Annotated in this window: 200 protein-coding genes, 1 tRNA gene and 3 pseudogenes (2 of these 204 cut by a window edge); 89 read left to right on the top strand and 115 right to left on the bottom strand. The window is 45.4% G+C overall.

From position 1 onward, the window contains the following. Positions 1–85 carry the start of a bifunctional 2-polyprenyl-6-hydroxyphenol methylase/3-demethylubiquinol 3-O-methyltransferase UbiG gene (gene ubiG / locus GQS64_RS04405; protein ID WP_198230732.1) on the bottom strand. It extends 662 nt beyond the left edge of the window, so 85 of the gene's 747 nt are visible here — the first part of the coding sequence; it begins with the start codon at positions 83–85; the stop codon falls past the left edge of the window. A 181-nt stretch (positions 86–266) separates the two neighbouring features. On the opposite strand from ubiG, the gene GQS64_RS04400 reads away from it, so the two are divergent. Continuing rightward, positions 267–1,520, top strand: coding sequence for an aspartate kinase (locus GQS64_RS04400; RefSeq protein ID WP_077991265.1), 1,254 nt, complete (start codon positions 267–269; stop codon positions 1,518–1,520). 102 nt (positions 1,521–1,622) lie between these two features. Further along, positions 1,623–3,890, top strand: a complete 2,268-nt coding sequence (gene ptsP, locus GQS64_RS04395) for a phosphoenolpyruvate--protein phosphotransferase (RefSeq protein ID WP_198230731.1) — start codon at positions 1,623–1,625, stop codon at positions 3,888–3,890. Positions 3,891–4,091: 201 nt separating this feature from the next. On the opposite strand, the gene GQS64_RS04390 is transcribed toward ptsP, so the two are convergent. The 3 genes from GQS64_RS04390 to GQS64_RS04380 form a co-directional block, all read right to left on the bottom strand. Further along, complete coding sequence (locus GQS64_RS04390) at positions 4,092–5,228, bottom strand: iron-containing alcohol dehydrogenase (protein WP_077991259.1); 1,137 nt, start codon at positions 5,226–5,228, stop codon at positions 4,092–4,094. Positions 5,229–5,596: 368 nt separating this feature from the next. Then, positions 5,597–5,749 (bottom strand): hypothetical protein, encoded by a 153-nt coding sequence (locus GQS64_RS04385; RefSeq protein ID WP_198230730.1) that lies wholly within the window; start codon positions 5,747–5,749, stop codon positions 5,597–5,599. A gap of 236 nt (positions 5,750–5,985) precedes the next feature. Then, positions 5,986–7,362 carry an amino acid permease gene (locus GQS64_RS04380; RefSeq protein ID WP_077991247.1) on the bottom strand — a complete coding sequence of 459 codons (1,377 nt, stop codon included), beginning with the start codon at positions 7,360–7,362 and terminating at the stop codon, positions 5,986–5,988. Positions 7,363–7,829: 467 nt separating this feature from the next. On the opposite strand from GQS64_RS04380, the gene GQS64_RS04375 reads away from it, so the two are divergent. The 7 genes from GQS64_RS04375 (at position 7,830) to yegQ (ending at position 21,438) form a co-directional block, all read left to right on the top strand. Next, complete coding sequence (locus tag GQS64_RS04375) at positions 7,830–8,636, top strand: acid phosphatase (protein ID WP_198230729.1); 807 nt, start codon at positions 7,830–7,832, stop codon at positions 8,634–8,636. 3 nt (positions 8,637–8,639) lie between these two features. After that, positions 8,640–10,286, top strand: coding sequence for a phosphoethanolamine transferase (locus GQS64_RS04370; RefSeq protein WP_198230728.1), 1,647 nt, complete (start codon positions 8,640–8,642; stop codon positions 10,284–10,286). Between the two features lie 3 nt (positions 10,287–10,289). Then, positions 10,290–10,943: a response regulator transcription factor gene (locus GQS64_RS04365; RefSeq protein WP_077991240.1), complete on the top strand. Its 654-nt coding sequence runs from the start codon at positions 10,290–10,292 to the stop codon at positions 10,941–10,943. Then, on the top strand, positions 10,937–12,268 hold the full coding sequence (locus GQS64_RS04360; protein WP_198230727.1) for an ATP-binding protein: 1,332 nt from the start codon (positions 10,937–10,939) through the stop codon (positions 12,266–12,268). The genes GQS64_RS04365 and GQS64_RS04360 overlap by 7 nt, the downstream gene beginning before the upstream one ends. An 839-nt stretch (positions 12,269–13,107) precedes the next feature. Continuing rightward, positions 13,108–18,861, top strand: coding sequence for an autotransporter outer membrane beta-barrel domain-containing protein (locus tag GQS64_RS04355; protein ID WP_198230726.1), 5,754 nt, complete (start codon positions 13,108–13,110; stop codon positions 18,859–18,861). 221 nt (positions 18,862–19,082) lie between these two features. Next, positions 19,083–19,553, top strand: a complete 471-nt coding sequence (locus tag GQS64_RS04350; protein WP_369805224.1) for a hypothetical protein — start codon at positions 19,083–19,085, stop codon at positions 19,551–19,553. Between the two features lie 547 nt (positions 19,554–20,100). Then, entirely contained in the window at positions 20,101–21,438 is a 1,338-nt protein-coding gene (gene yegQ, locus GQS64_RS04345; RefSeq protein WP_198230724.1) for a tRNA 5-hydroxyuridine modification protein YegQ, read from the top strand. Positions 21,439–21,591: 153 nt separating this feature from the next. On the opposite strand, the gene guaA is transcribed toward yegQ, so the two are convergent. From guaA to GQS64_RS04310, 7 genes and pseudogenes are all read right to left on the bottom strand, one after another. Then, complete coding sequence (gene guaA, locus GQS64_RS04340) at positions 21,592–23,151, bottom strand: glutamine-hydrolyzing GMP synthase (protein WP_198230723.1); 1,560 nt, start codon at positions 23,149–23,151, stop codon at positions 21,592–21,594. Between the two features lie 133 nt (positions 23,152–23,284). Further along, positions 23,285–23,914 carry a 5'-methylthioadenosine/S-adenosylhomocysteine nucleosidase gene (locus GQS64_RS04335; protein ID WP_246798487.1) on the bottom strand — a complete coding sequence of 210 codons (630 nt, stop codon included), beginning with the start codon at positions 23,912–23,914 and terminating at the stop codon, positions 23,285–23,287. After that, entirely contained in the window at positions 23,914–25,203 is a 1,290-nt protein-coding gene (locus GQS64_RS04330; protein WP_198230722.1) for an RsmB/NOP family class I SAM-dependent RNA methyltransferase, read from the bottom strand. The genes GQS64_RS04335 and GQS64_RS04330 overlap by 1 nt, the downstream gene beginning before the upstream one ends. A 262-nt stretch (positions 25,204–25,465) precedes the next feature. Continuing rightward, entirely contained in the window at positions 25,466–25,921 is a 456-nt protein-coding gene (locus GQS64_RS04325; RefSeq protein WP_198230721.1) for an NfeD family protein, read from the bottom strand. 218 nt (positions 25,922–26,139) lie between these two features. Next, positions 26,140–27,060 (bottom strand): annotated as a pseudogene (locus tag GQS64_RS04320) (SPFH domain-containing protein); the annotation flags it as partial. A gap of 150 nt (positions 27,061–27,210) precedes the next feature. Continuing rightward, entirely contained in the window at positions 27,211–28,206 is a 996-nt protein-coding gene (gene hemH / locus GQS64_RS04315) for a ferrochelatase (RefSeq protein ID WP_198230720.1), read from the bottom strand. A gap of 33 nt (positions 28,207–28,239) precedes the next feature. Then, positions 28,240–28,614, bottom strand: a complete 375-nt coding sequence (locus GQS64_RS04310; protein ID WP_077991210.1) for a hypothetical protein — start codon at positions 28,612–28,614, stop codon at positions 28,240–28,242. Between the two features lie 271 nt (positions 28,615–28,885). Between GQS64_RS04310 and GQS64_RS04305 the strand changes: the two genes are divergently transcribed. The 6 genes from GQS64_RS04305 to GQS64_RS04280 all read left to right on the top strand — a co-directional run bounded on the left by GQS64_RS04305 (position 28,886) and on the right by GQS64_RS04280 (position 39,384). After that, positions 28,886–30,289 (top strand): sigma-54-dependent transcriptional regulator, encoded by a 1,404-nt coding sequence (locus tag GQS64_RS04305; RefSeq protein ID WP_077994458.1) that lies wholly within the window; start codon positions 28,886–28,888, stop codon positions 30,287–30,289. Between the two features lie 512 nt (positions 30,290–30,801). Continuing rightward, positions 30,802–30,993: a hypothetical protein gene (locus GQS64_RS04300; protein WP_198230719.1), complete on the top strand. Its 192-nt coding sequence runs from the start codon at positions 30,802–30,804 to the stop codon at positions 30,991–30,993. A gap of 319 nt (positions 30,994–31,312) precedes the next feature. Next, complete coding sequence (locus GQS64_RS04295) at positions 31,313–32,869, top strand: DUF882 domain-containing protein (RefSeq protein ID WP_077991208.1); 1,557 nt, start codon at positions 31,313–31,315, stop codon at positions 32,867–32,869. A gap of 141 nt (positions 32,870–33,010) precedes the next feature. Next, positions 33,011–35,497, top strand: a complete 2,487-nt coding sequence (locus GQS64_RS04290; protein WP_198230718.1) for a heavy metal translocating P-type ATPase — start codon at positions 33,011–33,013, stop codon at positions 35,495–35,497. A gap of 420 nt (positions 35,498–35,917) precedes the next feature. Beyond that, the gene (locus tag GQS64_RS04285; RefSeq protein ID WP_198230717.1) at positions 35,918–37,315 is read left to right on the top strand and encodes an FAD-binding oxidoreductase; all 1,398 of its coding nucleotides are present in this window, start codon (positions 35,918–35,920) and stop codon (positions 37,313–37,315) included. A 674-nt stretch (positions 37,316–37,989) separates the two neighbouring features. Next, the gene (locus GQS64_RS04280) at positions 37,990–39,384 is read left to right on the top strand and encodes an FAD-binding oxidoreductase (RefSeq protein WP_077991201.1); all 1,395 of its coding nucleotides are present in this window, start codon (positions 37,990–37,992) and stop codon (positions 39,382–39,384) included. Here GQS64_RS04280 and GQS64_RS04275 read toward each other — a convergent pair. After that, the gene (locus GQS64_RS04275) at positions 39,350–39,727 is read right to left on the bottom strand and encodes a DUF488 domain-containing protein (protein ID WP_246798486.1); all 378 of its coding nucleotides are present in this window, start codon (positions 39,725–39,727) and stop codon (positions 39,350–39,352) included. The genes GQS64_RS04280 and GQS64_RS04275 overlap by 35 nt on opposite strands. Before the next feature lie 626 nt (positions 39,728–40,353). On the opposite strand from GQS64_RS04275, the gene GQS64_RS04270 reads away from it, so the two are divergent. Further along, complete coding sequence (locus GQS64_RS04270; protein ID WP_077991196.1) at positions 40,354–40,662, top strand: DUF485 domain-containing protein; 309 nt, start codon at positions 40,354–40,356, stop codon at positions 40,660–40,662. Beyond that, positions 40,659–42,395, top strand: a complete 1,737-nt coding sequence (locus GQS64_RS04265; RefSeq protein WP_198230716.1) for a cation acetate symporter — start codon at positions 40,659–40,661, stop codon at positions 42,393–42,395. The genes GQS64_RS04270 and GQS64_RS04265 overlap by 4 nt, the downstream gene beginning before the upstream one ends. A 171-nt stretch (positions 42,396–42,566) precedes the next feature. Here the strand turns inward: GQS64_RS04265 and GQS64_RS04260 are convergent, their stop codons facing one another. Beyond that, positions 42,567–43,784, bottom strand: a complete 1,218-nt coding sequence (locus GQS64_RS04260; protein WP_198230715.1) for an MFS transporter — start codon at positions 43,782–43,784, stop codon at positions 42,567–42,569. Between the two features lie 528 nt (positions 43,785–44,312). Here GQS64_RS04260 and GQS64_RS04255 point away from each other — a divergent pair. Both GQS64_RS04255 and guaB read left to right on the top strand, forming a co-directional pair. Then, positions 44,313–45,884 (top strand): phospholipase D family protein, encoded by a 1,572-nt coding sequence (locus GQS64_RS04255; RefSeq protein WP_198230714.1) that lies wholly within the window; start codon positions 44,313–44,315, stop codon positions 45,882–45,884. Positions 45,885–46,516: 632 nt separating this feature from the next. Continuing rightward, positions 46,517–48,013: an IMP dehydrogenase gene (gene guaB, locus GQS64_RS04250; RefSeq protein WP_077991184.1), complete on the top strand. Its 1,497-nt coding sequence runs from the start codon at positions 46,517–46,519 to the stop codon at positions 48,011–48,013. Positions 48,014–48,467: 454 nt separating this feature from the next. On the opposite strand, the gene GQS64_RS04245 is transcribed toward guaB, so the two are convergent. Together GQS64_RS04245 and GQS64_RS04240 are read right to left on the bottom strand one after the other, a co-directional pair. After that, positions 48,468–49,382, bottom strand: coding sequence for a hydrogen peroxide-inducible genes activator (locus tag GQS64_RS04245; RefSeq protein ID WP_077991180.1), 915 nt, complete (start codon positions 49,380–49,382; stop codon positions 48,468–48,470). Between the two features lie 419 nt (positions 49,383–49,801). After that, positions 49,802–50,683: a universal stress protein gene (locus GQS64_RS04240; RefSeq protein ID WP_198230713.1), complete on the bottom strand. Its 882-nt coding sequence runs from the start codon at positions 50,681–50,683 to the stop codon at positions 49,802–49,804. A 639-nt stretch (positions 50,684–51,322) separates the two neighbouring features. Here GQS64_RS04240 and GQS64_RS04235 point away from each other — a divergent pair. After that, complete coding sequence (locus tag GQS64_RS04235; RefSeq protein ID WP_198230892.1) at positions 51,323–52,780, top strand: catalase; 1,458 nt, start codon at positions 51,323–51,325, stop codon at positions 52,778–52,780. A gap of 62 nt (positions 52,781–52,842) precedes the next feature. On the opposite strand, the gene GQS64_RS04230 is transcribed toward GQS64_RS04235, so the two are convergent. The 4 genes from GQS64_RS04230 to galU form a co-directional block, all read right to left on the bottom strand. Further along, positions 52,843–53,922 (bottom strand): NAD(P)-dependent alcohol dehydrogenase, encoded by a 1,080-nt coding sequence (locus GQS64_RS04230; protein WP_198230712.1) that lies wholly within the window; start codon positions 53,920–53,922, stop codon positions 52,843–52,845. Between the two features lie 251 nt (positions 53,923–54,173). Beyond that, positions 54,174–55,607, bottom strand: a complete 1,434-nt coding sequence (aldA, locus tag GQS64_RS04225) for an aldehyde dehydrogenase (RefSeq protein ID WP_198230711.1) — start codon at positions 55,605–55,607, stop codon at positions 54,174–54,176. Between the two features lie 256 nt (positions 55,608–55,863). Next, the gene (locus tag GQS64_RS04220) at positions 55,864–56,856 is read right to left on the bottom strand and encodes a KpsF/GutQ family sugar-phosphate isomerase (RefSeq protein WP_198230891.1); all 993 of its coding nucleotides are present in this window, start codon (positions 56,854–56,856) and stop codon (positions 55,864–55,866) included. A gap of 48 nt (positions 56,857–56,904) precedes the next feature. Beyond that, the gene (galU, locus tag GQS64_RS04215) at positions 56,905–57,786 is read right to left on the bottom strand and encodes a UTP--glucose-1-phosphate uridylyltransferase GalU (protein WP_198230710.1); all 882 of its coding nucleotides are present in this window, start codon (positions 57,784–57,786) and stop codon (positions 56,905–56,907) included. A 302-nt stretch (positions 57,787–58,088) separates the two neighbouring features. Here galU and GQS64_RS04210 point away from each other — a divergent pair, with 302 nt between their 5' ends. Further along, entirely contained in the window at positions 58,089–59,339 is a 1,251-nt protein-coding gene (locus tag GQS64_RS04210; protein WP_149866719.1) for a lytic murein transglycosylase, read from the top strand. Positions 59,340–59,354: 15 nt separating this feature from the next. Beyond that, entirely contained in the window at positions 59,355–60,419 is a 1,065-nt protein-coding gene (locus tag GQS64_RS04205) for a DUF459 domain-containing protein (RefSeq protein WP_198230709.1), read from the top strand. Positions 60,420–60,582: 163 nt separating this feature from the next. Here the strand turns inward: GQS64_RS04205 and GQS64_RS04200 are convergent, their stop codons facing one another. The 4 genes from GQS64_RS04200 to GQS64_RS04185 all read right to left on the bottom strand — a co-directional run bounded on the left by GQS64_RS04200 (position 60,583) and on the right by GQS64_RS04185 (position 66,043). Next, the gene (locus GQS64_RS04200) at positions 60,583–61,005 is read right to left on the bottom strand and encodes a metallopeptidase family protein (protein WP_198230708.1); all 423 of its coding nucleotides are present in this window, start codon (positions 61,003–61,005) and stop codon (positions 60,583–60,585) included. A 109-nt stretch (positions 61,006–61,114) separates the two neighbouring features. Beyond that, positions 61,115–61,720 carry a 3-isopropylmalate dehydratase small subunit gene (gene leuD, locus GQS64_RS04195; RefSeq protein WP_077991166.1) on the bottom strand — a complete coding sequence of 202 codons (606 nt, stop codon included), beginning with the start codon at positions 61,718–61,720 and terminating at the stop codon, positions 61,115–61,117. Positions 61,721–62,005: 285 nt separating this feature from the next. Then, positions 62,006–64,030, bottom strand: a complete 2,025-nt coding sequence (locus GQS64_RS04190) for a M3 family metallopeptidase (RefSeq protein ID WP_077991164.1) — start codon at positions 64,028–64,030, stop codon at positions 62,006–62,008. 435 nt (positions 64,031–64,465) lie between these two features. Beyond that, positions 64,466–66,043 carry an ABC transporter substrate-binding protein gene (locus GQS64_RS04185; RefSeq protein ID WP_369805208.1) on the bottom strand — a complete coding sequence of 526 codons (1,578 nt, stop codon included), beginning with the start codon at positions 66,041–66,043 and terminating at the stop codon, positions 64,466–64,468. Between the two features lie 538 nt (positions 66,044–66,581). Here GQS64_RS04185 and mgtE point away from each other — a divergent pair. The 4 genes from mgtE (at position 66,582) to GQS64_RS04165 (ending at position 72,467) form a co-directional block, all read left to right on the top strand. After that, complete coding sequence (gene mgtE, locus GQS64_RS04180; RefSeq protein ID WP_077991162.1) at positions 66,582–67,961, top strand: magnesium transporter; 1,380 nt, start codon at positions 66,582–66,584, stop codon at positions 67,959–67,961. A gap of 384 nt (positions 67,962–68,345) precedes the next feature. Further along, the gene (typA, locus tag GQS64_RS04175; RefSeq protein WP_077991160.1) at positions 68,346–70,175 is read left to right on the top strand and encodes a translational GTPase TypA; all 1,830 of its coding nucleotides are present in this window, start codon (positions 68,346–68,348) and stop codon (positions 70,173–70,175) included. Between the two features lie 67 nt (positions 70,176–70,242). Next, positions 70,243–70,770: an inorganic diphosphatase gene (gene ppa / locus GQS64_RS04170; protein WP_077970583.1), complete on the top strand. Its 528-nt coding sequence runs from the start codon at positions 70,243–70,245 to the stop codon at positions 70,768–70,770. 413 nt (positions 70,771–71,183) lie between these two features. Continuing rightward, positions 71,184–72,467 (top strand): MFS transporter, encoded by a 1,284-nt coding sequence (locus GQS64_RS04165; protein WP_198230707.1) that lies wholly within the window; start codon positions 71,184–71,186, stop codon positions 72,465–72,467. A gap of 96 nt (positions 72,468–72,563) precedes the next feature. Here GQS64_RS04165 and GQS64_RS04160 read toward each other — a convergent pair whose 3' ends face one another. Both GQS64_RS04160 and GQS64_RS04155 read right to left on the bottom strand, forming a co-directional pair. Beyond that, positions 72,564–72,857, bottom strand: a complete 294-nt coding sequence (locus GQS64_RS04160) for a YggT family protein (protein WP_077991146.1) — start codon at positions 72,855–72,857, stop codon at positions 72,564–72,566. A 165-nt stretch (positions 72,858–73,022) separates the two neighbouring features. Next, positions 73,023–74,360 carry an MFS transporter gene (locus tag GQS64_RS04155; protein WP_198230706.1) on the bottom strand — a complete coding sequence of 446 codons (1,338 nt, stop codon included), beginning with the start codon at positions 74,358–74,360 and terminating at the stop codon, positions 73,023–73,025. Positions 74,361–74,472: 112 nt separating this feature from the next. Here GQS64_RS04155 and GQS64_RS04150 point away from each other — a divergent pair, with 112 nt between their 5' ends. Continuing rightward, on the top strand, positions 74,473–74,685 hold the full coding sequence (locus tag GQS64_RS04150) for a heavy-metal-associated domain-containing protein (RefSeq protein WP_077991139.1): 213 nt from the start codon (positions 74,473–74,475) through the stop codon (positions 74,683–74,685). 27 nt (positions 74,686–74,712) lie between these two features. Here the strand turns inward: GQS64_RS04150 and GQS64_RS04145 are convergent, their stop codons facing one another. Beyond that, positions 74,713–75,132 carry a MerR family transcriptional regulator gene (locus GQS64_RS04145; RefSeq protein ID WP_077991137.1) on the bottom strand — a complete coding sequence of 140 codons (420 nt, stop codon included), beginning with the start codon at positions 75,130–75,132 and terminating at the stop codon, positions 74,713–74,715. 201 nt (positions 75,133–75,333) lie between these two features. On the opposite strand from GQS64_RS04145, the gene GQS64_RS04140 reads away from it, so the two are divergent. Further along, complete coding sequence (locus GQS64_RS04140; protein ID WP_198230705.1) at positions 75,334–77,778, top strand: heavy metal translocating P-type ATPase; 2,445 nt, start codon at positions 75,334–75,336, stop codon at positions 77,776–77,778. A gap of 89 nt (positions 77,779–77,867) precedes the next feature. Here GQS64_RS04140 and GQS64_RS04135 read toward each other — a convergent pair whose 3' ends face one another. From GQS64_RS04135 to GQS64_RS04075, 13 genes are all read right to left on the bottom strand, one after another. Next, entirely contained in the window at positions 77,868–78,422 is a 555-nt protein-coding gene (locus GQS64_RS04135; RefSeq protein WP_077991133.1) for an invasion associated locus B family protein, read from the bottom strand. Between the two features lie 108 nt (positions 78,423–78,530). Next, a complete protein-coding gene (locus GQS64_RS04130) occupies positions 78,531–79,061 on the bottom strand; it encodes an RNA pyrophosphohydrolase (RefSeq protein ID WP_077991131.1) in 531 nt (176 codons plus the stop codon). 209 nt (positions 79,062–79,270) lie between these two features. After that, positions 79,271–80,581 carry a S41 family peptidase gene (locus tag GQS64_RS04125; protein ID WP_077991129.1) on the bottom strand — a complete coding sequence of 437 codons (1,311 nt, stop codon included), beginning with the start codon at positions 80,579–80,581 and terminating at the stop codon, positions 79,271–79,273. Beyond that, positions 80,571–81,836: a murein hydrolase activator EnvC family protein gene (locus GQS64_RS04120; protein WP_246798485.1), complete on the bottom strand. Its 1,266-nt coding sequence runs from the start codon at positions 81,834–81,836 to the stop codon at positions 80,571–80,573. Before GQS64_RS04120 ends, GQS64_RS04125 begins: the two co-directional genes overlap by 11 nt. A gap of 101 nt (positions 81,837–81,937) precedes the next feature. Further along, positions 81,938–82,420: a 23S rRNA (pseudouridine(1915)-N(3))-methyltransferase RlmH gene (gene rlmH, locus GQS64_RS04115; RefSeq protein ID WP_198230704.1), complete on the bottom strand. Its 483-nt coding sequence runs from the start codon at positions 82,418–82,420 to the stop codon at positions 81,938–81,940. A gap of 1 nt (position 82,421) precedes the next feature. Then, positions 82,422–82,784 carry a ribosome silencing factor gene (gene rsfS, locus GQS64_RS04110; protein ID WP_225868172.1) on the bottom strand — a complete coding sequence of 121 codons (363 nt, stop codon included), beginning with the start codon at positions 82,782–82,784 and terminating at the stop codon, positions 82,422–82,424. A 203-nt stretch (positions 82,785–82,987) separates the two neighbouring features. Next, positions 82,988–83,581, bottom strand: coding sequence for a nicotinate-nucleotide adenylyltransferase (locus GQS64_RS04105; RefSeq protein ID WP_077994452.1), 594 nt, complete (start codon positions 83,579–83,581; stop codon positions 82,988–82,990). A gap of 26 nt (positions 83,582–83,607) precedes the next feature. Next, on the bottom strand, positions 83,608–84,867 hold the full coding sequence (locus tag GQS64_RS04100) for a glutamate-5-semialdehyde dehydrogenase (protein WP_198230703.1): 1,260 nt from the start codon (positions 84,865–84,867) through the stop codon (positions 83,608–83,610). 151 nt (positions 84,868–85,018) lie between these two features. Further along, positions 85,019–86,143, bottom strand: a complete 1,125-nt coding sequence (gene proB / locus GQS64_RS04095; RefSeq protein ID WP_198230702.1) for a glutamate 5-kinase — start codon at positions 86,141–86,143, stop codon at positions 85,019–85,021. A 6-nt stretch (positions 86,144–86,149) separates the two neighbouring features. Further along, positions 86,150–87,172, bottom strand: coding sequence for a GTPase ObgE (gene obgE, locus GQS64_RS04090; protein ID WP_198230701.1), 1,023 nt, complete (start codon positions 87,170–87,172; stop codon positions 86,150–86,152). A gap of 3 nt (positions 87,173–87,175) precedes the next feature. Next, positions 87,176–87,466, bottom strand: coding sequence for a hypothetical protein (locus GQS64_RS04085; protein ID WP_198230700.1), 291 nt, complete (start codon positions 87,464–87,466; stop codon positions 87,176–87,178). A gap of 190 nt (positions 87,467–87,656) precedes the next feature. Then, positions 87,657–88,379 carry an RlmE family RNA methyltransferase gene (locus tag GQS64_RS04080; RefSeq protein WP_077991118.1) on the bottom strand — a complete coding sequence of 241 codons (723 nt, stop codon included), beginning with the start codon at positions 88,377–88,379 and terminating at the stop codon, positions 87,657–87,659. Continuing rightward, positions 88,376–89,788 carry a Ppx/GppA phosphatase family protein gene (locus GQS64_RS04075; protein ID WP_246798484.1) on the bottom strand — a complete coding sequence of 471 codons (1,413 nt, stop codon included), beginning with the start codon at positions 89,786–89,788 and terminating at the stop codon, positions 88,376–88,378. The genes GQS64_RS04080 and GQS64_RS04075 overlap by 4 nt, the downstream gene beginning before the upstream one ends. A gap of 330 nt (positions 89,789–90,118) precedes the next feature. Between GQS64_RS04075 and GQS64_RS04070 the strand changes: the two genes are divergently transcribed. Together GQS64_RS04070 and GQS64_RS04065 are read left to right on the top strand one after the other, a co-directional pair. After that, positions 90,119–90,192: transfer RNA gene (locus tag GQS64_RS04070), tRNA-Gln, on the top strand. A 396-nt stretch (positions 90,193–90,588) separates the two neighbouring features. Further along, positions 90,589–90,840, top strand: a complete 252-nt coding sequence (locus tag GQS64_RS04065; protein WP_077991099.1) for a hypothetical protein — start codon at positions 90,589–90,591, stop codon at positions 90,838–90,840. A gap of 323 nt (positions 90,841–91,163) precedes the next feature. Here GQS64_RS04065 and phnN read toward each other — a convergent pair whose 3' ends face one another. Further along, positions 91,164–91,865 (bottom strand): phosphonate metabolism protein/1,5-bisphosphokinase (PRPP-forming) PhnN, encoded by a 702-nt coding sequence (gene phnN / locus GQS64_RS04060; RefSeq protein WP_198230698.1) that lies wholly within the window; start codon positions 91,863–91,865, stop codon positions 91,164–91,166. A gap of 221 nt (positions 91,866–92,086) precedes the next feature. On the opposite strand from phnN, the gene purU reads away from it, so the two are divergent. Further along, the gene (purU, locus tag GQS64_RS04055; protein WP_198230889.1) at positions 92,087–92,971 is read left to right on the top strand and encodes a formyltetrahydrofolate deformylase; all 885 of its coding nucleotides are present in this window, start codon (positions 92,087–92,089) and stop codon (positions 92,969–92,971) included. A 525-nt stretch (positions 92,972–93,496) separates the two neighbouring features. Further along, entirely contained in the window at positions 93,497–94,120 is a 624-nt protein-coding gene (locus GQS64_RS04050) for a hypothetical protein (protein ID WP_198230697.1), read from the top strand. Positions 94,121–95,085: 965 nt separating this feature from the next. Here GQS64_RS04050 and fliQ read toward each other — a convergent pair. The 14 genes from fliQ to fliF form a co-directional block, all read right to left on the bottom strand. Then, entirely contained in the window at positions 95,086–95,352 is a 267-nt protein-coding gene (gene fliQ, locus GQS64_RS04045; RefSeq protein ID WP_077991086.1) for a flagellar biosynthesis protein FliQ, read from the bottom strand. A gap of 22 nt (positions 95,353–95,374) precedes the next feature. Then, a complete protein-coding gene (flgD, locus tag GQS64_RS04040) occupies positions 95,375–96,031 on the bottom strand; it encodes a flagellar hook assembly protein FlgD (protein WP_369805207.1) in 657 nt (218 codons plus the stop codon). A gap of 16 nt (positions 96,032–96,047) precedes the next feature. Continuing rightward, positions 96,048–96,482, bottom strand: coding sequence for a flagellar biosynthesis repressor FlbT (flbT, locus tag GQS64_RS04035; RefSeq protein ID WP_369805206.1), 435 nt, complete (start codon positions 96,480–96,482; stop codon positions 96,048–96,050). Next, a complete protein-coding gene (gene flaF, locus GQS64_RS04030) occupies positions 96,469–96,843 on the bottom strand; it encodes a flagellar biosynthesis regulator FlaF (RefSeq protein WP_077991079.1) in 375 nt (124 codons plus the stop codon). The genes flbT and flaF overlap by 14 nt, the downstream gene beginning before the upstream one ends. A 55-nt stretch (positions 96,844–96,898) precedes the next feature. After that, positions 96,899–97,990, bottom strand: a complete 1,092-nt coding sequence (locus GQS64_RS04025) for a flagellar hook-associated family protein (protein ID WP_198230696.1) — start codon at positions 97,988–97,990, stop codon at positions 96,899–96,901. A 7-nt stretch (positions 97,991–97,997) separates the two neighbouring features. Further along, positions 97,998–99,353: a flagellar hook-associated protein FlgK gene (flgK, locus tag GQS64_RS04020; protein WP_198230695.1), complete on the bottom strand. Its 1,356-nt coding sequence runs from the start codon at positions 99,351–99,353 to the stop codon at positions 97,998–98,000. A gap of 59 nt (positions 99,354–99,412) precedes the next feature. Then, positions 99,413–100,759, bottom strand: a complete 1,347-nt coding sequence (locus GQS64_RS04015) for a flagellar hook protein FlgE (protein WP_198230694.1) — start codon at positions 100,757–100,759, stop codon at positions 99,413–99,415. 362 nt (positions 100,760–101,121) lie between these two features. Continuing rightward, positions 101,122–101,805, bottom strand: a complete 684-nt coding sequence (locus GQS64_RS04010; protein ID WP_077991072.1) for a response regulator transcription factor — start codon at positions 101,803–101,805, stop codon at positions 101,122–101,124. A 278-nt stretch (positions 101,806–102,083) separates the two neighbouring features. Further along, positions 102,084–102,653: a transglycosylase SLT domain-containing protein gene (locus tag GQS64_RS04005; RefSeq protein WP_198230693.1), complete on the bottom strand. Its 570-nt coding sequence runs from the start codon at positions 102,651–102,653 to the stop codon at positions 102,084–102,086. After that, a complete protein-coding gene (locus tag GQS64_RS04000; protein ID WP_198230692.1) occupies positions 102,610–104,436 on the bottom strand; it encodes a flagellar hook-length control protein FliK in 1,827 nt (608 codons plus the stop codon). Before GQS64_RS04000 ends, GQS64_RS04005 begins: the two co-directional genes overlap by 44 nt. Further along, positions 104,433–105,728 carry a chemotaxis protein gene (locus GQS64_RS03995; RefSeq protein ID WP_198230691.1) on the bottom strand — a complete coding sequence of 432 codons (1,296 nt, stop codon included), beginning with the start codon at positions 105,726–105,728 and terminating at the stop codon, positions 104,433–104,435. Before GQS64_RS03995 ends, GQS64_RS04000 begins: the two co-directional genes overlap by 4 nt. Beyond that, complete coding sequence (locus tag GQS64_RS03990) at positions 105,725–107,155, bottom strand: MotB family protein (protein WP_198230690.1); 1,431 nt, start codon at positions 107,153–107,155, stop codon at positions 105,725–105,727. The genes GQS64_RS03995 and GQS64_RS03990 overlap by 4 nt, the downstream gene beginning before the upstream one ends. Continuing rightward, the gene (locus tag GQS64_RS03985; protein ID WP_198230689.1) at positions 107,152–107,898 is read right to left on the bottom strand and encodes a hypothetical protein; all 747 of its coding nucleotides are present in this window, start codon (positions 107,896–107,898) and stop codon (positions 107,152–107,154) included. The genes GQS64_RS03990 and GQS64_RS03985 overlap by 4 nt, the downstream gene beginning before the upstream one ends. Positions 107,899–107,935: 37 nt before the next feature. Continuing rightward, the gene (fliF, locus tag GQS64_RS03980; protein ID WP_198230688.1) at positions 107,936–109,612 is read right to left on the bottom strand and encodes a flagellar basal-body MS-ring/collar protein FliF; all 1,677 of its coding nucleotides are present in this window, start codon (positions 109,610–109,612) and stop codon (positions 107,936–107,938) included. Positions 109,613–109,980: 368 nt separating this feature from the next. Here fliF and GQS64_RS03975 point away from each other — a divergent pair, with 368 nt between their 5' ends. Then, positions 109,981–110,346 (top strand): hypothetical protein, encoded by a 366-nt coding sequence (locus tag GQS64_RS03975; protein WP_077991058.1) that lies wholly within the window; start codon positions 109,981–109,983, stop codon positions 110,344–110,346. A gap of 279 nt (positions 110,347–110,625) precedes the next feature. On the opposite strand, the gene GQS64_RS03970 is transcribed toward GQS64_RS03975, so the two are convergent. From GQS64_RS03970 to GQS64_RS03870, 21 genes are all read right to left on the bottom strand, one after another. Next, entirely contained in the window at positions 110,626–111,714 is a 1,089-nt protein-coding gene (locus GQS64_RS03970) for a flagellin (protein ID WP_198230687.1), read from the bottom strand. Between the two features lie 402 nt (positions 111,715–112,116). After that, complete coding sequence (locus GQS64_RS03965) at positions 112,117–113,148, bottom strand: flagellin (RefSeq protein ID WP_198230686.1); 1,032 nt, start codon at positions 113,146–113,148, stop codon at positions 112,117–112,119. Positions 113,149–113,538: 390 nt separating this feature from the next. Further along, a complete protein-coding gene (locus GQS64_RS03960) occupies positions 113,539–114,615 on the bottom strand; it encodes a flagellin (RefSeq protein WP_198230685.1) in 1,077 nt (358 codons plus the stop codon). Positions 114,616–115,005: 390 nt separating this feature from the next. Next, positions 115,006–116,037 (bottom strand): flagellin, encoded by a 1,032-nt coding sequence (locus GQS64_RS03955; RefSeq protein ID WP_198230684.1) that lies wholly within the window; start codon positions 116,035–116,037, stop codon positions 115,006–115,008. Positions 116,038–116,429: 392 nt separating this feature from the next. Beyond that, the gene (locus tag GQS64_RS03950; protein ID WP_198230683.1) at positions 116,430–117,470 is read right to left on the bottom strand and encodes a flagellin; all 1,041 of its coding nucleotides are present in this window, start codon (positions 117,468–117,470) and stop codon (positions 116,430–116,432) included. 402 nt (positions 117,471–117,872) lie between these two features. Further along, complete coding sequence (locus tag GQS64_RS03945) at positions 117,873–118,940, bottom strand: flagellin (protein ID WP_077991048.1); 1,068 nt, start codon at positions 118,938–118,940, stop codon at positions 117,873–117,875. A 205-nt stretch (positions 118,941–119,145) separates the two neighbouring features. Further along, a complete protein-coding gene (fliP, locus tag GQS64_RS03940; protein ID WP_198230682.1) occupies positions 119,146–119,916 on the bottom strand; it encodes a flagellar type III secretion system pore protein FliP in 771 nt (256 codons plus the stop codon). Continuing rightward, positions 119,913–120,407 carry a flagellar basal body-associated FliL family protein gene (locus GQS64_RS03935; protein WP_198230681.1) on the bottom strand — a complete coding sequence of 165 codons (495 nt, stop codon included), beginning with the start codon at positions 120,405–120,407 and terminating at the stop codon, positions 119,913–119,915. The genes fliP and GQS64_RS03935 overlap by 4 nt, the downstream gene beginning before the upstream one ends. Before the next feature lie 178 nt (positions 120,408–120,585). After that, on the bottom strand, positions 120,586–121,308 hold the full coding sequence (flgH, locus tag GQS64_RS03930; RefSeq protein WP_077994443.1) for a flagellar basal body L-ring protein FlgH: 723 nt from the start codon (positions 121,306–121,308) through the stop codon (positions 120,586–120,588). Positions 121,309–121,322: 14 nt separating this feature from the next. Continuing rightward, positions 121,323–121,922, bottom strand: a complete 600-nt coding sequence (locus GQS64_RS03925; protein WP_077991044.1) for a MotE family protein — start codon at positions 121,920–121,922, stop codon at positions 121,323–121,325. Then, positions 121,919–123,181, bottom strand: coding sequence for a flagellar basal body P-ring protein FlgI (locus tag GQS64_RS03920; RefSeq protein ID WP_198230680.1), 1,263 nt, complete (start codon positions 123,179–123,181; stop codon positions 121,919–121,921). The genes GQS64_RS03925 and GQS64_RS03920 overlap by 4 nt, the downstream gene beginning before the upstream one ends. Further along, on the bottom strand, positions 123,178–123,639 hold the full coding sequence (flgA, locus tag GQS64_RS03915) for a flagellar basal body P-ring formation chaperone FlgA (RefSeq protein WP_077991040.1): 462 nt from the start codon (positions 123,637–123,639) through the stop codon (positions 123,178–123,180). Before flgA ends, GQS64_RS03920 begins: the two co-directional genes overlap by 4 nt. 6 nt (positions 123,640–123,645) lie before the next feature. Further along, positions 123,646–124,443, bottom strand: coding sequence for a flagellar basal-body rod protein FlgG (gene flgG, locus GQS64_RS03910; RefSeq protein WP_188318098.1), 798 nt, complete (start codon positions 124,441–124,443; stop codon positions 123,646–123,648). 62 nt (positions 124,444–124,505) lie between these two features. Then, positions 124,506–124,856: a flagellar hook-basal body complex protein FliE gene (locus GQS64_RS03905; protein ID WP_077991033.1), complete on the bottom strand. Its 351-nt coding sequence runs from the start codon at positions 124,854–124,856 to the stop codon at positions 124,506–124,508. A 2-nt stretch (positions 124,857–124,858) separates the two neighbouring features. Then, on the bottom strand, positions 124,859–125,047 hold the full coding sequence (locus tag GQS64_RS03900; RefSeq protein ID WP_198230679.1) for a hypothetical protein: 189 nt from the start codon (positions 125,045–125,047) through the stop codon (positions 124,859–124,861). A gap of 4 nt (positions 125,048–125,051) precedes the next feature. Next, positions 125,052–125,471: a flagellar basal body rod protein FlgC gene (flgC, locus tag GQS64_RS03895; RefSeq protein WP_188318097.1), complete on the bottom strand. Its 420-nt coding sequence runs from the start codon at positions 125,469–125,471 to the stop codon at positions 125,052–125,054. Further along, positions 125,471–125,857, bottom strand: a complete 387-nt coding sequence (flgB, locus tag GQS64_RS03890; RefSeq protein ID WP_077991028.1) for a flagellar basal body rod protein FlgB — start codon at positions 125,855–125,857, stop codon at positions 125,471–125,473. The genes flgC and flgB overlap by 1 nt, the downstream gene beginning before the upstream one ends. A 449-nt stretch (positions 125,858–126,306) precedes the next feature. Next, positions 126,307–127,221 (bottom strand): hypothetical protein, encoded by a 915-nt coding sequence (locus tag GQS64_RS03885; RefSeq protein WP_198230678.1) that lies wholly within the window; start codon positions 127,219–127,221, stop codon positions 126,307–126,309. A gap of 24 nt (positions 127,222–127,245) precedes the next feature. After that, entirely contained in the window at positions 127,246–128,589 is a 1,344-nt protein-coding gene (gene fliI / locus GQS64_RS03880) for a flagellar protein export ATPase FliI (RefSeq protein ID WP_188318096.1), read from the bottom strand. Between the two features lie 80 nt (positions 128,590–128,669). Then, a complete protein-coding gene (flgF, locus tag GQS64_RS03875) occupies positions 128,670–129,410 on the bottom strand; it encodes a flagellar basal-body rod protein FlgF (protein WP_198230677.1) in 741 nt (246 codons plus the stop codon). 83 nt (positions 129,411–129,493) lie between these two features. Then, positions 129,494–130,294, bottom strand: coding sequence for a DUF1217 domain-containing protein (locus GQS64_RS03870; RefSeq protein WP_077991019.1), 801 nt, complete (start codon positions 130,292–130,294; stop codon positions 129,494–129,496). Positions 130,295–130,582: 288 nt separating this feature from the next. Here GQS64_RS03870 and motA point away from each other — a divergent pair, with 288 nt between their 5' ends. From motA to GQS64_RS03830, 8 genes and pseudogenes are all read left to right on the top strand, one after another. Then, the gene (gene motA / locus GQS64_RS03865; protein WP_077991012.1) at positions 130,583–131,458 is read left to right on the top strand and encodes a flagellar motor stator protein MotA; all 876 of its coding nucleotides are present in this window, start codon (positions 130,583–130,585) and stop codon (positions 131,456–131,458) included. A 3-nt stretch (positions 131,459–131,461) separates the two neighbouring features. Next, positions 131,462–132,484, top strand: a complete 1,023-nt coding sequence (locus GQS64_RS03860; RefSeq protein ID WP_198230676.1) for a FliM/FliN family flagellar motor switch protein — start codon at positions 131,462–131,464, stop codon at positions 132,482–132,484. After that, positions 132,462–132,932 carry a BAB2_0123 family type IV secretion system effector gene (locus GQS64_RS03855; protein WP_246786389.1) on the top strand — a complete coding sequence of 157 codons (471 nt, stop codon included), beginning with the start codon at positions 132,462–132,464 and terminating at the stop codon, positions 132,930–132,932. The genes GQS64_RS03860 and GQS64_RS03855 overlap by 23 nt, the downstream gene beginning before the upstream one ends. A gap of 319 nt (positions 132,933–133,251) precedes the next feature. After that, positions 133,252–133,491: pseudogene (gene fliN / locus GQS64_RS03850) on the top strand (flagellar motor switch protein FliN); the annotation flags it as partial. Between the two features lie 27 nt (positions 133,492–133,518). After that, positions 133,519–134,676: a flagellar motor switch protein FliG gene (locus GQS64_RS03845; RefSeq protein ID WP_198230675.1), complete on the top strand. Its 1,158-nt coding sequence runs from the start codon at positions 133,519–133,521 to the stop codon at positions 134,674–134,676. Between the two features lie 6 nt (positions 134,677–134,682). Then, complete coding sequence (gene flhB / locus GQS64_RS03840; protein ID WP_198230674.1) at positions 134,683–135,753, top strand: flagellar biosynthesis protein FlhB; 1,071 nt, start codon at positions 134,683–134,685, stop codon at positions 135,751–135,753. A gap of 67 nt (positions 135,754–135,820) precedes the next feature. Next, positions 135,821–136,246, top strand: a complete 426-nt coding sequence (locus tag GQS64_RS03835; protein WP_198230673.1) for a hypothetical protein — start codon at positions 135,821–135,823, stop codon at positions 136,244–136,246. Between the two features lie 213 nt (positions 136,247–136,459). Next, a complete protein-coding gene (locus GQS64_RS03830; protein WP_198230672.1) occupies positions 136,460–136,636 on the top strand; it encodes a hypothetical protein in 177 nt (58 codons plus the stop codon). Between the two features lie 473 nt (positions 136,637–137,109). Here the strand turns inward: GQS64_RS03830 and GQS64_RS03825 are convergent, their stop codons facing one another. From GQS64_RS03825 to fdhD, 7 genes and pseudogenes are all read right to left on the bottom strand, one after another. Next, positions 137,110–137,574 (bottom strand): hypothetical protein, encoded by a 465-nt coding sequence (locus GQS64_RS03825; RefSeq protein ID WP_198230671.1) that lies wholly within the window; start codon positions 137,572–137,574, stop codon positions 137,110–137,112. Then, positions 137,571–138,023, bottom strand: a complete 453-nt coding sequence (locus tag GQS64_RS03820) for a flagellar protein FlgN (protein WP_198230670.1) — start codon at positions 138,021–138,023, stop codon at positions 137,571–137,573. The genes GQS64_RS03825 and GQS64_RS03820 overlap by 4 nt, the downstream gene beginning before the upstream one ends. A 227-nt stretch (positions 138,024–138,250) precedes the next feature. Next, a pseudogene (locus tag GQS64_RS03815) lies at positions 138,251–138,422 on the bottom strand (rod-binding protein); the annotation flags it as partial. A 376-nt stretch (positions 138,423–138,798) separates the two neighbouring features. Further along, complete coding sequence (locus tag GQS64_RS03810; RefSeq protein WP_077990992.1) at positions 138,799–139,194, bottom strand: hypothetical protein; 396 nt, start codon at positions 139,192–139,194, stop codon at positions 138,799–138,801. Beyond that, positions 139,194–139,961, bottom strand: coding sequence for a flagellar biosynthetic protein FliR (fliR, locus tag GQS64_RS03805; RefSeq protein ID WP_077990991.1), 768 nt, complete (start codon positions 139,959–139,961; stop codon positions 139,194–139,196). The genes GQS64_RS03810 and fliR overlap by 1 nt, the downstream gene beginning before the upstream one ends. Before the next feature lie 12 nt (positions 139,962–139,973). After that, positions 139,974–142,067, bottom strand: a complete 2,094-nt coding sequence (flhA, locus tag GQS64_RS03800) for a flagellar biosynthesis protein FlhA (RefSeq protein ID WP_077990990.1) — start codon at positions 142,065–142,067, stop codon at positions 139,974–139,976. Between the two features lie 583 nt (positions 142,068–142,650). Continuing rightward, a complete protein-coding gene (gene fdhD / locus GQS64_RS03795) occupies positions 142,651–143,502 on the bottom strand; it encodes a formate dehydrogenase accessory sulfurtransferase FdhD (protein ID WP_198230668.1) in 852 nt (283 codons plus the stop codon). 230 nt (positions 143,503–143,732) lie between these two features. On the opposite strand from fdhD, the gene GQS64_RS03790 reads away from it, so the two are divergent. Further along, on the top strand, positions 143,733–144,062 hold the full coding sequence (locus tag GQS64_RS03790) for a TIGR01244 family sulfur transferase (protein ID WP_198230667.1): 330 nt from the start codon (positions 143,733–143,735) through the stop codon (positions 144,060–144,062). 169 nt (positions 144,063–144,231) lie between these two features. Here GQS64_RS03790 and GQS64_RS03785 read toward each other — a convergent pair whose 3' ends face one another. Both GQS64_RS03785 and GQS64_RS03780 read right to left on the bottom strand, forming a co-directional pair. Beyond that, the gene (locus GQS64_RS03785; protein ID WP_077990987.1) at positions 144,232–144,570 is read right to left on the bottom strand and encodes a hypothetical protein; all 339 of its coding nucleotides are present in this window, start codon (positions 144,568–144,570) and stop codon (positions 144,232–144,234) included. Between the two features lie 215 nt (positions 144,571–144,785). Further along, the gene (locus tag GQS64_RS03780) at positions 144,786–145,346 is read right to left on the bottom strand and encodes an NADPH-dependent FMN reductase (protein WP_198230666.1); all 561 of its coding nucleotides are present in this window, start codon (positions 145,344–145,346) and stop codon (positions 144,786–144,788) included. A gap of 192 nt (positions 145,347–145,538) precedes the next feature. Here GQS64_RS03780 and GQS64_RS03775 point away from each other — a divergent pair, with 192 nt between their 5' ends. Beyond that, positions 145,539–145,790 carry a hypothetical protein gene (locus GQS64_RS03775; RefSeq protein WP_077990983.1) on the top strand — a complete coding sequence of 84 codons (252 nt, stop codon included), beginning with the start codon at positions 145,539–145,541 and terminating at the stop codon, positions 145,788–145,790. Between the two features lie 112 nt (positions 145,791–145,902). Here the strand turns inward: GQS64_RS03775 and GQS64_RS03770 are convergent, their stop codons facing one another. The 3 genes from GQS64_RS03770 to GQS64_RS03760 form a co-directional block, all read right to left on the bottom strand. Continuing rightward, positions 145,903–146,811 (bottom strand): MipA/OmpV family protein, encoded by a 909-nt coding sequence (locus GQS64_RS03770; RefSeq protein WP_369805204.1) that lies wholly within the window; start codon positions 146,809–146,811, stop codon positions 145,903–145,905. A 146-nt stretch (positions 146,812–146,957) separates the two neighbouring features. After that, a complete protein-coding gene (locus GQS64_RS03765) occupies positions 146,958–147,950 on the bottom strand; it encodes a bifunctional riboflavin kinase/FAD synthetase (protein ID WP_198230665.1) in 993 nt (330 codons plus the stop codon). Then, positions 147,947–148,792 carry a TIGR01459 family HAD-type hydrolase gene (locus tag GQS64_RS03760; protein ID WP_077990978.1) on the bottom strand — a complete coding sequence of 282 codons (846 nt, stop codon included), beginning with the start codon at positions 148,790–148,792 and terminating at the stop codon, positions 147,947–147,949. The genes GQS64_RS03765 and GQS64_RS03760 overlap by 4 nt, the downstream gene beginning before the upstream one ends. A 202-nt stretch (positions 148,793–148,994) precedes the next feature. Between GQS64_RS03760 and GQS64_RS03755 the strand changes: the two genes are divergently transcribed. The 9 genes from GQS64_RS03755 to fumC all read left to right on the top strand — a co-directional run bounded on the left by GQS64_RS03755 (position 148,995) and on the right by fumC (position 161,388). Then, positions 148,995–151,778 (top strand): [protein-PII] uridylyltransferase, encoded by a 2,784-nt coding sequence (locus GQS64_RS03755; protein WP_077990977.1) that lies wholly within the window; start codon positions 148,995–148,997, stop codon positions 151,776–151,778. Further along, positions 151,775–153,337, top strand: coding sequence for a murein biosynthesis integral membrane protein MurJ (gene murJ, locus GQS64_RS03750; protein WP_077990975.1), 1,563 nt, complete (start codon positions 151,775–151,777; stop codon positions 153,335–153,337). The genes GQS64_RS03755 and murJ overlap by 4 nt, the downstream gene beginning before the upstream one ends. Before the next feature lie 71 nt (positions 153,338–153,408). Next, a complete protein-coding gene (trpS, locus tag GQS64_RS03745) occupies positions 153,409–154,476 on the top strand; it encodes a tryptophan--tRNA ligase (protein ID WP_077990974.1) in 1,068 nt (355 codons plus the stop codon). A 135-nt stretch (positions 154,477–154,611) separates the two neighbouring features. Beyond that, a complete protein-coding gene (locus tag GQS64_RS03740; RefSeq protein ID WP_369805203.1) occupies positions 154,612–155,691 on the top strand; it encodes an HWE histidine kinase domain-containing protein in 1,080 nt (359 codons plus the stop codon). Positions 155,692–155,694: 3 nt separating this feature from the next. Beyond that, complete coding sequence (locus GQS64_RS03735) at positions 155,695–156,186, top strand: universal stress protein (RefSeq protein WP_077990972.1); 492 nt, start codon at positions 155,695–155,697, stop codon at positions 156,184–156,186. Between the two features lie 170 nt (positions 156,187–156,356). Beyond that, positions 156,357–156,932 (top strand): NifU family protein, encoded by a 576-nt coding sequence (locus GQS64_RS03730; protein ID WP_077990970.1) that lies wholly within the window; start codon positions 156,357–156,359, stop codon positions 156,930–156,932. 548 nt (positions 156,933–157,480) lie between these two features. Further along, the gene (gene groES / locus GQS64_RS03725; RefSeq protein WP_075870318.1) at positions 157,481–157,777 is read left to right on the top strand and encodes a co-chaperone GroES; all 297 of its coding nucleotides are present in this window, start codon (positions 157,481–157,483) and stop codon (positions 157,775–157,777) included. Between the two features lie 60 nt (positions 157,778–157,837). After that, entirely contained in the window at positions 157,838–159,472 is a 1,635-nt protein-coding gene (gene groL, locus GQS64_RS03720; RefSeq protein WP_077990969.1) for a chaperonin GroEL, read from the top strand. A 527-nt stretch (positions 159,473–159,999) separates the two neighbouring features. Then, positions 160,000–161,388 (top strand): class II fumarate hydratase, encoded by a 1,389-nt coding sequence (gene fumC, locus GQS64_RS03715; protein ID WP_198230664.1) that lies wholly within the window; start codon positions 160,000–160,002, stop codon positions 161,386–161,388. A 190-nt stretch (positions 161,389–161,578) separates the two neighbouring features. Here the strand turns inward: fumC and GQS64_RS03710 are convergent, their stop codons facing one another. Continuing rightward, positions 161,579–163,210, bottom strand: coding sequence for an alpha-D-glucose phosphate-specific phosphoglucomutase (locus GQS64_RS03710; protein WP_198230663.1), 1,632 nt, complete (start codon positions 163,208–163,210; stop codon positions 161,579–161,581). A gap of 194 nt (positions 163,211–163,404) precedes the next feature. Between GQS64_RS03710 and GQS64_RS03705 the strand changes: the two genes are divergently transcribed. Next, on the top strand, positions 163,405–163,935 hold the full coding sequence (locus tag GQS64_RS03705; protein WP_075870321.1) for a peroxiredoxin: 531 nt from the start codon (positions 163,405–163,407) through the stop codon (positions 163,933–163,935). 70 nt (positions 163,936–164,005) lie between these two features. Continuing rightward, positions 164,006–164,203, top strand: a complete 198-nt coding sequence (locus GQS64_RS03700) for a hypothetical protein (protein ID WP_077990957.1) — start codon at positions 164,006–164,008, stop codon at positions 164,201–164,203. A 261-nt stretch (positions 164,204–164,464) separates the two neighbouring features. On the opposite strand, the gene hisG is transcribed toward GQS64_RS03700, so the two are convergent. From hisG to hisS, 3 genes are read right to left on the bottom strand one after another with little or no spacing between them, the layout of a single operon-like run. Next, positions 164,465–165,166, bottom strand: a complete 702-nt coding sequence (hisG, locus tag GQS64_RS03695) for an ATP phosphoribosyltransferase (RefSeq protein WP_077990956.1) — start codon at positions 165,164–165,166, stop codon at positions 164,465–164,467. Then, complete coding sequence (locus GQS64_RS03690; protein ID WP_198230662.1) at positions 165,163–166,305, bottom strand: ATP phosphoribosyltransferase regulatory subunit; 1,143 nt, start codon at positions 166,303–166,305, stop codon at positions 165,163–165,165. The genes hisG and GQS64_RS03690 overlap by 4 nt, the downstream gene beginning before the upstream one ends. Before the next feature lie 21 nt (positions 166,306–166,326). Continuing rightward, on the bottom strand, positions 166,327–167,817 hold the full coding sequence (gene hisS, locus GQS64_RS03685; protein WP_198230661.1) for a histidine--tRNA ligase: 1,491 nt from the start codon (positions 167,815–167,817) through the stop codon (positions 166,327–166,329). Positions 167,818–168,126: 309 nt separating this feature from the next. On the opposite strand from hisS, the gene GQS64_RS03680 reads away from it, so the two are divergent. Further along, complete coding sequence (locus GQS64_RS03680) at positions 168,127–168,918, top strand: hypothetical protein (protein ID WP_198230660.1); 792 nt, start codon at positions 168,127–168,129, stop codon at positions 168,916–168,918. Between the two features lie 53 nt (positions 168,919–168,971). On the opposite strand, the gene GQS64_RS03675 is transcribed toward GQS64_RS03680, so the two are convergent. Together GQS64_RS03675 and xseA are read right to left on the bottom strand one after the other, a co-directional pair. Next, complete coding sequence (locus tag GQS64_RS03675) at positions 168,972–169,544, bottom strand: DNA-3-methyladenine glycosylase I (protein WP_198230884.1); 573 nt, start codon at positions 169,542–169,544, stop codon at positions 168,972–168,974. Between the two features lie 20 nt (positions 169,545–169,564). Beyond that, complete coding sequence (xseA, locus tag GQS64_RS03670) at positions 169,565–171,136, bottom strand: exodeoxyribonuclease VII large subunit (RefSeq protein WP_198230659.1); 1,572 nt, start codon at positions 171,134–171,136, stop codon at positions 169,565–169,567. Between the two features lie 147 nt (positions 171,137–171,283). Here xseA and GQS64_RS03665 point away from each other — a divergent pair, with 147 nt between their 5' ends. The 3 genes from GQS64_RS03665 (at position 171,284) to GQS64_RS03655 (ending at position 172,840) form a co-directional block, all read left to right on the top strand. Continuing rightward, the gene (locus tag GQS64_RS03665) at positions 171,284–171,412 is read left to right on the top strand and encodes a hypothetical protein (RefSeq protein WP_255520144.1); all 129 of its coding nucleotides are present in this window, start codon (positions 171,284–171,286) and stop codon (positions 171,410–171,412) included. A 401-nt stretch (positions 171,413–171,813) separates the two neighbouring features. Next, positions 171,814–172,080, top strand: coding sequence for a DUF6460 domain-containing protein (locus tag GQS64_RS03660; protein ID WP_077990951.1), 267 nt, complete (start codon positions 171,814–171,816; stop codon positions 172,078–172,080). A 304-nt stretch (positions 172,081–172,384) separates the two neighbouring features. Further along, positions 172,385–172,840, top strand: a complete 456-nt coding sequence (locus GQS64_RS03655; protein WP_198230658.1) for a CAP domain-containing protein — start codon at positions 172,385–172,387, stop codon at positions 172,838–172,840. 192 nt (positions 172,841–173,032) lie between these two features. Here the strand turns inward: GQS64_RS03655 and GQS64_RS03650 are convergent, their stop codons facing one another. Further along, entirely contained in the window at positions 173,033–173,818 is a 786-nt protein-coding gene (locus tag GQS64_RS03650) for a glycosyltransferase family 25 protein (protein ID WP_077990947.1), read from the bottom strand. A 55-nt stretch (positions 173,819–173,873) separates the two neighbouring features. On the opposite strand from GQS64_RS03650, the gene GQS64_RS03645 reads away from it, so the two are divergent. After that, positions 173,874–176,390, top strand: a complete 2,517-nt coding sequence (locus GQS64_RS03645) for a ligase-associated DNA damage response DEXH box helicase (protein WP_198230657.1) — start codon at positions 173,874–173,876, stop codon at positions 176,388–176,390. A gap of 19 nt (positions 176,391–176,409) precedes the next feature. Continuing rightward, complete coding sequence (pdeM, locus tag GQS64_RS03640) at positions 176,410–177,102, top strand: ligase-associated DNA damage response endonuclease PdeM (RefSeq protein WP_198230883.1); 693 nt, start codon at positions 176,410–176,412, stop codon at positions 177,100–177,102. Positions 177,103–177,237: 135 nt separating this feature from the next. On the opposite strand, the gene GQS64_RS03635 is transcribed toward pdeM, so the two are convergent. From GQS64_RS03635 to GQS64_RS03625, 3 genes are all read right to left on the bottom strand, one after another. Continuing rightward, positions 177,238–178,035, bottom strand: a complete 798-nt coding sequence (locus GQS64_RS03635; RefSeq protein WP_198230656.1) for a TIGR02186 family protein — start codon at positions 178,033–178,035, stop codon at positions 177,238–177,240. A gap of 1 nt (position 178,036) precedes the next feature. Further along, entirely contained in the window at positions 178,037–178,957 is a 921-nt protein-coding gene (locus tag GQS64_RS03630; RefSeq protein WP_077990943.1) for a sulfite exporter TauE/SafE family protein, read from the bottom strand. A 201-nt stretch (positions 178,958–179,158) separates the two neighbouring features. After that, positions 179,159–180,235, bottom strand: a complete 1,077-nt coding sequence (locus GQS64_RS03625; RefSeq protein WP_198230655.1) for a hypothetical protein — start codon at positions 180,233–180,235, stop codon at positions 179,159–179,161. A 536-nt stretch (positions 180,236–180,771) separates the two neighbouring features. Between GQS64_RS03625 and GQS64_RS03620 the strand changes: the two genes are divergently transcribed. Next, on the top strand, positions 180,772–181,629 hold the full coding sequence (locus GQS64_RS03620) for a hypothetical protein (RefSeq protein ID WP_198230654.1): 858 nt from the start codon (positions 180,772–180,774) through the stop codon (positions 181,627–181,629). A gap of 582 nt (positions 181,630–182,211) precedes the next feature. Next, positions 182,212–183,192 (top strand): aldo/keto reductase, encoded by a 981-nt coding sequence (locus GQS64_RS03615; RefSeq protein WP_077990934.1) that lies wholly within the window; start codon positions 182,212–182,214, stop codon positions 183,190–183,192. A 428-nt stretch (positions 183,193–183,620) separates the two neighbouring features. Here the strand turns inward: GQS64_RS03615 and GQS64_RS03610 are convergent, their stop codons facing one another. The 9 genes from GQS64_RS03610 to GQS64_RS03570 form a co-directional block, all read right to left on the bottom strand. After that, positions 183,621–184,892, bottom strand: a complete 1,272-nt coding sequence (locus tag GQS64_RS03610; RefSeq protein ID WP_077990932.1) for a CaiB/BaiF CoA transferase family protein — start codon at positions 184,890–184,892, stop codon at positions 183,621–183,623. After that, positions 184,870–185,733 carry an IclR family transcriptional regulator gene (locus tag GQS64_RS03605; protein WP_077990930.1) on the bottom strand — a complete coding sequence of 288 codons (864 nt, stop codon included), beginning with the start codon at positions 185,731–185,733 and terminating at the stop codon, positions 184,870–184,872. The genes GQS64_RS03610 and GQS64_RS03605 overlap by 23 nt, the downstream gene beginning before the upstream one ends. Before the next feature lie 11 nt (positions 185,734–185,744). Then, the gene (locus GQS64_RS03600) at positions 185,745–186,497 is read right to left on the bottom strand and encodes an enoyl-CoA hydratase/isomerase family protein (RefSeq protein WP_198230653.1); all 753 of its coding nucleotides are present in this window, start codon (positions 186,495–186,497) and stop codon (positions 185,745–185,747) included. Then, positions 186,487–187,452: an NAD(P)H-dependent flavin oxidoreductase gene (locus tag GQS64_RS03595; protein WP_198230652.1), complete on the bottom strand. Its 966-nt coding sequence runs from the start codon at positions 187,450–187,452 to the stop codon at positions 186,487–186,489. Before GQS64_RS03595 ends, GQS64_RS03600 begins: the two co-directional genes overlap by 11 nt. Positions 187,453–187,455: 3 nt before the next feature. Further along, entirely contained in the window at positions 187,456–188,157 is a 702-nt protein-coding gene (locus GQS64_RS03590; protein WP_077994429.1) for an ABC transporter ATP-binding protein, read from the bottom strand. Then, entirely contained in the window at positions 188,144–188,863 is a 720-nt protein-coding gene (locus GQS64_RS03585; protein WP_198230651.1) for an ABC transporter ATP-binding protein, read from the bottom strand. Before GQS64_RS03585 ends, GQS64_RS03590 begins: the two co-directional genes overlap by 14 nt. Continuing rightward, the gene (locus GQS64_RS03580; protein ID WP_077990923.1) at positions 188,856–189,818 is read right to left on the bottom strand and encodes a branched-chain amino acid ABC transporter permease; all 963 of its coding nucleotides are present in this window, start codon (positions 189,816–189,818) and stop codon (positions 188,856–188,858) included. The genes GQS64_RS03585 and GQS64_RS03580 overlap by 8 nt, the downstream gene beginning before the upstream one ends. Before the next feature lie 4 nt (positions 189,819–189,822). After that, positions 189,823–190,698 carry a branched-chain amino acid ABC transporter permease gene (locus GQS64_RS03575; RefSeq protein WP_077990921.1) on the bottom strand — a complete coding sequence of 292 codons (876 nt, stop codon included), beginning with the start codon at positions 190,696–190,698 and terminating at the stop codon, positions 189,823–189,825. Between the two features lie 68 nt (positions 190,699–190,766). Next, positions 190,767–191,936 (bottom strand): ABC transporter substrate-binding protein, encoded by a 1,170-nt coding sequence (locus tag GQS64_RS03570; RefSeq protein WP_198230650.1) that lies wholly within the window; start codon positions 191,934–191,936, stop codon positions 190,767–190,769. Positions 191,937–192,570: 634 nt separating this feature from the next. On the opposite strand from GQS64_RS03570, the gene GQS64_RS03565 reads away from it, so the two are divergent. The 7 genes from GQS64_RS03565 to GQS64_RS03535 all read left to right on the top strand — a co-directional run bounded on the left by GQS64_RS03565 (position 192,571) and on the right by GQS64_RS03535 (position 201,782). After that, the gene (locus GQS64_RS03565; protein ID WP_198230649.1) at positions 192,571–194,628 is read left to right on the top strand and encodes a 3-hydroxyacyl-CoA dehydrogenase NAD-binding domain-containing protein; all 2,058 of its coding nucleotides are present in this window, start codon (positions 192,571–192,573) and stop codon (positions 194,626–194,628) included. 130 nt (positions 194,629–194,758) lie between these two features. Then, the gene (locus GQS64_RS03560; RefSeq protein WP_077990915.1) at positions 194,759–195,937 is read left to right on the top strand and encodes an acetyl-CoA C-acyltransferase; all 1,179 of its coding nucleotides are present in this window, start codon (positions 194,759–194,761) and stop codon (positions 195,935–195,937) included. A 9-nt stretch (positions 195,938–195,946) separates the two neighbouring features. Further along, positions 195,947–197,128, top strand: coding sequence for an acyl-CoA dehydrogenase family protein (locus GQS64_RS03555; protein WP_077990913.1), 1,182 nt, complete (start codon positions 195,947–195,949; stop codon positions 197,126–197,128). 7 nt (positions 197,129–197,135) lie between these two features. After that, entirely contained in the window at positions 197,136–198,284 is a 1,149-nt protein-coding gene (locus GQS64_RS03550) for an acyl-CoA dehydrogenase family protein (protein ID WP_198230648.1), read from the top strand. A 139-nt stretch (positions 198,285–198,423) separates the two neighbouring features. After that, positions 198,424–199,173, top strand: a complete 750-nt coding sequence (locus tag GQS64_RS03545; protein ID WP_077990910.1) for an electron transfer flavoprotein subunit beta/FixA family protein — start codon at positions 198,424–198,426, stop codon at positions 199,171–199,173. A gap of 22 nt (positions 199,174–199,195) precedes the next feature. Then, positions 199,196–200,125, top strand: a complete 930-nt coding sequence (locus tag GQS64_RS03540; RefSeq protein ID WP_077990908.1) for an electron transfer flavoprotein subunit alpha/FixB family protein — start codon at positions 199,196–199,198, stop codon at positions 200,123–200,125. Between the two features lies 1 nt (position 200,126). Then, a complete protein-coding gene (locus GQS64_RS03535) occupies positions 200,127–201,782 on the top strand; it encodes an electron transfer flavoprotein-ubiquinone oxidoreductase (RefSeq protein WP_198230647.1) in 1,656 nt (551 codons plus the stop codon). A gap of 427 nt (positions 201,783–202,209) precedes the next feature. Here GQS64_RS03535 and GQS64_RS03530 read toward each other — a convergent pair whose 3' ends face one another. Then, the gene (locus GQS64_RS03530; protein WP_198230646.1) at positions 202,210–202,911 is read right to left on the bottom strand and encodes a glutamine amidotransferase; all 702 of its coding nucleotides are present in this window, start codon (positions 202,909–202,911) and stop codon (positions 202,210–202,212) included. Positions 202,912–203,504: 593 nt separating this feature from the next. Here GQS64_RS03530 and GQS64_RS03525 point away from each other — a divergent pair. The 4 genes from GQS64_RS03525 to GQS64_RS03510 all read left to right on the top strand — a co-directional run bounded on the left by GQS64_RS03525 (position 203,505) and on the right by GQS64_RS03510 (position 208,734). Next, complete coding sequence (locus GQS64_RS03525) at positions 203,505–204,803, top strand: MFS transporter (protein ID WP_077990903.1); 1,299 nt, start codon at positions 203,505–203,507, stop codon at positions 204,801–204,803. Positions 204,804–205,129: 326 nt separating this feature from the next. After that, positions 205,130–206,542, top strand: coding sequence for an aspartate aminotransferase family protein (locus GQS64_RS03520; RefSeq protein WP_198230645.1), 1,413 nt, complete (start codon positions 205,130–205,132; stop codon positions 206,540–206,542). A gap of 219 nt (positions 206,543–206,761) precedes the next feature. After that, positions 206,762–207,859 carry a GNAT family N-acetyltransferase gene (locus GQS64_RS03515; protein WP_198230644.1) on the top strand — a complete coding sequence of 366 codons (1,098 nt, stop codon included), beginning with the start codon at positions 206,762–206,764 and terminating at the stop codon, positions 207,857–207,859. Further along, positions 207,859–208,734: an arginase family protein gene (locus GQS64_RS03510; RefSeq protein WP_198230643.1), complete on the top strand. Its 876-nt coding sequence runs from the start codon at positions 207,859–207,861 to the stop codon at positions 208,732–208,734. The genes GQS64_RS03515 and GQS64_RS03510 overlap by 1 nt, the downstream gene beginning before the upstream one ends. Before the next feature lie 25 nt (positions 208,735–208,759). On the opposite strand, the gene GQS64_RS03505 is transcribed toward GQS64_RS03510, so the two are convergent. Together GQS64_RS03505 and GQS64_RS03500 are read right to left on the bottom strand one after the other, a co-directional pair. Then, positions 208,760–210,109 carry an ATP-binding protein gene (locus GQS64_RS03505; RefSeq protein WP_198230642.1) on the bottom strand — a complete coding sequence of 450 codons (1,350 nt, stop codon included), beginning with the start codon at positions 210,107–210,109 and terminating at the stop codon, positions 208,760–208,762. 212 nt (positions 210,110–210,321) lie between these two features. Next, positions 210,322–211,050, bottom strand: a complete 729-nt coding sequence (locus GQS64_RS03500; protein ID WP_077990894.1) for a response regulator — start codon at positions 211,048–211,050, stop codon at positions 210,322–210,324. 134 nt (positions 211,051–211,184) lie between these two features. On the opposite strand from GQS64_RS03500, the gene GQS64_RS03495 reads away from it, so the two are divergent. The 7 genes from GQS64_RS03495 to GQS64_RS03465 all read left to right on the top strand — a co-directional run bounded on the left by GQS64_RS03495 (position 211,185) and on the right by GQS64_RS03465 (position 216,669). Next, on the top strand, positions 211,185–211,913 hold the full coding sequence (locus tag GQS64_RS03495; RefSeq protein WP_198230641.1) for an MtnX-like HAD-IB family phosphatase: 729 nt from the start codon (positions 211,185–211,187) through the stop codon (positions 211,911–211,913). After that, positions 211,910–212,776 (top strand): alpha/beta hydrolase, encoded by an 867-nt coding sequence (locus GQS64_RS03490; RefSeq protein WP_198230640.1) that lies wholly within the window; start codon positions 211,910–211,912, stop codon positions 212,774–212,776. Before GQS64_RS03495 ends, GQS64_RS03490 begins: the two co-directional genes overlap by 4 nt. A gap of 2 nt (positions 212,777–212,778) precedes the next feature. Next, positions 212,779–213,147: an EamA family transporter gene (locus tag GQS64_RS03485; protein ID WP_077990876.1), complete on the top strand. Its 369-nt coding sequence runs from the start codon at positions 212,779–212,781 to the stop codon at positions 213,145–213,147. Further along, positions 213,147–213,542, top strand: a complete 396-nt coding sequence (locus tag GQS64_RS03480) for a DMT family transporter (RefSeq protein WP_077990875.1) — start codon at positions 213,147–213,149, stop codon at positions 213,540–213,542. The genes GQS64_RS03485 and GQS64_RS03480 overlap by 1 nt, the downstream gene beginning before the upstream one ends. A 2-nt stretch (positions 213,543–213,544) precedes the next feature. Continuing rightward, entirely contained in the window at positions 213,545–214,741 is a 1,197-nt protein-coding gene (locus tag GQS64_RS03475; RefSeq protein WP_198230639.1) for an aminotransferase class V-fold PLP-dependent enzyme, read from the top strand. A gap of 34 nt (positions 214,742–214,775) precedes the next feature. Then, a complete protein-coding gene (locus GQS64_RS03470; RefSeq protein ID WP_198230638.1) occupies positions 214,776–215,753 on the top strand; it encodes a GlxA family transcriptional regulator in 978 nt (325 codons plus the stop codon). 133 nt (positions 215,754–215,886) lie between these two features. Next, the gene (locus GQS64_RS03465) at positions 215,887–216,669 is read left to right on the top strand and encodes an MBL fold metallo-hydrolase (protein WP_198230637.1); all 783 of its coding nucleotides are present in this window, start codon (positions 215,887–215,889) and stop codon (positions 216,667–216,669) included. A 193-nt stretch (positions 216,670–216,862) separates the two neighbouring features. Here the strand turns inward: GQS64_RS03465 and GQS64_RS03460 are convergent, their stop codons facing one another. The 3 genes from GQS64_RS03460 to GQS64_RS03450 are packed head-to-tail and all read right to left on the bottom strand — an operon-like array spanning position 216,863 to position 219,186. Then, positions 216,863–217,237, bottom strand: a complete 375-nt coding sequence (locus GQS64_RS03460; protein ID WP_198230882.1) for a DUF2255 family protein — start codon at positions 217,235–217,237, stop codon at positions 216,863–216,865. 36 nt (positions 217,238–217,273) lie between these two features. Continuing rightward, positions 217,274–218,011 carry a carboxymuconolactone decarboxylase family protein gene (locus tag GQS64_RS03455; protein WP_256435136.1) on the bottom strand — a complete coding sequence of 246 codons (738 nt, stop codon included), beginning with the start codon at positions 218,009–218,011 and terminating at the stop codon, positions 217,274–217,276. Then, entirely contained in the window at positions 218,008–219,186 is a 1,179-nt protein-coding gene (locus tag GQS64_RS03450) for an NAD(P)-dependent alcohol dehydrogenase (RefSeq protein ID WP_246791210.1), read from the bottom strand. Before GQS64_RS03450 ends, GQS64_RS03455 begins: the two co-directional genes overlap by 4 nt. A 364-nt stretch (positions 219,187–219,550) precedes the next feature. On the opposite strand from GQS64_RS03450, the gene GQS64_RS03445 reads away from it, so the two are divergent. The 4 genes from GQS64_RS03445 (at position 219,551) to GQS64_RS03430 (ending at position 223,248) form a co-directional block, all read left to right on the top strand. Beyond that, positions 219,551–220,450 carry a LysR family transcriptional regulator gene (locus tag GQS64_RS03445; protein WP_198230634.1) on the top strand — a complete coding sequence of 300 codons (900 nt, stop codon included), beginning with the start codon at positions 219,551–219,553 and terminating at the stop codon, positions 220,448–220,450. 315 nt (positions 220,451–220,765) lie between these two features. After that, the gene (locus GQS64_RS03440) at positions 220,766–221,500 is read left to right on the top strand and encodes an ABC transporter ATP-binding protein (RefSeq protein WP_198230633.1); all 735 of its coding nucleotides are present in this window, start codon (positions 220,766–220,768) and stop codon (positions 221,498–221,500) included. Position 221,501: 1 nt separating this feature from the next. Next, positions 221,502–222,278: an ABC transporter permease gene (locus GQS64_RS03435; protein WP_210329425.1), complete on the top strand. Its 777-nt coding sequence runs from the start codon at positions 221,502–221,504 to the stop codon at positions 222,276–222,278. Between the two features lie 31 nt (positions 222,279–222,309). Continuing rightward, the gene (locus GQS64_RS03430; protein WP_369805200.1) at positions 222,310–223,248 is read left to right on the top strand and encodes an ABC transporter substrate-binding protein; all 939 of its coding nucleotides are present in this window, start codon (positions 222,310–222,312) and stop codon (positions 223,246–223,248) included. A gap of 136 nt (positions 223,249–223,384) precedes the next feature. Here GQS64_RS03430 and GQS64_RS03425 read toward each other — a convergent pair whose 3' ends face one another. Next, positions 223,385–224,158, bottom strand: a complete 774-nt coding sequence (locus GQS64_RS03425; protein WP_198230631.1) for a nitrilase-related carbon-nitrogen hydrolase — start codon at positions 224,156–224,158, stop codon at positions 223,385–223,387. A 72-nt stretch (positions 224,159–224,230) separates the two neighbouring features. Here GQS64_RS03425 and GQS64_RS03420 point away from each other — a divergent pair, with 72 nt between their 5' ends. Beyond that, the gene (locus GQS64_RS03420) at positions 224,231–224,860 is read left to right on the top strand and encodes a GntR family transcriptional regulator (RefSeq protein ID WP_198230630.1); all 630 of its coding nucleotides are present in this window, start codon (positions 224,231–224,233) and stop codon (positions 224,858–224,860) included. 110 nt (positions 224,861–224,970) lie between these two features. On the opposite strand, the gene GQS64_RS03415 is transcribed toward GQS64_RS03420, so the two are convergent. Then, complete coding sequence (locus tag GQS64_RS03415) at positions 224,971–226,266, bottom strand: MFS transporter (protein WP_198230629.1); 1,296 nt, start codon at positions 226,264–226,266, stop codon at positions 224,971–224,973. Positions 226,267–226,359: 93 nt separating this feature from the next. Between GQS64_RS03415 and GQS64_RS03410 the strand changes: the two genes are divergently transcribed. After that, positions 226,360–227,046 (top strand): DUF2848 family protein, encoded by a 687-nt coding sequence (locus GQS64_RS03410; RefSeq protein ID WP_077990852.1) that lies wholly within the window; start codon positions 226,360–226,362, stop codon positions 227,044–227,046. Positions 227,047–227,344: 298 nt separating this feature from the next. Here GQS64_RS03410 and GQS64_RS03405 read toward each other — a convergent pair whose 3' ends face one another. After that, positions 227,345–228,115 (bottom strand): IclR family transcriptional regulator domain-containing protein, encoded by a 771-nt coding sequence (locus tag GQS64_RS03405; protein ID WP_198230628.1) that lies wholly within the window; start codon positions 228,113–228,115, stop codon positions 227,345–227,347. 288 nt (positions 228,116–228,403) lie between these two features. Between GQS64_RS03405 and GQS64_RS03400 the strand changes: the two genes are divergently transcribed. The 3 genes in view from GQS64_RS03400 to pcaF are tightly spaced (each overlapping or abutting the next) and all read left to right on the top strand, a layout consistent with a single transcriptional unit that may run on beyond the window. After that, positions 228,404–229,111: a 3-oxoacid CoA-transferase subunit A gene (locus tag GQS64_RS03400; protein WP_077990848.1), complete on the top strand. Its 708-nt coding sequence runs from the start codon at positions 228,404–228,406 to the stop codon at positions 229,109–229,111. Next, positions 229,108–229,809 carry a 3-oxoacid CoA-transferase subunit B gene (locus GQS64_RS03395; RefSeq protein WP_077990846.1) on the top strand — a complete coding sequence of 234 codons (702 nt, stop codon included), beginning with the start codon at positions 229,108–229,110 and terminating at the stop codon, positions 229,807–229,809. The genes GQS64_RS03400 and GQS64_RS03395 overlap by 4 nt, the downstream gene beginning before the upstream one ends. Beyond that, positions 229,806–230,686: the 5' portion of a 3-oxoadipyl-CoA thiolase gene (gene pcaF / locus GQS64_RS03390; protein WP_198230627.1), read on the top strand. It continues 325 nt past the right edge of the window; the window shows 881 of its 1,206 coding nt (coding positions 1–881); it begins with the start codon at positions 229,806–229,808; the stop codon falls past the right edge of the window. Before GQS64_RS03395 ends, pcaF begins: the two co-directional genes overlap by 4 nt.

Genomic DNA, 230,686 nt, shown 5'->3' with positions numbered 1-230,686 from the left:
CTTGCGGGTTCCACCATTCTGCGGCAATGCGCGAAAAATGGTCTACTTCGGCCTGATCTATCGTGGTACGCGGGGCTTCTGCCATGGGGCTCTCCTAAAATATTACGTTTATGAGTTCTGTCTTAAATGGGGCAAAGTCAAGAGACAAACAAGTAAATATGTCAGTCTTGCTTAAATTCTCAATATTGGCTATGTCAGCATAGCCACGATGCCTTCAAGGCCCGGCTTTGGAACAATTTTAAATATTAGAGGCAAGAGTTGTTTAAATGGCGCGCATAGTAATGAAATTCGGTGGGACTTCTGTCGCCAATATCGAGCGCATCAAAAATGTTGCGCGCCATGTCAAACGCGAGGTCGATGCCGGAAACGAGGTTGCCGTTGTGGTTTCTGCAATGGCCGGTAAAACCAACGAGCTTGTCGGCTGGACACGTGAAGCTTCTCCCATGCACGACGCGCGCGAATATGATGTGGTTGTCGCATCCGGAGAACAGGTAACAGCGGGTCTTCTGGCAATCGTTTTGCAATCCATGGGAATCAATGCGCGTTCATGGCTCGGCTGGCAAATTCCTATCGAGACCGATAATGCCCACGGTGCTGCGCGCATTACAAAAATTGACGGTTCACAATTGATCCAGCGTTTCAAAGAAGGGCAAGTTGCTGTTATCGCCGGTTTTCAGGGAATTGGACCGGATAAACGCATTACAACGCTCGGCCGTGGCGGATCCGATACAAGTGCTGTTGCCGTTGCGGCAGCCGTCAAAGCCGACCGCTGCGATATCTACACCGATGTTGATGGTGTCTATACCACCGATCCGCGCATTGACCCGAAGGCGCGCCGTCTGCCAAAAGTAGCATTTGAAGAAATGCTGGAGATGGCCTCTCTTGGTGCTAAAGTTTTGCAAGTGCGCTCGGTCGAACTTGCAATGGTTCACAAAGTGCGCACATTCGTGCGTTCAAGTTTCGAGGATCCTGATGCTCCGGGCATGGGTGACCCTATCAATCCACCCGGAACACTTATTTGCGACGAGGATGAAATCGTGGAACAACAGGTTGTCACAGGCATTGCATTTGCCAAAGAAGAGGCACAAATTTCGCTACGCCGTTTGGCTGATCGCCCCGGAATTTCCGCAGCTATATTCGGGCCTTTGGCAGAGGAACATGTCAATGTCGACATGATTGTACAAAATATATCGGAAGATGGCTCCAAAACCGATATGACCTTTACTGTACCGGCAACCGATATTGATAAAGCCGTAGCAACTCTTGAGGCCAACAAAAAAGAAATCGGCTTTGATGTTATCCAGTCTGAAACAGATTTGGCAAAGGTTTCGATTATCGGTATCGGAATGCGCAGCCATGCCGGTGTAGCGGCTACCGCTTTCAAAGCATTGGCCGAAAAAGGCATCAATATTCGTGCAATTACGACTTCCGAAATCAAAATTTCGATATTGATTGATAATGCCTATACCGAACTGGCAGTAAGAACATTACATACTGTTTATGGATTGGATAAAGGTTGAAGGTTAAGTCCTGGACTTTATCCTTCTAAAGAAATAATGCGGGTTGACCTTTGAAAGCATGAGCATAAGACTTAACTATCATAATGGGAGATATGATAAATCATGCGGGAGACCCATGTAGGCCCCAAAGTTATCCTGAAGCGACTACGCGAGTTCATGGCACGCGCCATGGACTCACAAGAACGACTTGACCTCATCGTCCGCGAAATCGCTCGCAATATGGACGCCGAGGTTTGTTCGTTCTATGTTTTGCGTTCCGACAATATGTTGGAACTCTATGCCACAGAAGGTCTTAATCCTGGCGCTGTTCACCTTTCGGAATTGCGTTTGGGGCAAGGTTTGGTGGGAACCATTGCAGCCACTGCCCGTCCGCTCAATCTGACAGATGCAAGAAAACATCCGGCTTTCGCCTATCTTCCTGAAACGGGCGAAGAAATCTATTCATCATTTCTCGGTGTTCCTATTCTGCGCGCAGGTCGCACATTAGGTGTTCTTGTTGTGCAAAATCGCAACAAACGCGGCTATAGCGATGAAGAAGTGGAAGCACTGGAAACTGTTGCTATGGTGCTCGCAGAAATGATTGCTGCGGGCGACTTGCCGCGGCTCACCCGCCCCAATGTCGATGTGGATATGCGCCGTGCGTTCACACTTGTCGGCCAGCCGCTCAATGAAGGTATCGGCCTTGGGCATATTGTTCTTCACGAACCGCGTCTGGTCGTTACCAATCTATTCAACGAAAATAGCAGTGCCGAAACAGAAAAGCTCACCAAAGCAATCAATTCGTTGCGGCTTTCAATTGATGATATGCTTTCGAGAAGTGATGTCGCCAGCGAAGGCGAACATCGTGAAATCCTTGAAACTTATCGTATGTTTGCCAATGATCGTGGCTGGATAAGGCGCCTTGAAGAAGCGATCAAAAACGGCTTGACTGCCGAAGCGGCCGTTGAAAAAGTCCAGAGTGACACGCGTGCACGCATGGCACACCTGACTGATCCCTATTTGCGTGAACGGCTATCGGATTTCGATGATCTGGCAAACCGCCTGCTCTACCAATTGATGGGGCGAACCCGCGAAACAATCAATGCCGATTTACCGACGGATTCAATTATTGTTGCCCGTTCGATGGGGGCGGCCGAATTGCTTGATTATCCACGCGAGCGCATTCGTGGTCTGGTTTTGGAAGATGGCGCGACAACAAGCCATGTTGCTATTGTTGCACGTGCCATGTCGATACCGGTTGTTGGACAGGTTAAAGGGGTCGTGTCTCTATCGGAAAATGGCGACCCTGTCATAATCGACGGCGATGATGGCAAAGTTTACCTGCGCCCTGTGGCCGATGTTGAAAGCGCTTTTGTCGAAAAAGCCCGTTTTCGTGCACGTAAACAAAAAATCTATCGTAATTTGCGCGATGTACCGGCCGATACCAAAGATGGCCGGCATATTACTCTTTTAATCAATGCCGGTTTGCTTGTCGATTTGCCACAGCTTGATGAATCGGGCGCTGAAGGCATCGGTTTATTCCGCACCGAATTGCAATTCATGATTGCTTCCACATTTCCCCGTGCGCATGAACAGGAAAAACTGTACCGCAAGGTCTATCAAGAAATTGGTGAAAAGCCTGTCACCTTCCGGACTCTGGATATTGGGGGCGATAAGGTTTTGCCCTATTTCCGCAGTAAAGGGAAAGAAGAAAATCCGGCGCTCGGTTGGCGTGCAATCCGCTTGACACTCGACAAACCGGCACTGATGAGAACACAATTGCGCGCTTTGCTCAAAGCTTCCGGCGGGCGGGAATTACGTGTGATGTTGCCCATGGTAACCGAGGTCGGTGAAATCTATCACACACGAAAATTGATCGACCGCGAAGTGAAATATCTTACCCGTTTTGGTCATAAAATGCCGACAAAGTTGAAACTGGGCGCAATGGTGGAAGTTCCGGCTCTCCTCTTCCAGCTTGACGAACTCATGCATGTTGTCGACTTTGTATCGGTCGGCTCCAATGATCTCTTCCAATTCATGATGGCAATCGACCGCGGAAATTCAGAAATTGCCCACCGTTTCGACCAGCTTTCTGCCCCGTTCCTGCGTGCTTTACGCAAGATAATCGAAGCGGGAGAACGCAACAACACACCGGTAACATTATGCGGCGAAATGGCTGGTAAGCCATTGCTTGCTTTGGCACTTTTGGGACTTGGTTTCAGCCGCATTTCAATGACACCATCGGCAATAGGACCTATCAAAGCCATGTTGCTGAGACTTGATATTGGCGACTTACAAAATGCGCTCCTTGCCGAGCTTGACAAGACCACAACATCGACGTTGCGTCCATGGCTCATAAAATACGCAGAAGCAAACAATATCGCATTATAATATTTGCAACCTTAAGAACGTTGATTGAAACCACTCTTTTCGTTTTCTTTCCGTTTCATCGAAAAATAATAAAAAACGTATTTGTCCTGCCATGTGGCGGGATCAACCAACCGGAATTGAAAGGGGCGATTGTCGAACTCGTGCCCCCAACCCGTTCGTAAATCACTCGCTGAACGGGTTGGAACATTTGTTCAAAATTGGTCAGTATGAACTTTCCAGCATGTTGTTATAGTCTTCCGCCGTTGCCGTTTTCGGATTGGTTGGATGACAGGAATCTTTCAACGCGCCTTTGATAACAGCGGGAAAAAGACTGCGTTCGACACCCAGACTGGAAAGATTGTCCGGCAAACCGAGGTCTTCGCGCAACTCGACGATTGCATCTTCAACCATTTCACCTGAAGAAATTCCCATAGCCTCGGCCAGACGATCGAACTTGTTTTCCTCTTTGACACTTTCCGCAGACCGGTTGAAGGTGAGAACCGCTGGAAGGAAAATCGCATTGAGTGTTCCATGATGTAGTTTGGGATTAAGCCCACCCAGGGAATGACTCAAACTATGGACACAACCCAGGCCTTTTTGAAACGTCATTGCCCCCATAGTCGAAGCAATCAACATATTGAGTCTTGCCTCTCTGTTTTCCGGTTCTCTGGTTGCAATCCTGATATTCTTCCATGCTCTTCTTAATCCTTCCAAAGCAATTCCGTCTGCGGGAGGGTTAAACGCCGAGGCCAGAAATGTTTCTATGCAATGTGAAATCGCATCCATCCCTGTCGCTGCGGTAAGGCGGGCTGGCAGACTTAACGTCAGTTCGGGATCACAAATAGCCGCTTTTGGAATGATAAAGGGAGATACCAAGGCAGTTTTGCTGCCATCATCAAGAATGATAACCGCGCCGCGCCCCACCTCGCTTCCGGTCCCAGCTGTTGTAGGAATGGCAATGAGCGGGTAATTCTTGGATGTAATCGTTGCACTGCCACCACGAAGCGGTGAAAAATCCTTCAGAGGACGTGAATGGGATGCAAGAATTGCAACACCTTTGGCCAAATCTATCGCAGATCCACCACCAACAGCAATTATCCCGTCGGCATTGATTTTTTTAAACAGTTGCTCGGCGTCGCGGACTGCCGCTTCAGTCGGATTGCCCGGTGTTTCGTCATAAATAGCAGCAAATTTTTTGCCGATAATCTTTTCTATCTTGTCGATGATACCAAGTTGCCTCACTCCCTTATCCGTCACAAGCAAAGGATTTTTTATTCCGGCAAGTGCCATTTCCTCGTTCAAAGTTTCAAGTGAACCATAACCGAACTGTATTCTTGTCAAATAGTTAATCAATGCCATTTTATCCTCCCTGACATTGGTTATCGGAAATAAAATTAAAAATATATCGCCTTGATGTTGGTGTCTTCCTCCTTACAAAGTTATATAAATATTCATTATATTATTATCACTTTGAATATCTAATCACTTGTTTTTGTATTTTTCGCCTCTAACGCAAACATATAAAAATATATCTCTCACAATTGTTCTACTGTGAAACTTTTTCCAAAGATTTTGCCTGCTCCGTAAGGCCTCAAGGCTTCAATGCATTATGACTGATAGAACCGACCCCCGAAGCGCATGTTCAAAGAACAAACCTGTTGAAAACGGGAATATTCCCCACCTCGGTCGGCGCACAAAGGCCGGTTTCACCCCAAATCCGGATCAAATCAGAGATTACATTGGAAAACCGGTTTGCCTAATTCTGTAAAGATGAGATGAATGGCAACGATGAAGCAGCGTTCCACTCCTGCTGTTCTGCCGGTAAGACAGGAACCCGTTGCCGAACAGGAGCTGTGTTCCTGACCGGTTCCCGCAGACATTTTTTGAAAGAAACCTCAAGGCCCGCATTGTCCCTCCAAGAGGCGAACCAACCGGAGTTCTTTTATAGACAAACTTGCCCACACCGCCAAGACAATCGCAAAGCCGGAATATCCGGCAAAAATCGAGGATTAGACAAAGTCAAGGATTGAAAACACATGGCTATAGGCTATAGCCGATGCAGATATAGATCTTTTACTGCTATCTGCATCATCTCTATCGGCAATTTTTATCCTGATTAATGAGCCTTTATTCCGGTATTTTTACCTGTCTTCTTCATGAAAAAATAGATGACAGACATCAGCACAACCCAGATAATACCAACAATCAAAGCGGCTGCCGTATCCTCGAAGAAACCCAACAATACGATGATGAAAACCATAAAAAGGATTGCAACAATCGAACCGACCGGCCAGAACGGAATTTGATAACGTAAGCTTTTTTGTTCGGCTTTCGGAAGTCGCAACCGCATACAAACCTGCGAGAGCAAAATCATCAGCCAGACAAAAACGGTTGCAAATGTTGCCATGGCAGCGATCAGGAAAAACAGTTTGTCATGGATAAAATAATTGAGCACCACTCCCACGACCAGCACACAGAACATCGCCAGAACCGACAAAACCGGAATTCCCTTTTTGGAAACAAAATTCAATTTTTTGGGGGCGTGTCCATCTTCTGCAAGGCCGTGCAACATACGGCCTGCACCATATAAATCACTGTTGATTGCCGAGATTGCAGCGGTAATGACAACAATGTTGAGAATGTTGGCCGCATATTTAATGCCGAGGCTTTCAAAGATTGTTACGAACGGGCTACCTTCAAGACCGATTTTATTCCATGGATAAAGTGACATCAAAATAGCAAGAGTTGCGACATAGAAAAACAAAATACGGAACGGAATAGCATTGATCGCTTTCGGGATATTGCGGTCTGCATCTTTGACTTCAACAGCCATAAGGCCGATAATTTCAATGCCGCCAAACGCAAAAACCACAACACTGAAAGAAGCGATAAAACCTTCCCACCCATTCGGCATAAAGCCGCCATTGCTCCAGAGATTGTGAATGCCGGTAGCGTGATGGGTGGCAGTTCCAAAGCCGAACAACATAATACCGAAGCCGGCAATAATCATTGCTATAATGGCGGCAATTTTTACGACCGAAAGCCAGAATTCCATTTCGCCATAGATTTTTACAGCCGTCAAATTCAGACCCGTTATGACAAGCGTAATTCCAAGCGTCCACAACCAGGGGGAAACTTCGGGAAACCAGAACCCCATATAAGTTGCAAAAGCGGTAATATCGGCAAGACAAACCAGCACCATTTCAAAAACATAAGTCCAACCGGTCAAAAAACCGGAAAACGGGCTCATATAATTCGAGGCATAGCGGCCAAACGAACCGGGAAGCGGATTATGGAGAACCATTTCTCCGAGCGCGCGCATAACCATGAATGCCATGACGCCCGAAATGCAATAAGCCAGTAAAACACTGGGACCGGCAACTTTGATAGCTCCGGCCGACCCATAAAATAATCCCGTTCCAATAGCTGAACCGAGGGCTATAAAAAAAACATGCCGCTTGTTCAGGCCCTGTTTTAACGAGCTGTTCTGCATTTTTTAACCTCTGCGCCGCAACAACTCCAATGTGTTAGGCAAAAGACAATGATTATTCAAGAAATAAAGAAACCGATTATCCGATTATAACAGAATAATGATAGTGTTCTATTTTGATAACATGCGAACCCTATTATTCGGCTGTGCCGCTCTCGTGTTTTGACAGAAAAACTTCGGCTTCTCTTTTTAATGTTTTTTCTCATCCGAAATCACTATTTTTCCGGAAGTTACGATAGAAATACTTGAGTTACATGGCCGGATTTACGAGTTCGAGAGACTGAATTGCCCCTCACGCGTTCCGGATAAATTAGATATTTGGCAAGCCGTCCTCGCCCGAAAAACCGGTAATAGAGATTTTTTTTGAATATCGGACATCCGATTTTTTAGATCAACCCGAAGTTTATTTTTCTTGTTCAGGATACTGTCAGTTTTCGCACTTAGAGAGGAAATCGAAAAGGACTCTGTGAATGCGCAAAACTGGAAAACTCACTTTAACGGTTATTGGCTGTTCAATATTGTTTTGCAGCGGCTACTATATGAGCGGAGGCGGTTATCTCAACCGTTATGGCGAACAACGTATGTTGCTCGACATTACCCCTCCCCCTGCCGGAAGTGTCGAACAGAAACGCGATGAAAAAGTTTTTTTGCACACCCGTTCCTATAAAGATAGTGCCCGCTGGAAACAGGCGATAAGTGACGCACGAGCAACACCGGCCGAGCTTGTCCAGGGGTTCAGTTGTGCAACCGCTCGCCGGCTAACTTCTGAAAACATGCCGGATTTTTTCAAGCTTTTTGCAAAAATGAGTGAAGACTCCGAAAAGCTCGTAAGAAAATCCAAAAAGCTATTCGAGGTTACCCGTCCTTATGTCGCCTATGGTGGTGTTTCTTGTACAAAGCCTTCAGGATATGATTATCCGTCCGGTCACGCCATGGAAGGATGGACAGCAGCACGATTACTGGTCGAGTTTTTCCCCGAACATCGCGCTGCAATTTTTGCTCATGCCCGCAGCATAGCTGAAAGCCGCGTTATTTGTGGTGTTCATAGCGTAAGTGCCGTTGAAGTCGACGAGGATTATTCGGAAAAACTTGTTGACCGGCTGAAAAAGCTTCCGGCTTTTCAAAATGATCTGTCGGCTGCAAGACGCGAAATGGAAAAGCTGGAAAAACTGCCTGAAACAAACAGGCAATGCGAAAAATTTCCGGCCGAATATGTCAAACCGTTTTCCATCGAAATGTCTTTATCGCAAGAATTTCGCTCCAATGTTGTGAGGTGATTTATGGTTCGCGCTGTTTTGAAATATCGCCCCGCTATCGGTAGTGTGACACTGTCAATCATCGTTGCGCTTTATATGCTGGTCGCATTTAACCGCACTTTTTGGCAACATGTGGTGCAAGCATTCAATTATGATTATGCGCCCATTATCGCGATTGCTGTTGGTGTTGCCTGTCTCTTCATCGCATTGACCGTTACATTTTCAGCCAAATATTTCATAAAACCGGTTTTTATCATTTTCATTCTTTCAGGCAGTATCGCAAGCTGGTTTACCGATCAATTCGGAACAATTATCGACCGCGATATGATCGCCAATGCTGTAGAGACAACCACGGCAGAAGCTTCCGACCTTCTTTCACCTTTGTTTTTCTTCCACCTGTTTTTGACCGGCATATTTCCATGCTTGTTGATATTATGGGTTAAGGTAAAACATTTTCCCATTATAAAGAAAGTGCTGCTTAATCTTTCTGTTATTGTTCCCTGCTTGCTGATTGCGGTATTCTGTACCTTGATTACGTCGCGCCAACTCATCTCGACATTACGCGAACACAATGAAATTGTGCGCATTGTCAACCCGGTTCTTCCGATAGGTAATGCTGTCAAATATGTGGTTCGCAGAGAACATGCAAAAACTCGTATTTTCAAACAAGTGGGGCTTGATGCCAAGGTTGTGCCGTACGAGCCACAAAACCATCGTCCGCGCGTGATGGTTGTTGTTGCCGGTGAAACAGCACGCGCGGATAATTTTTCGCTGCAAGGTTATGATAAAGAAACAAACCCCGAATTGAAAAAACGGGATATTATCTATTTTCCAAACACAACCTCATGCGGAACAGCCACAGCCCAGTCGCTTCCTTGTATGTTTTCGCCCTTTCCACGAAAAGAATTCACGGTTGCACGCGCAATATCAACAAATAGTCTTCCCGATATTTTGCAAAATGCCGGAGTGAATGTCGAGTGGTGGGATAATAACACGGGTAGCAAAGGTGTAGCAGATCGCGTGAAAACCGTTTCCTTCTATGGAAGGAAAGACCCTGCATATTGTATAGATGGTGAATGTCAGGACGGCATCATGCTTGAACAATTAACAGAATGGCTCGATCATATCGACCATGACAGCGTGTTGTTCATTCATCAGCTCGGCAGCCATGGCCCCGCCTATTTCGAGCGTTATCCGGAAACATTCAGGCGTTTTCGTCCCGATTGCCGGAATACTGTTTTCAGCGAATGCAAGCCCGAAGAAATTCGCAATGCTTATGACAATACCATACTCTACACGGACTATTTCCTGAGTTCGATTATCGACGCACTTGACGGGCGGAAAGGAAAATTCGATTCCGCCATGGTGTATATGTCCGATCACGGAGAGTCTTTAGGCGAGAATGGCCTTTACCTCCATGGAATGCCCTATTCCGTAGCGCCTGAAGAACAGACGCATATTCCCTTTGTTTTATGGGTATCGGCAAGCTTTGCCCGCTCGATGAAACTTGATCTCGATTGTGTAAAGAAAGACGCAGAAGCAAAACAGATGTCGCACGACAATCTTTTCCCTTCCGTCCTGACCATGATGAATGTAAAAACAACTCTTAAGGATGATCGACTTGATATTTTTAAATCTTGTCAAGCCAGTCAGATAGCCATGGAAAAATAAACAATGCGTGTATTGCTGATTGAAGACGATAAATCGCTTGGTCGTGCTGTGCGCGACCATCTGATTAACCAGAATAACGCTGTTGATTGGGCTGAAACCCTCGAAGATGCTTATGCCGCCGTTTCAACCACCCACTATGACTTTATTTTGCTGGATTTGCGGCTTCCTGACGGAAGTGGTCTGGATTTTCTTAAAAATATCCGTTCAAAAAATTTGCCTTCACCGGTCGTGATACTCACGGCCCATGACCAGATTAGTGAAAGAATTGAAGGTTTGAATAGCGGTGCTGACGATTATATCGTCAAACCTTTCGACCTTTATGAATTAACGGCCAGAATAGCTGCCGTCGCACGAAGGACAAACGGTCTTGCAAAATCGGAAATAAAAATCGGTTCCATGACTTTGGACATGGAAAATAAACGGCTGTTCATTGATGATAAAGAAGTTGAATTGAGTTCGCGTGAATGGGCCATTATCGAACATATGGCATCCCATCCCAATATGCTGATTACCAAATCGCAGATTGAAGATACAATCTATGCATTCGGTTCGGAAGTTGAAAGCAATACCGTTGAAGTTTATATTAGCCGTTTACGTAAAAAAATAGGTAAAGATCGCATCAAAACCCATCATGGTCGCGGGTATAGCTTATGTTGAGCTTCAGGCATCAGGGAAATAGCCTCACACGTCGTGTTATTGTTTCGGCTACTTGTGCCAATCTGGTTTTTTGGGTTATCGCCTGTCTCATGGCTGCATTCGTCATGTATGAGGAATATGGTGAATCCTTCGATGGTACGTTACAGGTCACTGCTGAACGGCTGCTGCCGCTTGCTCTCGAAGATGTTCGCGACAATGACAATGATTCCGATCTTCTTGTTAGAACGGATAACCACTCTACACCGGCAGAATATACAACCTATCAGGTTCTGGACCGTAACGGGAAAATGGTCATGCGCTCGGAAGATGCGCCTTCCAACCCGTATGGCGTTCCATTGAAAACAGGTTTTTTCAAAACCAGAAAATGGCGAGTTTACTCGCTTGTCAGTCAGGATGGCGATTATCTCATACAAGTTGCCGACAGGCTTTCAGAGCGACGTGAAGCCGCACGCGAGGCTATGACGGCAATGCTCATTCCCGCAGTGCTTATTATTCCGCTCAGTATGCTTGCGATCGGTTTTATTGTTCGTAACCAATTGCGCCCTATTAAAAAATTGAGCGAAACAATTGCCAAGAAAGACACCGGCAATATGCAAGCCATTCAATCGCAATCTATGCCCGACGAATTCCAGCCGATCATCGGTTCCGTCAACAGCCTGCTGGCAAAGCTCAAGGCCGCACTGGAAGCGGAGCGATCTTTCACGTCCAATAGTGCGCATGAAATAAGAACGCCTATTGCCGCGGCATTGGCACACACGCAGGTTTTTATTGAAGAAACCCCCCAACGTTATCACCCGCGGGCCAAAGAAGTTGAAAATGCTTTGCAGCGTCTACGCCGATTGAGTGAAAAACTTCTGCAACTTGCCCGCGCGGATGCCCAACTCGGTACAAGTGAAAAACCTGTTGATCTTATTCCGTTTATCGAGGCTGTTATCGAGGATTTCAATCGCACCAATATGACAAAAGGCCGTATTGTTACCACCTATTATGTAACAGCTCTCGAAAAACATCTTAATGGTGACGCATTCGGCGTCATCATACGCAACCTCGTAGAAAATGCACTGAACTATAGTTTGGAAGGTTCAATGGTGGATATTTCGATCAATCAGGACAAAATCATTATAGCCAATGATTGCCCGGTAGTTCCCCCGTCAAAAATAAAATTTCTGAGCCAACGTTTTTATCGCGGAGACAACCATAGGGAAGGATCAGGACTGGGACTATCCATAGTCGAGGCTTTGACAAAAACGATGCCCATAGAAATCAACTATTCATCTCCCCGTTCGGGAAGCTCCCAAGGCTTTGAAGTGACAATCAAGCTGTGACTGATAGCTATAATTCCCGCTGCCGCCTAACAATATCTGGCGGGAAGCTTTCCCCGAAGATAAAATCGAAAAATGACAGCCAAGAGATTATTTCAAATTGAGAGCCGTTGGAATACGCCGCTGTAAAGTGTTCTATTCTTATTCGTTCCTGTGAAAAAATCATACGATGTATGAATAATTCTTTCAGCAATTTCTTTCGTAATATATCCTGATTTTTCTCGTAATTCTTATCAATAGGTTTTCGTTTCCCCCTCTTATTCTCCTGACCCCCGTCTTATCCTCCTTAACCCTTTTCTTACATTCCCCTTCTTGTCGCCCTTTGCAGGTTCGGAAAACTGAAGCCGGTATCTTATAACGTGTCGATTTTTCTTTTGTCTGAAAAGTCTTATAAACGCGGTGCCCGGTTCAATCTCAATAAAATTGTCACCAGACAATTTCATCTTTCAAGTTCAAAGGAGCGGCGCGTTTTCAATTCCATATTTTCAACTCTGTAAAATCGAAATTTAAACTTATAATTGTAGAATTTTGTACAACAACAAACCAATTTGACCAACCGGTTCTACTGGGTAGTAAAGTGACGTTACGCGCCAATTTGTATGCCTATTGATGTTTTTTAAGTAATATGTCATAGGTTTTAAATCAATTCGCGCTTTGTTTCTATTTTAAACCACAGGTTGTCCAACAGGAAAATTTATATATAGCAGGTATTACTGTTTTATGTCATAATCATCGAGTAAAAATAGAATAAAAAGGAGATGGTTTTTGTTTTACCGCAAAGACCAATCCATAATTCCATGATTTTGAACGCAAAATCACAAGATTTGAGGGAGCCGACGATAATGTCGAAGTTTACCAGGCCGTACAAAAAATTTTGCGATCAAGGTCTAGGATGTCGAATTTTTCTTTCCACAAAATCGGGATTAAGACGCAAACTATCCACGCTCGCTGCTTCTTCTGCCATCTTCGCAGGAAGTTTGATAAGCAATGTCTATGCTGAAAATTATTGTAATACGCAAGGCAGCTCGTCTTCAGGTACGATTGCAACAAACAATAGCTGTACGGTATCGAAAGAAAACTTCAATCCGGAATATAGCGACGATTATCGGGGAGCAGCTCTTGCTTCCGGAGCAGGTGAAACACTAACAATCAATGGTGATCTTTCGGATATCAATATCGGAAAATCCGGTATTAGTAATCTCGAAGAGCTGGGAAAATACGATCCGGACGCTAACGGGCTGACCAAATTCGATTTAGGTGAAACGAAAGCTGTTCGTGTGACCGATAGCGCCGGTCAATCTTCTACAGTCAATGTATATGACAATGATTCTTTCAAAGTTTCTGATTGGGGAAAAGAAAAAGTTCTGGTATCGGAAGCGGTCAACGACCAGCAATATGTAAATTCAGGATTTGGAAAAGCTGAAAACGGCGGTCACATTGATGTAAAATTTGATGATTTCAAGGGAAACAACCCGTACGGTGACTCCCGAACTGTATATCTTTCTTTGAAAAACTCGAATTTGACATGGGCAGACGGTAAAGGCAGTGTCGTAGAATGGCATTCAAAAAACTCGTTTGAATCACGAGCTTATTACCTCGAGGACAATGACGTTATCAACAGGATCAATGTCCCTGAATTTCCGCACAATTTTACCGATTACAAGGGTGACGCGCGAACCATTAATTCTATTGATGATCTGAAAGCTTACAACAACGAACTGATAGATGCACTTCAAAACAAGGATTATCCCGATTTTAAAACCCAACAGGCTTATACTGATGCTTTTAGCAAGGCGATACCGAAATATATCGCAAAAAACATAAAAGGTCCGGGAAGCGATTATCCTAAAGATGATGAAATATTTACGCCTACGGGTGATACGCGCGCAATGTATGCCAGCAATGGTGGTAAGATAGTTGTCAAATCGGGCGGCCAGATTGATACCGAGTTCGACCAAGGAAAAATGGCAGGTACACTCGTCGCAGAACGCGGGGGCATTGTCGAGGTCGAGTCCGGTGCCATTGTCTCGTCACGACGAAATTCCACAATTATCCTCGGTCAAGACGGAGATGACGGCCACACTGTTGGTACCAATAACGGTGTGGTCAATTCGGGGTTCAGAGAATCCCGTATACATGACACCACAAAAGACAGTCAGGAATATACTTTCGGAACGGCTGTCGAAGCGTTTTATGGTGGAACTATCGAGAATAAAGGTATCATTAATGTAGCAGGCAATCGCGTAGCAGAAACCACCTTTGCTTATAGCAACGGGTTTTATCTGCATGGCGTCGGCACTGGAACAAACGATGGCATTATAAACATCGGCGTCAACAATAATCCCTTGAACGGTCGCTATGTCGGTGTCGCCATCGAGGGCTATCTTTCAAAATTTACAAATGGCGAAGCCGGCGTTATTTATATCGGACGGGCTGCACAATATAATACAGAAAAGCCGGAAGAGACGGCTGATACAAGCAATAGTAATAATGCCCAATTTTACGGCATCATGGCATCCGGCAATGCTGAAGCTATAAATAATGGTTCGATCATCATCGGTTCAAAAATGCAAAATGCTGTAGCTATGGCGGCCGATGTTCCAATTGCTTCTACCGATAAATCTACCAATTTCAAGCTGATAAATAACGGAAGCATCATCATCAATGGTGCTGTAAAGAACGATTCAAATTTAAATAGCGCCCGTAACTTCGGTATTAGAGCGATTAATAATGGCATATATAACGAAGTTAGCAATAACGGCACTATCGAACTTAATGGATATAACGGTGTTGGCGTCTATGTTCTGGCAAAATCCGATACTGATACCAATGATGCTCTGGTCAAGCTTACCGAAAACAGCGTCATCAAAATTTCCAGCCCGAAACAGGACGGTCCATTGATACGAAATTACGGCGTCTGGGTGGAGGGCCGCCCCGACGACACACATTATGCTCGTGCCATAATTGATGGAACGATAGAACTGGAAGGCGACGGCGCGGTCGGCGTTTATGTCAAGGATGGTGGCTATGCAAAAGTCACGAGCAAAGCCAATCCGAAATTTGTAAACGGCAAACAGCAGATCGGGTTTTATGTTTACGGTGCGCAAAGTCAAATTGTAAACAGCACAAAAAAGATGAATGTGACGACGGTCGCTTCAAATCTTTTCCGTATTGACGGGGGCGCAAGCTTTTTGGGTCAAGGGGAAGAGTTAACAGCTTCCGGTGACAATAGCGTCATTCTGGAGGGGGCAGGAAGCGCTTCCGGAACTGCAAGTCGAATAATTACCAAGGACGCAAAGCTCACAGTTAGCGGAAAAGGTGCGGCTGCTGTATTAATCAATGGCGGAGCTTACGGAGAAATTAGCGATGAGGATAATAAAGAACGCCAGATTTATCTCACGGGAGATGGTGCAATCGGTGGTATTGTTGATGGTCGTTATCACCGGATTGATACGACCTATACCGAAGAAGTAGACCTGAACACCAAGTTGGTTAATTACGCCAAAATCATCACCGATTCACAAAATGTAACAGGATTCATTGCGCGCAATAGTGGTCTTCTTGTCAATCACGGCGTTATCACCATGACAAACACTAACAATGCCACCGGCATCCATGTCATTGAGGGTGGGCGTTTGGAAAATCATGGTGATATTACTGTCTCGAACGGTGTCGGACTGCATATAGAGGGCCTCATAGGCACCGATACGCGCGCAAATGTCGCAAATGCCAGCACTATAACAGTAAATGACGGAAAAGCCGGCATTTATCTGGAAAAGAATGCTTTTTTAAATGCGACCGGAAGTCAGGGCAAGATTAGAGTTTCGGGTAGCGCCCATGGCGTTTTGCTGAATTCGGATGCAAAAGGAATTGTTCTCGGCGTTGATGAAATAACTGTTGCGGCTGGCGGAAAGGGTAATGGTGTAGAAAATAACATCGTTTCAAATGACCCAGAGTTCGCTGCCGAAATCGCTTTTAAACAAGCAATAATCAATGTCGAGGGCAGCGGTTCCGGTATTCGTACAGCCGTCGGTCTTGTTACACATTATTTGGATGAGAATAATGTGTTGCAAAAGTCTAACGTCACAATCAATGTTGGTGCCGATGGTGTCGGCTATGATTTAAGAAATGCAAGTTTATCCGATCCGGTTCTTCAGTCGAACGCCATAATCGGACCGGCTTATACAATAAATGTATCGGATCAGGCGATTGGTTTGCGTACCAATACCAGCGGCGAAGTCATCAACCAGTCAACTGTTTGGTTAAAAGAAGGAGCTACCGGCACTGCCTGGCTTGCCGGTACAGCTTCCAAAGTCCAAAATGACGGCATCCTTGACTCGAAGAGTGACAAAGGTCTTTTGGTAGACCTCGCAAATAGGCCGACCGACGTTTCTTCCGGAACAACATTCATCAATACGGGGCAATTGACTGCCCAATCAGCCACTTCTGTTGCCGTACGGGGAAGTGACCTTGGCGACACCTTCATTTTTACAAACAGCACTTCAAACATACGCGGACTTCTTAAAGCCGGCAAAGGTTCGGATAGCCTCACCTGGTCGGGTGGACGTTGGGAAGGCGGCTTCGATATGGGAGAAGGAGACAATGATAATGCAACGATTTCCGGCCTTGTCGACACAAGCAAGTTCGGCCATGCATTGGCCGGTCAAGGCAATAACAAGCAACTGACACTCCAAAACACAACCATAGCCGGTGGTTCATTCAATCAGGATGACTTAACCAAAGGCGTAAATTTTGGCACGGATTGGAATAAAATTTCTCTTACCGACGGCGCCCGCTTAACTTTGACAGATAATGTTTTTACAAATGGCGATCTTGATTTTGAAATCGGCAAGCAAAGTACATTGATTGTTGACCACACCAAGTATCGCGGTACGGGCGGAGCGCCAACACTCTATAGCGAGGCAGATGACACTCGAAAAGCCGGAACTTTGACACTGACAAATAACGGTCTCATTGATATGGGGAACAAAACCGGCGACAACATCACCGACAAACTGGTCATCAAAGGCAATTACCATAGTGATAATGGCTCTATCCGGCTCAATAGCAGTCTTGGAGATGATGGAGCTCCATCCGATATGGTTATTATTGATGGAGGGACTGTTTCCGGAACGACGACCCTTTTGATCGACGATCTCTTCTTCGATAACACGAAAAGTGAAATCACAAAATATGAAGGAATAAAAGTCGTTGATGCAATAAATGGCGCAACAACTGCGGAAGACAGCTTTGTTATTGGTAGTGGCTGGGGACGTGGCTACCGGCGCAACGACGGTGTGATGGCTGTTGCCGGATCCGATACTGCCTATGCCTATATACTAGCCCGTGGTCCGCTAAAGAAAGCGCGCGATCGCGACGCCTATAACGACGCCGAATACGCATACGATTGGTATCTTAGAAGCGGACAAGATAATTCAAATAATTCCGACGACGATCACAACGATACCGGCGACAACAATGGTAACGGCGACGGCGGAAACAATAATTCCGGTGACAGCTCGCATGGCGGGGAAAACAATCAAGGCGGTACAGACCGACCGGAACATCCACCCACACCGGCGAAACCTTATTACGGCCCGTCAGTCCCGCTTTATGAAGCATATCCACAAGTGCTATCGAGTCTCAATCGTTTGTCTACGTTGCAGCAACGAATTGGTAACCGCTTTTGGACGGATGGAACCGATAATTCGGAAAATGCTGTTCATCTCGCCGATCAAGCCTCGACGCTTATTGAACACAGCGGCTTTTGGGGCCGCATGGAAGGAAGCAGAAGCAAAGTAACCCCCTCACGCTCGCTGACCGATGAAAATTACGGTCTTGATCTCTGGCGCATGCAAAGCGGGATTGATGGTGCACTCGTCGAAAATGCCAACGGAATCCTGATTGGATCTTTGAGCGGTCATTTCGGTCGTGCGGAAGCGTCTGTCCGTTCCGATGACGGGCACGGCAAAGTCGAGGCGACCGGATATGGCATAGGGGGTGCTGCTACATGGTATGGCTTCAATGGCAGCTATGTCGATTTACAATCACAAGCCACCTGGTATGAAACCGATTTCAATTCCAAGAATTATACCCGTTCGGATACCAAAAACGAAAAAGGCTTCGGCTACGCTCTTTCGGCAGAGGCCGGTCATCGGTTAAAATTGACAGAAACATGGGATATAACGCCGCAAATCCAACTTTCTTATTCGTCGATAGATTTTGACAGTTTTCGCGATGGCTTGAATACAAAAGTATCTCTGAGAGACGGTGACAGTCTGGAAGGTCGTGTCGGCCTCGCTTTTAGCAGAGATAATGCGTGGATATCCGATAGCGGAGACCGGCGTCGCACACTCCTATATGGCATAGGCAATCTTTACTACGAGTTTCTTGATGGAACGAAAGTGAATGTTTCCGGCACTTCTTTCCGGAATGAAAATGAAGATTTTCAAGCCGGACTTGGATTGGGTGGCAGTTATAATTGGAATAACGATAATTGGTCACTCTATGGTGAAGCAAATATACGCGGTGCTTTCAAAAATATCAGCGATAATTACAGCTTTGGCGGCACAGCAGGTTTGAGAATTAAATTCTGAGTTTGAGGAGGGATTGTTCTTCATCCATGTGATGGGGAATAATCCCTCAAGCCCGTTCCGGTTGAAAAACCTAAAACCTCAATTAGCCTGAATGCAATGACCGCGTTCATTCTTTTCTTATCCCAACACTGGACTTTTTATCTTCCGACATAACTATTCGTTTATTCGTTCAAACAATGGGGCAATATTCCGTGTCTTTATGGGTAAACGTTAACGACAAAATGCAACATGGCTATCGCTATGAACGCGTGTGTGAAGAGGGGAAAAACTTCTCAGCCGATTTTGAACCGCAATTAACCCCCAAGCAAATGTTGGAAATGGGGGTTTTCGGCGGAAAATATATGACCGATTGCAAAAACGAGTTTCCTTCAAACTGGTTTCAAAACGCAAAATTGTCACCGGAAGGCAAACGGGCTGACTTGAATTATTATGGTGTATTGGCCGGAAAACCGCTTGTCTATTGGAAGGCTAAAGGCTGGATTTATAAAGATGACCCGCGCGGCTGGTTCCAGTGGTATTGCCGTTATTATTCGGGCCGCCGTATCGAGGGTGAAGACGAGCGGCAGATCAAACGTTGGAAACAGATGCGCCGCCATCTCGCGCAGCTTAGGAAAAATTGTGACCCCGGTGATTTTTTCTGTCGCCCGCGCCAGCGTCAGGCACTTTTGCAATGGGCCTATTTTTGTGATTGAGGTTTACTTTCATCCCGCTTCGATCAAATAGGCCGTCTAACCCATGGCCACCAACTTGGCCACCTAAGCCGTGGTCACCAACTTGGCCAACTAAGCCGTGGCCGCCAACTTGGCCAACTAAGCCGTGGCCGCCAACTTGGCCAACTAAGCCGTGGCCGCCAACTTGGCCACCTACGCTTTGATCGTCTATGGCATAGATTGATAATTTTTGCATGAATAAAAAGTTCGATCGTTATAGTGCATATTTTCTTTGCTTGCGCATTTTTTCCTTCGCAGTTTCACCGCTGCATTTTTACCCATGCATTTTTACCCATGCATTTTTACCCATGCTTTTTAACCGCGCCGTTTCACCCATGAATTTTAACCGCCTATTTTAAATTACATTTTTAAAATTCTGCCCGCTGTTTATTCCCGCTTCAACCTTCAATTCCGGTAAAACCGGATGTGGCAATGAAGATTGATCTTCTGAAATTGTGTTTCCTGAAAGGTTGAACGGATAGGCCAGTTCTGCTAAACAACAGCTCAATTTTCAAGGCTCTTTCAATCAATGTCAAAACTTCATAAAACCGAATTGTTAAGTCCTGCGGGCACATTGAAATCTATGCGTTACGCTTTTGCCTATGGTGCGGATGCGGTTTATGCAGGCCAGCCCCGCTACAGCTTGCGGGTGCGCAATAATGAATTCAATCATGAAGAAAATTTGAAGATAGGCATTGACGAAGCCCATTCCGAGGGCAAAAAATTCTATGTTGTCGTCAACATTGCCCCCCACAACAGCAAGCTTAAAAGTTTTGTGAGCGAATTAAAACCTGTTATCGACATGAAACCCGATGCTCTCATCATGTCTGATCCGGGATTGATTATGATGGTGCGGGAAAATTTTCCCGATGTGGATATTCACCTTTCGGTACAATCGAATGCAGTCAATTGGGCAACGGTCAAGTTCTGGAAAAGCATGGGATTGACGCGCGTCATTCTCTCAAGGGAATTGTCGCTGAAGGAAATTGAAGAAATCCGTGAAAATGTTCCCGACATCGAGCTGGAAGTCTTTGTTCATGGTGCATTATGCATGGCCTATTCAGGGCGTTGCCTTCTTTCTGGCTATATCAACCACCGCGATGCCAATCAGGGAACATGTACGAATGCCTGCCGCTGGAAATATGGTGTCGAGGAAGGCGTCGAGAATGAACTGGGCGAAATTGTCAAAGTTGAAGAGACAGTAAGCGGGGAAATTCAGCCCGACCTTGGTGAAGGGCCAACCACCGACAAGGTATTTGTGCTTCATGAAGCAAATCGGCCTGAAGCCGAAATGACCGCGTTTGAAGACGAACATGGTACATATATCATGAATTCAAAAGACCTTCGCGCTGTCCAATATGTCGAAAAACTTATCAACATCGGTGTCAATTCTTTAAAAATCGAGGGGCGCACGAAATCGCATTATTATGTCGCCCGCACTGCACAGGTTTACCGCAAGGCAATAGATGATGCTCTGGCCGGCCGCCCCTTTGACGACAATTTGATGGTGGTTCTGGAATCCCTTGCCCACCGCGGTTATACCGAAGGCTTTTTGCAACGCCATAAACATAAAGAATACCAGAATTATGCAACCGGCTCCTCGCTTCCCGGTCGCCAGCAATTTGTTGGCGAATTTACCGGAAAACGCGTGAACGGGCTTGCGGAAGTCGCTGTTAAAAACCGCTTTGAATTGAATGACAAAGTGGAAATGATGACGCCGGATGGCAATATCAATTTTACAATAAAATCGCTGAAAAACAAAAAGAACGAAGACATTACTGTAGCCCCCGGTGACGGACATATTGTCTACATTCCCATCCCTGACGATGTTCAATTGAATTATGCTTTATTGATGCGGTATGTTTGAAGCCTACCGATCAAAAGCTTTCCTGAATCCATCATTCAGCACCGAAACCGCTCAATAAAGTCATTTCAAAGATAAAAATCAAAGAAAATGCCATCGAGAAAACTGTTCCTCAATGGCATTTACAATATTATATTCTCGAATATTCGGTTTATTTTATTCCCACTCGATGGTTCCGGGTGGTTTCGACGTAATATCATAGACGACGCGATTGATGCCGCGCACCTCGTTAATAATGCGGTTTGCAGCTTGTGCCAGAAAATCCATATCGTAACGATAAAAGTCGGCTGTCATTCCGTCGACCGAGGTCACAGCTCTTAACGCGCAAACATATTCATATGTTCGCCCGTCACCCATGACACCCACCGTTTGTACCGGAAGGAGAACGGCAAAAGCTTGCCAGATTTTATCATAAAGGCCGGCTTTGCGAATTTCATCAAGATAAACCGCATCCGCCTCACGCAAAATATCGAGTTTCTCTCTCGTCACTCCGCCGGGGCAACGAATAGCAAGGCCGGGACCGGGGAAAGGATGACGGCCGATAAACTTTTCCGGCAAGCCAAGCTCACGCCCCAAAGCGCGAACTTCATCTTTGAAAAGTTCGCGTAACGGTTCGACCAGTTTCATATTCATGCGTTCCGGCAAACCGCCAACATTGTGATGGCTTTTGATCGTAACCGAAGGACCGCCTGAGAATGACACACTCTCGATCACATCCGGATAAAGTGTACCTTGTGCTAAAAATTCCGCACCACCAAGCTTTTTGGCTTCTTTTTCAAAAACTTCGATAAACAGGCGGCCGATAATCTTGCGCTTCTTTTCGGGGTCGCTCACCCCTTCAAGCGCATTGATAAAAAGATCGGATGCGTCAACATGAACAAGCGGAATATTATAGGTCTCGCGAAACATCGAGACGACCTCTTCTGCTTCATTTTTGCGCATCAATCCATGATCGACAAAAATGCATGTCAACTGATTGCCAATGGCTTCATGAATAAGCACCGCCGCAACGGACGAATCAACCCCGCCTGAAAGGCCACAAATAACGCGTCCCTTCCCCACCTGCCGGCGGATGGCAGAAATGGCCTGTTCGCGATAGGTTTTCATAGACCAGTCGCCTTTGATACCGGCGATATTGTGGACGAAATTCTGCAAAAGACGGGCGCCATCCAAAGTATGAACAACTTCCGGATGGAATTGCACGGCATAAAAGTGGCGTTTTTCATCCGAAATTGCAGCAAAAGGCGCACCTTTAGACGTGCCGATAACTTTGAAGCCTTCCGGCAAAGCGGTGACCCTGTCACCATGGCTCATCCAGACCTGATGATGGGTTCCTTTTTTCCATACGCCTTGAAAGAGAGCGCTATCTTCTTCAACTGTGAGATCTGCGCGCCCGAACTCGCGTTCATGCCCTGCTTCAACTTTGCCGCCAAGTTGCGCACACATTGTCTGTTCGCCATAACAGATACCAAGGACAGGAATCCCTGCATCGAATATTTCTTGGGGAGCTCTGGGCGAGCCTATATCAACGGTTGAATGGGGAGAACCGGAGAGAATAACTGCTTTCGGCTTGATACGCTTGAAAGCTTCTGCGGCAGACTGGAAGGGTACGATTTCGGAATAGACACCGGCTTCACGCACGCGGCGTGCGATAAGCTGGGTTACTTGCGAACCGAAATCTATAATCAGAATTGTGTCAGGATGTATCGTGCTCATAGAAAGCCTTTAAAGAGTCTTTTGGATAAATGCAATCGGGTGATACATGAGAAAACAGTTTTTAAACGATAAACCACCTAAAAATAATTGGCTGATTATTTACTACCGGCTTTAATTCCATCTTTCCGGAATTTCATTTTTCCGGTTGTTCCAGCACCTTATCAAGAAGCTTCAGCGCATTTGCCAGTTTTTCATCAACAATATGCAAATATTGGCGCCAATCCATTGCCCGTTCCAGCTCCTTTTGACCATCGGATATACCCCGCAGTCCGAACAAAGGAACATTGAATGTCTGGCAGCTTCGCAACACTGCATAAGTTTCCATATCAACCATATCGGTTTTTATATTTTTATAGCCATCACCGGAAACAACATTGCCGCCGGTTGATAGGCTTGCAGACGGGAAATCGGGTATCAATGTCGGCATCTCCACAGTCGCGGGCAGATCAACAAAAGGCGTTACCCCCTTTTCAACCCCAAGTACCGTCGCATCCATATCGCGCCAGCTCACAGATGACACCTGATAAACTTCTGTTTGTTTGAGCTTTTGCGAGCCACTCGAACCGAGCGAGACAACAAGGTCGGGCAAGCGGTTCTCGTTTTTCATAGCACTTAAAATTTTTGTCGTATTGATGGCGGCCTCGATCGGCCCCACGCCGATAATGTGCGGTTTAATGAGCTTTTTGAGGTGCTCGCCATATTCCAGTTCGGTTGCCATCAGAAAAAGAACCGATTTTTCACCCCACATGCTTGACCTCGTCATTATGTTGAACGTTTTTCAAGAACCGATATAAAAAAGCCGTCTGTATCTGTACTTGCCGGAGATAAAACCAGCCCATGTTCAGGAAACACCGGCCTTGGCGCATCTTTCCCGAAATGTTGCTGCCACAAATTTTTCATGTCGATTTCTTTGAATTGCGAATTTTCCTTGAGAAAAGTCGCTATCTGTTTGTCATTTTCGGAAGAAAGTAGCGAGCATGTAATATAAACGAGATGACCGCCAGTTTTGAGATAAGGTAAAGTTGCATTCAAAACGGTTTTCTGTTCAGCAATACGGCGTTCAAGCTGGCCGTCTGTCAAGCGCCATTTGGCATCCGGACGGCGGCGCCATGTTCCCGTACCTGTACAAGGTGCATCAAGCAGGACAATATCCATTTGCTCTTTTAATGCGTCAAGTTCACTTATATTGACGTGCGGTTGAACATTGCGCACACCGGAGCGGCGCAGACGTTCAAAAATTGGAGCAAGACGGGCTTTTTCCGCGTCATAACAGTGAATTTGACCACGGTTTTCCATATCTGCCGCCATAGCCAATGTTTTTCCACCAGCGCCGGCACAATAATCAAGCACTTGCATACCGGCTTTTGCTCCGGCAAGTCTTGCCACAATTTGCGATCCGAGATCCTGCACTTCAAAATAGCCTTTTTGGAAGGCCGGCTCTGCCTGCACATTGGGGTGCCGTTTCAATTTCTCGATCGGTGGAATGCGTAAAGCGCTGTCGAACCATGAGACGGGTTTTGCACCTGTTCCGGCAAGTTCACGCACAATCTTTTCGGGTTTTGCCTTCAAGCGGTTCACACGTAAATCAAGTGGTGGGCGTTTTGCCAATGCGACAGCTTCATCAAGCCAATGGGAGCCGAAAATATCCTGAAATAGAGGTACACACCATTGCGGCAGATTTCCCCGAATATAATCGGGCGCTTCGTCAATATTTTTTGTGAGCCACATATTGCGGCTGTGTTCACTCAATGGTTCCGGTGCAAAACGGTCACCATCGAGACTACGCGCAAGTTCATCGAGCGAAAGCCCGCCATCTTCCAACAATGCACCAAAAGCAGCATCATGCGGGTCATCACTATCCATACGCCATTCAAGCAAATAACGTTCCCGCAAGGCGTCATAAACAATATTGCCGATTGCAGCCCTGTCACCCGCGCCAGCAAATCTATGCGAAAGCCCCCAATCTTTAAGCGCTTCCGCAGCCGGACGCCGACGCGATTTGATATCCTGCAATACTTCAATTGCCGCCTGAAGGCGCCCACCCAGTCGCATAGTTTTTTCAATTCCTGCTTAATATTCCAGCACAGGGAATAAACGAATTTATAAAAAAGGAAAACCGTTCATGAAAAAAAAGATCACGTTAACACCTTTATTTATCAAAGTTTGGAAAAACGAAATCCGGAAGCTTTGTGGAATCGGAAAATAAACGAGCTTGACCAGTCGAAAATGAAGCACATCAAAAATATCCGGCATTGACAAGGTTTTACCAACAAAACTCATTGAAGAATTGCGCGATCATGGTGTGGCCTTGAATTCAGGCCTTTTCAATTGTGAAAACGCCATTATCGAAAGCAATCACTTTGACTTCCGTACCTTCAGGAAGATCAGGCCCTTTGATACGCCATATCGTATCGTCAACGCGAATGCGCCCTTTGCCATCGCGAACGGGTTCTTCAAGAACAACTCTTTTGCCAATGATCTGGTCGGTTCGCCTGTTCAATAAAGGTTCGTCGGTTTCGCGGTCGCGGCGAAAAAAATTGCGACCGATCAATACCATAATGATAGAAAATATCAGGAAAAAAATGACTTCCACTTCCCAGGATGCAACCCATGGCAAGTGATAAAAAAGCAAAGAAACAAGTGCCGTTAACAGAGCACCGAGACCGAACCAGACAAAAAATACGCCCGGAAATATGAGTTCGAGAAGGAGCAGGACAAATCCTAAAACCACCCAGTTCCATGCTCCCAAGGTCATCAATAAATCAAACATCCTTGTTCCTTCTGAACAGCAAGTTTCAACGCTTACTCTATGAAGTCATGCGCACGATATGAAGCTTGGCAGCTTGTTTAAAAATTCAATCTTTTACAAGCGGTGAAGCTCCATAAGGATTTACCATATGCCGACGGGTCAAAACCACCTGTTTTAAGCTGTATTCATCAACCATGATAGAAATGCAATTTCCGCTCTCGCATGAAACTTTATTTCTTTTGCGAAGGCGAGCCGAAAACTTCTTTTGCAATAGCACCGATGCCACCGAGCGAACCGATAAGCGATGAAGCTTCCATTGGCATCAGCACAACTTTCTGGTTGTTGGCTGTACCGATAGAGGCAAGAGCATCGGTATATTTTTGCGCAACAAAATAATTGATTGCCTGTACATTTCCCTTGGCAATGGCTTCGGACAAAACCAATGTTGCTTTTGCCTCGGCTTCCGCCAGCCGTTCACGCGCTTCTGCCTGCCGATAAGCGGCCTCGCGCTTTCCCTCTGCTTCAAGAATTTGTGCCTGTTTGAAACCTTCAGCCCGCAAAATATTGGCGTTCCGGTCACCTTCGGCTTCCAGAACTTGCGCGCGCTTGTCTCGTTCGGCTTTCATCTGCCGTGCCATAGCATCAACCAGATCACGTGGCGGCTGGATGTCTTTTATTTCAATTCGGGTCATCTTCAAGCCCCAAGGATGGGCTGCTTCATCGACCACATGCAAAAGCTTTTCATTGATCGTATTGCGGTTGGATAAAAGCTCGTCAAGATCCATCGAACCGACAACCGTCCGGATATTCGTCATATTGAGGTTTAACACCGCATAATTCAAATCCGATACCTGATAGGCAGATTGGGCTGCATTCAGCACTTGGAAAAAAGCCACTGCGTCGACCGAAACAGTTGCGTTATCGCGGGTAATGACTTCTTGCGTGGGAATATCAAGCACCTGCTCCTTCATATTGACGCGCGCGCCTATGCGGTCAAAATATGGAACAATCAGATTAAGTCCCGGCATCAAGGTTTTGGTATAGCGGCCAAAACGTTCAACTGTATATTGATAGCCCTGCGGAACCTGCTTGATCCCCGCAAACAATGTTGCAACAACCAGCACAACCAACAGCAATAAGGCGATATTAAAACCGAACACATTCTTCTCCCTTGAAAATATCGAGATCAGTGCATGTATGGTTACAGTTTTATTTGCCCGCGAAAAGCAGCAAAACGCCTGATAGCATAGTTTCCCACGCTTTATTATGCCGGAACTACACCGGAATCGCTATTGATCGCGGGAAACACTTCAAATCCAGCCTTGAAGCTCTTTTTTTACAAGATGGGCAATGACCTTCATTCCGTCTTCACTGTCATTCAGGCAAGGAATATGATAAAAATTCACTCCGCCATTTTCTTTGAATGTCTTTTGCGCTTCATGGCCCATTTCATCGACAGTTTCCAGACAATCAACGACAAAACCCGGATTGAAGACTGCAATAGACTTGACACCTTCTTTCGCAAGTTTTTCAACGGTCGCGGCTGTATAAGGCTGCAACCATTCTTCAGGGCCAAAGCGTGATTGGAAGGCCATAATGAGTTTGTCCTCATCCATTCCAAGCCGTTTGCGCAAAGCTTCCGTTGTGCGCACACACTCTTCCGGATAAGGATCACCCCTTTTTGCGTAAGATTGAGGGATACCGTGATAGGACGCAATGATTTTTTCCGGAACAAAATCAAGTGCCTTCAAGTGTGTTTCGACAGAATGGGCAAGCGCATCAATATAAACCGGATCATCGCTATAAGGTGGAACAGAGCGTATAGCCGGTTGATAACGGCGTTTTTCAAGGCTTGCGAATACTGCGTCGAGTACTGTCGCCGTTGTTGTTGCAGAATATTGAGGGTAAAGGGGGAAAAACAGAACTTTTTCGCAGCCCTTCTCGATCATAGAGCCAAGCACCTCGTCAATCGAAGGCTTGCCATAGCGCATGGCCCAATAGACATCGACATCCGGCTCATCAAGGAGCGGGCCAAGCTTTTCAGCCTGCGCGCGCGTATAGGTGCGCAATGGCGACTCATTCAATTCATAATTCCAGATACGCTTATAAAGTGCACCGGATTTTTTCGGGCGTACGTTGAGAACAATTCCGTAAAGAATCGGGTACCATAAAATGCGCGGCCATTCTATTACCCGTCGATCAGACAAAAATTCGCGTAAATATTTGCGAACATTTTTTGAATCGGTACCTTCCGGCGTTCCCAGATTAATCAGGAGAACGCCGATTTTACTTTTTTTATTTTCCATTAAATCTCAATCTGTGGATTTTCTATTTCAGGTCTAAATTTTTCTGCTCAAAGAAAATTGTGAACCATTGCTCGATGTGCACAAGAGCTGCATCGAATTGTTCGATATTGCGCAATTGACGCGTGAAACTGTTCCGCGAACAATAGAACGCATTTCGATTTCAACGAGTTGCGGATTGCTGAAGCGATAATTTCCTTCTGAAAGCTTTTCCCTTGTATCGGAGGAACGCGTCTCGAAGATACCGTTTCTGAACGATGAGACAATACCGTTTTTATCAACCCATTGGCCATCTATTCCTGTCGGAATGTTTTGCACCGAAGGGCGCTGGCCATAATTCTGGGAAAGATTACAAGCTGCAAGGGTAAAGGCCATTGCAGTCAGACAAAGAGTGGGCGCAATACGTTTCATCTGGTTTGCTCCAAAAAACCGATATCAAGCGACAATACAATAGCTGATAATAGCTATAACTGTGTTCACATGTTAGGGTTCTATCAATATGTCGCTTTTGACGGAAATCAACCTAAAAGCTTTTTTTTTGGAAAAAATTCTCTTTTCTGTTGCATGTAATCACCAGATTGATAGTAGTCTGACGCTTGCGGGGCAAACGAGGTAAACCTATGTTTTGCAACCAAACTCCTGTCAACGCGTTTTCTTCATCACAAAGGAGATGATGAAAGCAATGATGGGTCCTATACTAGTAGCAGCCGAAGACTATGGTAAACGAGCCAACACTTCTTCCATACTTCGTGCCCTCGGTTATCGTGTAATTGAAGCTGAAAACGGACTGCGCACACTCGATCTTTTGCGCAGGCGCCGCAATATCTCATTTGCATTGGTCGATCTGACAATGAGTGACCTTGGTGGAACCGATCTCGTTTCAACAATCAGGGTTACCGGATTTGCCGCACCGCTTGTTGTCATGTCGGATGTAGAAAATGAGGAACTGCTTCAGAAAAGCCTGAAAGCAGGTGCTGTCGATTATCTCGTCTATCCGATTACTTCGCTTAGACTGAGTGTGACACTGGGCAATCTTTCTATCAATAATACCTATGAGCGCGAGGTTCATTATATTCGTCGCCAGCAGGAAAACCACTTGCGGTTTTCGGATCTTTACGCAAATAGCGAAGCAATGAAAGAGCCTTTTGAACGGGCAAAACAAGCTGCGTTATCGACTAAAAATCTTCTCATCGAAGGTGAAAAGGGAACCGGCAGAGAGACACTTGCCCGTGTTATCCACTACGAGAGTCCTTACGCAACAGGTAAATTTGTCCGTATCCAGTGTATTCCCATATCCGACCCTATACAGGATGGTAAAAAGTGGGAAACAAAGATTCTGCCGCATATCAACTCGATTGACCATGGAACAATTTGTCTTTGCGAGATTGATCGTCTTGAAATCAATCAGCAGAAACGCTGGGTTGATTTTCTGAAGAAACGCAAGGAAGCTGAAAAAGGCGGAGAACCGAAGTTCCGTTTGACGACTATTTCAACTTCGCGGCTTCAGGGGCTTGTCGAAGACGGTCTGTTTCTGAAGGAATTCTATGATCTGTTGAGAGAATGTCACGTAATTATTCCCCCGCTTCGCGAACGGCGTGATGATTTTGCCGATATTGCCCAGCGCGCTATCGAACATATTGTCGTTGAAAGCGGTCAACCGCATGTACATGGTGTGGCAGGCTCGGCATTGTCGCTTTTGTTACAACATGATTGGCCGGGGAATGTCGGCGAATTGGAAAATGTGCTCTTCCGCGCTGTCTTGCTCAGTCAGGGGCCACTGCTGACAATCCGCGATTTTCCACAACTGACGGGAAATCAGGTTGCCGATTTCAGAAGCAATGTGCCTGTTGATACGCCAGAGAGAAACGACCGTTATATCGTTCATCTGATCGACGAAAATGGTCAGGTGAGAACCTATAACGAACTCGAACGTGAAATCATCGAACGCACGGTAAACCATTATCGCGGGCGGATGAGCGAAGCAGCACGCCGCCTTGGTATTGGCCGTTCAACACTTTATAGAAAGCTTGACGAGTATCATGCCGAAAACCGGAAAGAATCGGAAATGCTGAGACAAGCAAGTTAAGAATCGGAAATGCTGAGACAGGCCAGTTACAAAGGGTTCTTGAAGCCTTTTCCCTCCGATTTTTCAAAAATGGTGGCAGACTATTTCAAGTTTGCCACCTTATTTTTATGTATCCTATATACTCTATTAGAGCCTATATCCGGCTTACATGCATATCAGGCTTTTATCTGCAATTGATCCCGACGAATAAAACTTCAACATGGCCGGAAACCGTTTATCGGAGAGCCTGTCGCTTTTTGCGGAAAGCCCTGCCAAAATGCCAAATCCGTTTTAGTCTCTGAAAACGCTTGCAATGCAAATCATTTCACGCCGGACGTTGCGCGCCGATGAAGAAATCCGGTCTGTGCAATTGATGTCCGCAAGTTTGCCGGATGAACAATTTTACGATTTTATTCCCTGTTTATCGTTTAATTTTAAAAAAAATGGTCGGAAATTTCTTTTCACGGAAAAATCCGAATTTTTGAAAATTCATTTGTTTTCTGCAACAGACCTGCTTTGTCACGAAAACAGGATTGGATAATTTTAACAAAACGGCGTTCTTGCTCGAATTTCCGGTGTTCGCACGCGATTTGCCAGTCTTCCGGCTCTTCCCGCTCAAATCGGCTATGTTCTCACTCAAACTGACAGTCTTCCCGCTCAAGGTAAAAGTTTTCAACACAAGCTGTGTTGAAAATCCGTCTCCCGATATTACCACCTTGTTTTGAAGCCTTTTCATCCCAATATTGAAAGAAGAGGCGCAAGGATGCTGCGCGGGAATGTGTCAACAAAAAGATAAAATTAACCATTGTAACAAATTGTTACTGAGATTTTAATATTTGTTCTCTTATGTGGCATTTTTGCCATGGTATAGTCGTAATTGACAAGCAACGTAAAGTTGCGGTTCTTATAAAGCTGCTGTTAACCATTCTGGGTTACGCTTTACTAACTATAAAGCCGATTTCAGATGGTCGGAAGGCGATTAAACCGGACCGTGGGTGTTTGGTTATAACGTCTCATCCGCGGGTAACAGGACAGGTTTTACGAATGGTGGTTGACGGTTTGAGAAAATCATTTTGGAGATTTCGTAGTTTGTCATTGGCCCTTTTGGCAATGGCTACAACTTTGTCCTTTCTGTTGACGCCTTTGGCAGCAAAGGCTGAAACAAGGTCTTTGAAACTCTATTATGTCCACACAGGCGAGAAGGCCGAAATTGTTTTCAAACGCGATGGCAAATACGATCAAGCCGGTTTGAAGAGGCTTAACGTATTCTTGCGTGACTGGAGACGCAACGAGCCAACCAATATGGATCCAAGACTGTTCGATCTTATCTGGTCGGTTTATCGCAACAGCGGTTCGCGCGAATATATCAATGTTGTATCGGCCTACCGCTCGCCTGCAACCAACAACATGTTACGTTCACGTTCGCCGGATAGTGGCGTTGCCAAAAACAGCCAGCACACACTTGGCCACGCGATGGATTTCTATCTGCCGGATGTCAATCTTGCCAAATTGCGGGCTATCGGGCTGAAACAACAGGTTGGCGGTGTCGGCTATTATCCGCGTTCGGGATCACCTTTTGTGCATATGGATGTTGGCAATGTCCGCCATTGGCCACGTATGAGCCGCAGCGAATTGATGGCTTTGTTCCCCGATGGCAAAACCATGTATATTCCGAGTGACGGCAAGCCGCTTGCCGGTTACGATCAGGCAAAAGCCGAATGGCTTGCTCGCCGTGGTGCACCGGTTGTCTATGCCAGTGCAACAACCTCGACACAAAAGCGCGGCTTCTTCAGCTCGTTGTTCGGTCGCAAGAATTCTGATGAGCAGGTTCCTTCTCAACCGTCACGGGTACAACCAAAGGCTCCGGCTGTAGTTGAGGAACCACAGACGACAGTTGTATCTTTACCGAAGAAAGATGCTCCACTTCCTGAATCTTCGCCATTGCGCGCCAATGGTTCAAAACCGGCTCCCGACGAAGAAGAAAATACGAGCAGTGCACCTGTTATGGCCTATGCCAATGTGCCGGTTCCGACATTCAAGCCTGACGATGGTGACGACGAGGAAGAAGGCGCAGTCAAGGTTGCAAATATTCCTTTACCGGAAGCAAGGCCTTTGCGTCAGGATGAAGCCGACAAGGTTGCGCTTGCCATTGCCAACAATGGCGCAGGATCAGGCAAATCAACCGATAACGTTCCAGGTGATGATCTGACAGCCCTTATCGAAGCAAACGAGATCATAGCTGTTCCTGATGACGACTACGAAGAAGATGCCGACTATGCCGATGCGGATGAAGCCCAATCTCCCGACAAGACAACCGTTGCAGAGTTGAAAACCGAAAAAGCTGCCGAGACACCTAAAACAGCTCCGAAAGTTGATCGGCCTGACAAGGACGACTTGAAGGATATTATCGCTGAAAACAGAGCACCGATTGCCGTCAAAGATGATAATAATACTGTTGCTCCCGACGAAGAATTGCGCAAAGTTCCCAATGTGGTCTTTGTTTCCGGTCTTGAGAAAAAACAGGAAGTATCGAGAGTTGCTGAATTGAGAGGCCGCGCGATTGATTTCCATGCAGTTGCGCGTATCAACGATACCTATTGATTGTTTCGCAGCAATAATAGTTCAAATTTTGCTAGTGAGAGCCTTATCGGAACTAATTTCCGATAAGGCTTTTTCTTTTGCTTTTTCTATTGACCTTCCCATAAGGGGAACCATTATCTCTTGGTGTGAAAGGCACGTGTCATGACAACAATTTCACATATAGACGAAAATAACCGAATACCGGCAAAAGACGATTTTCGTATCGAGCTTGATATTGAAGGGATGACCTGTGCATCCTGCGTAAGACACGTTGAAAAGGCTCTGAAAAAAGTTGAAGGCGTAGACAATGCGGTCGTCAATTTGGCAACTGAAAAAGCCAATATTACCGCCAGCAAGAAACTTTCCACCAGCGAACTTGTAAACGCGGTCGAAAAAGCCGGCTACGAAGTAGGTTATCAGCCTGTTGATCTTGATATTGAGGGAATGAGTTGTGCCTCTTGTGTGCGGCGCGTCGAAAAAGCCTTGCAATCCGTCGACGGGGTCAAGACGGCTGTTGTCAATCTGGCAACGAATCGCGCCCATGTGGAAATGCTCAAAAATGTGACAACAGTCGATGCATTGGAAAAAGCGGTCGAAAAAGCCGGTTATGGTGCAAAGCCGGTCAATAATCATAACCAAGTCGACAGACAAGCTGTCGAGGCGCATAAACTTGGCCGCTCTCTGGTTATAGCTCTTATTCTGACTATTCCGGTTTTTGTTCTCGAAATGGGCGGGCATATTATCCCATGGTTCCATCATTTTGTGATGGCAACGATTGGCATGTTCCCTTCCCGTCTCGTCGAATTCATTTTGACAACGCTGGTTCTGTTCGGACCCGGTTGGCGGTTTTTCAAGGCCGGTATTCCAAACCTTTTTCGTGCCGCGCCGGATATGAATTCGCTTGTGGCTGTCGGTTCCTTTGCGGCATGGTCCTATTCCACTGTTGCCACTTTTGCCGGTGCTTATATGCCGGAAGGTACCAACAATGTCTATTTCGAGGCGGCAGCCGTTATTGTTACCTTGATTCTGCTTGGCCGTTATCTTGAAGCGGGAGCGCGTGGTCGCACCGGTGAAGCCATACGTATGCTTGCCGGTTTAAAACCGAAAACAGCACGCGTTTTAAGAAACAATGAAGAAATAGATGTTGCGCTTGATGATGTTGCCGTCGGGGACATTATAGTTATGCGACCGGGAGAAAAATTTCCCGTTGATGGCTCGGTTATCAACGGCAACTCGAATGTTGACGAGTCGATGATGACAGGTGAACCTTTACCTGTTGCCAAGAAGGAAGGTGACAAGGTTTACGGTGGAACCGTCAATGGCAATGGATCCTTGACATTTCGTGCAGAGAAGATCGGGGGCGATACACTCATTGCACAAATCCAGAAAATGGTTGAAGATGCACAAACTGCAAAACTACCCATTCAGGCTTTGGTTGATAAAGTAACAGGCTGGTTCGTTCCCGCAGTTTTTGCAGCCGCAATTGTTACGTTTTTTATCTGGTTTTTTGTCGGCCCTGCTCCGCAATTTCCACATGCCCTTATTGCCGGTGTATCGGTACTGATTATCGCCTGCCCATGCGCAATGGGTCTTGCAACCCCGACATCCATTATGGTGGGCACAGGCCGCGCAGCCACTCTCGGCATTCTCTTCCGTCGTGGTGACGCGTTGCAAACTTTGCGTGATACAGACATCGTCGCTTTCGATAAAACCGGTACACTGACGGTAGGTAAACCGGTGTTGAACAAAATCATCACTGCAAACGGATTTGATGAAAGACAAACATTGGCGGATGTTGCGGCTGTAGAATTACGTTCCGAACACCCGATTGGCGAAGCTTTGAATGAAGCTGCAAAAAAGGCCGACATAACTCTTTCGACGGTCGAAGATTTCAACTCGAAACCCGGATTCGGTATTTCAGGCAAGGTTAACGGGCATGAAGTCGTTATCGGTGCCGACCGTTATATGAAGGAAATAAAAGTTGATATTACCCCTTTTGCCGACGATGCGCGGCATTTCGGCGATCAAGGCATGACACCTTTTTATGCCGCAATAGACAATAAGGCGGCTGCAATTTTCGCGGTCGAAGACCCCATTAAACAGAATTCGGGAAAAACCATTGCAGAACTTGAAAAAATGGGAATTGCAACAGCGCTTGTCACCGGAGATAACCGTAATACGGCAAAGACGATCGGTTCAAAACTCGGTATTTCAGAAATCGTTGCCGAAGTGCTTCCGGCAGGAAAAGTCGATGCTGTAAAAAAAATAAGTGGGGGCGAACGCCGTGTTGCCTTTGTCGGTGACGGCATTAATGATGCCCCTGCCCTTGCCGCTGCCGATACCGGCGTTGCCATCGGTACAGGTGCCGATGTTGCTATTGAAAGTGCCGATGTTGTATTAATGTCGGGAGATCCGACGGGCGTTGTCAATGCAATTGCTATTTCAAAAGCGACAATCCGCAACATCAAGCAGAATTTGTTCTGGGCGTTTGGCTATAATGTTCTGCTCATCCCTGTTGCTGCCGGAATTTTTTATCCTGTCTGGGGCGTCCAATTATCGCCAATGCTGTCAGCCGCGGCGATGGCAATATCAAGTGTCTTTGTGCTTTCCAATGCGCTGCGTTTGAGAGGTTTCAAACCGGTATTGTAATTTTCGGGCCAGCAATCGCCTTTTGTTTCCGGTCAATTTTATTGCGCAATGTTAAAATGCCGGAGACACTCATAACGGTGAAGGCTCAGCCAGTTCGTCTACCGGTGCTTTGCGACCGCATTGACTGTGAATGCAAAATATCGGGAAAGTTACGTTCACGATGCTCAAATTGCCCATAACGAAAAGTCAAGACAAAGAACGTCAACTTTGATTTTACGAAGACATATGTTTTCAGCCGTTAACGCCGCTTGTTCCCGAAAAGAATTTGAACCTTCCGGTAGAACAAATATCTAGCCCATCGGAAAAATTGCCGCCTCTCGGCGATCGACAATATGATTTTTGGAAATATCATTGCAATTTCTTACGCCTGGCGCGAAAGTGGCTAAGAAAAATTGCCCGTCTATAGAGAGAGTAAAAATAATGGCAAAAAACTGTGATGAAGCGACAAGAGATCGTGTTTGTGAAGAATTGAAAACAGCTTTCGGAGAACGGTTCAGCAGCAATCTTTCTGTTCGTCAGGCGCATTCCCATAACATAACAGCTCTTTATCAACAATGTCCTGATGGCGTTGTTTATGCCACATCCAAGGATGATGTTGCAAAAATTGTAAAGATTTGCGCGCATTATAAAATGCCGATTATCGCCTTTGGTGCGGGCAGTTCTATTGAAGGGCAGCTCAATGCCCCCAAAGGTGGCATCAGTATTGATTTTTCAAAAATGGATCAGGTCGTATCTTTCTCGCCGGAAGATATGACAATAACCGTTCAGCCCGGCATTACCCGCGAAACGCTGAATAGCTGGTTGCGCGATAGCGGGCTGTTCTTCCCTATCGACCCCGGTGCAGATGCTTCGATCGGCGGCATGGCCTCCACGCGCGCATCCGGTACAAATGCGGTGCGCTACGGTACAATGAGAGAGGCCGTTTTGAGCGCCGAGGCTGTTATGGCAGACGGATCTATTATCCATACGGCAAGCCGTGCCAAGAAATCTGCTGCCGGTTATGACCTGACACGTCTTCTCGTTGGCTCTGAAGGAACACTCGGCATTTTTACCGAAATTACAGTGCGTCTTCATCCGATACCGGAAGTCGTGTCGTGTGGAGCATGCACCTTTCCGACGGTAACAGATGCATGTAATGCGGTGATTGAATCAATCCAATGCGCTATTCCGTTTGCACGTGTCGAACTTCTTGACGAATTTATGACCAAAGCCTGCAATGCCTATTCGGGATTGACACTTGATCCGCTTCCCACCCTTTGTGTCGAGTTTCACGGTGATAAAACAAGTGTGGCTGCGCAAGTTGCTCTTTTCGGTGAAATTGCAGCCTCTCACGGCTCGAAAGATTTCAAACATTCCACTGACCCCGATAAACGTACCGAATTGTGGAAGGCGCGCCATGAAGCATTCTGGGCAGCGCAAGCAAGCCTTCCTGATTGCGATGTTTTTTCGACCGATGCATGTGTGCCGATTTCACGACTTGCCGATTGTGTTGGTGAAACACAGAAAGATTTGCAAGAGCATCATCTGATCGGCCCCATGGTCGGGCATGTGGGCGACGGTAACTTCCACGTCCTGCTGGGATACCATAAAGGCAACAAAGAGGAAGAAAAGAAGGTTTATGAATTTTCCGAAAGATTGTCCGAAAGGGCAATTTCTATGGACGGGACCTGCACCGGCGAACATGGTATCGGGCAGAGAAAAGCCAAATATCTCAGGCTCGAACTTGGCAACGCTGTCGATTACATGTGGGCAATAAAGAAAGCTCTTGATCCGGATAATATACTCAATCCCGGTAAATACGGCTTTGAAGATTATTGAGATCGACAAAATTGATAAAATAGAGTGAACGGCCGGTTTAAAATTAAAATATTGGTGACGAGGCCAATTTATCTATGAAAGCCGGTTTCGTTCTTCTTTTTTGAACAATCTGCTTTAACCGGAAATCCCGACAGTCAAAAACTGTTCGGATTTCCGTTTTTTTCATGGCTTTTCAACGCCTATGATTACGATTACGAAAAGTCGATATATCTGCGGCTAAAAATAAAATGAATGAACAAATATCCCCGTTTTCTTCATTCATGCGCTTGGCCTGTGAATGCAACCGGCCTGTTCATGCGCCCGCTTTGAAAGTGCTATTTCCACCAATGGAACCGAACTTTGCTGTCTGACGCGTTTGTTCGTCACTTCCCTGTTTCATTCCATAATAGTTCATTTCATAACAGCCTGTTGAGATTCGAGCGACTTGTTCAGGGTTTCATAACTTTCAAGAAGACCATTAAAAGCCATTCCGAATTTATTGATATTGATTGTTTTTCAAAGTCATATCTACATCGCCATATCCGCAAAGACTTTTTAAAAACAAATATAATCACACTGTTTTACCTATTATTTTTAGGAATAATTTTATTTCAAAAAGATTTTCATTGAAAAATAGTGCAAAATCGTATCAACTTACTGGATGGCTATCCAATACGGGGTGAGGAGTGTAGAGAATGGCTAGATTAGATCAAAAGACCGTAGATCAAGTATGTAAAGAATTGGAAACGGCCTTTGGCAATCGTTTCAGCAACAATCTTTCAGTTCGTGATACCCACTCGCACAATGAAACAAAATTGCGGCACGAAGTGCCTGATGGCGTTGTTTATGCATTGTCAAAAGATGATGTTGTCAAGACGGTGAAAATTTGCGCCCGTCATAAAATGCCGATTATCGGTTTTGGTGTGGGAAGCTCGCTTGAAGGGCAATTGAATGCTCCGGTAGGTGGTATCAGCATCGATTTTTCAAAAATGGATCAAGTTGTGTCTTTTTCGCCTGAAGATATGACGATTACTGTACAGCCGGGAATTACGCGCGAAACATTGAATAGCTGGTTGCGCGACAGCGGGTTGTTCTTCCCGATCGACCCCGGTGCGAATGCATCTATCGGAGGAATGGCGGCCACACGCGCATCAGGTACAAGTGCAGTGCGTTACGGGACAATGAGGGAAGCCGTTCTGAGCGCCGAGGCCGTTATGGCTGATGGCAGCCTTATACACACAGCAAGTCGCGCAAAAAAATCTGCTGCGGGTTATGATTTGACCCGTCTTCTCGTCGGCTCGGAAGGCACTCTCGGTCTTTTTACAGAATTGACAATACGTCTGCACCCCATACCGGAAGTCGTATCAAGCGGTATTTGTACTTTTGCCAGTATTGGAGACGCATGTAATACGGTTATTGAATCTATCCAATGCGCTATACCGTTTGCACGTGTGGAACTGATGGATGAATTTATGGTCAAAGCGTGTAACGCCTATTCCGGTTTGACTTTGGAGCCACGGCCGACGCTTTGTGTTGAATTTCACGGTGACGAAGCAAGCGTTGCAAGCCAGGCTGCCACTTTCAGTGAAATTGCTGCTGCCCATGGTTCGACCAATTTCCAGCAATCGACCGACCCGGAAAAACGTGCCCAACTTTGGAAAGCCCGTCATAGCGCATTATGGGCTGCCGAGGCGAGCTTACCCGAATGCGACGTCTTTTCTACAGATGCCTGTGTGCCTATTTCACGTCTTGCCGATTGCGTTACCGAAACGCAAAAAGACTTGAAGGAACACAATTTGATTGGCCCCATCATTGGTCACGTCGGAGATGGCAACTTCCATGTTTTTGTCGGTTACCCGAAAGATAACGAAGCGGAAGAAAAACGCATCTATGAATTTACTCAAAGACTGTCGGAGCGTGCAATTTCAATGGGCGGCACTTGCACCGGCGAGCACGGCATTGGACAGCGCAAAACCAAATATTTGCGCATAGAATTGGGAAAAGCCGTAGATTTTATGTGGACCATCAAACAGGCACTTGACCCCGACAATATTCTCAATCCCGGAAAATACGGTTTTCCAGATAATTGAGAAATACCACCGCATTGTTGTGCTTTTCATCATGAGCCGCATATAGCAAAGTTACACGGGGGTGTTTTTCGAGGGAAGAAAGATATTGCCCGATTGCTTGGGATTGACCATCAAGCTCGGTAATATAACGGCTTTTGAATTCTTCCCATTTGCTCACATCGTGGTTGAACCAGTGACGTAAATCATTGCTCGGAGCGAATTCCTTTTGCCAATCGTCGAGATGGGCTTTCTCGCGTGAAAGCCCTCTTGGCCAGAGACGGTCAATCAATACCCGCCAACCGTCTTCTTCCGAATATGGTTCATAAACCCTTTTTATCGTTACCTTCATAATGCTTTCATCCAAATTTGCGATAAATCCGTTAGCTCGAAATAGCTTATCATGAAATTCATCAACAACCGAATATGATAAAATCCATATTATTTTTTGCTACGATTTTTCAAAGACAATGCCGCACACAATTCGCACCAGATTTTTATTCATTCCTATCAGCAAAAACCTTGATATATTTATTATGATATAGTTTTTCATGTCGTGAAAAACCCCATTGCCGGACTATAAGCTGTTTTATTTATAATAAATTAATAAAAACAATCATTTAATAGTATATATACGAAAAGTTGAATGACCATAACTAATAAAACGCTTAAACTTCTTCCTGTCGATATTGACATAACAGTCAATTTGAATAATCCTTTTAATCGAACGAAAAGGAGCAAGAGGAGGCCTTGAGTTCATTTCACTTTATAGGTGAAAACAGGAGTTTTTGTTACTTCTAAAACTAATAATTTTATTGGAATTATGCTGTCTCCCGGAAATGCGAGACGAATATAATTTGCCTGAAACGCAAATTGTAACAGAGAAAACTCGTATTTTAACAAGTAAAGCGCAAGTTCTTCTGTAGAGCATATTACAAGTAACAATATTCTCCTGAAATTGAAAAATATTCCTGTTACGGAAGAGGAGCCGTTATGGATAAAGAAACCATTTCCCGAATTGAGGCGAACCCGGCCTATATCACGTTAAGGAAAAAACGTAACAGACTGGGCGGCGTTCTCACACTTATAGCACTCGTTGTCTATTACGGTTGGATTGCACTGATTGCCTTTGACAAACAATTTCTGAGTTTACGCATTGGAACCGGCGTTACAACGATAGCCATCCCGATCGGGATTGGTGTGATTGTGTTGATGGTTCTGCTGACTGCAATCTACATTTTGATCGCCAATAGCAGTTACGACAATTATATTGATGAAATCAAGAAGGAGGTCAAACAATGAGCCTCCTTTATTTTTTTAAAAAACCCGTTATTTTCGGAACCGCCCTTGCACTACTCGCCAGTATCAACGCGAAAGCTGATGCTATTGGCGGCGAACTTCCGAAACAGGCCACCAATTGGTCAGCAATAATCATGTTTTTCGTATTTGTTGCTTTGACTTTGTGGATTACCAAATGGGCTGCCAACCGGACCAAATCACGCGCTGATTTCTATACAGCCGGTGGCGGTATAACAGGTTTCCAGAACGGCTTGGCGATTGCCGGTGACTTTATGTCGGCCGCTTCGTTTCTGGGAATATCGGCCATGGTGATGAGCGTCGGTTATGATGGCCTCATCTATGCTGTCGGCTTTCTCGTCGGATGGCCTATTGTCATGTTTCTCGTTGCCGAACGCCTGAGAAATTTGGGGCGGTTCAATTTTGCCGATGTCGCAGGTTTCCGTTTTGCCACCGCACCGGTACGTATATTCGCCGCCTGTGGTACGCTGGCCGTTGTGGCGTTTTATCTTATCGCGCAGATGGTCGGTGCCGGCCAGCTTATCAAACTCCTGTTCGGACTGGATTATCTTTATGCCGTTATTCTGGTTGGCGTATTGATGATGATTTATGTGCTGTTCGGCGGCATGACAGCAACAACATGGGTACAAATTATCAAAGCGGTTTTGCTACTTATCGGCGTAACTTTCATGGCGTTCATGATATTGCTCAAGTTCAATTTCAGCTTTGAAAATTTCTTTCAGGCTGCAGTCAATGTCAAAGCAAGCCTGTTTGCCCAAAAAAATTCGGTTGACCCGACTTCACCTGAAGCAATCGCGGCAGGACAATCCATTATGGCGCCCGGTGGCTTCATTAAGGATCCTGTTTCGGCTATTTCTTTCGGTATGGCCCTCATGTTCGGAACCGCCGGATTACCACATATTCTGATGCGATTTTTCACTGTGCCAAATGCAAAAGAGGCGAGAAAATCCGTTTTATGGGCAACTGTCTGGAATGGATATTTCTACATCGTTATCTTCATCATCGGATTTGGCGCGATTGCATTGGTTCTTTCCGACCCACAACTTTCAGCCCCGCTTTCGAGTGGTGCAGGTGCTGCCAATATGGCGGCTGTTATGGTGGGAAAAGCTGTCGGCGGTAATATCTTTTATGGTTTCATATCGGCCGTTGCATTTGCGACCATTCTGGCCGTCGTTGCAGGGCTTACGCTTTCAGGTGCAACCGCAATTTCCCATGACATTTTCAATATGGTCATTAAAAAAGGAACAGCGACCAGCGATGTCGAATTGCGTATATCGCGTATTGCCACGACACTTATCGGCATTATTGCAATCCTGCTCGGCATTGTTTTTGAACAACAGAATGTTGCCTTCATGGTGGCGCTTGCTTTTGCTATTGCTGCATCGGCAAATTTCCCTGTTCTTCTGCTTTCCATTTTTTGGAAAAAATGTACGACAAGGGGTGCAGTCATTGGCGGCTTTCTCGGATTGATTTCTTCGGTTGGTCTCACAATCGTGTCGCCTGCCGTATGGGTTTCAACATTCGGTTTTTCACCGGATACGGTTTTGTTTCCATATACCTCGCCTGCTCTTTTTTCGATGATATTGGGTTTTGGCGGCGTATGGCTGTTTTCGATAACGGATAACAGCAGCCGTGCACAACAAGACCGTGCCGGTTTTGCTGCCCAACAAATCCGCTCCGAAACCGGTATTGGAGCCTCTGTAGCATCCGACCATTAAACCGGTCGGTAGCTATAGAGTTCAAAGCCGATATGTCAGGACATAGGATATAATTTTTTAAAAAAGGCGGTCAAAGACTGCCTTTTTATCATTTTGGTTGGTTGTTCTTTTTTGTCACCGGATTAACGGCGTTTCCGATTAATGATGATGAGGTGAGTTTTACAAACCCCGTCAACCTTCTCGCTTGGTTTTCCGGTAAAGTTCAAGGTTAAGGCCAACGGCTATCAGAAGGATCAATGCAGTCACAAAAAAGACCGGACGAACGCCGAACCATCCGCCGATAAAACCACCGCAAACCGGCCCCAATACCTGCCCCACATATTGTGAAGAAACAAAAAGTCCCAATATTGTTCCCACTGCATAATCGGGAACGAGATGGCGCAAAATAGCGGTGACACAGGGAATTAACCCGCCAAGCGCCAGTCCCAACAAAAACCTTAAAACAACAAGTGCCCAGGCAGAGGTTACCAATGCTTGCGGCAGCAACAGAATGACCGCCACAACCATCGCACCTAACAGCACTTTCCAATGTCCGATATGGTCGGCAAGTCTACCGAGTTCGGTTGCAGAAAGGGCACTTCCCAAGGCGGTCATGGACATGACCAGCCCCGCCCAGAAAGTGACGCTTGCCCCACCTTTTTGGAGCGTCTCGACATAAATTGTTATAATGGGTTCTATTGAAAGATTGGCAAAAGTCAAAAGTGCTCCGGTTGCCAACATGACAATAACACTTTGGTTGAAAAGACCGCGCACCCGCCTTTGTTCGGCTTTATCACGACGACGTTCGACAAAAACATTATGATTTTCATGGATTGCGAATGTCGTAACGATAAAAGTGATAAATATTAAAATACCAACTGCAACAAAGCAGGTTCTAAGACCAATATAATCGGGCAAGATACCGCCAATCAACGGGCCGATAAAATTGCCGCTCATAACGCCGGAAGAAATAATGCCCAACGCCCATCCGGTCTTGTCTTTCGGCGTTTGGGTGGCTGCCAGAATAGCCGCACCGGAAGCATAGCCACCCGCAAGCCCCGTTAATAATCGCAATAAAACCAATTGGGTAATGCTTGTAACAAAGCCCATCAATCCGATTGCTATAGCCATCCCCAAACTTGCTCGTACAAGCATGAGCTTACGTCCGTACCGGTCACCAAGACGCCCCCATAGCGGTGCTACAAGAGCCGCCGAAAAAAATGTTGCGGCATAGGCAATGCCCGACCATTGTGAAATTGCTTTTGGATTATCAATTCCGACTTCTTTAACAAAAAGTGGCAAAAAGGGAAGAAGCACAGTCATTCCGACGATCGTCGTAAAAGCACCGAAAGCCGATATAACGAGATTTCGTCGCCAATAAGGTGACACTTCTTCAGTTTGCCCGACCATTTCCTTTTGCCCTACCTCTTCCATCGCTGCAATATATCTGTTTTGCTACAGGCCTGTCTGTTGAATTTCATCAGGGGCTGTTCAAAATAAAGTGTCTGATCCCGACTTTTTTCTGCTCTTCAATCGGGTTTACGATCGTTCCTATCCCACGATGAAAATGCCATGCGTATCAACCGGACATTTTATTGTTTCTTGAAATAGAAAACAGCCAGCCGGCTTTTACAGGCATTCACGGGTATTCACACGCATTTACTAGCATTCATTGGCCTCCACAGGCAGAAAAATATGTTTCATCCCGCTTTCGAGCCACTGACAAAGTTTAGCTTCTCGAAAAAACAAAAGGGAAAAACGCGCTTTCGGATTTCATTTATGAAATGAACGTCTCGTATTTTATGCCTGATAAACCGATAAGTGATAAATTTGAAAATTATGAAACGGTTTTTAAAAAGGCAAATGAAGTTAATGAATAGACGGCACGATACGATTATATTAAATTACGTCGTTTTCTAAACTTCGAGAGCATTTTCTTTGACTATTTTGCAAATTGTCATCCTGTTGATTTTGGTGTTTGTGCTGGCTTCAATGCTGGCCGTATATGCATATGGACGCTTTGCAAAAAGTGCACGTGGTGAAAATTCTTACGCTCTTAAAGTTGACGAAAGCCGGACTGAGCTCGACCGCAAGATAGAAGATTTGGCAAAACGCGAAAACGGTCTCGGCATTGAAAAAGATGGGCTGTCACTCTTTATCAATAATCTCGACGCCTTTGCCGGACGTGCGGTTGCAACGGAACTTTCCGGCCGCAGTCTCGATTTGATGTATTATATATGGGATGATGATCTCACAGGGCGTCTTTTGTTAAAAGAAGTAATGGACGCTGCCGAACGCGGTGTACGTGTGCGCATGTTGCTTGATGACATTAATGCGCAAGGGCGCGACCCTGCCTATGTGGCTCTGGATAAACACCCGAATATAGAAATACGCATGTTCAACCCCGGAAGAGCAAGGAATGGTGGCTTGAGGCGTGGCCTTGAGATGATGTTACGTGCACTAACAGTCACCCGCAGAATGCACAACAAAGCGTTCATCGTTGACGGGCGCATAGCGTTTGTAGGTGGGCGCAATATTGCCGATGCTTATTTTGGTGCAGGCAAAGCGTCCAATTTTCGTGACCTTGATTTGATGCTTGTCGGGCCATCTGTCAAAAAGGTTGAAACAATTTTCGATTCATTCTGGAATAGTGCGGTTGCTTTGCCAATCCATGCTCTTGCGGTTCCCAAAAAAGCCCGCGACATCAATTATTGGAAAAACAAGCTGACACAATTCCACGATTCCGGAAATGCCAAGCCTTATCTCGATTATGTGCAGGCTCATATGAACTTCGAGCACTTTATCAAACCGCAGCATAAGCTTTTTCCCGTTGTCGCGGTGGATGTCGTTTCGGACCCTCCCGAAAAAGCGCTGGGACACAGACCGGAAAACTGGCTGATGACCGTATTTTCGCCGTTAATTGACAGTGCAAAAACAGAACTTCAAATTACATCGCCCTATTTTGTTCCAGGGAAAGCGGGAACCGAACGGCTTTGTACACTTGCAAAAAATGGTACCGATGTGCGTATACTCACCAATTCGCTGGCAGCCACCGATGTTGCGGCTGTTCACGGTGGTTATGCCCCTTATCGAAAACCGCTTCTTAAAGGTGGAGCCAAACTTTACGAGCTAAAACCCGATGGCGGGCCACACCGGTTGCGCCTGTTCGGTTCCGGCCGTGCAAGCCTTCATACCAAAGCATTTCTGATTGACGGCAAAACAGCTTTTATCGGTTCTTTCAATTTTGACCCGCGATCGGCTTCACTGAACACAGAAATGGGTATTTTGTTTGAATGCCCGCAGATCTCCGACAGGCTGAACAAGCTTTTTGCCGAAGAAACAACAAAAGAGATGAGCTATCATCTTCATCTCGACCATAAAAGCCGCATTTATTGGAAATATGTTGAAGATGAAAAGCCATGTATTGCGAAACGTGAACCGGAAAGTCGTATATGGCGGCGGGCTTTTGCAAAATTGATAAGTTGGTTGCCTATCCAGTCCCAATTGTAAGAAAATAACCGGTGCGCCAAATTTCTTGATTATCAAACTCGGCTTGAAAACGGCACGTTCATCTTGCTTGAAATCCGACTATTCAAGAATATGCTGCATCAGGACTTGTTCCATCTATGAAGAGCGGGCAAGCGTTTTCTTCATAAAAAGCAAAACAAAAAGAAATTTAAAAGTGCTTTGTTTGTCTATTAAAATCTATGTCGAAAAAAAGACGGATCTTCTTATAAATATCTTGAAAATATCCATTTCAATTTATTGATAGACCAACTTCTGTAAAATGCATGTATAGCTTTTATCGGGAAAAATCGTGAATGATATAGTTTGCAACTTCATGTGTTATTTTTCCTCATTTGTTATTTTTGCTGAAATCGCAATTTCCGTGCTAATTCCAGTGATGCACTGAAAATGAAAGGAAATCCCGATAGATCACAACTTTATTTTGTGACTCACAATTACCGGTGATGCCGATATAATTCTCGAAATTTATAAATATACGTTAAAAAAATAATACAATTACTCTTTCCAATTTTATTCCGGCGTGTTACAAACCAGCGCCAATCCATAAGAAGCAATACGAATATGCCGCGGTACTTTGTTCCAGCGGTTCATTCGTTTTTAAAGGAATATTGGACATGGCAAAAATCATCGAAACAGCAACAGGTAGAGAAGCACTGACATTTGACGATGTGCTTTTACAGCCTGCCCATTCTGAAGTTATGCCGGGACAGGTCGATCTTAAAACGACTGTTGCAACCGACATCGTTTTGAACATACCGCTCTTGTCGGCGGCAATGGATACAGTAACCGAATCCAGATTGGCGATTGCCATGGCACAATCGGGCGGAATGGGTGTCATCCATCGCAATATGACACCATCCGAACAGGCGGAGGAAGTCCGCCAAGTCAAGAAGTTCGAGTCCGGCATGGTTGTCAATCCGGTTACAATCGGACCGGAAGCAACATTGGAAGAAGCCAAGGCACTCATGGCTGCACATGGAATTTCCGGTATTCCTGTTGTCGAAAACGGCGAAAAAGGTCCGGGGCGTCTTGTCGGTATTCTGACGAACCGCGATGTCCGTTTTGCTTCTGATCCCAAACAGAAAATCTACGAATTGATGACACGCGAGAACCTTGTCACCGTTCGTGAAAATGTCCAACATGACGAAGCAAAGAAACTGCTTCACCAAAATCGCATCGAAAAGCTGCTGGTTGTCGATAATGAAGGGCGTTGCGTCGGGTTGATAACCGTAAAAGATATAGAAAAGTCCCGTCTCAATCCGAATGCTGCAAAAGACGCACACGGGCGTTTGCGTGTGGGGGCGGCAAGCACCGTTGGTAAGGATGGCATGGAACGCGCCGAACGGCTTATTGATGCCGGTGTTGATATTCTGGTCATTGATACCGCTCATGGCCATTCGCAACGTGTGCTGGATGCAGTCAAGGAAATCAAAAAGATTGCAGGTTCGACTGCCGTTATGGCAGGAAATGTAGCAACACCTGAAGCAACACAAGCACTCATTGATTGTGGTGCAGATGCTGTAAAAGTCGGGATTGGCCCCGGCTCCATTTGTACGACACGCATCGTTGCAGGTGTCGGTGTGCCGCAGCTTTCTGCAATTATGGGAGCTGTCGAAGTTGCCGATAAAGCCGGTATTCCGATTATTGCCGACGGCGGTATCAAATATTCAGGCGACCTTGCCAAAGCTCTGGCTGCTGGCGCACGAGCTGTCATGATCGGTTCACTGCTTGCCGGAACGGAAGAAAGCCCCGGTGAAGTTTATCTTTATAAAGGTCGTTCGTTCAAAGCCTATCGTGGCATGGGATCGGTTGGCGCAATGGCGAGAGGTTCTGCCGACCGCTATTTTCAGGCAGATGTCCATGACGAATTGAAGCTTGTTCCCGAAGGCATCGAAGGTCAGGTTGCATATAAGGGGCCGGCAGCCTCTGTTCTGCACCAACTTGCAGGTGGCTTGCGGGCTTCAATGGGCTATCTTGGTGCGCCAAACCTTGAGGAATTCCGTAACAAGGCAACATTTGTTCGCATCACCAATGCGGGTCTCAACGAAAGTCACACACACAATGTGTCGATCACGAGAGAAAGCCCGAATTATCCAAGTGCAGTTTTGTAAAGTGCAATCTTGTAAACCGGATAGCCCTTGTCGACCGGAAATGGCGGCAAGGGCTTTTTTGTGCCGAACAAGAAAATCCATTCCTTATGCAGTGAAAAGCTTCAAACGTTTTTTCACTGGCATTTCAAATGGCTGGAAAGCACATTCCCGCGCAAAAATTTGAAATTTTGTTGACAGCCTTAAGAAGGCCGCGCTGGAGTCGTTCCAGCTTATACCCAATTCTATTCGGCCTGTGCTGACAGAATTCACCTTTTGCACCAGTACTTTCCATCACATCCTCGCAACACGGCGCAAAATAGACAAGGAAAAACCGGAAATCTTATCTGCCGCAAAACGATTTGCAAAATGCGCTGAAAGCCTTTCGACAGAATAACAACTGAATAACTGTCACGTCCGGATTGGTTGAAATATGTATCAATCCGGCTGCTACTGTTCTGTCCGATGAAGTTGCCAATCAAACAATGAAGTTTCTTGCCTGTTCGAGAATGGGAAGAGCGAGTGACTTCACCAAATCGGCCAGAAGTTTGAAATCTTTCGAGCGGCGGGAACGTCTTCTCCAGAACAGACAAATATGGCGCTTAGGTGTTTCTCCTTCAAAAGCGACGATGCTGATATTATCAAGCCGTGCTTCTGTCGAAACAGCAATTTGCGGAATGATTGTTATTCCAATGCCGTTCGCTACAAGCTGCATCAAGGTTGTCAGCGAAGACGCGGTAATGTCGTGGCGATATTTTTTTGTTTGGCAGGCTTCAAGCGTTTGGTCGCGCAGGCAATGTCCTTCCTCCAACAACAACAATTTACCGGTGTCGACATCCCCTTGACGAACGTTTTTATAAATCGACTGCGGGTCGTCACGCGGCAACGCATAATAAAACTCATCGTCAAATAGAAATTCCGAAACAAATTCGCCATCCTCCAGCGGAGTGGCAGCCAAAACTGCATCAATCTCGCCGTTGCGTAACAATTCGACAAGACGATCGGTTTTCGCCTCTTGTATCTGGAGCGAAAGAGATGGATATAAATGGCGCACCTTCGGCAACACCGACGGCAATATATAAGGTGCAACTGTTGGTATAATACCCAGTTTAACCGGATAGCTCAAAGGTGATTCATGGGCAGCAACAATATCGCTCAGGACAGATAGGCGAGCCAGAATATCATTGATTATCGGCAGAAAATTACACCCTAACGGCGTCAATATAATCCGTTTGGAAGTTCTCTCGAATAGCGCTGCACCGGCTATCTTTTCCATTTCGGCAATTTGCACGGAAAGCGCCGGTTGCGATATACCCAACTTTTCGGACGCCTCCCCGAAATGACCGGTATTGGCGAGAATTTGAAAATAGCGAAGCTGTCTTACAGTGAACATAATAAGTTTTTCTTATATAATTTAAAACAAAAATCAATTGGATTTTATTTCCTAATTGAATATTATCAAGCCGTTCTGAAGAAGAACGGGGTAGTACCTTGCCGGAGGGTTTTCTACCTATTACAGAGATTGAGAGCTTGCTATTTATTTTTCGACTTGGAAAATTTCGGGTTGGAATGTGGCGAGCGCTCAATCTGTGGCCGTAACAGATATTCTTCAGTCAACGCTTCAATGTTAGGTCATCGTTAAAAAACAGGTGACCGTAAGGAGGTCGGGACATTCCCCCTATGTTTCGGCCTCCTTTCCTTGATATTTTTTTGATACAAAGAAACCATCATACAAATCAGAACATGTGTTTTTTTGCCTTGGTTTTTCCGAAACAAGGCAAACAAAGTTCTCTCTTGCGTTAGGCTTTCCCTTTAATCCGTTGGATTTCCTATAATAAGTGCCGGAACTTTTATTTTCTGTATCAATGTCTTATGAAACGAACCGAATATAAGTTTTTTAATTTTTGCTTTGTTGAAGGCACTCAGAATAATCATATCGACTTCATTTTCATCAACAATCCTGTTAATGCCTTCTCCGTCGCGATCATCCTCCAGAAGCAAGGCGGAAGCCTGAACTCCCTCTTCATCCAACTGTTTTATAATTCGGTCGACATCTTCGGATACCGTTTTAAATGCATATTTTGAAAACGCTATATATATGGTTTTATTGGTAAAAAGCGGATATTGCCGTATATAGCGAATTGCCAGATCAAGTTCAAAGTCGTCATCATAAATAAGAAGTGCCTTATCAATCGGACCTGCATTGATAGTTGCAGCCAATACCGGTTTCGGGGAAGCGCGTATAATAGTCTCGAAATTACCGCCAACTTCCGATTGTTGGGTTTTATTGACAGTCTTTTGCCCCTGCTTGCCTATAACAATCAATGACGACTTTTTACCATAAAATCTTATAGCCTCGTCCAGACTGTCATAACGCAACTTGGTATCAACTGCATTTTTTGTATGCTTCTCGATATAGGCTTTCGCGTTATCCAATACTGTCTGCCCCAATTCCTGCATCAGTCGTGCATAAGAAGCATTATCATCATGGATCCCGCCCAGAAAATCCGTATAGAAGCGTTTATCAATATCTTTTGCAATATCTGCCGGAATCGCAGCATCCTCGGACATTTTATCAAGAACATTCAATAGTCTGATTGGTGCGTTCAACTCTTTTGAAGCCCAAATGGCGAGATCACAAACCGATTTCCAATATAAAGAGGAATCAACGAGCGCAAGTATTGGTTCTTCCATGTAATTCCCTGTCTTGCCGTCATCATTAGCGATTTAAAATTAAACTATTAATTTGGTTTGTTATTTTCTATAAAAACAATACATTATACAATAATTACATTCAATAACTTTGAAAATTTTTATATAAAATGTTGTTAAACTTTTTTTAAAACAAATCTAAACATAATTCTTTACTCGAATATATATCTATAATAGTTCTAATTTCACATTTGAACGCTTCAATATATTTTTTTAAACGGGATCACCCGAAAAACAGGAAAATATTTTCCAACAGAAACAATTTTTAAAATAGAGCGATTGGTTATCAAATCCTGACATATTCCAGTGTTCGTTCAATCGGCTTTGACGATGCGGGAATAAAAAGGACAACCACCCATATGACGGCAAACTGCTTCGTTCTTAAAGTGAAAATCTCAAACCCGCTTACAACCGTTGCAATCGGAATATATGCGACACATGCCGATATGGTATTGAACCCGCGGCGTGTGCCGAGCCGGATGAAAGCCTTTAACCGGATTTTATCCTCACACCATAACCTTATCTAATGAGAAATTAAATAATTTAAAATTAGAATTAATTTAAACTTGCTCTATCTTCTTTAGGTGTGACGTTTTGAAAACAATAGATTTGGAGGCTCTCATGAGCGAGCGGATTACATTGACAACAACGGCGGGAGCTGCCGTACCTGATAATCAGAACTCCATTACTGCAGGTCCACGTGGTCCTGTGTTGATACAAGATTATCAATTATTGGAAAAATTGGCGCATCAAAATCGTGAACGCATACCGGAGCGGACAGTTCACGCAAAAGGTGTCGGCGCTCATGGTGTGCTGAAGATTACCGGTGATATTACCCGTTATACGAAAGCTGCAGTGTTCAAACCGGGAACCGAAACGCCGATGCTTGGTCGTTTTTCCACTGTTGCCGGTGAAAGAGGAGCGGCCGATGCCGAACGCGATGTTCGCGGTTTTGCATTGAAGTTCTACACGTCCGAGGGCAACTGGGATCTGGTTGGCAACAATACGCCGGTCTTTTTTGTTCGTGATGCATATAAGTTTCCCGATTTCATCCATACGCAAAAGCGCCATCCGCGAACCAATTTGCGCTCGAACACCGCTCAATGGGATTTCTGGTCGCTTTCGCCTGAAAGTCTGCATCAGGTAACAATTCTGATGTCGGATCGCGGATTACCGATCGATACAATGCATATGAATGGTTATGGCTCCCACACTTATTCACTGTGGAATGAAAAAGGTGAACGTTTCTGGGTTAAATTCCATTTCAAAACAATGCAGGGACATAAATTCTACACCAATGCAGAAGCTAAAGAACTTGTAGGCACGACGCGCGAAAGTTCACAGGAAGCACTTTACAATGCGATCGAAAGTGGCAATTTTCCGCGTTGGAAAGTTCAGGTTCAGATTATGCCCGAAGCAGACGCTGACAAGACACCTTATAACCCGTTCGATCTGACAAAAGTTTGGCCTCATAAAGATTATCCGCCAATGGATATCGGTATTATGGAATTAAACCGCAATCCGGACGATTATTTTGCAGAAATCGAAGAGGCTGCTTTCTCGCCTTCCAATATCGTTCCGGGCATCGGTTATTCGCCCGACAAGATGTTGCAGGCACGTATCTTCTCTTATGCCGATGCGCACCGTTATCGTTTGGGCACGCATTATGAACAAATTCCGGTCAACAAACCCCTTTGCCCTGTTCATAATTACCATCGTGACGGGCAAATGAATACATATGGCGGACATTCGACCAATAATGTTGACGCCTATTATGAACCGAATTCGTTCAACGGCCCTGTAGAAGACAAATCGGCACAGGAACCGCCGTTAAAAATTTCCGGCGACGCTTATCGTTACGATCATCGGGCTGGCAATGACGATTACAGTCAGGTAACAGCACTTTTCAATCTGTTCGATCAAGACCAGAAAAACCGGTTGTTCTCCAACATTGCCGATGCAATGGAAGGTGTTCCCGATTTTATTATCGAACGTCAGCTTGGACACTTTGAAAAAGTCCATCCGGATTATGCCGCAGGCGTACGGGCTGCCATAAAACTTAAAAAAGAAAGCAAATAATTTCCATGCATTGAAAAAGCGGGCTTTTCAGCCCGCTTTTTTATAACTTATTCTGAACTTGTTCAGGCGCCGGTTTTGATAGCGATCTTCATGACCCCGTCGCGTTGGTGCGCAAACAGATCATAAGCCTTTTCTATATCATCCAGTTTATAAGTATGTGTAACAAGCGAACGTAAATCAACGCTGCCATTTTCAACAACATTCATCAAACGGCGCATACGTTCTTTACCACCGGGGCAAAGACCACTCACAATATCAATATCTCCAAGACCTGCGCGATAACCTGCCAGCGGTATTTTCAGGTCATTGGAATAAACTCCGAGACTGGACAATGTACCACCGGGGCGAAGAACATTAAGACAAGACTCGAAAGTCGGCTGCGTACCCAAAGCCTCGATAGCAACGTCAACGCCACGCCCGTCTGTCAAGCGCATGATTTCTTCAACAGCATTGCAGGCTTTGAAATCAACCACATGGGTTGCACCCAGTTTTTTGGCCATTTCCATACGAGCCGGCACTGTATCAACACCGATAATCGTTGTTGCGCCGCATAATTTTGCACCGGCAACAGCACACAAGCCGATCGGCCCCAATGCCCAGACAACAACAATATCACCGATTTTTACTCCGCCACGTTCGGCACCGGAAAAACCGGTCGACATAATATCTGGACACATCAACACCTGTTCATCGGTAAGATTGTCAGGAATGGCACATAGATTTGCTGCGGCGTCATTGACACGCAAAAATTCGGCTTGGGCACCGTCAATCGTATTGCCGAATTTCCAGCCGCCCATAGCCTCGAAACCATGTTTCGTATGCGGGCCATCTTGCGAACCACAACCACACATACATGCATTGGAGATGCCGCTTGGTGTAATCGCACCGGCAATCACACGTTGCCCCTCACGGAAACCTTTGACTTCGGAACCGAGTTTTTCGATAATTCCGACCGGTTCATGACCAATTGTCAAACCTTTTTTTACCGGATATTCGCCTTTGAGAATATGAATATCAGTTCCACAGATTGTGGTTGTAGTAATGCGGATCAATGCATCCATCGGCCCGATATCGGGAACGGGCTTATCTTCCAGCACAATCCGGTTTTTTTCTACAAATACTGCTGCTTTCATTTTGGCCATAAAGCACTCCCTTTCAGCTTTTATCCTAGAGCGTTTCAACGAAGTTGATTATACTGGAATTAAAGTGAAAGTGAAATAGTATTTTTGCAATGTTTATTTATTTATACTATTAAAATATAATCAAAATTTAAAGAATAATAAACAATATAAAATATATTATATAATATATTTTATCTATTCTAAAAAAATTCAGAAAGCACCCTCGTCAGGTGCTCTCTGAAAAGCTATGCTATTATGTTCTAAATTGCAAATCAATTCTGGATATAGACAACATGGGTATGCGTATATTCGAGAATTCCATGCTTGCCGTCGGCACCACCGATACCCGATTTTTTAACACCTGCGTGGAAACCTTGCATAGCCTCGAAATTCTCGCGGTTGATGTAGGTTTCTCCGAAACGGAGTTCATTTGATGCACGCATGGCGGTCGAAAGATCTTTGGTATAAATGGACGATGTCAAACCATAGATCGTGTCATTGGCCATTTCTATCGCTTCATCAATTGTATCAAATGAAACAACCGGGAGAACCGGTCCGAACACTTCATTCTGCACAATTTCCATTTTCTGTTTGCAATGGGCAAGCAATGTCGGCTCATAGAAATTACCATGTTTCATATCGGCAGGCTGACCGCCAACAAGGCATTCAGCACCTTCTTTAAGTGCCCTTTCGACAAAGCCGGAAACCGAAGACAAAGCCGACTTGTTAATCAACGGCCCCATATCGGCATCGGCCATTTTTTCCGGATTGCCATAGCGGACAGCCTTCATGGCTTTGCTCATTCTTTCAAGAAAATCTGCCTCGATGGATTTGTCGACATAGACACGTTCTGCACAATTGCAGACTTGACCGGTATTGATAACGCGCGAAGCAAGAATTGCCCGCACAGCGAGATCAAGATCGGCATCCTTGGCAACAATTGCCGGTGCTTTACCGCCGAGTTCCAAATTGACCTTGGTAATGTTCTTTGCAGCAGCAGACATAATACGAACGCCGGTATCGACAGAACCGGTAAAGCTTACAAGCCCGACATCCGGATTTTCGCAAATATTCTGGCCGGTGGTTGAACCACGCCCGAAAACCATATTGAATACGCCCTTTGGCAAATCCGTATTGGCAACGATCTTGGCGAAAATTGAAGCATTGAGCGGCGTTTCGACACTTGGCTTGATGACAATCGTATTGCCGACAAGAAGTGCCGGTGCCATTTTACGGGCAATCAGAAAGAAAGGAAAATTCCACGGCAAAATACCGCCCACAACACCAATCGCCTGCCGCATCAACAAAATTGTTTCTCCGGGGCGATCGGAAGGTATAATTTCCCCTTCAATGCGACGTGCCCATCCGGCCATATAATCCATATAGTCGGCCGTAAAATTTGCTTCCACCTTTGCAAGTGCCTGGGTTTTGCCTTGTTCCCTGACCAGAATGTTTGCGACCTCGTCCGCATGTTCGCGCACCTTCCGGGCAATCTGCTTTAAAAATTTTGCGCGTTCTATCGCCGGTAATTTCTCCCATGCCGGCTGTGCTTTTTTGGCTGCGGCAACAGCCCTGTCAACTTCTGCCTTTGGAGTGTCGTAGATTTCTCCGATCACTTCGTCAGTTGAAGGATTGGTAACAGCGATCGTCTTGCATCCTTTGCAATCGACGAGCTTGCCGTCAATAAAGTTAAATTCAGGTGTCATAAAATCCTCCACGTATTTCTAACTTCTTATGCCTATGTCAAACTCTGACACAGGCATTACAGAATAGTCTAAATCCGTAGATTATGCAATTTTGAGAAATATTTTTCCTGAAAATAGCTATTAAAAAGAAACAAAAATCAAAACACGGTTTATTTTATTTAGAATAATTATAGCGAAATATTAAACCCGCATTCCATTCAATAATAAAATCCACTTAATTAACCGGCTAAATATAATGGAAAGTAACCGGAGGCGGTCAAATTGCGCCAATTCTTAGAAGATCATGGAAATGAACAAGGCCAACCGGTTTTTTATTTTCCACCACCAGAAGAGCACCAATTTTATGATCGTTAATCAAGGCTGTTGCCGCGCCGACCATCATATCCGGTGTTACCGTTTTGGGGTCTTTTGTCATCACATCATTGACCGAGAGTTTTGAAAGGTCGCGATTGATATTACGGGCAAGATCACCATCGGTAACAATGCCTTCGAGGTTGCCTTCATTATCGACAACAGCAACACAACCAAAATGTTTTTCTGTAAGCACCTGCATGGCATCTTTCATCGGTGTACCACTTTTGACAATCGGGATACGATCGCCACGGTGCATGATGTCACGAATGAATTTGAGATTTGCTCCAAGTGAACCACCGGGATGAAAAATCTTGAAGTCACTGGCAGTAAATCCGCGCATTTCGAGAAGTGCAACCGCCAGTGCGTCACCCATTGCAAGCTGCATCGTGGTAGACGTTGTCGGAGCAAGGCCATGCGGGCAAGCTTCTTCCACTTTTGGCAGGAGTAATAAAATATCTGCCGCTTGCCCCAAAGCAGAATGTGCACCGGATGTCAAAGCAATGAGGGGAATACGAAAACGCGCGGCATGATTCAAAATTCCGCCGAGTTCGACCGTTTCACCCGACCACGATATTGCAAGGATGACATCCCCCACTTCGATCATTCCCAGATCACCGTGGTTAGCTTCCGCAGCATGGACAAAAAATGCTGGAGTACCGGTGGAGGCGAGAGTTGCGGCAATTTTTGTACCAATATGCCCGCTTTTTCCAAGACCCGTTACAATAACGCGTCCTCTGGACTGGAGAATTTTTTTAACAGCTTCGGCGAAAGGTTTGGAAAGACCATCGTCGAGTGCCTTTTTAATAGCCGCAAGTCCGGCCATTTCAACAGAAATTGTGTGATTGGCAGATTGAACTGCGTCAGAAGCGGAAAATTGAAGGTCTTTATCGGTCATCATGACCCGATTTGATAAAGCAAATCGGGTCAGACGTCTACTATAGTTTTATTTTTTTGTAGTGTTCAGCAATGCTGTCAAAGGTGCCAAAACCTTTTCACGCATGTCAGAGCGCGAAAGCGCAAAAGCAACGTTCGCCTCGATAAATCCTGTCTTGGAGCCGCAATCAAATGTTGCCCCTTCAAAGCGATATCCGTAAAAATTCTGGTCTTGTGCAAGTGAGCGCATACCATCAGTCAACTGGATTTCGTTGCCGGCACCTTTTTCCTGTCGTGACAGAATATCGAAAATTTCCGGCTGCAAAATATATCGCCCGTTAATATAGAGGTTGGAAGGAGCTGTGCCCTTTGCCGGTTTTTCCACCATCTGGGTTATTTCAAACCCGTGGGCGACCGCTTTACCTTTACCAACAATACCATATTTATGTGCCTCTTCCGGATCACATTCCTGAACAGCAACAATATTGCCGCCGGTTGCTTCATAAAGGCGAACCATTTCCGAAAGGCACCCTTTTTCGGCTTGCATGACCATATCAGGCAAGAGAAGAGCAAAAGGTTCGTTTCCAACAAGTTCGCGAGCACACCAAACTGCGTGCCCCAATCCCAAAGGCTGTTGTTGACGGGTAAAAGACGTTGTGCCGGGTTGCGGTTGTAAATCTTTAAGGTGGGCCAACTCTTCCTTTTTTCCACGTTCGGCAAGCGTCGTATAAAGTTCGACCTGTGCATCGAAATAATCTTCGATAACCGCTTTGTTGCGACCGGTCACAAAAATCAGGTGTTCGATGCCGGCTTCACGTGCTTCGTCAACCACATATTGAATAACAGGCTTATCGACGACGGTGAGCATTTCCTTAGGAACTGTTTTGGTTGCCGGTAAGAAACGTGTTCCAAGTCCCGCCACGGGGAAGACTGCTTTACGGATTTTTTTCAAACTGCTCTCCCGATATAATCGACTTTACAAATTGACTCGGTTGCATTCTATAACGTGGATGATGGAAAAAGCATGTTCACAGCCATCATCTTTTTTCGCAAGATGCAATCTTAAGTGATGACATTATAATAGCCAAAGGCTAAATAAATTATCAATGCCACTATGAAAATGTCATTTTCCCGATTTATTTTCCTCATGAAGCCTACGATAAACCGTTCATAAAAATAAAAAACGGATTACTATTGTGAAGGGTGCATTTTTGCAAAAGGCTGACATTTCTAACGCGCGGAGCACATATGAAAATGAACAGCAATAATATCGAAGAGAAATCCGGAAACCGGATAACCAGACGATTGGCAATTTTCGGCGGAATGTGTTTCGTTGGCCTCACCTGTTCTGTACCTGCAATGGCGCTCGGTTCGGACATTGCGTTCCGCCGCTGGATTGCCGATTTCAAAAAGACTGCATTGAATGCCGGCATTACATCGGCAACTTTCAATCTGGCTTTCAAGGGGGTTGATTCTCCTGATCCGGAGGTGTTGAAGAAAGCTGCCTATCAACCCGAATTTACGGATCCGACGTGGAATTATTTTGACAATCGTGTGCAGGACAATGCCATTGCACTCGGTCGTGCGCATGGGAAAAAATGGGCAAAATGGCTCAACGCAATTGAAAAGCGTTTCGGTGTCGATCCCAACATTCTTTTGGCTATCTGGTCGATTGAATCCGATTTTGGCGAGGCCATGGATCGTGACACGGCAATGCGCGACGCGATACGCTCGCTTGCCACTCTCGGCTATGGTGACAAGCGCCGGGCAAAATATGCACAAACACAACTGATCGCGGCACTGAAGATTTTACAATCCGGCGATATTGACAGGGCTCATTTGCAAGGTTCCTGGGCCGGTGCTTTGGGGCATACGCAATTCATTCCCACGAGTTACCTTATTTATGCTGTCGATATGGATGGCGATGGCAAGCGAGATATATGGACATCGGTTCCCGACGCTCTCGCCACTGCCGCCAACCTTTTGAAGAAAAATGGCTGGCAGGAAGGCCGCGGCTGGGGATATGAAGTCATTCTGCCTGAAAATGGCAAGTTCCCGCCCGGTTCGCTTACTCTTGCCGAATGGGCAAAAATGGGTGTCAAGCGAGCCGACGGAAAGCCGTTTGCTTATCCTTCCGATAAAGCCACTTTGAAACTTCCGGACGGTCGCAAGGGTCCGGTATTTCTGGTGACAAAAAATTTCTTTGTTATCAAACGGTATAACAGTGCCGATCGTTACGCATTGGCGGTTGGATTGCTGTCCGACAGGATCGCAGGGCGTCCCGGATTGGTAAAAGATTGGAACCGTCCATTTACTCCGCTTACCATTCAGGAACGTCAGGAATTGCAAACCCGATTAACGAAATTGGGTTATTATCACGGCAATATTGATGGCAAAAACGGTGAAATAACCAAAAAAGCCATTCAGGCGTTCCAAAGCCGTAACGGCTTGCCAACGGATGGAAATCCAAGTCGGGAACTGTTGACCATTTTGCGTAGCCGCTAATCCGGAAATTTTTCGATGAAAAATATCTTGAGGATCGCCATACTGATTTTGCCTGTAAGCATTCTGGCATTCGCACCTTCAAACGCAGATGCACGCAATCTTTTTGATATCATTTTCGGCCGCAAGCAACAGACGCAGCCCGATTATCCTCCGCCACCGCCGCCGGTGAAGAAAAAACGCATTATCAAAGCACCTGCCCCGCAGAAAACAAATCAGAAAGCACCGGATGCAAAACGCATTCTTGTGCTGGGAGACTTTGTCGGCAATGCCGTGGCAGACGGATTGAACCAGCTTTATGCGGAAAATCCAAAAGTTGTTATTCTTGCTTCGACAAACCTGTCTTCGGGACTTGTCAATGAAAGCCATTATAATTGGCTGGACAATATCGGGAAACTGGTAACGAAGGAAAAACCCGACATTATTGTCATGGCACTTGGAGCCAATGATAATCAGCCTATCAAAACGGGCGAAAAAACCATTAATGTCGAGGATAAGGAATGGAGCGATAATTACCGTCAGAGAATAGTTTCACTTTCGGGCGCGCTGAAAGGGACAGGGAAGCCATTTTTATGGTTGGGGAACCCGTCGTTCAAAGACCAGCAGCTCAGTCAGACCATTTCTTCACTCAACAGACTTTACAAACAACAGATGGAAGCGGCCGGTGGCCATTTCGTTGACGTTTGGGAAGGTTTTATAGACGAACAGGGAAAGTTTGCACTTTCCGGCTATGACGTTAACGGGAAAACGGTACGCCTTCGCGCCAATGATGGAATTAATTTTACCAGTGCAGGCAAGAAGAAGCTTGCCTTCTATCTCGAAAAACCATTGGAAAATCTCATTAGTCTCAACGGAGACAATGAAGGTGACAAAGTCAAGGTTGATCCGAACGGGCCTGTTATTTCCATATTACCCCGTGATGTCGACCGCGTTGCACCCATCGGCTTTTATGATATGGCGGGCCAGAACAATGGTTTGTTAGGAGACACAGAAACACCGAAACCCGACAAAGCCGAAGACCATTGGAAGCCCAAAAATGGCAAAGAGGCCGGACGCGCCGACAACTTTTCTTCAGTCCAGTAAAATTGCGTTTTTTTTGGGGGGCGTAAACCCGATTTTTGTGTTCGGAAAATCAAAGGTTAACAGGCTTTTCTAAAACCCGACATCGAACAGGGTGAAGTCGGAGTGAAGAGTTTTAAACAAGCCGAAAACCGGATGATAGCAACCGCAACAAGATTGCTTCCGCTTATTCGACCGCCTCTTCTATCTCGTCAAGCGTATCATCGGATAGGCCGAAGTTGCGGCCGATTTCCTGAATGAGGACGTGGGTAACAATGTCACCCAACGCTTCATCATTTTCCGACCAATAATCAAGAATAGGCCGCCGAAACAATGTCATCCGGTTCGTCTCGTTACCTGTATTGAGCGAAAAACGTTCACTAATTCCCTGCCCTTCAAACAATCCCAAAAGCTCGAAGGGGGATTCAAGTCCCATGTCATCCATCATTTGATCATCGGGAAAATCTGTCACCGATATAATAAGATCATCGCAAAGAACCCGAAACTTCGACGGCAAATTCGCAAAAGAATTGCGAGCAATCGAGTCGAGTTCGTTGAGACTTGGAGACAGGCGGGAAGCCCAATTATGACTACGGTCTGGTCTAGCCATATAAATTACATGCTCCGTTGCTGCTATTTTAAAACGCGGTACATAAAACACGCAAGTTAGCGGCCAATTCAAATTTCAAATTGATGTTATTCAGCAAAATCCGCTTTATTCAAGCCCAAGGATGTTCCTTTGCATTCTTTTTTTCAAACGAATCTATTTCCGAGACTTTGCGCATGGTAAGACCAATGTCATCGAGCCCGTTTAACAGACAATGGCGACGAAATTCATCAAGATCGAATTTCAATGTACCACCATCGGGCCCATGGATTTCCTTTTTTTCAAGGTCGATGGTCATGGTTGCATTGGCACCACGTTCTGCATCTTCCATCAGTTTTTGTAAATCTTCGGGACTGACAATAATTGGCAGAATACCGTTTTTGAAGCAATTGTTATAAAAAATATCGGCAAATGAAGTTGAAATAACACAACGTATGCCGAAATCGGCCAATGCCCAGGGCGCATGTTCACGCGAAGAACCACAACCGAAATTATCTCCGGCGACAATGATTTTGGCATGACGGTAAGCCGGTTTATTCAAAACGAAATCAGGATTTTCCGACCCGTCATCAAGATAGCGCATATCCGCAAACAGCCCTTTACCAAGACCGGTACGCTTGATCGTTTTCAAATAATTTTTCGGAATAATCATATCGGTATCGATATTAACAACCGGCATTGGCGCTGCAACACCCGTCAGTGTTGTGAACTTTTCCATTTTTCAAAATCCGAATTTTAGAGTTTTTCCAATAGTTCTTACTACTGCATGAAGGAGCTGTCAAAACCAAGATAGAAGGCTTTATTATATTTCCTTGATCGCCTGAAGACTATCCGGCTCAATGACAGCACCATATTTTTCGCTTCACCACAGACAAATTCCCGAAAACCCGATCTATCGTCATGCATTAAAGCGAAAACCGGTATCTGGAGAAATCCAAAACCGCAAGTGGAAAGAGTTTTCCTTCCACTTGGGTGAAGAAAATAGCGTTGGACGCCTATCGCTTCATATGCCGCGTTTTCTCATCAATGCATCAGGCGAAGGAAGCCGTCCTCTGAAAGCCTTGTATAGCTCTTCGGGATCGCGGCTGCCGCCAGCCGAATAAATATATTTTTTCAGTTTTTCAGCCGTGGCCGGATCAAAAGCATTGCCGGTTTCTTCAAATGCCTCGAACGCATCTGAATCGAGGACTTCCGCCCACATATAGGAATAATATCCCGCCGAATAACCGTCACCGGTAAAAACATGGGTAAAATGCGGCGGACGGTGACGCATAATGATTGCCTTCGGCATACCCAATTTTTTCAATTCTTTCTTTTCAAATTCGGTCGGGTCATCAACTTTGCCACCTTCATGAAAAGCCATGTCGACAAGTGCCGAGGCCGTAAATTCAACGGCATCGAAACCACCATTGAACGTGCGTGCAGCCAGAACCTTGTCGAGCAATTCCTGCGGCATGGGTTCACCGGTTTTGACGTTCCTTGCATAAGTTTTCAAAGTTTCCGGAACAGTGACCCAATGCTCGAACAATTGCGAAGGAAGTTCGACAAAATCTCTTGCCACAGATGTTCCCGAAACAGATGGCCATTTTACTTCCGATAGCAAGCCGTGGAGTGCATGTCCGAATTCATGGAACAGGGTTCGCGCATCATCCAGTGACAAAAGTGCCGGTTTTCCCTTGGGCGGTTTGGCAAAATTACAAATATTATAAATGATCGGTTTGCGCCCTTTTCCCAAATGGTGTTCGGTTTGTAATTCGCTCATCCAGGCGCCCGAACGTTTGCTGGGGCGGGCAAAATAATCACCAATAAAAAGTCCGCGTAAGCTGCCATCCGGATTTTTTACCTCGAAAAGCCGCGCATCTTCATGCCACAAGGGTACTCCATGCTTTTCTTCAAAAGAGACATCGAATAGCTTCTTTGCGGTGGCAAAGGCTGCCTCGATCATTTTATCGAGTTCAAAATAGACTTTGACCGAAGCTTCGTCGAAGGAGAATAATTTGCTGCGAAGCTTTTCGGCATAATAGCGCCAATCCCATGCTGCCAATTCGTCATTGCTTCCCGTTTGTGCTGCCAGTTTTTGCAACGCGTCGGCTTCTTTTTCAGCCTTGGCGACTGCCCGCTTCCAGACTGGCATTAAAAGATTCATGACGTTATCGGGCGTTTTGGCCATTGTGTTATCAAGTTTGAATGCAGCAAAAGATTTGAAACCAAGAAGCTTTGCCTTTTCATCACGCAACGCGATAATTTCTTTGATGACTTCACGATTGTCATTTTTATTGCCGTTTTCACCACGTTTTGCCCATGCTTCAAAGGCAATCTGGCGCAAGTCCCGCCGGTCGGAAAAAGTCAAAAACGGTTCGACAATCGAACGGGCAAGTGTCAGTGCATAGGAATCCGGTTTTCCCCTTTCCTTTGCCGTCTCTTTCATGGTTGCAACAAGATCGTCGGGAAGTCCGGCGAGGTCGTTTTTTTCAAGATAAAGCACCCACTCGGCTTCATCATTCAACACATGCTGGCCGAATTGCGCGCCAAGCAGAGCCAATCTCTCGTTTATCTCTGCCAGTCTTTTTTTATCTTTTTCATCAAGAAGCGCACCGTTACGCACAAAACCCTTCCATGTGAGTTCGATCACACGGGTTGTTTCAGCATCGAATTTTGCTTTTTTTGCTTCCTCATGGAGGGCGTCAATTTTTGCAAAAAGCCGCGGATCCATCATCAATTTTGAGGAATAGCGAGACAGTTTGGGCACAAAATCCTGTTCCAATTGCTGGATCAGCTCATTGCTATAAGCACCCGAACGGAGAAAGAAAACAGAACATACGTGGTCAAGTGGCTGACCGGCAAGTTCAAACGCCTGCAAAAATCCATCTATTGTGGCAGGTTCCGGCGAGGCGGCAATCTGTTCAATTTCGGCTTCGGCATCTTTTAATGCTTCTTCAAAAGCAGGCTTGAAATCTTCATCATGGATTTTTGAAAAATCAGGCAGACCTTCAAAACCGGACCACTCCAGCAAAGCCGTTTTTGACATATTTTTTCTCCAATAATTTATTGCAATTCATTTGCATCGGGCAATACGCTATTCATGTAATCATTAAAAGCGGGAATACCAGCTTATCAGGAAAGCTTTTAAACAAAGAAATTGTTGTGCCGTCATGAAAACCGCCCTTTCCTTCCGCAAAAGCCGAAGCGGACGACTATAAAATAATTCTGGCATAAAATGATTCATGCATAAAAAGCCTGTGATATGAAATAAGCGGGATATGAAATAAGCGGGATATGAAACTCCCTTGGCTATTTTGGATAAATTCTCTTCCGTTTGACGCGCGAGGCAAACGTGGTGATTTAGGGGTACGCCCCTTTCAAAACATTCCCGTTTTCGGGATTTTTTCACGTCTTCGGCAAAACCGGAAAATAACGGTAAAACAAGGCTTGTCCGGAACGGTTTGCGCAATTTGCCAACACTTCAATCCTTATAAACGTTGGATAACCGTATCAGCCCGTCGGGATAAGGCTGAAAGCCATGAAGTTTTCTGGTGTAGGCATAGATATTGTCAGGGTGTCCCAGATAAATGACGGGCATATCTTCCTGAAGAACAGAAGCTGCATAATGATAAAGATCGACCCGTTCTGCCGGATCGAGTGTTTGACGGGCGAGCGACAATTTCTTATCCAGTTCGGGGTTGCAATATTTACCGATATTGTCTCCGCCGCCGCATGTAACGAACCAGTAAACGTTTCCATCCGGATCAATACGCCCGCTCCATTTTTGTGCAGATACCTCGAAATTACCATCGCTATTGTCAATCGCAAGTTTTGTGTCTTCTTGCGGGTGAAGGCTCACCTGAAAGCCTGCTTCATTGACCATTGTCCGGATTGCCTCGATTGCTTGCACAACTGTCGGGTCATTGCTGTGGGAAATCCGGACTTCGATTTTCTGATTTGCAAAACCTGCTTGTTCGATCAATTGACGCGCTTTTTCAAGATTACGCGGGGAAACAGGAAAACCCGGATTGAACCAGACAGTATCCGGCGCCCAGGGCTGATTGCCGACAACCATAGCCCCGCCATAGACGTGTTCGTTAAGAGATGCACGATCAATAGCCAGCGAAAAGGCCTGCCTTAACAATTTTTGTTGACCGAGAGGTGTTCCGGCCTTGTTACTATTTGCTATATTAATGACGAGAGCAATATAGCCCTCGCTTGCAACACTATCGGTTTGCAATCTCGATGTTTTTTTTGCTTTGTCAAAATCATTTGGCGACAACCTGTCAACCATATCGACAATTCCCGCACGCAAATTGGCAAAACGAACCGCAGGATCTTCAATTGTTAGAAAGGTCAACCGGTCAAGTTTGATTTCCCTGCTATTCCAGTAACGATCGAATTTTTCCAGAACAATTCTGTCACGGGGAACATGTTCGACAAAGCGGAAAGGCCCTGCACAAACAGGTTTAAGACCAAAGTCGCTTCCCATTTCACGGGCAGCTTTGGGTGAAACCATGACACCGGCGCGGTCGGCCAGATGCGATAAAAGCGTAGCATCCGGATATTTCAATTTGATTGTCAGTTCAAACGGTCCTGTTGCCTCGATTTTTGCAACGGAAGCAAGTTCGTTATCCCGCACAGATCGGGAAAAACTCATAGCCCGTTTCAAGGAATAGACGGCGGCATCGGCGTTGAATGGCGTTCCATCATGAAAGACGACATCCTTTCGCAAGTCCAATTTCAAAATCTTGCCATCGTCGGAAAAATTCCAATCCTCTGCAAGTTCGGGAATAAAATCGGCCTCGCGGGAAATGTCGATAAGCTTGTCGCACATGGACATGTAGACAACACGTCCGGAAAAAGTGCCCGATAAAACCGGATCAAGACTATCAGGGTCATCCGGCAATGCAATTTTGAGTTCGGAAGCCATTGTCGGGAAACAGACCAAAACAATTGAACAGATGCAAAAAAAACAGAACGATACCGCGCCGATAATCGCCTTTAGCAATAAATTGCGCTTTCCGTCTGTTTCAGAAAAATCGGTCAACTGTTTCACTATTGTCTCGATCTCGTTCAATACGCCGTGTTTTCAATACCTCATAGCAGTTCTGCCACATGCCCGCGACAGCTCGCTCTTATGATTTGACATAGCGCATTTGCCATCCAATACCATGACGAAAGATTATTATCAGAACGAGATAAAGCAATCATTTTTTTCAATTTTTCTGCTTCGTCAATTATCCGGTTTTTTTATTGCTCTATAAAAGTAACAAATAAATTCGAATTATAAATTTTCGGTTTTTCACGCCCGTCCGATTTTTTGTTCTTTAACGAAAACAAATGATTATAATTGTGACAAAACGAAGCAAAAGGCGGCGAAATATCGCCCGAAGTTTCCACTGTTTTTTGCTGTTTAAAGAATAAAAGTGACTGATAGACAAACAGTGCTTGACTTTCGTTTAAAACATAACAATTGAAACATCTGCGTAGGGAAATGCTCCCCCCACATATGATCTGTCGGGATGTCAAACCTGCCCTATAGATTACCCGACAGGTTGAATGTCCGTAATGAACTGTTCTGAAGGAGCTCCATCATGACTGAAAACCAGACTTCAGCATTCGATGTCAAAACGCTGTCTGCTGAGGCGCTTGCCGAGCGCTTGAGCCGTCTGCATTTTGCCGACGCTGTCGATGTCATCAATGATCTCGACATTGTCGAACGTGTCAATGTGTTCAAATTTTTGCCGATCGAATATGCGATAGAACTGTTTGACAAACCGGAGCTTGACGAACCCGGACAGATTCTCGAAATGCTCCCCACAGAACGTTCTGTCACAATTCTTGACGGAATGTCTGCCGACCAGGCTGCGGACGTATTTCAGGAAATGGAAGAGGCAACCCGCGCCAAACTTTACCCGCTCCTGAAGCCGCTCACCCGTGCCGAGATGAAAAAGCTGTCGAGTTATCCTGATGGCAGCGCCGGCGCGTTAATGACAACAGAATTTATTGCGGTTCCCTCCACCTGGACGGTTCGTCAAACACTTGACCATATCCGTGATGTCGAACGTACGCGCGAGACGGTTTACGCAAGTTATGTCATTGATCCGGAAACCAGTGTTCTTATCAAAGCGGTTTCGCTCAGAAATCTTATTCTGGCAAATCCTGATGATACTATTCTTAATGCTGCCACCAATGGCGAACCGATCAAAATCGGTCCTTTGACCGATCAGGAAGAAGTTGCACGCCTGTTCCGGCGTCACGATTTGCTCTCGGTTCCGGTTGTTGACGAAACAGACCACGTCATCGGCATTGTGACAGTTGATGACGTGCTCGATGCCATGACTGAAGAAATGAGTGAAGATGCTTACAAATTCGGTGGTATGGAAGCGCTCGACAAACCCTATATGGATATCGGTTTTTTCGATATGATGAAAAAACGCGGCGGCTGGCTTGCCGTTCTGTTTCTGGGTGAAATGTTGACCGCGAGCGCCATGCAGCATTTTGAAGTCGAACTTGAAAAAGCCATTGTTCTTACTCTTTTTATTCCGCTTATCATGAGTTCCGGCGGTAATTCCGGTTCACAGGCAACATCGCTTATCATTCGTGCACTCGCATTAAGAGAGCTTGACCTCAAAGATTGGTGGAAAGTCGCTTTAAGAGAAATACCCGCAGGCGTGTCTTTGGGCGCAATGCTCGGATTGATTGGTGTCATACGCATTATAGTGTGGCAGAAAACCGGCATATATGATTATGGCGAGCATTGGGTACTGGTTGCAATAACTGTAGGTGCTGCCCTTATCGGCATTGTTATGTTCGGTTGTTTGACCGGTTCTATGCTTCCGTTTCTCTTGAACCGTCTCGGATTTGACCCGGCAAGTGCTTCCGCGCCTTTTGTGGCAACACTGGTCGATGTAACGGGTATTGTGATCTATTTTTCCGTTGCAGCACTCATCCTGAGTGGCACACTTCTATAAAAATCGCATAATCCAATAAATTTTTCAGGCTGCTGTTCCACTTAATCCGATAACAGCCTGAAATCATAGTATCGCAGAATAACAGCATATCCGGGCTTGAGAGGATAATACGCAAACTATTGATTCATATTGTCATTAATCGCCATTATTTGCCAAAAAGAAGAATATATCCGGCCATGGTTATTGATTGGTCCGATGGCTATTCTCATATAAATAGGGCGATGCTCTCGAAGTTTCGCAGTGATGAGAACGAGTTTATCTTAGTCAAAAACAGTTTCCCCTCTTCCAAAAACTGTAAAAAACTTGTAAGAGGCATGCAACCCCATGCGGTAGCTCTGTTTGTTACCGTATTTTGAAATTTCAGTGAACGAAAAGAAGATCTACATGCAATTGCGCAATATTGCTATCATTGCCCACGTTGACCACGGTAAAACAACGCTTGTCGACGGGCTATTAAAGCAATCAGGAAATTTCCGCCAAAATCAACGCACCGGCGAGCGTATGATGGATTCCAACGATATTGAAAAAGAACGTGGAATTACCATCCTTGCCAAAGTTACCTCTGTTGTATGGAAAGATACGCGTATCAATATTGTTGATACTCCCGGACACGCCGATTTCGGCGGCGAGGTTGAACGTATCCTCAATATGGTGGATGGTGCGATTGTTCTCGTCGATGCAGCAGAAGGCCCGATGCCACAAACAAAATTTGTTGTCGGCAAAGCCTTGAAAGTCGGACTGCGTCCGATTGTTGCGATTAACAAAATCGACCGTCCTGATGCACGTCCTGAAGAAGTTATCAACGAAGTTTTCGATCTGTTTGCTGCACTTGATGCAACAGACGAACAGCTCGATTTTCCGATTCTTTATGGTTCGGGGCGCGATGGCTGGATGGCTGAAAGCCCCGAAGGCCCGAAAGATCAGGGCTTGGCACCTTTGTTTGATATGGTGGTACGCCATGTTCCGGCTCCGACAGTTGCTCCCGGCCCATTCACAATGATCGGAACCATTCTTGAAGCCGATCCATTTCTGGGACGTATTATTACCGGCCGTATCCACTCCGGAAAAGTTAAACCCAATCAGGCTGTGAAAGTTCTCGATCAACAGGGCAATCTTGTTGAAACGGGCAGAATTTCAAAAATTCTTGCTTTTCGTGGCCTTGAACGCCAACCGATCGAAGAAGGTGACGCCGGTGACATTGTGGCAATTGCCGGTTTGCAAAAAGGAACAGTTGCCGACACATTCTGTGACCCGTCTGTGACCGAGCCGTTAAAAGCCCAGCCTATTGACCCGCCAACGGTGACAATGAGTTTCCTTGTTAACGACAGTCCGCTTGCCGGCACAGAAGGTGATAAGGTTACAAGCCGTGTTATTCGTGACCGTCTGCTCAAAGAGGCTGAAGGCAATGTTGCCTTGAAAATCGAGGAGTCAAAAGACAAGGATTCCTTCTATGTTTCCGGCCGTGGCGAATTACAGCTTGCTGTACTCATCGAAAATATGCGCCGTGAAGGCTTCGAGCTTTCGGTTTCGCGCCCGCGTGTTGTCATGCATACAGACGAGAACGGCAACAAGCTTGAACCGGTAGAAGAAGTCGTCATCGACGTCGATGAAGAATATTCGGGCATTGTTGTCCAGAAGATGTCTGAACGTAAAGGCGAAATGATCGAGCTTCGGCCTTCGGGTGGAAACCGTGTCCGCATGGTCTTTTATGCGCCGACGCGCGGCCTTATCGGCTACCAGTCGGAATTGTTGACGGATACACGTGGCACGGCTGTCATGAACCGTCTGTTCCATGATTATGAACCTTATAAGGGCGATATTGCAGGGCGCACAAACGGTGTCATGATTTCCAATGATAATGGTGAATCGGTAGCCTATGCCCTGTTCAATCTTGAAGATCGTGGGCCGATGATTATTGATGCGGGTGTCAAGGTCTATCAAGGAATGATTATCGGCATACATTCACGCGATAATGATTTGGATGTGAATGTCTTGAAGGGTAAAAAACTCACCAATGTCCGTGCGGCAGGCAAGGATGAGGCGGTGAAACTGACACCTCCGATCAAAATGACGTTGGAACGTGCTTTATCGTGGATTCAGGATGATGAGCTTGTCGAGGTTACGCCAAAGAATATTCGTTTGCGCAAGCTATACCTCGACCCGATTGATCGTAAAAGAAACGGTAAGCCGCGTCCATCCGATAGCGCTGCCTGATTTTTGACCATTTACGCCGGATATCGAAAAGGTATCCGGCTCTTTTTATTCTGGAAAGGATGTCTCTATGAATATTGATTTGATCCCCATCGGCAAAAATCCGCCGGAAGACGTAAATGTTATCATTGAAGTTCCTGTCGGCGGACAGCCAATCAAATATGAAATGGATAAAAAATCCGGTGCATTGTTTGTTGACCGCTTCCTCTATACACCTATGACCTATCCGGGGAATTACGGTTTTGTTCCGCACACATTATCCGAAGATGGCGACCCGATTGATGTTCTCGTTCTTAACACCCGTCCGCTTGTTCCGGGCTGTGTAATCAATTGCCGTCCAATCGGTGCTTTGATTATGGAAGATGACGGCGGCAAGGATGAAAAGATCATTGCTGTTCCGACTCCGAAAATGACCCAACGCTATGTTGATGTTCACGATTATGCCGATATGCCCGAGATCACTTTGAAACAGGTTGAACATTTCTTCCAGCATTATAAAGATCTCGAACCCGGAAAATGGGTCAAGATCGGTGGTTGGGAAGACGAGGATTTTGCCCGCGAACTTATCAATAAAGCGATCAAGCGCGCTAAAAAATAATTGATAGGCCATCTGTCAATTTTCTGAGTTCAAGCCTTATTTCATAAAACGCCCGTCAAATTTGACGGGCGTATTTTTTTGCGACTTATCAAAGTCTTTTTTAAATTGCGGTATTTATTTTTTCCGTTGTTTTGAAAAAAGAAATTCAAGACGAAAACGTGTTTTTACGACAATTTGATTTGTCTTTAGAAAAGTCCAATGCCTAAATTCTTGCCAATTTCGGAATAATCGGGCGAGAACATTATCCTGATTGAACAGGTTGATATTTCTGGTTCGTGATTGGAAATATTTCAAAAAATTCTTCCGACAGCATGTCGCTGCCGGTCGTTTTTTTAAGTAGAAGCTTCAACAAGACATGCAGGTAAATGCCGAACCTGTATTCTGACGAGAATGACGCAACAGGGTTTTAATGCATGGATGGCCGTATAAACACAGTTAAAAAACAACATCACATCACCAAAGGTGATGTTGCCGCGGTTGCCGTCGGCAATGCTGTCGAATTCTATGATTTTATCGTCTATACAACATTTGCAGTCATGATCGGGAAAACTTTTTTCCCGTCTGATAATGCGTTTTCAAGCCTGATTTTGTCGGTTTCTACGTTCGGCATAGGTTTTATAGCCCGCCCCTTGGGTGCAATCCTCATCGGCACCTATGCCGACAAGGTCGGACGCAAACCTGCAATGATCCTGACAATGTTGTTGATGGCAATCGGCACTGCCGGACTTATTCTTCTGCCCGGCTACGAGACAATCGGAATTGCTGCGCCGATATTGCTGGTTGTAGCGCGATTGGCGCAAGGACTGGCATGGGGCGGCGAAGCAGGACCTGCCACAACGTTTATCATGGAAGCAGCCCCACAGGGAAAACGCGCTTTTTATGCAAGTTGGCAGATTGTAGCACAAGGAAGCGCGGCCATAGTTGCCGGTTTGGTCGGTTATATTTTAAGCCTTTATTTAAGCCACCAGCAACAAACCGATTGGGGCTGGCGGATTGCATTCGGTCTTGGGCTTTGCATTCTACCCATTGCAATTTTAATGCGTCGCCATTTGGGTGAAACGTTGCAACTTGAAGACAAATCCGAAAATAACTCGACAAAGGGACTGCTGAAAGAAATATTCGAGCATCACAGTGCTTTGATTTTTATCGGAATATTCGTTCTTTCCGGAAGTACCGTCACGCAATATTTCTTGAATTATACAACAACCTATGCCTTGACGGAGCTGCATTATGGCGAGAATTTTGCCATGCTTGCCACTTTTGTTGTGGGGGTGGGTGTTGTTATTTTTGCATTGATCGGCGGCTATTGTGCCGACAGGTTCGGGCGGCGGGAAACAATCGTTATTCCGCGTATTATTTTGCTTGTTATCCTTTGGCCTGGCCTCTATCTCGTCAACCAGCATAATAATATTTGGGTCTTTTTCGGTGTCATTACCGTTTTCACGGCATTGCAAAATATTAGTGGTGCCGGAATTGTCATATTTTTATGTGAATGTTTCCCGAAAAGATTGCGGGCAACCGGTTTTTCCATCTCCTACGCGTTGGGAATTTCTCTATTTGGTGGAACGGCGCAAATTGTTGTGACGTGGATTTTGAAACTGACTGGAAATCCCGCCTCACCGGCTTACTATCTGATCTTCACCAATATTCTGTGTTTGGGGGCAGTCTTTTTAAGCCGGAACAAAAAAGTTCACTAAAAGCAGCTAAACAATTTCGCAAGCGAGGGATGTCGATCGCATCCACTGCCAATTTTCTTTAGCTGGTTTCGTCAATCGACAGATAATATCGAAATATCAGAAAAAGACTCCGAAATAGGCGCGCCACATAAAAATGCGGATGAAATAGATAATCAGGAAAACAACGATTGGCGATATGTCAATTGAGCCGAGATTCGGCAAAACGCGCCGTATTGGTGCAAGCACAGGTTCTGTTGCACGATAAAGGAAATTGCCGATTGCGGCAATCAGCGGATTGTGCGGATTGACAATATTGAATGCATAAAGCCAGGAAAATACCGCACCAGCAATGAGAATGAAGATATAAACGCTAAAGACAAGGTCTATCACAGATAGTAAAGCAAAAATCATTCTCTAATCCTTTGAACGTCGGTCGATAGTGAAATTGCCATTCCGACATAGAATGGGCAAGCCTTTTTTATCAGGCTTTTAACGCTTTTCCTAAGAACTGCCGGAAGTGCTAAAAGTTGCCGGCTCAATTCCATTCCGGTCAAATTCCGTTTCAGTCAACAATAATCACAAATTCTCTGTTTCCAGTTCTTCAATCCCTATCGGCATTTGCTTTTTCTCTCCGTAAAAAATGAGGTAAAGCCCGACAAGGCTTGCAAGCAGGGAAATAACAATCAGATACCACATGTGGAACATCGGAAAGATCGGTTGCATCAAATTGATGACCCACGGTGTCAAGCCGCCAAATATTGCATAAGCAATATTATAAGAAAAAGATAACCCCGAAAACCTGACAGTTGCCGGAAAACCGCGCACAATCACATAAGCGACCGAACCGACATAACCGGCGAAAAAGCCCAGAAAGGCGGAAAGCACAAAAAACAATCCCGTCGAATAGCCTGCACAGTGATAAAAAATATAGGCAACGATAGCAAAAGCAATTCCCGAAAAAGTAAAGAACTTGCCGCTCCCGAAACGGTCGCAAAGAAATCCGGCAACCGGCGTTCCAAGAATAAGGAAAAAACTTGTTATCGAATTGGCGGCAAGTGTAATATCGCCAGAATAATGATAAGGCGCTGCTTTCATATAGTTCGGCGTGAGCAAGGTACTAATCATGACCGTTGCCGATAATGTCCAAGTCAGCAATATAGCGACGCTGACGCTTCCCAAATAGTGTGTCAAAACCACTTTCAAGGGAATGTCTTTTGATAGGGCTTTCTTCCTTTTCAACTCTTTGAAAATCGGCGTTTCTTCCAAAAAACGCCGGAGCCAGACAGCGATAAGCCCGAAGATTCCGCCAATAACAAAGGCAACCCGCCAGCCCCAGAAATCTGTTACATTTTCAGGCCATGGCAACACATTGTTATGAACAATATAGTTGATCGCAAATGCAATGAACGAGCCGATCAAAATGCCGAGTGACAAACCCGAAGTCAGAACACCTGTTGCCAAACCGACATGACGTTCGGGAACATGCTCTGCAACAAACGTCCATGCACCGGGCACTTCGCCCCCGACAGCAAGCCCCTGCATCATCCGGCAGCATAACAGAATGAGTGGCGACGCAAGCCCGAAATGGCTGTAGGTCGGCACAAAAGCCATTCCCAGAGTTGCAAGTGACATCAAAAGCACTGAAAACGTAAAAATCCGTTTTCGTCCAAGCTTGTCGCCAAGGTGCGCCATGACAATTCCGCCAATGGGGCGCATGAGATAACCCGCAGCAAATATGCCGTAAGTCCATGTTGTGGCAAGCCAAGGCGACATTTCCGCAGGCAAAACCGTACGCGAAATCTCGGCGGTGAAAAATACAAATATGATGAAGTCATAAAATTCAAGCGCTCCCCCCAAAGAGGCCAGCCCCAAAGTGCGTATGTCATCACCATTCAAATTACGTGCAGACTTCATCTTTTTCCTGTTTTATGGGCTTTATCAAAATAAACAATTCTCCACCCTTGACCTTACCCTATAGGAAGCCCTCATATTATAGTAAATAGTCAATAGGTAAAGGAATATAAAAATGTCTGAGAAAAACACAAGCTTGTTCAAGGTAGAGGATATGACATGCGGGCATTGTGTAAAAACAATCACCAATGCGATAAAAGAAAAATATCCGTCTGCCGATGTCAATATCGAACTCGACAAACACCTCGTCAAGGTTGGCGGTGTTACGGATAAAGCGAGCCTCTCCGAGATTATAAAAGAAGAAGGCTATACCCCTCAGGCTTTGTAAAAGGGCTTTTTTTCTCTCTTCAAGCGGTCAAGCTTGAAGAGAGCTTGTATCTGCAAGGCTTTCGATAACCTTGCATTCGTGTATTTTATGACCGCTGCACGGCTTTGTTATTCTTTCCAGTTCGTTTTCGAGAATTTTCAATCGTGCAATTTTCATACGTGTTTCTGCAAGTTGCTTGTGCGCAATTGTATCGGCTTCGCCACATGGATCATCCGGATGTTTGGATAATGCAATAAGCTGGCGTATGGCTTCGATAGAAAATCCGAGATTTCTTGCTCGCAAAATGAACAACAGGCGCTTGTAATCCGCCTCGACATAACGGCGTTGATTGCCTTCTGTGCGCTCCGGCTCGTCAAGGAGGCCAATTTTCCCATAATAACGGATGGTTTCGACATTGCAGCCGGTATGTTTTGATAATTCGCCAATTGAAAAATAAATTTTCTGCATTTTTCCTCTTGAACCTGTAGTTACTACAGGAATTATATAATTATTCGACAATGATTTCCACAGTCAGAAATGCCCTTTCAAGGAATTTCAGTTCGTGGATGTCGAGAGCCGGATTTCAAAATTTTATCTCCATCGCTCTCCGATTTCCAGTGTTGGGATTTTTGATACATGACGGGAAAGCCTTAAGAGGAGAAACGACCTATGGCTGAAGTCGAAAAGAAAACCGCTCCACATAATCACGCTCAACGGCACGACAGAGATAACCCCGTGAGCGACGATAAAGAGCATCATGAAATTCTCTCCCTCGCAGCCGGCAACGACCATCATCGCACCGGAAAGAAGTCGTTGACCGTGGGGGAAGACGAACACCATCATGAACATCACTCCCGCGCCGGTCACAGTCATGACGATTCCCATAAGCATAGTGACGATCAATGTTGTGGCGATCATTGTCACGAGCATTCCCATGAACACCACAATCATTCCCATTCTCATGACCATGATGACGAGGATGAAAAAATCGTCGAAGATGATCCGCGGCTAGAGGCGGGAAATGACTCTTTATGGCGCGTCGAGGGCATGGATTGCGCGGCCTGTGCCAGAACAATTACCACCGCCTTGGAACGCATGTCCGGGGTCGAGAATGTCCATGTTTCACTCACCAGAGAAAGACTGTCTTTGAAAGCGGATAAAAGCCGCGTCAGCCCCGAAGACATCGAAAAAACAGTAAGCTCGCTTGGCTATCGTCTTTATAAAATTGATAGTGACCAGCCACACCAACACAATGAAGAAAAATCGTGGTATAAGACACAGAAAGGTAAAGTGGCTATTTTTTCCGGTGTCTTATTGGCATTGGCCTATATTGCCTCGACTTTTTTACCCGATTTAACATTCTGGTTCTTCACAATTGCTGCGCTCGTCTCGCTTCTGCCTGTCGCAAAAAGGGCATTTGCCGCATTGAAAAACGGTAGCCCTTTTACCATCGAAATGTTGATGACAATTGCAGCAATCGGTGCAATTTTTATCAATGCGACACAGGAAGCGGCTGTCGTTGTTTTCCTGTTTTGCGTTGGCGAAGTGCTTGAAGGTGTTGCAACAGGCCATGCCCGCGCTGGTATAAAGTCATTAAGCAAACTTACCCCCAAGACAGCATGGAAGGAAGTTCACGGGAAGCTTGAAGAAGTCCCTGCTGACAGTCTTCAAATTGCCGACACTGTCCTTGCTCGCCCCGGTGACCGTATACCGGCGGATGGTGTTGTTGTCGATGGGACATCGGGTGTCGATGAATCGCCGATTACCGGTGAATCCAATCCTGTGACAAAGACGGTCAATAGCAAAGTTTTCGCCGGTTCCATCAATAATGAATCCGCTTTGCGCATTCGCGTCGAAACCAGACCCGCCGATAATACGATCGCGCGTATCATTTCTCTGGTTGAAGAAGCGCAGGATGCAAAAGCCCCCACACAACGCTTTATCGACGCTTTTGCAAAAATCTATATGCCGATTATCGTCGGTATTGCGATCCTTGTCGCCGTTATTCCCCCGCTCTTTGACGGGCAATGGAAGGAATGGACATATCGCGCATTGGCTTTGTTGCTGATCGGTTGTCCTTGTGCGCTGGTTATTTCTGTGCCGGCAGCCATTGCATCGGGGCTTTCGGCCGGAACCCGCCAAGGGCTTCTGGTAAAGGGAGGCAATGTTGTCGAGGCCTTATCGAAAGTCGATTGCATCACATTCGATAAAACCGGTACTTTGACAAAAGGCATGCCGATTGTGACTGATGTTGTCGCAACCGAATATTCGGAAAACGAAGTATTGCAACTTGCTGTCGCCCTCGAACGGGAATCGAGCCACCCGTTAGCTGTTGCTATCATAACAGAAAGCGGAAAGCGTAAAATAGAAGCCGTTCCGGTAAAAGATGTAAAAGCTGTTGCCGGTAAAGGCATTACTGCCGAATGGAACGGCAAACCGGTTTTCATTGGCGCGCCGAGATTTTCTCACGACTACGGCATTATCGGTGAAGCATTGCAAACAAGTGCCGACAAATTCGAGAATGAGGGAAAAACAGTCATTGTTGTCCATCATGATGGCAAGGCAATCGGCGTTATTGCAATGCGTGACGAACCAAGAGACGACGCCATGAATGCTTTGGATCAACTGCATCGTTTAAAAATCGAAACAGTCATGCTTACCGGAGATAACAGATTGACCGGTGAAGCCATTGCAAAAAAACTCGGAATTTCTGTCAAAGCCGAGTTGATGCCCGGAATGAAAGTGGCAGCGATCAACGAACTTGGAAAAAATCATATCGTTGCTATGGTGGGCGATGGTATCAATGATGCACCAGCACTTGCAGCCGCAAATGTCGGCATTGCTATGGGATCGGGAACCGATGTGGCATTGGAAACTGCCGATGCAGCAATATTGCGCAACCGTGTGAGCGATATTCCCACACTGATTTCGCTAGCCCGCACGACAATGTTGAATATTAAAGAAAATGTTGCCATAGCGCTCGGCTTGAAGTTGATCTTCCTGCTGACAACGATCTTCGGCATTACAGGACTTTGGCTTGCGGTTATGGCAGATACAGGCGCAACGGTTCTCGTCACACTCAACGCATTACGGCTTTTGTTATTCAAAAAATAAGTTGTAATTCAAAAAAATAAAATGGCTCGCAAGAGCCATTTTTCATACGTTTTCAAGCGTTAATGATTAAACAGCCGAATGTCTGCTGCTTATTTCTTAAGTGCTCCCAAACGATCAAGTGCCGATCCGAAACCGTCAAGCTGAACAAAGAGATTGTCCAGAACCTGTTCTCCATTACCGGCAGATGTTGCTTTGACGTTCAGTTGTTTGCCACTGCGCAAGCCGGCAATTGATGTTTTGTCAAAGGCAACAGGTACGATACAGCCAACCGGCATACATGTGCGAACATTTGTTTCAATCACAACCTTGGTGTCGTCAACCTGAAGCTTCACCGGTTTGGAAACCAGAATACCGAAAGGCACAACCAGAACGCCGGATACATCGCCGTTATTATTGGTCGACACATTCATGCTGATAACCGGCTGGTTCTGATTATTGACTTCCTGACGAAGAAGAGCACACGCTTTTTCACCATTTTGCACAGCGCAATTGACAGTCCACAAACCATAGGTTTCAGTAAGCGACGACGCACCATTCGGCAATGTAGCAGAACCCGGTTTGACCTCCTTATCATTGGCGGCCTGAGCCGAAAAACTGGAAAATAGCAGACCGACAGCAAAAAAGGAGTAGAGTAAACCCTTCATTTGAATATTCTCTTCCGAATTATTTATACCCAATATTTAAAATTCTGTTTACCCGTATAAAGGATGTCAGTCTTTCAAACCAGACAATTTTTCTTCCAGCTTACTATATTAACAAACAATATGCCTGAACTGGGCAACAACTTTTTCATATACAGCTTGTTTAAAAGGCACGACCATCATCGGAAGAGCTTCGAGATCCACCCACTTCCATTGGTCGAATTCTGCTGCATTGTTTTCCGGCGGCGGATTGATTGCTATTTCCTTGTCATCACCCAAAAAGCGGAAAGCAAACCATTTTTGCGTCTGTCCACGATATTTCCCTTTTAAAGCAATACCGACAAGCTCTTCAGGCAAATCATAAGTGACCCAGCCCTCTGTTTCCTCGATCAACTCTATAGAGTGAACACCGGTTTCCTCGTAAAGTTCGCGTTTGGCCGCATCAATCGGCTCTTCGCCCTTGTCGATACCTCCTTGTGGCATTTGCCAGATTTTGGAAGCACCTTTAAGCTCGCTTAACCTGTTTGTAATACGCCGTCCCGCCCAGACTTGGCCGTTTTTGTTGAACAAGGCTATACCGACGCATTTACGATAAGGCAAATCCATCGGTTTTTTTTGTTTCTCACTATCACTTTTTGTCATTATCTTACCAATATCCTACCAATATCCTACCAACCGCATTGTTCGTCCGAAATTCTATATAAACTCTATAACGGTTTCAAAAAAACCAACAACATCAATTTATATTTTTGAAATTACCTCTGCCCGTCTAATATTGATAATATTCAAAGCGTAATATTAACGGCACATTTGCGCAAATAAAAAGCGCGTTGGACGCGCTTTTATTCCGTTCAATTGGGAACGCCTTTTTGCGGGTTCGGAGGAAAGGCGGCATTTGCCATCTCGCCACGAAGCAATTTATAGGCTTCATTGAGCTGGATATCGTCTTTCGGATCCTTTGGAACAAAGGCGGCAGAGCCTGATCCCTTATCATCCTCCTGATTACCCTTGATATGTCCTTTCAACTCGGACTCACCCAAGTTTACATCATAGCCTTTATATTCATCGGGCAATGGTTGATCCACCTTGATATCCGGTGTGATCCCCTTCCCCTGAATCGAGGAACCTGAAGGCGTATAGTAAAGAGCTGTGGTCAAACGTAGAGCGCCGTTATCGCCAAGCGGAATAATTGTTTGCACCGAACCTTTGCCAAAAGATTGTGTGCCAAGAATTGTCGCACGGCGATGATCCTGCAAAGCACCGGCAACAATTTCGGAAGCACTGGCCGAACCACCATTAATGAGCACAATCAAAGGTTTGCCGTTGGAAATATCGCCGGGTTTGGCATCAAAGCGCATAACTTCCGCCTGATCGCGACCGCGCGTTGAAACGATTTCCCCTTTGTCAAGGAACGCATCCGACACACTCACAGCCTGATCGAGCAAGCCCCCCGGATTCAAACGCAGATCCAGAACATATCCTTTGAGCTTGTCGGCAGGAATTTTTGACTGGATGTCTTTAATGGCTGCTTGAAGGTCATCGTAAGTTTGTTCGGTAAACTGGATAAGACGCAAATAACCGATGTCACCCTCGACACGATATTTGACGGCCTTGACCTTGATAATATCGCGAATAACAGTGATTTCCAAAGGTTTATCCACGCCATTGCGAATGATAGTCAACTTGATCGGCTTGCCGACTTCGCCGCGCATTTTGCTGACGGCATCGTTCAAAGTCTGCCCGCGCACCTGTTCATCATCAATCTTTGAAATCAGGTCTCCGGCCAAAACCCCTGCTTTCGAGGCAGGCGTATCATCCATTGGAGAAACAACCTTGATAAGATCATTTTCCATTGTGACTTCAATGCCCAAGCCACCAAATTCACCTTTGGTGGAAACCCGCATATCCTTTGCCTCTTCGGCATTCATATAGGATGAATGGGGATCAAGCGAGGTCAACATCCCGTTGATTGCATTTTCAATGAGCTTTTTATCGTCCGGCACTGTTACATATTGTGCCCGCACACGCTCGAACACATCGCCAAAAATAGCAAGCTGCTTGTAGGTGTCGCCATCACTATTAGCTGCAAAAGATTGCATCATAATCATTGAACTTGCGCCAAGCAGTGCACCGGCGGCTAAAACGGTCAATTTACGAATCATTCTGGTTCCTTCCCGACTTACCAGCTACCCACCACGGTGCCGGACTTACAGGTTTACCTTGTTTTCTGAATTCAATGTAAAGCATCGGAGTGCTTTTGCCTATATCCAAAGAAGCCGCACTAGCAATTTGTTGACTCCCCATTGTGCCTACCGGCTCACCTGACAACAAAAATTGCCCCTGGGCAACATAAATCTTGTCCATTCCAGCTAGCAATATATGATAATTTTGTCCGGTATCAAGAATAACCAACTCGCCATATGAACGGAAAGGCCCTGCATAGGCAACCACTCCGTCGGCCGGTGCAGTTACGATTGCTCCGGGTTGGGTTTCAACTGTATCACCGAGAGCTGCCCCGTTATTAGCACCGAACTTCTGGACGAGCTTACCGGCAGCCGGCAACATAAGGCTCCCCTTTTTTGCCTCGAAATCCAGATTTTGCAACAAACCGGCATTTTCAACTGTTGTATCGCTACCCGTTGTCGCCTGGCGCGATTGCCGGTCAAGTTCGGCTATCAAATCTTCAAGAGATTTTGCTTTTTCGGAAAGTTCCTGAACAGTTTTTCTTTGTGTCGTCAATTCGCTTTCGGAAGTCTTTTGCAATTTTGCTTTTTCTTCAAGCAACAAGGCCAATCGCCTTTGTTGTTCGACCTGCAATTGCACCTCACTCTTCATCTTCTCATGTTCAGCCTGTATGGCGTTTTGCACTTTGGTCAAATCTTTCAGGCTTGCCGAAAGTGCCAGCGTTTTCTCTCGCATTTCCGGCACGAGTGTTCCCAAAAGTGCGGCACTGCGCACCGACTTGAGTGCGTCATCAGGCTCGACCAGAATAGCCGGAGGCGGATTAAGCCCCATCCGTTCGAGGGCTGCCAGAACTTCGGAAAATTCAGCCCGTCGACTTTCAAGGTTCTGGTTGACCTTCGACTTTTCATCAAGCAATTCTTTCAGCTTGACTTCGCTATCGGCTATTTTTTGTGAACTCTCCCGTTCATTCTTTGCCGCTTTGACGATTTCGCCCGTCAATGTTCGTTGATCTTTTTTCAGATTGTCAACCTGACTTGCGAGTTCCGCCATTTTTTGTCGCGAAATCGTCATTGTCTGACGTATGTCATCCAAAGCTTTACCGGCGGCTTCCTTATTTGCATCCTGATCTGCAAAAGCTTTGAAAGCCGGATAAAACAAGGCACAAAAAACCATGGCCCCCGCCAATAGATGCGGGATAATTTTCGTACCATCTCCGATGACAAAACGTGACATTTTTCCTATTGAAGTTCACTCAAATCCAAAACAACAAAACTAGACTGTTTACCCTAAGATCATGTTAACACAAACCGGATTTTTGATTGCGCTTTATATATTCAGATACGATGATAAGGATGACCGCTCAAAATTGTTGCGGCGCGGTAAAGTTGTTCGCTAAGCAAAATGCGGGCAATCTGATGCGGCCATGTCATGGCACCGAAGGATAATAGCAAATCCGCGCGCTGCCGCACTTTTTCGCAATGTCCGTCGGGACCGCCTAAAGCAATGGTCAAATGTTTGCTTCCGCTGTCACGAAAATCTTCCAGTATTTTCGCAAAATGAACCGATGTCATCGATTTTCCGCGTTCGTCAAGAACGATAAGCCGTCCCCCTTCCTGCAAGGAGCCGAGGAGTTTCTCACCCTCTTCTTCCATTCTCTGGCTCGCATTTTGTAATCGGCTTTCGACAATCTCATGGACAGTGTGAAAATTTAACCCCAAAGATGGAGCCAATTTGGAAAACCTGTCGAAATAACGGCTGACGAGTTCGCTTTCCGGTCCTTTTTTCATACGACCAACGGCAAATACCGAAATTTGCACGTCAATTTTCTCCAATTCTCAAAGCGACAGCGTCATCATTTTCCGGTTGTCCCCACATCTTTTCGAGATTGTAGAATTCCCGTGTTTCGGGGCGAAACAGGTGAACAATAATGTCACCAAGATCAATCAGCACCCAATCACACTCGCTAAGGCCTTCTACTTTGGTTGGACCATTATTGAAATCTTTGACCGCATAAAGGAGATGGTCGGCCAATGCCGAAACGTGACGTTGTGAGCCGCCCGAAGCAATCACCATGTAATCGGCTAATGGAGAACGGCCACGCAGATCAATCGTAACAATATTTTCGGCCTTTGTATCATCAAGACTGGTCAAGACCCGCTTTAAATTGTTCTCGACAATCAAATCCGAACCGGCATTGCCTGCATTGTCTTGCGCCCCAATGCCTTTTCCTGATTGCTGTATCTTTGAAGTTTTTAGAGATTTTTTCAGATTATTCACCTTTTGAACCCGAATATGAATTCTTGTTTTTCGTTTATAATGGTTACAGACTTAATGTTTTTTTTCAAGGAAAATCGGCATTTTCCGAAGCGTTTCGACGTTGTCTCTCAGCCCTTGGATGACTGTTTTTGCCGCAGGTCGGTTGAAGACGCAAAAGAGCGTCGGCCATGGATATATCCCCATGCGGGAGGTTTTTTATACGGCAATGCGGCTACATCATATTCTTTAACACGGAATTTCCGGAATGTTTCCGCCATAGGTGAAAAAAGCGCCGACATCGAAGCTGAAGGGCGGTCGATAATAGCGATCGGAATGGTATTGACGATTTTCTTCCATTCCTGCCATTGGTGAAATGTCGCAAGACTGTCGGCACCCATGACCCAGACAAAGCGGATATTGCGATGGCGGGCAAGTATGTAGGAAAGCGTTGTAACAGAGGTGTAGGATTTGATCGACTGTTCAAAGCCGGTAATTTTTATCCGCGGGTTGTCGACAAGTTCGGCACTTAACCGCATTCTTTCATGAAGTGGCAAAAGCCCGCTTCTGTCTTTCAGAAGGTTTCCGGGCGTCACCATCCACCATAATTCATCAAGTTTCAACCGGCGAAGCGCAATTTTGGCAACCAGCAAATGCCCTTCATGTGGCGGATTGAATGACCCGCCAAACAGGCCTATCCGGTTGCCGCTTTCACAATGCGGCATTTTGTTTTCATATCGGAAAACGTCATTCAAGGGCGTATCTGTCCGTTACCGTTGACATGATATTGAAATGTCGTCAATTGTTCGACACCGATCGGACCACGTGCATGCATTTTGCCCGTTGCAATACCGATTTCTCCACCGAAACCGAACTCGCCACCATCGGCAAACTGTGTCGATGCATTGTGCATAAGTATAGCTGAATCAAGACTTTTGAAAAACAGTTCAACCGCCCTTTTATCTTCGGCAATAATCGATTCCGTATGGTGGGATGAATAACGGTTGATGTGCTCTATAGCACCCTCAACACCCTCTACTGTCTTGATTGATACAATGGCGTCAAGATATTCGGTTGACCAGTCTGCTTCTGTCGCCAATCTGGCACCGGGAATTTTATCAACGAGATCTTCGCTTGCACGTATTTCGCAGCCTGCCTGTTGCAGTGCAATAATAACCGGCACAATCTTGTCGGCAATTTTCCTGTCAACAAGAATGGTTTCAACGGCACCACATATCCCTGTGCGGCGTAATTTTGCATTAATGACGATCTTCTTTGCCATATCCAGATCGGCAGATTTATCAATATAGATATGGCACAAACCTTCAAGGTGCGAAAACACAGGAACGCGTGCTTCCCGTTGCACACGTGCAACAAGACTTTTGCCGCCTCTGGGAACAATAACGTCGATATTGCCATCAAGTCCGGTAAGCAATTCACCCACCGCATCACGATCGACTGTGTCGACAAACTGGATTGATTTTTCAGGAAGATTTGCAAACTTCAAACCTGCAACCATTGCTTCATGAATGGCTTTGGATGACAGGAAACTGTCGGAACCACCGCGCAGAATAACAGCATTTCCCGCTTTCAGACATAAAGCACCTGCATCGGCAGTCACATTGGGCCGGCTCTCATAAATAACGCCTATCACGCCAAGCGGTGTGCGAACGCGCTGGATTTGTAACCCGTTCGGGCGCTTCCATTCGCTCATAATTTCGCCAACAGGATCAGGAAGATTGGCAATTGTATGAACAGCATCAGCGATCGACAAAACACGTTTTTCATCCAACAACAGCCTGTCGACAAGAGCCGCACTCATGCCATTTTTTCGTGCGTTTTCTATATCTTTGGCATTGGCCGACAATATATTATCTTTAAAATCGCGGATATTTTTTGCGATAGCTTCAAGCGCTTGCGTCTTCTGGTGCGAGGGGGTAAGCGCCAGCGTTCGGGCAGCCGAACGGGCATCTTTCCCCATCTTCAACAGACTGTCATGCAAACTTGTCATGAAACGCTTCCCTTAATTAAACACATGTCATCCGGTAGTTAGACACATCAAAGCCGATAACTCAATATAAATATAAGCACAATTATTCTTGAGCCGGTTTAAAAATATAACCCGCTTAACGTATAAAACATGACCGTTAAAGTCATTCAGGCTAATTCCGCAAAACCATGTCATTGCGATGAACCATCGCCGATCTTGGTTCGTAACCCAGAACCGTTTCTATTTCGGAATTTTTCAGTCCGATAATACGATTGGCCTCTTCCCGATCATAACTTACAAGGCCTCGTGCTATTTCCTGATTGTCCTTGTCGACGATCGCCACCGTATCGCCATGATGGAAATTACCTTCAAGGGCAATAACGCCTGCGGCAAGAAGCGATTTTCCTCTTTTCAAGGCACGGACAGCTCCCTCGTCAATCGTCAATGTACCCGATGGATCAAGCTGACCGGAAATCCATGTTTTCCATGCACTGACGGGCTTTTCGCTCGCTGCAAAAAAACTCGCTCTCTCGCCACGATCAATAGCAGCCAGGGGATTGAGGCGTTTGCCCGATGTAATAATCATGGCCGTTCCGGATTGATTGGCAATTTTTCCTGCTTCAAGTTTTGTTTTCATCCCCCCCCGCGATAATTCGGACGCAGCCTGCCCTGCCATTTTTTCAATGGCGGGATTAATCGCCCTGATATAGGGAATGAACTGCGAATGGTCGTCAAGATGCGGCGGTGCAGAATAAAGGCCGTCAATATCGGACAAAAGAATAAGGAGATCGGCTCCCATCATTGTGGCAACGCGTGCTGCCAGACGATCATTATCGCCATAACGGATTTCACCGGTTGCAACCGTATCGTTCTCGTTAACAACAGGAACAGCACCCAAATTCAGCAATGTATTGATTGTCGCCCTTGCATTGAGATAATGGCGGCGCTCTTCCGTATCAACGAGGGTGAGAAGAATCTGCCCGGTCATCAAGCCATGGTGTAAAAGTGCCGCGCCATAGGCTTTGGCAAGCTCGATCTGACCGATTGCCGCGCAAGCCTGACTTTGTTCGAGTTTAAGCGAACCTGAAGGCAATTTCAACAATGTGCGCCCCAAGGCAATAGCGCCAGAGGATACCAAAAGAATCTCGACCCCTTTTTTTTCCAATCCGGCTACATCATTAATCAGACTTTCAAGCCATTCGACTTTCAGACCGTGCTTGCGATCGACAAGAAGAGCTGATCCGATTTTGACAACAATCCGCTTATATTGATCGAGCTTTTTTAGTTCCTGCACCATAAATCTCTATTCCCCGGCTGCTCTTTCTGAATCCTCTTTGCGACTTTCTTCGATAATCCGCGCAATGGAACGCAACACAGTTTCGGTTCCCTCATGTGTGACTGCAGATAACAGGTGGACTTTTTTCCCTGATTTTTGTTCAAGTTGTTTTTGTTTTGTCTGTTTTGTTTCTTCATCAAGAATATCAATTTGGCTCAAAGCAACAACTTCCGGTTTTTCCGAAAGCCCGTGACCATAGGCTGCAAGTTCCTCGCGGATAATCTCATACGCCTTGACGACATCCTCTTCCTGAGCAGAAACAAGATGGAGCAAAACCCGACAACGTTCGACATGCCCCAAAAACCGGTCACCAATGCCGATACCTTCATGGGCGCCTTCTATAAGACCGGGAATATCCGCAAGAACAAATTCACGCCCGTCAATACGCACCACTCCAAGATGGGGATGCAATGTCGTAAACGGATAATCGGCAATTTTGGGTTTTGCAGCGGTAACAGAGGCAAGAAAAGTCGACTTTCCGGCATTCGGAAGGCCGACAAGTCCGCAATCGGCAATCAATTTCAAACGTAACCATAGAGTACGTTCGACACCTTCAAGTCCGGGATTGGCACGACGGGGCGCCCGATTGGTTGAAGTGGTAAAATGAAGATTGCCAAAACCGCCATTCCCCCCCTTCGCCAGACAGAATTTTTGCCCGACCTTTGTCAAATCGCAAATCAGCGTTTGATTATCTTCTTCAAAAATTTGCGTGCCGACCGGTACTTTCAATATAACATCGGCGCCTTTGGCGCCTGTCATGTTGCGCCCCATGCCATGCATACCGGTTTTAGCCTTGAAATGCTGCTGATAGCGATAATCTATCAATGTATTGAGCCCCTCGACTGCAACCGCAAAGACATCGCCGCCACGACCACCGTCGCCACCATCCGGCCCGCCAAATTCGAGAAACTTCTCGTGCCGGAAAGAAACTGCACCTGCTCCGCCATCTCCGGAACGGATATAAACTTTCGCCTGATCGAGAAATTTCATTATTCATACTCTTCGTTGGTCTTGGCTCTTCTCATAGCGCAAAGTTTCAAACAACGCCATAGAGACAACATAATTGATAGATGGGGAAATATTTGACTTGCCCGTTTTGTCAATTACAGGCAAAAAGTCAGCACAATCAGTGATTTCGGCGAAGAGAAGCGGATTATGAGACACCTTTTTGCTGCTACCGGTTTTATAAGTTTTAGTAATCTTGCCAATCGTCATAAATGCCGGATTTGCCCTGCTTTTTAAAGCGGGATGAAAAATTCGCCTAATTTCAATATCCGCTACCAATTGGACAGGCATTCAAAAAAAGAAGATAAACCCGATGATTTCAGCATTATTGTTTATACTTTTTGGTTTGCCGACCTTTTTCCGATTGGATTGAAGAAAAAAGTTTCATACCAACCGTTTTTCAAAAAACCGATTTTATAGCGCTTTTCCGGAACAACAAATGCTTCACGCAACAGTCGGATAAACCGGCTCAGGCCGGTTTACCTTTAAACTCATAGGCCAACAAATAAAGTTCCACTGATTCAGCCCTGCTTGCCGGCGGTTTGACATGATAGACTTTTTTAAAATTCTGTTTAAGCGTTGTCAGCAATTCATTTTCTGCCCCGCCTTGGAAGGTTTTGGCAAGAAAATGCCCGCCCGGCTTCAAAACCGATATAGCAAAATCTGCGGCAACCTCGCAAAGGTGAATTGTCCTGATATGATCGGTTTGCTTGTGGCCGATCGTTGGTGCTGCCATATCGGATATGACAAGATCAGGTTTCGCACCTAACGCATCCATAAGCTTTTGGGGCGCAGTATCATCGAGAAAATCCATTTCCAGCATTGTAACACCCGGTAACGGGTCTACATGGAGATAATCAATACCGACGACAGAAGGATGATCGTTGGTGGAGCCGACAATATTGGCTGCCACCTGACACCACCCACCCGGAGCTGCACCAAGATCAATAATCTTCTGGCCTTTTTTCAAAAGATGATACCGTTCATTGATTTCGATAAGTTTATACGCTGCCCGTGAACGATAACCGTCAATTTTCGATTGATGCACATAAGGGTCGTTCAGGTGACGTTCAAGCCACCGCCGTGAGGAAGCTTTTATCGTTCCGGCTTTCTTTTTCACTCTTGTGTGGAGTTCATGCGTACCGGCTCCACCCCGCCCGCCTGCATGTGCACCTGTCCTTTTTGTTGTCATAAACGTTCACTTCCATGATTTTTCCGCAGATAAAACCGCTCGTTCAGATGACGGCGTTTGCGCCAGGCTCCATCGCGTGACATCAATTCGGTCAATATCCCTTCACGCAAACCACGATCAGCCACCCGCAAACGTTCGGCTGGCCATTCTTCCCTGATAACGTCAAGGATAGCGCAACCGGCAAGCACCAGATCGGCCCTGTCATGGCCAATACACGGGTTTGCGACGCGTTCGGCCAAATTCCACGAAAGCAACCGTTTGGTCATACGTTCGACATCATCATTTTTAAGCCAAATACCGTCGATCAGACGACGGTCATATTTTGCAAGTTCCAGATGGATTCCGGCAAGCGTTGTCACTGTGCCGGAAGTTCCGAGTAAATGAAAATGGGGGCTTTTCGCCAAAGCACCCAATTTATCGCGTCCTTTAAAACCTTTTAGCAAAGAGCGAACATAATCTTTCATTTTTTCAAAATCATCGACAGAGACATTTTCCCCGCCAAAACGTTCGGCCAAAGTAATGACGCCAACAGGTAACGATGTCCATGCAATAATATGTTCAGCCAGTCGCGGCGACCGTTTCTTCGACCGGTCGATCAAAACAATTTCGGATGAACCTCCGCCTATGTCAAAAACGACAATTGCATCGGTATCTTCTTCGACTAGCGTGCCGCAACCCGCAACGGCCAATCGCGCTTCTGTTTCGCGATCAATAATCTCAAGATTGATTCCTGTTTCCCGTGCAACCCGTTCGATAAAAACTTTTCCGTTTTCTGCCGATCGGCATGCTTCTGTAGCAATGAGACGACACCGCCTTATTTTTCGTTGATCGAGTTTCAAACGACAAACTTTGAGTGCTTCGATAGCCCGTTCCATCGCGTTTTCATTAAGGCGACCTGTCCGTGCCAAACCTTCCCCCAAACGCACAATACGCGAAAATGCGTCAATGACATGAAAATGGCCGGGTTTCGTTGGAGCAGCTATTAGTAAACGACAATTATTGGTACCAAGATCAAGTGCCGCATAAAGCGGAACTTTCTGCGCGCGAGCGCGCGACGGATGACTATGTATATTGACATCATTTGCGAGAACGCTTTTTGTCTCACGTTTCGACCGGGCATCATCACCTTGTGGTTTGGTCAATATTGGCGTTTTGCGCGAACGTTTTTTACTATGATGGACTTTTTCAGCTCCACCTTCATATGAGCTTTCGCCATGCTCGCGTAATCTACCTTTTTGGCGCCGTTTCGCGCGCTTCTTCTTGGATGAGGGAACAGCAAAAGACCCTGCTAAAGGCGGCACCGTGCCACCATCTTCGTGCCTTTCCAAGCGGTCGTGCAAACCTTTCGCACCATCTCCGCCAGGCTTTCCCCGTTCCGACCCTTTCGGGTTGTCGATCAACGGAGTCATCTTTATCTTTCCTTCAAAGTGCCAAGGAGACATTTTCTCGCAATGGACACTTCATGAGCTATCGTTACCTATAATGTAACAGCGTTAGTCGTTTTTACCAATAGCCGGAGACGCCCTTCTTCATTTTTTTAAAAATTGCAAGATTGTCGATTGATGATGTGTTTGAAAAAAGATACCGGATTTTCCGGCAATGCATCCCGCTTGTTGTTGATGGCAAGTTTTCGCCGATCGAGAGATTGTTGACCCGCAAAATTATTTTCTCAAGTTTAGGCTTGTATCTTGAACTGGATATGTTAAAAGCCATGCTGTTCTCGCTTGAAGCAGAAATGCTGGGGAATAGTTTAACGGTAGAACTGCGGACTCTGACTCCGTCAGTCCTGGTTCGAATCCAGGTTCCCCAGCCAATATTTCCTTTTAAAACTTGACTTTTCGAGCGTTCCACAGCTTTACGGTTCAACATTTTGCGGAAGTGGTTAGACAGTTTTCAGAACAATAATCTGCGGTTTATGCATTATCTGCGGCTTATGCATCACTTGTCGGAATTGTCGAATTTTCACCCTTGAATTTTGAAGTCTTCAACCATTTTTTCGAGCGAGACGCCAATTTCGTAAATGGTATTTGAAGAGGCTCTGGAACAACCACTATTCTCATTTATTGATGCGCTTTTCCAAAATGAACGGTAAATTGCCGCAGTTGAAATTTGCTCCATTTACTTATCTAATAAAAAAATGGGCTAATCTTGCAGTCTACCCACTTTGACCACACATCTAAACGGACGAAAGAATACAGGAAATTTTACAATGACCAATGACGATAAGCACAAACATGTAAAAGTAGTAGACGTTGAAAAAATCGACGAACAGGATGACGAAAAAAATGGTCCGGTCGATACGGTTGATATTTTTGATGACGTGACCGGCGAAGATAATGGTGAATTCCGCCCACGCAACAAAAGGCAGGAAGATATAGAAAATCCCTTGAGTGACGAGGACAGAGATGTCGTCGGTGAAAATCTGTTTACCAGTGAACCGGATAAAGGCGAGCCGGAATAACCGGTTCGATTTGTCGGGCATTAAACTTCCGGCATCGGGGCGGAGGCCTGTCTAACGCCTCCAATTCCCCGCGGGGATTTTTCCGGAAATAATTTTTCTGCAATTTTCAGGATATTAATCGACATCAGGGCGAGAACCCGCTTATCCCGATGATTCAACCTGACGCGTGATAGTGACATCGGTTTGCGGCGGGAAAAAGTTGCGAAAAATACCGGTCATTGCCATTTCAATAACTTATGGCAAAACGGCATTTTCTTTCAAAAGAGTTTTTGACAATAAAAGGCTTGCATCAGAAACTATACGAGAAAAACAAAAAGGTTATTTTATCTATTTTTGCTTGACCTCGCCTTATCGGAAATATCGGGTATTTTTCCGGCTGCCAAAGTTTCAAGAACCGATAGCAATTTATCAACCGCGTGCTGCAAATTGTCGGAGTTATCAATATAGCAATACCCCGCCCCTACAGGCAAATGGATTGCCACATTCGCACGCCCCAATCTTTCTTTTATATCCTCCGCTTGCTCTCTGTTTCGCATGATGAGTCGTTTTCTTAAAATTGAAATGTCCGCATTGACTTCCACAACAAAAATACGTCCGAACATCTGTTTTGCCGCTTCCAGATATTCACGGGAAATATTTGCTATGACAATTTTGCCCCGTTTAATATTATCGGCAATATTCTTCGGCAAACCGTAATGAATTCCATGAGCAAACCATTCCATGGAAAATGCATGGTTTTTTGATAGCTTCAAAAATTCGTCTTCCGAAACGGCTATATTGTCTTCATTGCCTATGTTTATCTTGGTTCCGGCTTGTAGAGCTTCGCCGGATATTCCCGCTTTTCGTGTAATTGTTCGACGTACAAACAAAAAATCGGGTTGATCTTTCACAATCTTACGGACAGCATTGATGATTGTGTCTTTTCCCGCACCACTCGGTCCGACAACCGCCACAAACCACCCTGTATTTTTACTTGAAGACAAATTGGATACGCCTGAAAGACTTAAAATTTCCCGTTCCATCATGCGAGGGAATTTCCGATATTTTATATCGTTAAGGCGACAATTTCCATGTTATTTCAACAAACGCTCGAAAAAAGATAATGAAAAAAGAGAGGGTTCTGTCATTCATGGAAAAAACAAAAATAACCTTATATTCATAATCTCTACTTAAAGACGAGAGTAACCAACTTCCAAATCGTTGAAATATTCAAAACCGGCTGATAGGAAACCTTGATTAAATGACAATGTCGAGCTTTGTGTTAACTGTAGTTTGTCCTGCAAAGCGGGGTATAGTCGCCGCTATTTCTACATTTTTGGCAAAAAACACGTGTAATATTGTCAATAGTTCCCAGTTTGACGACCCGATTTCGGGAAAATTTTTCTGTCGCATCGGTTTTGATAGCGAAGGCGGAAAAAATATTCATGACCTTGAACAAAGCTTCCAGCCTATTGCGCGGGAATTTTCGATGGACGCCCATTTCTTCGATTCGAGCGAACGCATGAAAGTGCTCATCATGGTTTCCAAGTTCGGACATTGTCTGAACGACTTGCTTTACCGCTGGAGAATAGGTGCGCTGCCGATTGACATCGTCGGGGTCATTTCCAACCATCTTGATTATCAGAAATTGGTTGTCAATAATGACCTGCCTTTTTACCATATTCCTGTCCACAAAGACCGCAAACAGGAATCCGAAGATCGCCTGTTTGAAATCATCACCGAAACACATACCGAATTGGTGGTGCTTGCCCGTTACATGCAAATCCTGTCAGATCGCTTATGCAAAGAAATGTCCGGACAGATTATTAACATTCACCATTCTTTTTTACCGAGTTTCAAGGGCGCTAATCCCTATAAGCAAGCCTTTCAACGCGGTGTAAAGATAATCGGTGCAACCGCACATTACGTAACAGCCGATCTTGATGAAGGACCGATAATCGAGCAGGATATTGTTCGTGTCACACATGCACAGAATGCCGACGATTATGTTGCACTTGGTAGAGATGTCGAAGCTCAAGTTTTAGCACGGGCAATTCACGCACATATCCATCATCGTGTTTTCATCAACGACAATCGCACCGTCGTATTTCCGGCCACTCCTGGAAGTTATGCTTCCGAACGTATGGGGTGATAATGGTCGCAAACCGGTTTACTGCCGTCTCGACATCAATTTTCAAAACACATTCGGGGCGACTAAAATAATCATTATACGGGCAAATCTAAATATACGAACAATAGCGTTAAGATATTCGCCTATAATAGATCGGGAAAAATTGTTTTGAATAGCAAGATAAAGCACGATATAATATCCTGATTAAATGAATACAATTTTTAACGGTTTGTATTGTCATTTAGCAACAGGGGATTGGCTTATTGCTGACCGACCGCATTTGATTCTTTTATTTCTTCATAAAAACGGGAATTACTAAGAATTCTTGCTTTTTTCCGTAAAATAGAATATGATGCCAAATAGGCTTATGAGAAGCTCGAAACGGAACAAGAAAAATCATGAAGATTGGAGCTTGTTGATAGTTTTTGGAGAGTAATTATGCAACCGGTTGATGCTACATCAGGCACCCGTTCGTTGACGACAGTGCAAGTAGCGGTGCCATCAACTAAGACGGCTCGGACCGACTCGGTTGTGGAGCAAATTCCTATGGTCGAACCGCGGCCGCATTATCCGATCTCTGCGAGTGTCGCTGAAATCATGGCTCATATTACCGAGCTGATAAAAGAACAGCAAACGGCGTCTCAAGAAGCCCTGCATCAGAAAAATCTTGAAGAAGCACGGGCCGAAATGGAGAAGCTTTTCGAGGCTGTCCAAAGGCAATCCGATGATGCTGTAAATAGTAACGAAGCAACTGACAGCTTGTCGAAAGCCGATGGCAAGAAAGTTAAAGGGATTGATGGTCAAACAATCAAGGTTCCTGATAATGAAGACAATAAAGTAATGTCATTCGATAATACGGGTGATGTTACAAATACGGATGGAACAACAGACGATCGTCTTGCCAAGGGCGTTCATGCAGATAATAGTGGCAAAATAAATGATACAAAGACGACGTCGAAAAACAACGGACGTTTGCCGCATTTGCCTTCGGATGTAAAAGCTGCCGATAAAAAGAATAGCAGTGTAGGAACTGATAGCGCATCTCATGATGCTTTACAAAATTTGCCGGATAACGCCGGAAATGTGGAAGCCGGTTCGGGAAATTCTGACTATCAGCCTGAAATTGATAACAATGTCGTCAAGAACGACACATTGAAGGAAAATATTTAATTTCCTTAAAAATAACGACTGAATGAGCCTGATAAATATGGAAATAATTGCTATAGGCGTTATTTCCATTTTTAATTTTTTGCCTAATCCTATTTAGCTGCACGTTTACTAAATTTTCCTGAAATCGTTCCCTCGAATACTGCTTGAAATCTCATCCCTCTAACAAATATAATAATCAAGATGGGTTACGCCCGCTTATAAAACTTTAGAGAAAAATTGCATTCTGTTATTGTCTTCAGTTAAAAAAATGATTTTTTGAACAATTTTTTATTTATGATTGTCTTTTTATTTGAAATATTTGAATAGTGTTTTTAAATTTTTTTTAAAAATTATTCTTATTTCTGACTATATCGGATATAAATAAATTCAAATTGTGTGTCGATTTTTATCAAAACCGCATTGCTCAAACGTCAGCATAGATAGCGGATTACAATATTTATATTGGTGAAAACTATAAATTAGCTAAAGAGGGATTCTCCTTCGGTTTATTTCATTCCGAATTATCAAATTTATATAGATAAAATCGCTCGATAATATTGATAACACCTCATTATGGAATAGAGACCGGATAGTCAGTTACCATTATACCGGTAGAAAATACGTGTAACCATTACAACATCTTGACAGTAATAGTAATCATTTCCACTCCGGTTTTCTCACCCATTCCGGTTTTCTCGCTCATTGAAGACCGGTTGCCGTTCAAGACCATCCACGGAAATTGGTTAGAAAATCTACATCGAGACGGGCGTTGCCAAGAGAGAAGTTATCCAACTTACAGAACGACATCAAAACGGCCGACAGCATAAAGAAAGCTGAAAGCGGATCCAACTCAATCAATGTTTTCCGTTTGTTTGTCGCGCCAATATTACCGACCGGATTGCCCGAATAGCAACCATTTCCGGTTCTACCCAAAAAATTGAAACCATTGAAGCCATTGCAATAGTTCAAGTTTCAACCAATCGGAATTAGAAACTGGTTTCAATACGTCCATAAACAAGTTGGGTAAATGAATAGATTTGGCCGCCTACAAATGAAGCGGTCAAAGCAAGAACCACAAAAATCACAACGATTTTAGGAATAAAAGTTAACGTCATTTCCTGAATTTGCGTCAAAGCCTGAAATAGAGCGATAACAATGCCGATTGCCATAGCCGCACCAACGGCTGGACCGCTTGCTACCAAAACGGTCCATACTGCGGCTGTTACCATATCGACGGCATCGGCTTCATTCATTCTCAAGCTCCCGCAACAAAATTCAAGCTTGTTTCGGTTGACTATTCATGACCGTAACGCCGGGCCCGATAAGCAAGTCTTTTCCATTATCAAGTTTGGCGATCAAACCGTCGCTATAAATTGTAACCGACTGGACAGTACCGGAAGTTACAACGCCTTTTTCATCAGTATATGAAAGATATTTTCCAACATAACCTTCCGCACGGGAAATTGGCCCATCAACCATAATGTTCTTGAGCGATTGTGCCATTGTATCAAGCTTGGTATTTGTCTGCTGTTGCTGCTCGACAGCCGAAAAACTTGCCAATTGTGAAACAAATTCCGTCGAATCCATTGGTTTGGTCGGATCCTGATTTTTCATCTGGGCAATAAGCAACTTGATGAAAGTATTATAATCTGCATTCGGCGTCTTGGTAGTTGTACTGCTGCTTCCAGTGGTATTCTCGGAAGAAGTTGTACTACTCGTACCAGAAGTTGAAGACGTTGTTGATGTTGTCGAAGTATTTGTATTTGTCGAAGCATATGTATTTGTCTTCGACGTATTATCCATGTCGGATGCAGCTTGCGTTTCTGAAGCAAAGTTGGATGTGGCTGCGGCGGACTTTCCGGCAGCCGAATTGGTTGCCGGAGTATATTTCATAAGGCTTGATGTATTATTGTCTACAGCACTTATGGTCATGAACTTTCTCCTAACATCAGGCGGTTTTTTGTTCCTTTTCAACCGCAGGCTTTTTGCCCATTATGGTTGCTTCTCTGTCGAACAATCCGCGGATAACTTTCAAAACGTCAAAAATCTTGTCTTGTTCGGTCAAATCAATGCATTTGCGCAGGCCTTCCAGAATGATCGGATCATTGTAAGTGCGTAGCATTTTGCCAAGCATTTCAATGAAAATCATCACTGTCTTGTCGGCTGTATCGGGATCGATCAGCATCACCTGTGCAGTAAAATAAAGCTGCTTTAACGGTGTATTTGTATCTTCCGCCTGCATGACGTGAGCTTCAAGAAGGAAGGTTGCATCATTCAAAAGTTCCAGTGTAACCTTACGATCAGGGCGTAAAACAGCACCGTTCAAGTAAATCTTTTCATTCGGCCGCAACGTAATATGCATCGTTTTATCAGTCATTTTCACTCTTCTCCGGATTTGTAGCAAGACCGTCCCTGATGGATTCAGAGATTTCCACCAAAGCATCGAAGTCTGCTGTTTCCCCATTTTCCAATCTCTGAATTTCCTTCAAAATAAAGAAACCAATAGAAATCAGAGACGCCTTAAGCTCTGTCGGTAGTGCATTTTCCGCCAGCCCCAAGTCTTCAATCAAAATAATCCATAACTTACGTGTAAAAGCTACTGCTTCATAAGTTTCACGAGTTCCCGGCCCGGCTTTTTGGGCAGCACGTAGCATTTTTATACAACGATCGAACAGAATGCTTTCGCGCTCACGCGCTCCCATCTGATCGTCTTCCATTACATCTTCGTACCGCATCTGATACATCAAAATTCCCCAGATTTTACATCCGTATTATTCAACTTACCCCTAAAGGATTAAATTAAATATAATCAGCCAAAGTCATTTTAGCGATCCGGGCTGTCATAGTGTATGAAATTTGTAATACGTTCTGAAGCTGGATCATCTTCGCACTTGCTTCGCTCGGATCAGCACCAATCATGTCATTGCGTGTCTGGTTCAAAATACTGAGCTGTGCATTAATATGATTAGTGGCATTGGTGACGCGACTTTGCGAATTACCGAGATTGGACGCCGACGTAATAATCTCGTTAACAGCACTACCCGTCGATTGGTTATTCGAAGAAGCCCGTGCGCGATCGGAAATTGTCCCCTGAGCTGCCGAAGATAATCCGATATTACCGAACTCGGCCACAAGAATCATATTTTTCATAGCCTGACGGAAGCCCGCATCATTGGCGCTTGCCGAAATATCGGCATTTTCACCGCTGGGTGAAATGCGTCTCATCACTTCGCCATCTTTGGCACGTGAAAAATTTGTATTCCAACTCGGATCATCAAAAAGCTTACTGAATGGTCCATCGATGAAAGATTTCATGTCATCGGCAGAAATATTGGCCACCTGAGGATCATCCACGTTAAAGCCGAAATAATCTCTGAACGTATCTTGCACAATTTTGCTCGTGCCGGTATTGCTCCCCGCCTTATAATAATCGAACGGTGGCTGACTGGTATTGGTGCCGCCAAAGACATATTCACCATTATAGCTCGTATTCATCGCCGAGACGAAAGAGTCGAGCGCCGTTTGTGCAGCAGATTGCATGGTTGCCGGAGTTGCAGAAACACTGTCGCCCATCAGCGCTTTATTAAACTGGATAAGGCTACCACCGGGTTTATCCTTGCTGCTTGCTTCTACCAGACTTTGCAGAGCCGTTTGTGCCGAAGCCATACGCTGCGCTGCCAAATTGTTGCTATCTTTCAATCCTTGCAATGTTGAAATCTGATTTTCATTTTCAACAAAACGGCCCGTCTGACGACCAAGTTTCAAGCCGGGATCCCTGATCCGTTGTGTTGCGGCCTCATAACTTGCTTCATCAAGCTCTGACTGCGCTTGCGAGACAATCGAACGTTGCGAATTATTCAATACATAAGTAGAAATCGAGTTAATTTTCATTTCACACCTATCTTACCGCACTCATCAAGTCATCCAACATTTTGCCGACCGTCGTTATGATACGCGCAGTTGCTGAATAAGTCTGCTCTAATTGAAGCATCAGAGCCATTTCATCATCGGTATTTACGCCCGTTTCATTAGACAAAGCTTCGCCCGCACGGCTGAACATTGTGCTTTTATATTCGTTATCCGAAGTTGCGGACTGGCGTACGCCTTCCATCCATGACAAAGATTGCTTACTGTAAGACGTGATGCTTTGAGTATTATCAAGCCCTGTATCTTTACCGAAATTACGGGGTTTATCCAAATTGTCGATCAGTTTCTGAATATCGTTACCGAGCTTTTCCGGACCACCGTCAACCGTATTGCTATCAAATTCCGGATTAACGCTAATTCTACCCGCCGTTCCGGTAACGTTAGTTTCGTCACCTCCCTCGAATAGAGCGGGAGGCCCTTTAAAAATATCGGTCAGCGCATTTGCTATTTCATCAAGTTGTTTTTGATATTGCGGCGCAATTTCATCACGAACTTTCAGCAAACCGCCAAGCTTGCCAGAACCGTTAGGAGAATTAAAAGCATCATGCGAAAGAGGAACGCCATCAACAAGGACAGGGCTACCCGCTTTTCCTGCCACTAATGGTCCGCTTGGAGAATATGAAACCTGACGTGGTACCTTGTCATAAAGTGTGCTGTCATCCATGCCGTAGATCGACATTGAGCCATCAGGATGGGTAACAGTTGTTATACCTATTTCCTGAGACAATTCTTTCAGAATTGCATCACGTTGATCCATATAGGCATAGCCGTCGCGCCCCGACCCTTTTTCATTGGCAATTTCTTTTTCAACTTGCTGGAATTGCTTTAAAAGATCATTGATATGATCAACAGAATCCTTGATCTCGCTATCTGTGTCGGTGCGTATTTTATCAATTGCTTTGGAACCGGCATTCAAACTGTTGGCAAGATCTTTTGCCTTGTCAATAGCAGCGTCACCGGCTGTTCTTTGGCTTGGATTATTGGCGTAGAACTGCAAAGCTTTTTTGAAATCATCAAGCAAACGCGACGGAGAATTTTCAAAGTCGTTTGTACCGTAGATGTTCGAGAGCTGTGTTGCCCCGTCATTTATAGCCGCAGCCGCGGCCGATTGACTCGACTTGAGAAGGTAGTTTCCAAGAAGTTCGGGATTATCATCCCGAATAAGCTTGGAACTCACCATGCCATTAGCACCAGATAGGACATGGGTAGTGCGACGGGTATAGTTCGTGTCACGCGCACTACCAATATTCTGGGATACAACACTCATCTGTCCAGACGATGTCTTGAGTGAATTTCTTGCTGTAGAAAGTGCTGTACCTAGTGTCATTTTAGCCTTCTTTTATCTCATGTAATCGGCCATTTAGCCGGTTTCAAGTAAGGTTAGTCCTAACGCTTCAAATTGACAATAACATCCATTACTTCCGACCCCGTCTGGAACACTTTCGAGTTCGCAGTATAATTGCGCTGGGCTTCGATCATGTCTGTCAATTCATCACCGATATCGGCGTTTGACTCTTCCAACATACCACTTCTCAAAACGCCGAATGTACCTTCACCCGGATGACCAAATGTCTGCCCGCCAGCTTCCGGTACTGCCTGGAATACTGTTCCGGTAAGAGGAATAAGTGAGTCAGGCGCTGTCACTGTGGAAAGGCCAACGGTGCCGATTGTTCTTATCTGACTATTACTATAGCTGACCTGTATTTCGCCGTTTGTTCCAAAACTGAAGCCTTTATAAGTACCGGGGGCGTAACCATCTGCTTCGGCATCGAATGTGAAGTTGGCACCAATCTGTGTCAAACTTGTTCTCCCATCTTTATCCGGATTATAAAGATTAACCATTGTAGAAAAAGTTGTTACATTATTAGTACCTGCCTCTTTATTAACATTAGGCACGTCAAGACCAATTTTTGTGTCGAGATTGGGCTTAACAATGGTATTACCTTTGGAGTCAACAAGGCCTGCCAGATTTCCGTCTTTATCAAATTTAAGGCCAGTTATTACAGTTTGCGGTTTTCCGTCAGGTCCTAAAATGGTTTTCCCTTTTTGATCTTTAGTTGCCAAGGCTATACTCGTATCTCCAACATAGGTTTTTATTTCCCATGTATTATCATCTGTTTTTGTAAAATAAAAATCAACGTCTACAGCTGTGCCTTGTTCATCGTAAATTGTTTTAGATTTTTTAAAATTATAAGTGTCTTCCTTTTTGGGATCAAAATCTACTTTATTCTCGCCTGTTCTTTTGATTGCTTTTTTATCCGCCTGTAAGTTGGCGGTCAGGTTGATATTCTCGGTCACTTTACCTTGCATCAATTCACCCGCGCCACCTTTAATCATGACACGTTTGCCGGTTTCATCCAGCAGATAAAATCCTGCTGCATTTTGCAAATAGCCTTGACCATTTCTTTGGAAAGAACCGGCACGGGTTAGATACTCGGTTCCGGATTCATCTTGAACACGGAAAAAACCGTTACCTTCAAGCATGATATCGCCCGGTTTTCCTGTACCGCGCCCCGCACCCTGCATAGAAATATCATGGCGAACAGTTGTCGTGACACCACCGGACTGATAAGCATTACGTGTTGATGGCATAACCAGATCGGAAAACTGGGTATCCGTCCGTTTGTAGCCAGCCGTACTAACGTTAGCGACGTTATCTGCAACACCTGTCAGTCTGTTTGCCTGTGCGTTCATTCCTGCAACGCCGGTACGCATCATACCGTAAATACCCATTGTTATCTCCTTGAGTTGAGAACCATAGTTGCAACATAGAAGTGTTTCCTTGCGCGAAGCTGGCGTTATTACAGTTTTGAAGCAAGTTAGCTGATTGTTGGTGTCAAACCTGCCCATCAAAATGCTGCACTGAACCCGTTTTCCGGTTCAAATCAAACTGGCAACTCGAAACCAAGAATAGAACGCTGATCGGCTCATGTGTTTTTAACTTTATCAACCGACTGAACAGTAAAATAAAATGATACGAACGAGCAGAATTTCAAAGCACCGGTCTCAAGAAAAAGGTTTACAAATTTGTCCTTATAAAGCCCAAAAAAAAGCCTGCGAAAACGCAGGCTTAAATCGCGTGGAGTTGCGATAAATTAATCAATATTCAAACTATAACCAAGAAAGCGCTTTGAATCGATAACATCGGTTCCAAGTTTTGCTTTCAATTTTTTACGCAATTTACTGATGTGGCTCTCGACAACGTTTTCTTCAACATCTGTGTCAAAGACACCATAAATTGCATTGAAAATCTGTGTTTTGTTTACACGCCGACCGTGATTGGCAACCAGATATTCAAGAATGCGACGTTCGCGACGGGGAAGGACAAAGTCTACACCATTGATCTTGGGATCGCGTCCGTCATTGAATACACTGATTGGCCCAAGAACAACTGCAGCATCCGATTTACGGATCTCGCCCCCCATGCGACGGCGAATTGCCGCAACACGAGCCAGAATTTCACGGACATGAATGGGTTTACGAAGTACGTCGTCAATTCCGGCCTGAAACAAAGCCAAGGTCTGTTCAAGGGAATTGTTTTCGGTAACAGCCAGTACGGGCGCGTCGCAGTGAGCACGAATTTTCTTTGGCAATTCGATACGATCTTTACAATCGCCAAGAAGAATCGCTTCGACTGCTGACATTTCCGATTTGGGGGCAGTTTCTACCCAATCATCAAAATCGGCAGATGATAAACCTGTTGCCGAGATGCCCTCCCGTGCGAACAAGGCAGAATAACCATCCGTCACCAGCTTACGTTCGTCTACAACTATTATCATGTCCCTATTCCTAATAAACGTCCTTACCAAATTCTGAAATTCCAGAACTTATTCTTAACAAGGACTTTTCTTTAAAATATCTTTCACCACGAAAATTACAAGTCGTTTTTAACTTTTCTTGCCGAGAATCTGCCATATTTTCCCAAAATTAGACTTCCTTTTTAACAATTTGCCGTTTCCGACAATTATTTTTTATATAAAAATCGTTTATTTTCATATACTTAGTTATAGTCAAGCACGTTAACCATAAAATTTAACCATGCTTATTAAAACGTCGTTTACAGTTCTCCACGACAAAACTGGCGCGAGGCTTGCGTCCATTTTCCGAAACCGGAAGCAATCATGTTTGCCATGACCTGACAGACATAACGCTTCTGTGCGGGATTATTATTCGGGCCGGCATGGTAACGGGCAACTGCCATGGTCCAACTTCCCTCACGTTGCCTTAATTCCTTAAGGAATCGCGCGGCATAATCGACATTGAGATGGGGCTGGAACATGGCTGCTACCGAGGGAAAGCGCTCTCCATGATAATAGTGGTTGATCTGCATACAACCGACATCAATCAGTTTTGCTCCGCGACGTTTTGCCTCATAAAAGATACGCAATGCTTGCGACTCATTTTGTGCAAAAACCGCTTTTCCATCAATATTAAGCGCATAGGGTTGAAGTGAGTCTTTGTTACCGGTTTCGGTAAGCCCCACGGCATAAAGAATTCCTAACGGAATATCATACCGTTTTGAAGCTTCAATCATTTCACCTTCACAAGCATTACCGGCAAAGGCTGTAGCCACAATCGGCGAATTAAACAACCAGACGGCGAGGATTGCGAACAGTACGTTCTTCATGGCCGCCTTCTTCCTGCAAGGGAGTGCCGGTAACCGGAAACTCGGTAAATGTCTGCCTTGACCCATTGTGCCCACCTTGTCCCTGCTGTCCGGAGAATTGCCGCTGCTGTCCGTTAAAATTCTGACCGCCATTATCCTGCTGCGACATTGATTGACCCGAATTGGTCGATTGTCCCTGTTGGACTGTTTGTGAACTTCTGTCGACGACCATAATTGTCAGACGCCCGTCATCATTAAAACCGGATTTTTCCAGTGCTTTATGCAAAGCATGGTGATCTGCGGCAAGAAGGCGTGCTGTTTCTTGTCGTTCAGCATGGATTTCGATATGCAGCCCATCACTTGTTTTGCGCAATCGTGCCTCGACCATGCCAAGATTTTCCGGATTAAGTTTGATACGGAGAACACGTAAATCACCGACTTGCCTATTTTCAGTTACCTCGACGCCGGTAATGCGCCCCAATTGTGTTTGATCTACCCCCTTCGGATTGGTCGTGGCTACTCTGTCGCCGATATTCAATGTCGAACCAGCCTGGGATTTTTCGGCCATATCTTCAAAATTTACCTGCTGTGAACCATTGACCGACGTCTGGTTGATATTGTTCTGTGTACGTCTCTCGCCGTTCAGTTTGCGTCCGGATACGGAACGGTCAGCACGGCTATCTGCCACTTCCGGAACAGCGTCATCCCGCCGGTTTCGAGTTTTACCGTCATTTTCAAGCGTAAATTCCGATTGTCCACGATCATCATCATTGCCGGTTGAAAGGTCGGCCTTACCCGCCAGTTTTTCATCGCCCTTGAATTTACCAAATGCTTCTGTTGCCCTTCCTTCCAACCCTGAAATTTGAGTTGCATCAGCATGGACTTCGTTTTTGTTACCATTCTGTTCTACGGCTGTAAGACGAAAATCCGTTCCATTTTTCACTGCCGGATCCGCAGTATTGTCTGAAGGATTTACCGCATTGTTTGACGAAACTACGGTTTTGTCAGTTGTTTGCGCTTGATCTATATCACCTGTCGTTTTATCTGCGCCAAGTGAATTGGTGTCGTTCGTGTGGTTGTCCTGATTGACAACTATGTGGTCAACCGTTGCCAATTGGCCAATGTCAGAGCCATGAGAATTTCCGGTGTTTTCTTGGCTGTTGCCGTCAACATCGTCCGATTTTTCATTTTTGCCCTTGGACGAATGCACTTTGTCTTTGGAAATAATTCCATTTAAACCGGATTGGTCGCGCTCTTCATCGTTTTTCAAATTCAAACCGGCGGCGTTTTTTTCTACTGATGAAGCGGCTTTTTGTTCATCCATCTGTTGAAGAATATCGTGAATAGCCGAAGTCGAATGGTCTTCCCGATCATCCGCTTCATGCTGAACAGATGTCTTCGCATTTTCTTGCTGTTTTTGCGGTTTATCGGACACACTGTTTTTTGCTTGTGAAGCGTTTTGTTTGGCAACCTCGTTTAAACGCCCCTTATCATTGTTGGCATTCTTGTCAGTTGCAAGTTCGTCATTGGCAGCCTTGTCAGTCGAGACTTTATCGTTATTAACTTTATCGGCATAGGATTTATCCGGATATGCTTTGTCCGATAAGGATTTATCAGACGCAACCTTTGCCGATTGCCTGTCGGTATCTTTCAAAGTTGCAGACCGGTCACCCTCATTTTTATGCAAGATCTCATCAAAACTTGCTTGCGATGATTGATCGGATTGAGCCGATTTTTTATTGTCGGCTTTCGGTTGGGTGTTGGCTGCAATAATGTTCGTAAAATCCCCCGAAATCACCATCATTTTTTCTCCAATAGTTTGTCTACATCGTCAATTTTCTTTTGAGTCTGCTGCATGAATTGATCAATTTCAGTGGCTGTCTTTTTCTCGTCTGCTTGTCCCGAAGAACTGGTCGTTGGCATTGGCAATGATTCTGCCGGTTTTTTCCCCACTTGATCGACGGGGACACCAACCGCTTCTTTCAAAGTTGATTGATCGTCAGTATCTTCATCTTCGTCTTGCTGTTTGGGTAAAATATTGGTGTCAAGCACAACACCTTTTGCAACAGCTTTTGCTGCCATTAATAATGGCCTATCTTTTTCCGGAAGACTGTTGACAGAAATCATTTTTAACATTTCGGCCGCGTCTTCGGCTGCGGTCGTGCCGGCAGAACTTGCTGCATAATAAAGGCGTGCGGAAGAATCATCGACATTGAGATTATGCGCAAGATCAAGAGCTTTTTCTGCACCGAAATGGGCACGCGGCATGCGCGCTTCGATCAATGCCGTACGACTGACTTTCAAATAAATAACCAACTGGATTGCGGCCGGTGCATAGCCTACAAAATCACTCAATTGCTGATCGTCCAGACGATTGTCCATCGCCGGTAGCGACGTTGCAAATTCCCGCCAGAATTCGTTGGCATAAGGCGATTTTGAAAACCGTGTTACGTAATTTCTCGTAAGTAGCTGAAACAGTTTTATATCGCCAATCATTGTTGCAACTTTTAACTGCCGACGTATTGCGGCTTCCTCGAACAATGACCCCGGAGCAACCAGTCTTACCCAGTTCAACCGCTCGGATGCTTTTTCCGGATCTGCGTCTGCAATATCCGTGACGGTGCTCAAAGTAATAGAAAGTAAGAGTGCCGCCGGAGCTTCGTCATCATTTTCAGGTAATTCGTCGAAAGCTTTCAGAAACCTGTCTTTCCTGTGATGGGCATAGGCGAGCGCACCAACAACATAATTTTTAGGAATAACTCCATCAGGAGCATTCTTGAGAATTGTTTCGACAACATTGGGATTTCCGCCATTAAAAAGATAGGTCAAGGCGGCAAAGAGATTTTGCGGGTTTTCCCATATGGAAGGATCCTCGCTCAGCATTTTCTGGCCAATATCGGCAAGCACACGCGGTTGCATTTGCAGCGCTCCCGGTTGACCACTTGCAATATCATCTTGCAGACTTTCCAATGAACGAACGAGTTGAACCGGACCAAGTGCGGAAGACTCGCTCATTTGCGCTTCAAGCGGAGATACAACAGTCAAAGGAACAGCAATTCCGGCACAGCACATTATTTTGAAAAAACGCTTCATCATTGTTTTTTCTCCACATTATTTGTGCCATTGGCCTTTTCACTGTCGGTATTGTTGTTTTTTTCTTCCGTCTCTCCTTGTGGCAAGCGCATGAATATTTCTATACGGCGATTTTCTGCGGCATATGGGTCGGCCTTATTCTTGAGTTCGCGGTCGGCATAACCCTCGACACGCAAAACGCGTTTTTCATCGAGCCCGCCGCGTACCAACATATAATAAGCCATTTGTGCACGCGAGCTTGATAATTGCCAATTGTCATAAGTCGCATTTCTATAGGGACGTGAATCCGTATGTCCTGCAATCACAACCTCGCCCTTTTTATTTTGCAAAATTTTTGCAACACCGGCCAGAAGATCAACCACTTTTTTATCCGGTTTGGCCGAACCGATGGCAAACATTCCGTAATGAGCCTGATCCATCAGTTCTATTGCAACGCCATCCTTGACCGTGACAACTCGAACCATAGGTTGTTGGGTACTTTTTGTATCCGTGATAAGCTTGCTAAGCTCGCCAGAAATTTCACGTACAACTTGTGGCAGAGATTTATCTTTTGCCGCTTCCTGGGGCGTTTCAGCCTTACTGAGCTCAACAGCCTGTTCCGGAGACTGCGCAGGATTTTCTACTTTTTCAGTTGCATTTCCGGACTTGCCCTTATCGGCAGTCGACTGGCCAGCCGTCTGCGCTTCCCCATTTACCCCGTTTTGCGGTTTATTCTGGTTAGCCGTATCTGTATTTTGCGGTGGTAAAGTCTCTTGTGCAGCCTGCATCGGTTTACCTTCATTACCTGCCACCGTCGGTTCACCTGTCTTAGGGGGCAAAGTGACACCCGGCTGACTCGGTAAATTGGGGTCACGCCCGCCGGAATTCTGGCTCGGACCGCCATCAGCTTCGGCTATTTCATGGGAAGCATTTTTGGTCCAATAATCCGGTGAAAAGGGATCGCGATAGGCTGTGCCTTCGCTTGCCCCTTTTTGTGACCCACCTTCAGCGTTACCACCCGTCCCTTTTTCAGGAGGTTCGGTTGCCGCATCATGTTCGGCAATTTTATCGAGCTCTTCATAAGGCTCGTTCATCATTTTTTGCTGTTCGGCACTGCTCTGGTTTTCGCTTTTTTCTTTTCCAACAGGTTCACCATGAGCTTCGTTACCCGACTTTTTATCGTTATCCCCGACAGCATCATTATCCTGAATACCCTTCGGATTTGTACGGCGATCAACCAGTTTGATAGGGTTGAAATAACTGGCGACAGCAGCTTTGGTTTCTTCGTTTGCAGCGTTGATAAGCCACATAACAAGGAAGAAGGCCATCATCGATGTCATAAAGTCGGCATATGCGACTTCCCATGCTCCACCATGATGTTCGCCTTCGCCTTGTCCTCCACGACGAACGATAATGATTTCATTATGGGATTCGGGCGTATCTGTACTCATTGTACCAGCCCTTTCAATTCTTTCATCACGGGTTCAAGGCGTGTGGCAATTACCTGATCGCCAAGTTCGAGGCGAATGTCGCCGGCATCGGTGGGGCGCAAAACAAACTTTGTTTTGTCAAAATCGGGGCGTGCTTCCAACGCTTTCAACAAATCCTTATTGCCTTGAAGCACAAGCGGCTGTTTTGCCGATATTGCTTCTTTGGCAATGCGCTTGGCAAAATCGTTTAACGCTTCATCATGCATTTGTTCGCTAATAAAGCCCCCAAGAACTTTTGCAACATCTTTGCTTATATCTTCAAGTATGTTGTCAAAGCCTTGTTTCAAGTCATTATCCAGATTAGCCGCAACTTCGGCAATGGTTTTAACTTTGAGTTCATCCAATTCTTTTTCATGACTGGCAATAAGAGAAGCTTTTTCTTCTGCAAATTTTGCTTCCAGTTCGGCTTTTGTTTTTTCTACCGCTTCGTCAACCGCTTGTTTTCTCAGCTCTTCAGCATTGACTTTTGTCTCGGTTACAAGAGAAGCTTCATCAAAATGATCTGCCGGTTCACTTTCAGCATGGTTGAAATCCACCATCTGACCGGCTTCTTCTGCCGGTTCGGGATCATGAACCGGAACTTCCGCATCCATCGGCAGAACCTCTACTTCGGTATCCGGAATCTGGCGCGGAGCAAAATCACTCAAAAAATGGGAAAGCGAGGCCGCCTTCTTGTTATCCATTTCTGTATTGCTATTGTTCATTGCGCTTGTCATCTTTCACCTGAGGTTTTGTTTGTGGTCAAGCTGCCTGAGCAGGTGTCCCTTTATCGCTATCTTCCTGAACCCACTCGCGTAAGACATTTGCAAAACGGTCTTCATCCATTGAAATCATCTGGTCAAGCCGGTTCTGCGGTGGAACACGCATACGGCTACGTAAATCCTGTAGCCCGTCCTCGTCCGGTATCATATTACCATCAAACCCCTCGTTTTTGCTAGCTTCATTCGGCAAAGCAGGCATATTCTCCGGTCCTGCCAAAGCACTTTCATTATTGTCGGCAAGTGCAAGCTGGTTGCCGTGCATTTCACGCATAAGCGGGCGTACACCAAGAAACATGATAAGCAAAACTGCAATGACAAGAGCTGCACCGTTTACAAGACCGGATGTATATTTCGACAATGATTGCCAGATCGGTGTTGCAACCGGCTGCATGTTTGCGTCATCATTCGCGACGAAATCGACCGCCGTTACGTTAATAATGTCACCACGATCAGGATCGAGCCCCGAAGCTGTCGCAACCATTTGACGAATGCGGTTGACCTGATCGTCAACATAGTTGGCAGGTGCCGGTGCGTCCTTGTCGCTGGGTTTCAATCTGGACCGGTCAATGACAACGGCAACAGCCAGTTTCTTGACGTTGAACCCGTCGCTTACAGTAGAAATTGTTTTCGAGTTGATCTCGTAATTGGTTGTCTCTTCACGACGGTCTTTTTTGTCGGAAGAATTTTCACCCGAACCACCGGCAATTTCTTCTTGCGGGATATTCTGTTCAACCCCGACAGAACCGTTATTCCGGTTGTTTTGACTGTCCCCCTGATCGCGAACACTACGAACGGAACGTGCAACCTGCGAATCGGGATTATAAATCGTTTCGTTGGTCTGGCGACGATCGGTATCCAATGCAACCTGAACACTGGTCTGGAAATGATCCATACCAAGATAAGGTGCCAGTTGTTTACGGATATTCTCGTCAATCTGTGCGGCAACTTGCCGTTCGAGAGATGCCATCATGACCGGTGCGCCATTCATCGCGTCGGTTCCGGAAGCTAAAAGCTTACCGCTTGTATCAAGCACGGTAACCGAACTTGCCTCCAGCGAAGGAATGGCAGCAGCCACCAATTGGCGAATTGACTGGGCAGATTCAGCGGCAAAATTACCGTCTGTGCGAATAACAACCGAAGCCGAAGGTTTTTGATTGGCACGACGGAAAGAACCTTTATCCGGCAGAACAATATGAACTCTCGCCGCTTTGACACCCTGCACAGCTTGGATTGTGCGTGCAATCTCGCCTTCCAATGCGCGTTGACGGGTGATTTCCTGCATAAAAGAAGTCAGCCCCAGAGAGCCCATATTATCAAAAAGTTCATAGCCGGCATTGTTCGATGTCGGCAAACCTTTTTCAGCCAAAAACATACGTGCTTTTTCTGCTTGCCCTACGGGCACTTGAACAGATGTTCCGTCGGAAGAAACATCAAAAGCAATGCCTGCTTCACCTAATGCCATACCCATACGGTTCACGTCATCACGAGTAAGCCCGACATAGAGTGTCTCGTATGTCGGACGGGTCAGATAAAAGCTTGAGAACAGAATCGTACCGAATAGTGCAACTCCGACCAGCCCCAGAGCTATCAGACGTTTAGCGCCCAATTTGCCGAGGGCCGAGCCAATTGAAGAAAACAGAGCCAGTATTCTATCCATGTATCTCTACCGTATAAGTTGGGTAAAAACCCGTTGGTTTTCATCAAGGATATAAACTTTAAAAGCTGATATATCCCTAACTTTACTTTGCACCTTAGAGGCTGAAGCTTGCGCGAGGATGAACAACAGGAAAACGCCGGAACCACACTTTGTCTAAAGCGACTTTATGGTTAATATTATTGTTGCGGTCGGATTGACGTGATCCCCGCAACGTGGCAATTTTATTGTCCTGTGTAAAACAGCTATCAATAAACTTTATTGTCCTGTGTAAAGCAGTTATCAATAAAAGTGTAAACAAGGCCGCAACATAATTTTTAATGTTGTCTCAACGGGGGATGGCTAATTGTTGTAAATTAAAAGGATAATCAATGTACCGCTTATTTTTTACAGCCGCTTTGTGTCTGCCACTTATTGCTTGCGGCGGATCAAAAAAGACCTGTAGTTCAAAAGACATATTGGATGCCCTTCATGACAAATTGGTCATCGGGATGAACTACCAAATTGGGGTGGATGGATATTATGACGGGCAAAAGGCAAAAATTACTTTAACAGACCCTCGTACTATAGGACCAAGCGGTGATTTTATGCGCTGTTCAATCGCCATGAAATTGACCCACTATGTCGATCCCAAGACGAATGTCCGCTATCCCACGCCTTTGGAAAAAACTGTTCCTATGCCCTATTCCTTTAAAAACGTCGATGCAATGATTACACAAATAAACGTTGCCCGATAAATGTCGTCAACCTTGCCTGTCGCTATTACCAGTTGTGCCTCTTTTTGTACCGGCAAATTGGCGAAAATTATAACGGCAAATTAACGTAAATTGCACAGAAGATAGATTATCGGGTCGCGCAATTTATGTTGTTATTTAACGGAAAAAAATAGTTACGTGAAATTGCGTACCGCTGATAGAATATGTTTTGCCATAAAAAAAAGCCGCGTTCTTCACGCGGCCTTTTTAATTGATGAAGCAACTCCGGTTGCAAATGCAACCGGAAGAGCATGATTGCTATTATTGACGGAACAGCGACAAGATGTTCTGGCTGTTCTGGTTGGCAATCGACAAAGCCTGAATGCCCAATTGCTGTTGAACCTGCAAAGAAGCAAGGCGGGCAGATTCTGCATTCATATCGGCATCAACCAGTGAACCGACACCTTTATCAACGGCATCCATCAACTTGCTGACATAGTCGATCTGACCTGTAACCTGTGCCTTTGCAGCACCAAGTGTTGCACCGGCAGTAGTAACATTAGACGTTGCAGTCGTGACTTTGCCCTGAACAGCTTTCAGGATGTACTCCATCGTTTCCGCATCCGCAGACGAAAGATCTGTGTTTACGAAGTCACTAACCGTTATTTTTTCAGTGATCTTCGTAACCTCTGCTAATTTGCTCGCAGGATCCGCAGTGTTACCAGTCTTTGCTTTTTCTACCTCTGCTTTATAATCTCCAATTGCTGTCTTGAGAGCTCCCACATCAATAGCAGGTTTGGGCTGATGAGTAGTATCGTCTGTGCCATTATTGGTTTTTCCAAAAATGTCCTTCAGTTGACCTTGGCTCAAATCGAATGTGCCGTTAGCACCCTTGGTTGCAAAGTTGAGTTCTTTACCGCCAACGTCGATCATATCAACATAAACAGCCGTGCCTTCACGACGATAGGAACCGGCAATACGGACTGACTCACCATTATTACCAAGAATGTTCTTTTCAGCCAAAGATGCCGAATAAACAGCGGACTCGATATCATTCATATTGGCTTTGATATCAGCCTGAATCTTTTTAATGTCGCCTGACCCTTTTTGATAAGCCGAGGTTAAAGATTTCTGGATGTTGTCAAGATATTCTTTCGATTTATCAATGGTTGCGTTAGCAACATCAATCTGGCTTTTACCCAAAGCCATCGCATCGGAAACAGAACTTAATGCACTACGGTCGGATTTCATCATGGATGAAATTGACCAATAAGCGGTGTTGTCGGATGCTTCGTTAATACGCAAGCCCGTTGAAACACGGCGCTGCGTTGTGTCCATATTATCGCCAATGGAACGCAGAGTTTGCAAAGCATTCATGGCGGATTGGTTGGTAAGTAGACTTGTACCCATAATAATTGTCCCTTCGGATTAGAATTTAACAGGGACATGCTGGCCAACCAGCGGGTGACAGAGCGGCTTCATGCCTATTAGCTTTACCGGTATTCTTTCAAATACCTCACTAACCTGTCACGACTTATATATAAGTTATATTTAATTAATTGTAAATATATTTTTAAAATATTTCAATATCTCGTCTATGACCACCCCGTTATTAAATTCATTGTTTTGTTTTTATTGATATTTTTTAAACTTTATCTAAAACTATAGTTAGTCGGCTTATGTTTTTGATTGGCTCTATACGCTGCAATAACAATCAGAATTTCACATAAAAAAGGCCGCGTCGAAAACGCGGCCTTTCTAATCAATGAAGCAATTCCGGTTGCATTTGCAACCGGAAGAGCATGATTGCTATTATTGACGGAACAGCGACAAGATGTTCTGGCTGTTCTGGTTGGCAATCGACAAAGCCTGAATGCCCAATTGCTGTTGAACCTGCAAAGAAGCAAGGCGGGCAGATTCTGCATTCATATCGGCATCAACCAGTGAACCGACACCTTTATCAACAGCATCCATCAACTTGCTGACATAATCAATCTGGCCTGTAACCTGAGCTTTCGCAGCACCAAGTGTTGCACCGGCGGTAACAACATCGGACGTTACTTTTGTAACGTTACCCTGAACACCTTTCAAAAGTGCTTCCATTGTTTTCGCGGAAACCTTGCTTAAATCGGCTTCAACAAAATCTTTAACAGTCATATACGTGGCAGCGGCAGCCAAGCCACGTTCTGCATTAGCTTTTGTTGTTTCATTTGCCGCATAATTAACCGCATTGACTAAACCACTAATCGTATACACTTTGTCTATGTCTTTTGCAAAAACAAGTTTCAAGACGCCGCCGGTCAAATCGAATTTACCATCAGTGGTCTTTTTGGCAAAGTTAAGGTCGGCACCGCCAACGTCGATCATATCAACATAAACAGCCGAACCTTCACGACGGTAAGAACCGGCAATACGGACTGCCTCGCCATTGTTACCAAGAATGTTTTTTTCAGCCAAAGATGCCGAATAAACAGCGGACTCGATATCATTCATATTGGCTTTTATATCAGCCTGAATCTTCTTGATGTCGCCTGGTCCTTTTTGATAAGCCGAAGTTAAAGATTTCTGGATGTTATCAAGATATTCTTTCGATTTATCAATGGTTGCGTTAGCAACATCAATCTGGCTTTTACCCAAAGCCATCGCATCGGAAACAGAACTTAATGCACTACGGTCGGATTTCATCATGGATGAAATTGACCAATAAGCGGTGTTGTCGGATGCTTCATTAATACGCAAGCCCGTTGAAACACGGCGCTGCGTTTTGTCCATACTATCACCAATGGAACGCAGTGTTTGCAAAGCATTCATGGCGGATTGGTTGGTAAGTAGACTTGTACCCATAATAATTGTTCCTTCGGATCACAAGTTTAACGGGAACATGCTGGCCAACCAGCGGGTGGAAGAGCGGCATCATGCCTATTAGACTTTCAGTTTTTTTACCCCTAACCTATCACAACTTATATGTAATATCTATATTATTAGTTATAAATAATATTTTATTATTAATAAAAAATACCGCCCATCAAGATCAATTATTTAACCATTACGTTATTTTTTTATTAACGTTTTTTACAATAGATATTGTTATATCCTTTTCAATAATAACTATTTATTCAACAAAAGGGCAGAAAAATATAAGGCAAAATTAAAAAAGGCCGCGTCGAAAACGTGGCCTTTCTAATCAATGAAGCAATTCCGGTCGCATTTGCAACCGGAAAAGCATGATTGCTATTATTGACGGAACAGCGACAAGATGTTCTGGCTGTTCTGGTTGGCAATCGACAAAGCCTGAATGCCCAATTGCTGTTGAACCTGCAAAGAAGCAAGGCGGGCAGATTCTGCATTCATATCGGCATCAACCAGTGAACCGACACCTTTATCAACGGCATCCATCAACTTGCTGACATAGTCGATCTGGCCTGTAACCTGAGCTTTCGCAGCACCGAGTGTTGCACCGGCAGTAGTAACATTAGACGTGGCACTTGTGACTTTGCCCTGAACGGCCTTCAGGATGCGCTCCATCGTATTTGCATCCACAGACGAAAGATCTGTGTTTACGAAGTCGCTAACTGTTATTTTGCTAATGATTCCGTTAATTTTACCTTCGGCTTCTTTTTTTTGATCGGCTGTAGCACTCGACGAATTCAGTGTTGCAATATTTTCGTTGAGGGTTTTTACATCAATAGGACCTTTGGGTTTGCCGTTGGGGTCAGTGCCATCAGCCGGGGTGGTTTTTCCGAAAATGTCCTTCAGTTGGCCTTGGCTCAAATCGAATGTGCCGTTAGCGCCCTTGGTTGCAAAGTTGAGTTCTTTACCGCCAACGTCGATCATATCAACATAAACAGCCGTGCCTTCACGACGATAGGAACCGGCAATACGGACTGACTCACCATTATTACCGAGAATATTCTTTTCAGCCAAAGATGCCGAATAAACAGCGGACTCGATATCATTCATATTGGCTTTGATATCAGCCTGAATCTTTTGGATGTCGCCTGGTCCTTTTTGATAAGCCGAAGTTAAAGATTTCTGGATGTTATCAAGATATTCTTTCGATTTATCAATGGTTGCATTAGCAACATCAATCTGGCTTTTACCCAAAGCCATCGCATCGGAAACAGAACTTAATGCACTACGGTCGGATTTCATCATGGATGAAATTGACCAATAAGCGGTGTTGTCGGATGCTTCGTTAATGCGCAAGCCCGTTGAAACACGGCGCTGCGTTGTGTCCATATTATCACCAATGGAACGCAGAGTTTGCAAAGCATTCATGGCGGATTGGTTGGTAAGTAGACTTGTACCCATAATAATTGTCCTTTCGGATCACAAGTTTAACGGGAACATGCTGGCCAACCAGCGGGTGACAGAGCGGCATCATGCCTATTAGACTTTCAGGTTTTTCTTTACCCCCTAACCTGTCACAACCTATATATAATATATATATTATTAGTTGTAAATACTATTTTATTATTAAAAACAATACCTCACTCAAAAATCAATTGTATAACCATTACATTATTGTTTTTATTAACGTTTTTACAATAGATATTGTTATATTCTTTTCAAGAATAACTATTTATTCAACAAAAGAGAAGAAAAATATAGGGCAAAAGAAAAGGCCGCGTCGGAAACGCGGCCTTTTTATCAAATGGAGCAATTCCGGTTGCATTTGCACCCGGAAGAGCATGATTGCTATTATTGACGGAACAGCGACAAGATGTTCTGGCTGTTCTGGTTGGCAATCGACAAAGCCTGAATGCCCAATTGCTGTTGAACCTGTAAAGAAGCAAGGCGGGCAGATTCTGCATTCATATCGGCATCAACCAGTGAACCGACACCTTTATCAACGGCATCCATCAACTTGCTGACATAGTCGATCTGGCCTGTAACCTGAGCTTTTGCAGCACCGAGTGTCGCACCGGCAGTAGTAACATTAGACGTTGCTTTTGTAACGTTACCCTGAACACCTTTCAAAAGTGCTTCCATTGTTTTCGCGGAAACCTTGCTTAAATCGGCTTCAACAAAATCTTTAACAGTCATATACGTGGCAGCGGCAGCCAGTTTACCTTCTGCTGTATTTCGTGTTGCGTCATCTGTCGCATTATTAACATTAGAGACTAAATCACTAATCTTCTGATCTGTATTTATGTCTTGTGCAAAAACAAGTTTCAAGACGCCGCCGGTCAAATCGAATTTACCATCAGTGGTCTTTTTGGCAAAGTTAAGGTCGGCACCGCCAACGTCGATCATATCAACATAAACAGCCGTGCCTTCACGACGATAAGAACCGGCAATACGGACTGCCTCGCCATTATTACCAAGAATGTTCTTTTCAGCCAAAGATGCCGAATAAACTGCGGACTCGATATCATTCATATTGGCTTTGATATCAGCCTGAATCTTTTTGATGTCGCCCGGCCCTTTTTGATAAGCCGAAGTTAAAGATTTCTGGATGTTATCAAGATATTCTTTCGATTTATCAATCGTTGCATTAGCAACATCAATCTGGCTTTTACCCAAAGCCATCGCATCGGAAACAGAACTTAATGCACTACGGTCGGATTTCATCATGGATGAAATTGACCAATAAGCGGTGTTGTCGGATGCTTCGTTAATACGCAAGCCCGTTGAAACACGGCGCTGCGTTGTGTCCATATTATCACCAATGGAACGCAGAGTTTGCAAAGCATTCATGGCGGATTGGTTGGTAAGTAGACTTGTACCCATAATAATTGTTCCTTCGGATCACAAGTTTAACGGGACATGCTGGCCAACCAGCGGGTGACAGAGCGGCATCATGCCTATTAGACTTTCAGGTTTTTCTTTACCCCCCTAACCTGTCACAACCTCTATGTAATATATATATTATTAGTTGTAAATACTATTTTATTATTAAATAACAATACCGCACTCAAAATCAGTTGTATAACCATTACATTATTGTTTTTATTAACATTTTTACAATAGATATTGTTATATTCTTTTCAAGAATATCTGGTTATTCGAAAATAGACGTAAAAACATATGAGGCAAAAGAAAAAGGCCGCGTCGAAAACGTGGCCTTTTTAATCAATGAAGCAATTCCGGTCGCATTTGCAACCGGAAAAGCATGATTGCTATTATTGACGGAACAGCGACAAGATGTTCTGGCTGTTCTGGTTGGCAATCGACAAAGCCTGAATGCCCAATTGCTGTTGAACCTGTAAAGAAGCAAGGCGGGCAGATTCTGCATTCATATCGGCATCAACCAGTGAACCGACACCTTTATCAACGGCATCCATCAACTTGCTGACATAGTCGATCTGGCCTGTAACCTGAGCTTTTGCAGCACCGAGTGTTGCACCGGCAGTAGTAACATTAGATGTTGCAGTCGTGACTTTGCCCTGAACAGCTTTCAAAAGTACTTCCATTGTTGGCGCGGAAACCTTGCTTAAATCGGCTTCCACAAAATCTTTAACAGTCATATCTCCGGCAGCGGTTCTCAACTCTGTTTCTGCATTAGATATATCGTCTGCAGTTGCTCCTTCTTTATTAATCTTCCCGAGTATAGCACTAATCTTTTTATTCTCGTCTGTGTTTATGTCTTTTGCAAAAACAGTTTCCAAAACACCTTTGGTCAAATCGAATTTACCATCAGTGGTCTTTTTGGCAAAGTTAAGGTCGGCACCGCCAACGTCGATCATATCAACATAAACAGCCGTGCCTTCACGACGATAGGAACCGGCAATACGGACTGACTCACCATTGTTACCAAGAATGTTCTTTTCAGCCAAAGATGCCGAATAAACAGCGGACTCGATATCATTCATATTGGCTTTGATATCAGCCTGAATCTTTTTAATGTCGCCTGACCCTTTTTGATAAGCCGTGGTCAAAGATTTCTGGATTTTATCAAGATATTCTTTCGATTTATCAATGGTTGCATTAGCAACATCAATCTGGCTTTTACCCAAAGCCATCGCATCGGAAACAGAACTTAATGCACTACGGTCGGATTTCATCATGGATGAAATTGACCAATAAGCGGTGTTGTCGGATGCTTCGTTAATACGCAAGCCCGTTGAAACACGGCGCTGCGTTGTGTCCATATTATCGCCAATTGAACGCAGCGTTTGCAAAGCATTCATGGCGGATTGGTTGGTAAGTAGACTTGTACCCATAATAATTGTCCCTTCGGATTAGATTTTAATAGGGACATGCTGGCCAACCAGCGGGTGACAGAGCGGCTTCATGCCTGCCAGTTTTACCGGTATTCTTTTCAATACCTTACTAACCTGTCACAACTTATATATACGTTATATTTAATTAATTGTAAATATATTTTTATAAAAATAATATAAACCTTATTTTTATTTGCAACATACGCTTATCTCTATGTTTTTATTGATATTTTTTAAACTTTATATAAAACTATAGTTAGTCGGCTTATGTTTTTGATTGGCTCTATACGCTGCAATAACAATCAGAATTTCACATAAAAAAAGGCCGCGTCGGAAACGCGGCCTTTTTAAATTGATGAAGCAATTCCGGTCGCATTTGCAACCGGAAGAGCATGATTGCTATTATTGACGGAACAGCGACAAGATGTTCTGGCTGTTCTGGTTGGCAATCGACAAAGCCTGAATGCCCAATTGCTGTTGAACCTGCAAAGAAGCGAGGCGGGCAGATTCTGCATTCATATCGGCATCAACCAGTGAACCGACACCTTTATCAACGGCATCCATCAACTTGCTGACATAGTCGATCTGGCCTGTAACCTGAGCTTTCGCAGCACCAAGAGCTGCACCGGCAGTAACAACATTAGACGTTGCATTCGTGACTTTGCTCTGAACAGTTTTCAGAACCTGTTCCATCGTTGCCGACGAAACTTTACTGAAATCGGCATCAACAAAATCCTGAACGGTCATATCCTTGGCAGCCTTAGTAATGGCGTCTTGAGCCGCTGTTACATTTTTCCTATCATCGTCAGTGGCAGTATCACCTTTTGCTGCAAGATCAGCCTGAGCTTTTTGAAGATCATCGTCCAATTTCGCAAAATCCGGTGCAGTTTCTGCTTTCCCGAAAACGTCTTTCAAGACGCCTTTGGTCAAATCGAATGTACCATCGGCGTTTTTAGTTGCAAAGTTAAGGTCGGCACCACCAACGTCGATCATATCGACATAGACATTCGATCCTTCACGACGATAAGAACCGGCGATACGGACTGACTCGCCACCATTACCAAGAATGTTCTTTTCAGCCAAAGATGCCGAATAAACAGCGGACTGAATATCATTCATATTGGCTTTGATATCAGCCTGAATCTTTGCAACATCGCCTGAACCTTTTTCATAGGCAGTGGTCAAGGATTTCTGGATGTTATCAAGATAATCTTTCGATTTATCAATGGTTGCGTTAGCAACATCAATCTGGCTTTTACCCAAAGCCATCGCATCGGAAACAGAACTTAACGCATTACGGTCGGATTTCATCATGGATGAAATTGACCAATAAGCGGTGTTGTCGGATGCTTCGTTAATACGCAAGCCCGTCGAAACACGGCGCTGCGTTATGTCCATACTATCACCAATGGAACGCAGTGTTTGCAAAGCATTCATAGCGGATTGGTTGGTAAGTAGACTTGTACCCATAATAATTGTCCCTTCGGATTAGATTTTAATAGGGACATGCTGGCCAACCAGCGGGTGACAGAGCGGCTTCATGCCTATTAGCTTTACCGGTATTCTTTCAAATACCTCACTAACCTGTCACACCTTGTATTTAGTCGGCTTAGCAATAAAAATAAAGACCTTTTTGGAAATTTTTTTTAAAAATCGCCTTTCGAGGCAATTTCATTCAGCTAAAAGAGCGGATAAGGCTTCCTACAAGCAAATTCCAACCGTCAATCAAAACGAAAAAAAGAATTTTAAAAGGCAATGATATGACGGTTGGCGGCAACATCATCATACCCATAGACATTGTCAAAGTCGCAACGACGAGGTCGATAACCAGAAATGGCAAGACAATGAGAAAACCGATCTCGAAACCACGCCGCAATTCGGAAATCATAAAAGCGGGCACCAGAACACGGTAATCGACCTGTTCTCCCGACCCCACCTGAAATGAAGGGTCTGCGAGGTCGACAAAAAGATCAAGGTCCTTTTCCCGCACCTGACTAAGCATGAACTCCCGAAACGGTTGTCCAATGCGTTCTGCCGCTTGCTGCTCATTGATCTGGTTATTCATGAGCGGTTGCACACCACTGGTCCAAGCCTGATTGAAGGTTGGTGCCATAACATAAAATGTCATGAACAAAGCAAGCGAGATCATGACCAGATTGGAAGGCGCTGTTTGCAAACCGAGGCCGGAACGCAAGAGTGAAAAAGCAATGGCAAAGCGGGTAAAGCTCGTAACCATTATGAGCAAGCCCGGTGCAACAGATAAAACCGTCAACAATCCGAACAGTTGGACAATGCGTCCGCTCATCGACGTACCCGCCTGAGGCAACAGGTTTGAAAGAGAATTGGCGGCCGCCCCTTGTGAAGCCGCAGTGCTTGCTTCCTGGGCAAAGGCCGAACCAATGCCGATCATAACTATAACAAGACTGAACAGAAAAAGGCGTTTCATTGCTCGACCACCAAACTGGAAATCAGCACATTGGTGACTTTGCCTTTTGAACGCGTACGCGCTCTTTCAACAAGATCTTCACGCAGATTCATAAGCCCCGAAGCACCCTTGATCTGGGCAATCGTACTGTTTCTCAGAAATGCCAGAAAATCGTTGGAAATTTCCGCCGCGACGGATGGCGACAACACTTCGCCCGGCTGGGATACAAGCGAACATTCCACACGAATCCATGCATTGTTCGGTGCTGCCATATTGGTAAGAATAGGATTTAAAACTGTAACACTGCTATTTGAAGCGATTGTATCTGCCGTTTTTTCCGCTTCATTTTTTTGTTCGACGGGAGGGGGAGCAATTTCTTTGCCGATCTGTGTTCCCAAAAACCAGCCGCCGCCTGCTGCGACCAAAGTCAAAATAACACCGGCAACAAGCAGCGTTTTGACACCGCTGTCTTTCTTCTCTTTTCCGTCGCCTTTTGCAGGTTCGCCAGCCATAAAAACCTCTTGGGTTAAAAATTAAAAGGCATTTGCACTTTAACTATAGTTTATTATCCTAACCGGAAATACATGAATAAACCTTAAAGCACCATGCTTTCAAGACTTTATCGCGGATAATAAAGGCAGGAAGCCGGTTGAAAACCGAACTCCCTGCCCGAATATCCGGTCAATCCTATCAGAACGGAGAGATCTGGTTCAAAATCTGTTGTCCATAAGGCGGCTGTTGAATTTCACTCATACGACCGCGCCCACCGTAGGAAATACGGGCTTCGGCAATTTTATCATATTCGATCGTATTGTTACCGGTAATATCACGCGGACGAACCACACCGGCAACATTGAGAACACGCAATTCGTAGTTGACACGGACTTCCTGTGAACCGTTGATAACGAGATTACCATTTGGCAAGACATCTGTGACAACCGCAGCGACTGATAGTTTGATGTCTTCCTTACGTTCAACTTTTGCATCACCCTTCGAGTGGGCGGTGGAATCACCGTTCACACTACCGCTATTCTTGCCGATAAGCGGATAGGTTGCCCCCAACGTATATTTGCCATTGGCATCACGTTTCAGATCGCTTTTGTTGTTCATGTTTGCGCGGTCATTAATCAAAATCAGCACAGTGAGCACATCACCGGGTTTCATGGCGCGAGGGTCACGATAAAAGCTGTTCGACGAAGAGCGGTAAAGCGAATATTTGCTTTCTTTCGGCTTGGTCGGGTAAATATCCGGATTCATTGACGGTGCATAACCGAGATCTGCCCGAACCGGCGAAAAATCAGGCACCGAGTTGAAATCCTTTGTATTGTAAGAACAGCCAGAAAGCGCAACCGTTGCCAGAACGACACTGATAAGCGCGACTCTTGATTTACGGGTGTCTAAAAGTTTTTTCATTTGTTCAACTTTCATCATTGGCCTGCTTTTACAGCCTTGGGTGCCGGTTTGTTTTCCGGCGGTAATTTTTGTGCACTGACCAGAACCTTGGTCAAATTTGCCGACTTTTCCGGTGGCAATTCATTCATGATGGCGCTCGAAACACGCGGCGTCAGTTTCAGCATAATGGCAGCAGCAGCAAAATCATCAACCAGCGCCAATTGGGCGGCTGCCGCATCCGGACGCATTTTGGAAATAATATTGACCAGCGAATCCTGTGCTTTGGCCAAAAACTCGTTCCGTTTATTCAGCCAGTTCTCATATTCCTGACGTTTTTCTTCCAGAACTTTTATACGATCATCAATTTGCGTGCGTAATTGTTGCAATTGCTGGCTTTGCAATTCAAAACGGGCATCCGCCGCCTGACTATCAATGTTACCGCAGAATTTTTCAATTTCATCCTGCGAGGCATTGGCAGAGGGAAGTGTGCGCTGTGCCGACGGGGCTGAAGGAACTGTTGCAGATTTATTTTGAGTGGCTGTATTGCCTGCCTTCTGTGCAAGAGCAGTGTTAACAAGCCCGAAAAACGGAACCAAACCCAGAACTGCCAGAACTTTACGCCGCGATCTCATCATTGAACCACAAGCTCCGCATGAAGTGCACCAGATGTTTTTATCGCCTGAAGGATAGCAATGATACCGGTGGGCTTAACGCCAATCTGGTTTAACCCTTTGACGAGATTATCAAGATCGGTTCCACCAAGAATACCGATATTGGAGGTTTGCTCATTTGCGTCGACTGCCGTTTGTGGCACTACAACTGTTTCACCGTTTTCACTGAAGGGTTCAGGTTGTGAAGCATAAGGCGTTTCGGTAACACGAACTGTCAAACTGCCGTGAGAAATTGCAACGCGCGAGACACGAACCTTTTCGCCGATGACAACTGTGCCGGTGCGTTCATCAACGACAACGCGGGCAACTTCGTCTGTCGGAATGGGAAGCCCCTCGATTTCTGCAATGAAACGGGCAGCCGAAATGCTGGCGGGTTTTTTCAAAACGACCGTTTTTGCATCGCGTTCTTTGGCAACACTTTGATGATAGCGTTTATTGGCAAAAACATTGACAAGATCGGCAACACGAATAGCGGTTGAAAAATCCGGATTATGCAATTCCAGAACAATATCGGCATCGCGGTTGAAGTTTCCTTCGACTTTGCGTTCGACCAGCGCGCCATTCGGAATACGACCTGAAGTCGGAACACCCTGTGTTACGCTCTCGGCAGCTCCTTGTGCAGCAAAACCGGAAATAATCATATTACCTTGTGCAACAGCATAAGTTTCGCCATCGGCACCGAGAAGCGGTGTCATAACCAGTGTACCGCCTTGTAAGGACTTGGCATCACCAAGCGAGGAAACGCTTACGTCAATTCTTGAACCGGGCGTTGCAAATGGTGGAATATCGGCCGTAACGATAACAGCGGCAATATTGTTTGCACGCGAAGCACCGGCTGGCGGGCTAATGCCCAGATTGTCCAACATGGCACGCAAAGATTGTTCGGTGAAAGGTGAATTACGTAGCGAGTCGCCTGTACCGTTAAGACCGATAACGAGACCGTAACCGACGAGCTGGTTTTCACGAACACCCTGAATTTCTGCAATATCTTTCAATCTGGCAACAACACCGGGGCGTGAAAGATCGGAATAGCGCATCTTTGCCGGATCACCACCCGACCCGAGCCATGATGCATCAGAGGCCGCTTCGGAATTGAAATGGCGTACATTGCGGCCACCTTCATCGGCAAATGCGGGCATAACCCCCATCAATAAAGCCGCGACAAGTCCTAACGAACGACCAATCTTTAACGAACGACCAATCCCAAACGAACGACCAATCATTGCCCACCTACCCTGACACTACCGTCAGATAAGACCGTACCGCTCACAATACGACCGGAATCGACATTGCGAACCTTGATAAAATCGCCTGCACTACCTGGCTCCATAGAAACGCCCGATGCAGTAATGACGAGGTCACCGGCATTGAAAACCAGTTTTGTATTTTGACCACGTTCGACCAATACCGGATCGCCCAGAGCTGACAAGGAAATCGGCCGGCCTGCCGGCAATGTCCGTTTGGCCACTTTGTTCAAAGCCTGCTTGACATCTGTTACATATAACGGTGCGGCATCGACTTTGATGTAAAACATTCTTTCGCTGAGACCGACATTGCTTACCGGTTGTCCTGCATAAACCGTTGTGGTCGGAACGAGAAAGCCTATCCTATCCGCATAAGCTTGCGTTATCGACGCGGTCGACAACAATAAACCAGCAATAAGGAGAGAAAGCTTTTTCATTTTAAATTACCTTAAATTCTTCGAGACGACTGCCGACATTTCATCTGCCGCCTGTATGACTTTGGAATTCATTTCATAAGCGCGTTGGGCAGCTATCAATTCGGTAATTTCTTTCACCGGATCAACGTTGGAAGCTTCGAGATAGCCTTGCATGATTGACCCGTAATTTTCTTCACCGGGGTTACCGGCAATCGGTGCGCCCGATGCCTGTGTTTCACGAAACAGGTTATCACCGACCGCTTCAAGACCTGCTTCATTGGTGAAATTGATCATATTGAGACGACCTGCTTCAACAGGCGCAGCATCGGCATCCGGCTGGTAGGTCACCCGTCCATCGGCGCTCACGGTAATAATGCCGTTTTTACCGATTTCGTTCGGAACGGTAATGACCGGCTGGACAAGATTACCATCCAGAGTAACAACTTGCCCGTTTTCATTCAGATTGAATGCACCCGAACGGGTATAAAACGTATTGCCATTCGGATCCTGAATTTCAAAATAACCACGGCCACGGATTGCCAAATCTAGCGAGTTGGATGTCTGGACAAACGAACCTTGCATATTGTTTTTGCGAACGGCAGCCGTGCGAACACCAAGACCGACAATGGCACCTTCAGGAATTGTCGCTTCGTTCATCATGTTCGGAACGCCAACGGCGCGATCGGTCGTGTACATAAGATCGCTGAATTCGGCACGGGAACGTTTGTAACCTGTTGTATTGATGTTAGCAATGTTGTTTGCGATAACATCAAGATTGGTCTGCTGGGCGTTCATACCGGTGGCCGCAATTGATAAAGATCTCATAACCATTGGACTTTTCCCTTTATTGCTCTGGTTGGTTCAAATTTGTTATCCGGACCAACCGGTTAAATCTGCATACGACTGATTTCGAGATAAGCTTGAACAATTTTATCCCGAATGGCGATTGCGGTATTCAATGAACGTTCGGCATCCATCACCGAATTGACAACTTCACGCACCGACACGTCGCCACCTTCCATTTTCTGCATTGAAAGGCTTTCGGCCTTTTCAAGATTGTTGCCGACAGCACCGCTAACTTCAGCCAGTACCTGATCGAAACTAGGACTTTTTACACCCTGAGCCTGACCTGTAGCTTGCGTGTCTAATGAAGTTGTCTGGCTGGCATTAGCGCCTTGTGATTGCCCCAACCTTTCAAGAGCGGCACGTGTTGTTGCTGATGTTAACGACTGTATCATTATTACATCCCCGTCATTTTAAGCGCGCCCGCAAGCAAATGTGCAGACCGGCAGATAACTTCGAGATTGGCTTTATAATTACTTTCATCGCTAATCTTTATAATCTGGCCTTTAATATTGATCTCATTATTACCCAATTGTTCTTCAAGCTTAGAAAGATTTTCATCTTTATTTATAATTATGGTTTTCAACTTATTAACCTCTCAACAGGTCAATTGTCTGGGATACAAGATCCCTGGCCTGACGAATAACTTGTAAATTTGCTTCATAAGACCGGTTTGCTTCACGCATATCGGCCATTTCAACAATTGCATTCACATTCGGATATTTCACATAACCATTGGCATCGGCCGCCGGATGACCGGGCTCATATTTAACGATATAAGGCGATTTATCAGTCGAAATCCGTGCGACCTCGACGCCTTGCGCATCCGCATAGGGATTGAGAGCGGCTTCAAAACTGACCGTCTTGCGTTGATAGGGATTTGCTGCGGCAGTTTCGCCGGTCGAGTTGGCGTTGGCCATATTTTCAGCAATAATACGAAGGCGTGTGGATTGGGCGGCAAGCCCGCTTGTTGCGACACGTCCTGCTGCAATAAGTGGATCAGACATAATCACGATCCTCCTTTAACTGTAGCCATCATCATTCGATGAAAGGCTTTTACGATAACGGTGTTGAGTGACATTTGCTGGCCGATTTCGCCACCTTTGCGCATCTCTTCTTCGAGATTGACATTATTGCCGGAGTGGGTAGTTTCAATCGTATCTTCAGGCCGCATTGCATGGGCTTCCATGCCATTATCCGTGACATCCATGTGTTTGCTGTTTGTCACAGTCATCGCCATGGTATCATTGTTGAGAATTGCAGCGAAGTCTTTAACGTCACGCGATTTGTATCCGGGTGTGTTGACGTTCGCAACATTGCTCGCTACGACCTTTTGGCGTGTTGCCAACCAGTCAGCTTGTTTATTTGCTATATCAAAAAGATTTACCGGACCCATTGTCGTATACTCTATTGAACAGAATAAACAATAGGCGCGTAAACTTGCGCGAGACTTGCGTCAGAAAATGTTTTTTAAAGTCAATAAATAAATAAATTGAATCAATAAGTTAACAAATAAAAATCACAATTCTTGTTGGCTTCGGCGTTGAAAAACTGGTTCATTTTCAATTTTTTTATTAAAAAACCGGCGCCCATTTGCCGATTATATATAAATCCGACAAATGTCCGGTACTGTAAAATCCGGCGAAATAACCCGTAACACAAGAAACGCCGGTTGAACCCGAAAAAGCCAACGTCTCCGGCATTCTATGTTCTTTATCCGAAACTTCTGTCTTCAAATTCCGGAACGGTCGATCGCTCTACGAACGTTCGGTCGCTCCACTTTTGTCTGATAGCTTTATGACCTCTCCCGTCAAGCCTGAAAATAGTGCACCGGTAGCATTCCGATTAGTGACCAACCGGAACAATCCCTCTCGACGTTTTCAACGCCACTTTTCCACTTTGGCTGTCTTTCATAACTCTTACATAATAACTTCCGTCAGGTAATTTGCTACCCGGTCTTGCAAACCAATACCCCTGACCATATTCGATCATCGCCATTCCGTTCACGACATCTTTGACGACATAAGGTTGTGCTTCGGGTGCGGTGGGTTTCAAACTCCCGTCCGTCTCGTCGGGATTGGCAGCCTTGGGCAAGCCACGACCGTTGGACATGATTGCTTTTTGTGAATCATAATCGCGTGTAGCATAGGGATCTACCCTGTCGACTGTTTCAAAACGCGAGCGTTTGTACCACCCGTCATGCGGTCTGAAAGTGCTTGACACTGCCGGCTTGCTGTCAGACGTATTGGCTCCACCCTGCCCGCCAATCTGGAAGGCATAGACTACAAACGGCAAACTCCCGCAGCCGATTGCCATGGCCACGCCGAAAGCACGCAATAGTGAATCGACCGAATTGAATATTCCGAAAAACGTACCGCTTGAAGAACCGGCAACCGAATTTACAATGCTGATGGATTGAATTCCCGCAAATGCTGCTGAAATTCCTGCTACAGCTTTCTTGAACAAATTGGTGTTTTGTTTCTCGACAATACCGGAATTACGGTTAAGGTCTGTCTCTCCATCTTCATCAGGATTTCGCCAAAATAACCAATGTTGATTTTTACTCTGGCGCGAATTGCCCGAACTGGCGGTGCCGGTATCAATGTGTTCAAGATCCTGCAAAAGTTTTGCCAATTCTCTTTCGGTATCATCACCGCGTTTTTTGCTTGCAAGGCCTTTCATCCTGAAACCGCCGAAGCTTTGGCGTTCATTGCTGCCAAAGTTCGGGAAAGATGAACCAAAATTTGTTATATCTGTCATAACTGGAATTCTCCTGCACTTATCCTAGGCAGCTTGAGCTCTCAATGCTTTAGCAAGATCATCGTAAGGGTCACGGGAAACCGGCGTATCGGGAGACTGGTTCATTGCCGCATAAATTCGCGGCACCATAACCACAGCCTGATCGAGAACCGGATCCGATCCGGGATGATAAGCCCCCATGGCGCGCAGATCCCGCGTCTCTTCATAACGCGAGATCATTTCTTTCAAACTTCTTACGAGCTTTTTCTGTTCGGCCGTCCAGCTATGGGGAGCAAGACGTGAAATCGAACCGGGAATATCAATGGCCGGATAACGGCCTTGTGCAGCGATAGCTCTGTCAAGCACAATGTGACCATCCAGAATACCACGAATGGCATCGGCAATCGGGTCGTTATGGTCATCGCCATCAACCAGAACCGCATAAACTCCGGTAATCGACCCTTTTCCTTCGGGACCCGGTCCTGCACGCTCCAACAAACGTGGCAAATCACTAAACACACTTGGCGGAAATCCGCGAGAAACCGGCGGTTCGCCCGCTGCAATCGCAACCTCGCGAGCAGCCAAAGCGTAACGCGTAATAGAGTCAACCATCAACAATACATTGTCACCCAAGGAACAGAAATATTCTGCAATTGTTGTCGCCATTGCCGGAGCAAGACGACGCATCATCGGGCTTTCATCACCCGTTGCAACGACGGTAACAACTTTGGATAATTTTCCCTTCATTGTATCATCAAGCATATCGCGCACTTCACGACCACGCTCGCCGGTCAAGGCCAATACAACAGTATCGAAATCATCTGTCTGCGTCATCATTGCCAATAAAGTCGATTTACCGACACCAGAACCGGCAAAAATGCCGATACGCTGGCCAAAACAGAGGGGCGTGAAAATATCGATCACCTTGACGCCCGTGCGCAATCCTTTACCGACACGTGCTCTCTTCAATGCAGGCACTGCGTGGGTTTCAACCGGCATCTTCTTTTCGCCGGTTACAATTGGTCCCAGATCGTCGATTGCTTCTCCCAAGGCATTAACAACACGTCCGCGCCACGATTTATCAGGTGAAACAGTGAGAGGGCCATTCGGAAATACCGAGGCATTAAGTGCCGGAACAATAGTTTCATCAAAAGGTTTAATCAGCACATGGTCTTCATTGACACGAATGATTTCACCGCGAGCCATATCACGCCCGCAATCAATCAGGACATTATCTCCAAGTGACACATCATCGGAAAGGCCACGTGCGGCAACGGCGACACGTGATACATCGCTCACAATTCCACCTTTACTTACCAGAGGCGAGCGTTGACGTTTTTCCTGTTCGGCAAATGCGACAAGCAAAGACAGTGCATTGCTTGGGGAAATGCTTAACTGCCCACTTTTTTGTCCAGTGTTTTCCATAAAATTTTCAACCCGATCTTATATGATTGCGGATGATTGATCCGTTACTGACTTTTACCGCCGAGAGTCTGGATAGCCTGCGTGCCTCTTTCTTCTTGTTGACGCATCATTGCTTCGACCCGTTCAAAAGCTCTCGAAACTTCGATAAGACGCGTCATTTCAACAACGCCATTCACATTGGAATTTTCCAGAAAGCCTTGTACGACGCCGTTTGCAGCGTCTCCCTGCATGGGTATGGGGGCTTTATCAGGCACGACCGAAGCATTCGGGCCGTAACTCAACTTGCTATCAGGCTGGAATTGATAAAGGCCGATTGCCGCGACCTGCAGGTTGTTTTGGTAAATTGCACCATCGGCCGAAATTCGCGGAGCGCCGTTAGCAGGATCAATCTGAATCGGTGCACCGCCATTATCCAGAAAAGGATAACCTTGAACCGAAACAAGCCCGCCTTCCGGTGTCATAATCATACGCCCGTCGCGCGTATAAACCTGACCGTTAGGCGTTTGTAGCGAAAAATAGGAATCTCCGTTAACGGCAACATCCAGAGGGTTACCCGTCTGTGTAACCGGACCACGATTGGTTGAAATATAGGATTTGCCGGCGCTACTGAAATTGACATTCTGATTATTGTCACGGGCAACGAGAGAAACAAGAGATTCAAACTTCATCTCTTCCGAGCGAAACCCCGGTGTGTTCACATTAGCCATATTCCGCGCAATGGTTTCCATGCGCTTTTCTAAACTGATTTGCCCGGAAACACCGACATAGACCGGATTTTGCATCAATCTTTGTCCTTTCTTGCCCAGACAGTTTCAAGCCGTCTGGCTTCCAATTGAGCGGACAAAAGATCAAAGCAAAAGCTATAAGATCAATTGCCGCCCGGTTTGAGCGACTGCATTGCAATCATCGACGCATTCGAAAATCCGAATGAGCCACCTGATCCTGTGCTTTGCAGAAGTGTTAATGCAGGACTGACCTGCGGCTGGTTCTTGGCATCATACATGGCAGAAAACCGGCCGATGAATTTTTCCAATTTTGTCCCGTCAGCCAGATCATCAAAGTTCATCTTCTGTTCAAGAAGACGTTTCTGCGCTTCGACATCGGAACCCCTTACGCTGTCGGGAATATCAAGAGCTGTGTAAACAACCTCTGCAAGTGCTTTATCCGCAATGATCTGATAAGCCCATCCATCTTCTGACAAGCTGCCATTTTTTGCCATGCTGCCAATCGTACGCGTAAAATAAAGTGCAAGACGCGCACCTTCATTCTGGTTACCTAATTCGACTTCCAACGTCTGCTGCATGTATTTATTGACTGTAGCTTTTGTTGCACTGTCCTGGGAAGTAGCCTTATCACCGTATTTGTTGAAGTTGAACGCAGCAGCGAATTGTTGATAGCGCTTGTCTGTAAGCCTAGTCGCATAATCGGGATCGGTTAAAACCTTGCGCATCATGCCCTTGGCATAGATCATATCTTCAAGGCCGTAAGCCTTCATCGCATAGTTGTACAGCCGTTGATCGCGAAAGAAATCATCAACATCGTTCACACTTTTGATGTTCTGAGTATAATAGTCTGTTTCCCGTTTGACCGCAGGTTCATTCATAACCCTGTCAAGCGTCTTTGACATATTATCTATCGTACTTCTATAGCTGACGTAAGTGCCAATCATAGGATTACCTTTCCTCAGTAATTTCTTGTGTAACGGATGAAACTTGCCCGAAGCTGAACTCGCCGTTACAAACAAAACTGACAGTTTGTTATCACTACTATCTCTGTTAATGATTATACCATAACAGTCTTTATTATTATAATATAATATTAGAAATGGCTGTTTTTTAGCGTTCTGGCAAGAATCATGCGATAATATCGGGGCTGAATGATAGATTTTATTATGGCAAGCTTCACACAAGGCAGCTATTCTATACATTCGTTGACTTAAAAGATAGGAGCGTTTGCGTTGGGTGTTATTCTAGGACTAGCAATTGCACTTGGCTGTATCCTCGGAAGCTTCATGGCAATGGGGGGGCATGTATCTGTTCTTATGCAGCCTTGGGAATTTGTCATTATCTTGGGCGCCGCATTTGGCACGTTTATCATTGCCAATCCATTCTCGGTCATCAAAGATACGATCAAAGCCACATTGGAAGCAATGAAAGAAGCTGTCCCGAAACAAAAGGACTATCTTTCATTACTCGGCCTTCTCTATGCATTGATGCGCGAAATGCGTTCCAAGTCACGTTCGGAAGTTGAAGGCCACTTCGACAATCCCAAGGAATCGTCGATATTCCAGCAATATCCGACAATATTGAAAGATGACTCGATCACCAATTTTATTTGCGATTATTGCCGCCTTATTCTTGTCGGCAATGCACGGCCTTTTGAAATCGAAGCACTGATGGACGAGGAAATCCACACGATTTCACAAGATGCATTAAAGTCGGCTTCGTCTTTGCAAACAGTTGCCGATGCGCTGCCTGCACTAGGTATTGTTGCCGCCGTTCTCGGTGTGGTCAAAGCAATGGGACACCTTAACGAATCTCCGGAAGTTTTAGGCCATTATATCGGGGCGGCTTTGGTCGGTACATTCGGTGGTATTTTCTTTGCTTATGCCGTATTTGCTCCGATAGCCTCTAAAATCAAACTTGTCCGCGGCAAGAAAACCCGAATTTACACGGTAATCAAGCAGACTTTGCTGGCTTATATGAATGGTGCAATGCCACAAATTGCTTTGGAATACGGACGAAAAACAATTTCGGCAAAAGATCGTCCGACAATAGATGTGGTTGAACAAGAAGCAATCTCCGGTCAACCGGCAACAAAAGAGGCTGCATAAAATATGTCGGAAGCAACCACTGATAAAACAACGCAAACTGCCGGAGCAAAAAGCCAGGCCGCGCCTGAGGCAGAAAATAGCGCTGCGCCATCAGAATCGGTAGAAGAAAAAAAGAAAGATGTTCTGGCCGAGCATATTTTGCGTGCCGCCGGAATATCCGGTGACGATCTCCAGTCTTTCCAGCATGTGTTCGGAGATGCGGCAACAAATTTATGCGCAAGGTTGGCGCAATATACGTCTGCTACTTTCACTATAGAAGTTAAATCGCTCGACACTTTGAAAGCCGACGCACTCCCGAAAATTATAACCGGAGATACGCTGGTTGTCAGGTTCGAAGCCGACCGTTGGGGTGGTGACGTGTTGTTTGTTCTGGATGCAAATCTGGTAAGCGTTGTAACGGATGCTTTCTTCGGAGCACCCGAACCGGCGATTCTTAACCGCAATGGACGGCCTTTCAGTCCTGTCGAGACCAAAACAGGCGAAACATTGGCGCAAGCCTTATCCGCAGCAATGGATGATGTTTTCGGAAATGGTGATGGTACACTCTTCAATTTTAAAGAGACAACCAATGCACAAGAGTTCGATATTGAAGACTTTGAACAATTGCGGATGTTCTCGTGCCTGTTATCGGTGAAATCGGGTGAAGTTGAAACAACACTCAATCTGCTTATGCCCAGAAGCTGCCATCGTCCGATACAGGAAGCAGTCACCAGAGTATTGAGGGCGCCTTCGACGCGGACAGACCCGTTATGGGCGAAACGCTTGCGTCAGGAAGTCAGCCGCGCCCATGTCGGCATTGAAGCTTACATCATTCAAGGGTCTATGACGTTGAATGAATTGATGCATATAGAAGTCGGGCAAGTCCTTCCGCTTCCTGCCAATGCAGTCAAGCAGGTAAGAATGCGCAGCGGAGACAAACCCCTTTACAAATGTTCGCTGGGCAAAGTGGGGTCAAATTTTTCTGTACGGGTTACCGACCCGATTGATGAAGAAGAGGAAATGTATGATGAACTGGTTCATAGTTAATATTATTGGCGCCGTTCTTGCGATGACATCCGTTGGTGTGTTTGTCATTACCGCGCGCAAACTGGCCAGTACAATCCGTCTGGGACGGCAATTGGCCGAACAGGTTCATGCTGCAACATCAAGTCTCGATCGCGCAGTCAAAGCATTGCGTGAAGAACATCAGGATTTTCGCGATGAAAATAAAAAGCTTGACGCGCGCATTACCGAATCGTCACGCATTCGCAGGGAAGTTGACCGTTCTGTTGCCCATATGGAAACCATACGCAACCAGTTGCAAGGAGATTTTAATCGTCTGCGCGGTATATTGACGGCACAGGCGCATGGCCCGACAGCAAATTCCGCCCCTACCCGTTCTGCAACGCCGCAGACAATGCAGAATAACGGATTACCGGTTTTTGTTCAGCGCAGGGTACATAAAGCAGATCTTGGCAACAGAGTACAATTTTAATCAGAACCGGCAATAGCTGTAATGAAACGGTGAGACTATGGCAGACGATACAAAACCGACAACGACTCCACCGCCAATGGGTGCCAAGCCGACAATGCCGCCACGTCCGGCAGGAACAGCTATGCCGGGGGGAGGCTTCAAACCCAATGCCCCGACTGGCGGGGCAGCTCCATTTGCAGGGGCACATACAGGAACCGCCGGCGGCTTTGGCGCGAACCCGCAAAAACCTGCCGGCTCGAATTTTGGTGCGGGCGGCGGTTTCGGAGCGTCGGGGACCACGCAGCACAATACCCAGGCACAGCAGAGCGAGCCGGCAGGCAATGCCGATCTGATTATGAGCATTCCTGTCGAGGTACAAGTCGTCCTCGGTGGCACAACAATGCCTGTTGCAACTTTGATGAATCTCGGACGCGGCGCGGTTATTACACTTGATAAACAAATTGGTGATCCGGTTGACATCGTTGTCAACGGTCGTGTCATTGCTCGTGGTGAAGTTATCGTGATGGAAGATGATTCATCCCGTTTCGGGGTGAGCTTGACGGAAATTATCGGCAAATAATCTATTTGAATGCTTTGAAAGACAGCTATGGCGTCAACAGAACAGGAAAAAATATCCGGAAATGAAGAGCCTGTTGTTTCTGCAACCGGCCCGCGAAAAACTTCATCCTCTGTGATTGACAGCCTGACGGGGCAACAAAAAGTTGCCGCGTTGCTTGTTGCTATGGGAAAACCGGCGGCTGCAAAAATACTCAAGCATTTTTCACCTGATGATTTACGCCGGTTGAGTGGTCAAGCCCATACATTACCCAATATCAGCCTTGCCGATTTTGACATTCTGGTACACCAGTTCGAGGATGCTTTCGCAGAAGGCGTATCTTTTTCGCAAGCCGGTGAACGTTTTGATAATCTTGTTCAGGAAACTTTGCCGGAAGATGAAGCGGCAAAAATACTTGATCCGAATGCAACACCGGCTATTCCGGAGGAAAGCCTATGGGAAATCATGGGCAAAATGTCGGCTGAAGAATTGCAGGATCATCTCTCACAGGAACATCCGCAAGTTATTGCTTATATCGTATCAAAACTTCCTTCCGATCTCGCGGCAAAGCTGCTCCTCCTCCAGACAATGGCCGAACGCGGCGATATTATCTTCCGCACACTGCATTTACGCTCGGTCATGCCGATTGTTGACGAATTGTTGGATAAGGCTTTACGTCCCGAACTGATGCAAAAGAACGAAACCGCCGACCAATCGCATTATGGTGAAATTGCAAACATTCTCAACCAGCTCGATAAAAGCGAAATTGATGAAATGCTTGCAAGCCTTGACGGCCTTGATCCTGAAGATCTTGAAAAAATCAAATCGAAGCTTTTTGTTTTCGAGGACATTCCGCGTTTGTCGGCAAGAGCCCGTCTGTTGCTTTTCGACGATATACCTGCAGATGTCATTATCACTGCTTTGCGGAACGCTGACAAAGAGACAACCGAAACTATTCTCGGTTCCTTGTCACAACGCAGTCGCCGCATGGTTGAAGCCGAGTTGAAATCGCCGAATGACATGATAACGCAAGCCGATATTACCAATGCGCGCAGAACAATCGCACAACAGGCGATCAAACTTTCGAGTGAAGGAAAAATAAGTCTGGCAGCAGACGAAACTGCAAATGGAGCCGCAGGTGGCGCACCCGATGGTGACCAAAAAGCACCTGAAGGCGACACCAAAGAAGCAGAAAAACCTAAAGAATGATAACAAATGGCTGAAGACAAACCGGATAAGGATAGCCAGACCGAAGAGCCGACCGAACACAAAATAAGCAAAGCGGAAGAAAAAGGTAACCTTCCGTTTTCGCGGGAATTGCCAACCTTTGCAGGTCTTGTCGGTTATAGCATGATTGCTATATTCATCGCTTTTCCTGCAATGTCGAAGCTTTCCAATTTCCTTGTGCAATGGATCGAGCGACCCGAAAGCTGGCGATTGAATGGAGCAGAGGATGTGAAACATCTTTTGCTGCTGGTCGGTGGTCATGTGGGGCTGGCTTTGCTTCCTATTCTGGTTATTATTCCACTCATCGGCATTGCCGCCTCTATGATTCAAAATGTTCCGCGTGTTGTAGGGGAAAGAATACGTCCGCAATTTTCCCGCATTTCACCGGCTGCCGGTTTCAGCCGCATTTTCGGTAAAAGCGGCTTCGTTGAATTTTTAAAATCGCTAGCCAAGCTGATTGGCGTCAGTCTTATTGTTTATCTTTCCTTTTTCAAAGGCAATACAGTTTTTACCGACGCATTGGGAACGGTTGCATCGGCATTGCCGGAATATATCCGTTCGGAAGTTGCCCAGCTTCTCATTTCATTTTCGGTTGCCGTTGTCGCAATTGCCGCTTTTGACTTTGCGTGGTCACGTTTCAGTTGGCGTCGGCAGTTACGCATGACAAAACAGGAACTCAAGGACGAACAAAAGGAAATCGAAGGTAATCCGATGGTCAAAGCGCGTATGCGATCACTTGCCCGTGACCGTATCCGTCGCCAGATGATGGCCAACGTTCCGAAAGCCACGGTCGTTGTTGCCAACCCTACCCACTTTTCTGTTGCGTTGCGTTATAAACCGCCTACCGATTATGCTCCTGTGGTTGTCGCCAAAGGGCAGGATATTCTGGCTCTTCGCATCAGAGAAATTGCTGTCGAGAGCGACGTTCCTGTTATAGAAAATATACCGCTTGCACGTGCACTTTATAAACAGGTAGAAGTCGACCAGGTTATACCCCAAGAATTCTATCAAGCTGTAGCGGAATTGATCCGCTATATTAACAGTCAAAAATTACACTGACAAAACTAAAATACACTGACAAAAATACTTAACCCCTAATCTTCTACTAAAACTGTTATGAAATAAAATGAAAAAAGATGATGTCCATGAAATGCGCGAGATGATGATTGCAAAACAGGTCGCGCGAATTATTCCGGAATTGAAACTTGTCGATCCGGCCGATTTCATTGCTTATCTACACGATGAGCATTTCGCCAATATCAGTGATATTATCGACGCGGCGACCGAACTGCATTTTTATCCCCACACCGTGCGTTTTGCAAATGGGGGAAGCTTTGAACTGGACTGGGATACACCGCCGACGATTACTCTCGATATGGAATTCTCGAATGACGGCGTAACTGCCTATTTCCAGCTCATTATGTCGCCTGAAGGTTTTGGCGTCGAGCTTGATAATGTCGTTTTTGAAAATCCTCAGGATGATGAAACCGATACACGTCAATTGATCGACGCATTGAACAATGCGCGGCTTAAAAAAACGTCAGGCAAATAGAGTTGAATATCAATATTCACACGTTGAATAGACAAATTGAAATCAATCGCCTTTGCCAACTGTTTTTCGATCTTTGGCATAGGCTCCAATATATGTATAGGCGCCAATATATTTTGTCGACGAGAAGAGATTGACTGCCGATAAGACATTTCATTCATTGATATTCGTCTCGAATTGAACAATCGATATTCCCGCTGAAATCAGGCATTACCCATGAATATGTCTTGCCCGAATTTCTATTCTTTTTCATGCCGCATGACCGGATTTTCAGAATATTTTGAAGCCTATCGCTCAAACGCTTCAATTTTCGATATGGAACTGTTTACCGATGTCCACGACGGGACCAAACGGGCAGCACTTCATGAATACGCCTGCTTGCCCGATTTTTGAAAATAACCGATTGATTTTAGTCTGCGGTGGAGCCGAAAACAGTCTTCTTCCGAAAACAACACACTTTTTAGCCGTTGAACTTATTCCGTACGGCTATTCGATTTTTTGTAAACGGTCGGTTAACAAAAGGCGGAATTGAACGCCTCAAACCGGTATTTTCCGCGGCGCTAGCAAGGAACAATAACCGGAATGACAATCAATTCTGGCAAATGATTATTCAACACGCGGAAATAGAAAAACCGGTTGTCATAAACCGAAATCCGTCGTTTCCATTATCGGGAAAAGAAATCAAGCATTGTTGAATTGGTGACGTTACCAATCCGGAATGAGAAAAACAGCGTTGGCCGCCTTCACGACGACCGGCACAACGTCCCTTACCGGTTAGCAAAGAATTGCGATCAAGTCTTGAACACAGATTAAAATTTTCCTGAGAGTTTCAGATAATTTGACAGATTTCACTCTATGAACCGAATTTACTTCACCTTGTTCATATCTCTGACCTGATCGGCCGGAATAAAATTGAATTGCTCCACCATCAGGTCTTTAATCACCGGTTCAGGAAAACGTTGATTGACGCCGTCAATAATTTTTTGCTTTACGTCCTCGAACTTCACATGTTCGATCCGTTTTGTATCGGTATAGGAGCCGTAAAAAACGTTAAAAACAGCATCATTAACAATGAGTCCCAGTGGGACATGCAATTTATTTTTGACGTTTGAGTCAACTGTATAGACAAGCTGCGCAATAATATAACCGTCGACTTTTCCATCGGCTAAAATTGGCACACTCATCACATCTGTCCGGTCGAAATCAATCGACGACGAAGACTCTTCTGTTGCGGCAGCGGACTTGGGCTCGGACCCCATTTTGATAGCCAACATCAATGACCCTAAGGCAATAATGCAAACCCAAAGTCCGATGACAACAGTTTTTATCATTTTTGCTGGCCACTATTGACAGTAAATGGATCATAGGTTCCATCTGTCTCCTGTTCGCGAGCTGCATTTTGCATCATTTGCGAGAGTTCGGTAACAGCTTCCAGATGAATTTTCAATAATTGGCTATTGCGTTCAAGTTTCTTTTTCAACCCGTTCAGCAATGTTTCAACTTTGTTTTCCACGCTATCATCAAAATAACGGGCAACTTCGGTCATAGATTGATTCAAATCGCGCAAACCACGGGCTTTACGAGCATTAATATCGTTATAATCGGGGTTTTGATGTTGTTCGAGCGCACTTGTTTCATAATCGACAACTTCTTCAAGAGCGTTGACAACCGCTGCAAACCTCGCCAAGGCAACATCCCTCGCTGCGGGATCATTAATGTGCGCCTTTACGACCGGAGCCGAAGCCATATTCTGTTCGCCTGATTGCTCAGCTAAAGACATTTGAAACTCCTTTGATTGAGCATGTTACCATAAATCATAATAAAACGTTCAAGTATTTTCAGTCATCTGTTTGCGCACGAAGTTTATATCGTGGCTATGGACAATATTATCAACAGTTGCCTGAGTATTCTGGTTTGTACGTGCAAGATCGCCAAAGGCTGAACCCATCCCTTGTATTCCACCGTCGGGAACTTTGCCCTGTTTGAGTTCTTCATCGCGCGCCAGCATTTTCGCGACGCCAATTCCGCCGCGATCGGCCACTTCCTTGGCCATTGACTCTGCCATCATGGATTTCCAATATTCACCGGCCTGACCTTTACCGAAAACTGACGGCGTATCAGTGGTAAACATATTCTGGATAAATGATTGCAACATGAAAGCTTCAAATTTCTTATAGGCCTCGGTATGGTCGCTGTTCGGTGATTTCTCTTTTATTTTAACCTGATTGGCATATTGTCCGGTAACAGATGATACTGACGTATCACCACCGGCTTTTGCCAATTGTGAAAAGCCTTCACCCGACATTTCAAGATTTGCAGCGCGCACTGCACTTTGTGCATTGCGCAATTTTTCGACCGAAGCTCTGTATTCGAGAGGATCCGCCGCTCTTGACACGTCAAGTACCAAGTCAGAAGGTGGTTGAATGGCCATTATTCGTCCTCTTATAAGCTCTTATCCGGTAAAATACCGGAATCTCATCTATGCGGTTCACACCCGAATGCCGTAAACACGAACAACACGGTTTTCCCGCTTTTTTGACTATAAGTGATAAAGCTTATCCCAAACTGGTGTCTTTGACGATTTTTGCCGCAACATATTCTTCAAGCATTTTTGCCAGTTCTTTTCTTTCTTCGAGATCCTCGGCGGCCTTGCGCTTCTCGTCAATAACGTCGCAGCGCCGTGTTGATTGCAACAGCGTTTTCCTTTGCTTTACAATCAGATTATCAAGAACAGCTTCGTTACGGGCATTTTTTTCAAGGCGTCGCGAAATCATCATCGGGTCGAACAAATCCGACTGTGAGCCATTTTCCATTAATGAAAACAAAAACTTGTCTTCATCTTCCAAAGCCGAGCGCTGGCTTTGCGTGCCCTCAAGCTCGGCTTCATCACGCGCTTTCACCAATTTTTGGGCTTTTAAAAGCCTCGCATAACGTTGGCTCTGTGTTGGCATTATGGCCCCCTATTCAACCAAGAAGCATATTCGGCACCCAAAAATGTCAATATTTCCGGCAATAGATAATAAATGAGCAAAAGCCCGCCAAACATAACAAATGGCATGGATATGAAATAGACCGGTATCGTCGGCGTCAATTTATTTATCAGTCCGACAGCTATATTCACCAAAATCGAATAGATGATAAAAGGCGATGCAATACGCAAAGTTGTCAAAAATGTTTGCGAAAGCGCATCCTGAAAATCGGTCAAAGCCGATTGGGGAGCCGGTGTTAATGAAACCGGAACAACCTGATAGGAGGTCATAAGCCCGCGAATGACAACCATATGAAGGTCGGCCGCAAAAAATAGCATCAGCGCACCGATGGTTATCATGTTGGCCACCTGGGTTTCGGGCATGGATTCGATAACGCTGGTTCCCGGCTGACCGGAATATCCGATCGACATACCGATAATATTGGCCATAAATTGCAATGCCCACATATAGGCTTGCGCGATAATACCGAATGTCGCACCAACAAGCGATTCACTTGCTATACCCACGACCAATGTAGCTAATGTGGGATTTTTGGCGATCTCGGTAAATTGGGAACCTGAAAGCGGCACCATAATCAATGAAAAGGCGATTGCCAAAAAAAGTCTGAAGGACATTGGAATGCGGGCACTCGATATGCCCGGCATCAACATCAGGCAGGATCCTACACGCGCAAAGATCAGCATGGCGACAATCACCAGCTGATCTATGGGCAAAAGTGCAAAGGACATATCCTGTTCCTTTTAGTCGGCGATCGTCCCCAAGGTTTTGACTTCAACACCGCGGGCAATTTCTGCGTGTGACAGAACCGGTAAGGTCGCAAACAAGCGTTCAATAATCATGCGAACATAAGGACGTGCTTCCGGCGAAGTAATAAGAACAAATCTTTCGCCTTTTTCCATATGTTTACGGATAGCATTTGTAGCCTCTGTACCAAATTTTTCAAGTTCTCTCGGATCAATATCGAATTCGACAATCTCGCCTTTGCCGTCACGTTTCAATGCCTGATGGAAAACCAGATCCCAATGGCTGCCAAGGCGCAAGACATTCAATACACCATTATCCGAGAGGTCGCCGCAAATTTGTTGTGACAAGCGCATGCGAACATGTTCGACAATAAGCTCGGCACGGCGGACATGGGGTGCAATTTCCGCGATTGCTTCGAGTATCTGGTCAAGATTGCAAATGGAAACACGTTCGGCCAGCAACAATCTCAAGACCGATTGTAAACCCGAATAGGAAAGATGAGCCGGACAAATTTCTTCCAGAAGTTTGCGATATTCCGGTCCCAGACGTTCCAGAAGAATCCGCATATCTTTATAGGAGAGCAATTGTGCCAAATTATTGCGCAAGACTTCGCTTAAATGGGTGAGCAACACCGACATGTTGTCAACAGCCATATAGCCTTCACGTGCAAGTTCCGAACGGAATGTCTCGGATGTTGCAAATGCACGCATTCCGAATGCCGGTTCACGGACTTCTTCGCCGGGAAGGTTCGGTGCCGGTTTTTCTCCCAGCATAACCAGAACATCTCCGATACGGACTTCGTAACTCGCAACAACCGTTCCATGTAATTTGATCTGATAGGATTTCGGCGGTGTTTTATAATCATCGGAGACTTCGATTTCAGGAATAACAAAACCGAAATCGGTCGCAAATTTGCGGCGCATTTTTGCAACGCGGTTGGCAAGCTCTGTTTGATGCGGCAACAGACGCGTTGCCAATTGTTTGCCCAATACAAGTTCGATAGCCGGTTTTTCCAGCGAAGCCTTGACCGATTGGCTTTCTTCTTTTTCAGCAATTGCATCAGCCTGTGCTTTCATAGCCTGTTCTTCTGCCGCCTGACGTTGCAAACGACGCGGAATTGAAAAGCCGATACCGGCAAGAAGTGCTGCAATGGTCAAAAACGGGAAGGCTGGCAATCCCGGCATCAACCCCAAAACAGCAAGCAGAACCGAAGCAACAAACAAGGCTTTCGGGTAACCACCCAATTGTCCGAAAACAGCTTTTTCTGTTGAGCCGCGTGTTCCGCCTTTGGAAACCAGAAGGCCGGCGGCAAGAGAAACAATCAAAGCCGGTATCTGTGTGACCAGACCATCACCGACCGACAGCTTTGTGAAAACATCTGCGGCCTGCGACACATCCATGCCATGACGGGTAACGCCGATGACAATGCCACCAAATATGTTGACCGCTGTAATAATGAGACCGGCAACCGCATCACCACGAACGAATTTTGAAGCACCATCCATCGAGCCGAAAAAGGAGCTTTCCTCTTCCAGTTCACGACGGCGAACCTGTGCCTGTTTTTCATCAATCAAACCGGATGACAAGTCGGCGTCAATCGCCATCTGTTTGCCAGGAATGGCATCCAAAGTAAAACGTGCACCGACTTCAGCAATACGGGTAGCACCTTTGGTAATAACCAAAAAGTTTACGATAATAAGAATTGCAAAAACCACGAGACCGATGACAAAGTCGCCACCCATCACGAATTGTGAAAACCCGTGAATCACATGTCCGGCTGCGGTATAACCTTCGTCACCATGAGTGAGGATAACACGCGTTGTCGCAATATTGAGCGATAGACGCAGCATGGTTGCGATAAGCAACACCGTCGGAAAAGCCGAAAAATCGAGCGGGCGCTGAATCCACAATGCCACCATCAAAATCAAAACCGAAAAAGCTATCGAAAACGAAAGCCCCATATCCAGTACAAAAGATGGAACAGGCAAAAACAAAACTGTCAATATAATGACAATACCGGCAGCGAAACCAATATCACTACCGGAAAACTTACTGCTTTTGCTTATCGAGTTTACGGCACTTTGCTGCACGTTGTTCTCCTTAACAAGAAAAGGCACGACAATGCGATCACAATCGTCATGACCTTTAAGTCCTGTTACAAAATAGAAAACGAAGCTTGCGCGAAGGTGGTGGAAACGAAAGCGGTGGAAACATTGTGCACGTTCATGAAGTTTCCACAACATGCTCACGAAATTTTACAAAATAGTAACCAACGTGTCCTAAAAATGATATTCAATAAAGGCAATCACCGGACTGAAGCCCTGAATCAAGCGATAAAAGCTTGTCCCGAACTTCCAAAAAGAACCGGATTTCGGGTTTTTTAAAAAATTTATGGAACTTTATATGATTGCCCGAATTATAACACATTGTTATATTACGTGTTGTAATATATTGTGATAGATAGAGATATTCGAGGTGAGATCATGACTGATATGATGAAAATTGCAGTGTTCTATTCCATGATGATTGTAAGCACGAATGTTGCAATCGCCTTTGCTGTTATGGGATTGAACTAAGCTTGAAGATGACAGCGTACATGGATAGCATGTGCGCTCAGGTTCCGGCACTCAGCCTTCCAAGCTGATGCCTGAGGGATCGAGGTTGCGGGGTGGATCAGATAATCCACTTTTCACCGCAATATATTTCAAAACTATTTTCCCGTGTACGGCCGACCAATGTCATATTACATTTCTGGCCTATGCGAATGGCTTCAGCGGTTGCTGCCGATACAGCAACAAGTGTAGAAACGCCGAGAACGGCAGCTTTTTGCACCATTTCCACTGAAAGACGGCTGGTCACAACGATAAAACCGCAATTTACATCCATGCGGTTGCGAAACAGATGACCACATAATTTGTCAAGCGCATTATGCCTGCCGACATCTTCCCGAACCGCAACTATACCTTTATTTTTATCGTAAAAAGCTGCGGCATGCACGGCTCTTGTCGCATTGTTTAAAACCTGTTTTTCACATAATTCACGCGCCGATGCGAAAATTTCTCCCGCATCAAATAAAATATCTGTCCGTTTTACCGGAGCTATATCGCGCATGGCCGCTTCAATAGATTCGATCCCGCATAGCCCGCAGCCTACTGGTCCTGCCATAGAACGCCGCCGCTTTCTAAAAGCATCCCGCCGGTCATATTGTAACGCTATCTGGACATCTATTCCGCGCGGCAGCGTAACAATATCAACGTTTTCTATCTCGTTCGGGTCATGTATAAATTCTTCCGTTCGGCTGAAACCATATGCAAAATCTTCAAGATCGTCAGGCGACGCCATCAATACAGCCTGCGTTGTTCCATCATAAGAAAGAGCAATCGGCACCTCTTCGGCAACTCTTTTCGAGATTTGGCTTCTCTTTTTATCGGCTGAAGAAACTATATCGACATCTACCAGAACCGTGTCATCCATAGTTGAAACGCCATTTTTTCCAATAGGAAACGCCTTTTTCAAGATCGTCATTTAACCATTCATTCTCTTGTTACAAAACCGAAATCAAGGCATTGAAATGCGTGAGGCATTCATGCTTCAAGATAATCAAACATCGTCAAGCATCACGCTTACAAGCGTTTGTCATTCGGCTCGCGTTCAAGTTTCATGTTTTATAAGCAAGAGATACGCTTGCCAAGGTTTACGCAACAGAATATTTTCCCGAACAGGTAAAATCGACATATTCCAAGGACTAAATTCTCATGAACCTGACTGAAATTGACGATGGCGTTTTCACCTGCGGACAGATTACAGAAGATTTTGTTGACGAACTTGCCAAGGCGGGTTTCAAGACAATCATTTGCAATCGCCCCGACAATGAAGAAGAAAACCAACCAGGTTTTTCAACAATCGAAAAAGCTGCCAAAGCTCATGGCCTCGATAGCTATTATATTCCGGTTACCCCACCCCACATCACAAGTCATAACGTGGACGAGATGAAACGGGTTTTGAATAAATGCGAATATCCGGTTCTTGCTTATTGTAAATCCGGTCATAGAGCTGAAACACTCTATCATTTGGCAAAAAACTGATGCAACGCTTGTAAAGTTGGTTTTTATGTGAAATTCACTCACTCAAAATAGAAGACACTCAAAATAGAAGATGCCGACATAAAGTCGGGGTACGCCCCCTTCAAATCCCGATTGAGGCCTCTTCATCTCTCGCTACATACCCGACCGGTGTTGAAAACAATTTTGTAATCTATGCTTCTTTATTATGATGGCTATCGCGGTAAAGGCTGAGACGATGTGCAATATCGCAAATCGCGCCAAAAATGGTCATCAAAATACCGCTTGCTAACAATAGCGATGAAAAGTTGACAAGAAAATCAACGACCACAACCCTGCTCATTGTTATTGCAAGTGACACAGCTCCCACGCCGGTCAATATGGATGCAATATCGAAAAACCGCGCCCATTCGCTGTCGGATAATGATTTCCATAACGAAAAACCTAAAGCAAGATTGACGATAATAACCAGTAGACCGGCATTAACGAGTTGATAGGGCTGCCATTCAATTAAACTATTAATATTTTCCATTTTTCACTCCCCAATGTCTAAATATTATATGGGGATTCAGTTGGACGATATAAAGGCATTTCAAAATTTAGTGTTCACGTTTTATAAAAACGTGTATTATATCAGGATTATTATATTTTTATGTGACAATAAATTATAATATAAAAAATCCTGAAATGATTATTATATTAACAACCATTTCAGGATCGAATTTATTATATTAATAATAGAATTTATTATTTTAAAAGTTGTTCAACCCATTTTCCGAAAGAATTCAATATAGTTGAAAAGAATTTTTCGGCACTTTCATTTGCAGCTTTTCCATCCTCGGTCACCAATTGCTGAATATTGCCGATATAGGCTTCCGGTTGCTGCATGGTTGGAACATCATTAAACACCAGAGCTTGTCTTAACTGATGGTTGGCACCAAAGCCGCCCAGTGCACCTTGTGAAATGGAAACAACTGCACCCGGCTTTCCATTCCATACCCCTTTGCCATATGGGCGTGATGCGACATCAATAGCGTTTTTCAATACAGCCGGTATCGAACGATTATATTCGGGCGTGATAAAGAGGACAGCATCAACCTTTTTCAGCTCATTTCTGAAATTCTGCCACGCAAGAGGCGGGTTAGCCGTTTCAAGATCTTCATTATAGAGCGGCAAATCCCCTATTTCGATAAAATCAAGCGAGAGATTATCCGGTGCAAGTTTGATAAATGCCTTTCCCAATTTCCGGCTATAGGATTCTTTACGCAGGCTGCCGATCAATATGGCGACTTTGAATTGTTTGGTCATTTTTTCCTCTTTGATTTCTCATGCTATTTTCAATATTAAAATAGGACTTTTTTATCAACTTTCAAAATGGAGATCGTTCGACACACTGTCGCTGATTTATTGACAATAAAATTTATTGTTTGTTTACCACACCATTAGAAACCCGCTTGAAATGGTAATTTTCATTTCTGTACAGCTTTCATTTAGGGCACAATGAATGCCATTGCGATCCCGCAATTGAAAGGTGGAGACAAGGTGCTGAAACATAGTTCGGATGCATTACAGCTATCGACTTACACGAGAAGATCGCACTTTGTTTATGGCGTGTTTGAATATCTGCTTGTTATAGTGGTTACGCTTGCAGCTATTGTCACCATATCGGTTATTTTTATCGACGAATTTGCAAATCTGGTGGAAACAACCGCCAATAGCCCGATCATCAGCCCGACATTTGATAATCAATAAAAACACTCGCCCGACATATAAGAGCAATTCCGGCTAACGCTATTGGACCGGCAGGTTATATTGGATATAAGAAATCGCGATTTTCCGTATTATGAGGCGCGGATTATCCATTTCACCGTAGCGTAAAATCAAAACGATAGGATGCGGAAATACCCATTGTAAACTGGTTTTTGTCGCCACGCTGACTAACCAAAGATGAATCACCCGCGTCCCCTGTCAGCCGCTTGTATTCGCTGAATACGCTGGTGGTAATTTTGTCGGTGGCCTTCCAGGTGATTGCACCACCGGCGCCGAATGCCCCCCAACCGCTATCGGGATGGAATTCTTTCAAACCGGAGCGGAGCGATTCTTCATGGTCAACTCCGTAATAGGTCTTGAAATAGTCTTTTGTGGCGTAGAAAGCACGCGGCCCGCCGGAAACCTGAACAGATGGTGTCAAATTTTTATAAGCATCAACTGCAATATCGGACGTTACAGCATCATGACTGCGTATACCTTTACGCAGTTCCGCCCTCGCCCGCAGCCAATCGAGCGGGTAAATCTCGGCAAAACCGCCAACTTCGCCACCCCATTTTACCCGGCTTAGCCCCTTGAGGTCGCCCGATGTATCGCTGTCACGATCCTTGAGGACTTTGCCAACGACACCGAGTCGAATGAAACTTTTTTCCAAAAGTGCAAAAGACATATTATCATTGCGTGACGAAAAGCGGCTATCACTACCGGTTTTCCCGATAGAAAAAATCGGATCGACTGCAATATCATATGTATCGTCGCCCTCGAATTTCGGTGCTTCGTAAACCGATGCACCCAGCGTCAACGACCAGTTTCCACTATAAAAATGTTGTTTTTTCGGTGCTGTCGACCGGTAATTTCTGTCGTCCGCATAACTTTGTCGGCTGGAGACATTGGTGACTTTGCCTGTCTGATAGTCGTAAAGCTGTTCGGCTTTTCCCTGAAAACACGAAATCGTCATCAAGCCCGTTATGCTGGCAAAAACTATTTTCACACCAATATTCGACACGTATATACTCCAGACACGTTGACAAAACGACCTGATTTCAAGCCGTTACGCACCAACTCTTTGCAGACTGGCTGCTTTAACTATTCAATCAAGTTTTTAAAAATCTATTAAAACCCCGGCACCTCAAAAATCTTGTGAGCCTATCCTTACCTATTGGTAAACGTGAAGTTTTTATCCAATGCCGATAATGGGCGGGCTTTTTCAAGTGCCGTTTGTGCACTTTCTTTATCCTTTTTCATCTGCTCAATCAACGGTTGCAACCCGTCAAATTTCTTTTCTCCACGTAAATAGGAATAAAAGCTGACAGATGCGGCCTCATCATACAAATCACCATCAAATGAAAAGAGAAACGTTTCGAGAAGTGGCACGCCATCCCCTTCGACTGTCGGTCGTTTGCCGAAACTTGCAACCCCGTCATAAAGTGTCCCGTCATTTCGCCGGAAGCGCACGGCATAGATTCCGAAAGCAAGGCCGGTTTCTACGGGAAGTGCCATATTGGCAGTCGGAAATCCCAATGTTCGCCCAAGCTTTGCGCCGTGAATAACTTTTGAACAAACGGTATAATGATAACCTAAAAGATCAGCACTTTCTTCGACTTTCCCTTCAGTCAAAAGTTTGCGTATGCGGCTTGAAGATATAATTCCGCCATTTTCATCACAAAATGGTGGAACTTTAATAACGGCGAAGCCGAATCTCTTTCCGCAATCTTCCAAATATTCGGGTGTACCGGAGCGTTTGCTGCCAAAATGGAAGTCACTTCCGGTTACAATGGCCGAAGCCTGAAACTTCTCGCAAAGAATATGTCTGACGAATTCTTCGGCGCCAAGTTTTGCAAAGTCTGCGTCAAATTTCTGTTCGACAACACCATTAAATCCGAGCAATCGCAATATTTTTGCTTTTTCCGGCGCAGGTGTCAGCCGGTCTACCGGCGATTGCGGCCTGAAGAAAGTTTTAGGGTGAGGCTCGAATGTATAGACGATTGCCGGTCGTTGTGTCTGGCGCGCCACATCGAGCGCTCTTTGCAAAACCACCTGATGGCCTCTATGGATACCGTCAAAATTGCCGATTGCTACAACTGCATTTTTATAGCTTTCAGGAAATGCAGAAAGGTTTTCCAACCGCAAAAATTCATTTTTCATTTCAACGCCCACATGGTGGCAATCGGATGGCTGCCATATTTATTCAGAAATTCGATCAACAAGGCACGATCGACATGACCATTTTTCGCATATTCATTCTGATGAATTCCACCGGAGATAAAAAGCGTATCAAGACCGAATTGTTGTCCGCCTTTCATATCCGTCAGAATTCCGTCGCCAATAGCAAGAATGCGATCTTTGGCAACAAGGCCGTTTTTTTTGTCAAGTTTCTTCATTGCCAGATCATAAATCGGGCGGTGGGGTTTACCCGCAATCAATGTGCGCCCACCGAGTTGTTCGTAATTGCGGGCAAGTGCACCAGCGCACCACAATTCCTTATTGCCATGGTGAACGATGATGTCGGGATTGGCACATATAAAGGGTAGATTTTTCGACCTTAGTTTGAGCAAAAGTTCGTCATAATCTTCCGGCGTTTCATGCTCGTCGTCGAAAAGTCCCGTACAGACAATCGATGTTGCTTCAAATTCTTCGACAAGCTCGACATCCAATCCGTCAAACAAGGCGAGATCGCGTTCGGGACCAATATGAAAAACTTTTTTTGGCGCTTCCATGATGAGATAACGTGTAGCATCGCCGGAAGTGACAATGTCATCGTAAACGTCAGTGCCGATCTTCAATGAAGCCAACTGGCTGGCCACACCTTGGTGGGGACGGGGCGAATTGGTGAGCAATATAACCGATTTTCCCGATTGCCTGACTTTCCTTAAAGCCGAAACAGCTTTGTCGAAAGCGTGAATACCATTGTGAATGACACCCCAGACATCGCAAAGAACAGCGTCATAGCGGTCGATAATTGCTTGTAAGCTTTCGGGTTCTTCCATCTTGTTACCATACCTTGTTAGAAACTCGCGGCTTGCCGGAATTTATAGCTTGTCAGAACGTTTTTCCAAGACACCTAACGCAACAGAAAGATGATGTCATCTTCTTTCTCGATTGTCGCGAATATAGGCTATTCCAAGAATTTGAAATATAGTCTAGATTTATTTCAATTTACAAAATGGGTGAGCAGCGGATCGGGTAATAATGGGTGCTTCACAAAAAAATCTTGTTCTGATTGAAGAAACAAAACTTCGCCAGATGATGGAAGAGCTTATTAAAAACGAAAATGGAGCTGATATCGGTTTAAAAATCCGACCGAAAATCGTTGCACTTTTAAAAAATACTATTTCCGAAGGGCAAAAACAGGCTGAACTTATTCTTCAGCAAAATGGCAAAGGGCGTCAATGCGCACGCCGTTTGAGTTTGCTCGTTGATACTGTCATTACAACACTTTATAATTTTGTTGTTGAAAGAATTTACCCCCTGCCCAACCCGTCAAGCGGTGAACGTATTGCTCTCATAGCTGTCGGTGGTTATGGACGCGGGACACTGGCTCCCCACTCCGATATTGATTTGCATTTTTTGCTGCCATGGAAACAGACACCCTGGGGCGAACAGGTTATGGAATATATTCTCTACATGCTTTGGGATGTGGGACTTAAAGTCGGGCATGCAACGAGAAATATCGAAGACTCGATCCGCATGGCGCAAGAAGATATGACAGTGAGAACTGCCCTTCTCGAAGCGCGTTTTCTGATTGGCAATCGTGGAATTTTTGACGAATTGATGCGCCGTTTTGAAGATGAAGTTGTCAAAGGTACGTCACCTGCTTTTATCCGAGCAAAACTTCTGGAGCGTGACCAGCGCCATAAAAAAGCCGGTGAAACACGTTACCTCGTCGAACCCAATGTAAAGGAAAGCAAAGGCGGTCAACGCGATTTACAAACCCTGTTGTGGATTGCCAAATATCACTATCGCATCACCTCGACCGACAAACTCGTTACATTGGGTGTTTTATCCAAAGCGGAATTGAGAATTTTCAAAAAAGCCGATGATTTTTTATGGGCGGTACGCTGCCATATGCATTTTTTAACAGGGAAAGCACAAGAGCGTTTGTCCTTCGACATACAGCGCGATATTGCCCACCGGCTCGGCTACACCGCCCACCCCGGTATGGAAGATGTCGAACGTTTTATGAAACACTATTTTCTTGTTGCCAAACAGGTTGGCGATTTGACGCGAATTGTTTCAGCGGCTTTGGAAGAAGAATATGCAAAACCCGTTCCCGGATTAAATCGGGTATTTTTGACTTTTTCCCGCCGTAAAAAGAAAATTGTCGATTATCCGGGTTTTGTCATTGATACCAAACGTATCAATATTGACGATGATGACGTTTTTGTCCGTGATCCGGTCAATCTTATCCGCCTTTTTTATCTCTCCGACACCCATGGTCTTGAATGCCACCCGCATGCCGTGCAAGAAGCCTCCCGTTCGCTGAAACTCATCACACCGAAAGTTCGGGAAGACAAAGAAGCAAATCGGCTTTTTATTGCCATTTTAACATCTCCGCGCAACCCGTCGCTGATTTTGCGGCGGATGAATGAATCGGGCGTATTGGGTAAATTCATTCCCGATTTTGGCAAGATCGTCGCGATGATGCAGTTCAATATGTACCACCATTACACTGTCGACGAACATCTTTTGCGCTGCATTGCCTGCCTTAGCCAAATCGACCATGGCGAAGTTTATCAGGATCATCCGCTTGCTTCATCTATTGTGCCAACGTTCAAAAAAGAGCGTACGATTCTTTTTGTCGCTTTATTTTTACACGACATTGCCAAAGGCAGGCCGGAAGACCATTCGATTGCAGGTGCAAAAATTGCCCGTAAACTTTGCCCGCGTTTCGGGCTTTCGCGGGCGGATACCGAACTTGTCGCCTGGCTCATCAAAGAACATCTGACCATGAGCATGGTTGCCCAGTCACGTGACCTCAACGACCGCAAAACAATTGAAGATTTTGCCAATGTTGTCCAGACAACCGACCGGCTGAAACTGCTTTTGGTTCTCACAATTTGCGACATCAAAGGCGTGGGACCGGGCGTGTGGAACGGTTGGAAGGGACAATTGTTGCGAACTCTTTATCATGAAACCGAACTTGTTCTGACCGGCGGTTTTTCGCAGGTTCCGCGCACAGACCGTATCAACGCGTCGAAAGAACGCCTGCATGATGCACTTGAAAATTGGGACGAAGCTGAAAAACAACATTATATCGGCTTACAATATCCGAACTATTGGTTGACTGTTTCGCCCGAAGACCAGGTGAGGCAAGCCAATTTTATCCGTGATGCGGATAAACGCAAAACCCCGCTCGCCACAATGTCGGAACTCCACCGTTTTGACGGGGTAACGGAACTCACCATTCTTGCCCCCGATCATCCGCGCGTTCTTTCCATTGTCACGGGTGCCTGCGCAGCCGCCGGCGGCAATATTGTCGACGCTCAAATATTTACCACAACAGATGGCCGTGCTCTCGACATCATTCTTATCAGCCGCGAATTTGAACTTGATGATGATGAAACAAGGCGGGCAAATCGAGTTGGAAAAATGATTGAAGATGCCTTGAAGGGCACAATCCGTTTACCGGAAGTGATTGCACAACGTGCCAAACCGCGGCGCGCTGCCAAAGCTTTTGACGTTGCGCCGAATGTCGAGATCAACAACACCCTCTCCGACAAATTCAGTGTTATCGAAATTGAAGGACTTGACAGGCCGGGGCTGCTTTTTGAAATCACGAAAACTCTTTCCGATCTTTCTCTTGACATTGCCTCGGCACATATTACGACCTTCGGAGAAAAAGTTATTGACAATTTTTATGTTAATGATCTTTTCCGTCACAAGATTATCAACCCGCAAAAACAAGCTGCCATACGACGCAAACTTCTGGCACTTATAGCGGCTGAGCCGAAGGAAAATATGAAGAGAACATGAGCCTCATCAAACAATTCGCGACCGTTGCATCCGGCACGTTGATGAGTCGCCTGTTCGGTTTTATCCGCGAAATGCTTATGGCAGCGGCTGTCGGCACCGGTCCGGTGGCCGATGCTTTCAATGCCGCATTCCGTTTTCCCAATACATTCCGCCGGCTATTTGCCGAAGGCGCTTTCAATTCGGCTTTTGTCCCACTATTTGCCAAACAGATAGAAGAGGACGGGTTAGACAGTGCACGGCGGTTTTCCGAAGAAGTGTTCGGTGTGTTGTTTTCAATTCTGTTGATTTTAACCATCATTATGGAACTGACCATGCCGTTTCTGGTGCGTTATGTCATTGCACCGGGCTTTACCGATGATGCAACAAAATTTTCCGCAACCGTTCGCTTTGCCGTGATTATGTTCCCCTATCTTGCCTGCATGTCACTGGCGGCAATGATGGGCGGGATGCTCAATTCGCTTCATCGTTATTTTGCTGCAGCAATCGCTCCGGTTTTTCTCAATATTATTCTTATCGGCGTTCTCTTCTATGCCTGGATTTATAAACTGGATCCCTGGCATGTCGGCATTGGTCTTTCATGGGGGGTTATGGCTTCCGGTGTTGTGCAACTTGTTATCGTTTGGATTGCTGTAGCCAATGCCGGTATGAAAATAGGTTTTCGCTTTCCCCGCTTTACCGATAATGTTCGCAGGCTTCTCTGGCTTGCACTACCTGCTGCTATAACCGGCGGCATTACACAGATAAACCTCCTCATCAATACCAATATTGCTTCCGCACAATCAGGTGCTGTCTCTTCGCTCGTCTATGCCGACCGGCTTTATCAACTGCCATTGGGTGTCGTCGGAATTGCAGTTGCCACCGTGCTTTTGCCCGAACTTTCCCGTGCACTCAGAAGCGGCAATCTGAAAGAAGCCGATAACTTGCAAAACCGGTCTGTCGAATTTACTCTGCTTTTGACTTTGCCGGCCGCTGCCGCGTTTCTGGTTATGTCGGAACCGATTGTGCGCCTGTTATTCGAGCGCGGGCATTTTTCTGCCCAGTCGACAACAATTGTCGCCGGAATTTTGGGAATTTACGGCTTGGGTCTTCCTGCATTTGTGTTGATAAAAGCATTCATACCGGGGTTCTTTGCCCGCGAAGACACCAAAACGCCCATGATTTTTGCCGGAATTTCGGTCGCCGTCAATATATCGCTTGCGCTTACACTTTTCCCGATTTTATCGGCACGCGGAATCGCAATTGCCGAAATCTCGGCGGGTTGGGTCAATGCAATTCTGTTGTTCATTACGCTTGTCAGAAGACGCCAATGGGGACGGGATAGAATTCTTTTGAAACGTATTCCGCGAATTTTACTCTCGACAATTATAATGGCTATCGCCCTCCATTATGCGATCGGCTATCTTTCTTACCCGCTTTCGGCAAACGCACCTCTATCTTATCGGGCTGTCGGCGTCCTTTCTCTGGTATTTGGAGCCATAATAGTCTATTTCGGTTCTGCGTTTCTTCTTGGCGCAACAAATATATCGTTGCTTAAAAGAGGATTGCTGCGTAAGCGATAAAGCGTTTGATTGCTTTCAAAAGAAAGCTTTGACACAAACAATTATATTTTTGAAAGATCGGATTATTTACTATGAGCACATTCAAACAACGTGTTTTTTCTGGAGTTCAAGCTACCGGAAATCTTCATCTGGGAAATTATCTCGGTGCGATCAAGCGTTGGGTTGAATTGCAAAAAGACTATGAATGTATCTATTGCGTGGTTGATATGCATGCGCTCACTGTCAATCCTGATCCGCATGATCTGATGCGGTCGACACGTGAAGTAACCGCGGCATTTCTGGCAGCCGGAATAGACCCGAAACGCCACATTGTGTTCAACCAGTCACGGGTACACCAACATGCTGAGCTTGCATGGATCTTCAATTGTGTTGCCCGTATCGGCTGGATGAACAGAATGACACAGTTCAAAGATAAAGCCGGAAAAGATCGCGAAAATGCGTCTCTCGGCCTCTTTGCCTATCCAAGTTTGATGGCTGCCGATATTCTGGTTTACCGCGCCACAAAAGTACCCGTCGGCGAAGACCAGAAACAGCACATCGAATTGACACGCGACATTGCGCAGAAATTCAACAATGACTATTCGGCCCGCATCGCCGAACTCGGTGTCGGCGTGGAAATGCAGGTTGGCGATGAAACTGTTAACGGCTTTTTCCCGCTCACTGAAGGGTTGATCGGCGGCACGGCCACACGCGTTATGTCATTGCGTGACGGAACAAAAAAAATGTCGAAATCCGATCCTTCCGATTTATCGCGTATCAATCTCATTGATACAGCCGATGACATTTCCAAAAAAATCAAAAAGGCAAAAACCGATTCAGAACCCTTGCCTGACACCGTTGACGGCCTGAGTGGCCGTCCGGAAGCCGATAATCTTGTAGGAATTTACGCTGCCCTTTCCGGCACAGATAAAAAAACTGTTATCGAAGAATTTGCGGGTAAGCAGTTTTCCGTATTCAAACCGGCACTTGCCGATTTGGCTGTCAGCAAATTATCGCCCGTCACAGAAGAATTGCGTCGCCTCAACAATGAACCTTCCTATATTGATGATGTTTTAAGAAACGGTGCCGAACGCGCAAGCGTTCTCGCTGAAGACACGATGAAACATGTGCGTGATATTGTGGGCTTTCTTCAGGGATGAAGTTCAAACAGATAATGATACAGGTGCTTTGAATAAAAGCACCTGTATATAAAATCAGTTTAACAAAAATAATTTGCACAATAGCTGAATTGCACTAATTTAAAAACCGGTTCAAATTTTGGATTGGAATATTGTGTGACGTTTTCTTTAAAGACGGAAATTGACAAAGCGGGCAAATCTGACGGAACGAAGTCACAATCAACGAAGAATGATGACGGCGAGCGTTCACGTTTCATTGCCGAGATTGATTTTTTACGTGACCTTGTGCAGCAGGCGCCGGGCTTTGTTATTGTATTGCTCAATCGCGATCACCGCTTTTATCTTGTCAATAATGCCTTTATGGAGCTTGTCGGCACGCGGGAATTGATCGGCCACACTGTAGCCGAAGCGATGCCCGAAATACCCAGACAGGGGTTTATTGCTCTTCTCGATCAGGTTTGGGAAACAAAAGAACCGTTTCGCGGGGCGAGCGTACCACTTCTGATCGAGCGACCGGGTGACGAAGAACCGGTATTGCACTATGTCGATTTTATCCATCAACCGATCAAGAATAGCGATGGTGATGTTGTCGGAATTTATGTTCAGGGCATTGATATAACCGAACGTATCAATTTTGAAAACCAGTTACATATCCTTGCCGGAGAATCGGCCCACCGCGTGAAAAATATTCTGGCCATGGTCAACGCCGTGGTGGCTCAAACTTTGAATAGCAGCACAGATATAGAGAGTGCACGCGAAAAAGTCGGTGCACGCTTAAGGGCAATTGCGGAAGCGCAAAGCACTTTGAAAGAGGATAGCGGCAAGAAGAGCGACCTTAAGATACTTGTTGAAAATACCATGTCGGTTGCCATAGAAACCTACGGCAATATCAAAGTGAAGGGGCCGAAAGTCAGTGTTTCCGAAAAAGCGGCTTTGGCACTTGCGCTAACGCTCCACGAACTCATGACCAATGCCATCAAATATGGTGCTCTTTCTGTTTCATCCGGAAAGGTTTCGGTTATCTGGTCGCTTGCAAAAGACGGAATTATTCATCTCCAATGGGTTGAAAGTAACGGACCTGAAGTGGCCTCCCGTCATAAAAAGGGCTTCGGTTCAACATTAATTGAACGCAGTTTAAGCTACAATCCGCATAACAATGTAAAAATTGATTATGCTGCAAGCGGCCTCATATGCCACATTGAATTGGCTCCTGATGGCTCATCATCCGGTGAATGACAAATGTTATCGAAACGACTAAGCCGCCAATACGGTCATAAGCGAAAATTTCTGGCAATTATCGACGAAACACCTGAATGTCGACGCGCCGTTGCCTATGCATCAAGGCGGGCTAAAAATACAGGTGGCTCGCTCATCCTGCTTTATGTGATCGACAGTTCGGAGTTCCAGCACTTCCTTGGGGTTGGTGATATTATGCGTGCTGAATCCCATGAGCAGGCGCACCAGACCTTATCCGCAATTTCTGCAGAGGTTAGGGAAAATCTGGGAATAGAGACGGAAACAAAAATTTGCGAGGGGCAAAAGGCTGCTGAAATAGTCAAGCTTATCGAGAGCGATCAGGACATTGCGGTTCTTGTGCTTGCGGCCGGTTCCGGTGCCGAAGGCCCCGGCCCCCTCGTCCAGTCAATTGCTGCAAAGGGAAGTGCTTTTCCCATTCCTGTTACAATTATTCCAGATGGTTTGACAGCAGAAGATATAGATTCGGTCGCCTGACCGGCTTTGTTCGGGCGGCAAGAATAAAAACAACATTAAAAAAAGCTAACAATCACTGCAACGTCATTTACGAGAATGACTTGCCTCTTGAATTTTTGTTCCCTAAAGCAGCATATAGAAGGTAATCGAATAATGCACCTTGCATGCCTTGACCATGAAAAGGAAATTAAATGTTCATTCAGACAGAAACGACACCCAATCCCGCAACACTGAAATTCCTGCCCGGTCGGGTTGTGCTGGAAGAAGGTGTGGCAGAGTTTCGTGACAAGGAAGATGCTGCCGAGCGTTCGCCGCTGGCTTCCAAGCTTTTCACAATTCCCGGTGTAACAGGCGTTTTCTTCGGCTATGATTTCATTACTGTTACAAAAGACAATAGCGAGTGGCAGCATCTGAAACCGGCTATATTAGGGACTATTATGGAACATTTCATGTCCAATAGCCCGATCATGGCAGCACATGTCAATGATGTGCCCGATGTGCCAGTTGGTGAAGAATTTTTCTCCGACGAAGATAAAGACCTTGTCGACACGATCAAGGAACTTATTGAAACGCGGGTTCGCCCTGCTGTTGCCAATGATGGCGGTGATATTACGTTTCGCGGGTTTGAACGCGGTGTTGTTTATCTGAACATGCGTGGAGCCTGCTCCGGTTGCCCTGCATCGACTGCAACACTCAAGCACGGTATCGAAAATCTTCTACGCCACTTTGTTCCCGAAGTTCTGGGAGTCGAGGAATATCCTTCCTGACAAAGCTGACTTTCGCGAAATAAAATAAATTTTCGCAAAATAAAGTAAATTTCTTTGTAAAAAATTCTCTCTTGCACAGTTTATCAAAAAAATGTGCAAGACTGTTTTCGGCAGGCTTTATGTAAGCGTGTTCTTGAAACGGTCTTTATGTTAATTGCAAAACATACGGTCGGGACTTTGGATAAAGATATTCAAAGACATTCGGTTCTTCTATCCGGAATACGATCTAACCTGTTGGTGACCATGTATAAATTCTCATAGATCATGACCTCCTGCCGGAGTTCCGGCACTTTGCCCGAACAGGAAAGCAAAGCTGTGTTTCAAGCATGATTTAACCGCCCTATCCGGTGGAAACAGTTCATATCTTCACCGAAATTCGGGAAGGCTCAAGCAATTCACTAAAAAAATGAAACCGCCTTCTTGACATTATAAAGGGCAATTTTTATCTGTTCTCATGAGTTAGCACTCTGACATCGAGAGTGCTAATCGAGGCAAGACCTCAAACAATTCGAGTTTAATTAAAGTTAAACAATTTAAGGGTTCAAGACATGGCAAAAACCAAATTCCGCCCATTACACGATCGCGTAGTCGTTCGTCGGGTTGAATCAGAAGAAAAAACCGCAGGTGGGATCATCATCCCTGATACAGCCAAGGAAAAGCCACAGGAAGGCGAAGTTCTCGCTGTTGGTCCGGGTGCACGTGATGAAAGCGGCAAGCTCGTTGCTCTTGACGTTAAAGCAGGCGACCGCGTTCTCTTTGGCAAATGGTCAGGAACCGAAGTCAAGCTTGATGGCGAAGACGTTCTGATTATGAAAGAGTCCGACATTATGGGTATTCTCGGCTGATAGCCATTTCCCCATAAATTTTAAAAAACAATTCCGGGATAATTCCCAAGGAGATATGAAATGGCTGCAAAAGAAGTCAAATTTGGCCGCGATGCGCGCGAACGTATGTTGCGTGGCGTCGATATTCTCGCCAATGCCGTGAAGGTAACACTTGGTCCTAAAGGCCGTAATGTTGTGATCGACAAATCTTTCGGTGCACCGCGAATTACCAAGGATGGTGTTTCGGTTGCGAAAGAAATCGAACTTGAAGACAAGTTTGAAAATATGGGCGCACAGATGTTGCGCGAAGTTGCTTCCAAGACCAACGATATTGCCGGTGACGGTACCACAACAGCAACTGTTCTGGGTCAGGCAATCGTTCAGGAAGGCGCAAAAGCTGTTGCTGCCGGCATGAACCCGATGGATTTGAAGCGCGGTATCGATGCTGCTGTTAATGAAGTTGTCGAAAATCTTCTGAAAAAAGCAAAGAAGATCAAAACTTCAGCCGAAGTTGCACAGGTTGGCACTATTTCTGCCAATGGCGAGACTGAAATCGGTAAAATGATTTCCGAAGCCATGCAGAAAGTCGGCAATGAAGGTGTTATCACCGTTGAAGAAGCGAAAACCGCCGACACCGAATTGGAAGTTGTTGAGGGTATGCAGTTCGACCGCGGTTACCTTTCGCCTTACTTCGTAACCAATACAGAAAAGATGGTTGCCGATCTGGATGATCCTTACATCCTTATCCACGAAAAGAAACTTTCAAACTTGCAGGCACTGCTTCCCGTTCTTGAAGCTGTTGTCCAGTCAAGCAAGCCTTTGCTTATCATTGCCGAGGATGTTGAAGGTGAAGCTTTGGCAACTCTGGTTGTCAACAAATTGCGTGGCGGCTTGAAGATTGCTGCTGTCAAGGCTCCTGGCTTCGGTGACCGTCGTAAAGCAATGTTGGAAGATATTGCCATTCTGACATCCGGTCAGGTTATTTCCGATGACCTCGGCATCAAGCTTGAAAATGTCACACTCGACATGCTCGGCCGCGCCAAGAAAGTTACCGTTTCCAAAGAAAACACGACAATCGTCGACGGTGCTGGCAAGAAGCCTGAAATCAATGCACGTGTCAACCAGATCAAGGCTCAGATCGAAGAAACAACATCCGATTATGACCGTGAAAAACTTCAGGAACGTCTCGCAAAATTGGCAGGCGGTGTTGCTGTTATCCGCGTTGGCGGTGCAACAGAAGTTGAAGTTAAAGAGAAAAAAGACCGCGTTGACGATGCTTTGAATGCAACACGCGCCGCTGTTGAAGAAGGCATTGTTGCCGGTGGTGGTACTGCACTCCTGCGCGCAGCAGCCGACATCAAGGTAAAAGGTGCAAATTCCGATCAGGAAGCCGGTATCAATATCGTTCGTCGTGCTTTGCAGGCTCCTGCCCGTCAAATTGCGACCAACGCTGGCGATGAAGCTTCTATCGTTGTTGGTAAAATTCTTGAAAACAAGAGCGATACATTCGGCTACAACACAGCCAATGGCCAATATGGCGATTTGATTGCTCTGGGCATTGTCGACCCTGTAAAGGTTGTTCGTTCTGCTCTGCAAAACGCTGCTTCCGTTGCCGGATTGTTGATTACAACCGAAGCTATGATTGCCGAACTGCCGAAGAAAGAGGCTCCAATGCCTGCAATGCCGGGCGGCGGCATGGGTGGTATGGACTTCTGATAAAGTCGTCCTCGACTACATTCATGAACGGGCCTTCGGGCCCGTTTTTTTGTGGCGATCAGGTTGTTTTGCAGAGAAATGTCTTGCCAGTTCACGGGCGAATATAACTTTTAAAAGTGAGGCCAAACATTCACCCCTTTTAACTTTCATCAAGGGGAAAATAGCTAAAAGCCGAAGATGTTTTATAAATCTTTTTCTGTTTATCCGGAATTGCAACCGGCCTTCGATATTTGAACTCTTTTCCTTGTTTCAAAACGGCAACCGGCTTTTATCGCCAAACTCCGGTTTCAGGACCGGAACGCCTGCTCTTTCTTGCGGTTCACATGTTTAAAAGCGCATTTCATATGAAAACGACGAACAGAATTTCATATATCCGCTTTGTTCTTTGACGAGCTATTGTTGTGGCCGATTTTTCCTCACCAAAATATGTATAAAAAGCCGTTCAACAAATAGATCTTGAACTGTTTAAGGCTTTTCTCAAGGCTTTTCTTGGTCTATCGTCTCCTCAACCAAAGAGGAGTTTTATCATGGTAAAAACCCGTACAGAAACGGATACATTCGGTCCGATCGAGGTTCCTGCTGACCATTATTGGGGGGCGCAAACAGAGCGTTCTTTACATAATTTCAAAATCGGCGGCGAAAAGCAGCCACTGCCGCTCATTCACGCCTTGGGAATTATTAAAAAAGCGGCCGCAATGGCTAATATGAAAGCCAAAAAGCTTTCGCCGGAACTTGGGAAAGCAATTATTGCCGCAGCCGATGAAGTCATTGACGGCAAGCTTGATGACAATTTTCCACTCGTCGTTTGGCAAACCGGATCGGGTACGCAAACCAATATGAATGTCAACGAGGTCATAGCCAACCGCGCTATCGAGATGCTCGGTGGAGAAATGGGTTCCAAAAAGCCTGTTCACCCCAATGACCACGTCAATATGAGCCAATCATCAAACGACTCGTTCCCGACAGCTATCCATATTTCGGCGGCTTTGGAGACCATCAATAAGCTGTTTCCGGCGATCGACCATCTAACGATTGCGTTGAAAGATAAGGAAAAAGAATTTTCCAAAATTATCAAAATCGGTCGCACCCACACACAGGATGCCACCCCGATTACGCTGGGGCAGGAATTTTCCGGCTATCGTGCAGCACTCGAACATAACCGTAAACGTATCGAAGCCTCCTTGCAGGACGTTTTGAAACTTGCTCAGGGTGGTACGGCTGTTGGTACAGGTTTGAATGCGCCGATCGGTTTTGACAAGGATTTCGTCGAAGCAGTCACCGACATTACAGGTGCTGCATTCGAAACCGCCGATAACAAATTCGAAGCTCTGGCAAGCCATGGTGCAATTACCAATTTCCACGGCAGTCTCAATGCTTTGGCAACCGATCTTTTCAAGATTGCCAACGATATTCGTCTTTTGGGCTCCGGCCCACGCTGCGGGCTTGGTGAATTGAGCTTGCCGGAAAACGAGCCCGGTTCTTCGATTATGCCAGGCAAAGTCAACCCGACACAATGCGAAGCGATGACAATGGTTGCCTGTCAGGTATTTGGCAATGAAACAACGATTACCGTTGCCGCAAGTCAGGGACATTTCGAGCTCAATGTCTATAAACCGGTTATCGCATTCAATGTTTTGCAATCAATCAAAATTTTGTCGGAATGCATGGTTTCTTTCGCAGATCACTGTGTAAAAGGTATCAAAGCCAATGAAGCACGCATTCATGATCTTCTTGAGAAATCCTTGATGCTGGTCACTGCACTTGCACCGGCAATCGGTTATGACAAGGCCGCAAAGATTGCCAAAACTGCCCATAAGAATGGCACGACACTGCGCGAAGAAGCTTTAAAGGCCGGTGTGTCCGAGGAAGATTATAATCGTCTGGTTAAGCCGGAAGACATGATTCATCCGAAATGACATGAAACATGACGAAGTTGATAGCTTCGTCCGGTTTTCTTGAATAGCATTCAAAAAGCCCTGTAAAATCTACAGGGCTTTTTTTCGGAGTTGATATGCGTTCAATAAAATTGCAGATGGCAATTAAAAAACATCTCAAAAAGCAATAAGCGGCAGGAAAGGCTTTTCCTTTGCACTTTGCCTGTTACTTTCAGGTAATAACGCTTGGTGCATCACGACCGAGCTTTTTCTTCAAATCGACAAGCTCGTCGGCTGCAACAATCAATGCCGCAAGTGCTTCTTGCGGGTCGTCATCCTGTTTCAAAGGATCGGCAACATAATGTTCCATATAAACGCGGACAGTCGCACCGGCTGTTCCGGTCCCTGACAAGCGATAGACAATACGACCGCCACCTTCAAAGAAAATGCGAATGCCCTGATGCTCGCTGACCGAGCCATCAATCGGATCGTGGTATGAAAAATCGTCAGCCTTGGCAATCGTCAACCCTGCAACATCGGTTCCGGCAAGCTTCCCAAGACGTGAGCGCAAATCCTCTATAAGAGCTTTTGCGGCTGTCTGGTCGACTTCCTCATAATCATGACGGGTGTAATAGGAGCGACCGAATAGTTGCCAATGTTGCTCGACAATTTCGCTTACACTTTTACCGGTTGCCGCAAGCAGATTGAGCCAGAACAATATTGCCCACAAACCGTCTTTTTCACGCACATGATTGGAACCGGTACCGAAGCTTTCCTCGCCGCAAAATGTTACTTTTCCGGCATCCAGCAAATTGCCGAAAAATTTCCAGCCTGTCGGTGTTTCGTAAATATTGAGACCAAGTTTTTTGGCCACATAATCGGCTGCGGCACTTGTCGGCATAGAGCGTGCAATACCGGCAATACCATTGCGATAGCCCTTAACGAGCTTTGCATTGGCCGCGAGAATGGCAAGAGAATCGGAAGGAGTGACAAACCGTTTCCACCCCACAATCATATTGCGGTCGCCATCGCCATCGGATGCAGCGCCAAGATCAGGCCCGTCTTCCGACATCATCAATTCATAAAGATCATGGGCATGGACGAGATTGGGGTCAGGGTGGCGCCCGCCGAAATCGGGAAGCGGTGTACCGTTCACAACTGTTCCCTTTTTCATGCCGAGACGTTTCTCGAAGATTTCATGGGCATATGGACCGGTCACAGCATTCAATGCATCGAAGCGGAATGTCAAACCACCGGCAATGGCTTTGCGGATGAGGTCGAAATCGAACAATTCTTCCATCAGATTTGCGTAATCGACAACCGGATCAATAACTTCGACAACCATCGAGCCGATTTGCGTTTTTCCCAACTTCGCAATATCGATATCGCCACAATCTTCTATTTTATACGAGGTGATATTTTTCGATGATTCAAAAATGGCTTTTGTTACTTTTTCCGGTGCAGGACCGCCATTGGAAATATTGTATTTGATACCGAAATCACCGGATGGCCCGCCCGGATTATGGCTTGCCGACAAAATAATGCCGCCGAATGCCTTATATTTTCGGATAAGATGGGAAGCGGCCGGCGTCGACAAAATACCGTTCAATCCGACTTTGATATGGCCAACTTTATTGGCCGCAGCCATTTTTAGAATTTTCTGGATGACTTCTTTATTAAAAAATCGCCCGTCGCCTCCGAGAATAAAGAGTTTTCCGGAAACATCACCAACGCTATTGAAAATAGACTGGATGAAGTTTTCCACGTAATTCGGCTTTTGGAAAACTTTTACCTTCTTCCGCAATCCTGAAGTTCCGGGATTTTGATCGTCAAAGGCAGTCGTAGAAATTGTCTGAATCGCCATATCCATCACCATATGTTCTTTGATGCGATCAATTTAAAGCGATTAATCGAAAATATCGAGTGTAAAATTATCAATCTTCCGGAGGTGCGCTTGCAAGTTAACGACTGATCTCTTACCTTTCTTATGTGAATTCCGGCTCACACTGTCTGTCTTTTCGGGCAGACTGAAGGATATAAAAATACAGGAGCAAATTAATGATCGGACAAAAAGTTCCAAATGTGACATTTCATACGCGTGTTCGTGATGAATCGATCGGGGGTTCAAACCCTTTCCGTTGGCAGGATGTCAACACTGACGAATATTTCAAGGGCAAGCGCGTTGTATTGTTCTCCTTGCCGGGCGCATTCACCCCTACATGCTCGACTTACCAGTTGCCGGATTTTGAAAAACTTTATCCGGAATTTAAAAAACTGGGCATTGATGAAGTCTATTGCCTTGCCGTCAATGACGCTTTTGTCATGAACGCCTGGGGCAGACATAATAAATTGCAACACATCAAGCTCATTCCTGATGGCAATGGCGAATTCACCCGTAAAATGGGTATGCTTGTCAACAAATCCAATTTGGGTTTCGGCATGCGTTCTTGGCGTTATGCGGCTGTTGTCAATGATGGCGTTGTCGAAAAATGGTTCGAGGAAAAAGGCTTTTCAGATAATTGCGAAACCGATCCTTATGGTGAATCCTCTCCGCAGAACATTTTGAAAGTTCTCAAAGGCGAGAAATAATTTCAATCAAAGCTCCTGCGTTTCTGCGCAGGAGCTTTTTATATATTTTTGATATATTAAAGAGGTCTATATGGGTATTTCGTTCAATCTTGATGCACAGACATTGTCGGCACTACAAAACTTCTTGCGTGACAATCATAAAATAAAAAGTGAGGCAGAAGCAGTAGAGCTTTTTCTTAAAAAATCGCTTCAAGACTTGGGATATTTGGGAAGAGAACCGGGTGCAGGCACAAGTCCCGACCGTTTGAATTCCAGCAATGATGACTAAAATTAATGGCTGATCGGTCAGATCCTGCTTGTTCTGAAAAACGCCGTATAAGATCGCGTTTTTTTATCTTGCTGATTGCAGCAATCATTCTTGTGATACTGCTTATTATTATGACATTTGCGTTTTTTGACCTCACGGGAATTGAGGCTCTTAACGCTATTGTCTGATTGAACGTTATTATTTGATTGAACGCTATTGTCTGATTGAACGTTATTGTTTGATTTTAAAAACTGAAAATGGCTTTATTCTCTTTTTCGGCTTTTAGATTTTTTTATCTACAACATGGCGCAATTTTTCAATAATTGCCTGAACTTCCTTTTTTTCACGGCTTCTTAATGCCGAAACAAGTGACGCTTGTGATTTGAGAATGACACCGTCATCCAATATTTTGAGCCTGTTTGCTCTTAACGTTTCACCGGTCGATGTTATATCGACAATCATGTCAGCTGAACCGGCCGCCGGAGCACCTTCGGTCGCACCCAGGCTTTCGACAATGCGATAGACTTGTATTCCATGTTTTTGCGAAAAGAATTGTTGTGTCAAACGCCAGAATTTTGTCGCAATACGAAGTCGCCTTCCGTGCCGTTGGCGAAATTCCGCAGCAACATCATCAAGATCGGCCATAGTTACAACATCATGCCAAACAGCAGGAACAGCCACCACCACATCGGCAAAACCGAAACGGAGCGGAACCTCAACTTTGACTTTTGTTTCGGGATGAGCAAGCGTTTCGTTTATCAAATCCTGTCCCGTGACGCCAAGATCAACATTCCCGTAGCCAAGTTCACGAGCAATCTCGGAAGCCGATAAAAAAAGAATATCGATATTTTTATCGTTGGCGACTGTTGCCCGATAATTACGTTCGTTATCGGCAAGCGCGATCTGATAACCGGCGTCTTTCAAAGTTTCCAGTGTTTTATCTTTAAGACGGCCTTTGGAGGGAAGCGCGAGTGTAACTGTCATAATGATTTCCCTTCCCTGCTTTCAACTCCAATTCCGTTGGCTTCGCCATTCGCAAGTCTGTCGAGCCAGACCGAAAAACCGACCGCCGGTATGGGTCTGTCGGCTCCCAACATTGTCATTAACCGGTTGTAGCGACCGCCACCGATCATGACATCACTGTCACGGCGGATTTCAAAAACAAATCCGGTGTAATAGTCAAGCGGACGGCCAAAAGCTGCATCATATTGCAAGCTTTCAAGAGCAATCCCCCTGTTTGAAAAAGCGCGATTTCGTGCTTTGAACGGCATCAGAAAATGGTCGCTTACCAGTTCGTGTTTTTTCCCGAACTCGAAAAGAGCCTCTTCGGCTTCATCAAGAGCCAAGCGGATAGACAGAAATTCTTCCAAAGCTTCCAATACCGGTTTGGTCAGCTTCACCGACGATAAAAGCTGTTTTTCCAAAAGGCGTCTGGCAATTTCTGTCGGGCTGCGTCCGGCAGATGGCGAAATGCCCGCGTCAAGCATTTCCCCTTCAATATAATTGGTCAAAGCTGCCTCATCCTGAGCCTCGACAAGCTTCATAAGATCAGCAGGCAAGCTTTGTTCGCTTTTCGGCTCGGCCAGAATATGCAAAAGATCACGCAATTGTCTGGCGTTTCCGAAACTGCGCAGCAGCCTTTTTTGCCATGTCGGAACAATACCGAGTTCCTGAAGAACCGAGGCAAAAACATTCTGGTCGCCCAACAAGACTGTATATGCGGGATTTCCGGATATATGTTTCAATAGAGACAAGGCATCATAGAGACAGCGTGAATCGGCTGTTGCTTCATCAACATCGCCCAAATCTTCTATGCCTGCCTGATAAAAACTGTTTTCGCCGGAACGGCTTTGTCTGAATACTTCGCCAATATAGGCATAACGGCGCGGCGTTGTCGCACCTGTTTTAATATGTTTTATACAAACCGGAATCGTAAATTCCGGACGCAAGCACAAACTGTCGCCATTTTCATTTTCCGTCATAAAAATGCGGCGGCGTAAATCCTCTCCCGCCATATCCAGAAAAGGTTCGGACGGTTGTAAAATAGGAATTGATACCGTCTGCAAATTATTATTTGCAAAAAACTCTTCAATTGTTTTCGTTTTTATTTCGGGTTCGGTCATATCTTTCCCGCTTGACACTATCTATTTCCGATCTTGCGCGGCGAGAATTTCTTTAACCGCGTCGACCATTTTATTTTCGTCTACTGTAATTTGTGCGGGACGGCTTTCACGCCACGTTTTATTATCTTCAATTTCAGCCGACAATCTTGCACCTTCAACAAGATCCTTGATCTGCACCTGATTTTCAGCCCGTTCTTGCGAACCTTGAATAATAACACAAGGGGCATGACGGCGATCGGCATATTTCATTTGCGCTTTCATGCCCGAACCACCAACATAAAGTTCGGAACGAATACCGGCATTACGAAGCCGGGCAACCATATTCTGATAGCGTTCAAGCGATGTCCGGTCTTTATCCATCACCAAAACAACAACCGGTCCTGTTTTTTCATCAAGATCAAGTTTGCCAAGGTTTTTCAAGGCTGTCATCAATCTCGAAACACCGATTGAAAAACCGGTTGCCGGAACCGGTTCGCTGCGAAAACGCGATACCAACCCGTCATATCGCCCGCCACCGCCGACCGAACCGAAAACAACTTTTTGTCCGTCTTCATTGACAACATCGAATAACAATTCGACCTCGAAAACCGGTCCTGTATAATATTCAAGCCCGCGAACAACAGACGGGTCAATTTTGATCCGTTTTTCATAGCCCGCTGCCGTAAAAAGTGCCAGCATATCCTGTAGTTCATCAACGCCTTCTTTGCCGCGGCTGCTTCCTTCAACCACCTTTGCAAGATTGGCAAGGGTTGCCTCACCATTGTCAGCACCGGCATTGATAAAAGAAAGAACCTTGGCAATCGCTTCATCCGAAAGCTCGGCTCCCTTGGTGAAATCGCCACTCTCATCCAGACGGCCTTTACCGAGGAGCAGCTTCACGCCCTCAGAGCCGAACTTGTCCAGCTTGTCGATGGCACGAAGAACAGTCAGTCTTTTTTCCGCATTGTTTTCGCCTTGAAGGCCGATCAGCTCCAACACTCCATCAAGGATTTTGCGGTTATTCACCCGAACGACATAATCGCCGCGCTCTATACCAAGCCGTTCCATCGTATCGGCAGCCATCATGCAAATTTCGGCATCAGCCGCAACAGTCGGCGTTCCTACAGTATCCGCATCAAATTGCATGAATTGGCGGAAACGTCCCGGCCCCGGCTTCTCGTTACGGAAGACCCAGCCAACACGATAACTGCGATAAGGCTTTGGCAGACTTTCAAAATTTTCGGCAAAATAACGTGCAAGTGGCGCCGTCAGATCGTATCGCAATGACATCCATTGTTCGTCATCATCCTGAATAGAAAAAACACCGGCATTCGGACGATCCTGATCGGGCAGGAATTTTCCCAGCGCATCAGTATATTCAAAAATCGGTGTTTCAACCGCTTCAAACCCGTAAAGTTCATAGACGCTACGAATAACCGACATCATCTTTTCTGCTGCGTCGAGTTCCGCGCTCGTGCGATCAACAAACCCGCGAGGAACGCGTGCTATCGTTTTTACCTGTCTGTCTGCCATTTTATTCCTGCCAATAAAACTGTTCTGCAATTGAAAGGGTGTTGGTTTGTAACTCATCGTGAACCAAGCGGCAAGGCATGCATTCCATGCCCGCTAAAGTTTATTGGTAAAATCACAATTGAATATCCGCTTTTGCCCTTCCGTCATTCCCAATCTGTTATGTCCATTCGCGTTTAAGTGGCTAATGACCACGCTTTATCCACATCTTCTTCAGCTATAATCCGGCTTGATCGCGGTAACCCATTTTATTTCCAACGATATACTGTTACCCAGTGTATCCGGTTAAACGGAAAGCTTCGGGTAGAGAAAATGCCGCATTATCGGACTTTGTTATTGGTTTTTTTGTGTATTTTTTGTGCCGATTGCACGAACTCCAAAAAAAATGACATTAATAGCGATGAAGCTGTTAATTTCTTCCAGAATACGATTTCCCAAAAAGGTGCGGCCATTGCTGTCAGAGTCGTTTATGAAGGCCGGTTTTGCCAAAGCACAACAATACGCTTGCGGCAAATCGTTGGTGACAGGCTTGACCAGAAAAATTATACAAATGTTTATTCCGGTAGAGATAATTATACAATTGCCGGTTTATCCGACAAAGCGATTTCGCAAACCAAATGGATTCTTGGCAAATCGGATAAATGGTTCCTCGGTAAAGTAACCTTTGAGACGATTTCGGAAAAGCTCACCAATAAAACAATTGCGACAGCATTTTCTCCAATTGCTCCAGGCGATTATATATTGACCGGCCTTGAATGTAATATCGACGCAAATGCTCGTGTCTCGATGGGCGAAAACGGGCACGATACCTTTTTCAGCGATTTATTCTCCCGTGAGAAGTTACCTGTGGCCGGTGCAAATTTTATCCATATCGACAAAAACGAACTTGTTGATGCCGGTATTCTCGACATAAGACATCAATCCAGCCACAGTTTTCTGTTCGGCTCCAACACAGGAACGGCAGAAGGAAGCCTGACATCTGCCCGTTTTCAGGATTACTTGAATAGTCATTTTGCAGATCTTGCCAAAAAAATAAAATTCACCCGTTTTGAAGTCGAAAAAAGTCTGACTTCAGCACCACAGGAAAATGGGGAGAAAAAATAAGTCCGCTTTACCAAGAAAATTTGGTGTTTCCAAACAGCCGAGAAAAGCGGCTTTCAGCGACAAAAACAACCTTCGATATGGTCGTTGACAATGCCGATTGATTGCATGAAAGCATAACAGGTTGTGGGGCCAACAAAGCTCCACCCGCGTTTTTTCAAATCTTTTGAAAGGCGGATTGAAGCCGGCGTTATCGGATTTAATTTAAGCGTTGCATAATCGACATGTTTGAACCGTTCGGATTCGGGCGGCTGAAAAGACCAGAAATAATCGGCGAGATTTCCCTTTTCTTCAACAAGTTTACGAGCGCATTTGGCATTGTTCACTACCGACCGGATTTTTCCGATATGGCGGATAATACCCGGATTTTTCGCTAGTTCATCTATTTTCTCTTCGTCATAAAAAGCGATTTTGTTAAAATCGAACCCATCGAATGAATTGCGAAAATTTTCCCGTTTTCTCAATATTGTCAACCATGACAAACCGGCCTGAAATCCTTCCAGACAAATTTTCTCGAACAAATGATTGTCATCGTAAACAGGCTTGCCCCATTCATGATCGTGATAGGCTAAATAAAGCGCGTCCTTGCCCGCCCATGCGCAACGGATTTTCCCGTCAGCACCAAGCATTAGCCCTTCTGCCAGAGCTTTCAAAAGAGATCCCCCTGATTGTCATCGTCAATCGGATGGCGTTTTTGTTTTTTTGCCGGCTGGTGAGTTTTGTGAACCGTTGTTGCGTCAATCGTGTCGTCAGAAAATCTGATTTTCAAAAACCCGTTTTCAGGAACTTCTCGCGCGTTTTTGACAAGCTTTCCTTCTGTATCGAGAACCAGCGCAAAACCGCGTTCAAGTGTCTTTTCATAAGAAACCGAGTTTAATAGCCGCGACGCCATGTCAACTTTCTGGCGTTGTTTTTCAACAATGAGAATATAAGCATTTTGAAGGCGCATGAAATAAAACAAACCGGCTTCTTTGGCTTTATCCATAATGGTTTCGGCAAGTCGCGGGTTGAAACTCCTCGTCACCGATAGGAGCTTTTGTCTTTTTCCTATTGTTAATGCAATAAATGCCTGTTCAAGTCGCAAGGCCATATGGCTTATCTTTTGGCGATTCTGATTGATAAGATTGGTAACCAGATGCGGTGAAAGCCCGCGCGCCAACAGGTTGAAATCCTGTCTTTTCTTTTCGGAATTTACTGTCAGAGACCGTTCCAGCCTGCTTGCAGCCTCATCAAAACGGCGGCGCGGCAGTGCGAGCAACTGGTCGACAGAAGGAAGTGCACGCACTGCGCTATAAAGTTTTTGCTTGCGAAAATCGAATTGGCGGGAAATTCCCCCCAATAATCTCGCATAAAGAGAAGCAACGCTTGCCTCCAATTCCGCTTTGACGGGAACTGCCATTTCCGCGGCACCGGTCGGCGTTGGTGCACGCACATCTGCCGCATAATCCACCAATGTCCAATCAGTCTCGTGGCCGACAGCGGAAATTACCGGAATGAGTGAAGAGGCAACAGCCCTTACAACGATTTCATCATTAAAGCCCCATAAGTCTTCAAGACTGCCACCACCGCGCGCAACAATGATAAGATCGGGCTTCGGGATTGGCCCGCCTTCTTCCAAAGCATTAAAGCCTGAAACTGCGGCTGCAACCTCGGCCCCACACGTCTCTCCCTGAACACGCACCGGCCAAACAACAATATGAAGGGGAAAGCGGTCGGAAATGCGATGGATAATATCGCGAATAACAGCACCTGTCGGCGAAGTGACAACACCTATTACCTTGGGCATAAAGGGCAATAATTGTTTATTGGCTTCGTCGAATAGTCCTTCGGCGGCAAGTTTCTTTTTTCTTGCTTCCAGAAGCGCCATCAATGCGCCGACACCCGCCGGTTCAAGGCTATCAATGACAATCTGATATTTGGACGATCCGGGATAGGTCGTGAGTTTACCGGTAGCAATCACTTCCATTCCTTCTTCGGGAAGGAATTTGAGTTTGCCCATTACGCCACGCCAGATAACAGCTTCAAGGCGCGCTTTATCATCTTTCAAAGCAAAATAAGCGTGACCGGATGCGTGCGGCCCTCTATATCCCGAAATTTCACCGCGAACCCGAACATGGCCGAATTGATCCTCTACCGTACGCTTCAACGCGCCCGATATTTCGGAAACCGTATATTCTACCGCATTGGTTGCAGCACTGTTTTCAGAGAAAAAATCACTCATATGCCCACATTATATCAATTGTTGCGGTTAATCCACTAGACATAAATGCCGCCGACTTCAAGCTGTTTAAAAACCGCCACCATACGATTTAACCGGAACAATTATGTGTCTATTTCGTTTCATTCAAATCAGCTTCGGGAGTAAAAAATGGGAAAATTACCTGTAGATCATGAACGGGCAAGTGACGTTGCAAAGGAAGTGACACCACCTTTGAAAGGCGGAAAGCTTGAAAAGCAGGTGAAAAAAGAAAAATCGACAAAAAACAACAAGCGTTAAAAAACTTCTGTAAAGAGGCCGCATCGTGTTTGTCAGACAAAAACAGCAATGGTACGGAAAGTATCATTGCTTCTATGTTCGTATTCGCGACTGGCGTTCTTGTTAAAGCCCATTCTGCTGCTTTGCGCTTCATCCTGCTTTTTTTCAGCCGAGAAAGCAGTTTTGCTGAATAAAGCATACGCCCCGATCTTTCCATCAAGTTATGGAATGGCCTTGAAAGACTATTTAAGGCGATCGTCTCATCCAATTTGGAAGAAAGAGATATTGACGAGAGCCGGATTTGGAAAATTTGCTAATTCGACACTGGCTGTTATTGTTTGGAGGCTGAAAATGATGGAGATTGAACTTTAAACCGTCGAGACCTATTTAAGGTTTTATTCTGCACCTTTGAGGGATAGTCAATGTCAAAGCCGCTCAATTCATTTCTTGGAGATACACCTGGACGCGTCGTTATCAAACTACTCGTCTTTTCAATTCTGGTCGGCATTGTGATGACGCTTCTCGGCTGGACACCAATGGATGTTGTCTGGAAAATCAGCCATTTCTTCACCTCGTTATGGTCAATGGGTTTTGAAGCATTTGAAAAGCTCTTTAATGTTCTGATCGTCGGCGCTGCAATTGTTGTTCCGATATTTATTATCATGCGTATTTTAAGTTGGATCAAATAGGTTTTGCTTTCCCTTTTCCATTGAAAAATGCAAGCACGCTATTGTTGGGCGAAATGTCGTGGCAAACACGGTGAAACGCTGTTTTTCCGGAATGGTGGTCGATAATAAATACACTTGAAAAACAAAAGCCTTAAAAAATTTTGACGTTGCCAAAGAATATTCATAAACATCTGTTAATAAATTCAGCCGGCTCATAATTTTCGGTGCATTGGAATGGCAGGGCGTTTGCGACCTATTGTTTTTCACGGCATCGGACTTTAAAACCCCCGTTGTTGATGAGCCTATTTAATAATCAGGTGATATTGTGCTGACACGTAGAAATTTTTTTGTTCTTTCCGGTGCTTTCATGATTGGCACAGCAGGAGGAATTCCGGCTTTTGCCGACGGTGAAGATCCGACAAGTCTCATCAACGCTTTGCGAGCCCAAAACGATCGTGGCCCTCTCGCACCTGATAGCCAATTGGAAAAAATGGCTCAGGATCAGGCCAATCTTATGGCTTATGCTCAAAAGGTTGCCCACACAATCAGTTCGGGTAATGATTTTGTCACACGTTTGCGTAAATTCGGCATTCATGGGGCAGCAGGAGAAAATCTGTGTGCCGGACGTTCAACGGTTTCGGCTGCCTATAATGTGTGGATGAATTCCCCCGGCCACAGAAGCAATATGCTTTATCCGTCTTTTCATTATTATGGTCTGGCAAAGGCCACATCACCGAAGCGCCCCAATTATATTTATTGGGCAATGGAATTCAAACGTTGAAATCGGTGTCGAGACAGAAAAATCAACAGTCGATATAGCCCGATCGGGATAATGCATCATTGCTTTTCATGCTTTTCCGATTGCGTGAATGCATAAGCTTTTACATGTCCCCTCAGGCAATGCGAAATTGAACTTCGCAACAATTCAAAAATAGCAATTTTACCGTTCAATCCTGTCTGATGGGCGAAAAACTCAAGGTTTGAATTTGACCCGTTTCCATTTTTCTCGCGTAAAAAGGTTGATAGACATGCCCCAAAGGCCGGTTTTTGCGCGCGAAAAAAACCGTTTTAGCTCGCGCCTGAAAGTTTTTGATGCGCGTCGGCTTTGTTTGTTGACTATGGCAATTTGTGTACGATCAACGGAAAGAGTACTTTCCAAACCGGCTTGCCGCACAATTGCCGGATCAAGTTGCCACATTTCAAATTTTTCAAATACGTGACATTTCGGGTTGAAAAGAAAATGGTCGAACGGAAATGTTATTTGTACCATCATTGCGTCTAGTCGTTTTGCTGCCGGTTTTGAAATTATATAGCCCGCAGCCATGATATGCCGACTTTTCAATGGCGCAACGCTATAACCGTTTTTCACGGCTATCGACTTTCCCAGCCAGACCTTTTTACCATGAGTTTCAATCTTGACAACATCTGCAGTTTCGGGAATCCAATCGTCATTCTTCAAAAACTCGGCGGCGTCTTCCGACAAAATAACATCATCTTCAAAAATGGCTGCAAAATCGTCTTCTCCTGCTGCCACTTTTTCGATTGCCAATTTATGACTTAAAAAGCAGGCAATTTCCCCACGTGTAAACGGATCCGGCCATAGCTGGTGTTGCCTGACATTGGCAACGAATTTTTCATCAAGATGAAGCCCGTCTATTGCCGGAATACGTGAAAAATCAAGATTCAACTTCCTAAAAATTTTATCAAGGCGGTCCAATCGGTCTGGTGAACGATCAAGATTGATCACATATAGCTTCATAATGATTCTTAACCGGTAACTTGGCGAATTTAATCGCGCATATTAAATAGATTTTATGTATCACGATCAATGCAATTCACTTCTGCAAGATGAAAATTCTCTTTTACCTGACCGTTTTAACAACTGGTTTCAGAAAAAAGGATGGAATCTGCGCCCCCATCAGGCCGAACTTTTAAAACGCTCGAAAAGTGGACAATCAACTCTGCTTATTGCTCCGACAGGTGCTGGTAAAACTCTTGCCGGTTTTTTACCTTCCATGGTTGATCTTTCAAATGTTGAACACCATCATCTTCATACCCGTCATCTTCATACACTATATATTTCACCCCTCAAAGCTTTGGCTCAGGATATTGAACGCAATTTAAAAATACCCGTTCAGGAAATGGGGCTTGATATTGCGATCGAAACCCGTACCGGTGATACGCCCCAACATAAAAGACAAAGACAGAAATATATTCCACCTGATATATTGTTGACAACACCTGAGCAAGTGTCGCTGCTTTTATCGTCGCACGAGGCCGAAAAATTTTTCGGCTCTCTTGATACTGTCATTTTTGACGAACTTCATTCGCTTGTCACGTCCAAGCGTGGACAATTGCTTTCTCTTGCACTTGCCCGTTTAAGAACATTGCGACCGGATTTGAAAACAATCGGCCTTTCGGCCACCGTTTCCGATCCTGATTCTTTACGGCGTTGGCTGGTGAGCCAGAAACAAAAATCGGCAATGGCCGGTCTTGTTACCGTTGAAGGCGGCGCAAAACCTGAAATCAGAATTTTACAAACCGAAGAACATATTCCCTGGGCGGGACATTCTGCCCGTTATGCGGTCAAAGACATCCTCGACCTCATCAAAGCGGCGCATACGACATTGATTTTCGTTAATACACGTTCGCAAGCCGAAATGTTGTTTCAGGAATTGTGGCGCATGAATGAAGACAGTTTGCCTATTGCACTTCATCATGGTTCGCTCGATGTCGGGCAACGCCGCAAGGTGGAAGAAGCAATGGCTTTGAACAAGCTTCGCGCGGTCGTTGCCACTTCGACACTTGATCTCGGCATAGATTGGGGTGACATTGATCTGGTCATTCATGTCGGCGCACCAAAAGGCGCAAGCAGACTTGCCCAGCGTATCGGTCGCGCCAACCACCGCATGGACGAGCCGAGTAAAGCGGTGCTTGTTCCGGCAAACTGTTTTGAAGTTCTCGAATGTCAGGCTGCACTTGACGCAAATTATATCGGCGCACAGGATAGCCCGCATTTAAGTGAAGGGGCAATCGACGTTCTTGCCCAACATATTCTCGGTATGGCTTGCGCCGGACCTTTCAATGCCGACGAGCTTTATCAGGAAGTCAAAACCGCAGAACCCTATTCATCGCTCAAAAGAAAAACATTTGATGAAACATTGAATTTCGTTGCAACAGGTGGATATGCTCTTAAAGCTTACGAGCAATATGCAAAAATAAGACTTACAAAAGACGGCCGCTGGCGCGTTTCCAATCCCGGAATTGCCCGGCAATACCGGCTCAATATGGGAACCATTGTCGAAGCAGCCGAACTCAATGTCAGGCTTGTCAAAGCGGGCAATAGTACTGCAATGCGCGGTGGCAGAATGCTGGGACGCATCGAGGAAAGTTTTCTCGAAAGTCTGACGAAAGGCGATACATTCATTTTTGCCGGTCACGTTCTTTGTTTTGAAGCTATTCGCGAAAATGAATGTTACGTAAGCTTGTCGAAAAAACCGGAAGCACGCGTTCCAAGCTATATGGGGGGGCGTTTTCCACTTTCGACTTATCTTGCGGACAGATTGCGAAAAATGCTGGCAAACCCGAAAGAATGGCATGTTTTGCCTGAACAGGTTCAAAAATGGTTAAGCCAACAAAAAATCTCGTCCATTCTGCCCGATACCAATCAATTATTGATTGAAACATTCAATGAGAAAAACCGGTCTTTTCTGGTTGCCTATCCATTCGAGGGGCGGCTTGCCCATCAGACACTCGGAATGTTGTTGACACGCAGGCTCGAACGCGCCGGTTTGAAGCCTGTAGGGTTTGTCGCTACCGATTATTCGATCGGCCTTTGGACACTTGACGACATTGGCGAGGCGATAAAAGCCGGAAACCTTTCATTAAAAGAACTCTTTTCCGAAGACATGTTGGGCGATGATCTGGAAGCATGGCTCGATGAAAGCTATCTGCTCAAACGGTCTTTCCGTAATTGCGCAATGATTGCCGGTTTGATTAACCGGCGTCATCCGGGGCAGGAAAAGACGGGACGGCAAGTGACTGTCTCCACCGACCTTATTTTTGACGTTTTAAGAACGCATGAACCAAATCATATCCTGCTTCAGGCGACACGTCAGGAAGCGGCGCGTGGACTTTTAGACATCAAAAGGCTTGGCGATATGTTGAAACGGATAAAAAATCACATTATCCATCGGCCAATCGACAGGATGTCGCCACTTGCGCTACCGGTTATGCTTGAAATAGGAAAAGAAATGATTCCGGGAAGCGCGGAAGACAATATTTTAATGGAAGCAGCAGAAGAACTCATCCATACTGTTCTTGAAAACTGAAACAGGCTTGTTGGTGAATATGACAACCGGACTTGATCGTTTTACAGTCAAAGTCAATGATGCCCGAATTACTTGTGATTGTAGTGGCGCAGCCTATTGGCACGCCGAAAAACTGTTGGTCGTTGCCGATCTTCACCTTGAAAAATCATCATGTTTTGCCCGTCATGGCCAATTATTGCCACCCTATGACAGCGAACGCACCCTCAAACGTTTGAAAACCGTGGTCGAAAAATATCAACCACAAACAATTATCGCCTTGGGCGACAGCTTCCATGATAATCAGGCGTCTCTACAACTTTCTGAAACAAACCGGCAATTGCTTGAAGACATCATTACTCATCATGAGATGATCTGGATTGCCGGAAATCACGATGATGAAAAAACGGAATTTACCGGTCAATGGACACATGAAATCCGGATAGGCTCGTTATTGTTCCGTCATGAACCGCTTGCCGGAACACAGAAAGGGGAAATCGCCGGTCACCTTCACCCCGCTCTTCGCATTTCCCGCCGGGGAATGTCGGTTAGACGATTTTGTTTTGCAAGCGACGGGAACCGGATGATTTTACCGGCATTCGGTGCCTATGCCGGCGGGCTTGATCTGTCACACAAGGCTTTTTACAATATTTTTGATAAATCGGCGTTGATTGCCTGTCTCTTAGGCAAGAACACCATTTATCCCATTCAAAAACGATCTTTCTTTTCGCAATAATTCCTTCTTGTGTATTCTCATTGATAGAAGCTAAACGATCGTTTTTTCGCTATGAAATAATCGTTACAGTCATAAATAAAACGGCAGGGGCACACTGTTTCATCAAAAAATTGCGACACCATCTTGACCGAACAATCAATCTTTGCGGAAAATCAACCGCCCGAGAATGCCGGTAAACATTGCTACAAAGACGGCGACAAAACCGTAATAAATGCTGTTATCCTGAGCAAAACGGTAAATTGCATAGGCTGTGTGGGCTTTGACAATTTCAAGCTCTGTTGACACTGTTTCTACGAATTCGCCATCACGGAAAAGATAAGCGTGAATTGTATGATGACCGACAGGGATATTGGCTGGCAATTTGAAATTCGCTGAAAAAAGCGAAGCCGAGCCGAACGTAACGGCCCCGATATTTTCACTGTAGAGATGTTGATCGCGTTTGATTTTGATAAGTTCCTCGCGGAATAATTTGAGTTTATCCGCGTCGTCGGTTTCTGCGCGCAGCGGAACATATTCAAGCCCCAACCCCAGTCTTTTATAATTGATCGGGCTGGTAATATCCCTGATTTCACGTGTGGTTGCCATTTCATAGGATTGTGGAACCGCTACAAATGTCAGTGCATCCGTATTCACCCATACACCCAGCTTACGCTTTTTCTCGCGCATCACCATCGGCCGTATCGGACCTTCCATAACAACGATAATATCATAACGCCCCTGACGTCTCAGTTGAGGATCGGCGTTTTCGAGAACACCCGCAATATAGACGTTGCGACCGGCAAAATTGGTATCCAGTGTAATTTCATTGGTTGTCACAATGATCTGTATATTTTCTTTCGGTGCGGCAGATGTTGTAGCTGTATCCCCATAGGCGGTTTCACATGTCAGAAAGACTGCCAGATAAACCATTATTGCGGTTAAAACTGTTTTCATTTTACCCGCCGATAAAGCTTAGCGAAAAGAGATCGTCGGGACGAACAAAAAGCTCGAATGCAAGACGGGCGCAAACCAGTAAGACCAGAATGGCAAGCAGCATGCGCAACTGTTCGGCTTTGAGCTTTCTACCTATCCTTGTTCCATAAGTTGCACCGATAACGCCGCCAACCATCAATAGAAATGCCAGCACAATATCAACCGATTGGTTGGTTATACTTTGTAGAATTGTTGTGAACGCTGTCACAAAAGTAATCTGGAAAAGCGATGTGCCGACAACGACATTGGTCGGAACGCGCAACATGTAAATGAGTGCGGGAACCATAATAAAGCCGCCGCCAACCCCCATGACCGAAGAAAGTAGGCCGATAACAAGTCCGATGCCGAGAACCGGAATAATGCTGACATAGATTTTCGATGCGCGAAACCGCATTTTCAAAGGCAAACGCTGTGCCAAACTATGGTGGCCGGGGCGGTGAACAACAACCACCTTTCCCTTCCTTGCATTGACGATTGCCCGCCAGCTTTCAATGGCCATAAGGCTGCCAACGCCGCCCAAAAGAACCACGTAAAGCAATGAAATGATAAGATCGAGCTGACCAAGTTTACGCAGAAAAGTAAATAATTCGACACCGAGGCAGGATCCCAATATGCCACCGACTACAAGAAAAATGCCGAGTTTAATGTCGAGTGTCCCGCGCTTGAAATGTGTAAGCGCACCGGTAACAGATGAAGCAATTACCTGATTTGCCCCCGTACCTACAGCTATTGCCGGTGGCACATTATAAAAAATAAGGAGTGGCGTAATCAGAAACCCGCCGCCGACACCGAACATTCCCGAAAGAAAACCGACAACCCCTCCCATGCCGATGAGGATCAACATATTGAGCGACATTTCTGCTATCGGTAAATAAATACTCACATCTCTCACCTAACGGGAAAACGGTCCTTTGTTTTGCCAAATTCTGCTGTTTGTTTTGTCTCTCAAGGTTGATACCAGAAAAGCCGCAATAAGTGTTAAAATATATATCTTATAACTTGAACACCGATTGTTACTTCCGCCAGCTTATTAGATATATCAAAAATTCGACAATTCATGTCGTAAAACTGTTTTTAAAGCCAATCAATGTAGCCATGAAATAATCGACGCATTGTCGATCATATCGAAATGGCCGTTCAAACCATAAGCCAATGCCGCCATCAACAAAAGCGCACTCACACGTGTGATTGTCCTTTTTGTTTTGTTATCTCCATTCCCTGCGCGCGTTGCTTTATCTTTTTTCCGTCCGGTGTTGACTATCCGCCCGCATCCGGTCGTTTCTGCATCGCATTTTTGAAGGTCTTTTTTCGGCGTGCTATCACCAATTTCGCATTTTTTTATTCCGACTTCATCTTCACGCTCGCACTTATCAAGCTCTACAGATGTTTTATTCAGCTCCGGAATTTGTTCTGGCGTTTTTTTTTCAGCCAATAAGCGAATAACCGGCTTGTCGAAAGATTTCTTCACATCATGATGATTTTGTCCGCGATCCGTTGCGGGCAATGGTTGCGGGCTTATATTCGACAGAAGCTCGTCGTCTAAATGCTTCCTCTTGTCTTCGTGCGAACAATTTGTTGGTGACTTGTCATGGGCGTCAAGTGTTGCCTGAAGGTTTGTAATTTGCCGCTGGAGTGAAACTAGTTGAACAGAAAACCGTGACGCAGCAACGGCTTCGCGCAATTGGCGCGATATTTCCTGATTGGTTTTCCGGCTCTCTTCTGCCAAACTTTTTGTTTGCCCGGCCAGTTCCTGTTTTAACCGCGAGTGCACTTCACCGGCAATGTCGTTCAACAATGCCTGTTTGTCTTTCTCTGCGGTCTGTTCAAGTTCCCGTTTGTTTGCCTCAAGCAATTGCTCGATTCTGGCAAGATGGCGAACGAGTTCATACTGTCCGGTTTTTCTTGCCTCATATTCTTTAAGCAAAGCGCGTGCTATATCGTCGAGATAAGCCTTTACATCATCGTTATTTTTTTTCGGAAAAGGCATAACATTTTCCAACTTGACCGGCGCTTTCGTTTTCATTTGTTCGTGAACCGACCGCAACCGTGCGGCAATATCCGAAAGTGTGATCTGTTGGCGCTGTATTTCTTGTGGTTGATGTCGCGCAAATTGCTTTTCACCCGCTTCATTGGAAATAAGCGATAAACGATTCATATTCATTGCACGGCCTTTTACTCAAAACGCGATAGACTAAAACATCTCGGGCTTTAAGCGCTTGATCCCTTAAACCCTTGTTATTCATAGCTCAAGTTTGGTAAATTTAGCCTTAACTGAAATTGCAATCATGATTTCGGCGATCAACGGTTTGTTTTCCGCTTTGAATGCACCGCGGATGCTTTATCAACAAGTGAGCGACACGCAATTTTATTTCGCACAAAGAAGGGAAAATTTTATATTTCACTTGAAAAACACGTTTACATAATTTCTTCTTTTATCGTGATAGCCAATGTGGCAAACGAAACTTGAAGCAAATTGCAAATTCAACCCGTTATAGCAAGATTATGGAACGATGAATGCCCGAACCAATCGAGGAATATCAAACCGGTGCTGAAATAGTGTCGCAAACTTTCGATAATTGTTTTGTCAAAAAAGCGCTCGAAAACCGCTAATATCAAGGCATTATGTAACGATATATCCGGATTGGTCGTTTGAAAAACAAGATAACAATCCGGAAAAAACATCGGGAGGAGAAAAATTTGAAAGATTTTACCGATTGGGTCGGAAAAACGGAAACGATTGAAGATGTTCTCGACTATGTTCTGGTGGCACGTATGGCCGCTACACTGGGAACAAAGCTTCCTGAAAGAACAGATCCTCTACCACTTTTATGGCACTGGATGTATTTTCAACCAACGCTTTCCTTTCATTCATTAGGTGAAGACGGGCATCCCTCGCGCGGCGAGTTCCTGCCGCCTGCCGAAAACTTCAACCGGATGTGGGCCGGCGGGAGGCTGAAATTTTTCCGCCCCCTTATCATCGGAGAACCGGCAAAACGCATATCGACCATTCGGCAGATTAACGAAAAGCAAGGTAGAAGCGGAAAGTTGCTCTTTGTCACTGTCGAACATAAACATATTCAAAATGATGAAACAGCGCTTCTGGAAGAACAGGATATTGTCTATCGCGAACCGACAAAATTCGTGAATATAAAATCGGATCCTTGTCCTAGCGGACAATGGTCAGAAACGCATGAAGCCGATAGTGTCACTTTGTTCCGCTATTCGGCAGTGACTTTCAATGGCCATCGCATCCATTATGATTATCCTTACGTGACCGGTAAAGAAGGCTATCCTGCTTTGCTGGTACAAGGCCAGTTACTTGCCACTCTAGCACTTCAGGCTTTCAAAAATGCAAATCCGGATGCAGGAATATCAAGTTTTTCCTTCCGTAGCCGAAGACCAATTTTTTGTCCGGAAAAATTTATAACGGCCGGTCAAATCGTCGGCTCCGGCAAAGCCGAACTTTGGGTGGGCAATGAAAATGGCGTCGCGCAATCAAGCTTTGTAGAATTCACCCCCGATAACAAGAGCGTACCAACAAAGAAAATATCTTAAGCAAGATGCAATTTTGAAGCTTCGGGTAAACCGGTCGCTGTCAGCTTGTCTTTCCGCTCTGTGCTGTTTTATGGTGATGGACGAGCCGGAAGATTTTTAATGTTTTTGTTTCTATTGCAACAAAGAGTTTTGAAATTCACATCCCGACATTTCCTCTTTGCCGCCTAGTTCTTTGTTGCCCGCCTTATCATCAAATATATGAATGACATTCATGATAACATGCGAGTTTTCCTGTCTAAACAGCAGAACCGGTTATGTTATGTTGTTTATCGATAGCAATGAGATTTCGTTGGCAAGGTGTGGTTACATTGTTTTGTATCTACCGGCTTGGCAAATTGTGCGGCGTTAAATTTAACGGAACATTTTGACGAAAGACAAAGCGGGTTCAGCCAACGGGATGATTTGCCGAATATGAAAACAGTCAAGAACAAATGTTCGGAAAACGGCGTTCACGCATAAACCGGATTGATAAGAAATATTCCGGAAAATGAACGTCTTGCTAAAATGACCGGCTTGTTAAAATGACCGGCTTGAAAAATCGCGATGAAGTTTCGCAGCATTTGTTCAAATGAGGAAAACAAAATGAAATATACCCATCTTGGTCGCACAGGTCTGAAAGTCAGCCGTTTGGCATTGGGGGCGATGAATTTCGGCTATCTGACGGATGAAAAAGAAGCATGTCATATTATGGATGCTGCCGTTGATAATGGAATTAATCTCTTTGACACAGCCGATATTTATGGAACGCGCCAATATCCTGAAATACCGAAGGGCAGCGGAATTTCGGAAGAATTTATCGGCAACTGGATCAAAAACAGCGGTAAACGTGACCGGATTGTTCTTGCGACCAAGCTTTATCAGCCTATGGATTATGGTGTAAATGACAGACATCTTTCCGCCTACCATATAAGGCGTGCTTGTGAAGCAAGTCTCAAACGGCTTAAAACCGATCATATCGACCTTTATCAAATGCACCATATCGACCGCGGGACACCGTGGGATGAAATTTGGGAAGCAATGGAGGTTCTCATCACACAAGGAAAGATTTCCTATGTCGGTTCGTCGAATTTCGCCGGCTGGCACATTGCAACAGCCCAAGGCAAAGCTGTCGAACGGCATATGCTCGGCCTTGTCAGCGAACAGGACATCTATAATCTGAGAAATCGCGCTATTGAAACCGAAGTCATTCCTGCCTGCCGCTATCATGGTCTGGGATTGATTTTGTGGAGTCCGCTTGACGGCGGATTACTTGCAGGAGCACTTGACAAATTCGAGAGTGGCCGTCGCGCCGATCTTGAAAATGTTGTTGCTGAACACCACGATCAACTCGTTGCCTATGAAGCGTTATGCAAAGAATTGAATGAAAAACCGGCAGATGTTGCGCTTGCCTGGTGCCTCAATAATCCCGTTGTCAGCGCTCCGATTATCGGGCCGAGAACAAAAGCCCAATTGGAAGCAAATTTGCGAGCTGTTGATATTTCTTTGTCAAAGGAAACACTGGATAGGCTCGACAAAATTTGGCCGGGCCCTAAAGGCGAAGCGCCCGAAGCTTATGCATGGTAAAGCGACAAAAAGAATTGAATATTCAAAATCATAGAATGAACCGAACAAGTCCGGTTTTCGGGATGCTAACCGGCCATTCACGACAATCTACAATCTCCGTCCACAATCTCTGGCCATAATCTCCGGCCACAATCTCCGGTTTTTAGAGGCGAATTTCGTTAATAGCCCCCATAAATTGCAGGATTTACACTTTGCGGATTGCGGGAGGCACTCTTTGTCGATAGCGGGAGGCTAACATTGTCGATAGCAGGAGGAACACTTTGTCAAATCCTACAAAGCATTTGGTCGCCCGTTGATTGATTTTTATGGTTTTCTGCCTGCTATCGCTTAATTTTATGATTTTTATATGAATAATCACAAAAAAGCACAGTACCCTATATCGGATGCTGTGCTTTTGATTGTCAAACCATGAACCAATTTTTCAAAATTCAATTCAAATGATGCCGGTGCATGAATTCATTGACCTCTTCATCGGCGAAACCGAGCACATCTTTAAGAATTTCGATATTGTGTTCGCCAAGCATTGGCGGGCGACGTTGCAGAGGCGAACGCTGACCATGAAAACGGTAAGGCGGGTTAAGGACTTTGGCCTTTCCTGCAATCGGATGGTCAACCTCGCACACCATTTGATTTTCTTGTGCGCGTTTTGAAGTCATCGCCGCATAAAGCCCGTCCACTTCGCCACAGGGAATATCGACCTCGTTCATGCGACGGATCAACTCGGCGCGCGGAAACTTTTTTACTTCCTCCTTGAAAATCGGGCCAATAATATTCCTGTTTTTTATTCTGTCCAGATTGGTCTTGAAACGCGGGTCTTCCATAATATCCGGCCGGTCAATGACTTTGGTGCAGAAAGCCGTAAATTGCCTGAAGTTACCGACAGCTATAACAACCGGACCATCTGCCGCTTCATAAACACCATAAGGCATAATCGAGGGGTGATTGTTACCCCATTTTAGCGGATCTTTGCCATTGGCCAAGGCTTCCAGCCCATAATAGGCGGTGAGCTGGACGGCTGTATTGTAAAGCGATATTTCGACATGGCTGCCGCGCCCCGTCCGCTCCCGCTCATATAATGCGGCAAGGATTGCTTGTGCGCTATATAATCCGGTAAACAAATCGACCACCGCAACACCGAATTTTAAAGGTGGTTGGCCGAGATCGCCGTTCATACCCATGAGCCCCGTTTCGCCTTGTAAAACGATGTCATATCCCAGACGTTCTTTTTCCGAACTATGGCGGTCATAGCCGGAAATCGAACAATAAATAAGCCGCGGGTTTATCTTCGACAATTGTTCGTAACCGATACCGAGTTTTTCCGCTCCGCCATATTTGAAATTTTGAATGAACACGTCGGCATTTTTGACGAGCTTCAATACAATATCGAGATCTTTTTTATCGGTATAATCAAGACCGATAGAACGTTTATTGCGATTCATCGAATAAAAATAGGTTGTATCGCGTTCGCCGATGCGCACCCCCCAATCGCGTGTATCATCGCCACGTTCGGGATGTTCTATCTTGATAACATCAGCTCCCATATCTCCCAGACATTGCGCAGACAAAGGACCGGCAAGAACGCGTGAAGCATCAACCACTTTCACTCCCGCCAATGGTTCACCAGGTATCGCTTTTCTGTTTTCCGGTGCTGCATTGCTGTCGTGCTGAACCTCGTTCCTAGTGTCTAACTTTCCTGTCATAATTTCCTCCTTCTATCGTCTGGCTGTTTTTCAACAACTGAACGATTCCCAATAATTTCTTTTTCACCTCTCCGAGCAGTAGTTCTCTCCCCACCATTTTAGCAGGTCCCGCCACATTAATAGACATAACAGGCAATCCCTCACCCGGATTAAAACCTGCCGCTATTGCATTGACATCCTGTTGCCAGTCTTGAAAAGAGGTGCAGCAACCCGTGGTTTCATGTTCATGGATTGCTTTTTTGATTCCGTCATATATTTCGGGCCACTCGATTTCGTCGCGTCGGCGAATGTCATAAAAAATCGCTTCGCGGTCACGTTCGCTGCTGGCTGCAAGTAGAGCACGCCCCATTGCACTATTGATAATGGAAATACGCGTTCCCAAACGCGTAGGCAAAACCGAACCATCCGCCGGTGTACAATATTCAAGGTAAAGTGCACTTCGGTGATCGGCTATACCAAGCCCGACCGAAGCTTTGCTCATATCGGACAATTCCTGCATGTAAGGTTTGGCAATGGACCTTATAGTAAGGCTTGAAAGCATTGTCGTACCAAGCGTGATGACAGCCGCTCCCAACCGGTATTTTCCCTTGCTTTCAACATAATAAAGATAGCCCAGACGCATCAGCGTGTAGGTTAGTCTTGAAACGGTGGAACGTGGCAGATTGCAGCGTTCGGAAATATCGTTGTTAGAAAGCAGAATGTCCCCGTGGCGAAAACAGGCAAGCACTTTCAGCCCGCGCCCGAGGGCGGTCACAAAATGGCGTTCGGTATTCCTGTCGACCTTGTTGCTGTCGGTCAACGGAATATCATTGGATGGAATAGGTGTTCTTTTACGCGCCATTATGATTCCTGTTATTTATTGAAAAATCCTTTGATAATTTTTTGAGTTTCTTCACTCATTCGCAAGTTGTGAAATGTTTTTGCTTCGTCTTCAAGGACTGACACTAATTTATCCTTATTCCGTTTTTTCAGCATTTTTTTGGTTGCCAATATGGATTGAAACGGCATTTTTGCAAGTTTTTCCGCTTTTTGAAGTGCATAAGAAACGGCATTATTATCTTCAACAATAGCGTTCAAAAGATGGAATTGTAAGGCATCCTCCGCACTGAAGAAATCTCCGAAAAACAACAATTCGGCTGCCTTTTTGTAGCCTGCCGCAAGCGGGAGATAGAATGTCGATCCACCTTCCGGAGATAGCCCCAAAGTTGCAAACGGGAATCTGAAACGGGCACTCGTTCCGCAATAGGCAAGGTCGCAATGGTTAAGCATTGTCGCCCCTATTCCGACCGCATAACCTTCCACAGCCGCAATGACCGGTTTGTTCATGCCATGAAGTGTGAGCAGCAATTTCAACCCCGGAGACTGGCCTTTCCCATCAAGCAAACTCTCTCCGCTAAAATCATGAAGGTCATTGCCCGCGGTAAAACATTTACCCGCGCCCGAAAGCACAATAACCCTGATATTTTCATTCTCGTCGGCATTCTGGAGCGCATCAGTCAACAACCGGTACGCTTCCCGATCGAGTGCATTATGTTTTTCGGGTCTGTTCATAATAATATGACAGACTTCAGGGATTGGCATTTCCACCAGTATTTTACCGGACATAGATTGCCCCCTTATTTTGCAGACGGTGAAAAGCGGTCCGATATTCCCTTTTCAATTTGGCAATAACTTCGGATGCTGGCAATATTTCGTCGATATTACCGACACCCTGTCCTGCACCCCAAATATTTTTCCACGGTTTGACCCGCGTCGAACCGAAATTTGCTGCCAGACCATTTTTCAAATCATCCGGATCGAGGCCGGAACGAACAATACTCTCCCTCAGGTAATTGCCATTAACACCGGTGAAAAAGGGCGTGTAAACAATCCCGCTCGCATCCGATTGGATAATCATTTCTTTATATTCATCAACCGCATTTGCTTCGGGAGTTGCGATAAAACGGGTGCCGATATAAGCCGCATTGGCACCCATTGCCTGCGCCGCTAGAATATCATCACCCCGTGATATTGCGCCCGAAAGAACAATCACACCGTCGTAAAATCGGCGTATTTCGCCAACCAAAGCAAAAGGACTGAGCGAGCCACCATGCCCGCCTGCCCCCGCACAAACGGCGATAAGACCGTCAACTCCCTCGTTCAATGCTTTTTTTGCGTGCCTTATACTGATGACATCATGGAGCACCACTCCGCCGTAATTATGAACGGCTTCAACCACTTTTCCCGGCGCATGAAGGGAGGTGATAACCACCGGAACTTTATGTTCGACACAAACGCCAAGATCATGGTCAAGCCGGTCATTGGACGCATGGACAATCAGATTGACCGCATAGGGAGCCGGTTTTGCACATTTTCCTGTCGAGACAGCTTTTTGGATGCCCTCTTCAATTGCTGAAAGCATGAGGGGAAAATCTTCCTTTTGACGTGCATTGAGGGAAGGAATGGAACCGATAATTCCATTGCAGCATTCAGCGATAACCAATTGCGGATTGGAAACGATAAAAAGCGGCGAAGCAATTGCCGGAAGTGCGAGATGTTCGATAATTTCCTGAAGTGACATTGTCTACTCCTGTGCCAGATAAAGTTCGTGTAACGCATGAAGATCGACATCGGCGGCCGGTTGCTTTAGCAAAATCTTGCCATCGCGCATGAGATAGACCAAATCGGCAATGTTGACGGCCATACGGGTATTCTGTTCGACGAGAACGATTGTTACGCCATGCTCTTTCATGCGGCCGATAATATTGAAGACCTCTTTCACCATGACCGGTGAAAGCCCCAATGAAGGTTCATCGATCAGAAGAATTTCGGGATCCGACATCAATGCACGAGCCATTGCAAGCATTTGCGCTTCGCCGCCTGACAGTGACCCCGCCAATTGGAGACGACGTTCTTTCAATTTGGGAAACAAAACATACATTTCTTCCGCTTTGGAAGAAAAAGTTGCACGGCAGCGTTTATCAAAAGCTCCCAAAGCGAGATTTTCTTCAACTGTCATATCCGGAAAAATCATACGGCCTTCCGGTACCATTGCGAGTTTGACACCGACAAAGTCCCAAGTCTTTTTTCCCGCAACGTTTTTGCCGTTTATTTCGACAGTTCCCTGATATGGTAACAGTCCGGTAATTGCCCGTAACAAAGTGGTTTTGCCTGCGCCATTCGGACCGACAATGGTTGTCAATTGCTTTTCGGGAAACTCGAGCGATACACCGCGCAATATCGTGATCGCGCCATAACCGGTATGCAAATCTTCAATCTTCAACATGACTTGCACCTGTGTAACTTTCTATGACTTTCGGGTTGGTGAAGACTTCGCGTGGTGTCCCGTCGGCTATCAATTGGCCGAAATTCAATGCGATAACCCGCGAACAAAGCTTGGAAATTGTCTCTATGTCATGTTCGACAATAATAATTCCGATGCCAAGCGTTGAATTGATCTGCTTCAATTTTTCCATAAACATACGTTTTGCCTGACTTTCAAGGCCGGCCAGCACCTCGTCAAGCAGTAACAATTTCGGTCTGGTTGCTAGCGCTTTGGCAATTTCCAACCGTTTGAGTTCCTGCATGGCAAGCTCGCTCGCCGCATCGCTATCGGCTTTATGGGCTATCTCCAATAATTCCAGAATTTCATCTATCCTTTCCGGATTATTCTCGCGAGCGCCGAAAGTTTGGGCAACAATCAGATTTTCCCGTACTGTGAGATGGTGCATGGGCTTCGGAATCTGGAAGGTGCGCCCCAATCCCAGACGGGCACGTTTATAAAGTGCCAATCGCGTTATATCGCTTTTGTCCATAATGACATGGCCGAGTGTCGGGCGAACAAGCCCCGAAACTGCATTGAAGAGCGTTGTTTTACCGGCACCGTTGGGACCGATAAGCCCCAGAATTTCATGGCTGCCAACGCTGAACGACACATTGTTTACTGCAACAAGGCCGCCAAACCGGACTGTAATATTTTTTATCTCAAGCATGAGCTTTCCTGTTCTTGAAAAAGAGCGATAAAAGTCCATCCGGAGCAACGAGAATAAGTATTGCCAGAATAATCCCCAGAATGATCTGGTGGCCGACCGAAGTATGGAAAACAGCCGCAAAAAATTCTTTTGCAACAATCTGGTCGAACAGATAGATCACGACAGCGCCGATAACCGGCCCCCACAATGTTCGGGAGCCACCGAAAATAGCGGCAATGATCGGCAAAAGGCTCCAATTGGCAGAAAATGCATCATCCGGATTGAGGGAGCCGATGAGATGCGTATTAAAAGCGCCGATAAGTCCTGCAATGAAAGCCGATAACAAGAGAATGAGAAATTTGAGCCTGACAGCATTGACACCGACAACCAGACTTGCATCCTCGCTTTCGGCTATAGCTTTCAATGCCAAACCGGTTCTGGAACGCAGAATGGAACCATAGATAAATGCGATAACCAGAATGATGGCAAGCATCAGAAAATAAGCACCAAGACGTTGTGAAAAATCGATTCCCAAAACTTCCGGAAGCGGCGGGATGGAGCTTATGCCAGCAGAACCATTTGTCCATTGCGGCATTTCGACAGCCAGACCATAGAAAATTTGCGCATAACCAAGAATAGCCAGAGCAAAATAGGACCCTGACAATCTTATAATCGGCAACATCAAAACGGCTGAAAGAGCCGCGATAATTGCCGCAAATGGAACAGCAAGCAAAACCGGAACTCCACAGCGCATGGTAACAATTGCGCTCGCATAAGATGCTATTCCAAAAAACGCTGCATGGCCGAAACTCGTCATGCCACCAAGATTGGAAAGCATCGCCCATGACAAGGCAAGCCCCGCAATGACCAATGACGAGATAATCGTCATCAGATAATAATCATTCAGGAAGAATGGCAACACGCCTGCAATGATAATGAGCAAGACAAACAAAATAGAAGATTGAAGCTTTGCCATTTTTCTAACCTCTCCGCTGTGTTTTGCCGAAAAGACCATTCGGAAGGAAAATCAGTACACCGAGGAAAAGCAGCATCGAAACCATATTGGCAAATGACGCATTGAAATAACTTTCGGTCATAGTCTGGGCCAGAGCCAGCAAAATCGCACCTATCAACACACCCGGAATCGAACCGATACCGGCAAGCACCGTGATAATAAAGGCTTTGATCGTCAGCATATGTCCAAGACCGGGAGTGATCGGCTGAAAAGTATAAAGTGCTATTCCGGCGACAGTCGCAAGCAAAGCACCGATAACAAATGAAATAAGTTCGGTGCGAACGGGGTTGATGCCCATCAGCTTGGCTGCATTACGATTTGAAGTGACAGCGCGCACCGCCCGCCCGTACCAACTGTTTTTGAGCCAAAGCCACAAAGCCAACATGAGAAGAATTGCCAGAACAAGCGCAATAAGCTGACTGTAAGTGGCAAAAATATCAATTGCGAGAAGCGGTTCGACCGTTTCCTGCATATCGGCGCTCATGCGTGGCTCGTTTCGCGCTATGATAAGAATTGCATTGGTAATAATAATACCGAACGAATAGGTGAATATCAGCGAATTCAGTTCGCGTTGTCTGGTTATCCGGTTGAGCAAGATAAAAATGAGACATGCAATGAGTCCGACCACCAAAAACGCTACCGGAATTGCAAGATAAGGGTTATACCCCCACTGGCTTTCAAACATGTAGCCGATATAGGCTGCCAATAGTACCAGTTCGCCATGGGCAAGATTGATAATCTTCATCGCACCGAAAACAAGAGCAAGGCCTAAAGCAATCAATGCATAAACCGCCCCTATTGTCAGTGCTGTAAAAATTGCCGGTAGCAATAAATCCATCATAGAACTCTTGATTTTAGGGAAAAGAAATCATTCCGTATTTCATACGAAACAACGCGGTTTAGCACCCTTCACCAGGGACGAGCCGGTAACAGAAGCGGTTTTGTAGCTTGGTCTAATGGTGCAACAATTGGCAGTTCTTTGCCTTGATGCTGGGCCATACGCAGCGAAAAATGGATGTTCTCACCGGTATCATCGAACTTGATTTTACCAATCAGGCTGTCAACTTCTTCGGCACGTAATTCGTCAGAAAGTTTTGTCCGGTCGAATGAACCCTTTTTGGCCAGGCGATCAATTGCATCGAAAAGCAGTTTCGCCTGAACATAACCATAAACTGCCTGATAATCGACATCCTTGCCGTAAAGTTCTTTATAGGCTGCTTGAAAGGTTTTGCCTTCCTCGTCGTTGAAAGCCGCCGGAAAGGAGATCAAAGCAGCACCGATCACTTTTTCCATAAGATCGGGAAAATCTTCCTGCATTTTGACTGTCGCGACACTCCATGTTCCAACCATAGCCTTGACATCGGGCTTGATAAGTTTAGCCGCACGCAAAATTCCGATGTAATCATTCTCATAGACAATCATCAGAATGACATCCGGTTTGTCGCGCAAACGCATCCGGTTGACCAACGGTTGGAAATTGGTGGTTGAAGCGTCGAAAGGATATTCGACAAATTCTATGTTTTGCTGTTTGAGATGGGCTCCTACCGTTTTGGCAAGCAGACTGGGAGCATCGCTACGCGTGTTGACAAAAATTGCAACTTTTGTCGGTTTTAGCTCGTCAAGCATTCCATTGACTGCAACTGCATAACCGCCATTGTTATTGACGCGGAAAAAGGTTTTCAAGCCCCGCCTTGTCAGTTCTTCCGATACAGCACCCGCCGTCATATAAGTAACGCCATAACGATTGGAAACTTCCGAGGCAGGCCCGATAATGCTTGAAGCATAACCGCCGATAATCGCCGCATCGCCGCTACTTGCAAATTTTTCGACAGCAGTCACCGCTTTGGTTGCAGTACTTTCATCATCCACAATATCGAATTTTACCTTCGTTTCGCTATTGAGGTTATGAAGATGTTCGGCAACCAACATACCTTCGCGATAAGCCTGTCCGGCTCGTGCAAAAGCCCCCGTTAATGGCAGGTGAGCACCAACAACATATTCTTCGGCAAATGAAACACCCGAAAAAATAAATATACCTATTGCTGCAATAAATAAGGATATAATTTTATTCCAAACCATATAGCATCCTCCCGTTATATCTGTTTGAATAATATTATTTTATATTTAAAATTAGTGGTTATACTATATTTTAGTATAGTATGATTACACTATTCTTCTATGTATTTGTTTTGTGAAAAAGGTTGCAAAGTTCCTCCCAGACAACCCCTTGTCCGGCAACGATAACCAATTCACCTGAACCCGTCAATATTTTTCTGCATGGCGGAATAAGAGACGAAAAATAGCTATTTTCAATCTTTGCCTGCACCCCTTTTTATCAAAGCAAACGGGCAATTTTTTTACAGGCTCAACGTTCAAACCACCGGAATATTTTTGTAAAAATCAACTTTGACGCGACATACCTTTTTCAAAACGGTGCGAGTGAAAATGTTATTTTGCTAAAAAAATCTCCTTTATTCCGATAATTCGTAGATTGAAAAACCACAGCAAACATAATTGTGAACAAAACTCGATCTTTGACATTGCATTTTATTTTCCATTATGCAGAATAATGGTTGGAGTTTCCATAGGGGGGAGTAGGTTCTACAAACCGTATTCCTGAACGTGTCGAAAATCATTCTGCATCTATCAATTGGTTGAAATGGTCAGCTTTCGACATTGGCTGTGGGGCGTTTTCATTGCTGGGAGGTAAATAATGACGGACATTGTTTCATTTGAAGTACGAGATGGTACAGGAATTATATGGCTTAATAATGCGCCGGTGAATGCTTTGTCCCAAGCGCTTCGGTCGCAAATCGACATAGCTTTGGACAAAATCGCTGCCGATAAAGCCATTGGTTCGGCAGTCATTGCTTCAAAACTGAATGTCTTCGTTGCAGGTGCTGATATTACCGAGTTCGGCAAACCGGCAAAGTCTCCGGTTCTTGTCGATCTTATCGAAAAAATTCGTCATTTCAAAAAACCGGTGGTTGCTGCGATCAACGGTGTAGCCTTTGGCGGCGGTGCAGAAATTGCTCTTAGCTGCTCGAAACGTATAGCAGGGCCAAAAGCTCAAATCGGCCTGCCTGAAATCAATTTAGGACTCATTCCCGGTGCGGGAGCGTTACAACTTTTGCCTCCCATCATAGGGGCTGACAAAACCTTTGAATTGGCAAAAAGCGGAAAACCGCTTTCTGCAAAGGCCGCCCTGTCGAATGGAATCATCTCGGTTATTGCCGATGGCGATCTTGTTGGAGAAGCAATAAAACTGGCAAACACGCTTGTAGCCGAACATTATGAAAACCGTGTGGACGATGCAGCTTTTGTTAGCCGCGATAATAAACCGGCCTTTGATGCACTGGTTCAAAAAGAACTCAAGCACAAGTCGGAAAATCCCGGAATTGAAGCTCTTATCGACACGATGCAGGCAGGGTTTCACGAAAATTTTGCAGATAATCTCAAGCGTACACGAAAGCATTTTTCCTGTTTGCAAAATGATGAACGTTCAAAAGCTATGCGATATGCTTTTTTTGCCGAACGCGCTGCCGCAAAAATCGACACCGGCAATACAACCCCTGTTACGATAAACTCGCTGGCAGTCATAGGCGCCGGAACAATGGGTTCGGGCATTGCCATGGCCGCGGCGAGCAAGGGTTTTCCTGTTACGCTTATTGAAACAAATCCCGAAGCATTAGAGCGTGGATTGAAAAAAATTGCCGATACATATCAGAGCCTCGTTGAACGTGGCCGGATGACCAAAGAAGCCGGCCAAAAATGCGTTGAATCTATTAAAGGTAAAATCGGCCTTGACCATGCAGCTCATGCCGATCTGGTTATCGAGGCCGCCTTTGAAGATATGAAGGTGAAAAAAGACATATTCACCGCACTTGATAAAATTGCAAAGCCTTCCGCTGTTCTTGCAACCAACACATCCTACCTTGATGTGAACGAGATTGCAGGCGTTACAGCCCGCGCCGAAAATGTACTCGGACTTCATTTTTTCTCACCCGCCAATATTATGCGCCTTGTTGAAGTCGTTAGAGCCAAAAAAACTTCGTTACCGGTTTTGGCCGGTTCGGTAAATTTTGCCAGAAAAATAGGTAAAATTCCGGTTGTTGTTGGCGTTTGTCATGGCTTTGTCGGCAATCGGATGCTGGCAAGAAGAACGGAAGCTTCCGAAAAATTGTTACAAGATGGTGCTCTGCCATGGCAGATTGATATGGCAATGACCGATTTCGGGTTCAAAATGGGGCCTTATGCCGTTTCCGACCTCGCCGGACTTGATATTGGCTGGCGTAACCGCAAAGCAATCGGACAAGTCTTTCCGATCGCTGATGCTATCTGCGAATTGGGATATTTCGGTCAAAAAACCGGACGTGGCTATTATATTTATAAAAATGGCTCAAGGACAGGCGAACGCGATCCTGAAATTGAAAAGCTTATTGAAGATGTATCGAAAAAGCTTGGCATAAAACGTCGCCCCATATCGGACGATGAAATTATCGAACGCCTGATTTATCCCATGATTAATGAAGGCGCCCGCATTATTGAAGAAGGTATTGTTGCACGCCCCGGTGACATTGATGTCATCTGGTGCAACGGTTATGGCTGGCCGGTCTGGCGCGGCGGCCCCATCTATTATGCCGACCATAAAGGACTGAAGCTCATTGCCGGAAGGCTTGAGCATTATGCCGAAGAGTTCGGTGACGAAAGTCTTAAACCTGCGCCATTGCTTGAACAATTGGTCAAATCGAACAAGCATTTTGAAGACTGAACAGAGGAAAGACTGAACGGGATTAAAACCAATCGGTCAAAGACCAGTCCATACGATTTTACAATTGCCGGTCATAAGAGAGGAAGACCGGCATAACACCGTGTAAATCGTTTAATTCGGGAGTGAGAAAATGGATGAAGCTGTTATTGTTTCGACTGCCAGAACGCCGATTGGCAAAGCATTTCGCGGAAGTCTCAACCTGACACATGGTGCGGATCTCGCTGCCCATTGTATCAAAGCGGCCATAAATAAAATAGGTATTGACCCGGCCGATGTTGAAGATGTCGTTCTTGGTTGCGGCTTTCCGGAAGCAGCAACGGGAGGCAATGTCGCCCGCCACGCATCGCTTATTGCGGGATTACCGGTAAAATCTTCGGGTGTTACTGTTTCACGCTTTTGCGCGTCCGGTTTACAGGCAATTGCCGATGCTGCCCATCGCATCATGTGTGACAAAGTACCGACTATGGTTGCTGGCGGGGTAGAATCCATTTCCCTTGTCCAGCCGAATGTACGGCGTGACCTTGTCGTCAATCCCTGGCTTAAAGAACATATTCCGGAAATTTATATGTCAATGATCGACACGGCCGATCTTGTTGCAGAACGCTACAATATATCAAGACATGCGCAGGATGAATTTGCTGTAGAAAGTCAAAGGCGGGTCGCCAAAGCACAAAAAGAAGGCCTTTTCGATGATGAAATCGTGCCCATTACAACGATTTGCTCGAAAACCAACAAAGAGACCGGCGAGGTTACACAAGAAACCGTTACCCTTTCAAAGGATGAAGGCAACCGCCCCGGCACAACGCTTGAAGCATTGTCAAAACTTAATCCGGTTAAAGACGAACGTTTTGTGACAGCCGGTAATGCAAGCCAGCTATCCGACGGTGCTTCGGTTTGTGTGCTGATGTCCAAAACACAGGCAAGCAAACAAAATCTCGAACCACTCGGTATTTTTCGTGGCTTTGTGTCGGTCGGCTGCTCGCCTGAAGAGATGGGCATCGGTCCCGTTTTTGCGGTTCCCCGATTACTGCAACGCCATCATTTGAAGATCTCCGACATAGGATTGTGGGAACTCAATGAAGCGTTTGCATCGCAGTCTGTCTATTGCCGCGACACATTGGGAATTGATCCGGAAATTGTCAATGTCAACGGGGGGGCGATCGCCATCGGGCATCCCTTTGGAATGAGCGGTGCACGATTGGTCGGCCACGCTTTGATAGAAGGCAAACGACGCGGTGTACGTTATGCGGTTGTTACAATGTGTGTAGCCGGCGGCATGGGATGTGCCGGACTTTTTGAAATTAATTGAGGTGTCATTATGGATTTGCGTTTTACTGATGAAGAGCTGAAATTCCGCGATAAGTTGCGGCATTTTTTCCAGACCGAAATTCCCGAAAAAATTCGGGAAAAGGTAAGTGCCGGCGAGAGTTTGAGCAAAGAAGAAATGGTGACCTCGCAACGTATTCTCAACGCTGCAGGGCTTGCTGTACCGCATTGGCCGATTGAATGGGGGGGGAAAGACTGGACGCCTATCCAGCGCTATATCTTTACCGAGGAAGTCCTCTACAATGCAGTTCCCCTTCCGCTCCAGTTCAACTGCTTTATGGTTGGTCCGGTGATTGCTACATTCGGAAACCAAAAGCAAAAAGAACGTTTTCTGAAACGTGCCGCCAATCTTGACGACTGGTGGTGTCAGGGATTTTCCGAACCGGGCGCGGGTTCCGATCTCGCATCATTGACAACAAGAGCTGTTCGTGAAGGCGACTATTACATTGTCAATGGACAAAAAACATGGACAACACTCGGTCAATATGCGGACTGGATATTCTGCCTCGTCAGAACAGATCCCAATGTAAAAAAGCAGGCCGGTATATCATTCATCCTTATTGATATGAAAACCCCCGGCATCACTATCCGCCCCATTATTACCATTGACGGGCGACATGAAGTTAATGAAATTTTCTTTTCCGACGTAAAAGTTCCGGCTGAAAATCTTGTCGGTGAAGAAAATAAAGGCTGGTCATATGCCAAATTCCTTTTGGCGAATGAACGTTCCGGAATTGCACGGTTGGGGCTTACCAAAGAACGTGTATCGCGGATCAAACGAATTGCCAAAACTGTTCCTTATCATCAGAAAACCATGTGGGAAAATACCGGTTTCAGGGAACGGCTATCCTGGCTTGAAATCGAATTGAAGGCATTGGAAATAACGCAAATGCGCGTTTTATCAAAGCAAGTCGCAGGCGATAAAGCACCTGATCCGGCATCATCTATTTTGAAAATCAAGGGTTCCGAGCTTCAGCAGGCATCAACCGAATTATTACTTGAACTTGCCGGCCCGTTATCATTGGCGGGAAGTGATGCAGCAGCTCTGCCTGACGGTGTGGATTGGGCTCGCGGTGTTCCCGGACTTTATATGAACACACGCAAGGTTTCGATCTATGGTGGTTCAAACGAAATTCAGCATAATGTAATTGCAAAAGCAATTTTGGGAATGTGAGGCTAAAATGGACTTTCAACTTAATGAAGAACAATCCATGTTGGAAAACAGCATTGGCCGTTTTGTTCGCGAAAAATTCTCGACACTGGAAGCTATTGACAACGCCCGGAAAAATACTCGCGGTTTTAGCGATGCCGATTGGCAACAACTGGTGGAAATGGGCCTCACAATGATGCCTTTTTCGGAAGCTGATGGCGGGCTTGGCTATGGTATCGAAGAAACCGGCATTGTCATGTCGGCCTTGGGAAGGGGTTTGGTGGCCGCTCCCTATCTCAACAATATTGTTATTCCCGGAGTCATATTGTCGAAAGCTGCAAATGACAGCCAGAAGAGCAAGCTGCTTTCTATTATGATTGAAGGTCAGAAACGTTTTGCATTTGCCCATAATGAGGCAAAGACTTTCAATGATCCTTTCAATATCGAATTGTCTGCTAAAAAAAGTGGAAATCAATATACGCTGAATGGTACGAAAGTGGTCGTCCCTTATGCAGAAGGTGCCGATTATTATATTGTCAGTGCCAGAACCGGCGAACACAAAGCACCTGAGGAAAGCCTTGGTTTGTTTATCGTGCCAGCAGACACAAAAGGCGTTGAAGCCGCTCATTACAAGAGCGCCGACGGCGGGCGTGCGTCCAACATTACATTCAAAAATGTTTTGATTGACGAAGAAAACCGCCTTGGCAAGGAAAACGAAGCTTTTCCCGTTATCGAACGTGCCTTGCAAGAAGGCATGGTTGCGATGATGGCAGAAGCTGCCGGCATTATGGACGAGCTGCTGCATCTTACTGTCGATTACTTGAAACAGCGTGTGCAATTCGGTGTCGCTATTTCCGGTTTTCAGGCACTCCAACACAAAGCCGTTGATATGATGATTGCATCCGAGCAAGCCCGCTCCATGAGCTATTATGCGATGATGATGCTGAATGCGCAGGATCGACAGGAACGTCTTGCCACTCTCTCTGCAGCCAAAGCGCAAATCAATAAATCTGCCCGTTTTGTAGGGCAAATGTCGGTACAACTTCACGGCGGTATCGGCATGACAATGGAATATATCGGCGCGCATTATTTCCGTCGTTTAACAATGATTGAAATGCTTTTTGGTTCAAGCGATGTGCATATCGAGAATGTCATTCATTATGGCAAACTCGTTGCTTGATTGACGGAAGGTTTCAAACCCGAAAGTCAATAAAAATGGTTGGATTAAGGTAATGTTGCTTCTATACATTATCTTGCCAACCGAATAACATCGAATGCACAATGGAAACGATCAGCGGTTCTAGCAAAGGGATAGGCCTATGAAAATATTGGTAGCTGTAAAACGTGTGATAGATTACAACGTCAAGCCGCGCGTAAAAAGTGACGGAACAGGCGTCGAACTTGCTAATGTCAAAATGTCGATGAATCCGTTTGACGAAATAGCGCTTGAACAAGCTGTTCGCGAAAAAGAAGCCGGTCGCGCAAGTGAAGTCGTTGCTGTAAGTGTCGGGCCGCAGGCTGCACAGGAAACATTGCGGACCGCTCTTGCCGTTGGCGCTGATCGTGCAATTCTGGTTACAACAGATGATGAAATCGAGCCGCTTTCGGTTGCAAAAGTTCTGAAGGCGGTGGTTGACAGCGAAAAACCGGATATGGTTTTCCTCGGCAAACAGGCTATTGATGACGATTCCAACCAGACAGGCCAAATGCTTGCAGCTCTTCTCGGTTGGGGACAGGCCACTTTTGCCTCCAAGCTTGAGCTGAAGGATGGCGAGGCTATTGTAACGCGGGAAGTCGATGGTGGTTTACAGACCATTGCAGTCAAACTTCCGGCTGTTCTTACCGTTGATCTTCGCTTGAATGAACCGCGCTATGCCTCGCTTCCCAATATTATGAAAGCACGCAAAAAGCCGATCGAGCAAAAAACACTTTCCGAGTTCAATATTTCCAGCCAGCCGCGACTAAAAATCCTGAAAGTGGAAGAACCACAGGCCCGCAAGGCAGGCGTAAAGGTTAAAAATGTTGCCGAACTTGTCGAAAAATTGAAAAATGACGCGGGCGTCCTCTGAGCATCAAGGGAAGGATTTCAATATGACCATTCTTTTATTGGCCGAACATAACAATGCGGAATTGTCGGAACAGACAGCAAAAGCTTTAACCGCAGCCCATGCAATCGGTGGCGATGTCGATATCCTCGTTTGTGGAAAAAATGCACAGACGGTTGCCGAACAGGCCGCAAAACTCGACAATGTCCATAAAGTACTTCTGGCAGAAGCCGACTATCTCGAACAGCAATTGGCCGAACCGGTAGCTGCAACAATTGTTGCGCAAAGCAAAGATTATGATGTCATCATGGCGGCATCGACCAGCAATGGCAAAAATATCATGCCACGGGTTGCGGCATCGCTTGATGTCATGCAGATTTCGGACATTGTCGAGGTTGTCTCGCCCGACACATTCAAACGTCCGATTTATGCGGGCAATGCTATTGAAACGATCCAGTCAACGGACGACAAAAAGGTTATTACAGTGCGTACCGCTTCATTCAAGGCAAAAGCCGGAAACGGTACAGCAACAATTGAAAAAATTACACCGGCAGCAGACCCGTCTTTGTCACGCTATATCGGCGAAGAGGTTAAAAAGAGTGACCGGCCCGAACTCACTTCGGCAAAAATCATTGTATCGGGTGGACGTGGCCTCGGCTCGGAAGAAAATTTCATGTCTATTCTGCTTCCGCTTGCCGACAAGCTCGGTGCTGCAGTGGGTGCAAGCCGTGCAGCCGTTGACGCCGGTTACGCCCCCAATGATTGGCAAGTCGGACAGACCGGAAAAGTTGTTGCACCGGATCTTTATATCGCAGTTGCCATTTCCGGTGCTATCCAGCACCTTGCAGGCATGAAAGATTCACGCGTCATTGTCGCAATCAACAAGGATGAAGATGCACCCATGATGCATATTGCCGATTATGCATTGGTTGGTGATCTTTTCGACGTTATTCCGGAGCTTGAAAAGGCACTTTGAAATGAATGAATTACCTCCGCGCGAGAGCATGGAATTTGATGTTGTTATCGTTGGTGCCGGTCCGGCCGGCCTTTCGGCAGCTATAAGACTGAAACAGATCAATCCCGATCTTTCGGTTGTTATCGTTGAAAAAGGTGTTGAAGTCGGCGCCCATATTCTATCCGGTGCTGTTGTCGATCCGATCGGGATTGACACTCTTTTGCCTGACTGGCGCAATGAACAAAATCATCCTTTCACAACGGAGGTAAAAGAAGACCATATTTTCATGTTGGACGAGACGAGAGCCAAGCAGATTTCCAACCGGATTATGCCGAAACTTCTCTCCAATCATGGAAAATACATCGTCTCTTTGGGAAATGTTTGCCGGTGGCTTGCGACAAAAGCGGAAGCCCTCGGCGTCGAAATCTATCCCGGTTTTGCTGCCACTGAAGTTCTTTATAATGAAGACGGGGCTGTTACAGGCATTGCAACAGGTGATATGGGCGTTGAAAAAGATGGTAGCCAAGGCCCCAATTATATGCGGGGTATGGAACTTCTCGGCAAATATGTGCTGATTGGAGAAGGCGCACGCGGGTCACTCGCAAAAACGCTCATCAACAAGTTCGAGCTTGATAAAGGGCGCTCACCCCAGAAATATGGCATAGGCATAAAAGAGTTGTGGGAGATCAATCCGGAAAAGCATCATGCGGGGCTTGTCCAGCATACATTGGGCTGGCCGCTTGATGATGCGACAGGTGGCGGCTCTTTCCTCTATCACATGGAAAACAACCAGATTGCTGTCGGATTTGTTGTCCACCTCAACTATAAAAATCCTTACCTTTCTCCGTTTGAAGAATTTCAGCGCTTCAAAACACATCCGGCTATTCGCCCGATATTTGAAGGTGGCAAACGTATTGCCTATGGTGCCCGTTCTCTGACCGAAGGCGGGTGGCAATCCGTACCGAAATTGACTTTTCCGGGTGGCGCTTTGATCGGATGTTCGGCCGGTTTTATGAATGTTCCCCGCATTAAGGGATCGCATAATGCGGTGTTATCCGGCATTTATGCTGCCAATGCCATTGCCGATGCGTTAAAATCCGGCCGCAGTCATGATGAAATTACAGAAATAGAAAATGGCTGGCGTGACAGTGCAATCGGAAAAGATCTTTATCCGGTACGTAATGTCAAACCGTTGCTATCAAAATATGGCACGAAAAAAGGTGTCCGTCTGGGCGGCTTTGACATGTGGTGCCAAACGCTCTTCCACTTTTCATTATTTGGTACAATGTCGCATGGTCTACCGGATTATCTATATCTTGAACCGGCAGAAAAACATAAACCTATAGAATATCCGAAACCTGATGGTGTTGTCAGTTTTGACCGCCTCTCGAGTGTCTTTCTTTCAAATACCAATCATGAGGAAAACGAGCCTTGCCATTTGAAAGTCACCTCACTCGATGTTCAGGAAAAATCGGAGCTAACCGTTTATGCCGGACCTTCGACACGTTATTGCCCCGCTGGCGTTTACGAATGGATCGAAAAGGATGGCAGGGAAACCTATGTCATTAACGCGCAAAACTGTGTCCATTGTAAAACGTGCGACATCAAGGATCCGAACCAGAATATTACCTGGACATGTCCACAAGGTGGCGAAGGACCCGTTTACCCGAATATGTGATTTTGTTTTCCGAATAGCTCTGAACAGTTTTGGAAAACATTGGGTCTTTGGGCTGGTAAAACCAGAGACAGTGCCTCATCCGGTTATTCTGCCTTGATAACAACAGGCAGAATAACTTCGCTTCTGTTTTACGATTAATAAAAACAACGGAACAGTTATTTCCTTATTTTTCATTTTAAATCACGGCAAAAATCAAACGAAGTTAGGCGATGTCGGGGGGCAAAAGTTTTGCAACCGATTTTATAAAGAGCGCGCCTTACCTTACGCAAAGGCCAGAGTGAATTTCGTGTAAAATGTTACGAAGCACAATCTTCAAAAAAAAAGAATTATCAATGCATGAAGCGGTACAGCCGTTTTCAATTCACCTTCACAAAACAAGATTTTCATTAAAGAAATTGTCTTATTGGCGGAAGGAATGTTGCAACAATCAGATATTTTTCAAAAATTCCTCGCTCCAGAGATTGAAAATTTTTTCAGCTTTTATTCTCAAATCGCCTTGGTATTTTTTTGCATCATTGCGAAGGTTAACCGGATCAATTCCGGCTTGCGAAAGCTCGGCGGCATGGCCTACCAACCAATGTTCAAAATAATCAAGATCCGCTTCAAGATGAAATTGTAATGCCAAAACATTTTCGTAAGAAAAAGCCTGATTGGGACAAATGCCGGTTTCTGCCAGACGCTTCGCACCATCCGGAATCTCGAACTGGTCACCGTGCCAATGAAGAACCGGTGTCGTACCGATCAGCTCAAGCGGACTTTTCTGCCCCTCATCGGTTAATTGCAAGCTCGAAAAGCCGATTTCTTTTTTACCCATCGGTTTTACTTTTGCACCGAGAACGGTTGCAATCAATTGCGCTCCCAGACATACACCGATCATCGGTTTTTTGATTTTTAAGGAATTTTCTATGAGCGTCAATTCCTGATTGATAAAGGGATAGCGTGCGCCATCATAAACGCCGATAGGACCACCCAGAATAACGACAACATCCGCTTCAGTTAGCCGAAACGAAGAAATGTCATCTCTCGTCGCGTCAAGTTTTTTTAGCTCATATCCCCGTTTGCCAAGAATATTCCCGATCAAACCGGCATTTTCAAATTCGAGATGTTGCAACACAAGTGCTGTTTTCATTTTCTTCTCCGCAAAATCTCACGCGCAAAGTGAATGAATGCAAAAAACCTGAACTCCAGAAAGCGTTATTGAAAGCATGAAAGGCCGTTCATGCCAAGCAGTTTTATCAAGAGACATCATCTGAACATTCCAGATGCGTATTTGCAAAATATCCCGTTTCAAATTTCACCATTCAAATTTCAACGCGGAATGCTTTTAGCTTAACGATTTTTTTAAGGCTTCCCGATTTATCAATGCATTTTCCCGAAGCCATACCGTAACTTACTATTTCGTTCAAAAAAAACTGATTGGATTATGCGATATATCGTTTAGCCAACGCATTTTTCCCTTGATATTCAAATAAAAACCTTCATTATTTAGAGAGTATTCCATTTATGGAATCTATTGGGAGGATCAACGACAGCCTATTTTTAACTTTCAGCCGGAAGCTTTACCAAAGCTTGCGACAAAAGGTGTTCTGTCGTTTTGCGTAATGACCGCCAGGAGGCTTTTTAAAAGGTGGTCCGATTTCAGGGGGAGGAACTTCAAATACATCCCAAGTTTGAACGTCCCCGTTTAACAATATTCATATTTTATCTTGGACAAAACAAACTATGGAAGAAAATATAAAGGAACGAACACGTCGCGCACGTAAAGCTGGTATTGCCTCTTTCATCGGAACGACAATCGAATGGTATGATTTTTATGCATATAGCACGGCCGCTGCATTGGTTTTGGGAAAATTGTTTTTTCCGACAACAGATCCGGGAACAGCAACTCTGGCTGCATTCGCAACGTTTTGGGTGGGCTTTTTTGCAAGACCTGTTGGCGGAATTGTCTTCGGCCATTTGGGTGACCGTATCGGCCGCAAAAAAACATTGGTAGCAACGCTCCTGTTAATGGGGTGTTGTACAACTTTGATAGGATTTTTACCGGTATATCAAAATGTCGGTATTGTTGCGCCTATTCTACTCGTTGTTTTGCGATTGATCCAAGGTTTGGCAATGGGAGGTGAATGGGGTGGCGCCGTGGTTCTTTCCGCCGAACATGCGCCAAAAGGAAAATCGATTTTTTATGCGGCATTCGCTCAACAAGGCTCACCTGCCGGAAATCTGCTTGCAACCCTGGTTTTTCTATTTTTCTCGACATTGCCTGATGAACAGTTCCTCAGTTGGGGATGGCGCTTGCCTTTCATGTTCTCCGCCATTCTGGTTATCATCGGTCTTATCATCCGCATCAGTGTGGATGAGTCACCCGAAATGGAAAAAATACAGAAAGAAAAAGCGGTTGCCCGCCTTCCGATTGCAGACGTATTAAAAAAATATAAGGCAATCGTTTTGCTGGGAATTGGTGCGACGATCATAACAGTCACGGCGACCTATTTCAAAACAACTTTTGCGCTTGCCTGGGCGGTTCATGAAAAGCTTTTTACAAGAACCGAATTTTTATCCATTGTCAGTGTTGCTATCTTTGTCCAACTTCTGGTGCAGCCTTTCGGTGCTATTCTGGCTTCAAAATTCGATTTACGGAAAACCGTTACATGGATGCTTATTCCTGAAATTTTCATGTTGCCACTGATGTTTTCACTCATCGAGACAAAATCCATGCCGTTAGCAATGATCGGTATGGCTTTGGCAACCGTCCCGCACTCGCTCTATTATGCAGCTCTTGCGGGTATTCTCGTAAAAGCATTTCCTACCCAGGTTCGTTATACGGCAATTTCGGTAACTTATCAGGTTTGTTCAATGATATTTGCCGGTTCGACGCCGATGATTGCACAATATTTGCTCAATGAAACGGGAACCATCCTGTCTGCTATGGGTTTTGCTATTGCACAGGTCATCATTACTTTGATTTGCGCTGTTGCTCTTATTGTATATGCAAAAATCCCTAATGAGAGAGATGAAGCTTAGAGGCAAACTTATATAAGGTTACAAACTTATACGAGATTTTTTTGAAAATTCGATTGGCAGATTCAATGGATCTGCCAATTGTTTTATTGGCTATGGTTCATGACCACGGATATTTCAAAGTCGGTTGATCGCGTCAATCTGCTGAAAACGACAAACATTACCTATCTTTATGACATTTTCGGCCGATTCATCCGACTTTGTAACCATAATTTTCCACGTGGCCGGATTGAAAGACAAGTTTTGTTACTAAAGCAAAACACAAACACAACAGCCCTAACGCTTTCTAGCTCTAAAATTCTGACTATCTTTTAGTTTGGAGTGCAAATATGGCAAAACCAGAAAAAATGACAAACGCTGATGCCAAGGCTTTCGAGTCTCGGCTACTTGCCGATGAAGCAAAATATTGCTCCTTCGGCGACACTGTCCACTATGTAAACCCGCCAAAAGTATTTGCTGGCTGCGAAGGCTCCTATATGTATGATCTCGAAGGTGTTCCTTACCTTGATCTGCAAATGTGGTATTCCGCCTGTAACTTTGGCTACGCAAATCCCCGCCTTGATAATGTTCTGAAAAAGCAGATCGACACTTTACCACAGGTTGCCAGCCAATATTTGCATCCGACAAAAATCGAATTGGCAAAGATTATCGCCGAAGATATGAAGAAGAAATTCGGCCTAGACGGACGTATCCATTTCAATGTCGGCGGCTCGCAATGTATCGAAGATTCACTGAAAGTCGTTCGTAATGCCAAGGCCGGAAAGAGCCTGATGTTTGCCTTTGAGGGTGGCTATCACGGCCGCACATTGGGCGCTTCTTCTATCACATCAAGCTATCGCTATCGCCGTCGTTACGGGCATTTTGGCGAACGCGCCATGTTCCTGCCCTTCCCTTATCCGTTCCGCCGTCCTAAAGGGATGACTGTTGAAGAATATGGCGAACATTGTGTCAACGAATTCGCCCGCCTGTTCGAAACAGAATATAATGGCGTATGGGATCCGAGAGCAAACGAAACCGAATACGCAGCCTTCTATATCGAACCTCTTCAGGGGACTGGCGGTTACGTTATTCCGCCGAGAAACTTCTTTAAAGGCATCAAGAAAGTTCTGGACGAGCATGGCATTCTTCTTGTCGTCGACGAAATCCAGATGGGATTTTATCGCACGGGCAAATTATGGTCGATTGAACATTTCGGCGTAACCCCTGATGTTCTTGTTTTCGCCAAATCGCTCACCAATGGTCTTAATCCTTTGGGTGGCCTTTGGGCACGTGAAGAATTGATTAATCCGAAAATATTCCCTCCGGGGTCGACCCATTCAACATTCGCCTCGAACCCGCTTGGAACTGCACTCGGTGTTGAAGTTTTCCATATGCTTGGTGAAACCGATTATGAAACCATGGTTATGGAAAAGGGCAAACATTTTCTCGAAGGATTGCAAGATCTTCAGAAACGTCATCCGGAAATTGGTGATGTTGACGGTTTGGGCTTGGCCTTGCGTGCCGAGATTTGCACCGAAGACGGTTTCACACCGAATAAAGCCCTTCTTGACCGCATGGTCGACATCGGCCTTTCGGGCGACCTTGACTGGCAGGGCAAAAAAACCGGTCTCGTTCTCGATGTCGGTGGCTATTATAAAAACGTCATCACACTTGCACCGTCATTGCTCATCACGACAGAAGAAATTGACAAAGCAATTTCGCTGCTTGACCAATTGATTACACGTGCAAAGAAAGAACAATAAAACATTGTCGGATCGGCGTTTAAGCCGATCCGGCAAACAATGGGCGTGAGGGGAGACGCGTTTCCCTTCACATTAAGTGTTGAAGTTTATTCTTCGCATTTTTTGAAATTCCAGGCTTTTTATCCGGCGTGCCGATAATTGGCTCATTGGGAATTTTAGATGCACAAGCGAATTTCAATCCGATTCTTTCAAGAAATTTGACAGACAAACCGGTGAAATATGGGAAATCGAAAAGAGATAGACAACGCCATTAAAGCCTGGTCAAACAAGCTTGAACCGGATTATCTTTTAAGCGATTTTTTGCGCCACCCGCCTGTTGATTTCAAGGCTGATATTTCCGAGGTCGGACTTCCGGTTTTTTCAGCTCTTTTTGATCTCACAACAACAATGGATAATGAAGATCAAAAGCGTTTGAAAAAAATACCGCTCTATAAATTCTGGTCACGGTTGTTGAAGTATAAAACACTATTTGTCGGCACAACTGTCTCGGAATTTTCGCCTTTGCCCACGCCTTTTGATGCAACTCAAGCGGCGCTTTTCTTGAAAGAAAAAGAAGGCAAAAATTACCCGCTTGTCATTGTCAAAGACTTGCCCTCCCCTTCGCCTCTTATATCCGATGAAGACGCGAGAAAAACTGCGGATTTTCTCCAACAATTGGAACAGGCGGGCTTTATTTCTGTTTCCGGTCAAGCGCTTGCCTATGTACCGGTCGATTATTCTTCACAGGATGATTTTCTTTCCCGTTTTTCTAAAAATCGCCGCAAGGATTTTCGCCGGAAACTCCGTGCCATGGAAAATCTGGAAATTGATGTTTTAACCGCCAACTCGCCTTATCTTCAAAGTGACGAGGTGATAAAACACTTCTACCAGCTTTATTTACAGGTCTTTCAACAGAGCGAAATCCATTTCGATCTTTTGAGCGAAGAGTTTTTCTACGATTTGTTACATACGGGCGACGAAAGCCTGCGGGTTGTTGTCTATAAAAAAAGTGGCAAGCTCATCGGTTACAATATTTGTTTTGCCTATAAAAACATGCTTGTCGATAAATATATCGGCTTCGATTACCCGCTTGCAACCGACAATAATCTCTATTTCATAAGCTGGTTTTTCAATCTTGAATATGCCCGCCTCAATGGCTTCAAATATTATGTTGCCGGTTGGACCGATCCTGAAATCAAAGCCTATCTTGGCGCAAAATTCGTTTATACACGCCATGCCGTCTATATTCGCAATCCTTTGTTGCGAGCGATATTGAAACACTTCCGGCATCATTTCGAGAGTGACGCCCATCTTGAACTTCAAGGAGACCAAAACTGATGAAAAATCCGGTTATCCTCGATTTTGACAATAGTGTGGGAACATTCGACAATTCGATCAATATCGATTTAAGCGGGTGGCAAGACCGTATCCGTTACGCTACGACTTTTTCCAATTTTCGTAAGCTCGAAATGGAACTTGAAAAACAGATGCCGGAAACTTATGGACCGGTTTTTCTTGGAAGTGGCGATTATCACCATGTCAGCCAATTGTTGATAAAACATTGTCACAAACATATCAAACAAGAACCTTTAACGCTCATTGTGATTGATAACCATCCCGACAATATGCGTTATCCTTTCGGTATCCATTGCGGTTCATGGATCAGTCATGCTGCTTCTTTGCCATTTGTCGACCATGTTCACGTCGTCGGCATTACCTCCGGCGATATTGGTGTCAAACATGCCGTCGAAAACCGCTTGAAGCCGCTTATGTCCGGCAAATTGACCTATTGGTCGACAAAAGTGGATGTGAGCTGGGCAAATATTCTGGGCTTGAAAAATGCTTTCCAGACATTTGCTAATGTCGATGACATGATGTCGGCCTTTATCAGCAGCATTTATAAGGAAAATCTTCCCGTCTATCTGTCAATCGACAAGGATGCGCTTTCGCCGCAATTTATTCATACCAATTGGGATCAGGGCGAGATGGAACCGCGGCATTTGACCGACCTTATCACCAATATCGGTTCCCGACTTGAAGCCTGTGATATTACCGGAGAAGTTTCCAATTACACTTATCACAGTTTCTGGAAAAGTCTTTTGAGTAAACTTGACGGTCAAACAACCGTTTCCGACGAACTCGTTACAAAGTGGCAAAAAGAACAGCATGAGTTGAATAGCAAGCTCATCGAAACGCTTTCCGCTTATCTTTAAAACGCATATTTTTCAGGCGCCCGCGCTAAAGCCCGAAGCGCATGACAAAACGTGCGCCCCCCAGGCGGCTTGAAAGGACAAAAGCCGAACCATGGTGGAGTTCTGCAATAGCACGCACGAAAGAAAGGCCGACACCATATCCCTCATGTGAGCCGGATTTATCATTATCAAGCCGGAAAAAAGGCGAAAATATTTCCTCTCTGGCGCTTTCTGCCACGCCCGGGCCATCATCATCAAATTCAAAAATCAGCGCATCATCCTGTTTATAAACATGGATATAAACCTTTGAACGGGCATATTTGAAAGCGTTCAGAATGATATTGCGAAACGCCATTGCAGCCAATTTCGGATCAATGGAACTATCCACATTGGCAATATTATAACTGACTTCAAATCCTTTAGGCTTCAACAATGACAGATCATCAATGATATTTTCTGCCCAACGCTTGATATGGACATTTTCAAGCTTTGTCGGCATATTTTTGTTGTTCATGCGGAAATAATCGAGCGATATTTTAATCAATTGTTCAAGCTCGTCTATATCCTTGTCAATTCCTGCGTAAAGCTTCTTTTTTTCTTCCGGATCGGAATCTTCCAACATGCTCAAGCCGAAGCGCAATCGGGCAAGAGGTGTACGGAATTCATGCGCCATCGCATGCATCATGGTACGGCTATGACCGACGAGAAGTTCAAGACGGGTTGCCATATCATTGATAACATGGCCGATCATTTTTAACGGTTCGCTGCGAATTTTCGGAACCCGTGCAGTCAGGTTTCCTTCGCCTAACGCATTGGCTGTCAATCTGATGGCTCGCGCCTCGCGCCACAATGTGGAAAAAGCAAAATATAAAATGGCAAAAAACAGCACTGCGTTGACAATTGTAAGCAGTGCCAGAAGAACAAAAATTGCGCTGGCATTGGCATCGTTAATATCTGTTGTAATCAGCGGACCGAGTTTCAAATAGCCACCCGATTGCAGTTTTGCATAGATATGGTCGTCTTCATCATCATAAGCGAGGTCATAAGATTTGAATTGTTCCTGAACCTCGTCGGAAAAATGGTCAGGTTTTTCGATGTAAGTGAGTCGAAAGTGAAAATGCGGCTGCAATTCTTGAAGCACATCCGACGGCTTTTTTAACGGCTCGCTCGCGATCGCACGATCAATCATATAGACAGTGCCCTGATGGGCATCGCGTTCTATATCCGCGTCGTCAATAATGCCGGTCCAGTTGGCAGGCAAAGCAAGGAACAATTGTAACGTGCCATAGGCGACGCCACCTTGCAAAAAGAACAAAATGACAAGCACACTGATCGAGCGGATGATAACCATTCGACGACGACTTTTCTGCAATCCATCGTGTTCTTCGTTCGTCATAGCATTTCACCCATTATTGCCGTCATTCGCATTTTTCACGCATTTCTGCTTAGCTTTCTCGAAAAATATAGCCCGATTATCCGCTTTTTAAATCACTGGCAGATTTTAGGTTAAATCATTGGCAGATTTTATGCCTTTTTGTTTGCTTCTTCCTGCTATCTTTCTTGTAAGGCTTGGCTCCCCGGTTTTGATTACGGCTTCAGCCTATTTTCTCATTCGCCTTCCCATTGCAAAAAAAGATACCCTTTGGCGCGCACTGTTTTGATAAAACGCGGGTTTTCAAGGTCATCACCCAGTCGGCGGCGAAGCCTTGAAATACGTGCATCAATCGACCGATCAAGCCCGTCAAACTCGATACCACGTAAAGCATTCAATATATCGTCGCGTGATAATATCTGTCCGGCATGGCTTGCAAGAAGCCATAAAAGATCAAATTCGGCTGTAGTTAAATCAACCGGTTTATTATCAATCAGCACCGCGCGGTTTTCCTTGTCGATGACAAGATTGCCGAAAACAAGTTTGGTGCGCGACGAAGGTGATGCTTCGCTTTCAGGATGGTTTTCGTCGACAGTTTCGCTTTCTTTGCGCCTTAGAAGTGCCCTTATATGGGCAAGCAAACGGCGTGGTTCGACCGGCTTTGACATATAATCGTCAGCACCGAGTTCCAACCCGATAATTTCGTCAATATCGTCCTCGCTTGCCGTCATAATCAATATCGGGCCTTTATAGAAAGGACGCACATCACGGCAAACATCGAAACCGGATTTTCCGGGCAGCATGACATCAAGAATAACGAGATCAGGCAGCAATTGCTTGATGGCCTCTTCGGCTGTATCGCCGCGAGGATGCACCTCGACATCATAGTTCTGTCGCTTCAAATAATTGGCAACGAGTTCGGCAAGTCTTGTATCATCTTCTATTATAAGAATTTTTTTGTTCATGCAGGTTTTTCTTTTCGGTTACAGAAATGCAACAAAGAACGCATATTCGTCTCTATTGTTTATAGGTAAAAGGTCGCTATGTATCAAGCTGACCTAATTCCGGTTTATGGCTTCTATTGGAGATTAAGACGAATATGACAAGAACGTTCCCGAATGCTTTTCAAGCTTTGAGCGCTCCCGTATTCTCACAGGGTTCCATATTTTCCCGTGTCTTTGTCGATTTCGACGGCACGATTGCCGATAATGACGTGACAGATGTTCTTCTGGAAAGATTTGCATCTCCGAACTGGGAATCAATTGAACAGGATTGGCTTTCGGGCAAAATCGGTGCACGTGAATGCATGATGAGGCAGATTGCACTTATCAAGGCCTCGCCTGCCGAGCTTAAAAAATGTCTTGATGAAATGAAAATCGATCCCGCTTTTCCGGATTTTGTCCGCTTGCTTGACGAACAAGGTGTCGATATTGCCATTTTAAGCGACGGGCTTGATTATAGCATCCGCACTATTTTGAAACGTTATGGTCTCGAAAACGTCAAGGTTTTCGCAAACCGTCTTCTTTATGCCGGTAATGACAATTGGCAGTTACAATTTCCCTACAAAAATGTTGCTTGCCCGGCTGGCAATTGCAAATGCCGCCATTTTGCCAATGCGGGTAACGGATTTACCCTTTATATCGGCGATGGTACGTCGGATTTTTGCGCGGCCGGAAAAGCCGATCTTGTACTCGCCAAAGGAAAACTTGCCGATTATTGTGCGGCAAACAGCATTGACCACATCAAGGTCGATAACTTCGCCGAAATTATGCAAATCTGGCACAAATTGCAACGGCCGGAAAAAGCCCGCGAAAGGGTGGCTTCATGATTACCGATGTCAGCTTTTTCTATAAAGGTGGTCGGGCTGGCGTTCTTCTCATTCATGGTTTGACAGGCACACCGGCCGAAATGCAAATTCTGGGCAAAGGTTTGCATAAGCACGGTTTTACTGTCTACGGGATGCAGCTTGCAGGCCACTGCGGTGATGAAAATGATCTGCTCGCAACAAGCTGGCATGATTGGTATGATAGCGTCATACGTGCGGCAGATCGGCTTTTGGAACATGTTGATACAATGTTTGTCGGCGGGCTTTCTATGGGCGCGGTTCTGGCACTCAAATACACCGCCGATCATCCCGAAAATGTAAAAGGTGTCGGCGTATATGGTCCGACATTTGTTTATGACGGCTGGTCGATCCCGCGTTATATCCAGCGGTCTGTCTTTTTGTTGAAATGGTTCAAAGCGCTCGGCATTTTCCAGAAAAGTGTGTTTATCGAACGGCCGCCTTATGGTTTGAAAGACGAGCGTATACGCAAAACCGTTTCCGAAAGTATGCTTTCGGGCGACAGTGCCAAAGGTGGACTTGCGGGAAATCCGCTCGGTTCGCTTGCCGAGATGCAAGAACTTGCAAAACAAACCGGGGCGCAATTGCATGATATAAAAGCTCCCTGCCTTATCATGCATTCAAACCACGATGACATTGCCAATATGGAAACAAATTCGGGACTTGTTGCCCGTTCGGTTTCAGGCCCTGTCAAGATGATACCGTTGGAGAACAGCTACCATATGATAACAATTGACCGCGACCGTAAAAAAGTCATTCAGGAAAGTGCCAACTTCTTTGGTGCCTTATGCACTAAAGATCAATTGGTACCCCCTGCTGTAAACCCGTTTATTCGCGAGATTGCCTGACAATGAGTTGGCTGATTTTTCTGGTGTGGTTTGGAAATATTGTTTGTGACACTGTCGGCCAGCTTGCCTTCAAAGGTGCAGCCACAGAACCGGACGAGGAAAACAAACCGCAATCGCTTTTTCAATATTGGCTAGCGCTTTTCCGCCAACCCTTATTATGGCTTGGTATTATAGCCTATGTCGCCGAATTTTTGCTATGGATGGCATTTTTGACATTGGTTCCGCTTTCGGAAGGTATATTGCTCGGATCAATCAATATCATTGTTATCATGGTATTGGGGCGGCTGTTTTTTGATGAAAAACTCACCTCTATGCGGGTTCTCGGCATCAGCTTTGTTGCCATAGGTGTTGCTATTGTGGGAGCTTTTTAATGCGTCGCTTCTATATTCTGGGCTTTTTCTTTTTGATGATGTTCGACACGCTCGGACAGATCAGCTTCAAGCTTTCGGCAACAGCCGCCCTGCCATTGGAAGCAAGTATCGGATGGTTATACCGTATTTTTTCCCATCCTTTTGTTTATTTTGCTATCCTCGGTTATGTCGGGGCATTCTTCACATGGATGACTCTTTTAAGACGCGCGCCTGTCGGTCCGGCATTTGCGGCGTCGCATCTCGAAGTAGTCACCGTCATGATTGCTTCCGTACTGATATTCGGCGAAACAATTTCATTGGCACATTTTGCCGGTGCGCTGTTTATTGTTGCGGGTATTGTCTGCCTTGCATTTGCCGAACGTGATGTCATCAAAAAAGAAAACGAGAAATCATAACAATGAAGAGACAAGGCGAAATTCCACCAACCGCCGGTCTCCCTATGGTTTGGCATGATTGGTTGCCAACAAAAAAAGAACTCTGCCCCAATTTAAGCGACTTATTCGATTTGCCGCCGCTCATTCTGGAATGTTCAGGCACGGCTTCGCTTATTGTTGCCCTTCAAACTCTGGCAAATATGCCCAAGAACGAAGGGCGTAGAGACGTTATCATACCGGCTTATAATTGCCCTCTCGTTGTGCTTGCCATTGCCCATTGCAATTTGACAATAAAACTCTGCGATACAGCAAAAAACAGTTTCGATTTCGATTTTGATTGCCTCGACAAGCTGATCGACGAAAAAACACTGGCTGTTATTCCGACCCATATTGGCGGCCAATTGGCAGATGTTGAACAATGCATTCAAATGGCTCATAAAAAAGGCGCTTATGTCATTGAAGACGGGGCACAGGCGCTCGGTTCGGCAGCCGGAAAATCGGGTGATATTGCTTTTTTCAGCCTTGCCGTCGGAAAGGGGCTTACCCTTTATGAGGGCGGCCTTTTGACATCGTCCAATGATGAAATCCGGCAGTCATTAAAGGAAACCCACCAAAAAATAGTAAAACCCCGCATTTTCTTTGAACTTAAACGCATAAGCGAATTGTTGGGATATTCTATCGCCTATCGTCCACGGCTTTTATCACTCGCTTATGGCATGCCGAGGCGCAAGGAGCTTGCAGCCGGCAATATAGAGGAAGCGGTCGGTGATGTTTTTGATGACGATATTCCCGTTCATCTTGTGAGCCGTTTCAGAATGAAGAGAGGTGCCAACGCAGCTTCAAGGCTCAAACCCTTTTTGGTTGACATAAAAAAACAGGCGCAACTTCGCATCAACAAGCTTGCAAAAATTCCCTCAATCAAGGTTGTCAAAGGCATTGATGATGAAGGGGCTATTTGGCCATTTATTATGGTGCTTTTTAAAACCGGAGAAGCACGGGACAAAGCACTTCAAACGTTGTGGCCTTCACCCTATGGCGTGACACGCCTGTTTGTTCATGCTTTAGCGGATTATTCCTATCTTGAACCGCATTTCAATATGCGTTTTTCAACCCCTAATGCCCGCGATTTTGCGGCGAGAATGTTGACCATATCGAATAGTCCGTGGCTTGATGACGAGACGTTCGACAAGATTGTAACAACCATTGCAAGGTCTGTTTGAAAAAATGGACCGGTTATCACAAGGCTTGCACAACATGGATGCCGGTCAAAATGCAACTTTGAACCGGACACCGAAAACTGTAGCCATATATGTCATGGCAAATTTCAGCCCGTTTCACATTTCTGTTCCGGTCATGGCCTTCGGTGCAGCCATGCCGGACAGAACCTATTATAAGCCCATTCTGTTTTCAGAAAAAACCGGAATTGTCGAAGGTCAGGATGCTTTCTCGATAAAAGTCGAACACGATCTAAAAAGCCTTGATGACGCCGATATAATCGTCATTCCCTATTGGCCGGATACTGAACAACCGATCTCTTCTGACCTGAAGACAAGTCTAAACAATGAAGTGCGAAAAAATAAAATCATTATGGGGCTTTGTCTCGGCACTTATGTTCTGGCCTTTAGCGGGCTTTTGAAGGGGAAAAAAGCTGCAACGCACTGGGCCTATGAAAAACAGTTTGCCGAACAGTTTCCTGATACGGAAGTCGATTTTAATGCCCTTTATGTCGAAGATGGTAACATCATCACATCCGCCGGTACTGCTGCGGGTATTGATTGTTGTCTTCACCTTATTCGCAAAAATTACGGTGGCGCTGTTGCCAATCATGCTGCGCGTATGATTGTGACGCCACCGCATCGCGAGGGCGGTCAAGCTCAATATCTTGCCACCCCTGTTCCAATATCGACAAGTGACCAGCGCATAAATTCACTGCTTGAAACAATCAGAAAAAACCTCGCTTCTTCCTATTCTCTTGATGCTATGGCCAAGAATGTCGGTATGAGCCGACGCACATTTACCCGCCGCTTTCATCAGGCAACCGGCCGTTCACCAATGGAATGGCTTAACCATGAAAGGCTGCATTTTTCGAGACACGCATTGGAAACAACAAAACTTTCTATTGAGGAAATTGCACAACTTGCCGGGTTTCCCTCTACCCAATCATTCCGCCGCAGCTTTATTGACGCGTTCAAAGTCACTCCAACAAAATGGCGCCAGACGTTTTCAATTTAACCGGTCGTTTTTATTCCGGCCAAAAACTTCTCTAACATTTGGCCCGATATGAATGGTTTTTGACCATCAGGCCAGTTTCTATTCAGAAAAAGCGTGCTTACATAAACTTCAAGAAATTGAAGAGGTTTGAACCATGAAATTCACATTCATTCGTAACGCAACGGTTATTCTTGATTACGCCGGAAAACACATTCTCATTGATCCGATGCTGGCAGAAAAAGATCGTTATCCCGGACTTCCCGGTACAGTTCATAGCGAGCGGCGGTTTCCGCGCGTTGAACTGCCTTTTGATGCCAAAGACATTATCAAAAATGTTGACGCCGTTTTTTTAAGTCACACCCATCCTGACCATTGGGACGAGGTTGCGACAGGACTTATAGACAAAGAACAGAAAATATTCGTCCAGAATGAAAAGGATAAAGAATTTCTTGGGAGTCAGGGTTTCAAAAATCTTGCCGTTTTGCCGCAAAAACTTGATTATGAAAACGGCATTCATGTAACCAAAACTTTATGCCAGCACGGAAGCAATGAAGCTTTCAAAAACCGAGAGGTTGGTGAAGTCTTAGGCCATGCCACCGGCTTTATTTTTCAAGCACCGAATGAACCAACGCTTTATTTTGCAGGCGATACAATATGGATTGATGCTGTCGAGAACAATTTAAAACAATATAAGCCGGAAGTTGTTGTTCTTCATGCAGGTGACGCACAGCTTCAAGGCTTCGGTTCAATTATTATGGGCAAGGAGGATGTCGTTCACGCCCATAAAATCGCCCCGCAATCAAAGCTTGTTGCTATCCATATGGAAGCCTGCAACCACGCTGTTTTAAGCCGGAAAGAACTTCGCTCTTATGTCGATAAAGCAGGTATCGGACAATCGGTTATTATTCCGCTTGAAGGTGACAAACTCGAATTCTGAGTCACTTGCCCGTAAAAAAGTAAAAAAGTGAAAAAGTGAAAAAGCGCAACCGGCTTTGATATTTTCAAATCAAGTCAGTGCGTGCTTTTTAAAACAGTATCTTTATGAGAAGGCCGACAGCTCCCGAACTGTCGGCCTTTTATGTAAAACTTTCATGTTGCTGTTTTGAAAAACGATAACCAACAATGAGCCATCAGGCTTTTATGATTTTGATTGTTGCTGCTTTCGCTCTCTCGCCCACCATCGGTCCGACATAGGGACTTGGATCATATTTTTTGTGATAAGCCTCATCAATTCTATCAAGAAGCGCCGGATCTTTGACGGCTTCATAATGAACAGATTCCATCTTTCCGGACACGATAATTTTTCCGCTTTTTTGTTTGATTGCAGCCTGATACCAGCGCGAAGACGTGCCGCTATAGGCACGCACATAAAGGCCGCCATCAACAACCACTTCCCATATCCACACAGGCGTGCCCGTTGTCTTAAAATCCTCATGATAGGGAGCCATTTTGAGATCATCGGCTGCATCAATCACCGCAAGCTCGCTCTTTGTCCATTCACTCATCATTCAGCCTCTTGAAAAACACGATCACCAAAAAGTTCAACCATTCAGAAAGCTATCAAGCACTTCGCTTGCGCGTTTTCCAACTTCCGGACCGACCTTCGTTTCGAGAATGGTAACAATTTCCTTCAAATCCTGTTTTTCAAGACCGGTATTTGTACCCATCTGATAATGTGATTTCAATTGCGACTGCGCGCCTTGAAGTGCCGCAAGCATAGCAATTGTCGCAACTTCTCTTGTTTCATAATCAAGATTGTCACGCACAAAAATATCGCCAAAAAGGTGACTTTTCAAAAATTGGTCAATTGCGGGAGCAAATTCAAAAAGCGGGCCTGTCACCGGTTGCCCAACCAGTTTTGTCTGGATTTCTGTACCGACCTCCACCATCGTTTTATCTGTGTGAACGGGCGTGGCATCTTTACCCTGTTCATCTTTTTTACCCGCTTCACGTCTTTTATTGACTACATCCATCAATGCGGAAAGTGCATTGAGACTTCTTGGAAACCCCGCATATGCATAAGTCTGAACCAGAACTTCCTTGATTGCGTTGATCGCAACCTTGTCATCAAGTGCTTGCGCCAAAGCATTTCTCAATCCATCAATATTTCCTTCGGCTGCAAAAGCAGCAACGGGAACAAGTCTTTTTTGTTCAAGTGTCAACATTGTTTTTTCCTGTAATTTTGCAAAAACGTTTTGTGAAAAATAAGTTAACGTACCGGCGGAAATTAAAGTCGCCTTTAGAAATCGTCGTCGATGAAGTTTGAGCGCCGATTTCATGCGGATTTACCTGATGCAAAGTCGATAACAAACCGGTAGCGCACATCCTTGGCTATTACCCGTTCATAAGCGCGATCAATTTCATCGGGTTTGATAAGTTCTATATCAGCCTCAATATGGCGTGCCGCACAATAATCAATCACTTCCTGAGTTTCGGCAATGCCACCAATCATCGAACCCGCAAGGCTTTTTCGGCCAAAACCATTGGCCATACCACTCAAACCGCCTGTCAATTCTCCAAGCGCCCCCACATTGACGAGTGTCGCGTCAAGTCTGAGCATATTCATGAAAGGCTGCATCGGATATGAAACCGGTACTGTCGAAATCATCAAATCGAAATGATTGGTAAGGCGCTCGAAAGCATTTTTGTCACTCCACAAAAATGCAGCACTTGCGCCCAAACGTTTGGCATCGGCAATCTTTCCTTCTGTTGTCGTGAATACAGTGACATCGGCACGCATGGAATGGGCAAGTTTCAAGGCCATATGTCCAAGACCACCAAGTCCAACAATTGCTATTTTTTGGTCTTTTTGCAATTTCCAATGACGCATTGGGGAAAAGGTGGTCACACCGGCACAAAGCAAAGGCGCGTAAGCGGCAAGATGCACTTGGGCTGGAATATGAATGACAAAACGCTCGTTTACAACCATGCGGTCGCTATAGCCGCCAAAGGTATAACCACCGCTTATCTTGTCCGTTGAATCATAGGTAAAAGTCGTCCCGTTCAGGCAGTTCTGTTCGCGGTCATCAAGGCAATTTTCGCATGTGCCGCACGAATCCACCATGCAACCCACCCCGCCAATATCGCCGACTTTGAATTTCGTGACTTTTGAACCAACCGCAAGAACGCGGCCGACGATTTCATGTCCGGGCACGATAGGATAATGAGCGGCGCTCCAGTCCGAATGAACAGCATGAATATCGGAATGGCAAATTCCGACATAAAGAATATCGAGAAGAACATCATCCGGCCTTAATGCCCGTCGTGTGATGGTGATGGGCGAAAAACCGGACGTCGCACTTTTCGCTGCATAGGCACGGGTTTCAAAAGGCTCCTTGCCAATAACCATCTTGCCTTCTGAAGGAGCTGCCTTTGCGGCCGCACTTGTCCCCATCATTGCACCGGCTGCAAGAACAGACGCGCCGCTTTCTTTCAAAAATTTGCGTCGCGGCAATGTCTCTTGGATTTTGTGATTAGAATTTCCACACGCTTCACACATTTTCAAATCTCCCCAACCGGCATAATGGATTTATCACCCCGTCAATCCGGTTCTTGCCGGTTCACCGCAACGAACCCTTAAAACACCTCCGGCATTTTTAACGAAACCCGAATAACCGGCTTGAATGATGCCCGAATGACACTCTCAATGACAATCGTTCAAAGCTTACCGGACGAACTGCCGCCTCATTTCATTCTGCTATTTAAAAGCCATGATGCGCATAAATTAAGAGAAAATTTCTGCATGTCTCTATGAATTCAATTCATGAATAAACATGATATAATGAAGGTAATTACCAATAACGGATTTTGCTCAAAAAATGCTAAGAGAAAACATCCATGATCTCATGTCTTTTTTCGTGGTTGCACGAGAAAAAAGTTTTACCCGTGCAGCAAGCAAACTGGGTGTCTCGCAATCGGCGTTAAGCCATGCCATGCGTGGTCTTGAAGAGCGTTTGGGAATTCGTCTTCTCACGCGGACAACACGCAATGTTTCCACAACGACTGCTGGCGAGCGGCTGATAGAAGAGCTTTCGCCACTCATCGAGACAATGGATGAAAAGCTTGATCTCATCACCAATGCCGCCGAAGAGCCGAAAGGAAAAATCCGCATCACTACGGTCGATTATCCCGCTTCCTATATTTTGCGACCGAAATTGCAGCCTTTTTTACGGAAATATCCGAAAATTGAAGTGGAGATCAATATCAATTATGGTCTTACCGATATTATCGAAGAACGTTTTGATGCAGGTATCCGTATAGGCGAACATCTCGCCAAAGACATGATTGCCATTCCGATCGGTGCGCCTATGCGTATGGCAATTGTCGGGGCGCCGAGTTATTTTGAAACACATAAAAAACCGGAAAACTTGCATGATCTGATGGAGCAGAATTGCATCAATTTGCGGGTTCCGACATCCGGCGGACTTTATCCGTGGGAGCTTGATGACGAAAACGGAGCAGTGAATATACGCCCGAAAGGACAGCTCATTTTCAACACCTATCCGCACATTGTGGAAGCTGTTCTTGACGGTTCCGGACTTGCTTATATTCCTGAACGGGAAGTCGAGGAATTTATGAGACAGGGAAGGCTCATCCGCGTTCTTGAAAAATATTGTTTACCGTTTCCGGGGTATTATCTCTATTATCCCAATCGTCGTCATCATCCGGTTGCTTTCCAGTTATTCATTGAAGCCTTGAAGCGGCATGACCCCGAATAATTTTTCCAAACTGGAGATAATGACCTATTTTATTTGACGAGCCTCATTTCATTTTGTCGTCAACCGTTCATTTTCTTGCAGTTCGAGACAACCTGAAATTGTTTTTAAGGGTGATTTCTTATTGATTTGTGGTAAAAAAATAGCTTGATTAGCGTAACTTAACAGGTCATGTTCTTTGCCGCCCTGTAACCACCTCATTTCACGGAGAAGAAACCGTCTTTTTGCTTCAAACTGCTTTGCCGGTAATAGCAAAGAATTGCTTTTTACTCGAATTTCGATAATGCCGGAACAGCTTCATTTCAGGATCATTCATCAATGACAAGTTCTTCTCCCTTATTGGGTATCAAAGGTCGAAACATTTCTCTAAATTATGAAGGAAAACCGGTTTTTCAATCGCTCGATTTTGATATTCCTGCCGGTGAATTTGTCGGGCTTTTGGGACAAAGTGGAATTGGCAAAACCACGCTTCTGAAAATCATTGCGGGGCTGGTTACCCCCGATAGCGGACAAATCTCAGGTTCCGACGGTAACAGTCTTCATGGTCGTATAACCTATATGGCGCAACAGGATTTATTATTTCCCTGGCTCAAGGTGATAGAGAATGTCTGCCTTGGAGCAAGATTGCGCCATGAGAAGAAAGATTACAAAAAAGCCGAAGAATTACTGGAAAAGGTCGGTCTTTTGTCGGTCAAAGAGCAGCTTCCCGAAACTTTATCGGGTGGTATGCGCCAAAGGGTGGCTATTGCCCGTACATTGTATGAAGACAAGCCCGTTGTATTAATGGACGAACCTTTTTCGGCACTTGACGCGGTTACTCGCGCCACCATACAGGAACTTGCATTCGATCTTCTTAAAACTAAAACTGTATTGCTTGTTACCCATGATCCATCGGAAGCCGCACGATTATGTCGGCGTATACTGGTTCTGAAAGGTCAGCCGGCAATTTTCCTGCCCGCTATCATTGTTGAAGGTGAAGCACCGCGAAATTATGATGACAAAAACCGCATAAAAAGTGAAACCGAATTGATGCATTTTTTAAAGGGGATATGATTTGCCGAACCGCTTCAATAAAAAAATTGCATTTTTCCTTCATGGTCTTGTGGTTTTCTTCGGCATTCTCGCATTATGGTGGGCAATTGCCATTATTTTTGACCTCAAAAAATACATATTGCCTTCCCCCCTTGTTGTCGCACAATCACTTTGGAACGGACGCCAATATCTTCTGGAAAATTCTTTGATTACAATTGTCGAAATTGTCATCGGCTTTGTATTGGGAATTTTGTCCGGTGCTGCTCTGGCACTTCTTTTAATGTTTTCCAAAACATTGCAAAAATGGTTGATGCCGGTTCTGATTGTAAGCCAGTCAATACCGGTTTTCGCCCTCGCCCCCATTCTGGTTCTATGGTTCGGCTACGGAATCCTCTCGAAAATTATCGCCGCAATACTGGTTATATTTTTTCCTGTTACAACAGCCTTTTTTGACGGTTTGCGGCGCACAAATGCGGGTTACCTTGATCTTGCAAGAACCATGGGAGCATCTCCCTTGTCGCAACTTGTCCATATCAGGCTTGTGGCAGCACTGCCCGCGCTTGGTTCCGGTGTGCGTGTCGCCGCCGCCATTGCTCCGATTGGTGCGATTATCGGTGAATGGGTGGGGTCATCCGGCGGGCTCGGCTATATTATGTTGAACGCCAATGCCCGCATGCAGACGCCGACATGCTTTGCCGCAATATTTATACTTTCCATTATCGCAATGATTTTATGGTATATCACCGACATCATATTGAAATATGTTATCTACTGGGATAAAAAATCACAACAAAATTGATTTTTCTTTTCTTTATATTTCCGGAGGAAACGTGTTAAAAAAAATATTATTCTCCATCATCATCATTTTTCTCGGCGTTTTCGGCTCAAAAGCAAATGATAAACTTACAGTTGTTCTTGATTGGTATCTTAATCCCGATCATGCGCCTTTAATTGTTGCCGAACAGATTGGCAGTTTTGAAAAACGCGGACTTGATGTCGAAATCGTCACCCCCTCCGACCCCAATATCGGACCGCGTCTGGTTGCATCCGACAAAGCCGATATTGCTTTATCCTACCAACAGCAACTCTACATTTTTCAAGATGAAGAATTGCCTCTGACACGTATAGGAACACTCATTGAAACGCCGCTCAATACTGTTTTGGCGCTTCCCGATAGCGGAATCAAAACACCGGCCGATCTCAAAGGCAAAAAAGTCGGTTTTTCTGTGAGCAGTATTGAACCGGTGATCTTGGGAACCATGTTGGAAAATCAGGGGCTCACGATAAAGGATGTCGAGCTTGTAAACGTCAATTTCAACCTTGTAAGCGGGCTGATGTCAAAACAGGTTGATGCTGTCATTGGCGGTTATCGTAATGTGGAAGGCAATGAACTACGTGAACAGGGAATAGAGCCTGTTATTATGAAGGTTGAGGACTACGGCATTCCCCCTTATGACGAACTGATTTTTGTTGCCAAAAATGATCTCAAAAAACACGACACTTATAAAAAATTCCTTGAAGCTGTTCATGAAGGCCAGCAATATTTGAAGGCTCACCCACAGGAAACATGGGACAATTTTGCAAAAAAATATAAGGAACTCGATACCGATCTCAATAAAAAGATATGGATGGAAACAGTTCCCTTATTCAGCGAAAATCCGCTCCACCTCGACAAAGAAAAATATATTTCTTACGGCGCCTATCTTTATAAAAAAGGCATTGTCAAAAAAGAATATCCGCTTGACAGCTTTGCGACCGAATTGAAATGAAAATCCAATGAAAAATCGGGCATGACGGGAGTTCACCATTGCCCGATTTTGTGTTTTACGGAACCTCTTCCGGAGAAGCGGCGCAACACTTTAATATCTTTTCAGAATAATTTTTTGTTACCCGAATATCGGGTTATCATAATATCGGAATACGGGCGCGAATAGCTTCCACATTTCCCAAATCGATGTCGAAGACCAAAAGCTCGGCTTCGCTCGCCAGACGTGCCCGCACATTTCCTGTCGGGTCGACAATAGAACTTAGTCCGATACCCAGCGGTGCTGTTCCTTTTGGCGGTTGCCAAGCCTGATCGCAGGCTACAAGCCAGGCTTCAGAATCGGCAGCGCGGGCGCGAACCAACAAATCCCACTGCCCTGCTTTTCCAGGACCATCTCCCCAGGAGGCCGGAACGATAATCAATTTTGCACCTTTCTTCCCCATTGCGGTAAACTGGTCGGCAAACCGCAAATCATAACAAATCGCAAAACCGATCTTGCCGAATACTGTATCGAGAACAAGGTAATCACTTCCCGCTTCAACGAGGTCCGATTCACGTGAGCCGAATGCGTCATATAAATGGACTTTCTGATAAGTGGCTTCAGTGTTTTTTCCGGTAATAATCAACTTATTGCGAATGCGTCCGTCATTTGCCGGTTCAAACATGCCTGCAACAATCATCATATCAAATTTAGCAGCATAAGAGCGGATCAATGTTGCAAAAGGCCCCTCAAGCGGTTCTGCCTCATCCTTCAAATCCGCTTCAAAGGAAACCTGGGCTGCTTCCGGGAAAACCAGTATGTCGACTTTTCGAGTGGCCGCCTGTTCGATCATTCTAATAATTTCGGCGTTATTTTTTTGTTTGTCAGTACCACTTCTTATTTGTGCCAATCCAATTTTTATGTTTTCACCCATTTGAATTCTCCCTATACTTATCAATATTGTGATTTCATATATTCGTTTGGTAAAAATAAATAATGTAGCATTATGAACAAGAAATCTTCAGGTCGCGAACGCGCCTATTCACACATACGCAATACTATTTTGACCAATCCGTCTTTCGTTGGTACTTTCCTGAATGAAAGAGAAATTGCCGATAGTTTGGGTATTTCCCGCACGCCTGTACGGGAAGCTTTCATGATGCTTGCCAGTGAAGATCTGATTGATCTGAAGCCCAATCGCGGTGCGTTTGTCGCACCACCGAATATGCAGCAAGTCAATGACCTGTTTCAGGTGCGTGGCGTTGTCGAATGCTGGAGTGCAGAATATTGTATCTCGCAAAATATCGACCCGACGCCTGCCATGATGAAGGAATTGGAATTTCAAAAACATATGGCGCTTGATGACCCTTATATCGACTTTATCGAACATGATCGTGCCTTTCATTGTGCTTTGATTGAAGCAACCGGTAACATTGTGTTAAACCAGATGTACGAGTTGCTACGTGCCCGCTATGTAACCTTTGGTGTAAGAGCCATCCGCAAAACTGCGAAAAGAAGAACTGAAGTCCTGAAAGAACATCAACGCATCGTTGATGCACTTGTCGCCAAAGATGTCCGGAAAGCCAAGAAAGCCATTCTCGAACATCTTGAGCAGACACGCCAATATCTCGTTTGATAGAGCTTTATCGTTTTTTGCCTGATAACGCCCATCATATTTATCGAAAAGGTGAATAGGCTGAAACGACCAGTGCCGTTTTGGCTTCCGGTGCTGTTTCAACCTATTTGTCAGGATTCGTGCGATTTTCTTGTCATAGCTAGCCCGATCAAGGTCAATACGCATGCAATGCCTATATAAAGGCAGATGGCAAAACCGCTTTTATCGAATGATATAAACCATGCGAGCAATAAAGGCGCGATGGCACCACCGACAATCCCTGCAAATGTATAGGCAAGTGAACTCCCCGTATAGCGAAGACGTGCAGAAAATTGCTCTGCAATCAATGCAGCCTGCGGGCCATACATTAAAGAATGGCAAATGAGAGCACCTGTCACGCCGATGAAGAGGCGAACAAAGGTCGGTTCTTCCATCATATAGAAAAACACAAATGTCCAGATCGTCGCAAGAACCGCACCGACAGCATAAATGACACGTCGTTCTATTCTATCCGATAGCCAGCCACTAAAGGGGATGAACAACACCTGAATACCCGAAGCAATTGTGACAGATGCGATGGCATCAGAGCGCGGCATTCCCAGATATTGTGTGGCATAAGCGAGTACAAAAACCGTAAAGCAGGCATAAAGAACATCAGGCCCGATGCGCGCAAGAATGCCGCCAAAAAGGGCTCTGCTCTCATATTTGAATACTTCCGACACCGGCGCATTCGAGCGTTCATTCTTTTCTTCAAGTTTTTTGAAGACAGGGGTCTCTTCAAGTGAAAAACGAACCCATAGACCGAATACGACCAGAAGAGCAGAAAGCAGAAAAGCTATTCTCCAGCCCCAATCGTTGAATTGGGCGGTGGTGAGGAAAAAAGCCAAAATAGCAAGAACGCCGTTTGCCATCAGATTACCTAAAGGGGGGCCTACTTGCGCCGCAGATGCCCAAAAACCTCTTTGTTCAGGTTTGCTGAATTCGCTGGAGAGAAGAACAGCACCTCCCCATTCACCGCCAACACCGACGCCTTGAGCAAAACGCAACAAAACAAGAAGAATCGGAGCAAGGTAACCGACAGAGGCGAATGTCGGCAAAAGTCCGATGATGAAGGTGGCGATGCCGATTAACAATAACGTCCATACCAATACTTTTTTGCGCCCGACAATATCGCCAAGACGCCCGAAAAATATGCCACCCAATGGACGGGAAATATATCCTACAGCATAAGTACCGAAGGCTTTTAGAGTGCCGGCAAGTGAATCGCCGTTCGGGAAAAACAAATGGCCGAACACCAAAGCCGCGCAGGCTCCGTAAACTGCGAAGTCATACCATTCCAAAGAAGTACCACTCAGGCTTGCAGCAAATGCTTTAACAAGACTTTTGCGCTCTATTGGTGGTTCCGTCTCTTTTGAAAAATTTTTCATTAATAGTTCCCCTTGTTATTGCATGAATTTGGTATACCATAAATATGCATCATTGATATATAGTAAGTCTACTATTTTTTTACGGAGGACGGAATGAGAAGTCTGGTTGTATATGTCGTTGGCAGTGGCTTGAGAGCTGTTGACGTGAAATGGGTATTCAACGCCGGTTATGCCGGATGTAATAGCGAAGAAGTCCGTCACCATATTGAGGAGCTAGCAGCACTCGGTGTCCCTGCCCCGAAAACATTTCCGACACTTTATCCTTTAGGCTCTCACGTCGTTTCCCAAGAACATCTTTATCAGGCTCCGCATGATAAAACTTCGGGTGAAGCCGAATGGGCACTCTATATCGGTAACAATGAAAACGAGCATCTGTTAATGGCCGCATGCGATCATACCGATCGCGCATTGGAAGCTCATGGTGTAGCCTGGTCAAAACAATCCGCACCGGATTTTATCGGCGATCTTGCCTGGCGTTATAGCGAGGTCAAAAATTCGTTTTCCGACTTTACTTTGAAAGCTTGGGTCAAAGACAACCAGGAAGAACAGCTCATTCAGGACGGCAATGCCGGTCTTCTTATCTCCCCTTCCGAATGGCTGAAAAAGCTTGAAGAAGCAGGTCTTGCGCGCCCCGGAACATTATTGATGAGCGGTACAATACCAATGAAAAAATCGGTCAACCAGTTTTCGCATCATTGGCGTGTCGAACTTGCCGATCATAAAGGCAATATCAGTCGCGTTTCTTATGAAATCGAACGTCTGGCTGATGCTTGGGAATAGTTTTCATAAAAATATGGGTTTTGAAAACTGCTCGTTTTAAAATGTCTTTCCCGATTGCTATTTTTGACCGATATTTATTTCGTGATTATCGCATTTATAGCTTTCGGAAAAGGCAGGCCTTGCCACCTATCCGCTGCGCCTTTTGCCGTTTCTTTTCTGGTAAAACCGGCATTCGATCAATAATAAGCTTACGGTTTTTGTTCAAAAGAGTGCAACTTCGGGCGGTTTGGGGACAAAGATTTCTTCGTAAGATATGCAATATATGATCTGTATATGATCTAAACCGGCGCCGAACTATTCAGCGAAACGGAATAAGTGCGGAAATATCATGAGCTGCTTTTTGCAATTCGGGCAGATAATGTGTTGTCATCTCATGCAAGCAATTTTCAACAGCAGGCGCACCGATATTCAAAGCAGCAACGACTTTGCCGGAAGCGATTTTTATAGGCACAGCGATAGAACACAATCCTAATTCAAGTTCCTGATCTATCAGGCAAAAACCGTTTTCGGCTACAGTTTCTATTTTTTTCTCAAGTGTTTTTCGGTCGGTGCAGGTTTTTACTGTTCGCGGTTCGATATGGCTTGCGTCCAATATTCTTTTGCGCTCGTCTTTCGGCAAGCCCGCAAGCAATACCCGCCCCATAGATGAACACCAGGCTGGTAGACGGCTTCCGGCAGTCAAATTCACCGACATGATTTTTACTTGCGAAGCACGCGCAATATAGACAATTTCTGTCATATCAAGAATTGATGAAGACGAGCTGTGACCGATTTTTGCTGAAAGCTTGTCGAGAAATGGCTGGATGATAACCGGCAAAGATGCCGATGACAGATAACTATAGCCGAGTCGTAATATTTTGGCTGTGAGTGAAAAATATTTTCCATCATGTCTTGCAAAACCGAGTGTACAAAGCGTGAGAAGGCAACGACGGCTTGTGGCGCGATCGAAACCTGTAATCGTTGCGACATCGGTAATGGAAAGGCGTGCCTTAGCCGAATTGAAGGCTTCTATCACTTTCAACCCTTTGGCAAATCCGCCAACAAAATCTGTTTTAACAGGCGTATGCATTTGCTTTCCTTTTGTACACTATATGAACAAGTATCTATTATTGAACATTTTATATTGACGCAAGGAATAAAAAAGACCTAACTTGAGTCATGGGAGGTAGTGTGGGAGTCTAGAATTCGGACATCGGCATTTTCAGGAAGTTTAATGGCAAACGGGATTTATCTTGTTTGCCGGAAGTTAAATCTATTTGTTTGTCGGCAGTTACTCTGTGTTTTGTCCCGTTTTGTTCCCTCTCTACCATAAATTTTTTAAGTCAGCATACTGATGTCATCTTTCGGGAGGCTAAAGATGGACAAATCTATTCCAAGCGTCGAAGAAGCGGTAGCACCGATCAAAGACGGAGCAACCTTAATGATCGGTGGCTTTGGCGGCGCGGGTACACCTATCGAACTTATTCATGCACTGATCGACAGAAAAGTAACCGGCCTTACTGTTATCAATAACAATGCAGGTAATGGCTATGTCGGCATCGCCGCAATGATTGATGCGGGGATGGTGAAGAAGATGGTGTGTTCTTTTCCCCGTTCGAGTGATCCTCGTGCATTCACTGAAAAGTACCTTGCCCATAAAATTGAATTGGAACTCGTTCCGCAAGGCACTCTGGCCGAGCGTATACGCGCCGGTGGAGCCGGGATCGCCGCTTTTTACACGCCTACATCCTACGGCACTGAACTTGCGGTTGGCAAACCGGTCGCAGAATTTGACGGTCGTTTTTACGTACAGGAACGTTGGTTGAAGGCCGATTTTGCTCTGGTTAAAGCCTATATCGGCGATCGTTATGGTAATTTGACCTATCACAAGGCTGCGCGCAATTTCGGACCGCTTATGTGCATGGCAGCCGAACACACGATTGTGCAGGTGTCAAAATTGGTCGAAGCGGGAGATATTGATCCTGAAAATATTATTACACCGGGAATTTTTGTTGACGATATTGTCGAAGTAACAAATCCGGCTCAGGAAGAAGTTCTTATTCACGCGGGAGTTGTCTACAAATGAACACGGATATGTATGAGAAGATCAAGCTATCCAATGCACAGATTGCGTGGCGTGCAGCACAAGATATTGCAGATGGAGCCTATGTCAATCTCGGTATCGGTTTCCCGGAAATGGTTGCCCGTTTCCAACCTGAAGGTCATGAAGCCATATTTCATACTGAAAACGGAATTCTGGGTTTTGGCGAACCGCCACTTCCCGGTCAAGAAGACTGGGATTTGATTAATGCGGGCAAAAAAGCTGTAACTTTGAAGCCGGGCGGTTGTTATTTTCATCATGCCGACAGTTTTGCCATGGTGCGGGGCGGTCATCTTGATGTGGCAATTCTTGGTGCTTATCAGGTTGCCGAAAACGGAGATCTCGCCAATTGGCGTGTCGGCTCGAAAGGCGTTCCTGCTGTGGGCGGTGCAATGGACCTCGTTCATGGCGCCAAGAAGGTCTGCGTTGTCACAGAACACATAACCAAAAAGGGTGATCCGAAACTCGTTGAAAAATGCACTTTTCCGCTAACAGGTCTCAATTGCGTGACACGGGTCTATACGAGCCATGCAGTCATCGACATTGTCGACCGGCATTTTGTGTTACGCGAAAAATTGGCTTCGCTCAGTTTTGATGATTTACAAGCAATAACCGGCGCCAAACTTCATATTGATGGCCCCATAACAGATCTGGTTGTACCAGCTATCGAGGAGGAAAAATGACCGAAGCTTTTATCTGTGACTATGTAAGAACACCTATCGGCCGTTTTGGTGGCGCGCTCGCTTCTGTTCGCGCCGACGATCTGGCAGCTTTGCCTCTCAAAGCAATTGTCGAGCGCAACAAGACCATTGATTGGGAAGCTGTTGATGATGTTTTGATGGGCTGCGCCAATCAGGCCGGTGAAGATAACCGCAATGTGGCAAGAATGGCATTGCTTCTGGCCGGACTGCCCTATTCAATATCCGGAGCGACAATCAACCGGCTGTGCGGTTCCGGGCTTGATGCAATCCAGACTGCTGCCCGTGCGATCAAAACGGGAGAAGCCGAACTCATAATTGCTGGTGGCGTAGAAAGCATGTCGCGGGCGCCTTTTGTCTTGCCGAAAGCCGATAAAGCATTTTCGCGCACTGCGGAAATTTATGACACAACAATCGGATGGCGTTTTGTCAACCCGTTGATGAAAGCGCAATATGGCGTCGATTCAATGCCGGAAACAGGCGACAATGTCGCAGTTGATTTCAATATTTCACGTGAAGATCAGGACAAATTCGCACTGCGCAGCCAGCAGAAGACTGCCGCAGCCCAACAGAACGGCCGCCTCGCCAAGGAAATCATTCCCGTTACAATAAAACAGCGTAAAGGTGACCCGATTATTGTCGATAAAGACGAACATCCGCGCTCGACCAGCATGGAAGCTCTTTCGGGTTTGCGTGTCATTAATAAAAGAGAAGGTGCTACAGTCACAGCCGGTAATGCATCGGGAGTGAATGATGGCGCAGCAGCCCTCATCATCGCATCCGAAAAGGCTGTAAAAAAATATAATCTAGAACCGATTGCACGTATTGTAGCAGGTGCTACCGCCGGTGTTGAACCGCGTAT

This window comes from Bartonella sp. P0282 (assembly GCF_048452985.1).
In the GTDB taxonomy this organism is placed as follows: domain Bacteria; phylum Pseudomonadota; class Alphaproteobacteria; order Rhizobiales; family Rhizobiaceae; genus Bartonella; species Bartonella choladocola.
This window is presented reverse-complemented; position numbering and strand designations above follow the sequence as displayed.

Bases quoted from the DNA above. Each gene is read 5' to 3' on its own strand.
- GQS64_RS04400 (WP_077991265.1), top strand. From the start codon at position 267: ATGGCGCGCATAGTAATGAAATTCGGTGGGACTTCTGTCGCCAATATC.
- ptsP (WP_198230731.1), top strand. From the start codon at position 1,623: ATGCGGGAGACCCATGTAGGCCCCAAAGTTATCCTGAAGCGACTACGC.
- GQS64_RS04390 (WP_077991259.1), bottom strand. From the start codon at position 5,228: ATGGCATTGATTAACTATTTGACAAGAATACAGTTCGGTTATGGTTCA.
- GQS64_RS04385 (WP_198230730.1), bottom strand. From the start codon at position 5,749: ATGTCTGCGGGAACCGGTCAGGAACACAGCTCCTGTTCGGCAACGGGT.
- GQS64_RS04380 (WP_077991247.1), bottom strand. From the start codon at position 7,362: ATGCAGAACAGCTCGTTAAAACAGGGCCTGAACAAGCGGCATGTTTTT.
- GQS64_RS04375 (WP_198230729.1), top strand. From the start codon at position 7,830: ATGCGCAAAACTGGAAAACTCACTTTAACGGTTATTGGCTGTTCAATA.
- GQS64_RS04370 (WP_198230728.1), top strand. From the start codon at position 8,640: ATGGTTCGCGCTGTTTTGAAATATCGCCCCGCTATCGGTAGTGTGACA.
- GQS64_RS04365 (WP_077991240.1), top strand. From the start codon at position 10,290: ATGCGTGTATTGCTGATTGAAGACGATAAATCGCTTGGTCGTGCTGTG.
- GQS64_RS04360 (WP_198230727.1), top strand. From the start codon at position 10,937: ATGTTGAGCTTCAGGCATCAGGGAAATAGCCTCACACGTCGTGTTATT.
- GQS64_RS04355 (WP_198230726.1), top strand. From the start codon at position 13,108: ATGTCGAAGTTTACCAGGCCGTACAAAAAATTTTGCGATCAAGGTCTA.
- GQS64_RS04350 (WP_369805224.1), top strand. From the start codon at position 19,083: ATGCAACATGGCTATCGCTATGAACGCGTGTGTGAAGAGGGGAAAAAC.
- yegQ (WP_198230724.1), top strand. From the start codon at position 20,101: ATGTCAAAACTTCATAAAACCGAATTGTTAAGTCCTGCGGGCACATTG.
- guaA (WP_198230723.1), bottom strand. From the start codon at position 23,151: ATGAGCACGATACATCCTGACACAATTCTGATTATAGATTTCGGTTCG.
- GQS64_RS04335 (WP_246798487.1), bottom strand. From the start codon at position 23,914: ATGACGAGGTCAAGCATGTGGGGTGAAAAATCGGTTCTTTTTCTGATG.
- GQS64_RS04330 (WP_198230722.1), bottom strand. From the start codon at position 25,203: ATGCGACTGGGTGGGCGCCTTCAGGCGGCAATTGAAGTATTGCAGGAT.
- GQS64_RS04325 (WP_198230721.1), bottom strand. From the start codon at position 25,921: ATGTTTGATTTATTGATGACCTTGGGAGCATGGAACTGGGTGGTTTTA.
- hemH (WP_198230720.1), bottom strand. From the start codon at position 28,206: ATGGAAAATAAAAAAAGTAAAATCGGCGTTCTCCTGATTAATCTGGGA.
- GQS64_RS04310 (WP_077991210.1), bottom strand. From the start codon at position 28,614: ATGAAACGTATTGCGCCCACTCTTTGTCTGACTGCAATGGCCTTTACC.
- GQS64_RS04305 (WP_077994458.1), top strand. From the start codon at position 28,886: ATGATGGGTCCTATACTAGTAGCAGCCGAAGACTATGGTAAACGAGCC.
- GQS64_RS04295 (WP_077991208.1), top strand. From the start codon at position 31,313: ATGGTGGTTGACGGTTTGAGAAAATCATTTTGGAGATTTCGTAGTTTG.
- GQS64_RS04290 (WP_198230718.1), top strand. From the start codon at position 33,011: ATGACAACAATTTCACATATAGACGAAAATAACCGAATACCGGCAAAA.
- GQS64_RS04285 (WP_198230717.1), top strand. From the start codon at position 35,918: ATGGCAAAAAACTGTGATGAAGCGACAAGAGATCGTGTTTGTGAAGAA.
- GQS64_RS04280 (WP_077991201.1), top strand. From the start codon at position 37,990: ATGGCTAGATTAGATCAAAAGACCGTAGATCAAGTATGTAAAGAATTG.
- GQS64_RS04270 (WP_077991196.1), top strand. From the start codon at position 40,354: ATGGATAAAGAAACCATTTCCCGAATTGAGGCGAACCCGGCCTATATC.
- GQS64_RS04265 (WP_198230716.1), top strand. From the start codon at position 40,659: ATGAGCCTCCTTTATTTTTTTAAAAAACCCGTTATTTTCGGAACCGCC.
- GQS64_RS04260 (WP_198230715.1), bottom strand. From the start codon at position 43,784: ATGGTCGGGCAAACTGAAGAAGTGTCACCTTATTGGCGACGAAATCTC.
- guaB (WP_077991184.1), top strand. From the start codon at position 46,517: ATGGCAAAAATCATCGAAACAGCAACAGGTAGAGAAGCACTGACATTT.
- GQS64_RS04245 (WP_077991180.1), bottom strand. From the start codon at position 49,382: ATGTTCACTGTAAGACAGCTTCGCTATTTTCAAATTCTCGCCAATACC.
- GQS64_RS04240 (WP_198230713.1), bottom strand. From the start codon at position 50,683: ATGGAAGAACCAATACTTGCGCTCGTTGATTCCTCTTTATATTGGAAA.
- GQS64_RS04235 (WP_198230892.1), top strand. From the start codon at position 51,323: ATGAGCGAGCGGATTACATTGACAACAACGGCGGGAGCTGCCGTACCT.
- GQS64_RS04230 (WP_198230712.1), bottom strand. From the start codon at position 53,922: ATGGCCAAAATGAAAGCAGCAGTATTTGTAGAAAAAAACCGGATTGTG.
- aldA (WP_198230711.1), bottom strand. From the start codon at position 55,607: ATGACACCTGAATTTAACTTTATTGACGGCAAGCTCGTCGATTGCAAA.
- GQS64_RS04220 (WP_198230891.1), bottom strand. From the start codon at position 56,856: ATGACCGATAAAGACCTTCAATTTTCCGCTTCTGACGCAGTTCAATCT.
- GQS64_RS04210 (WP_149866719.1), top strand. From the start codon at position 58,089: ATGAACAGCAATAATATCGAAGAGAAATCCGGAAACCGGATAACCAGA.
- GQS64_RS04205 (WP_198230709.1), top strand. From the start codon at position 59,355: ATGAAAAATATCTTGAGGATCGCCATACTGATTTTGCCTGTAAGCATT.
- GQS64_RS04200 (WP_198230708.1), bottom strand. From the start codon at position 61,005: ATGGCTAGACCAGACCGTAGTCATAATTGGGCTTCCCGCCTGTCTCCA.
- leuD (WP_077991166.1), bottom strand. From the start codon at position 61,720: ATGGAAAAGTTCACAACACTGACGGGTGTTGCAGCGCCAATGCCGGTT.
- GQS64_RS04190 (WP_077991164.1), bottom strand. From the start codon at position 64,030: ATGTCAAAAACGGCTTTGCTGGAGTGGTCCGGTTTTGAAGGTCTGCCT.
- mgtE (WP_077991162.1), top strand. From the start codon at position 66,582: ATGACTGAAAACCAGACTTCAGCATTCGATGTCAAAACGCTGTCTGCT.
- typA (WP_077991160.1), top strand. From the start codon at position 68,346: ATGCAATTGCGCAATATTGCTATCATTGCCCACGTTGACCACGGTAAA.
- ppa (WP_077970583.1), top strand. From the start codon at position 70,243: ATGAATATTGATTTGATCCCCATCGGCAAAAATCCGCCGGAAGACGTA.
- GQS64_RS04165 (WP_198230707.1), top strand. From the start codon at position 71,184: ATGGATGGCCGTATAAACACAGTTAAAAAACAACATCACATCACCAAA.
- GQS64_RS04160 (WP_077991146.1), bottom strand. From the start codon at position 72,857: ATGATTTTTGCTTTACTATCTGTGATAGACCTTGTCTTTAGCGTTTAT.
- GQS64_RS04155 (WP_198230706.1), bottom strand. From the start codon at position 74,360: ATGAAGTCTGCACGTAATTTGAATGGTGATGACATACGCACTTTGGGG.
- GQS64_RS04150 (WP_077991139.1), top strand. From the start codon at position 74,473: ATGTCTGAGAAAAACACAAGCTTGTTCAAGGTAGAGGATATGACATGC.
- GQS64_RS04145 (WP_077991137.1), bottom strand. From the start codon at position 75,132: ATGCAGAAAATTTATTTTTCAATTGGCGAATTATCAAAACATACCGGC.
- GQS64_RS04140 (WP_198230705.1), top strand. From the start codon at position 75,334: ATGGCTGAAGTCGAAAAGAAAACCGCTCCACATAATCACGCTCAACGG.
- GQS64_RS04135 (WP_077991133.1), bottom strand. From the start codon at position 78,422: ATGAAGGGTTTACTCTACTCCTTTTTTGCTGTCGGTCTGCTATTTTCC.
- GQS64_RS04130 (WP_077991131.1), bottom strand. From the start codon at position 79,061: ATGACAAAAAGTGATAGTGAGAAACAAAAAAAACCGATGGATTTGCCT.
- GQS64_RS04125 (WP_077991129.1), bottom strand. From the start codon at position 80,581: ATGATTCGTAAATTGACCGTTTTAGCCGCCGGTGCACTGCTTGGCGCA.
- GQS64_RS04120 (WP_246798485.1), bottom strand. From the start codon at position 81,836: ATGTCACGTTTTGTCATCGGAGATGGTACGAAAATTATCCCGCATCTA.
- GQS64_RS04105 (WP_077994452.1), bottom strand. From the start codon at position 83,581: ATGCCGCATTGTGAAAGCGGCAACCGGATAGGCCTGTTTGGCGGGTCA.
- GQS64_RS04100 (WP_198230703.1), bottom strand. From the start codon at position 84,867: ATGACAAGTTTGCATGACAGTCTGTTGAAGATGGGGAAAGATGCCCGT.
- proB (WP_198230702.1), bottom strand. From the start codon at position 86,143: ATGGTGCAGGAACTAAAAAAGCTCGATCAATATAAGCGGATTGTTGTC.
- obgE (WP_198230701.1), bottom strand. From the start codon at position 87,172: ATGAAATTTCTCGATCAGGCGAAAGTTTATATCCGTTCCGGAGATGGC.
- GQS64_RS04080 (WP_077991118.1), bottom strand. From the start codon at position 88,379: ATGACAACAAAAAGGACAGGTGCACATGCAGGCGGGCGGGGTGGAGCC.
- GQS64_RS04075 (WP_246798484.1), bottom strand. From the start codon at position 89,788: ATGACTCCGTTGATCGACAACCCGAAAGGGTCGGAACGGGGAAAGCCT.
- GQS64_RS04065 (WP_077991099.1), top strand. From the start codon at position 90,589: ATGACCAATGACGATAAGCACAAACATGTAAAAGTAGTAGACGTTGAA.
- phnN (WP_198230698.1), bottom strand. From the start codon at position 91,865: ATGATGGAACGGGAAATTTTAAGTCTTTCAGGCGTATCCAATTTGTCT.
- purU (WP_198230889.1), top strand. From the start codon at position 92,087: ATGTCGAGCTTTGTGTTAACTGTAGTTTGTCCTGCAAAGCGGGGTATA.
- GQS64_RS04050 (WP_198230697.1), top strand. From the start codon at position 93,497: ATGGTCGAACCGCGGCCGCATTATCCGATCTCTGCGAGTGTCGCTGAA.
- fliQ (WP_077991086.1), bottom strand. From the start codon at position 95,352: ATGAATGAAGCCGATGCCGTCGATATGGTAACAGCCGCAGTATGGACC.
- flgD (WP_369805207.1), bottom strand. From the start codon at position 96,031: ATGACCATAAGTGCTGTAGACAATAATACATCAAGCCTTATGAAATAT.
- flaF (WP_077991079.1), bottom strand. From the start codon at position 96,843: ATGTATCAGATGCGGTACGAAGATGTAATGGAAGACGATCAGATGGGA.
- GQS64_RS04025 (WP_198230696.1), bottom strand. From the start codon at position 97,990: ATGAAAATTAACTCGATTTCTACTTATGTATTGAATAATTCGCAACGT.
- flgK (WP_198230695.1), bottom strand. From the start codon at position 99,353: ATGACACTAGGTACAGCACTTTCTACAGCAAGAAATTCACTCAAGACA.
- GQS64_RS04015 (WP_198230694.1), bottom strand. From the start codon at position 100,759: ATGGGTATTTACGGTATGATGCGTACCGGCGTTGCAGGAATGAACGCA.
- GQS64_RS04010 (WP_077991072.1), bottom strand. From the start codon at position 101,805: ATGATAATAGTTGTAGACGAACGTAAGCTGGTGACGGATGGTTATTCT.
- GQS64_RS04005 (WP_198230693.1), bottom strand. From the start codon at position 102,653: ATGAAGAACGTACTGTTCGCAATCCTCGCCGTCTGGTTGTTTAATTCG.
- GQS64_RS04000 (WP_198230692.1), bottom strand. From the start codon at position 104,436: ATGATGGTGATTTCGGGGGATTTTACGAACATTATTGCAGCCAACACC.
- GQS64_RS03995 (WP_198230691.1), bottom strand. From the start codon at position 105,728: ATGATGAAGCGTTTTTTCAAAATAATGTGCTGTGCCGGAATTGCTGTT.
- GQS64_RS03990 (WP_198230690.1), bottom strand. From the start codon at position 107,155: ATGAGTACAGATACGCCCGAATCCCATAATGAAATCATTATCGTTCGT.
- GQS64_RS03985 (WP_198230689.1), bottom strand. From the start codon at position 107,898: ATGAACAATAGCAATACAGAAATGGATAACAAGAAGGCGGCCTCGCTT.
- fliF (WP_198230688.1), bottom strand. From the start codon at position 109,612: ATGGATAGAATACTGGCTCTGTTTTCTTCAATTGGCTCGGCCCTCGGC.
- GQS64_RS03975 (WP_077991058.1), top strand. From the start codon at position 109,981: ATGTACCGCTTATTTTTTACAGCCGCTTTGTGTCTGCCACTTATTGCT.
- GQS64_RS03970 (WP_198230687.1), bottom strand. From the start codon at position 111,714: ATGGGTACAAGTCTACTTACCAACCAATCCGCCATGAATGCTTTGCAA.
- GQS64_RS03965 (WP_198230686.1), bottom strand. From the start codon at position 113,148: ATGGGTACAAGTCTACTTACCAACCAATCCGCCATGAATGCTTTGCAA.
- GQS64_RS03960 (WP_198230685.1), bottom strand. From the start codon at position 114,615: ATGGGTACAAGTCTACTTACCAACCAATCCGCCATGAATGCTTTGCAA.
- GQS64_RS03955 (WP_198230684.1), bottom strand. From the start codon at position 116,037: ATGGGTACAAGTCTACTTACCAACCAATCCGCCATGAATGCTTTGCAA.
- GQS64_RS03950 (WP_198230683.1), bottom strand. From the start codon at position 117,470: ATGGGTACAAGTCTACTTACCAACCAATCCGCCATGAATGCTTTGCAA.
- GQS64_RS03945 (WP_077991048.1), bottom strand. From the start codon at position 118,940: ATGGGTACAAGTCTACTTACCAACCAATCCGCTATGAATGCTTTGCAA.
- fliP (WP_198230682.1), bottom strand. From the start codon at position 119,916: ATGAAACGCCTTTTTCTGTTCAGTCTTGTTATAGTTATGATCGGCATT.
- GQS64_RS03935 (WP_198230681.1), bottom strand. From the start codon at position 120,407: ATGGCTGGCGAACCTGCAAAAGGCGACGGAAAAGAGAAGAAAGACAGC.
- flgH (WP_077994443.1), bottom strand. From the start codon at position 121,308: ATGAAAAAACTTTTAGACACCCGTAAATCAAGAGTCGCGCTTATCAGT.
- GQS64_RS03925 (WP_077991044.1), bottom strand. From the start codon at position 121,922: ATGATGAGATCGCGGCGTAAAGTTCTGGCAGTTCTGGGTTTGGTTCCG.
- GQS64_RS03920 (WP_198230680.1), bottom strand. From the start codon at position 123,181: ATGATTGGTCGTTCGTTTGGGATTGGTCGTTCGTTAAAGATTGGTCGT.
- flgA (WP_077991040.1), bottom strand. From the start codon at position 123,639: ATGAAAAAGCTTTCTCTCCTTATTGCTGGTTTATTGTTGTCGACCGCG.
- flgG (WP_188318098.1), bottom strand. From the start codon at position 124,443: ATGAGATCTTTATCAATTGCGGCCACCGGTATGAACGCCCAGCAGACC.
- GQS64_RS03905 (WP_077991033.1), bottom strand. From the start codon at position 124,856: ATGATACAGTCGTTAACATCAGCAACAACACGTGCCGCTCTTGAAAGG.
- flgB (WP_077991028.1), bottom strand. From the start codon at position 125,857: ATGGGTCCGGTAAATCTTTTTGATATAGCAAATAAACAAGCTGACTGG.
- GQS64_RS03885 (WP_198230678.1), bottom strand. From the start codon at position 127,221: ATGACAGATATAACAAATTTTGGTTCATCTTTCCCGAACTTTGGCAGC.
- GQS64_RS03870 (WP_077991019.1), bottom strand. From the start codon at position 130,294: ATGATTGGCACTTACGTCAGCTATAGAAGTACGATAGATAATATGTCA.
- GQS64_RS03860 (WP_198230676.1), top strand. From the start codon at position 131,462: ATGTCGGAAGCAACCACTGATAAAACAACGCAAACTGCCGGAGCAAAA.
- GQS64_RS03855 (WP_246786389.1), top strand. From the start codon at position 132,462: ATGATGAACTGGTTCATAGTTAATATTATTGGCGCCGTTCTTGCGATG.
- GQS64_RS03845 (WP_198230675.1), top strand. From the start codon at position 133,519: ATGGCGTCAACAGAACAGGAAAAAATATCCGGAAATGAAGAGCCTGTT.
- flhB (WP_198230674.1), top strand. From the start codon at position 134,683: ATGGCTGAAGACAAACCGGATAAGGATAGCCAGACCGAAGAGCCGACC.
- GQS64_RS03835 (WP_198230673.1), top strand. From the start codon at position 135,821: ATGAAAAAAGATGATGTCCATGAAATGCGCGAGATGATGATTGCAAAA.
- GQS64_RS03830 (WP_198230672.1), top strand. From the start codon at position 136,460: ATGAATATGTCTTGCCCGAATTTCTATTCTTTTTCATGCCGCATGACC.
- GQS64_RS03825 (WP_198230671.1), bottom strand. From the start codon at position 137,574: ATGATAAAAACTGTTGTCATCGGACTTTGGGTTTGCATTATTGCCTTA.
- GQS64_RS03820 (WP_198230670.1), bottom strand. From the start codon at position 138,023: ATGTCTTTAGCTGAGCAATCAGGCGAACAGAATATGGCTTCGGCTCCG.
- GQS64_RS03810 (WP_077990992.1), bottom strand. From the start codon at position 139,194: ATGCCAACACAGAGCCAACGTTATGCGAGGCTTTTAAAAGCCCAAAAA.
- fliR (WP_077990991.1), bottom strand. From the start codon at position 139,961: ATGTCCTTTGCACTTTTGCCCATAGATCAGCTGGTGATTGTCGCCATG.
- fdhD (WP_198230668.1), bottom strand. From the start codon at position 143,502: ATGACGATCTTGAAAAAGGCGTTTCCTATTGGAAAAAATGGCGTTTCA.
- GQS64_RS03790 (WP_198230667.1), top strand. From the start codon at position 143,733: ATGAACCTGACTGAAATTGACGATGGCGTTTTCACCTGCGGACAGATT.
- GQS64_RS03785 (WP_077990987.1), bottom strand. From the start codon at position 144,570: ATGGAAAATATTAATAGTTTAATTGAATGGCAGCCCTATCAACTCGTT.
- GQS64_RS03780 (WP_198230666.1), bottom strand. From the start codon at position 145,346: ATGACCAAACAATTCAAAGTCGCCATATTGATCGGCAGCCTGCGTAAA.
- GQS64_RS03775 (WP_077990983.1), top strand. From the start codon at position 145,539: ATGAATGCCATTGCGATCCCGCAATTGAAAGGTGGAGACAAGGTGCTG.
- GQS64_RS03765 (WP_198230665.1), bottom strand. From the start codon at position 147,950: ATGAAAAATGAATTTTTGCGGTTGGAAAACCTTTCTGCATTTCCTGAA.
- GQS64_RS03760 (WP_077990978.1), bottom strand. From the start codon at position 148,792: ATGGAAGAACCCGAAAGCTTACAAGCAATTATCGACCGCTATGACGCT.
- GQS64_RS03755 (WP_077990977.1), top strand. From the start codon at position 148,995: ATGGGTGCTTCACAAAAAAATCTTGTTCTGATTGAAGAAACAAAACTT.
- murJ (WP_077990975.1), top strand. From the start codon at position 151,775: ATGAGCCTCATCAAACAATTCGCGACCGTTGCATCCGGCACGTTGATG.
- trpS (WP_077990974.1), top strand. From the start codon at position 153,409: ATGAGCACATTCAAACAACGTGTTTTTTCTGGAGTTCAAGCTACCGGA.
- GQS64_RS03735 (WP_077990972.1), top strand. From the start codon at position 155,695: ATGTTATCGAAACGACTAAGCCGCCAATACGGTCATAAGCGAAAATTT.
- GQS64_RS03730 (WP_077990970.1), top strand. From the start codon at position 156,357: ATGTTCATTCAGACAGAAACGACACCCAATCCCGCAACACTGAAATTC.
- groES (WP_075870318.1), top strand. From the start codon at position 157,481: ATGGCAAAAACCAAATTCCGCCCATTACACGATCGCGTAGTCGTTCGT.
- groL (WP_077990969.1), top strand. From the start codon at position 157,838: ATGGCTGCAAAAGAAGTCAAATTTGGCCGCGATGCGCGCGAACGTATG.
- fumC (WP_198230664.1), top strand. From the start codon at position 160,000: ATGGTAAAAACCCGTACAGAAACGGATACATTCGGTCCGATCGAGGTT.
- GQS64_RS03710 (WP_198230663.1), bottom strand. From the start codon at position 163,210: ATGGCGATTCAGACAATTTCTACGACTGCCTTTGACGATCAAAATCCC.
- GQS64_RS03705 (WP_075870321.1), top strand. From the start codon at position 163,405: ATGATCGGACAAAAAGTTCCAAATGTGACATTTCATACGCGTGTTCGT.
- GQS64_RS03700 (WP_077990957.1), top strand. From the start codon at position 164,006: ATGGGTATTTCGTTCAATCTTGATGCACAGACATTGTCGGCACTACAA.
- hisG (WP_077990956.1), bottom strand. From the start codon at position 165,166: ATGACAGTTACACTCGCGCTTCCCTCCAAAGGCCGTCTTAAAGATAAA.
- GQS64_RS03690 (WP_198230662.1), bottom strand. From the start codon at position 166,305: ATGACCGAACCCGAAATAAAAACGAAAACAATTGAAGAGTTTTTTGCA.
- hisS (WP_198230661.1), bottom strand. From the start codon at position 167,817: ATGGCAGACAGACAGGTAAAAACGATAGCACGCGTTCCTCGCGGGTTT.
- GQS64_RS03680 (WP_198230660.1), top strand. From the start codon at position 168,127: ATGCCGCATTATCGGACTTTGTTATTGGTTTTTTTGTGTATTTTTTGT.
- GQS64_RS03675 (WP_198230884.1), bottom strand. From the start codon at position 169,544: ATGCTTGGTGCTGACGGGAAAATCCGTTGCGCATGGGCGGGCAAGGAC.
- xseA (WP_198230659.1), bottom strand. From the start codon at position 171,136: ATGAGTGATTTTTTCTCTGAAAACAGTGCTGCAACCAATGCGGTAGAA.
- GQS64_RS03665 (WP_255520144.1), top strand. From the start codon at position 171,284: ATGGGAAAATTACCTGTAGATCATGAACGGGCAAGTGACGTTGCAAAG.
- GQS64_RS03660 (WP_077990951.1), top strand. From the start codon at position 171,814: ATGTCAAAGCCGCTCAATTCATTTCTTGGAGATACACCTGGACGCGTC.
- GQS64_RS03650 (WP_077990947.1), bottom strand. From the start codon at position 173,818: ATGAAGCTATATGTGATCAATCTTGATCGTTCACCAGACCGATTGGAC.
- GQS64_RS03645 (WP_198230657.1), top strand. From the start codon at position 173,874: ATGTATCACGATCAATGCAATTCACTTCTGCAAGATGAAAATTCTCTT.
- pdeM (WP_198230883.1), top strand. From the start codon at position 176,410: ATGACAACCGGACTTGATCGTTTTACAGTCAAAGTCAATGATGCCCGA.
- GQS64_RS03635 (WP_198230656.1), bottom strand. From the start codon at position 178,035: ATGAAAACAGTTTTAACCGCAATAATGGTTTATCTGGCAGTCTTTCTG.
- GQS64_RS03625 (WP_198230655.1), bottom strand. From the start codon at position 180,235: ATGAATATGAATCGTTTATCGCTTATTTCCAATGAAGCGGGTGAAAAG.
- GQS64_RS03615 (WP_077990934.1), top strand. From the start codon at position 182,212: ATGAAATATACCCATCTTGGTCGCACAGGTCTGAAAGTCAGCCGTTTG.
- GQS64_RS03610 (WP_077990932.1), bottom strand. From the start codon at position 184,892: ATGACAGGAAAGTTAGACACTAGGAACGAGGTTCAGCACGACAGCAAT.
- GQS64_RS03605 (WP_077990930.1), bottom strand. From the start codon at position 185,733: ATGGCGCGTAAAAGAACACCTATTCCATCCAATGATATTCCGTTGACC.
- GQS64_RS03600 (WP_198230653.1), bottom strand. From the start codon at position 186,497: ATGTCCGGTAAAATACTGGTGGAAATGCCAATCCCTGAAGTCTGTCAT.
- GQS64_RS03595 (WP_198230652.1), bottom strand. From the start codon at position 187,452: ATGTCACTTCAGGAAATTATCGAACATCTCGCACTTCCGGCAATTGCT.
- GQS64_RS03590 (WP_077994429.1), bottom strand. From the start codon at position 188,157: ATGTTGAAGATTGAAGATTTGCATACCGGTTATGGCGCGATCACGATA.
- GQS64_RS03585 (WP_198230651.1), bottom strand. From the start codon at position 188,863: ATGCTTGAGATAAAAAATATTACAGTCCGGTTTGGCGGCCTTGTTGCA.
- GQS64_RS03580 (WP_077990923.1), bottom strand. From the start codon at position 189,818: ATGGCAAAGCTTCAATCTTCTATTTTGTTTGTCTTGCTCATTATCATT.
- GQS64_RS03575 (WP_077990921.1), bottom strand. From the start codon at position 190,698: ATGATGGATTTATTGCTACCGGCAATTTTTACAGCACTGACAATAGGG.
- GQS64_RS03570 (WP_198230650.1), bottom strand. From the start codon at position 191,936: ATGGTTTGGAATAAAATTATATCCTTATTTATTGCAGCAATAGGTATA.
- GQS64_RS03565 (WP_198230649.1), top strand. From the start codon at position 192,571: ATGACGGACATTGTTTCATTTGAAGTACGAGATGGTACAGGAATTATA.
- GQS64_RS03560 (WP_077990915.1), top strand. From the start codon at position 194,759: ATGGATGAAGCTGTTATTGTTTCGACTGCCAGAACGCCGATTGGCAAA.
- GQS64_RS03555 (WP_077990913.1), top strand. From the start codon at position 195,947: ATGGATTTGCGTTTTACTGATGAAGAGCTGAAATTCCGCGATAAGTTG.
- GQS64_RS03550 (WP_198230648.1), top strand. From the start codon at position 197,136: ATGGACTTTCAACTTAATGAAGAACAATCCATGTTGGAAAACAGCATT.
- GQS64_RS03545 (WP_077990910.1), top strand. From the start codon at position 198,424: ATGAAAATATTGGTAGCTGTAAAACGTGTGATAGATTACAACGTCAAG.
- GQS64_RS03540 (WP_077990908.1), top strand. From the start codon at position 199,196: ATGACCATTCTTTTATTGGCCGAACATAACAATGCGGAATTGTCGGAA.
- GQS64_RS03535 (WP_198230647.1), top strand. From the start codon at position 200,127: ATGAATGAATTACCTCCGCGCGAGAGCATGGAATTTGATGTTGTTATC.
- GQS64_RS03530 (WP_198230646.1), bottom strand. From the start codon at position 202,911: ATGAAAACAGCACTTGTGTTGCAACATCTCGAATTTGAAAATGCCGGT.
- GQS64_RS03525 (WP_077990903.1), top strand. From the start codon at position 203,505: ATGGAAGAAAATATAAAGGAACGAACACGTCGCGCACGTAAAGCTGGT.
- GQS64_RS03520 (WP_198230645.1), top strand. From the start codon at position 205,130: ATGGCAAAACCAGAAAAAATGACAAACGCTGATGCCAAGGCTTTCGAG.
- GQS64_RS03515 (WP_198230644.1), top strand. From the start codon at position 206,762: ATGGGAAATCGAAAAGAGATAGACAACGCCATTAAAGCCTGGTCAAAC.
- GQS64_RS03510 (WP_198230643.1), top strand. From the start codon at position 207,859: ATGAAAAATCCGGTTATCCTCGATTTTGACAATAGTGTGGGAACATTC.
- GQS64_RS03505 (WP_198230642.1), bottom strand. From the start codon at position 210,109: ATGACGAACGAAGAACACGATGGATTGCAGAAAAGTCGTCGTCGAATG.
- GQS64_RS03500 (WP_077990894.1), bottom strand. From the start codon at position 211,050: ATGAACAAAAAAATTCTTATAATAGAAGATGATACAAGACTTGCCGAA.
- GQS64_RS03495 (WP_198230641.1), top strand. From the start codon at position 211,185: ATGACAAGAACGTTCCCGAATGCTTTTCAAGCTTTGAGCGCTCCCGTA.
- GQS64_RS03490 (WP_198230640.1), top strand. From the start codon at position 211,910: ATGATTACCGATGTCAGCTTTTTCTATAAAGGTGGTCGGGCTGGCGTT.
- GQS64_RS03485 (WP_077990876.1), top strand. From the start codon at position 212,779: ATGAGTTGGCTGATTTTTCTGGTGTGGTTTGGAAATATTGTTTGTGAC.
- GQS64_RS03480 (WP_077990875.1), top strand. From the start codon at position 213,147: ATGCGTCGCTTCTATATTCTGGGCTTTTTCTTTTTGATGATGTTCGAC.
- GQS64_RS03475 (WP_198230639.1), top strand. From the start codon at position 213,545: ATGAAGAGACAAGGCGAAATTCCACCAACCGCCGGTCTCCCTATGGTT.
- GQS64_RS03470 (WP_198230638.1), top strand. From the start codon at position 214,776: ATGGATGCCGGTCAAAATGCAACTTTGAACCGGACACCGAAAACTGTA.
- GQS64_RS03465 (WP_198230637.1), top strand. From the start codon at position 215,887: ATGAAATTCACATTCATTCGTAACGCAACGGTTATTCTTGATTACGCC.
- GQS64_RS03460 (WP_198230882.1), bottom strand. From the start codon at position 217,237: ATGAGTGAATGGACAAAGAGCGAGCTTGCGGTGATTGATGCAGCCGAT.
- GQS64_RS03455 (WP_256435136.1), bottom strand. From the start codon at position 218,011: ATGAAATCGGCGCTCAAACTTCATCGACGACGATTTCTAAAGGCGACT.
- GQS64_RS03445 (WP_198230634.1), top strand. From the start codon at position 219,551: ATGCTAAGAGAAAACATCCATGATCTCATGTCTTTTTTCGTGGTTGCA.
- GQS64_RS03440 (WP_198230633.1), top strand. From the start codon at position 220,766: ATGACAAGTTCTTCTCCCTTATTGGGTATCAAAGGTCGAAACATTTCT.
- GQS64_RS03425 (WP_198230631.1), bottom strand. From the start codon at position 224,158: ATGGGTGAAAACATAAAAATTGGATTGGCACAAATAAGAAGTGGTACT.
- GQS64_RS03420 (WP_198230630.1), top strand. From the start codon at position 224,231: ATGAACAAGAAATCTTCAGGTCGCGAACGCGCCTATTCACACATACGC.
- GQS64_RS03415 (WP_198230629.1), bottom strand. From the start codon at position 226,266: ATGAAAAATTTTTCAAAAGAGACGGAACCACCAATAGAGCGCAAAAGT.
- GQS64_RS03410 (WP_077990852.1), top strand. From the start codon at position 226,360: ATGAGAAGTCTGGTTGTATATGTCGTTGGCAGTGGCTTGAGAGCTGTT.
- GQS64_RS03405 (WP_198230628.1), bottom strand. From the start codon at position 228,115: ATGCATACGCCTGTTAAAACAGATTTTGTTGGCGGATTTGCCAAAGGG.
- GQS64_RS03400 (WP_077990848.1), top strand. From the start codon at position 228,404: ATGGACAAATCTATTCCAAGCGTCGAAGAAGCGGTAGCACCGATCAAA.
- GQS64_RS03395 (WP_077990846.1), top strand. From the start codon at position 229,108: ATGAACACGGATATGTATGAGAAGATCAAGCTATCCAATGCACAGATT.